Here is a 172,335-nt window from a genome sequence, read left to right on the forward strand (position 1 = left end):
GCCACACAGTGCTAACAATGGGCTGAGCCCATCTGCAGCCGAAGAATTACTTAAGACCGTGTCCGGAATTAGTTGACCACTACACTTATCCCCAAACCCCTGCTTTGCGCTTTCTGGCCCGTGGTCCTTATTCACTCGGTTTTTACTGACCACGCGTATATCGGCCATCCATGGCCGGATACGCTTGTCTGGCATCCATGCCAGACAGATCGTAAAAATCATCGCTCATGGCGGCGGGCCCAGAGGCGCAGTTTATCCCGGCCGCAACGTCGTTTTTATCGAACAATAATGTTCGTTCTGAAAAGCCGCTTGGCGGAGTAATCAATGCGCCTGCAGGACGCCGGAATGAAGAGCACTGAGCCGGTACGTCTCTGCATGGATGCAGAGCGAGCGGATAGGGCCATGGATGGCCCATTATCCGCGTTACCGTGACCGAGGTGGTCTGAATGGAGGAAAAAAGCCTGCACAGCGCGAAGCTGGGCCTGTTTTTGCTCCTGCAAAACATGCATTTCCGCCATCCATGGCGGTCAGGTATAAAGCCCCGCCGGCAAGGGGATAAGTTCCTCTGGGAGGCATACGGGGTATCAAATTGATTGGAAGAGTATCAGCGAATAGTGTTGTCGTTTTAAAGTTTTTGTGAAGATATTTTTTAGCGCTGTTTTTTATCTACAGTTAGTCGTTTTTCACGATGGTGTATTTTTATCGCTTAGGTATGGGAGGTCGTTATGTTAGTGAATGGTGTGTGGACTGCCGACTGGCAGCCGGTGCAGGCAAAAGATGAAGACGGGCGTTTTATCCGTCAGACATCGTCATTCCGCCACTGGATCACCGCCGATGGCAGTGCCGGGCCAACGGGTGATGGCGGCTTTAAGGCCGAAGCCGGGCGTTATCATCTGTACGTGGCTTATATCTGCCCCTGGGCGTCACGTACGCTGATGGTGCGTGAGTTAAAACAACTGCAGGAACTGATCGGCGTCAGTGTGGTGAATCCGGTATTGACGGAGCAGGGCTGGGCCTTTGGTGGTTATCCGGGTGCTGATACCGATGAGCTTAACGGCGCGCAGTATATGCATGAACTGTACAGCCGTGCTGACAGCCAGTTTACCGGGCGGGCGACGGTGCCGGTGCTGTGGGATAAAAAGACCGGCACCATTGTGAATAATGAGTCGGCTGATATTTTGCGCATGCTGAACAGTGCTTTTGATCATCTGACCGGTAATACGCTGAATCTGTATCCGCAGGCGCTGGCGGGGACAATCGATGAGTTGAATGCGCGCATTTACACGGAGCTGAATAACGGCGTCTATCAGGCCGGTTTTGCTTCATCGCAGGCAGCTTATGAAGAAGCGTATCTGCGTGTGTTCGCGATGCTGGATGAGCTGGAAAGTCAGTTGTCTGATGGCAGGGCGTATTTATTGGGTGATGTTTTAACAGAAACCGATATCCGCACTTTTGTGACACTGGTGCGCTTTGATGCGGCCTATCACGGTCTGTTTAAGTGTAACCGTAATACGCTGCGCAGTATGAAGGCTTTACAGAGCTATATGCAGCGTATTGCTGCCTTACCGGCCGTGGCGGCAACGGTGAATATTGAGCATATCAAGGCGGGTTACTATTCGGTTAAAGCACTTAACCCATCGGGTATTGTGCCGCTGGGGCCGGACAGTATTCTGAACTGATCGAAAAATAAACGTTGACAGGGTGGGGGATAGGTATAGACTGCCCCCAGCTTGTTAGTTCGTCCTTATATTTATGGTCACCGCTTGATGTCCGCCCCGCAATGTTGTCTCAGTCTCTGAGCAATCTGCAGAAGCTCTTCATCCTGTTTTGTTTTTCATAAGTTATTTGTACATCTTCCAGCATACCGGCCATCTGGCCATCCAACTTTTGAAAAAACAGGAATATTGATTATGTCTAATCAAATCACCGGCACTGTAAAATGGTTTAACGAAGCTAAAGGTTTTGGTTTCATCGAACAGGAAAACGGTCCAGACGTTTTCGCTCACTTCAAAGCGATCACTGGTACTGGTTTCAAAACTCTGGCTGAAGGCCAGAAAGTTAAGTTTACTGTTACTCAGGGCCAGAAAGGTCCTCAGGCAGAAGACATTATCCCTCTGTAAGTATTTGTCTTTATCTGTCCGACGGGGCGATAAAAAATTAAATATCTGAGAGAAAAAAAGCGAACCTTAGGTTCGCTTTTTTTATGCCTGAATATTTTTAAAAAATAACGTTGTTTATCAGTCGTCGCCTTCTTCTGCTTCTTTCAGGCGTGCGCGGCGTGCTTCTTCTTCAGCCAGTACGGCTTTGATTTCATCCAGTACGGTAGCCACATCGGCACTTTCTTCACTGTCGGCAAATTCGCCGCTGAGTTCGGTGTCGGGCAGTAATTCGCCTTCTTCGTATAATGCCCACATTTCCTGCGCATAACGTGTAGCGCTTAATTGCGGCGCATACTGTGCGTAGTAATTGGTCATATTGTCGACGTCGCGCTGCAGCATACTGCGGGCATGGTTATTGGCGGCGGCATCTACGGCCTGCGGCAGGTCGATAATCACCGGACCGTAATCGTCGACCAGAACGTTAAATTCGGATAAATCACCGTGTACCAGACCTTCAACCAGCATTAATTTAACGTAATGCATGACTTCGTAATGATCTTCCAGCGCCTGCTCTTCGCTCATGGCGACGTCGTTCAGGCGTGGTGCTACGTTACCGGCCTCATCCGTGACCAGTTCCATTAACAGTACGCCGTCGAAACAGCCATAGGGCGCAGGAACCCGTACGCCGGCGCGGGCCAGACGATACAGCGCTTCTACTTCGGCGTTGTGCCAGGCATCTTCCTGCTGTTTGCGACCAAATTTTGAGCCTTTCTCCATGGCGCGCTGACGCCTTGAATTACGGACTTTACGGCCTTCCTGATACTGCACAGCCTGTTTGAAGCTGCGTTTATCAGCTTCTTTATACACTTTGGCGCAGCGGATTTCGTCGCCACAGCGTACTACGTAAACAGAAGCTTCCTTGCCACTCATCAGCGGGCGGATGACTTCGTCGATCAGACCATCATCCACCAGGGGTTGTAATCGTTTTGGTATTTTCATCGGCGTGTTATACCCCAGATAAGGGGCAGATGGAATCGGTGGGAGCCGCAGCATCCACCGCTCAGCAGGATGCTAAGCGGTTGATGCTGCTGGAGTTTCAGGCCAGAACTTCGAAGGTTAGGTCGGCTTTTTCCTGCAAACGCTGGATAAAACGCTCGTCAAACATGGAGGCCGGAGTCCAGAAGCCGCCTTCGCGATCGCATTTTTTCCCGTCGCGGTAAAAATCAAGCGCCAGGCCACTGGCTGCCTGACCCAGTACTTTGGCGGTGGAGCCGTAACCCGGGTCACCTTTGCCTTTGACGCGGGTAATGATGGTCTGACCATCGTCGCTGCGGCCGATAAAGCGGATATCAAAATAGCCTTCCTGCTGCTGTTTTGGTGTCGGGCCTTCACCGGGCTTGGGCAGTACGTATTTTTCCAGCAGCCAGCGGCTGGGCTTTAACGCCGCACCGATCATAAAGGTGCCCATACCACCAACCAGTGCCGCCGCCAGTGCATAGCCTTTGGCGCCGCCGCCGGTAAGCATGGCTTCGTCGTACATAAAGTTGTCGCCATAGAGTTTGTTGCGCAGGGCGTTGGAGCGGTGCACCACGCGGGTATTAATGGCGGCCATAATAAAAGGCACAGACCAGCTGAGCAGGTCTGTGTCTTTTTCAACACCTTTCTGGTTGATCTGACGGGCGCGGAAACCGTGCTCCGGCGGACAAAGGGAATAGGGGTTCGCCAGTTCTTTACGCAGTGCCGGATCGGCCATCACTTCTTTGGTGAGCTGGATAATACTGGCCACGGTACCACCGGACATACCGCCTTTGGCGGCTTTTACGCGCATTTTAATGCGGCTGGCGGTTTTGCCGTTCCAGGCCTTTTGCGCTTCGGCCTGCAGAAAGTAGACGCCCATATCGGAAGGCACTGAGTCGAAGCCACAGCAATGCACAATGCGTGCGCCGGAGGCTTTGGCGCTGGCTTCGTATTTTTCCAGCATGCGTTTGATCCACTGTGGCTCGCCGGTTAAATCGCAGTAGTCGGTGCCGCTTTCAGCGCAGGCTTTGACCAGCGGTTCGCCATACAGGGCGTAAGGGCCAACGGTGGAGACAATGACATTGGTCTGTTCGCACAGGGCGCGTACCTGCTCATCGCGCGCAGCATCGGCCAGCAGAATCGGCAGGTGTTTGGCCTCGTCTCCCAGTACCGGCACCAGGCTGCCGCGCACCGATTGCAGTTTGCTTTCTGAACGGCCGGCAATGGCCCATTTCAGTTCGCCATTAAGGCCGTAGGTTTCCGCCAGATAGCGGGTCAGAATCTGGCCGACAAAACTGGTGGCGCCAAACACAATCAGATCGAAATGAGGTGTAGCCGTATCAGGGCTGGTGGCTGTCATAGCTGGGCTCCTTGTTATTTTCTTTTGGGCTGCTGCGTTAGGGTCGACAAACCCTGCTAACGGCAACGCTTTTTATTATCAGAAGCAGGCAAGTTACCTCTAAAAGCGGGGGAATGTAAGGGCTGGGAAGACCGCTGAAGGTGGCATCCGGGTCAGAATGCGTTTGGTGATTGTATATATGAAAAAACATATATATGATTTTCCAGATATTTCTGCTGGTAAGAGTCGTGAACCCGTTAACCCTGTTCAAGTGTCTGAATGATGAAACCCGGCTGGTGATGGTGCTGTTGCTGCAACAGCATGGCGAGCTGTGTGTGTGCGATTTAATGGCGGCGCTGGAAGAAAGCCAGCCGAAAATTTCCCGCCATCTGGCGCAATTACGCACGGCGCAAATACTCAGCAGTGAAAAACGCGGCCAGTGGGTGTATTACCGTCTGCATCCGCAATTGCCGCTATGGGCCGGGGAGGTGATCGCCACCACGCTGGCGGCTAATCATGATTTTATTGCCCCTTACGTCAAACGCTGCAGTGCCCTGACTGCTGCAAATTCGTCTTCCTGTTGCTGAGCCTATCCGGATATTTTTATGAAATTGCTATTTGTTTGTACCCATAACCGCTGCCGCAGCATTCTGGCGGAAGCCATTTGCCGCGCAGAAAGTGGCGGCGTTTTCGAGGTACGCAGCGCCGGCAGTCAGCCGGCGGGTGTGGTGTATCCGGGTACGCTGAATTTTCTGCAGCAGCAGGGAATCCGCAGCGATGATCTGCGCAGCCAGAGCTGGGATGAATTTGCAGAGTTCGCCCCGGATGTGGTGATTACCGTCTGCGACAGTGCCGCCGGAGAGGCCTGCCCACTGTGGATGGGCAACAGCATCAAAGTGCACTGGGGGTTACCTGATCCGTCAAAATTGCCGGAGGCCGAACAGAGCGCGGCATTTAATCAGGTAGCGACTACTTTGCGTGAGCGTATCCGTGCGCTCAGCGCCATCGACTGGTCGGATAAAACAGCGGCCGATATTCAGCATTTATTTCAGCAGCAGAGCGGAGTCTGAATTATGGGTATTTTTGAACGTTTTTTAACCCTGTGGGTAGGCGCCGGCATGGTATTGGGTGTGGTGCTTGGGCTGTTATTGCCTGATCTGTTTGCCAGTATTGCGGCGCTGGAAGTGGCGCGGGTAAATCTGGTGGTGGCGGTGTTAATCTGGCTGATGATTTATCCGATGATGATTCAGATTGATTTTTCGGCTATTAAAAATGTCGGTAAAAAGCCACAGGGATTACTGCTGACGCTGGTGATTAACTGGCTGATTAAACCATTCAGCATGGCCTTGCTGGGCTGGTTATTTTTTAAAGTCTTTTTCGCCGGGCTGGTCGATGCCCAGACCGCCAGTGAATACATTGCCGGGATGATTCTGCTCGGCGTTGCACCGTGCACGGCGATGGTGTTTGTCTGGAGTCAGTTAACCAAAGGCGATGCCAATTACACTCTGGTGCAGGTGTCGGTTAACGATCTGATTATGATTTTTGCCTTTGCCCCGATTGCCGCTTTCCTGCTCGGCGTATCCGATATTCAGGTGCCGTGGCAGACCCTGCTGATCTCGGTGCTGTTGTATGTGGTGCTGCCATTGGTAGCCGGGGTGCTGACCCGCAAATGGTTATCGGCCGATCGTCACAGCGAGCGCCTGACGCACTTTATGGCGGCGATAAAACCCTTCTCCATTCTTGGTCTGGTCAGTACCGTGGTGATTCTGTTTGCCCTACAGGCGCAGACCATTGTCGCCAAGCCTTTTGATATTCTGCTGATTGCCATTCCGCTGATGCTACAGACTTACGGCATCTTTTTTATTGCCTATTTTATCGCCCGCAGAATGCGTCTGGCGCATAACATTGCCGCGCCTGCGTGCATGATCGGCACCAGTAATTTCTTTGAACTGGCGGTTGCGGTGGCCATCTCGCTGTTTGGTTTGCATTCCGGTGCAGCGCTGGCGACGGTGGTGGGCGTGCTGGTGGAAGTACCGGTGATGTTATCGCTGGTGGCCTTTGCTAATAAAACCCGTCACTGGTTTCCAGCGGCACTTGGTAAATAAAAACAAAGGTGCATGAGGATAAGCCATGAGCGATTTACCGAACCTGATACCGGAGTTATTTAAAGTTCCGGCCGCTGACGAATTATTCTCCCGCCAGGCGGCGAGTCATAAGCCGCGGATTCTGTTGCTCTACGGCTCGCTGCGCAGCCGTTCGTTCAGCCGGCTGGTGGTGGAAGAAAGTGTGCGCTTATTAGAGGCCATGGGGGCCGAAACCCGGGTATTTAATCCCAGCGGTTTACCGCTTCCGGACGACAGTGACGACAGCCACCCGAAAGTGCGGGAATTACGCGAACTGGTGAACTGGAGTGAGGGCATGGTGTGGTGCTCGCCGGAGCGCCACGGTGCCATGACTGGCATTATGAAAGCACAGATTGACTGGATTCCGCTGAATATGGGCGCGGTGCGGCCTACGCAGGGTAAAACGCTGGCGGTGATGCAGGTATGCGGCGGTTCACAGTCGTTTAATGCGGTGAACCAAATGCGCATTTTAGGCCGCTGGATGCGGATGCTGACCATCCCGAACCAGTCGTCAGTAGCCAAAGCCTGGGCTGAATTTGACGCTAACGACCGTATGAAACCGTCACCGTATTACGACCGTATTGTTGACGTTCTGGAAGAGCTGCTGAAATTTACGCTGCTAACCCGCGACCGCAACGATTACCTGCTGGACCGTTATTCCGAGCGCAAAGAAAGCGCGGAGGAATTAATGAAGCGGGTTAATCAGCGCTCAATATGAATCAGCCAGTGATCGGATTGGGCGATGAACATGCGCGGATTCAGGTATTTATAGCCAGCCGTCCGCCGCTGGCGGAATACCAGCAACTGCAGGCAATGCAGCCGCTGCAGCGCGGAGATATTGCCCGTATCGCCAGCGAAACCGGTAACCACTGGCGCAAGATTTTTAATGTGTACGCCAAGCTGATCTTTGCATTGCAGCAGGCCGGCATTAACGGAGATAACAATCAGGACGTGTTTGGTTTTACACGCTGGCAGGATCTGCGCGATCAGCAGTTATTGCAGGCGGGCAGTGGGCAGGCATTGTTATTTTCGCCGCCATCGCTGAGCCCTGATAGTACCAAAATCCGTTTATTACTGGCTAAAGGCTATGCCCAGACTCTGGGTTTAAGTACCGAGCTGATCTGGCTGGATAATGACTTCGCGCTACATAAAGCGTCGGGGTTGGTGCTGTGCCCGTATTTTGATTACCGCCAGTTGTCGGATATTAAAATTCAGCGCTTGGTTGAGTGGTTAAAACAGAGAGCGGAGCGGTGAAAGGTAAGAGCGGAGCGATAAGCCGTTCGGGTAGAAGGGTAAGCCGTTCGGGGATAGGGTCGGGTAGGGAGTCGGGTAGGGAGGTAAGCCGCTCAGGCAATGATGGCAAATAACAGGCAATAAAAAGGGGAGCTGTTGCCCCCCTCACGCATTGCCTTGTTCAGTTGCCGTTTGGCCTGATTACGTTTGGCCTTAGTGGTGCTTTCGTGGACACCGCCTTTGCGCATAATGGCTGCACAGGCATGCAGATTACGCCGTACCGGCTGGCCAGCCAGTGCCTTGGTTTTCTTGCTCATATTGCTCTCCGTTATTGTGATCGCTCTGATCATTACTGGGCAGGCCTTTCCTGCTCAGGTCTTTAGACGGCAGTTGCTGCCGCAGCGCTATGATTGCAGAAAGCGGCAGCAGTTCAATCGTTATCTTTATAAACACAGAACTTTCCTGCTAGGGCCTGTTTAATTAGTGTTAACAGGCCCTGGTTGCTCTGCCTGACTGGTAAAACTACTTAGTCAGGCTTGCGGTACGGGTGTATTCATACCGGGCTTTAATCCGGTTATGCTGACGTATCTTTGTACTGTGATTTATCTGGAGAATGGCTGCATGTCGGAAATTGGTTTAATTAACTGGCTCAGCCTGGCCTGGTTTATCGGTTGCTGGGTAGCCTATACCCAGTTTGCCAAGTACAAAGCGAAAACCTCTGCCTCTCTGTCCTCTGTTTTGCATGTGCATCGCATCAACTGGATGAGGCGCCTGTTGCAGCGCGAAGTGCGGGTGGGGGATGCCGCTCTGCTGGCCAATCTTGAGCGTAACGTTAATTTCTTCGCCTCTTCCTGTGTGCTGATTCTTGCGGGTTTGCTGACTGCGCTGACCGCCGTCGATAAAGTTGAGGGCATGTTGTCCGGGGTCTCGTTTGCGGTGGTCGATACCTTACTGGCGCTGGAACTGAAAATCCTGACCTTAATCGGCGTGTTTATTTATGCCTTCTTCACCTTTACCTGGTCGATGCGTCAGTTTGGCTTTGCCTCCGTGCTGGTGGGTGCAGCTCCGTTACCGGGCGATGATTCGGTAACCGCGGCCGAACGCCGCAGCTTTGCGATTTACGGCGCCAAAATCATTGATCAGGCCAGCCGCAGTTATAACTACGGGTTGCGCTCTTTTTATTTTTCACTCGCCATCCTGACCTGGTTTATCCATCCCTGGGCGTTTATTGCCGCAGCAGCACTGGTGGTGGGAGTGCTGTATGAGCGGGAGTTTTTGTCAAACTCGCTGGAAGCTCTGAAAAAGGTTGAGAACGTCGGCGATAAGTTATTTAAGGATGATAAAGAACTGTCGCGTTACTGATGCACAATTCAGTAAAAAACGCCGCATCTGCGGCGTTTTTTTATGCGTTCTGCCCGTGCTTCTGCTCAAGCCAGTCCGCGATATCTCCGGCAATGCTTTGCCAGCCGGGTTCTGCAATCAGCCAGTGGGCATGGTTGGTGTAGCAGCGATACTCGGCGTTGGTATAGCGCGCTGCGACTTTTTTATTGATGGCTGCGGGGGTGATGTGATCGTCGGCGCCGGAGATGACCAGTAACGGCTGGGTAACTTTGCGCTCATCAACCCGGCTGGCCTTATTCCGGTCAAGCAACCAGAAACCAATTTCGAAGGCGGCGCGGCCACTTTCATGGCGCATTTGCTGGTAAGCATTCTGTGCAGCGTCATCTGGCAGACGATTAAAGAGGGCGTAGCGCGCTGCTGCCGGGGAGAGTTTGTTGGGCTTTTTCCAGAAACCCCAGCGTGTCATCACTGTAAAAAAGCTGCGCACAACGGATGCTGTCAGAGCGTGTACGCCGGCCGGTGATGCCGGGCAAATTAACACCGCAGATGTTGCTAATTGGCGTGCACACAGCATTTGCGCCAGCAATCCTCCCATAGAGTGACCAATCAGCACCGGCCGCTGTGGCAAGGTGCGGATAAAAGCCTCCAGATCGGCGGCATAATCGCGCAGACTGAGTTGGCCAAGCGCTGTGCTTTCGTTGTCCTGAATATCGTGCTGACGTAATGCCGGGGTATGGCACTGGTAACCGCGCTCAGTAAAAAATTGCCGGTAGGGCTCAAACACCTCTGGCCCGCACCACATGCCGTGAATAAAAACGATGGCTGGGCGCGGTTCTGCTGCGCTGTGAACGGTTGGCATAGTGATATTCCTGTTATTCGGCCGAAGGTCATTAAACGGCATGGTACTGATGCCGTCCAGTCGCTAGAATGCCCGATTATTTTATTGCTCCGGGAGTTCGTATGCTGAATATTTTGCTGGTAGTGATCATTGCAGGTCTGTTGTTCTATGCATTACGTCGTGCCGGTATGGGCAGTGGCAAAAGCGCGGTTGACAATGTTGCAGCGGGTGCTGAATTTCTGGCGGAAAATAAAAAGCAGGATGGCGTAAAAGAAACCGCATCCGGCCTGCAATATCTGGTATTACAGCCGGGAACGGGTGAAAAACACCCGGGCCCGCGCGACCGGGTATTAGTGCATTATCACGGCACCTTGCTGGATGGCTCGGTATTTGACAGCTCTGTGGTGCGTAATGAACCCATTGCCTTTGGCCTGAATCAGGTTATCCGCGGCTGGACGGAAGGTTTGCAGCTGATGGTGGAAGGCGAAAAAACACGCTTATTTATTCCGGCCGATCTGGCCTATGGCAATCAGCGCGCCGGAACCATTCCGGCCGGCTCGTTGCTGATCTTTGATGTTGAATTATTAAAAATTGAGAGTTGAAAAATAATGAGAAAGGGAATTCGTATCACCCTGGCCGGTATGCTGATGGTTTGTGCTTCCGGTTTACATGCTGAAACCTCACGGGAATTCCGGGCGAGTCATCATGTTGGCATTGACGGAGCATTTTCGCTGGTGTCGCTGCCTTTTCCGGCAGCTAAGGGCGTGGCGCTGAATGTCAATCTCAGCGACCAGTGGCAGCTGGGACTGTCCTATATGAACAGTGGTTTTGAGGTGAATTTTTCTAAGTTAAAACTCGCCGGATTTAAAGAGCGTCATGCAGGCCTGTTAGTGCGTCGTTTTTTCGGCAACAGTTTTAATCTCAGCGGTGGTTATGTTTATCGCACCAATGAAGTGTATCTTGATCCCGAAGTGTATGGTTTCCCGCTGACAGATCAGGGAATCCGCACTGAAGCTTATACCCATATGGCGCAGTTCAGTATTGCCAATCACTGGCAGCAGGGGCCATGGACGCTGGCGGTCGACTGGCTGACTCTGGTGGTGCCGGTGTCCGGTGAGGTTACCCGTTCTTCTGCTGATCTGGCTGATGAAGACAAGCGTGATGATGTACGTCAGGCCGAAGACGTTCTGACCTGGTATCCGAATATGGCGGTATCAACGTTGCGTCTCGGATATATGTTCTGAGTAACAGGGATAAATACACAATGTGGCAGTGGCTGTTAAATAAACTGGCTATATGGGCGAAACCCGAGGTTAAGGTATTACCTGTGTGGCAGCCGGAATGGTCTGATTTTCTGTTGTCGCACGTGGCGTTTTATCAGCGTCTGGATGAGCCGCAGCGGCATGAATTTGAGCACCGTTGTCAGCTGTTTCTGGCGACCACTGCGGTTGAAGGTGGTGTCGATGTTGAGGTTACCGATGAAGATCGCCTGCTGGTTGCCGCGAGTGCGGTGATTCCGGTTTGGGGCTTTCCGGGCTGGCATTATTTTAATGTGCGGGCGGTTTTTTTACTGCCGGCAGCGTTTAATGCAGAGTTTCAGTGTGGCGCTCCGGATTCGCGAATTACCGGTATGGTCGGAACCGGGCCTATGGCTGGCAAAGTGGCGCTGAGTAAGCCCGATCTGCATGCCGGTTTTGCCAATCAGAAAGATAAGCACAATGTTGGCATTCATGAATTTGTCCACCTGGTGGATATGGCTGATGGTGCGCTGGATGGTTTTCCGGAGCGGCTGGAAAATTATCGTACCAGTGATGCCTGGTTCAGTCTGGTGCAGCAAAAAATTGGCGAAATGGAGCAGAGCAAAACCGGTATTCCTGAATACGGTGCAACCAATCAGGCCGAATTTTTTGCTGTGGCGTCGGAATACTTCTTTGAACGCCCCCAGCTGCTGAAAAAAAAGCATCCGCAGCTTTATGGGTATCTGAGTGATTTTTATCAGCAGAATCTGGCGGATCTGAGGCGTGATGCCGCGCCACATAAAAACAGCCCGTGTCCCTGTGGCAGTGGTAAAAAATATAAGCGCTGCTGTATGCCGGCAGGGCGTTAGTAACCCCGCGGATTCTGATGTAGCATGACCTCTTCATTTCGGTTGTGGACAGGTTATGCGCACAGGCCAATTACTGATTGTTTTCTGTGTATTGCAGGCGCTTTCTGCCGTGTCGGCCGCGCGCCCCCTGGTGTTTGGCACATTTCCGATTCCGCTGATGGTGGAGTCTGAACAGCAGGGAATTTTCATCGATCTGACCCGTGCTCTGGCTGCCGAAGCCGGGCTGGATATCCACATTACTGTCTTTCCCGCCAAGCGTGCCTTGTCTGAATTTGAGCAGGGCAATCTGGATGGCCTGTTTCCGGCGCTCAGCGTCACCATGCCAGTGGCTTATGAGCGCAGTCTCAGTATTTACAGCAAAGATGACTTTGCCTTCACTCTGAAGGGGCAACCGGTGTTGAGCACTCCGGAGCAGCTGCAGCGCAAGCGGGTAGGTATTACCGCAGGTTATCCTTATTCGCCTTTATTGACCGGGCAGCCGGGTATTCAGTTTATGAGTGCCAATACCGATATTCAGAATGTACAGATGCTGCTGGCCGGGCGTATTGACGTGTTTGTGGTGGAGGAACATTCCGGTCTGCGCGCGCTGGAGCAGGCGGGGGCTGTCAGCCGGGTGCAGTATGATCCGGCACGGCCACTGAGCAGGCAGGATACGTTTTATGCCTTCCGGGCGGATCAGGAAGGCCGTATTCTCGCCGGGCAGATTAATGCGGCTCTGCAACGTCTGCAAGACAGTGGCACTCTGGCCAATATCATGGCCAGAAGACCTCATGCGGGAGCGCAGGATCATGATTGAAGGCATGATTGAGGGCATGTTGAGGACATGATCAAATATTATCGTCTGACCCTGACAGCGCTATTGGCACTGGCGGTATGCATGCCGCTACAGGCAGAGTCTGTGCGCATGGGGACTTTTACAATCCCGCTGATGGTTGAGTCGGCAACCCGGGGTGTTTTTATCCGCCTCGCAGAAGCGGTTGCGGCTGAAGCCGGCGAGGAGCTGGTGATCAGCCTTTTCCCGACCCGAAGGGTGCGCGAGGTTTTTGCTGAGCAGAATCTGGATGTTATTTTTCCGGCGATTGATCTGTCGATGAACTCGCCATATCTGGCAACAACGGCGGTGTACAGCAAGCGTGTTTTTGCCTTCACCCGCGTTACCGAACCATTGGTAACCAGGGTTGAAGATATGACTGGTAAACGTATCGGCTATACCTCTGGTTTCAGTTATTCCAGCGATGTTTTATCGGTGCCAGGCGCCAATTATCAAAGCACTATTACCGACCCGCAGAGCATCAAAAAACTGCTGGCTGGCCGCATTGATGTATTTGTTGGCGATGAAAAGTCAGCTTTGCGTGCGGTCAGTGAGGAGAATGCCGGCCACCTGGTGCATTACGATGCGGCCAGCCCACTCAGCACTCATTCGGTGTTTTTTGCCTTCCAGCCGACAACACGAGGTACCGAGTTACGTCGTCGTTTTAATGAGGCGCTCGGCAGAATGGCTGCGGATGGTCGGCTGGAGACTATTCTGAGTCAGACGCGCTGATCAGCGGCTGCTTTCCTGTAACACCGTCATACCGATTTCTATGGTCTGGCTGCTGTCACCCAGCCACAACATGCCATCCTGAATACTGGCCTGCAGACGCATGGTGCGGCTTGTTAATTGCTGCAGTTGTTCGATGGCGGCCGCATCAAAATCCACCACCTGAAGATTATTGAAACGCCGGCAGCTGTTTTCGATCTGTTGCCACCATAATTGCGCGGCACGTCCGTGGTAGCCGTAAATAATGACCTGTTTTGCACGGTTACAGGCTTTGCGGATGCGTTTTTCATCGGGCTGGCCGAGCTCAATCCACAGATCTATTTCATCACTCAGAGAGTGTGCCCATAAATCCGGTTCATCATCGGTGCTGAGGCCTTTGGTAAATTCCAGCTGCTCACCGGCGTTCAGGGCAAAAGCGGCAAGACGTACCATCATCCGCTCGGTGGTTTCTGACGGATGCTGAGCAATGGTCAGGTTGTAAGTCTGGTAATGATTGCGGTCCATGTCGGACACATTCAGTTCGGCTTTATAAATGGTTGCTTTCAGCGCCATGGGTGTAATTGCCAGAAAAAATAAGCGCGTACTCTAATGGTTTCATGGGCTGACGGCTATGGCTGTAAGCACGGAATACGCCGCAGAGCAGATCGTCTTATATTCGATCACACTATTTGCCATCGTATTGTTTAGCTCAAAGTGGTCTTTCACCTTTCTGGCTGGTCTTTTTTCGGCTACACATTAACTGTGTCTGTTCTGCCAAAAGCAGGGCGGATGCACCTGTTCAATTAGCCGCCCGTCAGGCGGACTCAGGCCAAAAGCCGGAGGTGCAGGATGCGTTTTCATTTGCTTTGTCAGTCTGTCGCCAGACAGATCCTTGTCAGTTGTATGACGTATCGCGTCGCTGCGGATGGCATGCGGCTTCTGTTCTGTTTTCTTTCCTGTCTGTATCTGAGTGGCTGGCCGGGCAACCGGGCTCGCACACTTATCTGTACCACTGACAAGTGTGCCTGCGCTACCGGCGCTGAGGGAGGGTTGTGTTATGAGTAATGTTCCTGGTGTTCATGCTGCAGCCATGGTGCAGTATCTTGGTGAAGATGGCGTACCGGTGCGGGAAGTTCCGCTCTGGGCCCATGAGCCTGAGCCTTTGCTGCGTGCCTATGAGTGGATGATGCTGACGCGGATGTTTGATCAGAAGGCGGTTGCTCTGCAGCGCACGGGTCAGCTTGGCACTTTTCCATCTTCGGTCGGGCAGGAAGCCATTGGCGTTGCCTGTGGCCTGGCGCTGGAAGAGCAGGATATTTTTGTTCCTTATTACCGTGATCATGCCACGCAGCTTATCCGTGGTGCGGCCATGCACGATCTGTTGCTGTACTGGGGAGGAGATGAGCGTGGCAGTCATGCTGGCCCGGCACAGGATTTACCGGTTTGTGTGCCGATTGCCAGTCAGTGTGGCCATGCAGTCGGGGCTGCGGCTGCACTGAAGTTCCGTAAACAGCCACAGGCCGTACTCTGCACCCTGGGCGATGGTGCAACCTCTAAAGGTGACTTCCTCGAAGCACTGAACCTGGCCGGTACCTGGCATCTGCCGGTGGTGTTTGTGATCAACAATAATCAGTGGGCGATTTCGGTGCCGCGTGCTGCACAGTGCGGAGCCCCCACGCTGGCCCAAAAAGGCTGGGGTGCGGGTATACACAGCGTGCAGGTGGATGGTAACGATATTATCGCCATGCTGGATGTGGTCGGCGATGCACTGGAGCGGGCACGGCACCGTAAGGGGCCGACGCTGATTGAAGCGGTAAGCTACCGTCTCGGGGATCACACCACCGCCGATGATGCCAGCCGTTACCGGACCGATGATGAAGTTAAAGCCGCCTGGGAGCGGGAGCCGGTTCGGCGTTTATGTCAGTTCCTGACAACTCAGGGCGCCTGGAACGAAGCCATGGATGCACGCTGGCAGGATCACTGCCATACGGTCGTCAGCAAGGCCGTTGAGCAGTATCTGGCAACACCACCGCAGGCAGCAGAGGCCATGTTCGACCATTTGTACGCCGAATGGCCACCTGCACTGGATGAGCAGCTTGATCTGTTTGCAGCACGTATGACGGCACGGGAGGTGTGACATGGTCAATCAAACAACAGACTCATTCAGCAGTGCATCTGCATCCCGTGATCTGACTCAGGGCGATCTGACTCTGGTCGAAGCGGTGAACCTGGCGCTGGCACGGGCGCTGAGCGAAGATCCGAACGTCGTCCTTCTGGGCGAAGATATCGGCCGCAATGGCGGTGTGTTCCGCGCCACACAAGGGCTGCAGGATCGCTTTGGCCGTGAGCGGGTAATGGATACGCCATTGGCAGAGACGCTGATTGCCGGTACGGCGATCGGTATGGCCAGCCAGGGACTGAAACCGGTCGCTGAAATTCAGTTTATGGGCTTTATCTTCCCGGCCATGGAACAGCTGGTGACCCATGCTGCCCGGCTGCGTAACCGTACCCGTGGACGGTTACATTGCCCGCTGGTGGTGCGTGCTCCTTTTGGCGGCGGCATTCATGCGCCCGAGCATCATTCCGAAAGTACAGAGGCATTATTTGCCCATATCCCCGGTATCCGGGTGGTGATTCCATCTTCGCCTCGGCGTGCCTATGGTTTGTTGCTGAGTGCGATTGATGACCCGGACCCGGTGCTCTTTCTTGAGCCCAAGCGCCTGTACCGCGCGCTGAAACAACCGCTGGTGGATGACGGCGCGCGTCTGCCACTGGACAAGGTTTTTATTCTGCGTGAGGGCAGCGATATCACACTGGTCAGCTGGGGGGCCTGCATTCAGGAAACTCTGGAGGCGGTGCAGGCGCTGGAACAGCAGGGCATCAGCGCCGAAGTTGTGGATGTGGCGACGGTCAGTCCGCTGGATATGGACAGCATCCGCGCCTCGGTCGAAAAGACCGGCCGTTGTGTGATTGTGCATGAGGCCGCGCGCAGTGGCGGTATTGGCGCGGATATTTCCGCCCGCCTGAGCGAGCAGAGCCTCGATTTACTGCAGGCTCCGGTGATCCGGGTGACAGGCTTTGATACACCAATGCCGTATTTCCGCCAGGAGCAGCTGTATCTGCCACAGGTGGCCGACATTGTGGCCGCCGTTAACCAATGCATGAGCTACCGTTAAAACAGACATAAAAATCAAAAGCCTGATACATCAGGAGTGTTTATGCGTTATTTCCGCTTGCCCGATCTGGGTGAAGGGCTGGCCGATGCCGATATCGTGGAGTGGCATGTAAAAGCCGGTGATACGGTGGCGGTTGACCAGCTGTTGTTATCGGTTGAAACCGCAAAAGCCATTGTTGAACTGCCATCTCCCTGTGCCGGGGTGGTCAGCCATTGTTTTGGTGAACCCGGTGATACCGTCAATACCGGTGAGCCACTGGTTGAGTTTGTGCAGGATGAAGGCTCTGACACTGCAGGGCGTGAAGATAACGGCTCGGTGGTCGGCGAAATGCCGGTTGCGCGCGAACGCAGCGAAGATCATTTTGTGATTGGCCAGGGCAACAGCCTGAATGCCGGCGCGCGGGTGCGGGTCACGCCCAGTGTTCGGGCACTGGCACGGCGTCTGAATGTGGATATTCAGCAGATCAGTGGCAGTGGGCCGGATGGCCGCATTACGGCCGATGATGTGGAAAAAGCCGGGCGTCTGGATCAGCAACTGGGGCAGGGGGAACGCCTGACCGGTGTGCGCAAAAGCATGGCCCGTACCATGGCACTGGCTCATGCTCAGGTAGTGCCCGTCACGCTGTTTGATGAAGCCGATGTGTCGCACTGGGAAACCACTGAGGATGTCAGTGTCCGGCTGGTGCAGGCCATAGCTGCAGGCTGTGCGGCGGTACCGGATTTAAATGGCTGGTTTCACGGTGATGAACAGCATCAGCAGATGACCCGGCGACTGATCAGTCAGATTGACCTGGGTATTGCGGTTGATACCGAGCAGGGTTTGTTTGTACCTGTATTGCGTGACGTTGCCAACCGCAGCGCAGATGACCTACGTGCCGGCCTCGACCGGCTGAAAGCCGATGTCCGCGCCCGTACCATTCCGCCGCGGGAAATGCAGGGCGCAACCATTACCCTATCGAACTATGGCGCCATCGCCGGGCGTTATGGCACTCCGGTGGTGGTACCTCCGACTATGGCGATTCTGGGTGCTGGACGGGTGCTGGAGAAACCGCTGTGTGCCATGGGTGAACTCTTTGCCGGTAAGGTGCTGCCCTTGTCACTGACCTTTGATCACCGGGCGGTCACCGGCGGGGAAGCCAGTCGTTTCTTAGCGGCTGTTATTACCGATTTGCAGAAAGAGCCGGACTTGATTGACCGCTGATCCGGTTTTAATCCTCCGGCCACTCAACCGTAAAACCTTCATCTTCTGTCGGTAACTGAAAATACTGACTCAGATGATAGAAGGTTTCCTCGTTATCAAATGCCGCGCGTTGCGGTTGTTCTTTGCGGCGTTGAGCAAGCTGCTTCAGGCAGCGCTCATCGCTGTGATCCAGGCAAATTAACCGGTGCCGGCACTGACTGTTTTCAATAAGATGTTTAAACCAGCGGCGTTGCTCAATGGTGTTGCCGGGAAAATCGAGAATCAGTGTCAGGCCATTGTTTAGCAGCAGGCTGATATGTTCGTTCAGGATATTTTTTAACTGAGCCGAGCAGCGCAGATAATCCTTTATGGTATGGATCTGTTGTGGGTAAAGGGCCGCCAGCCACTGATCTTCTGAAATAAGAATGGTGTTATTTTTTTGTGACAATTGCCGGGCGAGAGTGGATTTTCCCGCTCCCATTTTGCCGCAGAAAAAGACCAGCATTCCGCTCGCCATGACGTTCTCCTGATAATGTTGATTGCTAGGGCCTGTCGACACTAATTGAATAGGTCCTGCTGAGAGCCAGTTTTTCTCAGAACAAGGAGAGAGGAGTGATATTAGCGGGTTAAATGAATGACGAACGACGACGTTAATGAGGAAAACTGGCCTCAGCCCGAAGGGTTATGGCTAAAAATCCCTCATCCTGCGTTGCTGTTCGCTCGCTTAACCCGTTACCAATCTGTCTGGAACAGATTGGCGTTCCAACCCCGAAGGGGGAAAGCACAGGGATGTGCTGAACATCCCACACTCTCAGCGCCTTGCCTGAGAAATTTTTAGCCAATAACAGGCCTGTTTAATTAGTGTCGACAGGCCCTAAGGTTTTATCAGGAGAGCACGGCGCTGGCAATGTACTCTGTTTGTTATTTCCGGCTTGTTATTCGCGAGCAGCAGCGTGTTCCTGTGCCCAGGCCAGCAGCATACGGTGAACCCGCTCGTCGCAGGGCAGGTGGTGTAATTCATTTTCATCCAGTGCGTTAGCATCCTGCCATTCGTCGCGGCAGTCACTGATTTCAATGCTCAGATCGCGGCTGCAGGCGTCATAGAGTTTTTCCAGCAGCTCTGTTACCCGCACGGGATCGTCGGCAAACAGATAAGGCTGTTCCAGATCGTGTTCCAGCTCACGCATCACCGACCAGGCGGTTTCACCACGCTGATACAGGGTGTCGGGGTTGATGCCGTGCAGGTCCTGCAGGCTGATATCCCAGTCGTCCCAATCATCTTCCGGCTGAATCAGAGTGGTTTTGATCTGGCCATCGGACTGCGACCAGGCAATGGCAACCGGATGGGCGTGTTCTTCAAATGAACTGCCGTCGATGGCAATAAATTGCGGATATTTCACAGTGGCCTCTCAGCATTCAGGGATGCGGCGAATCTACTCAGATGCACCGGGTTTGGCAAGGGGGGAGGTGGCTGCAGGCAGGGTCGGACTTAACTGAAAATAATGCCGGGCGCTCTCGCCGTTGACCGGGCGGCCATAAAAATACCCCTGCGCCAGATCACAGCCGCTGTCGATCAGAAAATTGGCCTGCTCAACGGTTTCGATACCTTCGGCCACGATCAGTTTATTCAACTGTTTACCGAGGGTGATGATGGTGTTGGCGATGGCACGATCGGCGCGGCTGGTACTTAAATCGCGGACAAAAGTGCGGTCAATTTTGATCGCATCGACCGGTAGTGTCTTCAGATAATTCAGTGAGGAAAATCCACTGCCAAAATCATCCAGATAAACAAAGACATCGTGTGCGCGGAAATATTCCAGCACGCCTCTGGCACTGACCAGATCCTGCATCAGCAGGCTTTCCGTAATTTCAACTGAAATCATCGCCGATGGAATACCGTAAGAGCGGATGGTATCGACAATATCTTCATGAAAGCCGGGAATCAGAAACTGGCGCGGTGATAAATTGATGCTGATATTGCTTTCATAGCCTTCATTCAGCCACTGGCGGGCCTGATGACAGGCTTTTTCAACCACCATCTGGCCGATCTGGGAAATCATGCCGGCTTCTTCGGCGATATGAATAAAACTTTCCGGTGATACGAAACTGCCGTCCGGCCGCTGCCAGCGCAGCAGGGCTTCAAAACTGTGCAACTGGCCGGTACGGGCGCCGCGCGGATCATTCTGCAAAAATACTTTTGGCTGGTAATAAAGCTCGAGCTGATCCTGCTCAATGGCTTTACGCAGTTCGGTTTCCATCTGCAGGCGATGCTGGGCGATACGTTCCAGTGACGGGGTAAAAAAGTGGAAGCAGTTTTTACCGTTGGCTTTGGCGCGGTACATGGCAATGTCGGCATTACGCATCAGCAGGCCGGTGCTTTCTCCATCATTAGGGTACATGGCAATACCGATAGAGGCGCCGATAAAAAAGCTGCGCTGATCCAGTTCGACCGGTGGCATCAGGGTGGCCAGCATATTATCAGCTCGCTGCAGTACTTCGTCCTGACTGCTGATGTCATCCATGATGACCACAAATTCATCACCGCCGACACGGGCTAACGTATCCTGCGGTTTGATTCCCTGTTTCAGGCGCAGGGCCACTTCGATCAGCAGTTTGTCACCGCTGGCATGGCCAAGGCTGTCGTTGATGGTTTTAAAGCCATCAAGATCGATATAACACAGAGCAATGCGCGAATGTTGCGCCTGTGCGCGGTTAATGCTCAGTTCCAGCCGGTCCTGCAGCAGTACCCGGTTAGGCAGACCGGTCAGGCTGTCGTGTTGTGCCTGATAGGTGATGGTTTCTTCTTTTTCACGGATTTCGCTGATATCACGCAGCATCCAGATATAACCGGCGACCGGGTGTTTGACTGCATAGACTTCAAGCCAGCCGCCTTTACGCATCGGGTAAATACGGTGACTGCCATGCTCATGATTGCGCATTTCTTTCAGCTGATCATACAGTTGCTGACCTTCAAATAATTGCAGAAAAGAATTACGGAACAGATCTGCGCCGGTCATATGATTGATACGTTCTTCGCTCAGCCCCATCAGCAGTAAATAGTGTTTATTGACGGCAATCGGCCGGTCGGTATCGGCACTGACGACCAGAATCCCTTCTTTTGAGGCATTCAGGGTCGCATCAAGAATTTCATAGGAGGCTTTGAGATCGGCTTGCGCCTGTTGCTGCGTCTGCAGGTTCTGGCTCAGACGCTGATTGCGCTCCAGCAGCTCTTCTGCTGTCAATGCCAGTGAGCGTTCGAGCATTTCGCGGTCAAGATCTGCCTGCTCGTAAGCGCTGCTGATAGCCTGCAACAGAGGCTGGAATGTTTCCGGGACAGTTTCCTGAAAATGTCGTTTCAGCTGTCGTTTCAGCAGTCGGTGCATGCTGTTCGCTCAGTAAATGTAGTAATGGTCAGCGTTTGGTTGTGCAGATTGCACTTACCGACTCCGCGGTTGGGTGCAATTTCTCCGTAAGAGTAGAAACCGCAGACCGGGATATCGGCTCCCAGTGTCTCGCTGAAGGCTTCCAGTTCTTCATCAATTAATTGTTGCATCACCACCCGTCTGCCGACGCAGCTGACCAGCAGGGCAAAATCCGGTGTTGCCTGGTTTTGTTGGCTGACCTGCTGGCAGGCGGTATGAGCACCGTCGATCAGACGGTCAACATTCGCACGCATCAGTTGCGCGAAATGTTGCTCAGGGATGTCGGCGCCAAACAGCAGGCAGCGTTCCTGCCAGTCAATGCCGAGCACCGAGCAGACGACGGGGTCGTTGTCTGCAGCGGAGATCAGCAATGGAAAGCGCAGGCCGGATGCCGGCAGCTGGTCGGCATAATGACCCAGGTATTTTTCATACAGATCAAGGGCGCAGATATCATCAAGTTCATACAAGCGATTACCCCGGGCGCGGGTAATGCGGCGTTTTGGGCCGAACGGGTCCCAGCCGCCATAGCTGCCACAGCTCACACTGAGATGTTGGCCGTAAAATCCGATACCGCAGACGTGGTGGCTGAACCGGCCATCGCTGGTGTACAGCCAGGTTTGTTTAAAGCGTTCACCATCGGCGGCAATACCACCGGATATATGGTTGAAGGGAGCTAGCTGTTGGTTAAGTCCGGCTACCAGCTGGCTGCCATTCACACTGAGGCCATTGGCAAACACCAGTATGTGAATTAAATCGTCCTGCTGCAGTTGCTGCGCCACACGAATGCCGGCCTGGCGGCTGCCTTCAATACCGTCAACGCATTCGGTCACGAGTCTGATCCGGGTATGTGCAAAGCGGATAACCGTAAGAGTGATGCTGTTGTCGATCACCCGCTGCTGATGAATTTCGCCGCTGGCTGAGCAGCCGCACAAAGGTGTTTCCGGAAAGTGTTGCTGCAACGTGCTGATCGCTGCGGCCGGATCAACAGAGGCAAACAGCAGCAACAGATCAGCCTGACCTTCAGTCAGGGCCGGGGACCACTGTGGCGGGACGCTGGTGGCGTCCCAGATATGCTGGCTGACCTGCATTCAGTAATCAGCAGGGACGGATGTCAGCGGCATGACGCAGGAGGCTGTCGAGGGTATCGATAACCTCGGCCCAGTCAGCATCCTGAGCCAGCGATTCACGCAGAAATGCCTGCTGTGAATTATTGAAAAAGTCGAGCTCGGCCAGCTTTTTATTGTCTGCAACGGGTTTATGCTGCTCGATAAAGTCGGCGATATTCTGGTCGGAGTTTGGCAGGCCGAGTTGTGCAAACAGGCCGTTAAGGCTGTGTACTGGCGATTCCATGAGCATACTCCTGAAACATGAGTGTATTTTTGGTAATCCTCTGATTTAGTTCAGAAATCAGCGGTTAAAACTCTCAATGTTCAGTTTAGCAGCTTGCTGGAAGAGTGTTGCCTATCCGTCGCTGCGGCCAAGCTGGCGCAGATGATGGTAATGACCTTTCAGTGCCGCGCCGAGGCTGGGATAACTGCGGATAGAATGACCCTGACGGTTGCAGGATTCCTGCAGTAAGCGGTGCAGTGCTGGGTAGTGAATATGACTGACCCGGGGAAACAGGTGGTGTTCGACCTGAAAGTTCAGCCCCCCCAGAGCCCAGGTCAGGAAACGGCTGTCGGTGGCAAAGTCGACGGTGGTGCGTAACTGGTGTGCCGCCCATTCGTCTTCCATGCTGCCATCGGCCGTGGGCTGCGGAAATTCCGCCTGTTCGACTATGTGAGCGAGCTGAAATACCACAGCAAATAAAAAGCCTAAGATGGCATGCATGAGTAAAAAGCCGGTAATAACGGTGGTGCCGTCGGCAAGGCTCAGCGGCAGCGCGATATAAATCAGCAGATACAGCAGCTTGCTGGCCCAGAATTCCAGATGATCTGCGGCGGACAAGCGATGGCTGAACGGCCGCTGGGCGATTTTCTGGCGAAAATACGCTTTGTAGTCGAGAGCAAAAAACCAGAACAGACTGGTCAGCGGATACAGCAGCCAGACATAAATATGCTGATAACGGTGAAACCAGAAACGACGCTGATGCGGGCTCATTCGGAACAGCTCCAGCGCATCAATGTCTTCATCAACCTCGTCCACATTGGTAAAGCTGTGATGATTACGGTTGTGTTTCTGTGCCCAGTAAAAACGGTTACTGCCGATCAGATTAAAGGTAAGCGCGGCCAGCCGGTTGAGACGCCGTGAGCGGCTGAAAGATTCGTGAGCGCCATCGTGCATCACGTTAAAACCCACAAGGGCGGTGGCTATACCATGTATAAACCAGGCGGCCAGACTCCAGGGTGCAGGCAGTAACAGCAGGGCGGCATAGCTGGCGCTAAACAGCAGCAAAATAAGAATGGCTTTACGGTACAGACGCTGGTCACCGCTTTTGGCAATGCCCTGCTGCTGAAAATACTGATTAACCTGAGCGGAAAGCTGCTGATATACCGGGCGCTGGCCGGCAGGAAAATGAACCTGATTCATGATTTATTATGATTGTTATCGTTGCCGCCATGCTACCTGAGTTTGAGGTTTTGTAAAACGCCCGTCTCAGGATTGCTGCTGCGTACCAGTACTTTATTCGTCGGGCTGAGCAGGATATTGCTCCCGTGCTCTTTTACGGAAAGCCCGTGGTGATTCCCCCAGCCAGCGACGGAAGGCACGGCCGAAGTTTGAAGGGTCGTTGTAACCCAGCTGGTGGGCAATATCTTCCACCGAGGTATTGGTTTCCAGCAGCAGATGCAGGGCCTGTTCGCGCCGTGCCTCATCAATAATATTCTGATAGGTAGTGTTCAGCTGGGCCAGCTGGCGGTTAATGGTGCGCGGGCTGGAGTTCAGCGTTTTAGCCATAACGGTAAGCGTCGGAAACGCATCCATACGGTCGAGGCGGCGGCGGATCTGGGTTACCAGATCCTGGCCACGATCAAGTTCGGCCAGCTGCTTTTCACATTCGGCTTCCGCCATACGCCGCGCGGTGGTGTTGGCGGTAGATACCGGAGTATCCAGCAGCCAGGCCGGTATACAGAGCTGATTGTGTGGCTGGTTGAACATCACCGGAATGCCGAGAACACCTTCGTAACAGGAACCCGGGCGCACCGGGGCATCGGTAAATTTGGCTACGGCTGTCAGTTCTTCACTGTTCTGGGTCAGAAAACGGGCAATGGTGACCAGCGTTGAAATAATATTCTGCACGACAAAACTGAAGGTGCTTGGCATGGCGGCCAGACGGTTGATCTGAATGATGGCGGTGTCATGGTCATGAATAAAGCGGATATCGGCCAGCAAGGTACGGGTGCGTGCATAGCGGATCGCCAGCGACAGAGCCTGACCCAGAGTATCGCTGGCCATAATGGCAAAGCCGAGAAAGCCATGGCTGGAAATATTCATCCGTTTTCCATGCTCCAGCCCGAGCAGCGGATCGCCGCTCAGCGCCAGCGCGTTTTCTACCACCTTGTGATACTGCAGGGGGGAGATAAATTCCTGTGCAGAAGCCAGCGTCTTACCACTCAGACCGGTGCCCTGAGCTAACTGTGCGGTGCTGATCCCCTGCTGGGCGAGCAGGTCAATCAGTTGTGACAGATATTCAGTGCCGATAAAGGCCCGGCTGGCAGCGGAGGACTGTGACATAGTGGTCGGAATGTTTCAGTTGGCGTGTTATGACCGGAAGCATGTCACGTTTTCCTCTTTAACTCAACGCGGCTTTCGGTCATAGTTTTGGCCATTAAAAAAACAAAAACCTGAATTCTGAAGGGGAACCCTGTGGAAGCATCTTTCTGGGACGGCAAGCGCGCACCTGGTGTCAGTGATCAAATCGATCTGAATAAATACAATGCAGTAGTGGAAGTGGTGGAAAGCGCATTTCAGCGTTATGCCGACCGTGCCGCCTTTACCAGCATTGGCTACACCCTGACATATCGTCAGATTGACGAATACAGCGCAGCCTTTGCTGCTTACCTGCAAAATCACACCACTCTGAAGCCCGGCGACCGTATCGCCATTCAGATGCCGAATATCCTGCAATTCCCGATTGCCATGTACGGTGCCCTGCGTGCCGGTATGGTGGTGGTTAACACCAACCCGCTGTATACCGAACGGGAAATGCTGCACCAGTTTAATGACTCCGGTGCCAAGGCGCTGGTGTGTATGGATGTCTTTGCCAAATCGGTACAGAACATCCGCGCGGAAACCGGTCTGAAGCATATTATCGTGACCAGTCTGGCCGATATGCTGCCATTCCCGAAACGCACACTGATCAACGCCGCAGCCAAATACGTGAAGAAAATGGTTCCGGCTTACAACCTGCCGGATGCCATTCCGTTCCGTAAGGCACTGGCACAGGGCGCTAAGTTTGGTGGTTTTGTCGCCAACTACATCAAGAACCCGAATGACACCATTATTCTGCAGTACACCGGTGGTACAACCGGTGTGGCCAAAGGCGCAGAGCTGACCAACCGCAACCTGGTCGCCAACATGATGCAGGCCCGCGCCATGCTCAGCCAGACCGACAGCAATGGTCAGCAAATCAAGCCGGATACCGGTGTGAAAGTGGTGGCACCACTGCCGCTGTACCACATTTATTCTTTCACCGTGCATCTGATGGCGCTGTTTGAACTGGGAGATCACAGCATCCTGATTGCCAATCCGCGCGACACCAATATGTTCGTGCGTATGATCAAACCACATCAGCTGACCGGATTTATTGGTCTGAACACGCTGTTTGTATCACTGCTGAACCACCCTGAATTCAAGAACTGCGATTTCAGCCAGCTGAAGCTGACGCTGTCAGGCGGTACTGCGCTGGTGGAAGACACGGCCCGTCGCTGGAAAGAAGCAACCGGCTGTGGCATCTCTGAAGCCTATGGTTTAACTGAATGTTCGCCTGCGGTGTGTATGAACCCGGCCGGTGGTCTGGAGCAGATGGGTACTGTTGGTCAGGCCGTTCCCGGTACTGCGCTGAAGTGTATCGATCCGGAAGGTAACGAGGTGGCCGTCGGTGAGCGTGGCGAGCTGTGTGTTAAAGGCCCGCAGGTAATGAAAGGCTACTGGAACCGTCCGGAAGCGACCGCCGACAGCTTTACTGCGGATGGTGAATGGCTGCGTACCGGTGACGTTGCGGTGATTGATGAAGACGGCTTTGTGAAGATCGTTGACCGTATCAAAGATATGATTCTGGTATCCGGTTTTAACGTTTATCCGAACGAAATTGAAGACGTGGTCGCGATGCACCCGGCGGTTGAAAACTGTGCAGCTATCGGTGTACCGGATGACAAAACCGGTGAAGCGGTGAAATTGTTCGTGGTTGCAACCGACCCGAACCTGACCGTGGAAGAAATCAAGAAACACTGCCGTGAAAACATGACCGCTTATAAAGTGCCGCGTCATGTAGAGTTCCGCAGCGAACTGCCAATGACTCCGGTTGGTAAGATTCTGCGTCGTGAACTGAAGGACGAAGAAGCAAAAAAGCAGGCTGAGCCAGCCTGATTGGCTCCAGCCCTGAGTAAAAAAGCCCGCGCCTGACGCGGGTTTTTTTATTTCAGCCTCCGGCATCTGACCGCCAACCTTCGACAGGTTACCCAAGTGACGCGCAGCATCGGCAGCGTAGCCAATGGCGCTGGGGCCGGCTGTTGCCAAAATCGCCGCACATTTTTACCCGATAGCGGGCAGTCCATTGTTGCCCTGATTTCCGCGTTATTCTGAGGATGTGCAAATGATTCAGTACAAGGCTCCACTTAAAGATATTCAGTTTCTGATTAACGATGTCTTCGATTTTCAGTCCCATTACAAAAACATTCCGGGTGGCGATGAAGCAACGCCGGAAATGGTTGATGCCATCCTGACCGAAGCTGCGCGCTTCAGTGAGGAAGTAGTTTCACCGCTGTATCAGATCGGCGATGAAGGTTGTGTGTGGAATGACGGCGAAGTCACCACACCAAAAGGCTTTAAAGAAGCTTATGGTCAGTACGTCGAAGGCGGCTGGCAGGGTATGTCGGCGCCGGTTGCTTATGGTGGTCAGGGCTTACCTCTGTCACTGGGTGTGATCAAATCCGAGATGATCGGTACCGCCAACTGGGTATGGGGCATGTACCCTGGTCTGTCGCTGGGGGCGATGAATACCATTTATATGCACGGTACCGAAGAGCAGAAGCAGACTTATCTGGTGCCTATGACCGAAGGTCGCTGGACCGGCACTATGTGTCTGACTGAGCCGCAGTGCGGTACCGATTTGGGTCAGGTAAAAACCAAAGCCGAGCCTAATGGTGATGGCAGCTACAGCCTGACCGGCACCAAAATTTTTATCTCATCCGGTGAGCATGACCTGACAGAGCAGATTGTGCATATCGTACTGGCCCGTCTGCCGGGTGCGCCGGAAGGCACCAAAGGCATTTCGCTGTTTATCGTACCGAAATTCCATGTGAACGCTGATGGCTCATTGGGTGACCGTAACCCGGTGGTCTGTGGTTCTATTGAAGAAAAAATGGGTATTCACGGTTCATCCACCTGTGTGATGAACTTTGATGGTGCGAAAGGCTATCTGATCGGACCGGAAAACAGAGGCCTGATGTGCATGTTCACCTTTATGAACACTGCCCGTATCGGTACCTCGATTCAGGGCGTTGGTGCGGCTGAACTGTCTTTCCAGGGTGCGCTGCCTTATGCCAAAGACCGCCGTTCCATGCGTTCTCTGAGTGGCACCAAGCATCCGGATAAAGTAGCAGACTCCCTGATTGTGCACCCGGATGTTCGCCGTATGCTGCTGACCCAGAAGGCCATCGCTGAAGGTGGTCGTGCAATGCTGTATCACGCCGCCCGTCTGGCCGATTTTATGATGGCGGCACACGATCGTGGTGACAATAAAGGCTACGAACAGTTTGACGACAAACTGGGTTTCCTGACGCCGATTCTGAAAGCTTTCCTGACCGAGCTGGGCTACGAAGCGGCTAACCACGGTGTGCAGGTTTACGGTGGTCATGGCTTTATTAAAGAGTGGGGCATGGAGCAGATTGTCCGTGATACCCAGATTGCCAAGCTGTATGAAGGCACCACCGGTGTTCAGGCGCTGGATCTTTTAGGCCGTAAAATTCTGCTGGGTAAACTGAAGTCCTTTAATGAATTCCGTGCAGAAGTCACGGCTTTTATTAAAACTCATGAGAACCGTGCAGAAATGAAGCCGCTGATCAAACAACTGAAGCGCTATATGCTGCAATGGCGTATCAATACCTTCCGTGTTGCTTATAAAGCATCAAAAAACCGCGATATGGTGGGTGCGGCATCGGTGGATTATCTGATGTTCTCCGGTTATGTGGTGATGGCATATTTCTGGGCCCAGATGGCTGATAAAGCTTACAGCGGTATTAAATCCGCTAAAGGTGACCGTGATTTTTATCAGGCTAAAATTCATACCGCTGAGTTTTATTTTGACCGTCTGCTGCCACGGGCAAAAGGCCATGCCAAAATGATGCTGAAGGATCCGAAAACCCTGATGCAGATGAAAGAAGAGCATTTCGCTTTCTGATTCTGAAGAAAATAAAAAAGCCCGGCCATGCCGGGCTTTTTTGTTTCTGTTGTTACTTTTTTCACTGAAATTACGGTGAATTTACAGCCGTGCCATATCCAGACTGAATTCCAGATGCAGTTGCGTGGGTGTTTTAAGCTGGCGCTGCAGTGCACCATCAAAACGCAGTGAAATTATATGATCACACAGCGCGTAAAATTCGCTGTCAGGAGTAATCTGTCCGGCTTCAAATGGAGCGTTCAGGTGAAAATCGATACTGGTCAGAACCATATCGTCGACCAGGCGGAGTTGCAGATCCAGCTTGCGGCAATACTGCAATGCAGGATCTTTCAGCAACAGGTAATCAAACAGAAAGTGAATAAGATCCGGGTTTTCTTCAATAATCAGCGAGAAGGGCAACAGCCGGTTAACTTCTATTGATTGCAGTTCCTGTGCCTGATTCAGCCAGCCTTCAATGCAGTGAGTCAGGTTGATGCTGGTGCGTATATCCTGGGTGGTAATGCGCAGATACTGCAGAAACACCTGAATGCCGGGCAACATTTCCGGCTGATGGATATGTTTGGCCAGATGCTCAAGTTGATTAAGCAGCAGGTGGTTGATTTTTTTCTGTTGCTGTTGACGCTCACTGGCATTCATCTGCTCCAGCTCGGATTCCAGCTTTTGTACCGTGGCTTTAGTGCGCAACTGCTCGTTATATAGTTCTTCTGTGCGTTGCGTGACTTTATTTTCCAGTGAAATCGTCAGTTCCTGCGCATGGCGCCGGGCAATCTGCTCTTTGGTCCGGTCAACCACGCAGATTAATATCTGTTGCGGGCGGTTTTCATCATAACGGGTGATCTGCAGAGTGATATCGAAGTAGCATTCTTCCTGGCGGAAGTTGTATAGGCAGAACTCATCATGAATACGTGCAATGCGCCCCTGCAGCAGCTTGTTAATCCGTTCTCTTTGCTCCACCCCATGCGGGCCGCTGATCATATCCATCAGCCGGTCCATTGGATGCTTCATGCTTTCCAGCTCCAGTTCGGTACTGGCCAGCTGGTTGGCAAAGTGGTTGTTGCATTCGAAGCTGTCGTTGTCCGGCAGATAGCGGCAAAAACCAATTGCGGCATTATTAATGGCCATGCTGAGCTGTTCTTTGGTGTTTTCCAGCTGCATCCGCGCGCGTTCGCGCTCATCAACATCCTGCTGCAGAGTGTCACGCATACGGTTAATGGCATCGGCCACCATATTCAGCTCGTCCCGTTTATGCGGCGGATCGTTCAGCACCAGAGGATGATCCAGTTTGTTCAGACTGAACTGGCTGGCCCATTCCGCCATCCGGCCAAGGCGCCGGGTAATCACCTGATGGACAATAAACAGCACAAAGATCGAAACGGAAAAAGTTTTAATAAACTGCGTCAGCAGGATATTTACGGTTTTGTGTTTGAGTTCGTTGTACAGCCCGGTGTAATCCAGGTTCAGGTGCAGATTTCCCAGATGGTAGGACTGGCCGGCGCTCTGATAATCAAGGGCGAAAGAATAGCGTTGGTCAGACTGGCCGTAGACATCGCCTGCACTGTGCAGCACGTTGCCACGGTTTTCTATGTAGACGTAGACCACGCCGGGGAAGTTAAGAATACCGTTGAGCTGAGACTCAATCTGGCGTGAATCAAAATTCCAGAGGCTGTAACTGATGCTCTGCTGGTAACTGGTCTGAATCTGGTGCAGGTTTTTATCATAACTGCTCATGCCGCGCTGATAATCGGACATGAGGATGTACAGAAAAGCGGCGAGGGTGGTCACGAAGCTGAAGGCAAGCAGGTAGGAGAGCAGCTTGCGGCCGATGGATACGTAGTTCTTGTTGCTGGCTGGATTGTTCAAATTAATGCTTCGCAGTCAGTTGTCTGGTCTGTGGCTTAACCTGGTTTACAGCATGACTGTAATGATGGCTATCGTTACGGTCTGGGCTGCTCTGTGCTGGCAATTTCAGGCCAGTGTTATTCATTCTGGCGGCCTTATTGCGATAAAACAATGAAATACTCATGCCAGAAGCGCTGAAAATGGCGGTTAATGTCGTCCGAAGTTGATTTGTCACAACTTCTTTGGGGGTATAAGCCTAACCATTTTTATTTCTTGATTTGCATCAAATGGCACCCCGGATTAACCGTTAACCTGAGCTCATCTTTTAAGCATAGATGAGGAACACAGAATGAAACTGTTGAAAACTTTGTTAGCAAGCGCAGTCGCGGTTTCTGCAATGCCAGCTCTGGCTTATGAAGCCGGTGATATTATTGTTAAGGCTGGTGTTGTTAACGTGAATCCGAAAGAAGACAATATTGACTTGGGCGCTGCTGGTAAGGCTCAGATCAGTGATGATACTCAACTGGGGCTGACCCTGACCTATATGGTAGCCCCTCAGGTGGGTGTTGAAGTACTGGCTGCAACACCGTTCAAGCATGATGTTACGCTGAACGGTAATAAAATTGCATCTACCAAACATCTGCCACCAACAGTATCTGCCCAGTATTACCTGATGGATCCGGCTTCCAAGCTGCAGCCTTATGTGGGTCTGGGTGTAAACCATACCTTCTTCTTTGATGAAGATGGTGCGGCGACTCATCTGAAAAAGAGTTGGGGTTTGGCTTACTCTGCCGGTCTGAACTACAACATCGACGATAAAATGTTGGCTAACGTTGCAGTTTGGAAAATGGACATCGATTCTGAGCTGAATGATACAGGTATTGATATTGAAATCGACCCGCTGGTATTTATGGTCGGCGCTGGCATGAAGTTCTGATAACAGAACGGAAGCAAATAAAAAGCCACGCATTGCGTGGCTTTTTTGTTTTATCTGTTGTTATTGATTGAGAAGTTATTTGTTAAGAATTTAATCTGCAGCAATATTGGCATGCTGCTGGTCAGTCAGGCCCAGAATTTCATTTTTAAAACGATGGGATACCGGGTATTCGCCGATCCAGATTTTCAGTAAGGCGTCATACAGATCTTTACCGGGCAAAACACCTTTCACCTCGTCGTTGATGACTACCCGTGAACCAACACCGGGCACATAGTCGACATAACCTGCGTCACCGCGCTCCAGTTTTCCGTCAAACATTTTTACCAGCATATCCAGCCGTTCATCCATCTGTTCGGCCTCGTCGCTGGTAATGTTCAGTTGCAGGGCATCATACATCGCCGTGGCGATACGGCGTCCGCTGACGCGATTCACCAGAATGTGGTAAACGATGCGTTTGTAGCTTTCCTGTTCGATGAGCTGACTGGCATCGGCGGATGGGGATTCGACATACAACAGACCAACGTAGGTATCGACCAGATAGTACAACGTGCGTACTGAGGCGCCGTTCAGCTGCAACTCCGGATGATCGGTGGATTGCGGCAGAACTTCCGGAAATTCAAAACCTTCTATTGTGCGTGCGTGGCTGGTTGCGCTCAGTGCGAGCAAAGAGATCAGCAGAGCGGGTTGCAGAGCCGATATGAGCGGATGTTTGAGTGCTTTGCGGAATAACAGATTAACCATGGCGATCCCTCTGGTTTCTTATTGTTATGCCTTCACTCTATGCCCCTGAGCATGCCGGGGCAATGATTGTCATAATTAATTCATCAAACTGTGGTTGGCGGTTAAAGCAGAGGTGCGAGTAAGCGGCTTGTTTTGGCCAGCAGTACGGGCCACCAGTGTTGGCTTATTTGCGTTGGTTCGGAATGGTCGAAATCAATTTGCAGCATGCTTTCAACATCGCTGGCAAAACTCCGGCTCTGGATCAGCGCGCCGATTTCAAAATTAATCCGCAGGGAACGGTTGTCGAGGTTGGCACTGCCGATACTGCTCCATTCGTTGTCGATCAGCAGTACTTTCTGATGCAGGAAGCCTTTTTTATAGGTAAAAAAGCGCACGTTGCAGCGGCTGAGGGATTGGATATAACCGCGCATGGCCTGTTGTACCAGCCAGCTGTCGCTTTTTTCCGGCACCAGAATGCGGATATCAATACCGCGCAGACCCGCCAGCTGCAGGGCACTGACCAGATTCTGGTCCGGCACAAAATAGGGGCTTACCAGCCAGCAACGTTCCTGTGCGCTGTGAATCAGGTGGGTGAAATAAAGGCTGGCACTTTCGGTTTCATCGGCGGGGCCAGAGGCGATGCACATCACATTGTTATCACCGGTCGCCGGGCTGCTGTTCCATTCAATGGTTGGGATATATTGAGTGGCCCAGTGCCAGTCTTCGGTAAATGATAACTGAAAACTGAGTGCTGCCGGACCATGGATTTCGACATGGGTGTCGCGCCAGAAGCCGTCTTTCTGACTGTTGCCTCGGTACTCATTACCGACGTTATAGCCACCAACGTAGGCATATTCGCCGTCGCAGATCACCAGTTTGCGGTGATTACGGAAATTCAGTTGAGTCCGGTTACGCAGTTGCAGTGGATTAAAGCGTGACACCCGTACGCCGGCATCTTCCAGAGGTTTCAGAAAATGCCGGCCCAGGCTGCGACTGCCAATTTCATCGTACAGAAGATAGGTCGCAACACCGGAACGGGCCTGTTGGCATAACAGGCGTGCCAGTTCCTGACCAGTATCGTCGTCGCGCAGAATATAAAACTGTACGCAAATATAACGCCTGGCTTCAGCAATACGCCGGAACATGGTGCTGAAGGTGGTTTCTCCATCCGTTAATAACCGGCACTGATTGCCGGCAATTTGTGGCAGGCGGAAAAGAGGATAAAGAGGGCGTGTAAGGTGACCAGGGGGCAGGGCAAAGTGTTCAAGTCCCGCCTGCACCTGATCAGCAATAAAACTCAGACTGTGGTCACCATGGCGGCGGGCGCGCAGATAGCCGTGAAAGCGGCGGCTGCCAAAGAACGCGTAAAGGGGCAGGGTAACCAGAGGCATCAGCAATAAGCCCAGCACCCAGGCGATGGTGCCCTGAGACGTTCTTCCCTGCCACAGGGCATCAATGGCTGCCAGTACCCCAAAGGTGTACAGCAGCAGCGGCCATATCCACCACGCTTGCTCCGGCATGATTTCCCCTTAATTCATCATGGCCTGAGTAAACGGGATTATCAGAGGCCAATCAAGCGCATAAATTCGTCACGGGTTGCTGCGTTTGAACGGAAGTCGCCCTTCATCACTGAAGTACGCATCATCGAATTCTGTTTCTGCACACCGCGCATCATCATGCACATGTGCTGCGCTTCGACGATCACACCAACGCCACGGCAACCGGTTACTTCTTCCACGGCTTCTGCAATTTGCTTGGTCATGTTTTCCTGAATCTGCAGACGACGGCCGAACATGTCGACAATACGGGCAAACTTTGACAAGCCCAGGACTTTGCCAGAAGGCAGGTAGCCAATATGGCAGCGGCCGATAAACGGCAGCATGTGGTGTTCACACAGGGAATAAAACTCGATTCCCTGAACCACCACCATCTCATCGTTGTCGCTGGTGAAAACAGCTTTGTTGACCACTTCGTGCAGGTCGGTGGTGTAACCGCTGGTGAGGAATTGCATCGCCTTGGCGGCGCGCTTTGGCGTATCCAGAAGGCCTTCACGCTCAACGTTTTCGCCCAGTTCCGCCAGTACCTGTTGGTACAGGGATTCGAGATTTGACATGTCTATACCGTTGTTAATTTAAATACCTGAGCATTTTACTCAATTTTATAAAACTTATACAAACTGGTTTTTGTATAAGAAATTATCTGCCGGTAACACCGCGCAGCGACTTAACTGGCCGAGCGCTTCGAGATAACGGATCGCGCCGCCCGGTTCTTTGGCTACATCCGTCCAGAAACACTGCAGAAAACCATTACCGTCCGCCGCTGTGCTGGCCGGCAACAGGTCAGCCACACGGCGGGCGATGGCTGCACCAGAGTCAACCCAGCAGACGTTGGGCCACAGCTGCTGCAGCTGTGCTTTCAGTAACGGAAAATGCGTGCAGCCAAGAACCACATGGGTCAGCGGTTCGGGTTGTGTGAGCCATTGATCCAGGTGGGTGAACAGATCCTGCGGCGGTTGCTGGTGAGTGATCCAGTCTTCGGCCCACTGCACCAGTTCTTTGCTGCCGAAGCGGCGCACATTGCAGTGTCCGGCGAAATCACGGATCAGATCATCGGTGTACGTCCGGTTCACGGTTGCCGGAGTGGCCAGCAGGCCGATATGGCAACCGGCTGCGGTGTTGTCTGTCTGCTCTGCGGCCTGTTCTGCTGCAAGAGCCGCGGCCACTTTAATGGCCGGTACAACCCCAACGACTGGAATATCCAGCTGTTGTCGCAGCTGAGGCAGAGCCAGCGTACTAGCCGTGTTACAGGCGATGATCAGCAGGTCGGGTTTTAACTCCCGTACCGCGCTTGTACAGACCTGAAGCACACGGGGGATCAGTTCTTCATCGGTTTTCAGACCGTAAGGAAATGCTTCGTTATCCATCAGATAATGCAGCGACAGGTGCGGTAACAGCTGTCGCACTTCACTGAGAATGCTGAGTCCTCCGACGCCGGAGTCGAAGATCAAAACCGATGGCTTCATGGCGGTACTGGTTATGGAAAGCGCGGCAGTTTAGCAAATGTTTCTGTTTATATCTGCAGCGCGGCGCAGCGAGCGCGAAATGACAGGAAGCAACTATACTGCTCTGGACGGAAAAGGAGCTGTAACTGAGTGGATTTACAGGAATTACTGGATAACGCCCGGCGCAATGAAGCGCTGCTGCGCCGCCTGCAGGCGTTTGAGCTGCAGTTACTGTCCTGCCAGACCTGGTTTGATTTTCTTACCCTGTTGCTTGATGGTCTGCCTGCTCAGTTCGACCTGGATGCTGCAACCCTCAAAGTGTGTGATCCCGACGGTGAGTTAAAAGCTGCAATGCTGCAGTCTCTCGATCTGGAGCAGGGGGTGCTGCTGAATCAGCTCGAATTTCAGAGCCGTGTTCCTATTATTGATGCTGCCCCGATTGCGCCACCGCCTCCCTGGCAGAGTGGTCTGGCCTTACCTTTGTTGCGCAACGATGTGTATCTGGGGCAGTTACGCCTGTACTCGACCAGTCCGGCACGCTTTCAGGGCGGTATGGCCACCGATTTTATGCAGCATCTGGCGGCGGTGATTGCCGCCTGCCTGATGATGGTTAAGCAGTCGGAAGAGCAGGCTCGGCTGGCTCTGACCGACCCTTTAACCGGTGCTGAAAACCGCCGTGGTTTTGAGCGGGCTTATCAGCGTGAATGGGCGCGGGGTCAGCGTCAGTACCATGTGTTTGCCATGATATTGCTCGATCTTGATCACTTTAAGCGGGTGAATGATGTGCATGGTCATGGCACCGGCGACCGGGCGCTGAAAATGCTGTGCCGGACACTGAAGAGTGTGATGCGTCCGACCGATCATATCGGCCGTTTGGGCGGCGAAGAGTTTGCCGTACTGTTGCCAGGTTGCCAGCCTGACCAGTTGCGCGCCGTGGTTGAGCGGGTGCAACAGGCCATTCGTTCGATGAGCGTACACAATGATCTGCAACAACCGGTGCCGATGACGGCTTCGGGCAGCTTTGTTTCTGTTACCCCGCGTCCGCATCAGAATCTGGAGCTGGGGCAGATCATTGATCATCTCGACAGCTATCTCTACCAGGCCAAACGTAATGGCCGCGATTGCTTTGTCAGTGCCGAACAGTGACGGGTATCAAATACCGGTTCACTGCTTCGGTTAAAGTCTTGTTTTAAACCGACCGGAGGTGTCATGTCCGATTCCGCTTCTCACCCATATCCTCTGATACTTCCCGTGGATAAAACACCTGCCGATAAAGCCCCTCCGGCAGAACCGGAAAAAACCCTGCATTTACCGTACGGCGAGCGCATGACCCGCGAACGCTACGAGCAGGAAAAGCAAAGCCTGCAGATTGAACTGTTAAAAATGCAGAGCTGGGTAAAGGAAACCGGGCAAAAAGTCGTCGTGTTGTTTGAAGGGCGCGATGCGGCCGGCAAAGGTGGCACCATCAAGCGCTTTATGGAGCATATGAATCCGCGTGGTGCCCATGTTGTGGCGCTGGAAAAACCCAGCGACAGCGAACGTACCCAGTGGTATTTCCAGCGCTATGTGCAGCATCTGCCGGCGGCGGGGGAAATCGTGATGTTCGACCGCTCCTGGTATAACCGCGCAGGTGTGGAACGGGTGATGGGCTTTTGCAGTAATACCGAATATATGGAGTTTATGCGCGAGGTGCCCGAGCTTGAGCGCATGTTTGTACGCTCGGGAATTCATCTGATCAAATTCTGGTTTTCCGTTAGTCGTCAGGAGCAGTTGCGCCGTTTCCAGAGTCGTCAGGTTGACCCGTTAAAGCAATGGAAACTCAGCCCGATTGATCTGGCATCACTGGATAAATGGGATGATTACACCGAAGCCAAAGAAGCCATGTTTTATTACACCAATCATCTGGATGCGCCCTGGACGGTGGTGCGCTCGGACGACAAAAAGCGTGCGCGGCTGAATACCATGCGCCATGTGCTGAATCAGCTGGATTACACCAATAAATCGACCTCGCTTGATCTGACGCCCGATCCGCTGATTATTCAGCCCGCCACTCAGTCTATGGACTGCTAGGACATCACATGCAGGACAGACCTCATCGTAAGCACGCGCAGAGAATTGTGCAGAATTTCCGTAACGAACTGGGACAGGATCTGGCCGACAAAATTGGTGACTACCATTTTGGCAGCCTTGAGGTGCTGATCGAGTCGGCGCTGAATACTGTGGTGATGAGCGCAATGAACGACACCGTCACCGATATTGAGCAGTTACTGAAGCTGGCACAGAAGCGCGCCAAAGGCTGAAACGGACTGCAGGTGTTGTTGCCTGCAGTCCGGTCTGATTTATTGAGCCGGGCTGAAGGTCAGGGTGAAGCTGACGGGTACCACTTCGGCAATGCGTTCCAGCTTGGCAATGTCACGCAGTTTCTGAATACCGGCGGTCAGGGCGAAGCTGTCAGCCTGCACCAGTACTGGCTGCAGGCTGGTGATCACCACTTGTTTGTCCTGTGCCGGAACAATCATTACCGGCACGCTGATTTCTTCTTCGCTGCCATGCAGCATCAGTTTACCTTTCAGATCCAGTGTCTGGCTGATACCGTCGCGCGCTTTTTTCATGGCATCGGCCGGGATGACAGCGCTGAAGGTTGCGCTGCTGAAGCTGCTGGTTTCAAACAGGAATTCCTGCATGCGCTCATCGCGGATCGGAATGCCGGAATCAATGCTGGTCAGATCAATATTCAGCTCAGCCATCCCCTGATCGGTCACTTTGCCGCTGATTTTGCGGAAGTGGTGCACTTCGGTCAGATGAGTATTTTTGGTGGTCAGAAAGGTGAGGGTCGAGGGGGACTGCAATGTCCACTCAGCCTGAGTAAAAGCGCTGAACAGCAGGGCAGAAGCAAATAGTATAGGGCGCATGATGTTTTCCTTGTCTTTGTTATCGACGGGTTAGCGGACTGGCGCTTACTGAATAAGAGTAACCGCCGGGAAAGAATAACTGACCAGCCAGCGCAGTTCGCGTTCAATACCGGTTTTGTTTTCGTTTTCCAGTGTCCAGCGTTGCTGATCCAGTTTGAACTGCTCTTTACGGGACAGCTGTTTGTAAGCATCCAGAATCGGCATTGATGATGTTGACTGATAATGGCTGCGTACTGTGCACAGTTCATCCTGTTCCCATACTGCGGGGTCCAGCGCAGACATCAGGTATTGGATGCGTAACACGCCTTCGGTAATTTCGCACTGTTCGTCGAGGACTGCACGGGCGATAAAACGGATATCCTGCAGCAACTCCAGCTGGCGGTTACGCAACTGCATGGCCGCCTGAGCTTCTTCTTCCTGCTGACGTTGTTCAACAACCTTAACCTGACGGGTCAGGCGCCAGGCGTAACCGGCCAGCAGGGCGATAATTAACAGACCCAGAATAATCAGGCTGTAAGTCAGAATCATGAAAGGCTCCGTCACATAGCAGGCCGGGCATCATAGCCTGTCGTGGTGGAGAAATTAACCTGCAGTTACTGGGGGATTAGCGACACAGACGGCAACCGGAGTCGCGGGTCGTGCCTTCACGGTAGCGCACACGCAAACGTGCCACTCCCCGTTGTGGCTGAACCTGATAGAAACGGCCGTCGCTGCGCTGTTTGTTCGTATCATCAGCACTGCAATCTTTCGTTGTTGCAGGATCTGCACTGCTATCTGTTTTGTTAATCATCGTTTGCTCCGACAGGGTCAGCAGTGGCCAAGGGTGCGTAACGCTTCGCTGGCGGTGAAAAAAATCTTTCCGGGAGACAGGTCGTCCAGCAGGCTGGTTTTACCCAGTTGATCCATCACCGGACCCTTGACTTCGGCCAGATGCAGCTGAATATTCTGAGCACGTAATGTGTTCAGCAAATGCTGCAGGGTTTCAAAACCGCTGAAGTCGATATGGTTAATGGCGCTGCCGACCAGCACCACGTGGCGGATATCCTGACTGCTCTGCAGGCGCTGGCAGATGACATCTTCCAGATACTGACTGTTGGCAAAATACAGGTTCTCATCAACGCGGATCATCAGCACCTGCGGACAGGTAATAACCTGATGGCGTTTGACGTTACGGAAATGATCGCTGTCTCCGACCCGGCCGATTTCGGCAATGTGTGGTTCGCTGGAGCGGCGCAGATACAGTGCCAGGGAGAGCACCATGCCGAGCAAGATGCCATCAACCGCGCCGGCAGCCAGTACGGCGATAAATGTTATCAGCCATACCAGACCATCACTTCTCTGGAAGCGCCAGGCACGGCGGGCGTCACTGAAACTGATCAGCGGCAAGACTGCACTGACAATAATCACGGCCAGTACGGCATAGGGCAGATCGACAAATAAGCGGCTGGCAAACAGACAGACGAGTGCCACCAGTATGACGGTCACCACGGAAGCCAGCTGCGTGCGGGCACCGGCTGCGCGGTTAACCACGCTGCGGCCGAAACCGCCAGCCACAGGAAATGCCTGGCTGACAGCCGCGCTGAGGTTAGCGATACCAAGAGCCAGTAACTCCTGATTAGTGCGCAGGCGCGGAGCGGGTGTGTGGCCGGAGTCTGATAACTGGCGCGGTGCCAGAGCCTCGGCCACCGACAGGCTGGACAGATAACCAATCAGCGCGATGATGGCAGCGGCTGGTAATAATGCCTGCCACTGTTCCACAGACAGCGATGGAAGCGCAGGTGCGGGTAGTCCGGCAGGAAGCTCACCGATGGTGGCGATCGTAAGCCCCGCCGTTTGTACTGTGGCAATCCCCAGGGCAACAGCCGCCAGTGGGCCAGCTTTATTCAGCAGACTGCTGAGCCAGGCTGGCAGGCGGCGGGTCGCTTTGGGCATCAGCCACTGCCAGCCATACAGCAGGGTGACCGCGGCCAGCGCCATCAGTAACGCACCGGCCTGTGCCTGCGGATAATCATGGCTGAGGTGTGTCAGTGTTTGCCACAGCGAGCCGCCACCGGGAAGGGGAATACCGGTTATGTATTTCAGCTGGCTGATTACAATCAGAATGGCGGTTGCGCTGGTAAAGGCGGAGATCACCGAGTGGCTGATAAAGGTTGTCCAGCGCCCCAGATCAATCAGGTAAAACAGCAGCAGCCACAGCCCGGTCAGCAATGCCAGAGCACTGGCCATATGCAGATAATCCGCACTGCCCGGAGTTGCCAATGTGTGTAAGGCTTCAAAGGTCATCAGAGAAATAACAGCCACCGGACCAACGGCTAACACCGGGCTGCTGCCCAGCAGGGCATAAGCCAGTACCGGCAGCAGCGCAGCATAAAGTCCGGCCTGTGGCGGCATGCCGGCCAACAGGGCGTAGGCCATGGCTTGCGGTGTGATCAGTGCAGCGACAACCAGCCCGGCGGTAATATCCGGCATCAGCCAGCGCCGCTGATATCCGGAGAAGGTGTTAGTCAGGTGCATGCGGATTGATCTCCCGGTGTGGCATTGGCGCTGTTGTTTCTGGCTGGATATCGCAATAAAGGCTGTTCAGAACATTGATGATGCGTTCGGCTTTGTCGTCACTGAGCTGATAATAGACGTTCTGGGCGCTGCGGCGGGTATGCACCAGATGCTCGCTGCGCAGCCAGGCCAGATGCTGGGACAGGGCAGACTGACTCAGCGGCAGACGGCTGATCAGTTCGCTGACCGAAATTTCACCATGGCGCAGGCAACAAAGAATGGTCAGACGGTGTTCGTTAGCCAGAGCCTTCAGCAGGCGGACAGCATCCTGGCGGTGGTGATCAAGGGCGTCGTGGTTAATCATGATGTGTGTTCCGGACAGCGCTCTTTAAAGTGTATATCAAATATTGCTAAATAAGAATATGCTAATATAATCACTTTAAATTTTATCGCCGGAGGCCGTAATGACCCGCCAGCCAACTGATGCTGCAGTGATCAGCATCGAGACATTTTTCCACGAAGATACTTTCACCTTTACCCATCTGCTGGTCGATAAAAGTACTGCCCGTGCGGCCATTATCGACCCGGTACTGGACTTTGATCAGAAATCCGGACGTACCAGTACGGCCTTTATTGACGCCATTCTCGCCGGGGTCAGGGAGCAGTCTCTGACGCTGGATTATGTACTGGAAACCCATGCCCATGCCGACCACCTGACCGCGGCGGATTACATCCGCAGCCAAAGCGGTGCGCGCATCGTTATCGGTGCCGCGATCTGTCAGGTACAGGGCACCTTTAAGAAGATCTTCAATGAGGGGGAAGGCTTTACCGCCGATGGCCATCAGTTTGACCTGCTGGTCAGTGAGGGGGATAGCCTGCAGCTTGGCGACAGCCGCATTGATGTAATGGTCACTCCGGGTCACACCCCGGCCTGTGTCAGCTATCAGGTGAATCAGCGCGATGTGTTTGTCGGCGATACCCTGTTTATGCCGGATGTCGGTACGGCCCGCTGTGATTTCCCTGGTGGTGATGCTGCGACTTTATATCAGTCGGTACAGCGTTTACTGGCCTTACCGGAAGAGACTGTACTGCATTTATGCCATGACTATCCGCCGTCTGAGCGGCCGGTTTGCTCGGCCGTAACCGTTGCGGAGCAGCGGGCGGCAAATATCCATGTAAAAGCCGGTGCCAGTGAAGCTTCCTTTATCACAATGCGCACGGAACGTGATGCCGGGCTGGATATGCCGCGGCTGATTCTGCCATCGCTGCAGGTGAATATCCGCGCCGGGGCGTTTCCGCAGGCGGAAGATAATGGTGTGTCTTACCTGAAACTGCCGTTAAACCTGCTCTGATGGGGCGCGTATGGCAATGACTTTTTGGCATTTGCACCGATTTCTATTAGTCTGAATGCAACCAAACAAAAAGGAATAAGCCATGCTGGCGAACAACCGTTGGGTCAGGGCTACCGGTAGTCTGAATGACAAGCCCATCAGTATTCAGTACCGCGAAGACTGGGAGCTTGCCCGCCAATCGGAAAGCTATCCGTTGTGCGTGCAGATTGCCTGGAACGCCGGCAGCGTCGATGACAGCACCGGCTTTCCCGGTCTGGCCGAACAAAGCAAAATCCTGACCTTCGGTGAGCACCTGCAGCAACATCTTGAACCGGCAGAAAATGCACTGGTCACTATGGTGATTACCCATGACGGAGTGTGCCAGTGGATTATCTACTGCAAAGATATTGAGCTGTTAAAAGAAGGTCTTGACCGCATTCCCACCGGCGAGGGCTTGTACCCGATTGAGGTGGTGGCCGATGAAGACCCTCAGTGGCAGACCTTTACGCAGGTGTATCAGGCGATTCGTCCAGAAGCCTGAGCGCCTCCAGCCGGCGTTCTTCAATTTCCGCCAGCTCCGCTTCGACAATGGCCGGGTTTTCCAGCGTGATCCGGCCTATCTTTCCCGCCCGCAGTTCATGCAGACATAATTCCGCCGCTTTATGCAGATCGGCAATACCGCCGGGCTTCAGACAACCGCGTTTGGCGGCAATGGTGTTCAGTGCGTCGGATGCGCTGGCCGGTAATTCCTTAAAGCGGAAACGGGCTGACAACTCGGTGGCGTACTGATCAAGCAGATAACCCAGGGCATAGGTGGCAACGTCGGTGTATTCCATAGCGGTGTCTTTGACGGCGCCACTGGCCGCCAGACGATAGCCGCTGTGTTCGTTCTCAAACTTGGGCCAGAGAATCCCCGGTGTGTCGGACAGCACGATGCCGTTTTTCAGGTCGATCATCTGGTTGGCTTTGGTCACCGCCGGCTCATTACCGGTTTTGGCGATATAGCGCCCGGCCAGTGCGTTGATCAGGGTGGATTTACCGACATTGGGAATACCCATAATCATCACCCGGATGGAGAGCTTTTTCTCCAGCCGTGCCGCTCCCAGTTTTTTACACAGCGCGATCAGCTTTTTAACCTGATTGCGGTCTTCAGCAACCAGTGGAATGGCCTGGGTATTGTGCTGCTTGCCGAAATAGTCGACCCATTGCTGGGTAACCTTAGGGTCCGCAAGGTCGGCCTTGTTCAGCACTTTGATGCAGGTTTTATCACGACGCAGCTCGTCAACCAGAGGGTTGGTGCTGGAGTAGGGCAGGCGGGCGTCAAGCACTTCGACCACGATATCGATGTCTGGCATCGCTTCGCTGATTTTCTTGCGGGCTTTGTTCATGTGCCCTGGGAACCATTGAATTGCCATAGTGACGCTTTCCAATTGACGAGTGATTAAAAGGGCGGCACATTGTAAAGCAAGGCCAGTGGAGAGCAACCGCTCACTTGTACGCAGTGGCCTGAGTATGACTGATTACTGCGTTACCGGTGAAAATCTCCGACACTGGACTGTCATAATTGCGGGTTATTTTAACCTCATGCGGCAAGGTGAAATTGATCGGATTGGAGACAACTATGGATGTCTTACCAGAAGATTTTGCCCGGAGTGCCAAGAAGCAGGGGCGGCAGGCCTCAGCAACGGTGTCCGGTCGGCGGCGGGCAGGCTTTCTGCTCGGCAATAAGTTTGTTTTTTCAGATCAGGCCGAGGTGGTCTGGGTAGAGGCGGGGCCGGGGGAGTTCCGGGAACTGCGTCTGTGGCGTAAATAGCTGTCTATGATCGACGGTTCAGCCCCGGCGCTAAGCGTGCGGGGTTATATAAAGTACACCAGAGCTGCTGGGCAGCTCTGGCTTCTGTACTGATCAGCTGCCAAACATCGACATTGGCTGGCTTTCTTCTTTGTGTTCAGTTGTTTCTTCGGTGCTCTGGTCTGTGTTTTCCGGCTCTGTTGTCATCGTTACAGCCGGAGCACTGTCGTTCTGTGCAGTCATTGGCTGATTATCCGCCTGGTTACCAGTCTGTGCTGCTGCTTCATCATCAGCATCTGCATCATCGTTATCGGCACTGTTGCTTTGCGGACGGTTGCCGGATTCCTGCATTTTGGCTTTTTTGCGCTCAATTTTGGTGATCTGACGGTCGTGGTTGGCCCAGACACCGGTCTTGATCTCAACGCTGTGAATGCCGTTTTCTTCGGCGATTTCATCGGCCAGTGAGCGGGCAGCTTCATCGGCATCGCGGGCCAGCAGCTTGCGTTCGCCGGCATCCAAACGGGCAAACAGATCGATCAGGGCGTTGGACAGCACTTCCTGAGCAATTTCATCGCGGTTCTTGCGGAAGCGGCGGGCAATAACGTTAAGCATGGCCAGATCATTAGCGTCCATGCGCATGGTAAAAGCGGCCAGGGTCTGTTCGCGTTCACGTTTTGCTTTCTCTTCTTCGTAGTAACGGTCAACAAGAGATTGGGTGCTGGTGGTATCGATATCCTGCATGATTGGCTTCCGTCTGGTGGTTCAAATTCAGTCCGGTACTGTATATGTTTACATAGGTTTTGTGCAACCGTCCGTGGTTGTTTTATAGTAGCCATTATTGTCATTTTTCTTACGGGCTGATTATGAACACCGCTGATTCCATCGCCGCTAAACTTGCTGTTTTATCCCCTCTGCACCTCGATATCCTTAACGAAAGCCACATGCATGCCGGGCCTGCTACTGAATCACATTTCAAATTGGTTGTGGTCAGTGCGGAGTTTGATGGCAAACGGCCTGTTGCCCGTCATCAGCGTGTGTATCAGCTGCTGGCTGAAGAGCTGACCGGGCCGGTACATGCTCTGGCTTTGCATCTTTATTCTCCGCAGGAGTGGCAGGATGCGACCGTGCCGCCGTCGCCCCAGTGTCAGGGCGGTCATTGACCGGAGCTGTCCCGGGGGCATGATAGTGGCGGGCTGGCTTCCGGGTCGGCCTTCGCTGTGAATCTGCGGTTATTGCCAGTACGATTTTGGCTGATGTGCACCTACAGTGATAATCAAAGTGCAGGCATGCTCCACCTGCAATAAAGCATAGCGGGATCTATTTATGTGGTTGGTTACTCGTCTGCTGGTGATAGCGTCTTTAATGGTAAGTCAGGCCTGTATGGCTGACTGGGAACTGGCAAAAGAAGACAGCAAGCGGCAGATTCTTGTGTATACCCGTGCGGCTGAGCAGTCTGATATGCGCGAGTTCCGCGGTGAAATGCGTTTGCAGACAACCCTGTCGGCGCTGGTGGCATTAATCGAAGATAATAAAGCCGGCCCTGAATGGATATACCACTGCCGGGCTCTGGAAGTGATCGAACAGGTTTCTGAGCACGAGCGTCTTTTTTATATGGTGACGGAAGCACCCTGGCCAGTAAAAGACCGTGACAGCGTTATCTACAGTGTTCTCACTCAGGCTGATGATTATTCGGTGCACGTTGATATGCAGGTGCGTAACGATGTGTTTCCGGCCAACGATGAATTTATCCGCATAACCAATATGAAAGGCTTTTGGGAATTCCGCCCGGAAGGCGATGGCTGGGTGACCGTGATTTATCAGGTTCACGCCGATCCGGCGGGTGGCATTCCGGCCTGGCTGGCGAACAGTATGGTGGTGGATTCGCCATACTACACCTTGAAAAATATGCGCAAAATGGTGGCCAAAGAACCCTATGTCAGCAGCCGCCTGCCACACATTCGTGATATTGCCAGCGGGGAGTAACAGGTTTTTATTGCGCCTGTGCAATTGCTGGCTGTTCCGCAACTCTGATATTTGTCATTGCATTGTCATAAAAGCGTCATACAATCGCGCCCAAATTTAAACTCAGAAGTAAGTCCTATGAATTTCTGGCGCAATTTCTTTTCTTCAGTACTCACTTTTATTTTTGCTGTAACGGTTCATGCCGGGCAGATCGCTCGTTTTGACGGGTTGCCTGTTGATGGTGAAATTAACCTTTTTTCTGTACAGGGATCGAACACCATTGGTGCCGAATTAGCCCCGAATCTGGTAAAAGCCTGGCTGCAGGAAAAGGGTGCTGAGAAAATTGAGGTGCAAAACTCCGGCATCGATAACGAGGTCGAAGTCAGCGGTTTTTATCCGGCGACCCGTACCCGTGTAACGGTAAAAATTGCTGCACACGGCTCCGGTACCGGTTTTAAAGGCCTGGCAGCAGGCAGTGCCGATATTGCTGCAGCCTCCCGCCCGATTAAAGATAAAGAGTTCAACCTGCTGCAGCCGCTGGCGAATATGCGCAGTCCGGGCAGTGAGCATATTATCGGGATTGATGGTCTGGCGATCATCGTACATCCGGATAATCCGGTCAGTGATCTGAGTGTGGAAGAAATTGCCGAAATTTTTTCCGGCGGTTACAGCGACTGGTCAGAGGTGGGTGGTAAACCCGGCCCGATTCATGTGTATGCCCGTGACGATAAATCGGGTACCTGGGACAGCTTCAGCGGTATGGTTTTAGGTGAGCGTAACTTAATTGCCGGTGCCGAACGTTTTGAATCCAATGCGGAGTTATCAGACCGGGTTGCAGCAGACACGGCCGGTATTGGTTTTGTCGGGCTTTCTTCAGTACGTTCTGCCCGGTTGTTGTCGGTTTCGGATGGCAGCGCCAAATCTTTACTGCCTAATAAACTGACGGTAGCAACCGAAGATTATGCTCTGGCACGTCGTCTCTTTATGTACACCGACGACGAACCTGCCAATGACTATGTTAAAGAATTTATTGATTTTTCATTACAGGATGCAGGCCAGAAAATTGTGGCCGATACCGGCTTTATTTCGCAGGAGCTGAAAGCTGTTATTCCGGAGTTTTACGACGAGCTGCCAGAAGATTTCCGTCAGCTGACTTCCGATGCCAAGCGTCTGACCATTAATTTCCGCTTTCAGGAAGGCAGTGCCAAGCTGGATAACAAAGCCCTGAAGGATCTGGAGCGTCTGGCCGATTTTCTGCACGCTAACGGTTCAGCTGAAGTTGTGCTGATTGGTTTTGGTGATAAAAAGAAAACCGAAAAACGTTCGCAGTTATTATCTAAATTGCGCGCCATGGCAGTGCGCCGCGAACTGGTACGTTACGGCATTTATCCGAAAAATTCCGTTGGTTACGGTGAAAACCTGCCGGTTGCTTCCGTGAATGGTATGGAAGGTCGCAATAAAAACCGCCGGGTGGAAGTCTGGGTGCGTAAAGCCGGGGCCTGATGCCCTGGTTATTCAGAAATATAAAAAAGCCCGGTTAAATCCGGGCTTTTTTATGTTTGCTTTTGAGCGCCGGATTAATCTTCGGCGTGCAGCAGCAGATACAGCTCAACAACAGCAGCAGGAATATTACTGCACATCTGATTGGACAGGTCGATGTCCTCGTCGATGTCTTCCATTTCCGGCTCGTCCATAAACAGACCAGAGGCATACATGATCGGGAACAGGTGCTGGGCAACGGTTTCTTCGTCGCGCGCGTACCACTGTTCTTCCTGCAGCAGGACACCGGTCATAAAGCCCATGGCCCAGCTTTCCAGTGGTGGCTCTTCTTCTTCGTCGACCAGTGTCAGGTCGGCCGGAACCGGGAAATCCTGACCGGAGTCGAGCCATGCCTGAATCTCTTTGGCGAGTTTCAGGAACAGGGCATTTACCTGTTCTTTCTCCGCTTTGCTGAAACCCAGTTGTTCATCAAAGGCGCAGTCCCACACCTGCTGAACACTGAACTCTACCGGGCCCGCGATTAACGCGGTGATCAGGCCGTGTACGGCGAAAAAATCGAAACTGTCCTGGCGTTCGGCTTCGTCTTCGAGCAGTACGCCCAGGGTTTCCAGTTCGTCTTCATTAAGGGATGGGATACTATTGAGGTCGGACATACGCTACTCCTGAATTTGGCGCTAATCCTAACAGGCTTGAGACCGTGCGGAAATCTTACAAACAACAATTCTGGCTGACTGTCGGCGGCGAGCAGGTCGCTGTGCATCTCTCAGCGATGCGGCGTAAGAGCATGCGTATGCTGGTGAATGCCGAGGGTGAGGTGGATCTGCGCATCCCGCTGGGGTATCCCAAGGCGGAGGTGCTGGCGTTTGTGAATGCCAATCATGACTGGCTGCTGAAGCGCCGCAGCGAGGTGCTGGCACGACAACAGGAAGCCCGGCAAAGTGTACTGATCCGCGGACGCGAATTACCGTTTAAAAGCAGTGCTCTGGGCGAGTTTATGGTCGCTGAACAGGCGGTCTGGGTGCCTGAGGGCTGGACGCCTGCGCAAACGCAGCAGGCGCTGGATAACTGGCTGCGCGGGCAGGCGCGGCATGAATATCCGCAGATGATTGAACGCTGGTGGCCGTTCTTCAGCCAGTTTGATGTGCGCCGCCCGCAGCTGCGTATTAAAAAGATGCGTACCCGCTGGGGCAGCCTGTCGCAGCGCGGTTATATCAACCTGAATCTGGCGTTAATGCAGCTGCCAGCGGAGCTGATGGAACTGGTGGTAGTGCATGAGTTGTGTCATCTGCGCCACTTTGATCATGGCGCGGGCTTTAAAGCGTTGATGACTCAGTGTCTGCCGGACTGGAAACAGCGCGAGCAACTGTTAAATCAGCTGTCGCGCCGTTTGCTCTGAGGTCTGCCTGTCAGCGCGATTTCACTGCGCTGTTAATCCACAATTGCGAATACCAGTAATACCAGCCCGGGTGGCGCACGCTGGGAGCGGTACAGTTGTAACGGCTGCGGCCGCCACGAATGGGGTTTTCTGCACGGGCGGTCAGGTTGACCACGCCGTTATCGGCTTCTGTCTGCGTGCTGATTGCACCTTCACCACTGGCAAAACACTGAATCTGGCGCGGACGCAAATCCACTTCCGGGAAATGAATGGCCAGGGTTGGCGGATTCTCTGCGGCCAGCACCGGTTCGATCAGCTGGGTTGGCGGCACCGGCAGGGCAAGGGTGTACAGCTTGGTTTTCAGAGTTTTGACGTTGGCATAAATACCGGAGGCCGGGAAGCGCGGCAGGGCCTGCGGATGAGACATAGGGCCTACCGGTCCGGATTGCTGACCAAAAGCAAGGTAACCGTTCGCTGCCAGCCAATCGATAATCTCCAGATCAAATTCCCCATAAGGGTAGGCCAGCAGTTTATGGCTGGTGCCCAGTTCTTTCTGCAGACGTGCTTCCGGCTCAGCCACTTCCTGAGTCAGCCAGGCATCCAGTGTCATGCCATCCGGGCGCTCAATCAGATAAGGATGATCCGCACTGTGGTTGGCAATCAGCGCACCGTTATCCTGCAGTTCTTTCAGCTGCTTCCAGTCCATTACCACGCCGTGTTGTTCGTCCACGGCATTGGTATTCACAAATACGGTAAAGGGCCAGTTGCGTTGTTTCAGCAGCGGGTAGGCGTTGTCATACACCGAGCGGTAGGCATCGTCGAAGGTAATGGCGACGGATTTTTCCGGTAAGGATTCACCTGCACGGATTTTGGCCAGCGCCTGGCCAAGATTAATCACATGCATATTTTCCTGCTCCAGCAGCTGCAGATGGCTGGCAAAACCTTCCGGACTGATACTGGTCGACGCGGGTGTATTGGCCGACACATGGTGGTACTGCAGAATCACCAGCTGGGCGCGTACCGATGCAGAGAAAAGCAGTGCGAAGAGAACGAACGGGAGAGAAAACTTAATCATGAATACCGGTGCTTGAGTCGTTGGAAGGCTGCCTGAATGGTGCGGAAGCGGTTTTCATCACCGCCGCGGTCGGGATGGTGTCGCATCGCCAGACGACGATATTGTAATCGAATCTCTGCCCCTGTCACGGGCTTACTGAGTTCCAGTTCAGCAATGTCCTGATCCTCCTGTTCCGGCTGCAGCATCTTCTGCCAGAAGCTGCGCAGCAGTTCATCCACCTCTTCCTGGGCGGTATTCAGCTGGCTGAGGTCGAGGTAATACTGTGCCAGCGGCTGATGTTCGGCCAGCTCGGTGTTGCGGGCGTTATCGGGCCAGGGCGAGCGGCGGATACTGAGTGCGCTGATTTCCAGCAGGGCAGATTGCTCATCAGCCCATTGCTGCTGCAGGCGGTAGAGGCAATGCATCAGAATAAAATGGCTGCGGAACATGGTGAGTGAATCGCGCAGAGCGTCGGGGAGGAAAATTCCCTGCTCAGGTGCCTGCAGCCAGCACAGCACGTCGTATTCACTGTGGCTCTGGCCGTCGGCCAGATACAGGCTCAGCAGTTCAAGCAGGGGAGCGAAATCGTCGATGGCGCTGTTGCTGGCCGCCAGAGTAGAAAGGGCATCTGAGTTCATGCTCTTATGCTAGCACAGGGTGGTTTACAGGGGAGGCCTCAGGGCTGGTCCGGGTCGGTATCTTCAATCAGCTGGCGCGCAAATGCCGGCAGGCGATGTTTAATGCTGTTCAGCTTGTGCGAAAACACGTGATAACGACGGCGCAGAAACTGCAGAAATGTGCGCACTCTGGGGATAGTCGATACCAGCATAGACAGGCCCAGAATGATCAGGATAATGCCAAGCGGAATCGGCATTGGCGTAATAATAATTCCCAGCAGCAACAGCAGAATACCGGTCACCATTTTAAAACTGCGTTTGATCATTCTGCATCATCATCCGGATGTTTGTGCCGGTTTTCCCGGTTCTGGAGGAATGCTGTACGTTGTTGTTCAGGCATGCCCATGCTGACACCCTGACATGACTGTGTTGCGAAACCATGAAATCTTTTGGTACAGGCCGTTGTTTATGAGTGAGAAGGAAAAAAAGCCGCTGCCGAAACGCAGCCATCTGATTACCCCGGAGGGGGAGCAGGCCTTACGCCGGGAATATGATTACCTGTGGCGCACTGAGCGTCCGAAAGTGACGCAGGAAGTTTCAGATGCCGCCAAGCTGGGGGACCGCTCGGAAAATGCGGAATACATCTATGGTAAACGCCGATTACGCCAGATCGACAGTCGCGTCCGTTTCCTGCTGAAACGTCTGGAGATTCTGACGGTGGTCGATCGTCTGCCGGCTGATCCGCAGAAAGTTTTTTTTGGCGCCTGGCTGGAACTTGAAGACGATGATGGCGAGGTTCATCGCTACCGTCTGGTGGGCGAGGATGAAATTGATCTCAAACGCGGCTATATCAGCGTTGATGCGCCGTTGGCGCGGGGATTACTGGGAAAACGTGTCGATGATGAAGTGACCGTGCGCCTGCCGAAAGGAGAAGAAACCTTTTACATCCTCAGCGTATCTTACCAGCGCCCTGAATGGGATGCCGGCGGCAGTAATCAGGCCGTTTTCTCCGCCTGATGTATCTGCCTTCTGCAACAGCATGAAAGCTGACCTCTGCTAGGCTTAATGGCAGGAGGATCATTATGATATCAGTACGCACGATCATGGCTTTGCTGTTGGCTTTTCTGGCGTTGCCAGCCTTGGCCACCGACGCTGGGATGCAGAACGAAGCAGCCGCCGAAGGCGAAACCTGGCCCTTTGCCGGCGTCTATAAAATGCCGGTGTGGATTGATCAGGTACAGCGGGTCTGCCCGTGGAAGTCTGACGCCGGAGAGGGGTACATCCGCGTTGTCCGTACTAATGTGAAAGGCCCGCATGGCATTTATCTGCAGTGGATCCGTAAAGGCATTGCCGGCAGTGAAACTCAGGCGATCTCAACGGTGCGTGTAGAAGAGCTGGAAGGACAGTATCAGGTTCATCTGCAGATGCCCCAGCCGCAACTGAGTCCCGATGCCTGTCACCTGACGGCACTGGCTGAATCCATCATCACTGACCGGCGTTATAAAATGGAGCTTGTTGTGAAGGGGCCGGGAGAATATCAGCTGCTGGTCACCAGTCTGTTGCAAGGCGGTCTGTGACCGCCTTTTTCTTTTGGCTGCGCCCGGTATCAGCTTCAGATCAGTCGATCTGAACCACATCCAGACGGGTAAACAGATGGCCTTTATCCTGCTTGTCCTGCAGGGTGACAAAATCAAACAACTGGGTATCGCCTAACTGTGACGGTGCCACATTACAGATGGCGGCAAAGATATTCTCACTGCGTCCCGGCTGCTCTTTGTCCCACTGTTCCAGCATCATCTTAATATTCTGACGTTGCAGGTTTTCCTGTGAGCCACACAGGTTGCACGGAATGATCGGGAAGCCCCGTGCCTGGGAAAATTTCTCGATGTCTTTTTCTTTGCAATAAGCCAGCGGACGGATCAGCACGTGTTTCTGGTCGTCACTCAGCAGTTTCGGCGGCATAGCCTTGAGCTTGCCACCATGGAACATATTGAGGAACAGGGTTTCGATGATGTCGTCACGATGGTGACCAAGAGCGATTTTATTGGCGCCAATACTCTCGGCAAAGCCATACAGAGTGCCACGACGCAGGCGAGAGCACAGGCTGCAGGTGGTTTTACCTTCCGGAATAATTTCTTTCACTACGCTGTAGGTATCTTTCTCGACGATGTGATACTCAATACCCAGCTGGCTCAGATACTCCGGCAGCACATGTTCAGGAAATCCGGGCTGCTTCTGATCCATATTCACCGCCACGATATCAAAGTGAATCGGTGCGCTTTTCTGCAGACTCAGCAGAATATCGAGCATGGTGTACGAATCTTTACCGCCGGACAGGCAAACCATGACCTTATCGCCGTCTTCGATCATGCGGTAGTCTTCGATGGCCTTGCCGACATTGCGGCGCAGGCGCTTCTGCAGTTTGTTGAACTCGAGTTGCTCTTTGCGCTCGGCAGCGGATTCGATCATAAAAACACCCTGAATAATTGCGCCCGCTTTATAGCAGAATGCATCGGGTGAAGGAACCGCCTGCGCAGGTCAGGCAGTTAAAAAGGAATGTTGTTCGGGGACTTTGAGAAAAGGTACGCCTGCTCAGGCTGCACGGTTGAGCAGGGCGGTGGCTGTACCGAGACTGGCGCAGAACTCTTCAATGCTGACACCGCTGCGGGGATGGTAAAAACGTTTCCACAGACGTGCGAGCTGTTCTGCGGTTGCATCGGCGGGCAGAACAAAATCATCATTGCGGGCATAGATAAACCAGGCAATGGCGGTGGCATAAGACAGGTTGGTGGTCAGCTCGGCATGGGGGTGACTGAGAAAATCATGCTGGCTGGCAAGGCCGCGCACGGTGCTGGCCAGTTCCGGCTGTTGCGCCAGATAAGCGTCCCATACATGGCGGTGGGTCAGGCTGTGAATGCGGTAAATGCCGAGAGCCCGTTGACCGGCGGCTTTGAGGTGCGATCCAAGAGCCGATTCCTGAGCCGCAGTTGCCAGCAGCAGGGTGCTGGCCATCGGGTTACTAACCCCGATACGTTGCAGGGTTGGCTGGATTACCCAGCGGGTCAGTTCATTTGCGCAGATGCCCATGGTCACCTCCTTATACGTCATATCGGCTGAATGACGCTGTTTCTGCAATCTTAGATCAGATTATTTTATCTGCTGCGGTTTTATACCAATTGCCAATAGATAGCCTGGATACCGGCGCCAGAAAAATAACGTCTGTTCAGCCTTTATTCTGGTAAAAGCATTTCCCGTACCAGAGGGCGTTGCATGAGTGTTCATAAGCAGAAAACAGGCATAAGAGGGCAGGCATAAAAAAACCGGCCTCTGGCCGGTTTTTTTGCTTACGGGTGAGCGGCTTACTCTTGCGGGTGAGCGGCACACTCTTTTTCAGTATTCAGGCCGGCCAGTTCATACAGCATATCGGGGTCCTGCAGAATCACTTCTTTCCCCTGGGTTTCGATCAGACCGTTTTTCTGGAAGCGGGTAAACACGCGGCTGATGGTTTCTACCGCGAGGCCCAGATAGTTACTGATATCCACCCGCGACATCGGCAGGCGGAAATGACTGGCCGAGAAACCACGACGGGAATAACGCTGGGAAATATCAATCAGGAAAGAGGCCACGCGCTCTTCGGCGTTTTTCTTGCTGAGCAGCAACATCATGTTCTGATCATGACGGATTTCGGTGCCCATTGTACGCATCAGCTGCTTACGCAGATCCGGCAGGTCATCGGCCAGACTGTCGAGTTGCTGCAGCGGAATTTCACAGACGGTGGTGGTTTCCAGCGCTTTGGCGGTTAACGGATAGTTGCCGTTATCGTAACCGGCCAGGCCAACCAGCTCAGAGGCCAGGTGAAAACCGGTAATCTGTTCTTCACCGTTACTCGCCAGAGTGTAGGTTTTCAGGGCTCCGGTGCGTACGGCAAATACGGATTGAAACGCTTCGCCCTGCTGGAACAGCAGCTGACCTTTCTGGATCGGACGGCCACGGCGGATGATATCGTCGAGGCGCTCCATATCGGAATCGTTCAGGGACAATGGCAGACACAACGCATTCAGTGAGCAGGTCTGGCAGTGTGGTTGAGTGCCCCGCAGTGGAGCAGGCGCAACATGTGTCGTTTTCATGACTGATTCCTGAGTGAAACCCCGGTGTCGGAGTAAGTAACAAGTGCAGCAGTTGCGGCTATGTTCGGCATTAGCGCGCGATCTGTCAAGAAAGTAACCAGACCGATGCTGCCGTCCACAAACCAAATCCGATCAGTAATCCCCCGGCAACCTGACGCACGCGGTTGTTGCTCAGAAACGGCGTCAGTACATTGGCCGCCAGTGTGCTGGCAAACAGGGCAGGCAGGGTACCCAGACCAAAGGCGAACATCGCGGCGGCTCCCAGCAAAGGCTGGCCATTTGCGGCAACCCAGCTCAGCGTGCTGTAAATCAGGCCGCAGGGCAACCAGCCCCAGAGCATGCCCAGCCACAGACGATCTATCGCACGCGGAGATTGCATAAAACGGCGGGTCAGAGGCTGCAGGTATTTCCAGATTCCCTGGCCCAGTTGCTCAATACGGGTCAGCATCAGTGACCAGCGGGCAATATAGAGCCCCATCAGTATCAGCATCAGCGCGGCCAGTGTCCGCAAGATCAGCATCAGCCACTGGTGCTGGCTCTGCAGCCACAGACCTGCGCTGGCGACTATCAGCCCGGCGATGCTGTAGCTCAGTATGCGCCCGGTGTTAAACAGCAGCGTCACCCGGACACGCTGAGTTCCGGCGCTGCTGCCAATAGCCGCAGCAATACCACCGCACATCACCAGGCAGTGGCTGGAGCCAAACAACCCCAGCAGAAACGCAGTCAGCAGCGACAGGGGTTCAATCATGGCTTGTCAGATGGGGTTTGTTCGCTGTCGTCCTGACGGCGACTTATCGGCTCATCGTCATCAAACAGAATGCGGTGGGCGGGGGACTCCATGTCTTCAAACTGGCCGCTCTTCACCGCCCAGAAAAAGATCAGCACGGCAATGCCGATCAGCAGTAAAGACAGCGGTACCAGGATGTAAATGATATCCATCGATCAAACCTCAGAGGAGTCAGGAGCCGGCAGGCGATTCAGGCGCAGGGCGTTGGTGACCACCAGTAACGAACTGAATGACATGCCAATCGCAGCGGCCCAGGGCGGAACAAAACCTGCCGCTGCCACCGGTAATGCGATGAGATTGTACAGCAAAGCCCAGCCGATGTTCTGAGCAATAATACGGCGTGTCTTGGTGGCTCCATCCAGAGCGGTCAGTAAGGTTTCCAGACGACCGTTGGTAAGCATGGCATCGGCGTTGGTCTTAGCCAGATCGGTGGCTTCGTTAACGGCCAGAGCAATATCAGCACCGGCCAGTACCGGCACATCGTTAATGCCGTCGCCGACCATCATGACCCGCTCACCGGCCTGCTGCCAGGCGCGCACTGCGGCCAGTTTCTGTTCCGGTGAGACGCCGGTCTGCAGGTCGGTAATGCCCAGTGCATCCGCCACCACCTGACCGGATGCGCCGGGGTCGCCGGTCAGCAGAGACACGGCGATACCGCGTTGTTGAAGTCCGCTGACAATTGACGCAGCGTTGCGGCGCAGGCTGTCATTCAGGCGCACCCAGGCCAGCGGTTGCTGATCACTGGCGAGCAACAGCCACTGGCCAGCGGCCTTGTTGTCGGGCTCCGTCAGGGGGGCAGCTGGCCAGGCATAATCGGCGCGGCCAAAGCGCAGAGTGTGCCCGTTCCACTGGCCGCTGATGCCCTGGCCGGCGGTTTGTTCGGTGTTCTCTACGGCAGCCGCTTTTATGGTGCGGAAGGCACGGGCAATCGGATGGGTTGAGTGTTTCTCAAGGCCGGCGATCAGGGCCAGCAGCTGAGCTTCATCCAGATCCGCCAGAGGTTCGACCTGCTCCAGGGTTAGTTTGCCCTGGGTCAGGGTGCCGGTTTTATCGAACACCACACGGTTAATCTGTGGCAGAACTTCCAGCACATGGCCTTTGCTGATTAACAATCCGCGTTCGCGCAGTGCGGCCGTGGCGGCTGTCAGAGCCGTTGGCGTAGCCAGTGACAGGGCGCAGGGGCAGGTTACAACCAGCACGCTGAGGGCGATGAAAAAGGCGTGTTCATCGCCTTGCAGCCACCAGAAGGTGAAGACCGAGCTGGAGATGATCAGCACCGCCGCAACAAAGTGGCTGGCAATTTTGTCGGCCAGCAGCGCAGCGCGCGGTTTTTCCTGCTGGGCGCGGTCCATCAGACGCATGATGGTCGATAATTGCGCTTCGGCGCCGGTCGCGGTGACCTTCATCAGCAGCGGGCTTTCAACGTTAAACGTACCGCCGATCAGGCGATCACCGGCTTTCTTGCTGATCGGCAGGTATTCGCCGGTCAGTGCGGCTTCATCAACCGAGCTGCGGCCTTCGATCACCACTCCGTCAGCGGGAATGGCATGGCCGGGTTTCAGACGCAGCACGTCACCAATACGGATGTCTTCACTGGCAATAACCTGCTCAACACCGTCGTCACCAACCTTTAACGCAATATTGGGCAGCAGCGTCAGCAGATTATTACCGGCTTTCCCCATCCGGTGACGGGCGCGCATTTCGAGAAAACGGCCAAGCAGCAGGAAGAAAGTGAACATACAGACCGAGTCAAAATACACCTCGACGCCCTGATTCATGGTGCTCCAGATGCTCGAACAGAATGCCAGCACAATGGCCAGCGATACGGGCACATCCATGGTCAGATGGCGGGTGCGCAGATCACGCAGGGCAGCAGTAAAGAACGGCCGGGCGCTGAACAGCACCACCGGCAGGGTCATGACCATTGAGGCCAGGCGCATAAAAAATTCGTATTGCTCAGCCATGCCCACATACAGAGGCACCGCGAGCATCATCACCTGCATGGTGCCGATACCGGCAACCGCGAGACGGCGGATCGCCAGTTTACCCTCACGATGGCGCTGCTCTTCCTGTTCAGTGGCAGAAAACGGCGAGGCTTTGTAGCCCAGACGGTAAATCGCCTCGGCAATACTGGATACGGCAATCTGGTCGTACTGCCAGCGTACCACCAGGCGGTGGTTGGACAGGTTAAGGACAGCGTTTTTTACGCCCGGCAACTGGCTGATACGGTGCTCAATCAGCCAGGCACAGGCGGCACAGCTGATGCCGTCGATAATAAACGTCGCTTCCGCTTCGCCTTGCTGGTTGCCGCTCAGATGGGCGACAAAGCGCCGCTGCAGGGCTTCGCTGTCATACAGGGTGAGGGATTCGCGCGCCGAAAGATCGCTGTCTTCCAGTTCAGCCGGCGACAGTTCCGGCAGTTCGGTGCGGTGGCGGTAATAGTCTTTCAGGCCACTGGCGACGATGGTTTCGGCAATGGCTTTGCAGCCCGGGCAGCACATCGGCTGCCGTTGGCCATCAATCAGGGTTGACCAGCGCTCACCTTCGGTGGTGGCTTCACCACAGTGAAAACAGCGCTCTTGGGCTGAATGGGCATTCATTTGGCGTGTAAGTTAATAACCTTGTCAGCTTCAATCAGTTCGGTACCACGGATACGCCACTGCTGTCCGTGGCTGAGCAGCCAGATATGGCGGCGTTCCGGCAATACCAGTTCATTGACACCGGCATAGTGGCCATCGCCCAGGCGTTGCAGCAGCACGGTCAGGTCACGTTCCTGCAGGGTAGGGTGAATCAGTTGCAGTTGCAGGGTTGCAGGTTCTTCATCCAGATAGCCGTTCAGGGCCAGGTGGATTTCGTTTTCGCTGAACGTCAGATCGGCCTTGATCTGCAGGCGGGCAGCATGGGCATCGGCTTCGACGTTTTCGGTGTAGCTGACGCCGTCTTTGTAGTAGCTGTCGCTGACCAGGGAATCCTTGGATTCAAGGGCCAGTGTCAGCATCACAAAACCCCAGCAGATAGCCAATAGCGGAAGGCCCGCAACCAGCCACACCATGGGTTCTTTGTACCAGGGAGCGTGTTCTTTGGATTCGGTGTTCATAGACTTCTCAATCGGCATCGGGCGGGATAAAAAAAACCGCCCAAGTTTAACCACTTGGGCGGTCAGTCTCCAGTTTGGATTTGTCAGATTCGCTGACACGGGTCATGGTTTCGCGGAGGCGAATCTTTTCCTCAGATTAATTGCGTGGGGCAATAAAGCGGCTTTCTTCACGCGCCACTTCTTCACCGGTATCGGCATCGGTGATGACGAATTCAATATCCACTTTACTGGCTGGCATATGCACTTCTTCCGGATCAATTTCGATGGTCAGAAGCACTTCTTTCAGCTCGTTCACACGCAGAAACTGAGTGGTTGGCGCATCCATCTTCATACCTTCCAGACCATCCAGGCTCAGAGTGTAGGTTTTTGGGCTTTGCGACATGTTGATCAGCTTCAGCGTATACGCATTGGTTACGGTGTCGTTGGCGGTCATCTGATAGAGCGCGCTGCGGTCACGTTCAATATCCAGCTTGAACGGTGTGCGGGTGCCGATGGCGTACATGAATGCGCCCATCATAATCAGCAGCAGTGCGGCATAACCGACCAGACGCGGACGGAAGAAGTGAGTCTTTTTACCTTCCAGCTCATTTTCGGTGGTGTAACGGATCAGACCCTTCGGCTTATCCAGTTTTTCCATAATGGAGTCACAGGCATCGATGCACAGAGCGCAGCCGATACACTGGTATTGCAGACCATCACGGATATCGATACCGGTCGGACATACCTGCACGCACAGGGAGCAGTCAACACAGTCACCAAGCTGGGTTGTGTCGCTTTCTTCCTTGGCTTTTTTGCTGCGTTTGCCTCGTGGTTCTCCACGGTTAACATCGTAGGAAACGGCCAGGGTATCCGGATCGTACATAACCGACTGGAAACGCGCATAAGGGCACATATAAATACAGACCTGCTCACGCATCCAGCCGGCATTGATGTAGGTGGCCGCGGTAAAAAACGCAATCCAGAATAAACCCCAACCACCGATGTTCAGGGTGAAGAAATCCGGTACCAGTTCGCGGATCGGGGTGAAGTAACCCACGAAGGTTATGCCGGTCCAGATGGCGATAATCATCCACAAAGTATGCTTCAGGGCTTTTTTGCGGAATTTGCTCGCGCTCATCGGTTCTTTATCGAGTTTCATGCGGGCGTTGCGGGTACCTTCGGTACGCTCTTCAATCCACATAAAAATAAATGACCAGGCCGACTGCGGGCAGGTGTAACCACACCAGATACGACCGGCAAGGTTAGTAATGGTGAACAGGCCAAAAGCGCAGATAATTAACAGCCACGACAGCAGCATAAAATCCTGCGGCCAGAAGGTAATACCAAAAATATGAAACTGGCGCGCCGGCAGATCGAACAGAATGGCCTGTCGGCCTTCCCAGTTAAGCCAGGCACTGCCGAAATAGCCGAGCATTAACGCCCACAGCGACCATGTACGTAATTTCTGGAAAAAACCCTCAATTTCACGAACGTAAATTTTCTTACGTTTTTCATACATGCTTTGGGTTTTTGGTGTGACATCTTTGACCGGAATATTACTCATAACGGCAAATCACCTTGGTTGGATGTGCATGACGGCGCTTTGCGAAACCAGAGACGGAGCAGGGCCCCACAGCGCTCTATATAACGCGGCAATTATATAGCTTGTTGCCTGTCGCTATAACGAAAAAAGCGGCTTTAAGCCGCTTTTTTCTGTTTTTATTGCCTTAGCTCAACCCCGGTTGGTTTTGCCTGACCGGGGTCTTGCTGCGCTTACTGCTGATGAGACAGCGAGTAAACGTAAGTGGTCAGCAGGTGGATCTTGGCTTCAGCGTTGTTGCCAAGAATTTCCAGATGCGCTGGCATTTTACCGTTACGACCATGCTTCAGAGTGAACTCAATCTGCTTGGAAGAACCGCCATATAACCAGATATCGTCAGTCAGGTTTGGTGCGCCAACCAGCTGGCTGCCTTTACCATCTGCACCGTGACAAGCCATACACAGTTGCTGATATTTAGGCGCTGCTTTTTCAGCGGCTTCTGCATCGTGCTTCAGGCCAGACAGGCTGCGAACGTAGTTCACCATGTCAGCGGTACCTTCTTCACCCAGTACTGCGCCCCATGCAGGCATCGCGCCCTGACGACCGTAAGTCAGAGTGTGCTTGATGTTCTCAGGAGCGCCACCGTACAACCAATCGTTATCGGTCAGGTTAGGGAAGCCCTGAGCACCTTTAGCTGTAGAGCCGTGGCACACAGCACAGTTGCTCTTGAACAGGCGCTGGCCGGTTTGCAGAGCGTCTGCGTCTTTGGCCAGTTCCTCAACCGGAGTAGCGGTGTATTTGGAGTACAGTGGTGCGATGTCAGCATCGAACTTCTGTACTTCAGCTTTCCACTGGTTGGTAGAAGACCAGGCAACCTGTTCGCCGTCGACTTCAACAGTCAGCAGGCCGTTAACGTTGCCCAGGCCGTACACGCCCAGGTAGCCAAAACCAAACACGATGGTTGCCCAGAACATAAATACCCACCAGCGTGGCAGCGGGTTGTCCAGTTCCTGAATACCGTCGTAGTCATGACCAGTAGTCTGGTCAGTTTCATCTTTACGCTGGCCGCGGCTGGTGTACATGATCAGTACGCCGCAACCAATCATGGATCCCAGTACGATGACCGCGACCCACACTTGCCAGAAAGTGCTTAACATATTTATTTACTCCGATCTTTATCGTCGTGCGCTGGCATTTCTTCGTTTTCGAGAAATGGAATCTGAGCATCGTTATCAAAACGCTTTTTACGGCTGGAGCCATAGGCCCACCAGAGTATGCCGAGAAAAGCTATCAGGGCGAAAACGCTGCCCAAACCGCGCACGTCGTTAATATCCATGGGATTTACCGTTTAGTGACTACAGTGCCCAGGTGCTGCAGATAAGCAACCAGAGCTTCGATTTCACGTTTGCCATCAACGGCCTCTTTGGCACCTTCGATGTCAGCATCGGTGTACGGTACGCCGACCATACGCAGAGCTTCCATTTTCTTCGGAGTCAGGCGGCCATCGACCTTATCTTCAAACAACCATGGATAAGACGGCATGATGGACTCAGGTACAACGTCACGTGGGTTGTACATGTGTGCACGGTGCCACTCATCAGAGTAACGGCCACCAACACGTGCCAGGTCAGGACCGGTACGCTTGGAACCCCACAGGAACGGGTGCTCGTATACCGATTCACCAGCAGTGGAGTATGGGCCGTAACGCTCGGTTTCTGCACGGAACGGACGAACCATCTGGGTGTGACATACGTGGCAACCTTCACGGATGTAGATGTCACGACCTTCCAGCTGCAGAGCAGTGTAAGGTTCCAGGCCTTCAACCGGCTTGTTGGTGTCGTTGTGCCAGAACAGTGGAACAATTTCCGCCATGCCGCCCCAGCTCAGTGCGATGACAATCATCACCACCATCAACGGCAGGCTTTTCTCAATATTGTCGTGCTTAATCATGTTTCAGTACTCCTTAAGCCTGTGCTGCGACTGCGTTGCCAGCTTCTTTCTTGGCCGCGCGAACAGTCATGAACACGTTGTAAGCCATGATCAGCATACCGGTCAGGAACAGTGCGCCACCCAGTACACGAACCACATAGCCGCCATGAGAGGCTTCTACGGATTCAACGAAGCTGTAGGTCAGGGTGCCGTCAGCGTTAACTGCACGCCACATCAGACCCTGCATGATGCCGTTTACCCACATCGCAGCGATGTACAGTACGGTACCAATGGTGGACAGCCAGAAGTGAACGTTGATCAGTTTGATGGAGTGCATGTCACCGGCTTTGCGGCCGAACATGATTGGGATCAGGTGGTACAGAGCACCGATAGATACCATGGCAACCCAGCCCAGAGCACCGGAGTGAACGTGACCAATGGTCCAGTCAGTGTTGTGAGACAGCGCGTTTACGGTCTTGATCGACATCATCGGGCCTTCGAAGGTAGACATACCGTAGAAAGACAGAGATACAACCAGGAAGCGCAGGATAGGGTCGTTACGCAGTTTGTGCCATGCACCAGACAGCGTCATCATACCGTTGATCATACCGCCCCAGCTTGGTGCCAGCAGGATCAGAGACATAACCATACCGGAAGTCTGAGCCCAGTCAGGCAGAGCAGAGTAGTGCAGGTGGTGAGCACCGGCCCATACGTAGATAGAGATCAGGGCCCAGAAGTGCACGATGGACAGACGGTAAGAGTAAACCGGACGGCCAGCCTGCTTAGGCACGAAGTAGTACATAATCCCCAGGAAGCCTGCAGTCAGGAAGAAACCTACCGCGTTATGGCCCCACCACCACTGGATCATGGCATCAATAGTACCGGCCCAGATGGAGTAAGATTTGGTCAGGGATACCGGTACGGCCAGGTTGTTACCCACGTACAAGATCGCAATCATGATCATGAAGGCTGCGAAGAACCAGTTGGCAACATAGATGTGGCTTTCTTTACGGATAGCCAGCGTGCCGAGGAAGTTCACAACATAAGAAACCCATACCAGAGTTACCAGAATATCGATTGGCCATTCCAGCTCAGCGTATTCCTTGGTAGAGGTCAGACCCATTGGCAGAGTAATAGCCGCTGCAACGATCACGGCATTCCAGCCCCAGAAGGTGAAGCTTGCCAGGGTGTCTGAGAACAGACGCGTACGGCAGGTGCGCTGCACAATGTAGTAAGAAGTTGCAAACAGTGCAGAACCACCGAAAGCAAAAATAACCGCATTGGTGTGCAGCGGACGTAAACGACCGAAAGACAGCCAAGGCGTATCAAAGTTCAGTGCAGGCCAAGCCAGCTGGGCAGCGATAAGTACACCGACCGCCATGCCAACAATGCCCCAAACTACGGTCATGATGGCAAATTGTCTTACCACCTTGTAGTTGTACTCGGGATGGTCAAATGCTGTGCTCATGATCAGATTCCATTTAACAGCGAGGATTGAGGGTTAAAAAAATCGGCGCAATTATGGTGTTTGATGCTGTTATTTGCAATCAAACACCGGAAAAACACCAGATTTTACAGCAGGTTATCCTGCTTTTATGGAGCTTATGAACAGCTAACTGAGAACGTCTCTCACCATCGTTCTGATGGTTTGCTCCAGCAAACAGCCCACACTCTCTGCCGCTACAGAATAGCTGTAAGTTATCCTGATAACGGTTGAGCAAATCATAAGGAAGTGGCAACCGTGAATCTTGATATAGCGCAAGAAGCACTGGGGACGGGAAATACAATTGCAAGTCATGCGACAATTTTCCCTGAAGGCCATGTCTGAACGGAATTTAAATGAACAAAAAATACACAGAAAATGGTAATTCGCGTGATCCGTTATTTATTTTCGCCCATGGCGCCGGTGCCGGCAGTGACAGCGAATTTATGCAACGGATGGCAGAATTGATTGCCGCGCAGGAAATATATGTCGTGCGTTTTGATTTTCCTTATATGGAACAGCGTGCCATCGACGGTAAACGCCGCCCGCCACAGCGTATGCCGGCACTGCTGGACGATTACCGCGCATTAATCCGCCAGTTGGATCGTCCTTGTATCATTGGCGGAAAATCCATGGGCGGGCGGGTTGCTTCTTTATTAATGCAGGAAGCAGAGAAAAATGCCGGCACCGATATCCGCGGTTGCGCCTGTCTGGGGTATCCGTTTCATCCGCCGGGTAAACCTGAGTCGCTGCGCACAGATCATCTGCAACAGTTGCAGCAACCTCTGCTGATTGTGCAGGGCACGCGTGACGCATTGGGCGATAAAGAAGAAGTGGACGGCTATGCCCTTGATGCTGCACTGCAGTTGTTGTGGCTGGAAGACGGCGACCATGACTTAAAACCGCGTAAAAAATCCGGCTATAGCCATGAGCAGCATATGCAGCACGCTGCGGCAGCGGTGGCGGCCTTTGTTCGTTCCCGGGTGCAATAACCGGCCAGACAATACAAATGAGATTTAATTTCTTATCTAAATAAAAACTATTCGTAAATGTGTTTTGTTCTTGTTAGCATGCCGGCGTTTTTGATGGGCTTGTCAGAAAAGCCTGATTTATGACCAGCATGTTTTAACAGGGGATAGCACAATGATCAGACCGACTCTCTGGCGCCAGGCCGTTTTGCCAGCCGCGATTGCCTTGGCCAGTTTTTCTGCGCAAGCGGAACAGGCAGAAAAAAATCCGGTAGACCTCAGCAAAATGGTGGTATCAGCCGCTGGTTTTGAGCAGAAGGTCGTTGAAGCACCGGCCAGTATTTCTGTGATTACTCAGGAAGATCTGCGCTCCCGTCCTTATATGACTCTGCTGGATGCTGTGCGCGAACTGGAAGGTGTGGATATTGGTGAAACCCGCGATAAAACCGGCCAGGGTTCCGTCAGTATCCGTGGTATGGGAGCGGATTACACCCTGCTGCTGATCGATGGTCGCCGCCAGAACAACCACGGCGATATTTACCCGAATAATTTCGGCGGTAATCAGTTCAACCATGTTCCGCCACTGGATGCGATTGAACGTATCGAAGTTATCCGTGGCCCGGCTTCAACCCTCTACGGTGCCGATGCGCTGGGTGGCGTGATTAACATCATCACCAAAAAAGTCACTGACGAGTGGGCGGGTTCTGTCACGATCGGGCGCTCATTTCAGGAGCAGGACGAATACGGTAATGACACCACTGCCGATTTCAGTCTGATGGGTCCGGCGATCAAAGATGTACTGGGTATTGAGCTGCGCGGCAGTCTGTACCAGCGTGACGCCTCCGAACCTGAATATGAGGATGTCACCGATCCTGCCGGCGTCAGCCGTAAGCGTACTCTGGGCTTTGGTTCCGGCGGCAAAACCACCGATAATACCAACACCAATCTGGGCTTTGGCGTGAACTGGAAACCGGCCGCCAATCAGACCCTGACGCTGGATATTGATCAGTCAAAACAGACCTACGACAACAAGCCTCTGGCGGATGGCACCTTCCCGCTGGGCACGGTCGACAGCATTGATACCATCTGGCGTGCGCGCGGTGGTCAGGTGCAGCCACGGGTCGGTTACGCCAAAGATCAGGAATTTACCCGTGATCAGTGGGCCATTGCCCATGAAGGCGAATGGTCATTCGGCAGCAGCTGGGTGTCGCTGCAGCATATCGCCACCTCTAATGAAGGGCGCACGGTACCTTTCTCGGTGGCTGAGCGTGAACTGCTGCAACAGATCTACGACGGCACCGGCGCTTATACCGGCCTGAGCGTCGATGAGCGCAAAGCCATCGCGGCGGAGACTTTCCTGCCACGTCCGAAACGCACCATGGAAAGCAGCCAGTACACCCTGGATGCCAAGGTGGATATGCCGGTCAACGATTTCTATGGTCATCACCAGGTAGTGGTGGGTGGTCAGGTGATTGTCGCAGAACTGAAAGACGGTGTGTTTGGTCTGGAAGGGGGCGATGCCGGCAGCGAAACCTCCGACTTCACCATGTACTCGCTGTTTGCTGAAGACAACTGGTCGATGCTGAATGATTTCACCCTGACCACTGGTGTGCGTTATGACAACCACGATGTCTTCGGCAGCAATGTCAGCCCGCGCCTGTACGGTGTATACAACCTCGATCTGAGCTGGACCGTCAAAGGTGGCGTATCGACTGGTTATAAAACCCCGAAAACCACTGACTTGTTTAACGGCATCACCGGTTTTGGCGGGCAGGGCACCAGTCCGTTTGCCGGTAACCCGGATCTGGAGCCGGAGAAAAGCGTCAACAGCGAGCTGGCGCTCTACTGGGAAGCGACCGAAGGTGGCCATAACTTCAATATCACCGCCTTCCATAACAAGTTCAAAGATAAGATCGCCAGCGGCGACCGGGTACCAACCTGTGCCAGCACCAACGGCGCCAAGCCGTGTGTGAATCTGGGTGAGTACGAAACGCTGAACTACACCACCTACAGCCAGAAAATCAATATCGACGAAGCGCTGGTGCGCGGCGCTGAAGTAGCGGCCCGCTGGCAAATGAGTGAAGCGCTGTCATTGCGTGCCAACTACACCTACACCGACAGCAAACAGCTGTCCGGTAATGAACAAGGCCAGCCGCTGACCAACAGTGCCAAGCACATGTCGAACCTGACGCTGGGCTGGGACATCAGCGACAAAGCCAACGTTTATCTGACCAGCGAAACCCGCTCGTCACGTTTCCGCGATGTGGATGAAGACGGCAACGCGCTGTACTTCAAAAACTACAACGTACTGCACCTCGGTGCGTCGTATGAAATCAGCACCAACCTGAGCGTTAACGGTCGTATCAACAACCTGCTGGACGAAGACTTCACCACTTATCAGACCCGTTTTCAGGATGGGGTTGAGGGTGATGCCGCCGACGGTGATTACGATGACGACGGTGAAATCACCTACATCGATGATTACAACAACAAAGACAAACGCCGCAACCTGTGGCTGGGCGTGAACTACCGCTTCTGATGCTGTTGCTGCCACCGCCTGCGTAAGCATACGGCCCCATTCGGGGCCGTATGCTTGTGTCGTTGTTTGTTTAGCTGGCTGCTGCTGCGGGAGGTAAGAAATCTTATTGAGTTATAAGTGAATAGAAATGTAAATTCGCTAATGCTAATTGTTCGTATTTGCGGCTTTCCTGCTAGAATGCTGCCCATCTAACGCCGTCTGAGCCCTGCCTGTGATGTATCCCGGATGATCCGATCTTTATCTGCCCGCCTGCCTGTATCGGGCATCGTTTTTGGCAGCCTGCGCCAGTGGCACTGGATCAGCTCCGCCCTCTGTCTGGTGGGCATGATTCTGTTTGCCTTTACCGGCATCACGTTAAACCACGCGGCGGACATCAAGGCGGAACCGGTGACGGTAACGCTGGAAACCGAGCTGTCTGCCACCTTGCTGAAAACCCTGTCCGGGCGCAGCGCCGGGCCGTTACCGCTGGCGCTGCGCCAGTGGCTGCTGCAGGAACACAGCATCAGCGTGCCTGCGGCGGACGCCGAATGGCAGGGCAATGAAGTGTATCTGGGCATGCCCAGACCCGGCGGTGATGCCTGGCTGAGCATTGAAACCGACAGCGGAGTGCTGCTTTACGAGCGCACTGAACGCGGCTGGATTTCGTACCTGAACGACCTGCATAAAGGCCGCAATACCGGCCCTCTGTGGTCATGGTTTATCAATATTTTTTCGCTGCTGTGTCTGGTTTTTTCACTCAGCGGTTTATGGCTGCTGGTGCGTTACGCCCGCCAGCGCCCATCCACCTGGCCGTTGGTGGCACTGGGCGTGGTTATCCCGCTGCTGATCATTATTTTGAGCGTGCATTAAAGGAATGAATATGAAGAACCCGATACCGCGTTCGCTGCTGCCGGCGTTGCTGCTGGCCGCAACACAATGCGTGAGTGTGCAATCGGCAAGCGCCGCCGAGCTGAGCCTCGCGGTCGAAATACCGCAACTGAACGTCGCTGAATATCACAAGCCCTATGTTGCCATCTGGATTGAAAACAACAGCACCAGAGCCGTTACCAATCTGGCCGTTTGGTACGACGCAGAAATGCGCAACAACGAAGGCGAAAAATGGCTGAAAGATATGCGCCAGTGGTGGCGTCGCAGCGGCCGCACACTGCAGATGCCGGTGGATGGTGTTACCGGCGCGACCAAAGGGCCGGGTCAGCATCATCTGCAATTCCACTTCGGCAGCGCGCCTCTGCATGAACTGGCCGGAGGTGATTACACCCTGCGGGTAGAAGCTGCGCGTGAAGTGGGCGGGCGCGAAGTGGTCGATATTCCGTTCAGCTGGCCGCTAACCCAAACCGCTACTTTCACCGCCAGCGGCAGCACCGAGCTGGGTGCTGTGGCTGTAAGCATTAAACCCTGAACAGGACACCAACATGTTGAATAAAACCCCATTTAAACCATTCTTAGTCGCCGCGTTGGTGCTGGGCAGTGTGGCCGTACAGGCACACCGCGCCTGGATCGTACCGCAGGAAACCGTACTTTCCGGCGAAAACCGCTGGGTCAGCTTTGATGCCGCGGTTTCCAACGACATCTTCCTGGCCAACTACAACCCCGGCCGCTTCGCTGACGTACAGGTGCTCAACCCCGACGGCAGCGCCGGTCAGGTTGAAAACCTGCACACCGGCAAATACCGCAGCGTGTTTGATCTGGCATTAAAGCAGGAAGGCACCTACCGCCTGTTTATCGCCTCATCCGGTCTGCGCGCCCTGTGGGAAGAAGACGGGCAGCGCCGCATGTATCCGGGCCGTGGTGAACAATACAGCGCCGAAGGTTTTGCCAAAGCTGTCCCGGAAAACGCCGAAAAATTAGTGGTATCGCAGGCGTCCCGCCGTATGGAAACCTTTGTCACCCTGGGTGCGCCATCCCGCAACGCACTGGCAGCCAGCGGGCAGGGACTGGAGCTGGTGGCCGTCACGCATCCAAACGATCTGTTTGCCGGTGAAGAAGCCAGCTTCCGTTTTCTGATCGACGGTGAAGCCGCGCAGGGTGCCGACGTTACCCTGATCCGCGAAGGCACCCGCTACCGCAATGCGCAGGAAGCCATCACCCTGAAAACCAACAGCAAAGGTGAAATCACCGTGCGCTGGAACGGCGCCGGACGTTACTTTCTGGAAGCCGAATACAAAGACAATAAAGCGCAAAAACCCGCCACCGAACGCAGCGGCAGCTATGTGGCCGTGCTTGAGGTGCTGCCGGACTGATCATGATCTCTCTGCAACCCTGGGGGCAGGCCAGCCTGCTGATACTTGGCTGGTGCCTGCTCGCCCTCTGGTGTTTTCGCGCTTCCCTGCGGCAGCGTTGGCATAGCCGCCGCGCTGCTCATCCTGATTTGCCTGTAACCCTGGTTGCCTACGCCAGCGAAGGCGGCACGGCTGCCGCACTGGCCGGGGATTTAGCGCAGCAGTTAGAGCAGGGTGGTGAGGCAGTTAGCCTGCTGCCTCTTAACCAGCTGAGCCGGCAGCAACTGGCTGTCAGCCGTCGCTTACTGATCATTGCCAGCACCTGTGGCGATGGTGAAGCGCCGGCCAACGGCCAGCATTTTATCCGCCGTCTGCAGCACAGTCAGCGGCAGGGCCAGCATGTTGTGCAGGATGTACGCTACGCCGTGCTGGCTCTGGGCGACGACGACTACCCACAGTTCTGCGCCTTTGGTCTGCAACTGCACAAACAGCTGCAACAGGCCGGTGCGCAGCCGATGTTTGCGCCACTGTGCGTTAACCGTCTTGAGCGCCGGTCTCTTGAGCAATGGCAGCAGCAACTGGCAGAGCAGGGATTTACCCTGACGGGCGCTGTAGCAGACAGTCACGCTGCAACAGAAGCACTGACGCTGGAGCAGCGGCTATGGTTAAACCCCGGCAGTCCGGGAGCTGCTTTGTATGAACTGCATCTGAGTAAGCCGCAACACAGCATCTGGCAGGCCGGAGATATCGCCCGTTTATGGCTGGCCGGCCGTTACCGCGACTACAGCATTGCCAGCCTGCCAGAAGAGAATCATCTGCGCCTGCTGGTGCGTGAACAGCACCACGATAACGGCGAACCCGGACTGGGCTCCGGTTGGCTGTGCCAGCAATGGCAGCCCGGCAGCACAAGCCTGTTCAGCCTGCGCAGTAACCCTGCTTTTCATGCGCCGCCAACGGCTGCACCACTGATACTGATCGGCAATGGCACCGGCCTGGCCGGACTGCGTGCCCACCTCAAACAGCGCAGCCTGCAAAACTTACAAGCGCCTTGCTGGTTGCTGTTTGGTGAACGCAGCCCGGAACATGACCGCATCTGGCAGCAGGAACTCGACCACTGGTATCAGAGCGGCGTACTCACCGAACTCGACCGCTGTTACTCGCGCGCCTCCGGCGCTGCAGAACTGCCCGCGCTGTGCGGACGAAGCCACCGCGGCTATGTGCAACATGCGCTGCAGCGTGAACAAAAACGCCTGCGGCAATGGCTGAAACAAGGCGCAGCGATTTATATCTGCGGCAGTCGTGATGGCATGGCCAGCGATATCGACCAGTTGCTGCAGCAATGGCTCGGCAAACGTGCAACCGAGCGCCTGCAACAGCAGGGGCGTTACCGTAAAGACGTCTATTGAACATAGTTAAAACCCTATTGTTTGTGGGAACGGCATTTTGCCGCGATGACCAACATCCAACATCACGACTGAAATTCGTTCCCACAGATGTCATTCCCCAGGCATCGGAATTATTGGAGTGGGAGCGGCATTTTGCCGCGATCGCAAACCGCCCGCGAAATGAAACGCCGCGCATATCTGAAAATGTCGCCATTCGCGTAGGAGCGGGCCATGCCCGCGAAATGAAACGCCGCACATATCTGAAAATGTCGCCATTCCCGTAGGAGCGGGCCATGCCCGCGATCATGCATATGCCGCGATTCGGGCAAAATCCGCAATAAAATCCCGGCCTGTGATTCACATCCAGATTGCATCCCAGAATGGATACTCCCCAACTCTGCGTACCAATCCTGCACGCAGAGGATTTGCCACAACGTATCGAGCCAGTGGCAGAATATCGTCTTCACAGCGCACAGCATGGTCATGAAATGCCGGTGCCCAGACACGCCGCTTACAACCGGCTTGCCTTACTGCCCGTGCTGAAGATGATTTCATCGCTCCTACCAGTCGGGACAGCTCGGCATCATCACCTGGCTGTAGTAACCAATGAACATGATCCGGCATTAATACCCAGGTCATTACCCGGGATTTTTTCAACAATGATGGCTGCAGAAATGCCTGAATAGCAGCTCTTGCATGACGCCATTCAGAAAAAATACGTTCCCGACCAAACGTACTGGTGGTGATCAGATACACACGACCTGTCTCGGAAAAACGTCCGATACGCAGTTGTTTATGGCCTGTGAATGGATGGAATTGCGGCATACCACACTCCTTGTGGCTGAGCTTAAACAACCTACCTATAACATAACCTCCGGCGTAATTCGCGGGCATGGCCCGCTCCTACGAATATGCTCCGATTAACCAAAGAATAATCTACGCATATACCGATATACCCCGCAGGAGCGGCCACGCCCATGATCCGCAATGGTGTAAATATCCCACAGGAGCGGCCACGCCCATGATCCGCAATGGTGTAAATATCCCGCAGGAGCGGGCCATGCCCGCGAAATTACTGCAGCGGGAACGGCATTTTTGCCGTGATAACTAACATCACGACTGAAAGTCGTTCCCACAGGTGTTATTCCACAAAGGTTATTCGCCGCGTCATCTCACTCACTTCATTCCCCAAAAAATTCTCGCTTTCGCAGAGTGCGGCTTTTAAAACAACAATGCCTAAAACAACAATGCCCGCCCTGAAAACAGGGCGGGCATTGCTGGTTGCTCTCTGTGTCACTGCTGGCTGTCAGGCCGGGCATGTCAGAACAAAAACAGATCGTTCATCACACCGTCAGCAGGGTAATTTTCTCTTCATCCACCAGAATCGGTTTAATTGCCGCCAGCAAGGCCGCGCGCTGCTCGGTATGTTTCCACATATCCCACGCCTGTTCGCTCTGCCAGGTAGTGATAATCACCCGGTGGGCACTGTTTTTCATATCGATATAGTTAACACCGGAGGTATAGCCCGGTGCTTCAACCATCGTGCGCAGCATGGTTTTCATAATCTGCTCATAGGTAGATTCCATACCTTCGGCAATATTGCGCTCGATAATCACCTTAATCATGCGGATGTTCCTTACTCTGTGTGTCTGTTTCCAATAAGGTAGAGTCGCTGCCGGTTGAATGCAATGCGGCAGCCCGCTTTAAACCGCAAAAAGAAATAAAAAAGGACATAACATGCGCACATTGTGGATTGCCGGTAGTGGCAGCGAAATTGCCAAAGCCTTAATTGAGCACTGGCAGAGCCAGAATCAGGGCCAGAAGCAAGGACAGACCGTGCGCGTAATCAGCAGTGGCCGCGGGCCAGACTCCGCCGCCAGCGCCCACTGCCAGACTGATACCCGCGAACCGCACAGCGTGGCCGAGCTGCAGGCCTTTATCCGCCGTGAAGGCACGCCCGATGCTGTGATCGTCTGCAACGGCATACTCCATAATCCGCAAAACGGCCCGGAAAAATCCCTGCGTGATCTCAGTGCCGACTGGCTGCAGCACAGCCTGCAAAGCAACGTGATAAGCCATATTCACACCGCTCAGGCACTGGCTCCCTTTATTAAACGCGACAGCCAGCTGCGCTGGTTATCGTTATCGGCCATGGTCGGCAGCATCAGCGACAACCAGCTGGGCGGCTGGTACAGCTACCGCATGAGCAAAGCCGCGCTCAATATGTTTATAAAAAACTAAGGGCACCTCTGAATAATTCTGCACAGCTTCGCGTGAGTGCTGCAGAGTGCTTTTGACAAGGCGTCGATTGCAGTGAATGGCGAGTCCTTTATAAAATCGACAACACCGTCAAAACGCTCTGCAGCCCACGCCCTTCGGGGCTTGCTGAAAAAATCCAGCTCGGTGTTGCCACGTTTTGACGTAACCCGCTATGCCTTCAACGTGGCGCCTTGATCTGAACGTTTTCAGTAAGCCGAAGCGGGCACTGAATTATTCAGAGGTGCCCTGGTATTGAATGGCAGCGCAAAGCGCCGTACTGCCTGGTTGCCGCCGTACACCCCGGCACCACCAACACCAGCCTTTCGGCACCGTTTCAGCAGAATATCGCCGCCGGCAAACTCTACACCCCGCAACAAACCGCGCGGCGCATCAGCGACGTATTGCTCAATTTACAACCAGAACAGCACGGCCACCTGCTGAACTGGGATGGTAGTGTGCTGCCGTACTAACCCGCCCCAAAGCAGGGATAGGCATTGACGAAACACTCAGTATAATCACAGCCCAAAAGCAGTAACGCCTGTAAGGACACGGAATGCCGATCCCGAACTACCAAGCCTTTATGCAGCCATTAGTCTCCCAGATTGCCGATGGCCGGGTGCACTCATTGGCTGAGTTAAAAACCCCGCTCTGCAATGCATTACAGATATCGGAAGAACAACGGGCAGAAACCATCGCCAGTTCCGGCAATCGCACCGTGGTCTCTAACCGCCTGGGCTGGGCCAGAACGTATCTGCATAAAGCCGGTTTACTCAGCATTCCCAAGCCTGGGTCTGTGCAGATAACCGAGCGGGGACTGCAGGCGCTGCAGTCTGGTCAGCATATTAATAATGCCTATCTGAAGCAGTTTCCGGAGTTTCTGGAATTTATCCGCCCGGTAAAAGACGCAACCGATGCATCAGCGGATGCAGCCAAAACAACGCATGAAGATGACACTACGCCGGATGAACAGATCAAATCCGCCTGGCAAACCCTCAACAGCGCGCTGGCTGAAGACCTGATCGAACTGGTCAAAAAACAAACGCCGCAATTCTTTGAAGTGCTGGTCGTGCAGATGATGCAGGCCATGGGCTATGGCGGCTGGAGTGAGGACTCCGGCAGTGCAACCCAGTATACTGGCGACGGTGGTATCGACGGCATTATCAACGAAGATCCGCTGGGGCTGGAAACCATCTACCTGCAGGCCAAACGCTACACCGATGCTGCGGTAGGCCGCCCGGATATACAGGCTTTTGTTGGCGCGCTGGAAATGAACCGCGCGCGCAAAGGCGTGTTTATCACCACCAGTCGCTTCAGCCGCGATGCACTGGAATACGTATCACTGATCGAGAAAAAGGTGGTATTGATTGACGGAAAACAACTGGCCGAACTGATGATCAAACACAACCTGGGCGTCAGCGTAAAAGAAACGTATCAGGTAAAGGCGATAGACTCGGATTACTTCAGTGAAGACTGATGGTTAACGTACAATCCTGGTCAACACTTTTATATAGCAGAGCAATTGTGCTCTGGAGAGCCAATGGCAACGAAAGAACAACAAATTGAGCAAGGTTTAATCGCCAGGCTACAAGAACTCAAATATACCTACCGCGATGACATTCGCGACAAGGCTGGCCTGGAACAGAACTTCCGTAAGAAGTTCGAAGCTTTAAACCGAGTCAACCTCTCCGACGCAGAGTTCAACCGCCTCCGTGATGAGATCATCACAGCAGATGTCTTCCAGGCAGCTCAGGCGCTACGTGAAAAGGGTAAATTCACTCGTGAAGACGGTACGCCGTTGGAATATACCCTCGTTAACATCCGTGAGTGGTGCAAGAACGACTTTGAAGTGATTAACCAGCTGCGTATCAACACGGATAACAGCCACCATAGGTACGACGTCATCCTGCTGATTAACGGTTTGCCACTGGTGCAGATTGAGCTTAAGTCGCTCCAAATCAGCCCACGCAGGGCGATGGAACAGATCGTTGAGTATAAAAACGATACTGGTAACGGCTATACCAATACTCTACTGTGCTTCATGCAATTGTTTATCGTCAGTAATGGTAACGATACGCGCTATTTCGCCAATAACCGCAAAGAGCACTTCAGCTTTAATGCCGATGAGCGCTTCCTGCCCATTTATCAGCACGCTGATAAGAGCAATAAGAAGATTGCTCATTTGCACGACTTTGCTGATGACTTCCTGGCCAAGTGCACCTTGGGCCAGCTGATCAGCCGCTATATGGTGCTGGTACAAAGCGAGCAGAAAATGCTCATTATGCGCCCATACCAAATCTATGCCGTAAAGGCGATTGTGGATGCCATTCACCAGAACCGTGGCAATGGCTATATTTGGCATACCACTGGCTCGGGTAAAACACTCACGTCATTCAAGGCTTCCACGCTACTGAAAGATAACCCTGAGATTGAAAAGTGCCTGTTCGTGGTCGATCGTAAAGACCTCGACCGCCAGACGCGCGAAGAATTCAACAAGTTTCAGGAAGGCTGTGTTGAGAAAAACACCAATACCGAAGCGCTGGTACGCCGCATGCTATCGGAAGACTATGCCGATAAGGTGATTGTCACCACCATTCAAAAGCTCGGTTTGGCGCTGGATGAAAATAGCAAACGCAACAAAGCGCAGCTGAAAAACGGCAAGCAAACCTTCAAAGAGCGCTTGGAGCCGCTGCGCGATAAACGCGTGGTATTCATCTTTGACGAATGCCACCGCTCACAGTTTGGTGAAAACCATAAGGCGATTAAAGAATTTTTCCCAAAAGCTCAACTATTTGGTTTTACCGGCACACCCATCTTTGATGAAAATTCAAGCTATCAGCAAGTCGATGGCAATCTAGCTTCATTTAAAACCACTAAGGATATTTTTGAAAAAGAACTACACGCCTATACCATCACCCACGCCATTGAAGACAAAAATGTGTTGAGTTTTCATATTGACTATTATGGGAAAGACGATGGCAAAGGTGGTCAAACCAAACCTAAGAAAAAAGAACTGCCACCTCCTGAAGCGGTAGTAAAGGCCATTCTCGATAAACACGACAGTGCCACCAATCAGCGCCGCTTCAATGCCGTGTTAGCGACAGCATCTATCAATAACGCCATTGAGTACTTTGAGCTCTTTAAAACGCTACAAGCTCAAAAGCAGGCGGAAGACGAGAATGCAGGTAAAAGCTTCGAGCCATTAAATATCGCCTGTGTATTCTCGCCTCCGGCCCAGATCGCCAAAGAAAACGATGGTAACGGCACTGGCAGTGTAAACGGCAACAAGAATGCAGCGGATATCAAGCAACTTCAGGACGATCTGCCCCAAGAACGTGCCGACAACCAGGTAGAGCCCGAAAAGAAAAAGGCAGCCCTGATGGCAATTATTGCCGACTACAACGCGCAATACGGCACTAATCACACCATTAACGAATTCGATCTCTACTATCAGGATGTGCAGCAGCGCATTAAAGACCAAAAATACAGCAATGCGGACTACCCGCGTAAGAACAAAATCGACATTTCTATTGTCGTGGACATGCTGCTAACCGGTTTTGACTCCAAATACCTCAATACCCTGTATGTGGATAAAAACCTAAAGCATCATGGCCTTATTCAGGCGTTCTCTCGCACCAATCGTGTTCTGAATGACACCAAACCTTGGGGCAACATTCTGGATTTCCGCTATCAGGAAAACGAAGTCAACGCAGCTATTGAATTGTTTTCTAGCGGCGAAAGAGATAAAGCTCGGGAAATTTGGTTAGTGGATCCTGCACATGTAGTAATTAAAAGCTTCGAGGAAAAAGTAGAGGCTTTGCAAGATTTTATGAAGTCAAAAGGTTTAACTTGCGAGCCATCTCAGGTGCACAACCTCAAGGGTGATACCGCCAAAGCGGAGTTTATAAACCACTTTAAAGAAGTGCAGAAGCTAAAAACCCAGTTAGAGCAGTACACTGATCTTGAAGATGAAAGCAAAGCCATTATTGAGCAGAAAATGCCTACGGACACTCTGCGCGGTTTTAAAGCCATATATCTAGATGTAGCTATGGATCTGAAGTGCAAGCAGGGTAAAAGTGACTACTATGAAGAGGCCGTAGAGCAACTGGAGTTTGATCTGGTGCTGTTCGCCTCCAGTATTATCGATTACGACTACATCATGGGGCTGATTGCAAAATCCACCCAAAAATCTGAAAAACAGAAAATGACGCGCCAGCAATTGATCGAGTTAATCAGTTCACATTCTAACTTAGAGTCAGAGCGCGAAGATATTATTGCCTATATTCAAAACCTTAAGGTTGGTGAAGTTTTAAATGAATTTGATATTCGTGAAGGCTACCAGGCTTTTAAAGCGCAGAAAGCTGCCCAGGCATTGACACAAATAGCTGAGAAACATGGACTGCATATCCAAGCGCTGCAAGCGTTTGTGGACGGTATTTTGGATCGCATGATTTTTGATGGCGAGCAGCTGACAGATCTGCTTGCACCCTTGGAGCTCGGTTGGAAAGCGCGTCGAGTGGCGGAGCTAGCTTTAATGGAAGATTTGGTGCCTTACCTGCAAAAGCAAGCCGAAGGGCGTGAGATTTCAGGACTAGATGCGTATGAGTAAGCAAAAGAAAGGTTTGTTGCCAGAGTTGCGGTTTCCTGAGTTTGAGAAGGAGCCTAACTGGCCATGCGTGCAGTTGAATGCCGTAGCCAAAAGGTCAACAAGTAAGAACAAGGGAGAGAAAGTTTCCCGTGTGCTTACTAACTCTGCGGTTGGTGGAGTTGTTGACCAGCGAGATTATTTCGAGAAGGACATTGCGGTTAAAGGAAACCTTGAAAGTTACTACATAGTTGATGAAGGCGATTACGTCTATAACCCGAGGATTTCATCCACCGCACCGGTAGGGCCGATCTCGAAGAACAAACTTGGCAAAGGGGTGATGTCTCCCCTTTACACCGTCTTTAGGTTTAATAGCAAGAAAAATGATTTCTTCGAGCAGTTTTTCAAGTCGTCTAGATGGCATGGCTACTTACAAACAATCTCGAATAGTGGTGCACGCCATGATCGTATGAGTATTACCAGCAGTGAATTCATGGCCATGCCTGTTCCTAACCCTGGTGATATGGAGCAACAAAAAATCGCCGATTGCCTTACCTCAATCGATGAATTGATAACGCTTCACACCCAAAAGCTCGACGCCCTCAAAGACCATAAAAAAGGTTTGATGCAAAAACTCTTTCCCACCGAAGGTGAAGCCGTACCCAAGCTGCGCTTTCCTGAGTTTAATGCAAAAGGTGCTTGGAAAACTTATCCACTAGGATCGGCGGGGCAGAACCTTGATTCCAAAAGAGTTCCCATCACAGAGAAAGACCGCGTAAAAGGAAATTTTCCATATTATGGTGCGTCAGGAGTAATTGATTACGTTAATGATTATATATTTGACGAGGAGCTACTTTGTATTTCAGAGGATGGCGCAAACCTGCGTGCGCGTACTTATCCGATAGCGTTCTCAATTGCTGGAAAGACATGGGTTAATAATCACGCACATGTGATTCGATTCGAGCATAAATCAACTCAAACGCTTGTTGAAAACTATCTTAATTCAGTCAGTCTTGAAGATTATCTGACAGGCATGGCTCAACCTAAACTTAATAGAGCAAAGCTAGATATTATTCCGATACCATTACCTTCTCTTGAAGAGCGAGCCGTAATAGCTGATTTTCTAACCTCTCTTGATGAGTTGATCTCTCATCAAGCCTCTACGGTTGAAAATTTAGTGAAGCACAAGAAAGGGCTCATTCAAAAGTTATTTCCTGTCATGGATGAGGTGAATTGATGAGTTTCGACGCCATAGCTCAAGAGCTAAAAGAAATTGATGAGAATATAGTTCTTATATACGCCTTTAATGGTACGGGGAAAACTCAACTATCTGTGGCTTATAAGAATCTTACTAAAGCTGAAAATAACGATGAGCATGCAGGTGTTTATTACAATGCCTACAGTGAGGATTTATTTGTTTGGGATAATGATGAGGAAAATGATGGTGAAAATATCAGATTAAAAATTCTGCCGAGTAGTCTGAACCGTTTCCATAGTTTTCTATACGATGATGAGCAAGCCGTTTCCAATGAGATGGCTCCGTACAACCCAAGGTTTAGCTTTCGACTTAATCCTTATGATGATCTCGAAAAAGGCTTAGAGTCTGTAACTTTCTATAACCAAGGCGAAGAAGATAAGGCTATAAAAATATCAAGGGGTGAAGAAAGAATATTTGTTTGGTGCTTTTTTCTTGCGCTACTTGAAGTTGATGGGTGGGCGAATGCTCAGAATGCCCACATATTCATAGACGACCCTGTATCTAGCCTGGATGATCATAATATCTTTATTACAGCTGATACATTGTTTCGGCAGGTTGAGCAACACTACGATAAGAAGCGAATAATCATTACTACTCATCACATCGGATTATTCTCGATGTTGGCGAATAGGCTCACTAAGGGTGAGAAAAGCGCCCGCTATAAGAATTTAACCGCTATACGAATTTTGAAGAGAGCTAACGATGGGCTTCACTTGGTAACACCGAATAAAAACGTATTCTTATATCACCTCCACCTTTTACAGGTGTTGGATGAGGCAAGCAAAAGCCAGCTTTATACTTATCATTTTGCGTTACTAAGGCAGCTACTTGAAAATATCGCATCATTTTTGGGGTCTGGTAGACCTGGTTACACCCTCAGCGAAATCGGCATTCAGAATACTGAAGAAGTAATGAATGTCGTCAATACCCAGTCACATAAAAGCGTTTACTACGATCAAACCGAAATGATGAGCGAAGCGGATCAAACCCTTTTTATGGACGTTTTTAATAAATTGGTTGAAAAATACCATTTCCAGTATTTTGCAGGTAAAGCATGACCAAAGAACAACTCAATCAGCTTGGTAAAACCCTCTGGGATATCGCTGATCAATTACGCGGCGCGATGAATGCCGACGACTTCCGCGACTACATGCTGTCTTTTCTATTCTTGCGTTATCTGTCCGATAACTACGAGCAGGCAGCAAAAAAGGAATTGGGGCGTGATTACCCGGAGCCAGAGAAAGATGACCGTCGCGCACCTCTAGCAATCTGGTATCAGAACAATCCAGCCGATATTGCCGATTTTGAAAAGCAGATGCGGCTTAAAACCCATTATGTGATTGAGCCAGCGTTTCTATGGAGTAGTGTGGCCGAAATGGCGCGTACTCAACATGCCGATCTGCTGGATACCTTGTGGAAGGGCTTTAAGTATATTGAAGAAAAGTCCTTTAACAGCACGTTTCAGGGTTTGTTCTCGGAAATTAACCTGCACTCTGAAAAACTCGGCAAAAAGCCTGCTGATCGCAATGCCAAGCTCTGCACCATTATTCAAAAGATCGCCGAAGGTATATCTCAATTCAGTACCGATACGGATATTTTGGGTGATGCTTATGAATACTTGATCGGCCAGTTCGCTGCAGGTTCGGGCAAAAAGGCGGGTGAGTTCTACACCCCTCAGCCAATTTCACAGATTTTGTCTGAGATCGTCACACTTGATAGCCAGGAACCGGCAACGGGTAAAAAGAAGAAAATCAAGCAGGTACTGGATTTTGCCTGTGGCTCAGGCTCGTTGCTGTTAAATGTGCGCAAGCAGCTTGGCCCTCATGGCATTGGCAAGATCTACGGGCAAGAAAAGAATATCACCACTTACAACCTTGCCCGCATGAACATGCTGTTGCATGGCGTAAAGGATACTGAATTTGAAATTCACCACGGTGATACCTTAGAGAATGACTGGGACATTCTCAACGAGATGAACCCTGCTAAAAAGATGCAGTTCGACGCCGTCGTCGCCAATCCGCCTTTCAGTTTGCGCTGGGAACCGACCGATGCATTAGGTGAGGATTTCCGCTTCAAGAACTACGGCCTTGCGCCAAAATCAGCGGCTGACTTTGCCTTCCTTCTGCACGGATTCCATTTCCTAAGTGATGATGGGGTTATGGCGATTATTCTGCCGCACGGTGTGTTGTTCCGTGGAGGTGCAGAAGAACGTATTCGTACCAAGCTGTTAAAGGATGGTCATATCGATACCGTCATTGGCCTACCTGCTAATCTGTTCTTTTCGACAGGCATACCCGTTTGTATTCTGGTGCTCAAGCGTTGCAAGAAGTCTGATGATGTCTTGTTTATTAACGCCGCAGAATATTTCGAGAAAGGCAAACGCCAGAACTATTTGGAAGATGAACACATCGCCAAAATCATTGATTGCTATCAGTTCCGCAAAGAAGAAGAACGATATGCCCGTCGCGTGCCGATGGAAGAGATCGAAAAGAACGATTACAACCTGAATATTTCGCGCTATGTCAGCACTGCGGTTGCGGAGAAAACTATAGACCTGAAAGATGTCCATGCAGATCTCGTTTCAATAGAGACAAAAATTCAGGCTGCAACTAATAAGCATAATGAGTTTTTGAAGGAGTTGGGATTACCACTTTTGCCCTGAAAGGGAGTTTTATCGAAATAAAAAACGGGCCCATTAGGGCCCGCCAAACCGTTAAAAGATGATCAATGCTATTTTGAATAGCCACGATGCCCATGTCTGTACTTTAGACTGCCAGTATGCTGTATAGCGTTTAACTGTTGGGTATACGTTGATCGTCAGGTTTAGTTTGATGGTCAATTGCATAATCATGCTCCAGTAAAGTTAAACTACCTTGGGTAGGGCGGCCCAGCCCTGAAACACCTCTGAGAAGTACTTCAGGGCTGGGCCGCCAAATTAACTTACGGGCTCCATCGTACCTTACGAATCTGTTTTCTGTCTTTAGTTCCAAATCTCGATAAATACTTTTTACCTGACCTGGAAAGTCCTATCTGAGCTTGCTGTTTTTTTCAATTTGAAGTGCTAAGGCCCCGCCAGCTGCCACAAATGCAGCTTTCGCCAAGGGATGCATATCTTTGTCTACTACCTGAATCAGCAGATAAGTAAGGCCAGATCCAATGAGTGCTGACTTGAGCTGATCGCTGGCTGCTTCCCCCCTCAATACGAAGCCAGCAAGGTGTTCGCAGTTGTTGAATAGACCGTAAGCGCTGTTCATTTTCAGAGTAGTCTGAGCCCGTTCAATAATTGTGCTTAGGTTGCCTGATTGTATTTTTTTAGCGGTTACGTTTTGCCCTGCACTGAATTCATCATAACTTGAAAGATGCGTATGATTTTCAGGAGTACGGTGCAGTACTACACGGTTTCCGTCATTCAGTTCAAAACCGACGCCGTTGTGCGCCACGCTGAGGACTCCACCGGATAGCTTGGGGCGGTAGAGCTCATACACGGCAACTACGTTTGTTGGGATCAGGTGTTTGGAGATGTCTTGTGAGTTCATATATTTCTTCCTTGTGGTAGAATTTGATTCTGAATTATTTCAATATTCTAAATACGAATATGATGCCGATTGGGAATCTAATCTGTATTTCGTTGAGGGTCAAGCATGAATCAACTGGTTACGTACAACTCACTTGTTGGCTACGAACTTGAGAAGACGAGAAAACAGCTGGGAATTGAACAAGCAGACCTTGCCGCTATCTGTGGAATCTCGCAGCCTGTTCTTTCTCGTCTCGAGAGGGGTAAGGCCTCTATAACCATTGATCAACTGTTCATTCTATGCAGTGCTTTGGGCGTGCCCCCCGAGCAGATTGTGCAACGAGCCAGCATAGCGGTGGATGCAATCCAGAAAGAAGACAGTGTTGAAGTGAAGACGACCAAAGAAATTGGAACAACAGGTGCTTTGCTCACTGGTGCCGCTATTGGAGCGGTTCTCACGCTTTTGTTATCAAAAAATAAATAGTGAGCACTAAAGGTCGTAACTAATTTTTGTCCAGGTTCAAGGTGTTCTTGTTACACGTCTGGCAAGGGATATTGCGATTTTCTGGTTGCATCATTGTTAATTCGTGTGACGCTTAATTGCTGGTGATAAATGATGCGGCCGCTCTAACAATGTCTTTCGGCGTGGTCATATATACAGACGAGCTGTTCTGCAGCTGACAGGTTGTTACCGCTTGCCGGCATCCCTACAATGGGCGTCAAATTGATTAAGGAAGGTAACATGTCCAAAAACTTCGAAGCTCAGGGAATCATCCATTCCATCGACGAAACCCGTTCTTACGGTGCCAATGGTTTTACCAAACGTGAGTTTGTGATCAAGCTGACCGGCGATGGCGAGAAGCCGGAGTACCCTAATTACGTCGCGCTGGAGCTTCTGAAAGACAAGTGTGCGCTGATGGATGCTTACCGCGTTGGCGAAGAGGTGGTGGTGCATTTTAATCTGTCCGGGCGTCTGTGGGCCAAGCCAGGCAATCCGGAAAAATGCTTTACCAGCCTGCAGGCCTGGCGTATTGAGCGTGCCGGTGCGGAAGGTTCTGCTCCGTCGGCTGGCGGCGATTATGATCAGTTCGCGCAGACCATGCCGAACTACGATGATGATGTGCCGTTCTGAGTATCGGCCTCCCGCTGAATAAACGAATCTGAAAAAGCGCAGCCATTTGGCTGCGCTTTTTTTAACCTCTTACTGTTGGCAGTGTATTGCCTGTCAGCCTTCAGTTTTTGCCAACTACGCCACCGGCAGGGGTTTTCCGGCCTTTATTCTCTCCGGTTTGAACCTTACCCCGGTGTACGGGCGTGCGCACAATAGCCGCTTTTCTGCCGGAGTGGTTGTATGGCAAACAGGGCGCTGACGTTATTCACCATTAATATGTCGCATTACAGCGAGAAAATCCGCTGGCTGCTCGACTATGAAGAGATTCCCTATCAGGAAATTGCGCTGACGCCGGCGCTGCATACTGTACCGATGTGGCTGAAAGGGCGGCGCGCGCAGACCACGGTGCCGTTACTGCAAAGCGGTAAAACCTGCATTCAGGACAGCCCGCGCATTGTTAACTGGCTGGCCGGGCATCACAGCCCTCTGGACAGTATGCCCAGCGAAAAACAGCAGGAAATACTGGCCATTCAGCAGCGTTTTGATGCCATTGGTAAGCCCGTTGCGCGTTATTTATATCTGCCGGGTTTTGCCCATGATGCCTTAATCCGCACCATCTGGACGCAGTTTGCAAAGCCCTGGGAGCGGCGTTTTATTACGCTGGCGTACCCGCTGATTAAACCGGCATTCAGAATTAAATTGCGTATTTATCCGCGTGCGGTGACGCAGGCAGAGCAGTTGATTGACGCTGAAATCCGCTGGCTGGAGCAGCGGCTGCAGCAGCTGGAGCAAGGGGAGCAGGAAAAAGGGCAGCCAAAAAAAGGGCAAAAGGAAAAGCAGAGCAAAACATGCCGTTATCTGGTGGGCGATGCGTTTTCGTTTGCCGATATTGCCGCAGCCTCCATTCTGGCGCCGCTGGCGTGTCCGCCTGAACATCCGATTTACGGCGAAGCAGAATTCCGCGCCAAAATGGCCGGGCCGGCACAGCAATGGGCTGACAGTCCGGCGCTGCAGTGGGTGCGTGATATCTATGCAGAACACCGCGGTAAGGTCTGGGCAAAATTGCCGGCTAAGGCTGCTTAAGTTTTACTGTTTCTGTCACTCTGGGTTGGCTGCTTTGCCGGCCGTTTTGTCGGTGGCTTTGTCAGTAGCTGCGGGCAAGCGCCCGTCGGGCGAATACCCCACGGCCAGCTGATCCAGTGTCACCTGGCTGAAGCGCTCCAGTACCAGCGCTTCGGCTTCCTGCAATACATCGGTAATAGCGCCGTTTACCGCCTGTTCTATCGGGCAGGCGGTGTGTTCATCGGTCAGGCCGATGGTAAATAACGAGCTTTCTTTCAGTGCGCGGTGAATATCCTGCAGCGTAATGTCGGCCAGCGGTGTGGCCAGTTGCCAGCCACCACCGTGGCCTTTGCCCGAGCTTACATAGCCTTCGGCTTTCAGAATCGCCATGGTGCGCCTTACCACCACCGGGTTGGTGTGCAGCATCTGCGCAATCTGGTCCGATGTCAGCGGAGCGGTCTGGTAATGCATATGAACCAGTACGTGCAGCATGCGTGACAGGCGGCTGTCTTTTCTCATGATGTATCCGTGATGTGAGTGGCGATGGCTGATGGCGCATATTCTACGCGGTTTTATCATGACACATTAAAAGTATCATGAGTTGATTTTCTCATCTTAAGTAACTTATATTGTTTCGTGATTGAATGAGACGGAGGAAATGTCATGACGCACGCAACTCACCCACAAAACAGCCATACCTTTAACATTCAGACCCGTACGCCGGACATCTACGACTGCCTGATCATCGGCGGCAGCTTTGCCGGTTTATCGGCGGCGCTGCAACTGGCCCGCGGCCAGCGTCAGGTGCTGATTCTTGATGCCGGGGAAACTCGCAACCGCTTTGCCGAAGCATCCCACGGCTTTTTCACCCTCGATGGTGTCTCTCCGGCCGAGGTACGCCAGCGTGCGCTTGAACCCTTGCTGGCCTACCCAACGGTCAGCCTGCGTCAGACCCGCGTCACGGCGGCACGCAAGAGCGAAGAGGGCTTTGTGCTGCAAAGTGACGATGGCCAGGAGGTAAAAGGGCGAACCTTAATTCTGGCGACGGGTGTGGCCGATCAGCTGCCGGATATTCCCGGCCTGAAAGAGCGCTGGGGTAAAAGCGTAATTCACTGCCCCTACTGCCACGGTTATGAACTGCGTGGTCAGCCGATAGCCGTTCTGGCCGGTTCAGCACATTCGGCGATGCAGGCCGCGATGTTGCCGGACTGGGGGCCGACTACGTATTTCACGCAGGGCGATTTCGAGCCGGACGATGACCTTATGCCGCTTCTGATACGGCGTGGCGTCGTCATTGAGCGCACACCGATTGTGGCGATTGAAGGCGAAGGTGGAGGGGAAGGCGATGCGGTATCGGCGGTGCGTCTGGCCGATGGTCGCCGTATTGCGGTCGGCGCCGTTTATGTTGCCCCGCAAACTCAGATTGCACAGTCACTGGTTGAGCAATTAGGGCTTGCTACCGAAGAGGCGCCGAGCGGGAAGATGATCACTGCCGATGCCATGCGCCAGACCAGCGTGCCGGGTGTGTTTGCCGCCGGTGATACGGCAATGCCAATGCATAATGCCACGCTGGCGTCGGCATCCGGTGTGATGGCCGGAGTAGGGGCGCATCGTTACTTAATTTTTAACCAGTAACGGCGCACGGTTATTTAAATAAAGTTTATACAGCCGATCAAAAACAGAGCAGCCGTCAGAGACTGACGGCCTGCTCCCAGCCTTTAATACGGATTTCGCTGTCGGAAATCTGAAGATCTTGCGGTTCCAGTACATTTTCACCAAAGCAGTAGCGCGGTTTAATCTTCCCGGCGGTCATATTCTGATCGTAATCCTGCGCCTGTTGCTGAATAAATTCATTGCGTGACAGATAGTCTTTCCAGCGCTGCGGACCGTACTTATGTGCCAGTAATTTATGCGTTTGCTGCGGGCTGACAAAAAATCCGGAGGCGTTATTACCGCCAAAACCTTTGGCATTAATAAAGGCTAACGGCATTTTTTCGGCATTAATCGGCTGGTGCTGCAGCAGAATATTCAGCCCCTGCTGGTGCACATCGTCGGCAATTTCGGTGGTCGTGGTAATACCGGGAATCATATGGTTAGCCCAGCTGCCGAGGCTCATCAATAACTGGTCGGCGGAGGCGGCGGCAATGGAGTGGCCGAGGTGTGCTTTAACGGCGGTTACCGGCCAGTTCTGGATATTAAAGGCGCCAGCCAGTTCGCTGAAAATATGCGACTCTGTTGTGCGGTTCGCTGGCGTACTGCTGCCGTGGGCCTGAACAAAAGAGCCGTGACGCAGGGCATCTTCACCCAGCCAGCGGCGGGCTTCGGCCATGGCTTTGCCCATGGTCAGGTAGTTGCCGACACCGGGGTTGGAAATGGATTTTTTATAGCCGTCGGCATTTACAAATACATCACCTACCGCGGCATGAATGGTCAGGCCTAATTCCAGTGCTAATTCATCATCACAGAGCACAAAAAACTGCGCAGATTCGGCGATGGTAAAACCACCGTTATGGCCAAACGGGCGGCTTGCCCGGCGGAAATCAGGAGTTTGTCCGGTATTTAAACCGTCTAAGTCGCGTAATTTCTGCTCGGTAATTAACGCCGTCATGGCGCTGTAACCTTCGACAATTTCCGGCGTGAGTGGCGCTTCGCTGTTACCGACAATCACCAGCCGGCGGCGGCCACTCTGAATATCATCCAGTGCGACTTTTAAATTGTATAAAAAGGTCGCGCAGGCACCGACCATACTGCCGGTGGCGCCGACATTACCCAGTACATAGGCATTAATAAAATCAGCGGGCATTTCGCTCAGGCCCAGCGCACATTGTTTGGAACTGGTGCGCTTGCCCAGCAGGGAAGATTGCAGCATGCCACCGTGGCCATTGCCGTCGAGCTGACCCATGGCAGAGCCGGCATACACAGCGATTTCGTCAGGCTGTAAACGCTGGCGGATAGCATCCCAGTCCATGCCCAGCTGGCCCAGAGCGTCGGAGGCGGCATATACCGCCATCTGTAGTCCACGGGGATGATGACGCGATGGGTAAAGTAACGCCGGGTCAAAGCCTTTGGGGGTTTGTCCGGCACTCTGTACCGCCAGACGCTTATGGCTTAAGCGCCAGCAAGGCGTGCCATCGCTGTCGGTAAATGGCTGGTGAAAAGGTACCGCGCTGGCATCCCAGTCCATATTGTCCCAGCCGCGTACCAGAGTACCGTTGATGATCTGTTCACGCCAGACAGCATCGCCGTTCAGTGGCAGATTCATGCTTTGTGCCAGAGCATTCAGGGTGGCCTGTTGCTGCTGGCTGCCCAGCTCATCCAGAACCAGACGCTGGTAAGCATGGTGTGCTGAACTGCGGCCCGCAGCGTTAATGCCACCAAAGGCGGTAATAACGGCCAGTTTTCTCATGATTGCTCTCCTGATAACGCAGGCCCGGCAGGGTAAAACGTCTGCCGGGCGGACAAATGGGGGAATAAGGCCATTGTAGGAGTGCATTCTGCTTAGCCATTAGGATACTCTGGACAAATATGGTGACAAAAAAGACGCCATTACAGAGGCGGGTTCACAGCTGTGTTGCGCAGCCTGTTAAGTGAACGTTGTCGTTGCTGTTTAAGGAGCCGTTTAAGGAGCCGTTTAAGGAGCCGGAATGATCCGCCATGTCACCCTGCTGGCCATGGGCCAGATGCTCAGTTCCAGTGTCGCTATTCCGCTGGAAATGCTTGAGGCCACACGGGCGCGATTACGTCTGGCGCGTGATCCGCGTGCGGTGTTTCAGGTAGACGTGGTGGCACAGCAATTACAGCCGCTGACCATGCTGGGTGGTTTTCAGATCCGTCCGAGCAAAATTCTGGATGAAGTTGAACACACCGATTTAATTGTGGTGCCGGCACTGTGGCGTAACCCAAAACCGCAACTGGCGCAGCAGGCCGATACCATTGCCTGGCTGGCGCGTCAGTACCGCGCCGGTGCCAGCATTATTGCCATTGGTACCGGCGTTTGTTTGCTGGCAGAGGCCGGACTGCTGGATGGCAAGCCGGCCACCACACACTGGCATTATCTGGATCAGTTCGCGCGCGATTACCCCAAAGTAAAATTGCAGCGCCAGCATCTGCTGACACAGGATGGCCGGCTGTATTGCGCGGCCAGTGTGAATTCCGGTGCCGATTTAATGGTGCATTTTATTGGTTTGCAATATGGCCGGGAGCTGGCCTTACAGGTGGAGCAGCAGTTTTCACCGGAGGTGCGTAACCCGTTCGAGAAAAAAGTCTTTTACGCCGATCAGGCGCATCAGCACCCCGATGAAGTAATAGCCTTAGCGCAAACCTGGCTGCAGCAAAATGTGCAGAAACCATTGTTGTTAAGTCAGCTGGCGGCTGATGCCGGTTTAAGTGAGCGTCAGTTTGACCGGCGCTTTCGTGCAGTTACCGGTACCACACCGACGCAATATCTGCAGAAATTACGCTGTGACAATGCCCGCGATTTATTGCAGAACTCCAATCTGAGTGTGGCCGATATCGCCGCCGCCGTGGGGTATAACGACGGTGGTTATTTTACCCGGATTTTCCGCCGGCTGGCCGGGCAGACGCCGGCAGAATACCGCAAAAAAGTGCGGGCCAAGTTGTTCAGCAGCTGAAACAGGCTGTTTGGGACAACGACTTTCATCTGGCTCCCACGCTCTGCGTGGTAGCCTCTGCTGACGCAGTTTCATTCCCACGCGGAGCTTGGGAACGAGACATCACTTCAATTAACCGCTATCAGCGGGACGCCCGGGCAGTGTTACTGGTCGGGCGTCGCTCTCCGTTTTTGCGCCTCCTGAATTCCTCTCTACGACCTTGGTGGTAAAAATTGGTCGTTCTGTAAAAAAACTACAGGAATCCATTGTCAACGCCGTTTGTTCAGTGCAGACTGGGTTTTGTCAAGGTTTTATGGGCTTTTATTCTGTAAAAGTACTACGAAAATACCTTGGTAAAACTACCTAAAGGGTCTTATCTATGATCATTTTTAAAGAAAAGGATAATAGGTAAGACCAATTTAGATGGGGTTGCAGCTCATAAGGCTGTAACGGACTCAGTGCCGGACTTATCGGTTGCGGCACGTACAATCAGGAGACCGGAGTTCAGATGACACACGATGTCGATGTTTACGAAACCCAGGAATGGCTGGATTCACTGCATGCCACCATTCGTCACGCTGGCCCTGAGCGGGCTGCCTTCTTACTGAAAAAACTCTTCGACCATGCCATGGCCAAAGGCGTTGCTTTGCCGCCCGCCATTACCACGCCATACCGCAATACCATTGCCCCGGAAAAAGAAAAGCGCATGCCCGGCGATTTATTTATGGAGCGCCGTATCCGCTCGTTAATCCGCTGGAACGCGCTGGCGATGGTGATGCGCGCCAACGATAACGACGAAGGCCTGGGTGGCCATATTGCTTCTTTCTCGTCGGCCGCGACCTTATATGACGTTGCTTTTAATTATTTTTTCCGTGGCAACGATGATGGTCACCTGGGTGACCTGATTTATTTTCAGGGCCATTCGGCACCGGGTATTTATGCGCGCTCTTATCTCGAAGGGCGCTTTGACGAGCAACAGCTCGACAGTTTCCGCCGCGAAGTCGATGGCAATGGTCTGTCGTCTTATCCGCACCCATGGCTGATGCCCGATTACTGGCAGTTCCCGACGGTATCCATGGGGCTGGGGCCAATTCAGGCAATTTATCAGGCGCACGTGATGCGTTATTTATCCGCCCGTGATCTGGTTGCCCGTGGCGACCGTAAAGTCTGGGCCTTTCTGGGTGACGGTGAATGTGACGAGCCGGAAACTCTCGGCGCTATTTCTCTGGCCGGACGCGAGCAGCTGGAAAACCTGATTTTTGTCGTTAACTGCAACCTGCAGCGTCTGGATGGGCCGGTACGTGGTAACGGCAAAATTATGCAGGAACTCGAAGGCGTATTCCGTGGCGCCGGCTGGAATGTGATTAAAGTGGTGTGGGGACGGCACTGGGATATTCTGCTGGAAAAAGATAAATCCGGCATGCTGCAGAAACGCATGGACGAAGTCTGCGACGGTGATCTGCAGAACTACAAAGCCAATGGTCCGGCCTATACCCGTGAACATTTCTTTGGCGCTTATCCGGAATTAAAAGAACTGGCTGACGAACTGACCGATGACGATATCCGCAAACTGAACCGCGGTGGTCATGATCCGTTTAAAGTCTATGCCGCTTATGCCGAAGCCGTTGCCCATAAAGGCCAGCCAACTGTGGTGCTGGCGCAGACAGTAAAAGGCTATGGTCTGGGTGATGCCGGTGAATCGGCCAATATTACCCACTCGGTGAAAAAACTCGATAAAGAAGCGCTGAAGCAATTCCGTGACCGCTTTGCCATTCCGCTGACCGATGACCAACTGGATGACGTGCCGTATTACCGTCCGGCGCCGGACAGTCCGGAAATGAAATACATGCGCGAACGTCGCGAGCAGCTGCATGGTTTTGTACCGTCACGCCGTCCGGATTTTGAGCCTTTAAATGTCCCGGCACTGGAGGCTTTCCAGAGTCAGCTCAGCGGCAGTGGCGAACGTGAATTATCGTCGACCATGAGTTTTGTGCGGGTGTTATCGCAACTGGTTAAAGATAAAAACATTGGTCAGCGGGTCGTGCCTATTGTGCCGGATGAAGCCCGTACTTTTGGTATGGAAGGCATGTTCCGCCAGTTGGGTATTTATTCTTCTGCCGGGCAGAAATATACCCCGCATGATTCCAATCAGATCATGTATTACAAGGAAGATAAAAAAGGCCAGATACTGGAAGAGGGCATCAACGAAGCCGGTGCGATGTCGGCCTGGATTGCGGCGGCGACGGCGTACAGTAACAGCCATTGCCCGATGATTCCGTTCTATGTGTTTTATTCGATGTTCGGTTTCCAGCGTATCGGTGATCTGGCCTGGGCGGCTGGTGATATTCAGGCGCGTGGTTTTTTAATCGGCGCGACCTCCGGCCGTACCACCTTAAACGGCGAGGGTCTGCAGCATCAGGATGGCCACAGTCATTTAATGGCACACACCATTCCTAACTGTAAATCCTACGACCCGACCTACGGTTTTGAGCTGGCGGTCATTATTCAGGATGGTTTAAAGCGCATGTATGAGCAGCAGGAAAACTGCTTCTACTACATCACCACCATGAATGAAAACTACGCCCATCCTGATATGCCACAGGGTGCCGAAGAAGGCATTATTAAAGGTATTTATCTGCTGAAAGGTGGTAAGAAAACCAAGGCGACCGAACCCCGGGTACAGCTGATGGGTGCTGGTTCTATTTTGCGTGAAGTGGAAGCTGCGGCGGATATTCTGCGCAACGATTACGGCGTTGAGTCGGATATCTGGAGCGTAACCTCGGTGAACGAACTGGCGCGTGATGGTCAGCGCTGTCAGCGTGAAAATCTGCTTAAACCGGATGCTGAAGCGCAGGTGCCGTATCTCACTCAGGTACTGGCCGATAAAAAAGGCCCGGCGGTGCTGGCGACCGATTATATCAAGTCGTATGGCGAGCAGTTGCGTGCCTTTATTCCGCAAAACTGTGGTGGTGCCGCAGGGTTTAAGGTGCTGGGAACCGATGGTTTTGGCCGCAGTGATACACGTAAAAAGTTACGTCATTTCTTTGAAGTCAGCCGTGAATTTATCGTACTGGCCGCCCTCAGCAGCCTGGCCGAAGAAGGTAAGCACTTCACTAAAGATGATCTATTGAAAGCGCGCAAAGCCTTAGGCATTGCGGCTGATAAAAACGACCCGACCCTGTGCTGAGAAGGAGGCCATCATGAGTAAACTGACTGTGACTGTGCCCGATATCGGTGGTGCAGAGAATGTGGAAATTATTGAAATTAATGTCGCGGTGGGCGACAGCGTAAACGCCGATCAGGATTTACTGGTACTGGAAACCGATAAAGCAACGATGGAAATTCCGTGCCCGCAGGCCGGTAAAGTTCTGGCGTTGCTGGTTAAGGTTGGCGATAAAGTCTCTGAAGGCTCGGCCATTCTGGAGCTGGAATCAGCAGATTCTGCTGACGCTGAGCAGAACAATGCAGAGCAGATCAGTGCAGAACCAGCGGCCGCTGCGCAAGAGCCTGCTCCGGCGGCAGAAATAAAGGCCGGTTCAGCAGCAGCTAGTGTAGAAAGCCTGATTGATCTGGTAGTACCTGATCTGGGCGGTGCCAGTGAAGTCACCGTGATTGAACTCTGTGCGCAGCTTGGCGATTCCCTCAGTGCTGACGATTCGCTGATCGTACTGGAAAGCGATAAAGCCAGTATGGATATACCGGCACCACAGGGCGGCACTTTAAAAGAGTTGCTGATTAATATTGGCGACAAAGTGAAAGAGGGCCAGGTGTATGGCAGGCTGCTGACACAGGCGCAGCCGGGCTCTGCAGCATCAGCTCAACAGACATCGGCTCAGTCAGCGTCAAATAAAGCGGTGGAAAATGCACCAGCGCCAACAGCGGCTGCTGTTTCTGCGGTGCCTGTAGCTGCCGTGTCTGAAACGACGAGCAGTGCAGAAAAAACTGATATTCATAATGTCTACGCCGGTCCGTCTTCCCGTCGCCTGGCGCGACAGTTGGGTGTCGATTTAACCAAGGTAAAAGGCACGGGTGACCGCAGCCGTATTACCAAAGATGATATCCGTGACTACGTTAAAGCGCTGGTAAAACAGGCTGAAAGTGGCGTTGCTGCGGTGACTTCTGGCAGTGGTATTCCTGCGGTTCCGGCAGTTGATTTTGCACAATTCGGTGAGATTGAACTGCAGCCGATGAGCAAAATTAAAAAGATCACGGCGGCTAATATGAGCCGTAACTGGCTGAATGTGCCGCATGTTACGCAGTTTGATGAAGCCGATATTACCGACCTGGATGCTTTCCGCGCTTCGATGAAATCGGAAGCAGAAAAACAGGGCGTTAAACTGACTCCGCTGCCGTTTTTAATTAAGGCAGCGGCCAGTGCCCTGACGCTGGAGCCCAGCTTTAATGTGTCGCTGCATCACGATGGCGAACATATGGTGCAGAAACGCTATGTGCACATCGGTATTGCCTGCGATACACCGAACGGCCTGATGGTGCCGGTGTTGCGTGATGCCGATAAAAAAGGCATTTACCAGATCGCCCGTGAAGCCAGCGAGCTGATTGAAAAAGCCCGTAACGGTAAGCTCAAGCCTAACGAAATGCAGGGTGGCTGCTTTACCATTTCCAGTCTGGGCGCGATGGGCGGTACTGGTTTTACGCCGATTGTGAATGCACCGGAAGTGGCGATTATGGGGGTATCGAAGGCGCAGATAAAACCCCAGTGGAACGGCAAAGAATTTGTGCCGCGTAATATGCTGCCGCTGGCGGTATCTTACGACCACCGGGCGATTAACGGTGCTGACTGTGGCCGCTTCTTCACCACGCTGGTGGCGTTGTTGTCGGATGTGCGTCGTCTGATTTTATAACCAAGCGTGTTATCGCGGGCATGGCCCGCTCCTACGAAAAATCGGCGTCTCTTGAAAGGAGCATATTTGGGTAGGAGCGGGCCATGCCCGCGAATACCCGCAGCCTTAAGGATATATTCCTCTCAGCGCAGCCATTGCTCTGGCAGACCTTTGGTCTGAATCATCGCGGCAAAATCCATGGCCAGCGCAATTGCCACATGCACCGCAACACCACCCCAGATTGAGCGTGACTTTAGCGCCAGAATGCCAAGAAAAAAGCCGAATAAAATTGCTCCTGTCGACTCCAGCCAGAGTTTCGGAAAATGCAGCATCAGATAGGGCAGGCACATCACCGCAACCGATAAGCTGCCAAGCTGTGGCCGCAGGCCGTTCACCAGAAAACCGCGGAAGAAAAATTCAACGGCAATAAACTGGGTGATGTAAATACACTCCCAGAGCAACAGATCAAGCCAGCTTTTATGGGCCAGATTATAAAAGGGGTAGTGGTTGGCGAAGTCGTCGCGGAAGCTGGCCATAATGGCAAAGAACACAATCGGTGTAGCCAGCAGGCAATAACCTAACCAGTGCTTATGCACCTCGCCCCATTGCCAGCCGTAATCGCGGACGGATTGCTTCAGCACGTATCGGATGGTGAGCATCGGGATAATAATAAAGGTCAGCAAGTGCCAGCCTCCCCACCAGACATACCCCAGTAATTCGCGGTACTGGCTGCGCTGATAGCTGATCAGCCACTGGTGGTTGTCAATGGCAAACAGGTTTTCCAGTAGCGGGATTGCAGTACGCAGATTGCTCGAGTATTTCAGGTAATGCAGCATCAGTAAGCAAACGCAGGCAACGGCAATCACAACCCAGGCGCGGTTTTTTAAGGTTGCCGGGCTGACATTCTGCCGCTCCTGCTCGGCCTGCTCATCAATAGCGCTGACGTGCGACCAGATCTGTTTCGGGTGCAGCCAGTACAGCGGGTTATGCAGGGTTCTGGATTGAGACGACATAAACATCCTGTTTGTTAATTCAAAGCGCCCGGCGGCGCCTAGTCAATGCAGGTGCCGCCGGCACTTGGTTAATGCAGGAGCCGGCAGCATTTTATAAATGCGCATGCTGCCAGCGCCATGTTAAAGCAAAAAGTAGGTCTTGATGCCGGACAGAATATTATTCACCGCCACCGATGCCAGAATCAGCCCCATCACCCGGCTGATAATACTGGCGCCACCATCACCGATAAGCCGGTGAACCCGGCTGGCCAGCAGGAGCAGGACAAAAACCACCCCCAAAACCGACAGCATAACCAGCGTGGTCTGCGACTGTTCGAGCAGGCTGTAACGGTTGTTCTCGGTCATCAGTACCGCACCAAGCATGGCGCCGGGGCTGGCAATGGACGGCACTGCCAATGGAAAAATAGCGGTTTCTCTGCCGTCGCGGGCGATGCGTTTTTCTTCAGCCGGTTTGCCTTCGCCAAAGATCATGGTCAGGGCAAACAGGAACAGCACGATACCGCCGGCAATCTGAAACGCCGACAGCGGAATATTAATGGCGGTCAGAATGATTTCGCCGGCCACCACAAAAAACAGCAGAATTGCGCCGGAGAATAACGTCGCCTGCAGGGCAATTTTTCGCCGTGTCGCTTCGTTATGCAGAGCGGTGACCGCAATAAACACCGGAATGGTACCGATGGGGTCGATTACAGCAAAAAAGAAGATAAAAGTGGCGATCAGTTCGCTCATAAGGCTCCGGAGCTGTATGGGCCTGGCTGCCGGACCGGTTCCGGTCAGAAGAGGCAGGCCGGTTGCTGATGTGGTGATATGGCACAGAAGGTAGCAGGATAATGGAGTTTGCCGCTGAATGCAGCGCTCCGTGCTAATATGCACGGCTATCTGTTGTTATTTCTGTGATGATTCCTGTGACCAAACCTGTTGATTCTGCTGCATCTGACTCTGCGCCGAAAAAAGTATCCGGCGCTTCTCTTTATGGTACGGGCAAAGCCCGCCCGGATGCATCCTCCGCTAATGGAACGGGGAAAACCCGCCCGGATGCCTCCACCGCTGATGGAACGGGCAAAACCCGCCCGGGCACATCCTCAGCGTCAAAGCGTGAACGCGACGAGCGCCCGGCTGCTGCGAGCCGTACACGCACGGACGATAAGCCGGAGGGAGGCAAGCAGGCGCGTGATCAGGGCCGTAAACCGGAAAAAGCGCCCTATAAAGGCCGTAATGCTGAATCCGGCGCGTCCGCTTCTGACAGATCCGGCAGTCGCAAGCCTTCCTCAGGAAAAGACGCTGCAGCTAAGGCGCCCTATGGTCAGAAGAGCAAAAAACCGGCTGCCCGCCGCGATGATGAAAAAACAACCTCAGCGCTCTATGGCGAAGTAAAGCCCGAGGGGCTGCATCCGCGTAATGTGCATCAGGGCCGTTACGATATGGCAGCGCTGGTGGCCGCAGTGCCGGAGCTTGAGTATTTTCTGCAGGCGAATCCGCGCGGTGAACAGACCATCGACTTCAGCGATAACAATGCCGTTGTCTGTCTGAATAAAGCCTTGCTGAAACACCATTATGGCGTGCAGCAGTGGAGTATTCCGGCCGGATTTTTATGCCCGCCGATTCCGGGGCGCGCCGATTATATTCACTATCTGGCGGATCTGCTGACGGAGTCGGCTAAACCTTCCGTTAATGCAACACCACGGGTGCTGGATATCGGTACCGGCGCGAATCTGATTTATCCGATTATTGGCAGCAGCGTCTATGGCTGGCAATTTACCGCGACCGATGTGGATGCCACTGCGATCCGCAATGCCCATGCGATTATTTCTGCTAATCCGGCGCTGCAGAGTATTAATATTCTGATGCAGCGAAACAGTGAGAAATTATTTGGCGGTATGATCCGCCCAGATGATTATTTTGATTTAACCCTGTGCAATCCGCCGTTTTTTGCCTCACAAAAAGAAGCCGAAGCGCAGGCACGACGCAAGTGGCGCAATTTAAAAGGTGATAAGGCCTCGGTAAAACGCAATTTCGGCGGACAGGGGAACGAACTCTGGTGCGAAGGCGGGGAGCTGGCGTTTATTAAGCGCATGATCCACGAAAGTGTGGAGTTTTCAGCTCAGGTTGGCTGGTTCAGCAGTCTGGTGTCAGCCCATGACCATCTTCCAGCACTGAAACAGCTGCTGCGCAAACTGGGCGCGACGGATATTAAAACCGTGCCGATGGCGCAGGGGCAGAAGGTCAGCCGCTTTATTGCCTGGACGTTTCAGGCATAAATTCTGTGCTGCAACAGCGGCTGGTAAATAATAATTTACCAGCCGCTGCGTTCACTGTTGAGACTGCGCTTTTCTGATCTCGGTTACCTGATCAAAACCAATCCCCCAGTTATCTGTCGGGACTTCATCAATCACCACAAAGGTGACATGTGGTGGTTTATTCAGAACATCGGCCATCAGTTGCGTGGCACCGCGTATCAGCGCCTGTTTCTGTTCGTTACTGACGTTCTCGTCGGTAATCCGGATATTAATGTAAGGCATAGTTATCTCCGTTCAGGCATTGGCGTACATTTTGTTAACGATGAGCCATTGATTGTTTTCTTTTAACAGTCCGAGAAAATCGATATAGGTGCGCCCCAGCAATGGACACAACACTTTGACCATGGCCTGCTCACCAAGCAGATCAACTGCCAGAAGCCGGTAGCCGAAGGCGTCACCACGTTGGGCCGGCACTTCGCGCTGAGCGACCAGACTCAGCCAGTCTTCCAGATTGCGGCGTAAACCCGGCGCTTTGAGCACCGCATCGGCATGAAAAATATGCCGTAGTTTTTGCGTATCGCCCTGATGCAGGCCATTGAAATAGTCCTGTACCAGGGCACAGATCTGATCGAAATCCTGAGTGGTTATTGCATCCGTATTCATCGTAGGTCTCCATCTTGCGCTTCTGTTATCCGCTTCTGTTATCCGCTTCTGTTATCCGCTTTTATCAGCGCAGGGCATCGGCTGTTTGTTGTTCAGCTTTTAATGCCTGCTTAAAGCTGTCCATTGTCAGTACGCGGTCGATCATGGCGCTGGTTTTTTCACCAATCTGAATATTGACCGGAAATGCCGCGCCCCAGCGTGAATAGACGCTGAGCATAATGTCGGCGGCAGAAGGTTGTTCACCGCCCAGAAATGGCTGCTCCTGCAGCTGATTCTCCACCACTTGCCACAAGGCACTGATGGCGTCGGCGGCGCCGGCAAAGAAGGCCTGGCGGGCGTCGGCATCATGAATGGCTGAGCTGGCAAAAAATAAGCGGCTGTATGCCGGGTGCATGGTGGCGTTGGCGAACATTATGTTGCGGATGGCCTGCAGGCGCGCGTTGGCATCATTGTGCGGGAGCATCGGGTTAGGGTGCTTTTCCAGCAGGTGGATCATGATGGCAGCACCTTCACGCAGAGTCTGGCCGTTATCCGGATCGAGCAGAACAGGGACGGTGCCGACCGGGTTGATGCGGCTGAAGTCGCTGACCTGTTGTTTGTGAATCAGGCTCACTTCCTGGCCCAGTTCGCGCAGTACCACCTGGGTGGCGAGTGAGCAGGCGTCAGGCAGAAAATACAGTGTGTACATAGTCTTCTCCGGTGTATTCGGGTTTGAGTGTTGTTTGGGAGTTTTGGTGTGGGCCGTGAGCACTGTGCTTCACAGCCTTATGGGCAGATTAGGGGGTTGGCGTTGTTGGATATATAGCTACAATGCGAACCAGTTGTTTTCAAATTGGAAACAGTTTTAGGTGGGGGAGCAGTGAATAAACTTCGGGCAATACAGCTGTTTGTCAGGCTGGCAGAGCTGGGCAGCTTTACCCGGGTGGCGGAGCAGCTGAACACATCGAAATCGGTTATCAGTAAGGAAGTCAGCCGCCTGGAAGAGGATCTGGGAGTCCGGCTGTTGCACCGTACTACGCGCAATGTGCAGTTAACCCACGCCGGAGAAGGCTATCTGCAGCGGGCGCGGGAGATTCTGGCGCAGCTGGAGGCAGCCGACAGCTTTGTGCAGGATCTGCAGCAGGCACCGCGTGGCCGGCTGAAAATCAATGCGCCGATGGCGTTGGGGATTACTGAGTTGTCGCGCATGTTTGCCGATTTTATGCGCGCCTATCCGGATATTGAGCTGGATATTCATCTGGGTGACGAAGATGTGGATCTGGTGGCGCAGGGCTTCGATCTGGGGTTTCGTGCCTCCAGTCAGCCGCTGGATCTGGCCTATGTCGGCAGGCCACTGACACGCTTTGGGTATCACGTCTGTGCTGCGCCGCAGTACCTGCAGCAGCATGAACCGATTGTGTCGGTTGATGATCTGCGCAGCCATAACTGCTTTGAATACAGCTATTTCAAGGGCAAGAATGTCTGGCCGCTGGACGACGGTGTACGCATTGGCGGTACGCTAAGGGTCAACAGTGTGATCTTTATGCTGACGGCGATTAAATCCGGTCTGGGACTTGGGCTGGTGCCTGAGTTTTTATGCCGCGAGGCGCTTGCCAGTGGTGAGCTGGTCGAGGTTTTGCCGGATGCGCGCAAACCAGAGCTGACGCTGTATGCGCTGTACCCGGCCAGACACTTTGTGCCGGCCAGAGTGCTGCAATGTATCGACTTTCTTGAGGCCTGGTTTCTGCGCCAGCGTTAGCGCATCAGGCCTATTCTGCGCAGAGAGCGCTTGGAGTGGCTTTCAAAGCGGCTGCTCTGTTGCAGGGTTTCTTCAACAAAGGCCAGATGATCATTCACCGCCTGTTGCGCGGCTTTCGGATCACGGCTTAATACCGCGTCTTTAATCGCGCTGTGCTGGCGCAGGATTTCATCACGCCGGTCTTCTTTGGTGTACAGGTATTCCAGGTTGGTGGCGATAGTCATCTTGAATAAGTTGAACAGGGCGCGCATGGAGTGCAGCAGTACCGCGTTATGTGATGCTTCGGCAATGGCAAGGTGAAAACGCCAGTCGAGCTCTGCCTCTTCTTTGTGGCCAATGCGCTGCACATGGCCGTCGAGCCATTCGCTATAGCGCCGTTCAATAATTTCCCGGTCAGTCTCCGTGGCGCGCAGGGCAGCGTAGTGGGCCGCCACTTCTTCCAGCGCGTGGCGGAATTCCAGCAGGTCGTAATTAAATTCGCTGTGGGTCTGAAATAACTGCATCAGCGGATCAACAAAGGACAGACCGATTTCGGCCGAGACAAAGGTGCCGCCGCCCTGTTTGCGGGTGACCAGGCCTTTTGCTTCGAGCTTATGCAGTGCTTCGCGCAGTGATGGCCGTGACACTTCAAACTGCTGTGCCAGTTCGCGTTCCGGTGGCATTTTCTGGCCGGGTGCAAGGCTGCCTTCCAGAATCATGGCCTCCAGTCGTTTGGCGATGATGTCGGAAATCTTGCTGGCACGGATCGGATCGTCACTCATGGGGTTCCTGCTGCGGCTTTATGTCTTGTTAAAAGGTAAAACCAATTCTATCTGAACGTTGCGTTACTTGTCAGGCCTTAAAAGAGCGATTGGTCTGTTTTTTTATGCGACCAATGTCGATATTACAAAGCGCTATATAAGGCATAAAGGGTTTGACCCTGAAGGGAGGCGGCGGTAATTTATTGCAACAAATCAAGAGTGGGTAATTGGTAATACCAATTTATAAAATTGATATGCCCGTCAGCCCACCTCACAGCCGACAGCGGTGATAGCGCAATGACAGAACAGAACACAACAGCGGCCGCCAGCCGCCAGTCGCGGGTTTATCCGCCCAAACCAGAAGCGGTTTATTTGCTGGGCACCTGCCTGGTCGACAGCTTTTATCCCGAAGCCGGAATGGATGCGATCGCGCTGCTGCAGCATGCAGGGATCGAGGTGATTTTTCCGCAAAGCCAGAGCTGTTGCGGTCAGCCGGCGTATAACTCCGGCTATGACGAGCAGGCGCGTGCTGTAGCCCGCACTCAGCTGCAGGCCTTTGCCGCCGATATACCGGTAGTGGTGATGATGGGCTCCTGTGCTGGCATGGTGCACAAAGAATATCCGAAGCTCTTTGCCGGCCAGCCGGAAGAGGCGGCTGCCATTGCGCTGGCGGCACGCAGTTATGAGTTCAGTGAATTTATGGTGAACGTACTGCAGCTGGAGCAACAGCTGGCGCAGGCAGAAGATCAGTCGCCGCTAACCGTGGCGCTGCATACCTCCTGTTCGGCCCGTCGCGGCATGGGTGTGGCGGCGGAGCATAAAGCGCTGGTGGAAAACCTGCCCGGTGTACAGGTCGTTGAGCCTGAACGGGTTGCCGAATGCTGCGGCTTCGGTGGCACCTTTGCAGTGAAGCAGGGTGATATTTCTGCGGCGATGGCGGCGGATAAAGCCAGTGCGATTGCCGCCACCGGTTGTCAGCGGCTGGTCAGTGGTGACTGCGGTTGCCTGATGAATATTGGTGGCACCTTAGACAAACTGCAGGGGGAGAAGCAGGGGCCTGAAATTCCGGTTCAGCATCTGGCCTCGCTGTTGTATACGCGTCTTAACGGTGGTGATGGTTCCCAGATCAGCCAGAAGCGCAGCCAGCAATACAACAAGAAAAGCGGAGATAAAGCATGAGCCAGAAAATTGCCTCCGACAGCATGCATATCAATATCGAACAGTTACAGCAGGAGCTGAACGTCGAGCAGCGCGAATTTAACGAGCTGCAGCAACGCCATTTTAAAGTACGCGCCAAAATGGCACTGGAAAACGAAGCCTTACGTAAAAGCTTTCGCGGTGCTTCCGATTTTTTAATGGGCAAACGCAAAGCAGTGTTTCCCGATGAGAGTGCGTTGTCTGCGTTACGTGACCGTGGTGAAGCTATTCGTCAGCACAGTCTGGCCAATTTGCCGGAGTTACTGGAGCGGCTGGAAAAAAATCTGACCGCCAACGGTATTCAGGTGCACTGGGCCGAAACCGCTGATGAAGCCTGCACTATTATTCACGATATTTTAACGGCGAATAACGCCCGCACCGTGGTGAAGGGTAAATCCATGGTGACGGAAGAAATTGAACTCAATCATTTTCTTGAGGCACGGGGTATTGAGTGTCTGGAAAGTGATATGGGCGAATATCTGGTGCAGCTGGCCGGTGAAACGCCATCGCATATTATTATGCCGGCCATCCATAAAAATAAGGCACAGATTGCCAGACTGATGCACGCCCGTGCCCAGACCAGCGATGGTTCGCAGGTGCCTTATACCGAAGACGTTGACGAATTAATCGGCAATGCCCGCGCTATTCTGCGCGATAAATTTATGCGCGCCGATGCCGGTATTTCCGGCGTGAATATGGCCGTGGCCAATACCGGCACGCTGTGCCTGGTGGAAAACGAAGGCAATGGCCGTATGACCACGACTATGCCGAAGCTGCACATTGCCGTCACCGGTATTGAAAAAGTGGTGGAAGATTTTTCCCATGTGCCGGAATTACTGACACTGTTAACCCGCTCGGCAACCGGGCAAAAAATCAGCACCTATTTCAATATGATTTCCGGCCCGAAAAAAGCCGGTGAGCTGGATGGCCCGGAACAGGTGCATCTGGTGCTGGTGGATAATGGTCGCTCGCGTATTTTCAGCCATCCGGTGTTAAAACCGACACTGCAGTGCATCCGCTGTGGTGCCTGTATGAATCATTGTCCGGTCTATGCGCGGGTTGGCGGTCATGCTTACGGTTCGACGTATCCGGGGCCGATTGGTCAGGTGGTGACACCGCAGATTGCCGGATTAGAAAAACACGGCGATATGCTCAGCGCCTGCTCATTAAACGGCGCCTGTGGTGAGGCCTGTCCGGTACGTATTCCTTTGCCGGAGTTAATCCGCGAGTTACGCGCTGAAGCCGTCAGTCCGCAATTTACCGATGCCGCCGCGGTTTCCAATGCCACTGCAGTACAGGAAGTGATGGGTCGGGGGGCCAAACGCACGCTGGGTGAAAGTTTAATCTGGCGCGGCTGGGCGCTGACCCATCGTTTTGCGCCGCTGTACCGCATCATGACCACAGCGATGACCCGCGGTCGCGGCCTGTTCCGCAGCAAAGCCGCCGCGGCACTGTTATCCCCCTGGACCGACTCGCGCAGCACGCCACAACCGGCGCGCCGCAGTCTGCATGAATTAGCCAAAGCCCGGGGGGTGGCTGGCCAGTATCAGAACAACACTGCCGATAAACGCGGAGATAATGCATGAACAGTCGTGAGCGTATTTTACAGCGGCTGTATGCCAGCCAGGCGTCTGCCCAAAACCCTGAGCAGACAAGCCAAACCACCGGCATTCAGGCAGAGCATGCCGCTGGCTGGACACAACTGGCGCAAAGCGAATGGCTGGCCAGCTTTAAACAAAATTTGCTGGATAACCATGCCGAAGTCATTGAAACCACAACGGCCAACTGGGCAGGAGAGCTGGCACAACAACTGACAGCGCGCGGTGTTAAACGCCTGCTCAGCGGTGAGCATGAGCAGGGCAGGGTATTGCTTAATGCGTTGGCACAGTTTGCTGAACAACATACTGAACAACAGAAGATAACCCCGGTTGATGCCTCCCTGCTGACTGAGCCGTTAAGCAAAGAGGAATTGTTTACCGCTGTGGACGCAGGCTTCAGTGTGGCCTCGGCGGGTCTGGCGGAAACCGGTTCGCTGCTGGTCGAAACCGGCCCACAGGAACCACGGGCGCTGTCGCTGGTGCCGCCGCTGAATATTATTCTGCTCAATGCCTCAGCCATTACCGCCAGCTTTTTAACCCTGGTGCAGGCACAGAAATTACCGGCGCATATGCCGACTAATGTGTTGCTGATTTCCGGGCCGAGCAAGACCGCCGATATTCAGCAGACCCTGGCCTATGGCGCCCACGGGCCAAAAGAACTGATTGTCCTGCTGTTAACGGATGCCTGATATGACTGACGCTTTTCATCGTTTTGCGCAGGATCTGGCGCCTTTTATTGCCGACGAACGCATTATTTCCGATCCGTTACGCACTCTGGCCTTTGGTACCGACGCCAGCTTTTATCGCCTGATTCCCAAACTGGTCGTCACGGTTATTAATGAGCAGGAAGTACAGAAGGTACTGGAGCTGGCGCATCAGCACAAAGTGCATTTAACCTTCCGGGCGGCGGGCACCAGTCTGTCCGGTCAGGCCGTGACCGATGGTGTGCTGGTGCGTTTGGGTAATGGCTGGAATAAAGCCGCGGTATTAAATAACGGTGCGCAGTTACAGGTAGAGCCGGGGGTTATTGGTGCCCGTGCCAATCAGTTGCTGGCGCCTTTTGCGCGTAAAATCGGCCCGGACCCGGCGTCGATCAATACCTGCAAAATTGGTGGAATTATCGCCAATAACGCTTCCGGTATGTGTTGCGGTACGGCGCAGAATTCTTATCAGACACTGGCCTCGATGCGCCTGATTCTGGCCGATGGTACGGTGCTGGATACCGCCGATGAAGCCTCAAAAAATGCATTCCGCCAAAGCCATGCCAGCCTGTTGCAGCAACTGGCGGACATGCGCTCGCAGGTGCTGAACAATCCGGTTTTACACGACCGGATTGTGAAGAAATTCAGAATTAAGAATACCACCGGCTACAGTCTTAACGCTTTGGTGGATTTTTCTGATCCGATCGATATTATGCAGCACCTCCTGGTGGGCTCAGAAGGCACCCTGGGGTTTGTATCGCAGGTGATTTATCACACGGTCGAAGAGCACGCTTATAAAGCGTCTGCCTTACTGCTGTTTGCCAACATCGAACAGACCAGTAAGGCAGTGACCGCTCTTTCCTCGGCACCGGTCGCGGCGGTTGAATTAATAGACCGTGCAGGGCTGCGCTGCGTTGAAGATAAACCCGGCATGCCGGACTATTTACGCACCCTCGATGAACAGGCTGCCGCCTTGCTGGTGGAAGTACGCGCCGGCAGCGATGCCGAATTACAGCAGCGCCTGAGCGAAACCACCGCCGCTTTACAGGCTTTTGATACCCTGCAGCCGAAAACCTTTACCACCGATAAAAACACCTGTCAGCTGTACTGGAATATCCGCAAAGGGTTATTTCCGGCGGTCGGTGCAGTACGTGCCAAAGGCACCACCGTCATTATCGAAGATATTGCCTTTCCGGTTGAGAATCTGGCGCCTGCGGTGCTGGAGTTACAGGCGCTGTTTAAAAAATACCACTACGACGAAGCCATTATTTTTGGTCATGCGCTGGCCGGTAATCTGCATTTTGTCTTTACCCAGAATTTTACCGATCCGGCTGAAATTCAGCGTTATGCCGATTTTATGGACGAAGTCTGTGTGCTGGTGGTTGGCCGTTACGATGGCTCGCTCAAAGCCGAACACGGCACCGGACGTAATATGGCGCCCTTTGTTGAGATGGAATGGGGCGGTCAGGCTTATGAGCTGATGTGGGCGATCAAACAGGCCTTTGACCCGGCCGGCCTGTTAAACCCGGATGTGATTTTAACCCGCAACCTGCGCACTCATATTGAGAACTTAAAACCCATTCCCGAAGCGGATGATCTGATTGATCGTTGCATCGAATGCGGCTTCTGCGAGCCGGTTTGCCCGTCACGCAACCTAACCCTGACGCCACGCCAGCGCATTGTGATTATGCGCGAACTAAAACGCCAGGAACGTGATGGTAAAAATCCGGCGTATAAAACCCTGCTGGATGACTATCAGTATCAGGGCGTGGATACCTGCGCTGCCGATGGTCTGTGCAGTATGGCCTGTCCGGTCGGCATTAATACCGGTGATTTAAGCCGCAAACTGCGCCATGAACGCAATAAAAAACATGCGGGTAAGGCGCAGTGGGTGGCCGATCATTTTGCCGGTGTGAGCAAAACCAGCCGTGGCGCGCTGCAGTTAATGGATATTACCCGCGATCTGGTTGGTGACGGCGTGATCAGCACCGTGGCGAAAGGGGTGAATACCCTGACGCTGGGGGCCACGCCATTGTGGCACGATGCCATGCCGACCGCCGCCGATAAGCTCAACCCCTGTGAATACGGCGTGAATGAGCTGACTCAGGTGGTGTATTTCCCCAGCTGTGCCAGCCGCACCATGGGGCCGGGAGCCAAAGAGGATGACCAGCGCAGCCTGATGCAGGTAACCCTCGATCTGGCGCAGAAAGCCGGTGTGCACCTGGCCATGTTGCCCGATCAGGACCAGCACTGCTGCGGCATGCCGCTGGAGAGCAAAGGTCATTTTGAGCAGGCCGATGCCATGCGCGCGGCGCTTAATGCGGCGCTGCTGAAAGCTTCCGATAATGGCCGCCTGCCGGTACTGATTGATACCAGTCCCTGCGTGTTCCGTCTGCAGCAACAGCTGGACGAGCGTATTCAGCTGCTCGATCCGATCCGCTTTGCCAACCGCTTTCTGGTACCGAATCTGGATATCCGGCCGACCCATGAGCCGGTGGCAGTACACATCACCTGCTCAACTACCAAGCAGGGACTGGGCGAAGAATTGCTCTCACTGGCGCGGCAATGCTCCACTCAGGTGGTGGTGCCGGCGGACATTACCTGTTGCGGCTTTGCCGGCGATAAGGGTTTTATGCTGCCGGAACTGAATGCCTCGGCGCTGGCGCCGCTGAAAGCTCAGGTGGAGCACTGCGTGGAGGGTATTTCGACCAGCCGCACCTGTGAAATTGGCCTCAGCCGCCACGGGGAAATCCCTTACCACTCGCTGTTTTACCTGCTGGACCGGCTTAGCTGAATAAGAGCAGCTCCTGACTGGCGCAGGAAGGAGCTTGCTGATGAGGTGTTTATAGGTAATTCTGTAAATATACCTTATTAAAATCCTCGGGTTTGGTTAAGCTCGAACGGATGATATTCACAGTGGCGGTGTGTATGGATACAAGCCCAGCGGCAGCAGCTGATAAACTGGCACTACTGGAGCTGAAATCCAGTGTTCTGGATGCCTTGCTTGGCCATTCCGATCTGGGGCTGGCCATTATTGATTGCGACCTGCGCTACCAGGCCATTAACAACACTCTGGCGCGTTTTAACGGCCTCAGTGTTGCAGCCCACCTCGGACGCTCTGTCCACGATGTTCTCCCTCAGCTGGCGCCGGTTATCGAACCGATGCTGCGTTCCGTGATTGTTCAGGGGGAAGAGATCACCAATAAAGAAATTCTGGCAGAAGCCCCCAGTACTCCCGGTCGTAAGGCGCAGTGGCTGGCCTCCTATCGCCCGATCCGCGCCGATGACGGACGCATTCTCGGCGTGCTGGTGATTGCGGTTAATCATACGGTCGAGCTGGAGTTACAGCAGGCGAAAGAAGAATCGGCGTCTCTTGTGCGGCGGGTTATCGACAGTCTGGTGTCCTTTGTCGGCATTATGGAACCCGACGGCACCCTGATTGATGCCAATAAGGCACCGCTGGATGCGGCCGGAATTGAGCTGGCTGACGTTCAGGGACGAAAATTCTGGGATTGCTTCTGGTGGTCATACGACAGCGACATACAGCAACAGCTGCGTGAAGCTGTAAAGGCAGCCGCACAGGGCGAAACCGTGCGCTATGACGTGGTTATCCGTACTGCCAATGATCAGCGTATGACCATCGACTTTATGCTGGCGCCGCTGAGAAATGCCGAGGAGGAGATTGTTTACCTGATTCCGTCGGCCATTGATATTACCGCCCGGGTAGCCGGCGAAAACATGCTCAAGTACAGCGAAGAGCGCTTCCGCCGGGTTGTCGAAAGTACTCAGGATGGTCTGATACTGGTGGATGAAGAGGGCCATATTCAGCTGGTTAACCGCCGCAGTACGGAAATGTTCGGCTATGACAGCGAGCAGATGTACCAGCTGACGGTTGAGGATCTGGTGCCGGACAGCATAAAAGCTGCGCACGGGGATCTGCGGCGTGGATATTTACAGGCTCCGCAGGCCAGAGCGATGGCCGCTATGCGGGAGCTGTATGCCCGCCGTCGTGATGGCAGTCTGTTTCCGGTAGAAATTGGCTTAACACCACTGAACTTCCCCGAAGGTATCCGCATTCTGGCCACCATCGTTGATATCTCGGTGCAGAAAAATATTCAGCAGAACCTTATCCGCAGCCTGAATGAAAAAACCGCCTTACTGAACGAAGTGCATCACCGGGTAAAAAATAATCTGCAGGTGGTATCCAGCCTGCTCAGCCTGCAGGCGCGCAGCGTGCCGGAAGAAGTACGCGGCTATTTTGATGAAAGCCAGGGGCGGATAAAAGCCATGGCCTTAATTCACCAGCTGCTGTACGAGCAGAAAAATTTTGATCGCATCGAAGCGGTTTCTTATATGCGCCGGCTCGGGGATCTGCTCAGCCGCAGTTATTTTTCCGCTATGCGCAACGTCAAGATGATCGTCGAATCGGAGCAGGAGGAAAGTTATCTCGGACTGGATGTCGCACTGCCTTTTGGTTTGCTGATTAATGAGCTGGTCACTAATTCCATAAAACACGCATTTCTGGGTCGTGACAGCGGAGAAATCCGTCTGTCTCTGAGTGAAAATGGGTCGGAAAAACAGCTGGTTATTGCTGACAATGGTGTGGGTCTGCCGGAGGGAGTCCGTCCCGGAGTTTCCCATTCTCTCGGTTTTCAGTTAATTCCCGGACTGGTTGAGCAGATGCACGCCACATTACAGGTTCTGGATACAGAAGGCGCTGTTTTTCAATTAACGCTCAGTGATACAGGAGCTTCTGATGAACAGCCATAGCACTTTGCGTTCTTACCGCATATTGATTGTTGAAGATGAAAAGGTAACCGCGCTGGATCTTAAGCTGACGCTGGAAGATCTGGGCTATACCGTGGTTGCCTGTGTTGGCAGTGGCGAAGCAGCCATCGCCGCAGCAGAGGTGCAGGATATCGATCTTATTCTGATGGATATTCACCTCGATACCGCCATGCTGGGCACTGAAGCGGCCAAAATTATTATGCAGCGCTTTGGTGTGCCTGTACTGTTTTTATCGGCCTATACCGATGAGCAGACGCTGGATGATGCCAGCGACAGCCTGCCTTACGGTTATATGGTAAAACCCTTTGAAAAACGCGAAGTGGATGCGGCTATCCGTATTGCACTGACACGCCATCATGCTGATATGGAATTACGCCAGTCTGAAGAGCGTCTGCGCCTGGCGCTTGAGGCTGCAAGAATGAGCATCTGGGAGTGGACACCAGCGCCGGATGTTGAAATTCAGATGGCGGTAAAACATTCACCGCCGCAATTAATTTCTGAAAGTCTTGATGCTCTGCTGGTGAATGTTCATCCGGATGATCGCGATAAAATTCATCAGCAAATTACCAGCCATAACCGCTTTCAGCAGCCGGTACGTTACCGCAAACATGAAGGTAACGACTATCGCCGGGTTGAACTGTTTGCCAGTTTATTCAGCTGGGCAAACGGTGATCGCCGGGTAATCGGTGTACTGCACGATGTGCATGAGCGTTATCTGGCTGATGAACAGCTGCGTCAGGCCAATGCGGTATTTAATTCCACCTCCGAAGGCATTCTGATTACCGATAACCTGCGCCGGGTGTTAAATGTGAACCCGGCTTTCAGTCAGATTACCGGTTACTCGGCAGAAGATGTGCGTGGTCAGAATCCGGATGAGTTTCTGCATGCCAGGCGCCACAGTGATCAGTTTTATCCGCGACTGGCCAGCGATGCACAGGGTTACTGGAGTGGGGAAATTGCCTGCCAGCGCAAGAACGGAGAATTCTTTCCGGCCTGGGAACATGTCTGCACGGTATTAAGTGATGACGGACAGCTGCAGAACTTTGTGATTACGTTTTCCGATATCAGTGAATTGCGCCGCGTTGAAAAAAATCTGGCCACGCTCGCTTATATGGATGCCCTTACGGGAGTCGGTAACCGTGTTCGTCTGGAACAGGTGGTGCGCGAAGCACTGGAGGGGGACGATACGCCGGGTTCCGTTGGTATTCTGTATCTGGATCTGGACGGTTTTAAACTGATTAATGACACCCTTGGGCATTCAGAAGGGGATTTATTACTGCGTATTATGGCCGATCGTTTTAAACAATCGGTGCGTGACGAAGATACCGTTGTGCGGATTGGTGGTGACGAGTTTGTGATTGTATTAACCGGCGTAGAGCAGGAAGACAATCTGAAAATCGTCGCCACTAAATTATTGGCTGCAGTACAGGAACCTGTGACCCTCAGTCGTGAAAGAGTTGAGCTGTCAGCCAGTATTGGCATCGTGATGTCACGACCATCGGTGCATGAATATGAAGAGTTATTAAAAGCAGCAGACACCGCATTATTTGAAGCCAAGCGGCAGGGAAAAAACCGCTACTGTATTTACGATTTTGCTCTTGCAATGGAGTTTAACGAGCGCCTGCGGATTGAACGTAATCTGAAGCAGGCCATCCGCAACGACGAACTGGCAATCGAATTTCAGCCATTAATTGATCTGCAGACGGCGCAGGTTTACGGGATGGAAGCACTGTGCCGCTGGTATCACGACGAACTGGGAATGATACCTCCGGATCGCTTTATTCCGATTGCTGAGCAGAGTGATGTGATTGTCGATATCGGCGCCTGGATGCTGCGCGAAAGCTGCCGTGAGTTACGCAACTGGATGGATGCCGGAATGCCTCCACTGGTGGTGTCGGTGAATGTATCCGCGCGCCAGCTGACCGACAGCAGCTTCAGCGAATTACTGATCGCAACGCTGGAAGAATTCAACATTCCTGCGGCACAGCTGGAGCTGGAAATTACCGAAACGGCTTTGCAGGCAAATGAGCAGGTTCTGCGTCAGTTGGAAAATATCCGCAAGTCGGGTGTCGGTTTGGCCATCGATGACTTTGGTACCGGATATTCTTCGCTCAGTCGCCTGAAAGAGCTGCCATTTGACCGGGTGAAAATTGACCGCTCTTTTGTCCGGGATCTTCCCCATGACAGCAATGATATTGAAATTTGCCGCGCTATTATGGCGCTCTGTCAGGTACTTAATCTGCGGGTGACGGCTGAAGGGGTGGAAAACCGCAACCAGCTGAACATGTTGCGCGAGCTGGGTTGCTGTTGCATTCAGGGGTATTTATTCAGCCGCCCGATGCGGCCTGAATGCGTTGCCGACTGGTTGCAGGGGGCAGATATCAGGGCCATTCTCGGATAAACCCGGCCAGCGCCGGTTACATAAGAAGCCAGGCATGACCTACGCAGCATTTCTTATCAGACTGACGCTTTGTTATAGTGACAATTCACTTTGTCATGGATTATCTCAGTGTCATCGTCAGCCTATACCTCATCATTGATTCCACAGTCCGGATTGTTGTCCGAACCCGGCCGCAGTGCACATTATCTGGAAATGAACCTGAAACCGGATGCCGGAACTGTTCAAATATGCGCCGCGCTGGACCGTGCCCGCCAGACGTTAGCAGACGTTTATATTGCCGTGGCCTTTGGTGGTGAAGCCTGGCAGCGTCTGCAACCGGCGTGGCAGCCGGCGCAATTACAGCCGTTTAAAGAATTGCGTGGTGAGAATGGCTACACCATGCCAGCGACTCAGCGCGATGTGTTTTTCTGGATTCATGGCGAAGATCAGGGTGAAGTCATGAATGCGGTTTTACAGGTGCATGATGCCATGCGCGATGTTGCCGTAACTTTGTTGGATTTAAATGGTTTTAAAAACCGTGAAGCCCGCGATCTGACCGGTTTTGTCGATGGTACAGCCAATCCGAAAGGCGACAAGCGTCTGGATGCGGCGGTGATTCCCGAGGGTGAAAGCGGTGCCGGTGGCTCCTATGTGCTGTCGCAGAAATGGCGGCATCATCTGCAGGCATTCAACCAGCTCAGCGTGCACGAACAGGAACAGGTAATAGGCCGCACTAAACAGGATAATATTGAACTTGAAGGCGATGCGATGCCACCGACCTCTCACGTCAGCCGGACCGATGTCAAAATTGACGGTGTCGGGCAGAAAATCTATCGCCGCAGTACCCCATACGGTGGTGCGGAAGAACACGGCCTGTATTTTCTCGCCTTTGCCTGCAACCTGCGCCGTATCAGCGTGCAGCTTGAACGTATGCTGGGGAACAGTGGCGATGGTTACAGTGATCATCTGATGAAATACTCGACGGCCTTAACCGGTGCTTACTGGTTTATGCCGTCACAGTCTGATCTTGATGCAGTACTCGCCCAGGGCTGAACAAGCCTTAACAGGAGGTATCCCATGCTGAATAAAGAAACAACCGGTTTAATGATCGTCGATGTACAGGGCAAACTGGCGGAACAGATGCATGAAAGCAGTGCATTATTCACCCAACTTCGGCTGCTGATTCAGGGAGCTAACCTGCTGGAATTACCCATTATCTGGATGGAACAGCTGCCGGATAAACTGGGCACAACACGTCCGGAACTGCGTGAAGTTCTGCCGGGAGAAGCTCTGGTTAAATCGACTTTCAGTGGCATGCAGGAACCCACCATTGCCAAAGCCGTAAAAAATCAGAAAATCAGCCAGTGGCTGGTGGCCGGTCTGGAAGCTCATGTCTGTGTTTACCAGACGGTTGGAGATTTATTGGCGCAGAAATACGGCGTACACCTGGTAACTGATGGCGTCAGCTCGCGCACACAGGCCAATAAAGAACTGGCGATCCGCAAAATGCACAGCATGGGCGCACAGTTAACCTCTGTAGAAATGGCGTTGTTTGAATTGCAAAAACAGGCTGAAGGGCCGGTATTTAAACAACTGATTCAGCTGATTAAATAACGAATAAACAGCAAAAAAGTATCGCGGGCATGGCCCGCTCCTACGGGTTATTACACGGTCACGGGTATGACCTGCTTTGCGGATATTTACAGAATTGCGGGCATGGTTCGTCCCGCGCGCGATATTTATACGATTACAGTCGTGATCTGCCTTTGATATATCTGCAACATCGTAGGAGCGGGCCATGCCCGCGAATGGCATCAGGCGCTATGCTTTGTCAGCAGCCGATGATCAGCCACAAGGAGTGTGGTATGACAGGATTCCGCCCGTTAATTGGCCATAAACAACTGCGCGTTGGACGTTTTTCTGAAGTGGGCCGCGTATATCTTGTTACTAGCAGTACCTTTGGTCGGGCACGCATTTTTTCGGAATGGTGTTATGCGAAAGCAGCTGTTCAAGCATTTCTGCAACCATCATTGGTGAAAAATTCTCAGGTAATAGCCTGGGTTCTGATGCCTGATCATGTTCATTGGTTACTGCAGACTGGTGATGGAACAGACCTGTCGCGGCTAGTTGGCGCGATGAAATCATCCTCGGCACGAGCGGTAAGGCAAACAGGTTATCAGGGGCGTGTATGGGCGTCTGCATTTCATGACCACGCTGTGCGCAGTGAGGAAGATATTCTGCCACTGGCACGATACGTTGTGGCAAATCCTCTGCGTGCAAGGTTAGCGCGCAGAGTCGGGGAATACCCGTTCTGGGATGCAATATGGATTTGAATCACAGATGGGAATTTTATTCCGGATTCTGCCGAAGTCGCGGGCATGGCCCGCTCCTACGGGATATTTACAGGAGCACAAATGTGATCTGCCTTTGATATATCTGCAACATCGTAGGAGCGGGCCATGCCCGCGAACCAAAATACCCTGTTGTAACACTTGCTGATTTAACGTTTCTCTTTTTTAACCAAACACAACCTCAAATACATCGGCGTATTTTTCAGCAAAGTGCGCAGTCATACCTTTACGAATATGTTCCGGTAACTCTTCATAATCGCGGCGGTTAGCTTCCGGTAAAATCACTTCCATGATTTTAGAGCGCCGTGCGGCAATCACTTTTTCTCGAATACCGCCAACCGGTAATACCTGACCGGTAAGGGTAAGCTCACCGGTCATGGCCAGATGGCGTTTGATGCGTTTATTCAGCATTAACGACATTAATGCCGTGGTCATGGTAACCCCGGCGCTGGGGCCGTCTTTGGGTGTTGCACCTTCCGGTACGTGCAGATGCAGGAAGCGGGAATTAAAAAATTCCGGATCGCCACCAAAGTCAGCCGCATGGCCTGCGGTATAGCTGTAGGCAATTTCGGCAGACTCTTTCATCACATCGCCAAGCTTACCGGTGAGTTTAAAACCACGGTTCTGCTGGTGCACAACGGCGGCTTCAATCGGCAGTGTTGCGCCTCCCATCGAAGTCCAGGCCAGGCCGGTGACGACACCGACTCCGCTTAAAATACGTTCGGCACGGAAGGCCGGAGCGCCGAGGTAATCACTCAGGTCTTTGTTGGTCACCGAAATTTTTGCTTTGGGGTTTTCCAGTAATTTAACCACGGCTTTACGTGCAATCTGTTGCAGCAGTTTTTCCAGATTACGCACGCCGGACTCTCGGGCATAACCTTCGATAATGCTTTTCAGCGTGCTGTCACTGATTTTCACCTGGGATTTTTTCAGACCATGGCGTTCCAGTACCCGGGGCCATAAATGGCTCTTGGCAATGGCGAGTTTTTCTTCGGCGATATAACCCGATAACCGGATGGTATCCATACGGTCGAGTAACGGTGCCGGAATGGTATCCAGCTGGTTGGCCGTACAGATAAACAGCACTTTGGATAAATCCACACGCAGATCGAGGTAATGGTCGAGGAATTCTTTATTTTGCTCCGGGTCCAGTACTTCCAGCAGGGCAGAGGCCGGGTCGCCCTGATAAGAGGCACCGAGTTTGTCGATTTCATCCAGCATAATCACCGGGTTAGATACTTCGACATCTTTTAATGCCTGAATTAATTTACCCGGCAAGGCACCGATATAGGTGCGGCGGTGGCCTTTGATTTCAGCCTCATCGCGCATACCACCAACACTGAAACGATAAAATTTCCTCCCCAGCGCGTCGGCCACCGAACGGCCAATAGAGGTTTTACCCACCCCAGGAGGGCCTGCCAGCAGCATAATGGAACCGGATATTTCCTGCTTAAAAGTACCAACGGCAAGAAATTCCATAATGCGCTGTTTAACGTCATCCAGTCCGGCGTGGTGCGCATCCAGTACTTCGCGGGCGTGGCTCAGATCGAACGCATCGGTGGAATATACACCCCAGGGCACCGATGTTGCCCAGTCGAGATAATTACGGGTCACGCTGTATTCCGGCGAGCCGGTTTCCAGCATTTTCAGTTTGTGCAGTTCTTCATCAATGCGCTTGCGCGCTGCGGCCGGAATGTCTTTGCCTTCCAGTCGTTGTACAAATTCATCGATTTCAGCGGTTTTATCGTCCTTGGCCAGCCCCAGTTCTTTCTGAATGGTTTTTAACTGCTGTTTCAGGAAAAAATCACGCTGGTGTTTGCTGATATCTTCGTTAACGGTTTTATTAATTTCAGCCTGCAGGCGTGCTACTTCCACTTCTTTTTTCAGCAGCACCAGGGTTTTTTCCATACGCTTTTGCAGGGGCAGAGTGGCCAGTACATCCTGTAAGGCTTTGCCTTCGGCGGTGGTGATGGCCGCAGCAAAATCGGTCAGCGGGGATGGGTCATTAGGACTGAAATGGTTGAGATAGTTTTTCAGTTCTTCGGAGTACAAGGGATTAATCGCCACCAGTTCTTTGATGGCATTAATGATGGCCATGGCATAGGCCTTGATCTCATCGGTGAAATCCGTGCTGCGCTGCGGATATTGCACCCGTGCCTGCATTGGCAGGTCAGTGCTTAACCATTCACGGATACGGAAGCGGCGGATGCCCTGGGCGATAAACTGAATGCGGCCATCTTCGGCCTGAATACGGTGAATACGCACCACACAGCCGATATCCGGAATACGCTCCGGTGCCGGCACTTCGTCAGCGGCCTTATCGTCGACAAACGACAGACCCAGTAATTTGTGCTGTGAATTGGCGACCCGTTTCAGCGTTTCGCCCCAGACTTTTTCATCGACAATAACCGGTTGCACCTGAGACGGGAAAAACGGACGGCCATTCACCGGCAGGATGTACAGCGTCTCCGGTAATACGTCATCGGCCAGTGCCAGAGCGCCTGCGCCTTCTTCTCTGCTGATAAATTCGTGATTTTCGTCGCTCATATCGACCCTTAACTGTTCGGCTTATGGTGCAAATGTGGGGGGCAGCTGCAGCTTTTCAAGGCTGGGTGATACAACGAATGTGCACCTCTGTGTTTTGTTCGGTAAATCAGGATAGTTATTGCGGTTTTATCAGTTTCTCAGAAAAGAAGTAAATGCATAAGCTTATGCGAATACGAAATAAGCATGTGGGAGAATAAGATGATGCCGGGCTATTTTGCTGAGCAGCAAGACAGCAGACCAGAGAAGCGGGCGACGGTCTGGCGCAGCGCCTTGCGCACATTGGCAGTGATGGTGCTGTTGGCGGCTGCTTGCCAATGGCTGGCTGGTTTACCCCGGTTACAGGCAATGGGGATTGGCAGCCTACCGCTGAGTATTCTGTTGGGGATGGTGTTGGCCAGTGCGTTGGCACCACGCTGGATTTATGGCCATAACCCTATGGGAAATGCTGACGCTGCCGATACCGGAGGTCAGGTTCTGCGTCGCTTTTGCCAGCAAACACTGCTGAAGGCTGGCATTGTGCTGTTCGGTTTTCAGCTGACGCTGGAACAGTTGTGGGGTGTTGGCTGGCAGGCATTACTGGTGGATGTGCTGACCATTGCCAGCGTTCTTATTACGGGGATCTGGCTGGGGCAGCGCTGGCTGAAACTGCCGCTGCGCCTGAGCATTCTGATTGCGATTGGCAGTGCGGTCTGTGGTGCGGCGGCCATTATGGCTACAGCTCCGCTGCTGGGTAGGCGAACACAAGCGGATGCCGGTGAGCATGACCCAGAACAGCATCTGGCGATTGCGGTCGCACTGGTCGCGTTATTCGGCACGTTAAGTGTGTTGTTGTATCCGTTGTTGTGTCAGTGGTTCGGTTTCGACAGCAATACTGCCGGTTTGTACATCGGCAGCACCGTGCATGAAGTCGCTCAGGCGGTGGCGGCGACCGATGCTCTCGATAGCGCAACCCAGCAGAACGCCCTGATTGTGAAGCTGTTGCGGGTGGCGCTGCTGGCGCCGACGTTATTGCTGCTCGGACAGTGGTTATTGCGCCGGCCTGTGGCGGACACGGATATGGATAAGAACCTTCAGCCGCAGGCCACGGACGCCCCCAAACGTTTGCCGGTGCCAGGGTTCGTGCTGGGCTTTATCGCAGTGATTATTGCCCACAGCATACTGCCGTTACCGCTCTGGCTGACGGAGCTGGCGGCAAGCACCTCGGCCTGGTGTCTGATGCTGGCGATGGTGGCGCTTGGGCTGAATACCCGTTGGCAGGGCATGGTTGCTGCGGGAATCCGGCCATTATTCTTGGGCTTCTTACTCTGGTTACTGTTATTGCTTGGTGGCGGCTGGCTGAATACTCTTTTCGTTCTGGCCTGAGCTGCGTCATTGAGGCCGGAGCGGTAATCCGCTAGAGTCCGCGTTTTGCTGAGTTTTTTGTTAGGTTGTGGTTTTTCCCCGCGCCTGTGCGCTTCTGACAAAAACCTTGTTCATCGCTAACCGGCCGCACTCATGCAATGAGCGCAGGCCCAGAGATATACATCCAGAGACAAGAATAATGAAACAAACCAAAATTCTGTTGCCGGAAACCGAGATTCCGAAGCACTGGTACAACGTGGTCGCCGATCTGAAAAACCCTCCGGCACCACCGATGGGCCCGGACGGTATGCCGATGGACCCATCAGCTATGTCAGCTATCTTTGCCGACAACATCATCGAGCAGGAAGTATCCGCCCAGCGCTGGATCGAAATTCCGGAACCTGTGCGTGAGATCTACCAGCAGTGGCGGCCGACGCCGATGTTCCGCGCCCATCGTCTGGAAGAAGCGCTGGGAACACCGTGCAAGATTTACTACAAGTACGAAGGTGTGAGTGCCGCCGGTTCGCACAAGCTGAACTCAGCGATTCCGCAGGCGTACTACAACAAGGTTGCCGGTATTAACCGTCTGACCACCGAAACCGGTGCGGGTCAGTGGGGCTCGTCGCTGTCACTGGCCGGCCAGATGTTCGGCATTGATGTGCGCATTTATATGGTGAAGGTGAGCTACAACCAGAAGCCGTTCCGCCGTTCGATGATGCAGACCTGGGGTGGTGAAGTGCTGGCCAGCCCGACCAACCTGACCGAAACCGGTCGTCGTATTCTGGCCGCCGATCCGGATAACCAGGGCTCACTGGGTATCGCGATTTCCGAAGCGGTAGAAGAAGCAGCAAGCCGCGCCGACACCAAATACTCACTGGGTTCGGTACTGAACCACGTGTTGCTGCATCAGACCGTAATTGGTCTGGAAGCGAAGAAGCAGTTTGAAATGGTTGGCGATTACCCGGATATGATCTTCGCGCCTTGTGGCGGTGGTTCTAACTTCGGTGGTGTGGCCTTCCCGTTCTACGCTGACGAAGCGGCTGGCGGTAAGAAAGTGCGTCTGGTGGCGGTTGAACCAAGCTCTTGCCCGAGTCTGACCAAGGGGCATTACGCCTACGATTTCGGTGATACCGCCGGTCATACCCCAATGACATTGCAGTACACCCTGGGCCATGACTTTATGCCGCCGGGCATCCATGCCGGTGGTCTGCGTTACCACGGTGCCTCGGCGCTGGTATCCCAGATGTACCATGAGAAGCTGATTGAAGCCGTATCTGTTCCGCAGATCGCGACCTTCGAAGCCGGTGTGCAGTTTGCCCGCGCTGAAGGCATTATTCCGGCACCGGAATCCAACCATGCCATCCGTGCCTGTATCGATGAAGCCCTGCGCTGCAAAGAATCCGGTGAAGCCAAAACCCTGTTCTTTAACCTGTCAGGTCATGGCCACTTCGATATGGTGTCGTACGACAAGTACTTCACGCAGCAGCTGGAAGACTACGAATACCCGCAGTCAGAAATCGATGCTGCGCTGGCGCGTTTGCCGAAGGTTAAAGCTTAATTTTTCTGATCGGTTTTAAAAACGGCAGATAAAAACAGCACATAAAAAACGCCGCGTCTGACTATCAGGCGCGGCGTTTTTTTATGAGCACTTAAGCGCTGTTACCAGCTTTTAGCCATATCGCCTTTGCGGTAATCACACACACCTTCAGGGAATATGGTTTCCAGTTGCGCCCTGTAGGGGCGGGCATCCAGCGGCGCATAAATTCCGGATTCGATGGCTTCCTCCACGCTGACCCGGTGGCAGAACAACACGCTGGCTGTGCTGTTATCACCGGCGACCTGACGGCTGCTCTGAAAGAACGGATACTGCTGTGTACATACACCTTCGTTTTTGCCGTTCCAGGTTCCGTCCCAGACGCCGTCTCCGCTGGCTATGAGGTTGCCGTTATCATCCAGACAGCGGTCGCTGGCAAACTCAGGCATCTCATTTTCCTGCACTTCTCCTGCAGCACGGCTATCCAGCCAGCGCACCATGGCTTCAAAGGCATCCCAGCGTGCATCGTATTGTGCACCGCTGATCCAGATACTCTGGTTGGGGTTTTGGCCCTGATTAAAATCCAGAATTCTTGCACGGCTGGAAAGGGCTGCCCAGCTGTGATGGATATCCAGAACCGGATCTTTATACGGGCGCACATCAATCAGCGGAATATCCAGCTTGCCGAGAAACACATTGCCCGACTGATACGCACCTTTGGCGGCGGCCAGGCTGCCGGGAATGCGGGTTGCCGGTTTTTCTGCATGGCCGTTATGGCTCATATTCTGTTCAACATACGGGCTGTATTTGCGCAGGGAATCATCGCCACTGATCAGCCAGTAATGTTCCGGCTGCATATCTTTTTGCGCCTTCCAGCTGCCGACTTTGGTATTCAGATCAAGAAATTGTGCGGCGCTGATATCGCCTTTTTTCCAGGCATTTAAACCGTATTGCACACCGACATTGCTGGCCGGTACTTCGGCGCGGCCAGAGCGGTCTGTGCCATAAAAATCGCGGTTATCCTGCCAGTGGGTCCAGAAATTTTCGCGGTTTACCTGTTCACTGTAACGCGGGTAATGGCTGTTAAACCTCGGGTTGTTCACCAGCTGGGCAGAACCGCGCCAACTGTAGCTGCATTCGGTAGCACCCTGATGAGCCGGTGGTTTTTCCAGCCGTAACCAGCTGGCAATATCGGCAAGAATATCCAGCCGCGGTTTGAATCCGGTGTTGTAGGCCAGACCTTCAATCAAGCTGCGGCGTTCGGCTTTTTGCCAGAAAGTACGGTCGGCGGATAAATGGTCAAAATAATATTCCAGCAGCTCGCAATCGAGGCCGTAGGTAATCTGCGTCACCATATCCGGGTAGGGAATAATCGCCACGCCGCCGTCGATAATGCGTTGCTGTTTGCCCTGTTCGTTATCCACCTGCGGGTGATTCTGGCTGATTAAATATTGCTGCAGGCCGCCACCGGAGTCGCCCATGCCAATGGTGTATTGAGGCTCGCCAAAGCGGGCAATAAATTGCTGTTTAACCCGCGAGGCGGTGTCTTCCTGCAGCCAGATATTGTAGTGGTTGTCGGTTTCTGTGCCGGTGGAATAGAGCACCGCATAGCCTTGCTCCAGTGCCGGGCGCATATCTTTTAACAGACGTTTAAAGCGCGCCTGACCCTGCTGAAAACCAATGCCAATAGCGCCTTTGAAATGATAAATGGCCTTGCCGTTCCAGCGTGATAAATCCGGCTGGTCGCGCTGGTCGTTATGGCTGGTGGGCATCAGCAGCACATAAATAAAGCGGTTGATGGTGCCGCTTTCGGCCCTGATTAATAGCTCTTCGTTATCGGCGGCCGGGGGGAGTTGTTCGTCGCTGCGGAAAAACTGGCCGTCACGGTAACCAAGATAGTGCAGTCTGGTCGGCAGTCCGCAATCCTGGCTGTAACCCACAACATTGCCGCTGTCATCACTGACAGCGGTGCCATAACCGAGCTGATTATCAATCAGTGGCTGGCCCAGCTCAGAATCCAGTGTCTGGCACATAAAAGGGTATTGTTTAGGACCGGCAAACAAGGCTTCGGCCGGACCGGTTTTCCCCCAGTTGATGGGAAAAGGAAAGCTTTCTGCCGGGCGGATCAGATCTTTCGGATGAGCACCGTGATAGGCCGGCCAGTTGGCCACTTTGGTTCCCGGAGGCGTGCTCAGCACTGGTGGTTCGGCCGGATTCAGATCCAGCTTGTCGCTGACATAACCGACCGCCCAGTACCAGCCGGCGGTTACCAGCAGTGTGATAAGAACCCCCAGAATCAGCAGGATTTTCAGGAAGCGTGGCAGGGCGAAAGCCTGTTGCTGGCGCCGTTTTGGCGTTAGGGAAACAGTTTGAGTCGGGCGGGCAATAAGCGACGTGCGCATCGTTATATCCTTATAAAACGTTATCCTGACAGCGCGCCTGGGTTGCTTGCGTAGAGCAGCTTTCGCCAGTGCGCTTCGGAAGAAAGTACTGAATGGAGAATAAGGGGCTGTCACGCGAATGCAAATTTTTCAGCCGGTACACCTTTTTTATTGATCCGCTATTGGCTGACCTGGCGCTGTTTTCAGCTCCCGTGCCAGCTCTGCAGGCAGTGCCTGGTCCGGCTGACGGTAATCACAAACGCCGTTGGGGAAAATGGTCTGCAGTTGCTGGCGGTACGGGGAGGCATCGATATCGCCGTAAAAGCCTTCAACGATCGCCTGCTCAACCGGAATCAACGCACACTGAAAGGTATTGCCGGCAATGGATTCCCCGGCAATCTGCCGGCTGCTCTGGTTGAAAGGCATCAGCCGGGTGCAGTTGCCGTCAGGCTGGTGGTTCCAGCGACCATCCCAGGCTTGTTCTCCTTCATAGATCACATCGCCTTCACTGCTTAGGCAGCGGTCGGTGGCTGCCGGTGGCCTTGCACTGATCAGGTCACCGTTGTTGAGGGCCGCGCGGGTCAGCCACTGATCCATCACGGCAATGGCATCCCACATCGGGTTATAGGGTTTGTGCGAAATCCAGATCGGCTGCAGGCGGATATCCGTGCCGGCATTCAGTAACCGCTGACGGGTCGATAAGGCCGCCCAGGTATGGTGGATATTCAGTTCATGGTCGAGGTACATGCGCACATCCATTACCGGAATGTTCAGCTTACCCATAAACACATTACCCGACTGATAAGCCGCTGTTGCGGCGGCGGTACTGCCGTTAAAGCGTGGTGCAGGCTGTTCCGGGGAGGCGCTGTTAACACCGTGATGGGTCATATTGTGCTCACCGTAGGGGGTGAAGCGATACAGCCGCGAATCACCGCTGACGTGCCAGTAGCGCTCTTCTGTCATGTCTTCTGCTGGCTGCCACGAGCCGACGCGGCGGTTCAGTTCCAGAAATTGCGCCATGCTGATGGTGTCGTTTTTCAGCGCCTGCAGACCATATTGCACGCCGTCGTTACTCCAGGGCGAAGGTGCACGGCCGTCTTTATCGGTGCCATAGATGTCACGGTTGTCCTGCCAGTGGGTCCAGTAGGTGCGTTCCCGCACCGCACGGGCAAAACGGTGGTAATCGCTGTGAAAATGCGGGTTGTTCACCAGAGGCACCGAACCGCGCCAGCCGCTGTTACATTCCGATGCCGGTGGCGTTGGGTCTGGCCATTCCAGCCGCAGCAACTGGGCAATATCGGTGAGCCAGCTGAGGCGCGGCTGGCGCCCGTTACTGACGCTTAACCCCAGTATGGCCTGGCGATGTGCCGGGTTGCGCCAGAAATCCCGGTCGCTGGCCAGATGATCGAAATAGTATTCGAGCAATTCGCAGTCGAGGGTGTAGTGAATCTGGGTGACCATATCCGGGTAGGCAATCAGGGCAACGCCGCCGTCGATAATACCGGGCTGATTCTGGGCAAACAGATTCTGCTGCAGCCCACCGCCGGAGCCACCGATACCGATGGTAAAAGCCGGTTCACCATAACGTGCGACAAACTGGCGTTTTACCCGCAGTGCGGTGTCTTCCTGCAGGCGGATGTTGTAGGTGTTGTCGGTTTCATTGGCGGTGGAAAAGGCAACGGCATAGCCCTGTTCCAGTGCTTTGCGCATATCGCGGGTCAGGCGCTGCAGGCTGAGCTTGCCCTGCTGGAAACCAATGCTGATGCCGCCGCGGAAGTAATAAATCAGCTTGCCGTTCCAGCGTGACAGGTCGGGTTTGGTGAGCTGGTCGGCGCGGCTGGTGGGCAGCAGCAGAACGTACATAAAACGGTTGATGGTGCCGCTTTCGGCACGGACCAGTAGCTGATGATCGTCGGGAACCGGGTCAATGTTGTCATCGACGCGCCTTGGGAAGCTTTCCTGCTGGTTGCGGTAATACAGGTAATGCACCCGGGTGGGCAGCGAGCAGTCTTTGCTGTAGCCGATTACATACTGCGAGCGCTGGCCTGCCAGTGTTTCGGCGTACACCGGAATGCCCCAGCCACGGGTGTTGTCGATCAGCGGCTGGCCCAGATGGGATTCTTCGGTCTGACATAAAAAGGGGTACTGATTCGGCCCGGCAAATAATGGCTCATCGGGACCGGTGGCTCCGAACTCGATCGGAAACGGAAAGGTTTCGGCTGGTCGCTCGCTCAGGGCCGGATGCGGACCGTTATAAGGCGGCATATTTGCCAGCCGGCTGCCGGGTGGTAAGCCAACGACTTGTGGAAAATCGGAGTCCAGTCCGGCTTCGTGACGCAGTTGCAGGTAATAGTGATAAGCAATGCCGGCGCTGCCGGTCAGCAACAGAACAATCACCAGCAGCATTATGTTTATTTTGGCGCGGTTCAGTTTGGGCATGGCGTGCTCCTTATACTTCCAGTCTAGAAGCTGGTAGCAGGAGCTGAGTTACATTTTGTAGTTTTGGTTGTCGTTTTGGAGCATCGTTCAGTGCTGGCCGGGCCGCCAGAGCCAGAGTCAATCAGGCTGCAGGCAGCGCCCGGCGCGGGCTTCGGATGGTTACAAAAAAAGATGGCGGCAGGAGGTCTGAATGTTGCTGTTCAGCCACCAGCGAGCAGGGCAATTTCAGCCTCGGTCAGGTCGCGGAACTCGCCCACCGGCAGGTCAGGATCAAGGACAAACTCACCCACCTGTTCTCGGTGCAGGCGTTCTACATGGTTACCCATGGCGGCAAACATGCGCCGAACCTGATGGTAACGGCCTTCATGGATGGTCAGCAGTACTTCACGGTCGCTGATGCGTTGCAGTTGGGCCGGTTTGGTCGGCACCGGGTCGTCGTCGAGCAGAATGCCGCGCTCACAGCGTTGCTCGGCGTCGGCACACAGGTCTTCGGCCAGCCAGGCACGGTACACTTTCGGCTGGTGGTGGCGCGGTGAGGTTAAATGGTGCGACCACTGACCATCGTCGGTGATCAGCAGCAGGCCGGTGGTATCCAGATCGAGACGGCCAACGGTGTGCATATCCAGCCGGTTGGTGATGCCTTTGAGTAAATCAAACACCAGCGGATGGGCGCTGCCGCGGTTGGCACAGACATAGCCGGCTGGCTTGTGCAGCAGAATATAGCGGTGGCCAGTTTGCAGAATTAAGCGTTCACCGTCGAGGGTAATTTCATCGCTGTCAGTCACTTTGGCGGATGCGCTTTTGGGTTTGACGCCATTGACCAGTACACGACCGGATTTAACGGCTTTGGTGGCAAGCGAGCGGGTCAGGTCGGTGGTGTCGGCAAGGAATTTATCGAGACGCATGATGAACTGCAGAAAAAGAATGTGGCCGCATTTTATCACGCCGCAGAGAATGCGTCTGTCCTGCCGGTCTGTTCCGGGTTTTACTGCAGAGTTAACGGACGGCATCAGTGAGACAAAGTATTCCGGCCGTGAGTTCGCCGGCAGCGCTTTGCAACAGAGATAAGCATGCTTTAATAGCGCCAGCCGGCAGGCCGTTGGATAGATTCAAAAAAGAACCGCACGAAAATTAAACAATAATTAAAAACGATACGCGCAGAACAGAAAGTCGCGAACAGCAAAGGGGGCAGGGTGTGACAGAGCAAGATAAGTGGAAAAAACGCAGCTATTGGCCGGGCATCAATACTCAGATCCTGATCGCCGCCATGGCCGGGTTGCTGCTCGGTTACTGGCTGAATGGCCAGAATGCTGCGCCACAGACCCGCGAACAGATTCTGTACGTTGCCGGTCTGGCCGGTGGCGTGTTTATCGATCTGCTGAAAATGGTGCTGATTCCGCTGATCTTTACTTCCATCGTAACCGGTGTGGCGCATCTGCAGGCTCATCGTCAGGCCAGCCGGGTATGGCGCTATACCTTTGGTTTCTTTGTGCTGTCGATGCTGCTGGCAATGATTCTGGCACTGATCGCCACCGGTTGGGTCAGACCGGGGGATGGACTGCAGCTGGATATGTTTGCTGAGAGTATGGCCAGCGTCAAAGTCACTCAGCTCAGTGGTCCCGAATTTCTTGCTCAGTTTCTGCACAGTTTGTTTTTGAATCCGCTGCAGGCGATGGCCAATGGCAAAATTTTACCCGTGGTGGTGTTTGCTCTGTTTCTCGGTGCGGCGATGGTTAAAGCGGGTGAACGCAAACAGCAGGTGCTGGGTGTGCTGCAGGAGTTACTGGAGCTGCTGATGCTCATTATTCAGTGGGTTATGTACCTCGCCCCGCTGGGTGTGTTTGCTTTGCTGACCAAACTGATGGCCACTCAGGATATGGCGCTGTTGCGTACCATGGGGGAGTTTATCCTGCTGATTTTTGCCATCACACTGATTCATGGTGTCGTGGTGCTGCCTGGCCTGCTGTATGTGTTTACGCGCAAATCGCCGCTGTGGCTGTGGCGCGGAACCCGCCAGGCGCTGGTTACAGCATTTGCCACCAGTTCCAGTGCCGCGACGCTGCCGGTCAGCCTGAAGTGTGCCGAAGAGCAGCTGCACGTACGTAATGATGTTGCCGGTTTCGTACTGCCGGTCGGTGCAACCATGAATATGGATGGTACAGCGCTGTATGAAGCCTCGGCGGCGCTGTTTATTGCTTATCTGGCGGGGGTGGATTTATCGGTCGGGCAGCAGATTATTGTCATGCTGACAGCAATGGTTGCCTCTATGGGGGCGCCGGGTATTCCCAGTGCCGGCATGGTGACCATGGTGATGGTATTGCAATCGGTGGGATTACCGGCCGAAGCCATCGCTATTCTGCTGCCGATTGACCGAATCCTCGACACTGTGCGTACAGCCGTGAATGTCGAAGGTGATCTGGTCGCTTCGGTTGTGGTGAATGAGCGCTTGGGATGACAGGGATTAATGGGGATTGGAACGTGACTGAAATCTGGTTGGCTCTTGTTGGCCAGGGGCGGCAGGGTCAGACAAATAGGCAGGTTTGAGCGTAGTCTCTGCAATGACTCTGTCTGCCGACTTCTGTACAATCCGCGCCAATTCTGTTTCCGGTACGCTGCCCGCGCCGCAATAAAACAGCGAAGTAATAAACGAGAGCAGCGGCCTTATTCCGTGAGGTTTGTGTTATGTCCGATGGCAAATTGTCTTCCGGCAAGGTTGGGTTTGTATCTCTTGGCTGTCCCAAAGCGCTGGTGGATTCTGAAAAGATCCTGACCCAGCTGAAAATGGACGGCTATGACGTGGTGAACAGCTACGACAACGCCGACGTGGTGGTGGTGAATACTTGTGGTTTTATCGATGCTGCCAAGCAGGAGTCACTGGATGCTATTCGCGAGGCCATGACCGAAAACGGTAAGGTGATCGTGACCGGCTGTATGGGTAAGGGCAAAGATGCCGAGACCATCAAAGAGCTGAACCCTGGCATTCTGGCCGTCACCGGCCCGCAAGCCTATGAAGAAGTGATGACCGCCGTGCACGAGTGGGTGCCGCCGGTGGCGCAGGAACATAACCCGTATATTGATCTGGTGCCGCCACAGGGTGTGAAGCTGACGCCGCGCCATTACTCTTACCTGAAGATTTCCGAAGGCTGCAACCACAGCTGTACCTTCTGCATTATTCCGGATATGCGCGGCAAGCATGTCAGCCGTCCGATCGGTGATGTACTGGACGAAGCCAAGCGTCTGGTCGCCGCAGGCACCCGTGAACTGCTGGTGATTTCGCAGGACACCTCGGCTTATGGTGTGGATCTGAAATACCGTACCGGTTTCTGGGATGGTAAGCCGGTTAAAACCAAGCTCTACGACCTGTGCAAAGAGCTGGGTGAACTGGGTGCCTGGGTGCGTCTGCACTATGTGTACCCGTACCCGAGCGTGGACGACATCATGCCTTTGATGGCCGAAGGCAAAATCCTGCCGTATCTGGATATCCCGTTCCAGCATGCCAGTCCGCGCATTCTGAAGCTGATGAAGCGTCCGGCCCATGCCGAGAACACGCTGGAGCGTATTCATAAATGGCGCGCCCAGGTACCGGATCTGGTGATCCGCTCCACCTTTGTGGTCGGTTTCCCCGGTGAAACCGAAGAAGACTTCCAGATGTTGCTCGATTGGCTGGAAGAAGCGGAACTGGATCGCGTTGGCTGCTTTAAATACAGCCCGGTGGAAGGTGCGAAAGCCAACGATCTGCCGGATCATGTGCCGGAAGAGATCCAGCAGGAGCGTTTTGACCGCTTTATGCAGGCGCAGCAGGCGATCAGTGCGCGTAAGCTGCAGCGTAAAATCGGCAGCCGCATGACGGTGATTATCGACGAAGTGGATGAAGAGGGCGCGGTTGCCCGTTCTGCCGCCGATGCGCCGAACATTGACGGCATGGTGTATCTGAACGATTTCTTCGATTGCCAGCCGGGCGATTTTGTTGAAGTTGAAATCGAGCACGCCGACGAATACGACCTGTGGGCATCACCGGTGGCCTGATGCCTATTTGAAAAGATGATGATCTTATAAAGTCCCTTTTTAGGGACTTTATTTTGTCTTTTGGTTGTTAAAGTCCTGTTTTTGGGTCTTTATAATGTATTGACTTTTATGTTCCCTGATGGGATCTTAATGTTTATTACTGGTCTTTAAGTCCCTTTTGGGTAACTTTATGTCGTCTGTATCGTCTTATTCCGATCTGTCTCCTGCCGCCCTCAGTGAACAGCTGGGTGAGCGGCTGAAACTGGCACGGCTGAATCAGGATCTGACTCAGGCTCAGGTTGCTGAGCAGGCGGGTGTCAGCCGTAAAGTCGTGATCAATGCCGAAAAGGGCAAGGCATCGCTGGAAGTCTTTGTTGCTCTCCTGCAGGCGCTGAATCAGGTGTCGCAGCTGGATCAGTTTCTGCCGCCGCAGACCTTATCGCCTCTGCAGCTGGCAAAGCTGCAGGGTAAGCGTCGCCAGCGGGCTTCAGGTTTGGGGCTGGGGCAACAGGCTGCTGATACGGGGCCGGCAGGGGAGGACGGCTCATGGTGATGGAGGCGATCCGGGTGCAATATGCCGAAGGTGCTGTCACCCATTCTGTAGGAGCGGTCAGCTTTGATACCACTACCGGGCAAGGGGCATTCGAATACAGTCCGGAATTTATCCGCAGCGGCATCGAGCTGGCACCTCTGACAATGCCTCTGGCGGCGGGTGTCTATCGGTTTCCGCAACTCGGCTTCGCCACCTTTAAAGGCTTACCCGGTTTAATTGCCGACTCACTGCCGGACGACTTTGGTAATGCGGTATTAAATGCCTGGGTTGCCAGTCGCGGTAAGCGCCCGCAGGACATCACGCCATTGCAGCGTCTGCAGTACACCGGTAAGCGCGGCATGGGTGCACTGGAATTTGCACCGGCAACACGGCTGAAAAGTCTGAATGCCTCGCAGCAGGTGGAAATTCATGCGCTGGTGGAAATTGCGCAGGACATTCTCGATAAGCGCAGTGACTTTCAGGTAACACTTGATCAGCACGGTGCTGATGATAAAGAAGCCATGCTGGCGCTGTTGTCGGTGGGTATGAGTGCTGGCGGCGCACGGCCTAAAGCGGTATTGGCCTTTAACGAGAATTTTACTCAGGCGCGCTCCGGGCAGACCGATGTACCGGCAGGGTTCAGTCATTATCTGATGAAGTTTGATGGTGTCAGTGAGCACAATCAGAATACAGAAACCTTTGGTGATCCTATGGGTTATGGTGCCATGGAATATGTCTATGCGCAGATGGCCCAGGCCTGTGGTATTCAGATGATGCCCTGTTATTTATTGGCAGAAGGTGATCGCCGCCATTTTCTGACCCAGCGATTTGACCGCGCCGGTAACGACAAAATACATATGCAGACGCTTAATGGTCTGGCGCATGTGGATTACAAAAAACCGGGCAGCTTTTCCTACGCCGAATTGTTTGCCGTAGCGCGCCGGTTAAAACTGAGTGCGCCTGAAGCGGAGCAGATTCTGCGCCGTATGGTGTTCAATATCGTTGCCCGCAATCATGATGATCATGCCAAAAATACTGCGTTTTTGTACCTTAACCGGAAATGGTCGCTGGCGCCGGCCTATGACCTTGCATACAGCTATAAACCCGGTAGTCCCTGGGTGAACAGCCATTGGATGAGTTTAAATGGCAAGCGTGATGCCTTTACCCGTGAGGATATCTATTCACTGGAAAAGCTCAGTCCGTTGTTCAGTCGTAGAAAACTTAATACGGTTATTGATGAGGTCATTGAGAAGGTTTCGCGCTGGCCGCAGCTGGCAAAAGAACAGGGTGTGCCTTTGTCACTGGTGAATGAAATTACGGCGAATCTGCGGCTTACTTTATGAGTAAAAAAATTCTCCTGCTGTCTGCCTATCGCTCTGACAGTCATGCCAGCTGGGCGAAATGGCTGACACAGAATCTGGCCGCCGACTGGCGTGTGCTGGAATTACCCGGGCGTTATTATCGCTGGCGCATCCGTGGAAATCCGCTGAGCTGGCTGGATGAATTGCCTGAACTTCTGCACGATTGGCAACCTGAGCGTATTCTGGCCACCTCGATGGTGGATATCGCCACTATTAAGGGCTTGTTTCCGCAATTGGCGGCGGTACCGGTCAGTTATTATTTTCACGAAAACCAGTTCGCGTATCCGCAGGGGGAAGGTCAGCACAACTCGGTTGATCCGATGATGGTACAGCTGTATGGCGCGCTGGCGGCCGACGAATGCTTATTTAATTCGGATTTTAATCGCCAGACGTTTTTAACCGGTGTGGATGCACTGTTAAAAAAACTGCCGGATTGTAAACCGTCGTCGTTATCTGATCGTCTCAGAAAAAAATCAACCGTGCTGCCGGTGCCGGTTAATTCCGTGGCTGCCGGTAAAAAAATCCCCGGTCTTATTGTCTGGAATCACCGCTGGGAATATGACAAAAAGCCTGAATCGTTTTTACAGTTACTGCAGTTACTGAAAGCTCAGGGCGTTGATTTTAAACTGGCGCTGCTGGGCGCACGGGCGCAAAAAATACCGGCGGCATTAACCCATATCCGCAATGAGTTTTCTGCACAGATTCTGGTTGATGCTATGGTCAGCCGTGCTGATTATGAATACTGGCTGGGGGCTGCTGAAGTGGTTATCAGTACGGCCATCCATGAGTTTCAGGGGTTGTCGGTGCACGAAGCGGTCAGTGCCGGAGCCGTACCTGTGGTGCCTGATGATTTGTGTTATCGCGAACAATATCCTGAAGCACTGCGTTACCCACCCGCGGATACTGATGCGGCGGTTGCTGTTATCCGTGCGGTATTCTCTGGCAAAGACGGTTGTTTACCACAGGCAGCAGTGACCAGTTCTGCCGATGCCTGGCGGCAATGGCTGAATCATTGCTGAGCCAGCAGGTCGTACAGGGCCTCAAGAATTTTGCTCAGGTTACCATCCATATCTTTGGCTTTTCCCGCCATATCATCCAGCCTGGCGGTCGTCTGATTCGCCAGTTTCATGAGTTTTTTCTCCTGATCCTCTTCAAGACCAAGGCTGAATAACATGCCTTCGAGGCGAATCACCATGTCGCTGACGGTGTTGGTGACGCTTTCGGTATAGGCATTAATCTCATTACTGGTCAGGCGGATGTTGTCTTCAGCCAGGGCAATCAGGTCACGTAAAAATTGTGTACGCTGCTGGCTGAGATTGGACTCCGCAGCAATGGACTGCGCGCGGCCATTGGCAATATCGGCGAGCACCGCCAGATGGTCTTTGAGGCGGCCATAGCGGGCTTCATCGTCCAGGGGCATATTCTTGATCAGAATAATCACCATGCCGCTGTGAATAACGGTGCGGACACCCAAATGGGTAATCCGCTGGTCGACATTGCGGAATTTCATCAGAACTTTTGCCTCCATCGAACCTGCGGTGCAACCCAGCAGAACCGGTTCCGCTTCGTCAATCAGCACGCAGCAATTGAGGCCGAACTGGGCTGCGACGGTCATAATGGCAACGGCGAGGGCGCTGCCTTTCTGAATGGCCTGAACTTCTTTTACAAAATGGATAATCTGGCCCAGCTCACTGGAGCTGGTCATAGCTTCCATCGCTACATTCATGGCTTCGTGCGATTGCGCAATGGCCTGCTTGCGTGACAGGCAACGCTGCAGATGAAACTCAATCTTTTCCAGCAGCAGGGTGCCGTCAATGGGCTTGGTCAGGTAATCATCGGCGCCGGCTTCAAAACCGGCAAGACGCTCTTCGGCACTGTCTCTGGCAGAAACAAATATCACCGGAATGGTCGCGCTGCGCGCCGTTTTACGGATTGTCAGGCAGGTATGGTAGCCACTGATTCCCGGCATGTTGATATCTAGCAGGATCAGGTCCGGCTCTTCCTGCTCCAGCATGCTCAGGCATTGTTCCCCTGATTCAGCTTCGCTTATGCGGTATTTGTCTTCCAGCAGGCTGCGCAGCAGCAGGCGGTTGTCGGCAGCGTCATCGACGATATAAATCAGTGGTTGGGGTGTCATGCGTTTTCTCCATTACTACGGCTGTATGGCTGATCCCTGGCCGGAGGCCTTATTTTCTGGCCCGCAGTTAACGGGTGGACGTTATCTCTCAGTCTAGACGCGGAAGACGAGGGGGCAATGTTGGGGCTGGCATCTGCGGATTTGCGTGGTTTTACAGCAGGTTATGGCGGGATAGAAGGCAGCGGGGGGCGGACGACTGCGGTTTTTCCGGATTGTGCGCATTTGCGGGTCTGTTAATACGGGTTTAACAGACCCGGACTGGAGGTGCTATTTGCTTAAGGCCTCTTTGACCGATGCCGGAAGCTCGCCGTCCCACTTTTTATAGATCGGGAGCAGCTTATTTTCCCGCTCGAGGACAGGCATACGCTCGTTGTAAATATCAATCAGAACCTGCGACAGTGGCGTGTTGGCAAAGCCGATGTAGATGTCGGTGCCTTCGGGCATTTCGTTCATAACGTAGTGCGTCATATCCAGATTGTTGGCGGCTACGGTCGCGGCAATTTCGTCCCACTCATCAATCAGGTAATCAATTTTTCCGGCTTCGAGCAGTTCCAGTCCCAGTGCCGTGGTGCGGTATTCCAGCAATTCAAAGTCACGTTGGTCTGCTTCAATAACATCGTAGTCTTTTATCCAGCCGACATTTTTATTGCTCAGGCTGGCCGTGCCATTCCAGGGCAGATTGCGTTTAGCCAGGGTTAATACAGACATGTATTCCACATCGATGGCATAGTCCGGAAAAAGCAGGTCTTCTTCGGTTTCTTTGTATTCACCGGCAATGGCGTTGTAAACACGGTATTTGGTAACCATCTTCATCGCCCGGTTCCAGGGGACGTTGGCTGTTTTCACCTTAACCTGCGCCGGCTCGTAGATCGCCTTCAGTAATTCCCAATAGAGCCCGGTACCATCAGCGTTGGTAAAACCTTCCCATTCGGGGGCAACCACACTGATCGACTTGATATTTTCACGATTGAAAACTGAATTTTTTTCGGCGGATTCCGCGGCTGCAAACAGGCTGCTGAAAGACAGCAGTAAAAGGATAAGGTACTTGGGCATAAGAAGGCCTTGGCATGAATGATCCCTTAATGGTAACACCTGTGGCGCGGTCTTCTTGTTCAGAGTGTCCGGAATTACAAAATAAAACGCAGAGAACCGAAGTACTTCTGCGTCCTGATTTCTACTGATTTTTTTATTATTTGCGTCCGTTCAGTTCGTCCAGTTTGCGCAGCATAATGCCCATGATCTGTTGATACAGCAGGCTGCCGCTGTGCAGATCTTCGACACCCATGTCGATGCTGGGGTTATCGTTAACCTCAATAATAACGGCGCGGTCGCCGCTTTCTTTCAGGTCCACACCATAAAAGCCATTACCCATGCACTTGGCTGCTTTCAGTGCGGTCTTGATGACTTTTCTCGGAACTTTATCGACCGACATTGCATCGGCATTGCCGGATTTATGCGAGCGGGCACTGTGGTTGTAAATCTGCCAATGGCTTTTGGCCATAAAATAGCGACAGGCGTAAATGACCTGATTGTCCATAATGCCGATGCGCCAGTCGTAATCGGTGGGCATAAATTCCTGCAGCAGTAAAATCGCTGAGCGCTGACTCAGACGCTCGATGCATTCAATCAGTTGTTCGCGGTCTTTGGCTTTTTCCACCCCGATAGAAAACGAACCGTCCGGCACCTTAACAATCACCGGCAAGCCCAGCTCGGCAATCAGACCGTCGAGATCATAGGGCTGGTTACCCATAATCAGACGGGTTTTCGGCGTGTCGACTTCAAAGCGCTGCAGACGTTCATGCAGATACACTTTATTCGAGCAGCGCATAATGTCGGTGGGACTGTCGATCACCAGCAGGCCCTGATTTTCTGCATTCTGGGCTATCTGGTAGGTGTGATGATCCACGCGGGTGGTTTCGCGGATAAACAGCGCGTCGTATTCGCCAATACGGGATGCATCTTTCCAGGTAATAAAATCGACATTCAGGCCGAGGTCTTTACCGGCTTTTTCAAAGGCTTTTAAGGCGCCTTTGTTGGATGGCGGCAAGGCTTCTTCCGGGTTGTGCAGAATGGCAAGGTCGTATTTAAAGCGTTTACCCGAACGGCGGTTACGCCAGATTTTATGGCTGAAGGCATCCAGTGCTTCGGCAAAGCGGGTCTGGCCAGCATCGTCCAGATCATCAAGTGAACAGCAGTGCACGCGGCTGATGGTCCATACACCGGGCTGATGACGGGTCAGGGTGATATCCAGTACCGGAAAACCAAAGGTATCAAAAATACGGCGGGCAACGGCTGCCAGCTCCGGCTGTTCGCTCTGGCCGAAGTAAATGCGTAACGGCAGCTGCTGGCTGTCGGCATCGCGTTTTTTGTAAAGGCTGTCGAGCTGACGTCCGTAGCGCAGTGGCAACGGCTGGCCGGATTCAAAGCTGTTCAGCTCGCGGATGGCGCGCACCGACGGAAATACCTGACCGCCGCGGGCCTCGGCCAGCAGCGAGCCGTAATAGCCGGTGCTCAGATAACTGTAATCGCGGCACAGGTTAATGACGTAGCCGCGGGTCTCGGCGAAGTCGCGCAGGTATTGCTCAATCGCAATCACCTGATTGGTCGGATAAAACGGACTCCAGTCCGTCAGCTGATCGACAAGCACGAGCAAAGGTTTCATAACATATTCCGCAGAATGAGACCGATAAAATAAGGTGGTTGCTGAGCCCGAAAGGACGTCTGGTCAGACTCCGGATCAACGCTCTGGTTCGTGCCGGATTGCGGCGTAAGAAAAAGGGCAGTCCATCGCCTGACGGTTGTTAGCGTCAGCAGGCAGCGGCACCAGAACAGTGCTGGCTGAAAAATCATAGTATGCAGGGGGCGCGACTTTCGCCAGTAAAAAAATAGCGCTGGCGCTACTTTTTTTCGGCGGAGGTGAAGACTATGCTCAGCGGCATTGTCAGACCGTGCGCTATGCATCCGGCTGATCTTTTCTGGCTCTGAAAATTACGGATTTTTATGCATCCCCGACTGGCGGAAATTAGCGACGTTGCGGCGTTGAGTGCACTTGAAGCGCAGGTATTCAGCGGTGACTGTCTGAATGCGCGGCGCTTTCGCCATTTTATCCGCAGCGAGCACAGTGAGCTCTGGTGTCTGGATCATCCGCAGGGCGGCATTCAGGCCTATGCGCTGGTGCTGTTTCATCGCGGCACCTCGCTGGCGCGTCTGTATTCTCTGGCGGTTGCGCCTGATGCCCGCGGCCAGGGGTTGGGACTGCAATTGCTGCGCTGGGTGGAAGAGCGGGCGCTGGCCCGTCACGTATTATTTATGCGCCTTGAAGTACGCAAGGACAACGCTGGCGCATTGGCCTTATATGAGCGTTATGGCTACCGCCGGTTGCGTACCCTCAAACAGTATTATGAGGATGGTGCCGATGGCTGGCGTATGGAAAAACACCTGCGCGGTGCAATTCCGGTACCGGATAAAATCCCGTTTTATGCCCAGACCACACCTTTTACCTGCGGCCCGGCCGCCTTGCTGATGGCGATGCGCAGTCTGGATAAAAGCGTGGTGCTTAACCGCCTGCATGAGCTGAACCTGTGGCGCGAGGCGACCACTATTTATCTGACCACGGGTCACGGCGGAACCTCGCCGCAGGGGTTGGCTCTGGCGGCGCACAGTCGTGGTTTTGCGGTGCGGTTGTGGCTGTCGGATATTCGCGTGGCGTTTCTGGATGGTGTGCGCAGTAGCCATAAGCGTGACGTTATCCAGCTGGTCGGTGATGATTTTCAGGCGCGCTGTGACAGCGCCGGGATTATTACCGAGGTCGGCACTAAAAGTGTGGATGACCTGCGCCAGGCGCTGGCGGCGGGGTACCGTATTCTGTTGTTAATCAGCACCTGGCGTCTTAACCGCAATAAAGCGCCGCACTGGGTGTGGCTGGTTTCGGTGGACGATGATTACGGCTATATCAACGATCCGGATGTGGATGCCGATCTGGATCAGGTGGCGACCGATAACCTTTATGTACCGGTCAGCCTCGACAATCTGGCGCGTATGATTCAGTACGGCAGCGCGCAGTACGGGGCGGCGGTATTGCTCTCTGAATCGCCACAGCCGGTTCAGGAGGCTGCGTGCACGTAAGGCTCGGTACGTTGCGGGTCGTACAGCTCGTCAAATTCCGGCGCGCGCTCTGAGCGCAGCGCCACCCAGCCGGCGACATCTTCACGCCATTCTTCCATTGGCCGTATCAGCGGCGCCGCCAGCATCTTGGCTTCGGTGCCACGGGTCGCAAATACCAGAACCTGTTCCACTTTGTATGCCTGTAATGCCATGCCTGTTGCTCCGCGATTATCTGACTCTGTGCCGGTCGTGAATACTGCGACCGGGCGGCACTTTATACCAGAAGAGAGGCGTTCAGCCTATGCCGGAACTGTGTACGGGAGGATCTCCGGTCATCAGAAAACAGCGCAAGTGGCGCGAAAAAACGTAACAAAAACAAAGAGTTCTGCTATATGCTGTACGGCAGTCCCGGATGGACTGCGCTGAATACTCTCCGCTGACAGCGACGTTTTAACGAACGACGACAAAAAGTTAATTAACGACGACAAAAAGAGATTCCATATGCTGAACCTTGTCCGTTTCCGCCCCATTGCATCTGCCAGTGCTGCTGCATTGTTGCTGGCATCATCTGCTGTGATGGCGATGTCGCAACCGCCGCAGTCGCTGAGCAGCGAGATTGTATTTACCAACAGCACGCTGGAAACCCTGCAGGTCAGTCTGCAGGGGGATGCCAACGCTGAACTGGTCAGTGCTGAAGTACCGCCGCTGGCAACCCGTACCCTGGCCCGTCTGATCCGTGATGCCGCAACTGACAGCAGTCTGGTGCTGAACCTGAGCTCCGATGCTGATCAGTTTGTATTGCAGCAAAATACTACCGGTCTGAACGTCAGCTTTGCCGCCAGCGGTAATGGCTGGAATCTGGCTGGCCAGAGCGATGACAGTATTCACCGTCAGGCCGCGACTATTGAAGGCCGCGCCGCCACGCTGGCGGTTAAAGGCGAAAGTCTGAGTGATGGTGGCATTATCCGTTATGTGCTGCAGGAGCAGGATAATAAGCCTGCCGCACAAGCCCCTGGTGATTTCAGCCTGCTCAGCTACAACATCTGGGCGACCACAATTTTCGGTTCGAAGAAAGTTTCCACCCGCCTGACGCAAATGCCGCAGGTGATGGCTGACTACGATGCGCTGGTACTGACTGAAGTGTTTGATCTGGCAGAAAGCAATGCGCTGCTGGATGAGTTGCGTGCTGAGTATCCGTATCAGACCGGCGATATTTTTAAACTCGGTAAGGTGCTGGGTTCTGGTACCCGTATTCTGTCGCGCTGGCCAATCGTGCTGGAAGATTCACACGCCTACAGCGATTGTGATGGTATTCAGTGTGCGGCTACGCGGGGAGTTATTTATGCCAAGCTGAATAAACAGGGCAAAACCTACCACGTATTTGCCACCCATACCCAGTCGTCCGATGACGATGCCAACCGTAACGCCCGTCTGGCCCAGTTGCAGGAAATGGGGGATTACATCCGCAGCCTGAACCTGCCTGCCGATGAGCCGGTGCTGATGGCCGGTGACTTTAACGTTAATAAAATCGGCCTGCCGCAGGATCGTGATTATCTCGAAGCTGTGCTGAATGCCCGTGAGCCGCAGAATACCGGCCACACGCTGAGTTTTGATTCCAACACCAACCACTGGGCGGAAGCGCCGTATCTGGAATATCTGGATTACACACTGGTCAGCAATGTTAACCAGCCGGCAGTGAGTGCCACGCAGGAAATTATTGCGCCGCGTTCGCTGCAGGATAACCTCTGGGGCGAATGGGATTTATCGGATCATTATGCCGCCCGTGGCCTGTTCCGCTTTGATGACAGCAATGTCGTCCGCAGCGCATTTCCTTATGCCGGTGACGTTGTGCATTTGCAGACTGCGAATGGCCACTTCCTGCGTGCAATGAGCGGCGGTGGCAGCTTTGTCTCGGCGGGTTCATCGCAGGTCGGAACCTGGGAAAGCTTTATTATGGCCAGCCTGGCTGACGGTAAAGTGGCTCTGCAGGCGCGCAATGGCGGTTATGTTGGTCTGGATTCTTACCTGCTGGGCACACTGACTACCGGGCACAGTAAAGACAGTGCAGCAGCACAGTTTGAACTGGTAAACCTCGGTAATGACCGCGTGGCCCTGAAAGCGGATAACGGCAAATATCTGCGTGCCGATTTTGGCGGTGGTGCCGGTGCCAGCGCTGGTTCCGCCGACATTGGTGCTAATCAGACCTTTGTGTTGATTCGCCCATAAAGCGGAGTCTTTAGCAGATATAAAAAACGGAGCAGCAGCTCCGTTTTTTTATGGTTGTCGTTTAGCGTTAACGTTTAAACGGCAGCAGGCTGCGTGCCTGTTGCTCATAAATAATAACCTGAGCTTCTTCTTCCTGCGCAAAGTGCGCAACGGCCTGCTGGAATTCCGGCTGCATTAACTGGTGATAACTGAAGGTGCTGACCGGCGTAAATCCACGGCTGATTTTATGTTCTCCCTGGGTACCCGGATCAAAGCGCTGCAGATTATTTTTTATGCAAAATTCAATACCCTGATAATAACAGGCCTCAAAATGCAGACCGTCGATATCCTGCTGACAACCCCAGTAGCGACCGTAGAGCGTCGTGTCATCAAAAAAATACAGGGCAGAGGCCAGAAGCTGGCCGTCTTTTTCGGCCTGTACCAGTAACATTTGTCGGGATAAATGCTGGCGGCATAACTGAAAAAACGTTTCGTTCAGATAGCCCTGAGAACGCCGGCGCCAATAGGTTAATTGGTAGCACTGATAAAAAAAGTGTATGTCGGCGGCGCTGATATTATCGGCGGTTTTTTGCACAATATTGATGCTCATGTCCTGCAGGCGCTGGCGTTCTTTACGTACATTTTTGCGTTTGCGGCTGGCAAAGGACTGCAGGTAATGATCAAAACTTATATAGCCCTGATTAAACCAGTGAAACTGACAGCCGCGCCGGCGTACCGGTGGCATTGCCTGCGTGGTTGCGGACTTACAAAGTGTATCCAGCAGCACTTTGTCGCCGGGAGCGACAAAATTAAGGTGCCAGCCGGATAACTGCTGCGCTGAACAAAATGCCTGTACAGCCTGTAATGCATCCTGCCAGGCTTGCTGTACTTGTATGTCTGACGCAGCGTTATGCAACAGCCGGGGGCCACTTGCCGGAGTAAAAGGAGCGGCCCATAACAGCTTGGGATAATATTCCAGCGCATAGCGCTGATAGGCTTCGGCCCAGCTCCAGTCAAATACATATTCGCCGTAACTGTGCGTTTTGCGGTAGCAGGGAATGATTATTTCGGCCTCACCCTGAGTATCAAAGCGCACCAGATACTGTACCCGCCAGCCGCTGTCGTGTTCATTGCCTTCGTTGTTGTCTTCGTTGTTGTTGCCGCTGCTGCCGGAGCCAATGCAGCCGCTGTGTTCGAGAGCGGCGAGAAAGCGGTAATCAAGAAAGGGATAATCCCCCGCGCTGTTGCGCTGCAGTTTTTGCCACTGAGTTTCAGGGATGGCGCTAATGCTGGTGATCAGGTGGAAATCCTTCATTCAGAGCGATCCGTAGTCTTTGTGGGTTGCATATCAGTATCTGCGGCAGAATATTTGTCAGCTTATCTGTGAAAGCAGTGACCTTGCGCAGTCTCAGGCCTATCATAATGACTGGAATAACTACTGCGGAGGGAATTATGTTCCGTCTTGATGAACGACTGCAATCGGATACCACGCTGATCGGCCGCCTGCCACTGAGCCAGGTGCTGCTGATGAACGACAGCCGTTACCCATGGGTGATTCTGGTACCGGCCCGTAACGATGTGTTTGAAATTTATCATCTGTCTGAAGAAGACCGGATGCAGCTGGCCAAAGAATCCAGCTGGGTGCTGGAAAAAATGGCCGATCATTTTTCTGCCAAATCCATGAACGTCGCCGCGCTGGGTAATGTGGTTGCTCAGTTGCATGTGCACCATATAGCCCGTTTCGCTGATGACCCTGCCTGGCCGGGCCCTGTCTGGGGACACAGTCCGGCGGTGCCGTACAGTGCAGCAGCCCTGGAGGAGCGTGTGCATGAGCTGAAAAGTTTATTTTCCAGTCATTTTGTTGAAGACCTGCACGCTGAGGATGACGAAGAAAACAACGTCTATTGGTAATGTCTGAGCCGGAGAAACTATATGATTGTGTTACGCCGTTTTATGAATAACCCGCTCAGAAATTTTAATTATCTGATCGCCTGTGAAGAAACCCGTCAGGCCATTGCCCTTGATCCTCTGGATGGCGAAGGCATGGTGCAATTAGCCGCTGAACAGGGGTTGGATATCCGGCTGATTATTAATACCCACGAGCACCATGATCATATTGACGGCAATCCGGCGGTGCAGGCTGCAACCGGTGCGCCCATCTGGGCGCATAAAAATGCGCTGGGAAAAATCCCTAATCAGGCGCATGGTCTGGATGCCGGTGATGTGATTGAACTGGGTACGTTACGGTTTAATGTGTTGTTTACGCCCGGTCATACACCGGTACATTTATGCCTGCTGGCACCGGTGTCGGAGCACGAACCTGTGCCGGTGTTATTTTCCGGCGATACCTTATTTAATGCCTGCGCCGGTAATTGTTATAACGGCGGTAATGTCGACACTATGTACGATACTTTTGTGTCGCAGCTGCTGCCATTGCCGGATGAAACCTTGCTTTATCCGGGGCACGATTATATGAAAAATAATCTGGCTTTTGCCCTCGACCGGGAACCGGGTAATGCGATGGCCGGTTACTGGGCTGATCAGGTGTCAGCCTTTTCTCCCGACGATATGCCGGTAATGACGCTGGGGCAGGAGCGTGAATATAACCCGTTTTTACGTCTGCACGAGCCACGTATCCGTGAGCGTTTGAAAGAAGAGCACTTTCCGCAGCTGGGTGACAGTGACCGTGATGTATTCCGGGCGCTGCGCAGCCTGCGTGATCAGTGGTAAATGGCGCACTCAGCTCTGGTCAGAGCAATGTGCGGATGTTGTCCGCAACTCCTTCACCCCAGCGGGCGTAGCCTTCAGCGTTGGGGTGATAACCATCTTCTGCCATCCATTGTGGCTGCAGCGGCAAGCTGATCGCCGCATGATGCCAGCCCTGCTTACTGCATAAGTGTCTTATTTGTTTATCCAGTTGCCAGGCGCGCAAACCAAGAAAGCGGTTCAGTGGGGCAGGCAGCGCAGGGAAATCCTGCATCGGCGGCACCTGAGTAAATACAACCTGAGTTCCTGCCGGCAGGTGGGCTGTTTCATGCTGAATAATACGGCGCAGCTGGCGTCGCCATTGGTGGGCAGCAGTCAGACCTGTGGTGTCATTCACGCCCAGAGTAATCAGCAACAGTGCTTTCTGGTATGGCGCTTGCTCCGGGGCTTTATCTTCTTCTGCAATGATGTCTTTTAACTGCGCTGCGCGGATGCCGCTTTGTGCAATCGCCTGCCATTGCACCGCTAATTGTTCACTGGCCAGTGCCCGGGCAATACAGGCGGTGAGGCCATTGCTGATGCTGCTGATACCCACACCGGCGACGGTGCTTTCGCCAATATGACGCAGCAGCAGACTGTGCGCTGGCTGTTGTAATTTCGGTTCAGTGCCAGAGCGTATGCCGCTGGCTTCAGGCAGGCGCAGGGTATTGCGTTTAACGGTTTTTCCCTGATAAATAATCCAGGGCAATACCGGCAGCAATGGTAAATACAGCAGATAGCTGAGCAGTAACGTCAGTCGTGATGTCATGGTGCGCTTTCCAGCAGGTGGCGAATACGTTGTTGCAGGGCAGGGATAGCGTCCTGCTCAAACCAGGGGTGTTTTTTCAGCCACAGCTGATTACGTGGTGAAGGATGCGGCAGGGCAAAAAAATCGTGGGGAAAATCCCGCCAGTGCGCAACGCGTTCGCTCAGGTTGCGATAATCATCGTTTAAATAGTAGTTCTGCGCATATTGCCCGATTAACAGCGTCAGGCGGATATTGGGCATGGCTGCCAGTAATTGCGTATGCCAATGCGGTGCACACTCCGGGCGCGGTGGTAAATCTCCGTTTTTACCTTTTCCCGGGTAGCAGAATCCCATCGGCATAATGGCGACTTTGCTGTCGTCATAAAACACATCATTGCTGATGCCCAGCCACTGGCGCAGTCGCTGGCCACTGGCGTCGTCCCAGGGAATTCCGCTGGCGTGAACTTTGGTTCCGGGTGCCTGGCCAATAATCAGCAGACGCGATGTCGCCGCCGCGCGGACAACCGGGCGTGGCCCAAGTGGCAGGTCAGCAATACAGCGGGTGCAGTGCTCAATTTCGTTGAGCAGTGGAATTAACTCAGACATGTTCAGCGGCCAATGGCAGGTATCTGTGCATGGTGGCGTGTTCCGGAGCCAAAATCAAAAAACAGACTGGTGAAGTTCCGGGCAAAAAAAAGCGGCCGGTGTAAACACCGGCCGCTTAACGATGTGCCGGCTGCCCGGAAGCGCACCAGCCATTGCTGCATGGGCAATGGATTACATCGCCATGTCTTTCAGTTTCTTCAGTGGCAGAACTTTAACCTTGGTGCTCGCAGGCTTGGCAGCAACATCCATGGTTTCACCCGGACGGAATGGGTTCGGCACATTTTTGCGGGCTTTTTGCGCAGGTTTTTTGATGGTCTTGATTTTCAGCAGGCCTGGCAGAATGAATTCACCAACGGCACGTTTTTTCACGTGACGTTCGATCAGAACGGTCAGTTCTTCCAGTACAGCGTTAACGTCTTTACGGGCCAGACCAGTCGTTTCTGCGATTTCGTTCAGCAGTTGGGTCTTGCTGTATTTTTCAGCAATAGCAGTGGTCTTACGTGCTGCCGGTGCGGCTGCCTTGGCAGCAGGTGCTTTGGCTACGGCTTTTTTAGCCGCAGGCGCTTTAGCGACGGCTTTCTTTGCAGGTGCTTTGGCTACGGCTTTTTTAGCCGCTGGTGCTTTGGCAGGGGCTTTGGCAACCGCTTTTTTCGCAGGAGCTTTCGCCGCCGGAGATTTTCTTGCAGCCATGGTCTGATCCTTTTGGTTTTGTTGTTCCGGGTTCGGGCTTCTCCGTGGCAGGCTGACGTTGAGATGCTGCATATTATCGGAGAGGCCAGAGAATTCTTATGTAAAAAAAAGGGCGAGGCAAGCACCTGAGCCCTGTTTTTTCGGGGTTTTTCGTCACAAAACGTGATTTGCGACTATCTGATACGGTTTTTTGCGGAAATTCACCGGTCTTTTATGCCAGCTTTTTCAGTACCCAACCGAATATGCCACTGTAGCGCACCGGGAACCAGCGTTGAATACGGTCCATCAGGCGGGCGTCAGCACCGATCAGAATACGGCGTTTTTGTTGTTTTACCCCGCTGAGAATCACATCAGCGGCTTGTGCAGGGGTTGTGCGTGCCATCTTTTCAAACTCTGCAATCTGGGTGGCGTGGTCTTTCTCGCCAGCCAGAGAAGTTTTCATGCGGCCATTGCGGACGATGTTGGTTTTAATGCCGCCGGGATGCACGGTGGTGACAAAGACGTTGGTATCGGCCAGTTCCTGACGCAGGGATTCGGTAAAGCCGCGCACGGCAAATTTGGTCGCGTTGTAGGCGGCCTGGGTTGGCAGGGCAATGATGCCAAAAATACTGGAAATATTAATAATGGCGGCCTCTGGTCGGCTCTGCAGATAAGGCAGGAAGGCTTTGGTGCCGTAGACCACGCCCCAGAAGTTAATATTTACAATCCATTCCATGTCGTCGTAACTCATATTGGCGACGGTTTCTGATAAGGCGACACCGGCATTATTGATCACAGCATCGACCTGACCATGGTCGGCGACCACCTGTGCGGCATAGGCTTCGAATGCATCGCGGTCGGCAACGTTCAGGGCGCTGAGGGTTACTTTGCCGTGGCCGCTCAGCAATGAGCGGGTTTCTTCCAGGCCTTTCATATTGACGTCGGACAGTGCCAGGTGGGCACCTTCGCGGCTCAGCTGCTGGGCCAGTGCCCGGCCAATGCCGGAAGCTGCACCGGTGATGACAACAACTTTATTGGAAAATGACTGCATGGGTTTGCTCCGCTGATGTTCTGCTGAAGTGAGGGATGCTCACGGCTGTTATTGTTTTAGTCTGTGCAGACTACCTGAGTGAGGAGGGGGCTCAAGGTGGATTTGTGACGATCCGCAGGGCTTTCTGCCATAACCGGCAGTGCCTTTGCTGCAGGTTGGGCCTGAGGTTGCAGGAATCCGGCTGCTGAGGTATCGGATCGCCGTTAAAATCCGTTATACTGCCCGCCTTTTATTTCCGGCCCGCCTTCTATTTACGGCCTGTCGGCAACTTCATTGACGATTCAGATGCAGGACCAAGCGATGCGCACACATTATTGTGGTGATATCAACGAAACCTTGATCGACCAAACCGTAACCTTCTGTGGCTGGGTGCATCGTCGCCGCGACCACGGGGGCGTGATTTTCCTCGACATCCGTGACCGTGAAGGTCTGGTGCAGGTGGTGTTTGACCCTGACACTGTGGATGCTTTCAATGCCGCCGACAGCGTGCGCTCTGAGTTTGTTGTACAGATCAGTGGTCGCGTGCGTGGCCGCCCGGAAGGCACCACCAATGCCAATATGAAAACCGGTCTGATCGAAGTTCTGGGTAAAGAAATCACTATCCTGAACAAGGCCGCAACACCACCGTTCCCGCTTGATGGTTACAGCGATGTGGGTGAAGAGATTCGTCTGAAGTATCGCTTTATGGATATGCGTCGTCCGGAAATGCAGGACAAACTGCGCTTCCGTTCAAAGGTGACTTCGCATGCCCGCCGTTATCTGGAAGAGCAGGGTTTCCTCGATATTGAAACCCCGATCCTGACCCGCGCAACGCCGGAAGGTGCGCGTGATTATCTGGTACCAAGCCGTACCCATGAAGGTTCTTTCTTCGCACTGCCACAGTCCCCACAGTTGTTTAAGCAGCTGCTGATGGTTGCCGGTTTTGACCGTTACTACCAGATTGCCAAGTGTTTCCGTGACGAAGATCTGCGTGCTGACCGCCAGCCGGAATTTACCCAGATCGACGTTGAGGCTTCGTTTATTAACGAAGACGACATCATGGGTATCGCCCAGGGCATGATTAAAGAAATCTTCCAGAAAGAACTGAATGTTGATCTGGGCGACTTCCCGCGTATGCCATATTCCGAAGCGATGAACCGTTACGGTTCTGACAAGCCGGATATGCGTATTCCGATGGAAATCGTTGACGTTGCTGAATTCCTGCAGGATATCGAATTCAAAGTCTTTGCTGCTCCGGCCAAAGATCCGAAAGGCCGTGTTGCTGCACTGAAAGTACCGGGCGGCGCTGAGCTTTCCCGTAAGCAGATTGACGATTACACCAAGTACGTTGGTATTTACGGTGCCAAAGGTCTGGCCTGGATTAAGGTCAACGAAATCGAAAAAGGTGTTGAAGGCCTGCAGTCGCCGATCATCAAGTTTATCGGTGACGATAACACCATGAAGATCATGGCCAAGCTGGACGCGAAGAACGGCGATATCGTTTTCTTCGGTGCTGATAAAGCCAAGATTGTTAACGAAGCGCTGGGCGCCCTGCGTTGCAAGGTTGCTGCCGATCTGAACATGTACACCTCTGAGTGGGCGGCATTGTGGGTTGTTGATTTCCCGATGTTCGAAGAGAACGACGATGGCTCTGTAACTGCACTGCATCATCCGTTCACCGCACCAAGCTGTTCTCCGGAAGAGCTGGAAAAAGACCCGCTGAACGCGCTGTCCCGCGCTTACGATATGGTACTGAACGGCTGTGAGCTGGGTGGTGGTTCTATCCGTATTCACGATCAGAGCATGCAGCAGAGTGTATTCCGCGCGCTGGGCATTTCTGAAGAAGAGCAGCGTGAGAAATTCGGCTTCCTGCTGGATGCGCTGAAGTTTGGTGCACCACCACACGGTGGTCTGGCTTTCGGTCTGGATCGTCTGATCATGCTGATGACCGGCGCCAGCTCTATTCGTGAAGTGATTGCCTTCCCGAAAACCCAGTCAGCCGCTTGTGTGATGACTCAGGCTCCGGGTGCGGTTAATAACACCCAGCTGCGTGAGCTGCACATTAAACTGCGTGAAAAGCCAAAAGCTGCGGAATAATTCCGGCAGACTGATGGGTAAAAAAACGGGAGCGCAGGCTCCCGTTTTTTATGCTGCAAGGATATTCATATGGATAAGAAAATAAGTGCCAACCCGGCGTTGCTGTCGTTGTCGGAAGTTGCCAGTGAGGCACATTTGCGGATTCAGCAGAATTTCGCTGATATTAATCCGGTGATCGGGGTTATGCAGGGTATGCGCAGGATGGGGATTCCGGCCGACGTGATGAGTATTGATTGCTTACAGACGCGTAAACGAATTCTTATTGTGTTGCATGATAAACACCCGGGGCTGATTCAATATCAATATACATTTATTGATCAGGACCCGGGAGATGACTATCAGGCGGTAAAAAATACCGACTTTAACGCAGATGTGCTGTATCACTGGATCAGTGAATACTTTATGAAATGAGATTTCTGAGCACACCCTCTGTCTTACAATTAAGCGTAAGAGGGCGGTCGTTCAGTACATTTTTGCTTCACCGGCCGGGCGCTTTTTAAAGCGCTTATGTACCCAGAAGTACTGAGCCGGATAGTGAAGAATGGCTTTTTCCAGCTCCCTGTTCCAGGCTTCGCAGTCTTGTTGCGCATCGTTACCAAAGCCTTCCAGTTCATCACTGAATTCGTATTCGAAGTTACCATCGGCAAGACGGTGCATACGCATAAAGACCACGGCGGCGCCGCTTTCTTGCGCGATCCAGGTAGGCGTTGACAGGTTCGCGGCCTGAACGCTGAAAAAGGGAGCAAATAAATCAGACTTGCTGAAGTTCTGATCGCAACCGTACCAGGCTATGCCGCCGTCTTTCAGAAACTGAACCATGTCTTTCAGTTCGTATTTGGTAAAACCATGCACATGATGGCGGTGGCGTCCGTTGACAATCATACGGTTAATAACCGGATTGTCATGGGGGCGGTACATATAGCCGAGGGGGTAATCGCGCGCGACCCGCTCGGCGAAAATAGCCAGAATAAAATCGACGGCGGCGAAGTGGCCACCCATGATCAGTACGCCATTTCCTTTGGCGCGGGCATTAAGCAGTTTATCCAGACCAATAACCTTTGCTTTGGCCGAATAACCAGACATGTTCCGCCACCAGGGGTGGGAGGCTTCCAGCGCGCCTTTGGTCATTTCCACCATGTTTTCTTCAATCAGTGTTTCTATTTCTGCAGGGGATTTATCCGGAAAGCAGACACTCAGATTGCGGCGGCTTATGCGCGTACGGCTTTTCATTCTTTTGCTCAGCACGCGGCCGAGGTGGGCGCCCATTGCATGTTTGGTTTTAACCGGTAGCCAGGCCAGTGACCACATCAGCAGAACGATAATCCAGGCACTCCAGTATCTGGGTTTCAGCAGGGCGGGTGTAAGAGGAATCAGAGCAGATTTAATCATGTAGCGGTTGTTTTGACGGGTAAAAAAGGCGGGATTTTAAATCATTCGGAACCTGTTGCTCCATATTAATTCCGAATTTGTTTCCGGGCGAAGGGCTGTATATAAATACCGCAAAAATTTTATGGATAATATCGTACGGCCTCCCGCAGAGCGGTACGGAAGAAGGGCGATAATGCAGTGGGAGAATTGTTAAAACAAAAGCCGGCGATTACAGGAATTGCCGGCTCGCCTGATCGTGGTTCAGGGCTGAGGAACTGAACTGCTACAAATGCTCTGCCTTCTGTCCGGCTAATACGGAAAGCTGTTCATCTTTTTTCAGCCATATTTCCGTTACCCATTGCTGGATTTCCAGGCGTAAGGCATCGTCATTCTGATAATCGCCTTTGCTGAAATGCGCAGGAATCGGCAGCTCTTCAATCTGTATCACGGCGTGTTTAAAGCGCCCGCACATCATGTCCCAGAAGCTCGGAATACCTTGCGGATAATAGATGGTGACATTGGTCAGGGCGCTGAATTTATCCCCCAGTGCCTGAATAGCAAAGGCCAGACCGCCGGCCTTGGGTCTCAGCAGGTGTTTAAAGGGAGATTGCTGGTCACGGTGCTTGGCAACGGTAAAGCGTGTACCTTCGAGGAAATTCATCACACTGGTCGGTGTCAGCGAGAATTTTTCGCAGGCTTTTTGAGTTTCTTTTAAATCATCCCCGGCTTTTTCCGGATGCTTGGCCAGAAACTGTTTGGAATAGCGGCGCATAAAAGGAAAATCGAGAGCCCACCAGGCCTGACCAACAATAGGTACATAAGCCAGTTCTTTTTTAATAAAGAATTTCAGCAGCGGGACTTTGCCGTGATAAATCTGATACAGCACAAAAATATCCACCCAGCTCTGGTGGTTGGCGCTGAGCAGGTACCAGTCTTTTTTACCCTGGCGTGACAGGCCGCGGATATCCCATTGCACGCGGTGAACATGATTGAGCCACCACAGAATGCCGGCCAGCCAGAGGCTGGCGATGGCAGTAATAACAGGATTTGCCAGTTGTTGTGCCTGACGTGCTGGCAGGATGATGCGCAGCAGGATAAAGGCATAAAGAAATACACCAAGAAAAACGGTATGAATCAACAGCGCAAGCGAGCTGATGATACCTGCACAGGTAGTCAGGAAAGTGGGTTTTCCGGCGGAATGTAGTTCAGCTTTGCTCACGTTAGAGTCCGTATCCGGTGGGCGGTTAAGGGTGGTGGCTAATGTTAGATAAAGTGGCGGAGCGCGGCAATCCTATGTTGCGCTGAGGCTGTGTTGCATGCAGGACAATCTGTTGCGCGCTGCCTGTGTTGCTGTGTCAGAAGGAATCTGGGCTTTGGTCATCAATAATCCGGGCTGGAGATTGCTCAGTAAATATCTGGCTCTGTCCGTTACTGTGCGGAAAATAAGCAAGATTGATGATAACGCGCTCATAAAGCCAGTAAATAGCGTCCGGCTCTTCGACCCGGTAACGCTGTTGATAGCGGTATTGCAGCCAGCCATCCTGTAATTGCCATTGAACATAGTCACCGCTGCTGTGGCGCAGACAAATGGCACCATCCTGTTGCTGATAAAACAGAACCCGGTCCAGTTGCCAGCCCTGACTACCGACTTTTTTCAGGCGGAAACGACCATCGGGATAGCGCGAAGACTGGCGGTCGTCGCCATGAATGTCGAGGCGTAATTGCTGGCCATTACCGAGTGGAATATGCGGGAGTTGTTGTATGGATGCGATCGCGCTGCGTTCAGGCTGGCTGTGTCTGAGTGATGCGTAGGGTTCACCGCGCTGCGATTTTTCCCATTGCTGACAATGAATCTGAACCAGATATGCACCCATAATATTGTCCGTTGGCCTGGCTGGCCTGATAAGCAGCGAATGATTAAGCGCATATTAACAGAAAGTTTGGCGGGGGCAGAAAGTATGGCAGGGTTGGAGGGGCGACAAGGGCGAGGGCAACCGGGCCATAAGGCCCGGTGTGGTTTGTATTATTGGGTTGCGGCAGGCTGAGGGCTTTTCAGGGGCGAGGTCATCTTACTACAAGTCGATCTTCTGAAAGGAAGCCATAAAAAACCCGGCCTGAGCCGGGTTTTTCAGTGATCAACCGCTCGGGTTAATTACTTGTCTGACACGATAACAGCGGTCGCTGCTTTTCTGGTGTACACGTCCATCTTGTCGAAGTTCAGGTACTTGTAGATATCGGCAGACATGCTGTCCAGCTTGTTGGCGTATTCCATGTATTCTGCGGTGGTTGGCAGTTTACCCAGAATCGCACCCACAGCAGCCAGTTCCGCAGAGGTCAGGTACACGTTGGCACCATCACCCAGACGGTTCGGGAAGTTACGGGTAGAGGTAGACAGTACGGTAGTATTCGGAGCTACACGTGCCTGGTTACCCATACATAGGGAACAGCCCGGCATTTCGGTACGTACACCGGAAGTGCCATAGATGTTGAAGTAACCTTCTTCCATCAGCTGAGCTTCGTCCATCTTGGTTGGCGGAGACATCCACATGCGGGTGCTCAGACCACCTTTGTGCTGGGACAGCAGCTTACCCGCAGCGCGGAAGTGACCAATGTTGGTCATACAGGAACCGATGAAGACTTCATCCACTTTGTCGCCGGCCACTTCGGACAGGAACCTGGCATCGTCCGGGTCGTTCGGGCAGCACACGATAGGCTCTTTGATATCAGCCAGATCAATTTCGATCACGTGGGCGTATTCCGCATCTTTGTCAGCACGCATCAGAGCTGGGTTCGCCAACCAGGCTTCCATGGCTTTCGCACGACGTTCCAGAGTACGGGCGTCGCCGTAGCCTTCAGCGATCATCCAGCGCAGCATCACGATGTTGGAACGCAGATATTCCGCCACCGATTCTTCCGACAGGTTGATGGTACAGCCGGCGGCAGAACGCTCAGCAGAGGCGTCAGACAGTTCGAACGCCTGTTCAACCGTCAGGTTTTCCAGACCTTCGATCTCCAGAATACGGCCGGAGAATTCGTTGATCTTACCTTTCTTCTCAACGGTCAGGATGCCTTGCTTGATACCGTACAGCGGAATGGCGTGAACCAGATCGCGCAGGGTAATACCAGGCTGCATTTTACCCTTGAAGCGCACCAGTACAGACTCAGGCATATCCAGTGGCATAACACCGGTCGCTGCGGCGAACGCAACCAGACCAGAACCCGCCGGGAAAGAGATACCCATAGGGAAGCGGGTGTGAGAGTCACCACCGGTACCGACCGTGTCAGGCAGCAGCATGCGGTTCAGCCAGGAGTGGATGATACCGTCGCCAGGACGCAGAGCCACACCACCACGGGTCTGGATAAAGTCAGGCATGGTGTGCTGCATTTCAACGTCAATCGGCTTCGGATAAGCGGCCGTGTGACAGAACGACTGCATCACCAGATCCGCCTGGAAGCCCAGACACGCCAGGTCTTTCAGTTCGTCACGGGTCATCGGCCCCGTGGTGTCCTGAGAGCCTACAGTCGTCATTTTAGGTTCGCAGTAAGTGCCCGGACGTACGCCCTGGCCTTCTTCCAGACCACAAGCCTTACCAACCATTTTCTGCGCCAGAGTGAAGCCTTTGCTGCCTGCTTCAGGATCAACCGGCAGACGGAAAGTGTCGGCTGCGCCCAGGTTCAGAGCAGCACGGGCCTTAGTGGTCAGACCACGACCGATGATCAGCGGGATACGGCCGCCAGCCTGAACTTCGTCCAGGATGACATCGGATTTGAATTCGAATTCGGAGATAACGTCACCGGCTTCGTTCAGGATTTTGCCTTCGTATGGACGGATATCGATCACGTCACCCATGTTCATCTTGTCGACAGGGGCTTCGAATACCAGAGCGCCGGCATCTTCCATGGTATTAAAGAAGATAGGAGCCACTTTAGAACCGATACAGACACCGCCACCACGCTTGTTCGGTACGCCCGGGATGTCGTCACCGAAGAACCACAGCACCGAGTTGGTGGCAGACTTACGGGAAGAACCGGTACCGACAACGTCACCCACGAAGGCAACCGGCAGACCTTTGGCGCTGATTTCAGCAATCTGCTTCATCGGGCCGGTTACGCCGTGCTCTTCCGGCGTCAGACCGTCACGGGTCATCTTGTAAGCAGCGCGGGCGTGCAGCGGGATATCAGGACGGGACCAGGCATCCGGAGCCGGAGACAGGTCGTCGGTGTTGGTTTCGCCGGTGACTTTGAATACGGTCATCTTGATGGATTCAGCAACCTTGTTGCGCTTGGTGAACCATTCAGCGTTGGCCCAGGATTCCATCAGTTCTTTGGCAACGGCATTGCCGGCGTTCATTTTGTCCTGTACGTCGTTGAACGCATCAAACATCAGCAGGGTGTGCTTCAGTTCTTTAGCGGCCAGCGGAGCCAGTTGAGCGTTGTCCAGCAGCTCAACCAGCGTGGCGATGTTGTAGCCACCCTGCATCATACCCAGCAGCTGAATCGCCTTTTCTTTGGATACCAGCGGAGAAGTCGCTTCATCTTTGATGATGGCCGTCAGGAAGGCGGCTTTTACGTAGGCGGCTTCGTCAACACCCGGTGGAATGCGGTTTTCCAGCAGATCAACCAGAACGGTTTCTTCGCCAGCCGGTGGGTTTTTCAGCAGCTCGACCAGGGCAGCAGTCTGTTCGGCAGTCAGCGGCTTTGGTGGAATATTCAGTTCAGCACGTTCAGCGACGTGTGCGCGATAAGCTTCTAACACAGCGGTACCCTCATCGTTAACAATCAGACTCTTCACTATCCGTTCATTCATCGGGGTGAATGATAGCTCCTTGCTCTGATTCTAACAGTACAGCCGGGTTCAATACCCCAGAGACAAACGTCGATATGTGAACAGGCAAACGTCGATAATGCGCAGAGTAACGGTAGGCAGAAAGCGGTCTGCAGCGCCTTGAGAATGGCCGCTCATCACCGGCCTTAGGGGCGGGTTTGCCTGCGACAAACTTGTTGGAATTCATAGCTTGTAGGAGCGGGCTGTGCCCGCGAACACGGTTGTTAGCATTCCCTGGCCGTAGGAGCGGGCCATGCCCGCGATGCTGTGACACCTTGATACGAGCCCGAACCCAGTACTTTATACCTAGACCGTAAAAGTAAGTTTTCTGTTATTAATAACGACAGGCAGTCTGAGCAACAGGTTTATCAGTCAGAAGATCTAAAGGCGCAGAAAAACCGAATTAACCGGCGTGCGCGTTTTTCTGGGAAGTTTTTAAGGGGCAGGCGACATTTCCGAACCAGATCAACTGGTTGCAGAAGAGGCCTCGAAAAAGTCTACCCAAGTTAATGTGTGTGCACACTAATAATGCTGTTAGAAATACCGTAAAAGGGACTATTAAGTTGGAATTATTTATAAGCTGGTCGGGTGAGCAAAGTAAGAAAATCGCAGAAGCAATACGTGAATGGATTCCATGCGTAATACAGGCGGTAAAACCATACTTTACCCCTGAGGATATAAATAAGGGGCAAAGATGGAGCTCTGAAATTTCAAAAAAATTGGAGTCTTCCAAAATAGGAATAATAGTTTTAACCCCTTACAATCTAGATGCCCCATGGTTAATGTTTGAAGCAGGAGCACTTTCTAAATCTGTTGATACAGCGAGGGTGTGTCCACTTCTCTTTGGTGTTACGCCAGCAGAGGTTAAAGGCCCACTGGTTCAATTTCAGTGTTCCGGTTTCAACCGGCCTGAGGCTATGAAGTTGCTTAGATCTATAAATCATGAACTTGGCGATGAGAAGCTTGAAGACAAAACACTTAACTCCACATTCGATGTGTTTTGGCCACAATTAAATGAGAAAATTGAAAATATCCTATCAGAATCAGAGCCCCAAACAACTGCTTCTTCCTCACGGAGTGACAGAGATATATTGGAGGAAGTTCTACGCCTAACTCGAAAATCTGCATATAGTCATGTGAGAAGTGAATCTCCAAATAGACTTCCCGACTTCTTTGAAAAGAAAAAGCCCGTAACATTTGATCCTGAAACAGGAGTAATTTCTTTTTGGAGTGATAACTCTGAAGTTTATGATTTCACAATTGACAGGCTAACTTCAGGGTCAGAAGTGTTAGATTGGTTTTTGCAAGTAGGAAATAAGGGGTGGTGTACTGGAGAGCATTTAAAGGCTTTTATCGATTGCCTCGAAGAAATGACAGATCTATATTTCGAAAATAATGCACAAGGCGTGTTTTGTCCTGGCGGTGCCAATAAAGTGGTCGATTGGGATGCAGTTCTAACAAGTAAAGCCAGCGGGCGTTAAAACGCCGCTGCTTTAGGCGTTATAAATCCCGAGCTTGCGCCGGTTCCCCCTGAAACAGCTCTCTCATTCCCAAAGTATTCTGCGGAAGATTACATTCAGACCTGAAAAAAACCGGCTCCTCTTGCGAGTGCCGGTTTTGTCTGGCTACTCAGTCAAACTGTCTGGTTGAACCAGCGTGTCTGACTAAGTGAGCAGTACCTGTTTCAGCTGTTGTTAGCTATTGGCCGCGATAATATCCCGCAATACCATTGGCAGAATGCCTTTGTGGCGAATCTGCTCAAGCTCCGAAGAGGTATCAACACGAGACAACAGCTTGTGCTGTTCAGTCGAGCCGTCTTTACGCTTGATCGTCAGTGTCACAGAACCCCGTGGTGTCAGGCTATCAATGCCGGCCAGATCGAAGGTTTCTGAGCCATCAAGGTTCAGCGAGCCCAGCGTCACGCCTTCCGGCAGTTGCAGTGGCAGTACGCCCATGCCCACCAGGTTGGACTTGTGAATACGCTCAAAGCTTTCAGCGATGATGGCTTTTACACCCAGCAGCGCCGGGCCTTTGGCCGCCCAGTCGCGTGACGAGCCAGTGCCGTACAGCTTGCCGCCGAATACCACCGACGGCGTGCCTTCCTGCTGGTAGCGGGAGGCAGCGCCGTAGATCGACATCTTTTCCGCGTCGCCGTTGGCGTTGTAGTAATTGGTGACCGCACCTGTGGTGCCCGGCAGCATCAGGTTTCTGGCTTTTACGTTGCCGAAGATACTGCGCAGCATCACGTGGTGGTTACCACGGCGCGCACCCAGCGAGGTCAGGTCGTTGGCGTCAACGCCGATCGACATCAGGTACTCACCCGGTGCTGAATCCGGGCGGATACGGCTCACAGGCGAGATATGGTCGGTGGTGGTGTTGTCATCACACATCACCAGCATACGGGCGTTGCTGATGTTATTCAGTGAATCTTGCGGAGTTTCCAGCGCGAAGCCATCAAAGAACGAAATCTCCTGAATGTAGCTCGACTTCTCGTCCCACTGATACACAGGGCCGGTCGGTGATTCGAGCTTCTGCCAGCTCTCCGGGCCAGCGAGTGAGTTTTCGTAGGTTTCGCGGAAGGCTTTAGGGTCCATGCACTCGTGCATGGTTTGCGTAATTTCCGCGTTGCTCGGCCAGATATCTTTCAGGAATACGTCATTGCCCTGAGCGTCCTGGCCCAGCGGTTCTTTAGTCACGTCGATATTTACATTGCCGGCGATTGCCATGGCAACAACTAAAGGAGGAGACATCAGGAAGTTGGTATCAACGTCCGGGTGCACACGGCCTTCAAAGTTACGGTTACCCGACAGCACGGAGGACACAATAATGTCGTGGTCGCGCAGCGCGGCTTCAATGCTTGGTGCCAGTGGGCCAGAGTTACCGACACAAGTCGTACAGCCATAGCCTGCAGTGTTAAAGCCGAGGGCATCGAGGTGCTCCTGCAATCCGGCTTTGGTTAAAAAGTCGGTCGCTACCGGTGAGCCGGGTGCCATCGAGGTTTTTACGCCGTCCGGCACTTTCATGCCCAGCTGGTTGGCTTTTTTCGCCAGCAGGCCGGCGGCAATCAACAGACCCGGGTTAGAGGTGTTGGTACAGGCGGTAATCGCCGCGATCACAATATCGCCGTCTTTTAAGGTGCGCTCAGGCAGTGACTGGAAGATACCGGCTTCGTCGGCCTTAACCGGCGTGACGGTCACTTCTTCAGGGGTACGATTGCCTGCAGTGGCGGCTTGCTGGAATACCTTGCCGATATCGCCCAGCGGCAGACGGTCCTGTGGGCGTTTTGGCCCGGCAACCGACGGCTCAACGGTGGATAAATCCAGATGCAGCAAATCGGTGTAGCGCGGCAGTTTCTGGCCCGCTTTCCACGCCATGTTCTGCGCCTGGTAATACGCCAGTGGCAGGTCGCCATCGCGGCCGGTGGCTTTCATATAGTCGGCGGCGATTTCATCAAACGGGAAGAAGCCCATGGTGGCGCCGTATTCCGGCGACATGTTGGCGATGGTTGCGCGGTCTGGAAGAGACAGATTAGCGCTGCCTTCACCCACGTATTCCACGAATTTACCAACCACTCCGCGCGGGTATTTGCGCAGCATTTCGGTGATGGTCAGTACCAGGTCGGTGGCGGTAACGCCTTCGCGCAGTGCGCCGGTCAGCTCAACACCAATTACTTCCGGTGCCAGCATTTCCATCGGCTGGCCCAGCATAGAAGCGCCGGCCTCAATACCGCCCACACCCCAGCCAACAATACCCAGCGCGTTGGCCATTGGCGTGTGGCTGTCCATACCGATCAGCGTATCTGGGATCATCAGGTCATCTTGTTCTAAATAACCTTGCGCCAGATATTCCAGGTTCACCTGATGCACGATGCCGGTTTGCGGCGGAATAATGCGGATGGTGTTAAACGCCTGCGCGCCCCATTTCAGGAAGGCATAACGTTCTTTGTTACGGGCAGCCTCCAGCTCGCTGTTAATGCGCAGCGACGCCGGGCTGCCGGTGTTATCCATGGTGACCGTGTGGTCGATTACCAGATCCGCACGCACCAGAGGTTCAATGATCGCAGGGTTCAGACCCATGCGCTGTACCGCCGAACGCATCGCCGCAAAATCGACGATGGCAGGGGTACCACTCAGATCGTGCATGATCACCCGACCGGCGGTGAAGGGAATTTCTACCGGCTCTTTACCCTGATGCTCAGGCCAGTTACCCAGCGCCTGCAGTTGCTCAACCGTGATGCCATTTTTGCCGACATTACGCGCAATGCCTTCAAGGATAGGACGCAGAGAAAACGGCAGTTCATCCAGATTGATGCCGAAGCGTTCTGCGGTTTCTGGCAGGCTGTGAAAACGATGAGACGTGCCTGGCAGAGTCTTAACCGAGCTTGAAGGGTCGAAATTGGTAGGTGATGTCATGCTGGATTCCTGGCAGGTTGTTGAGTGCAGGGGTGGCAGAAGCCTGAATTGTCAGCAATTTTAGCGATATGAAGGGCTAAAGCAAGGTTTTTGACTGACGCTTTAGTAGGATTGTATACAATCTTAGATTTGGCAGTGCATCAAAGGCCACAAGAGTGGGTCTGCTGACAGAAATTGTCAGCAGGGAAATTAACGACACAAAGTTCAAGAACTTCTGCTCAATCTGTAACATAGCCCTTGATATTTACACTGATCCCTGAGGCATAAGCGGGAAGCACTCCTTCTTCTGTGGTTCCCCAGCTTGCAGTTGACGAGCCCCGTACCGCTCCTCCGTTATTTACACCATCATTTTCCAAAATAACAAAAGATACAGCTTGATCACTATTACGTTTATTTTGAATAGACAGCCAATAACTTCCCGGATCAAGCTGGGTTTCCAATGGAGATTCCAGGTTATAAACAGTACCTTGTTCAAGAGAGAAATATTTTGAAGGGGAGACGGTAATATCTGTAGTAAATACTAACTCGTCAGGCACAAGAACACCGTTATAAATATTAATGGTAAAATCTTGATTCGAAATAGTTGGGAAATACATGGAGGGTTCCCAGAGAGAAACGCCTGTCCAGGCAATTTCAGTTAATATAGCACCATATTCAAGCTCAAAATATTGTGCGACTTCCTGTCCGTCGGAGATACTTTTTGCATATGACACCTGCCATTGTGCATTTTGTATGTTATCAAGAACCAATACAGGCTCACCATACAGCGTCTCCGGATCTGGGATATCCGTCGTTAATGATATTGAAATCTGCTCTGCATTATATTGGTAATAGTAATAATCAAGCGTGCGCCCAAAGTTAGTGTGGACAAAATCCCCAATGGGTTCACCTTGAGACCATAACCCTTCAATAGCAACGGCCTCAGCAGGAGCAGTAACACGAGCAGTGTTATAATAAGACGAATAAAATACGGCCACAAGGTTGGTTCCATCTGCTTCATTTATCGTCCAGTCAATACCTCTGTATGAATCAAGAATAACAATCAAATCCCCAGCACCTGACGGCAGATTTACTTGAACGTCAGCATATTCTGTGTCGCTTTCATAAACTTTTATATAGAGTATTTTTTCATTGCCTGAGAAATTCTCAGTCACGTAACTGCTTAAAGAGCTTAACGGCATTGGCCTTTCGGAAGAAAAATTCAAATCCAGTGTCGCGGAAAAATAATGGCTATGATAATCAACTTCGAAGTGATGAATACCCTTTCCTAAAATCAGAGGAACGGTTGGATTGCAGTCCTTCATACGCTGTACAACCTCGCCATCAATGCTAAATGAGAGATCTGCATGAGACAGATCAAAGTCTGCATAAATAACCGCACTATCACTCGTTACATTGATATCACCTTGCCATTTCACATTTAACTTTTCTGCCGGAACGCCTTCGAATTCACTACGTAGAATATCAAGGCGGGTATCTTCAATATCAAATTCAGTTATATAGGTTCGTAAAATAGATGGATCTGATCCATTCGTCCCCTCAGCTAACCAAGAGTTAGGATTTTCATCTTCCTCTGAGAAATACACCGCATGCAGATTTTCTATCTCAAACTCACTGGAAGGTAGGGGCTCAGGAAGCTCTTGTTGCTTGCACACATCGGGATAATCGATGTCATTAATCACAAACGAGGTGTCTTCTGTATTTTTTTCTGAAGAACCTCCACCTGAACCAGATCCTCCTCCACAGGCAAATAACGTTAGTGTGAAAAATAAAAGGAAAAAAACTCTGATGATCATTAATGCTACTTCCTTTGTAAAAAGTAAGAGATAGGTCGGCGATTTAGCGGTCAGATTATACTTCTCAGTATTAGTGTAACCCTCCCCGAATTAGTACCATTCATTACTAGAGTATTTCCGGGGAGGGAGGCAATGACGATACTATTTGAGTATTGCGAATCCATTTGCTCCCCAACCAAGCTGAATCAGGTTTTGGCTGGAGTCATAATCTGCATCACTACTCTCGTAATTTATCCCTCTGGTTAGGCGAATAGAGAAGTATTTGGCACCTTTGTAGTGGTACAGATATTCGAAAGAAGGTGCGATTGATGTGGAGTAGTTTGCTTCTTCTTCACACGTGTCTTTGATAGAGCACCGCACTTTAGAATAAAGATTTGTTGTAAGGCCAATACCTGCGTGGTGCTTTCCATCATCAGAAATAACACCGGCAAAAGCATCGATGGGAAATTCAAGTAAGGATACACGTCCGGTATTCTGGCCATCAGAATAGGTTTTATACTCATCGTAGCCTCCTCTTAAGCCAATGCGTCCCTTCAGGTAATACCGTTCAGCGATACTGGTGCCCATTCCACCAATCAGATAAACACCGCTGCCTGCTTCGTATTGATAGTCACTGTCTGGTTGTGCGCCTATCTTGCTGCCACCACCGGAAAAACCAAGTTCAATGTTGATACCACTCTTGTCAGCATTGGTATAGCTTGCAATAAAAACTGTAGTTACTAATAGGGAGAGTTTCTTCAGGCTCATTGGCTCGAGGTCCATTCGAGGTTGCATTATTGTCCGCTGGGTAGAGTACTAAAAACGGACGGAGTTTTCAGCTTTCTGACAATAAAAAACCGGCCCCTCTTGCGAGTGCCGGTTTTTTATTCGATCGCGTTTTGTTTCAACAGAAGCCGATCAGTTCAGTGAGCTGCATAAGCTGATTTTAAACCCGCCTAAATCCGCTCTTCGTCATTGATCTTTTGTGCTTAGAAGTCGTTCTTTACAGAACCTCAAAACCCAATCGTTCATTCTGGCTTAGCGCATTGGCTGAGCTTAGCCCGCTGCCTGAGCCTGAAGGTCAGGGCAGTGGGCTAATTCCCGCAAAAGCTTAGATAGCTTTCAGAGGGATGGCTGGACGAGCCAGGTCTTCAGACGGCGGAGCGAAAGAAGTCAGGTTGATACCTTCAACCGCTGCTTTGTACTCTTCCAGAGTCGGGAAACGACCCAGGATAGTAGACAGAACAACCATTGGGGTAGAACCCAGCAGAGATTCACCTTTCTTCTCGGCGCTGTCTTCTACAACACGGCCCTGGAACAGACGGGTAGAGGTCGCCAGAACGGTGTCACCGGCTTCTGCTTTTTCCTGGTTACCCATACACAGGTTACATCCAGGACGCTCCAGGTACAGCTGGTTTTCGTACTTGGTACGGGCCGCTTCTTTTGGATGTGCATCATCGAAAATGAAGCCAGCGTATTTCGCCAGAATGTCCCAGTCGCCTTCGGCTTTCAGCTCGTCAACGATGTTGTACGTTGGTGGCGCTACAACCAGCGGTGCCTTGAAGGTGATAGGGCCGTTCTTTTCCAGGTTACGCAGCATGGCAGCGATGATCTGCATGTCACCTTTGTGAACCATACAAGAACCAACGAAGCCCAGATCCACTTTACGGCCATCGTAGTAAGAAGCCGGACGGATTACGTCGTGGGTGTAACGCTTGGATACGTCTTCGTTATTTACGTCCGGGTCAGCAATCATCGGCTCGTCGATGGCGTCCAGGTCAACCACAACTTCGGCGTAGTACTTGGCGTTGTCGTCCGGAGCCAGAGCTGGCTCTTCACCAGACTGGATGCCGGCAATACGCTTGTCAGCCAGGTCGATCAGACCTTTCAGCATGCCAGCTTCGTTGTCCATGCCTTTGTTGATCATGATCTGGATACGGGACTTGGCCAGTTCCAGAGACTTGATCAGGGTGTCATCGGTAGAAATACAGATAGAAGCTTTCGCTTTCATTTCTGCAGTCCAGTCGGTGAAGGTGAAGGCCTGGTCAGCCAGCAGGGTACCGATCTGTACTTCGATTACACGACCCTGGAATACGTTTTCGCCGTTGAACTGCTTCAGCATCTGCGCCTGAGTGGCGTGTACGATGTCACGGAAGTCCATGTGCGGCTTCATCTGGCCTTTGAAGGTTACCTTCACAGACTCAGGGATCGGCATCGCTGCTTCACCAGTTGCCAGTGCGATAGCAACGGTACCGGAGTCAGCACCGAACGCGACACCTTTGGACATACGGGTGTGAGAGTCACCACCGATGATGATCGCGCGGTCGTCCACAGTAATGTCGTTCAGTACTTTGTGGATTACGTCGGTCATGGAGTGGTAAACGCCTTTCGGGTCACGTGCAGTGATTACACCGAATGCGTTCATGAAGGCCATCAGCTTAGGCGTGTTGGCCTTGGCTTTGTTGTCCCATACAGAGGCAGTGTGACAGCCAGACTGGAAGGCACCATCAACGCTTGGAGAAATGGTCGCAGCTGCCATGGATTCCAGTTCCTGACAGGTCATAGGACCAGTAGTGTCCTGAGAACCTACGATGTTCACTTTAACGCGAACGTCAGAACCGGCATGCAGCGGGGTCTTGGACTTAACGCCTACGGCATTGCGGTTGAAGATTTTTTCAACAGCGGTCAGGCCCTGACCTTCGTGAGAGATTTCTTTAGAAGAGGCGTAAACAACCGGTGCTTCGATGCCCAGAGTTTCAGCGGCGAAGGTCTGGATTTTCTTACCGAAGGTTACCGCGTAAGAACCACCGGCTTTCATGAATTCCACTTTTTGTGGGGTGAAAGCAGATGCTACGTCGACCAGTACATTGCCTTCGCTGTCCAGCAGCTTCTTGGCTTTGGTGTCGATGGTCAGAACGGTGCCGGTCTTAACAGAGTAGGCTTCTTCCAGTACCGGATCGCCGTTGGCGTCACGTACGATGTTGCCGTTTTCGTCTTTCTTCTGTACCCAGTTTTTCAGGTCCAGACCGATACCGCCGGTTACGCCAACAGTAGTCAGGAAGATAGGGGCGATACCGTTAGTACCGGCAACCACAGGACGGTTGTTAACGAACGGGATGTAAGGGGAGGTTTTTTCACCGGCCCACAGTGCCACGTTGTTTACACCGGACATACGGGAAGAACCCACGCCCATGGTGCCTTTCTCAGCGATCAGCATGATTTTAGCGTCTGGGTTTTCTTCGCCCATTTTTTTGATTTCTTGCTGAGCTTCAGGAGAAATCATGCACAGGCCGTGCAGTTCACGGTCAGCACGGGAGTGAGACTGGTTGCCCGGAGACAGCAGGTCGGTAGAGATATCGCCTTCAGCAGCGATGTAGGTGATAACCTTAATTTTCTCTGGGATATCGTCCAGCTTGGTGAAGAATTCTGCTTTCGCGTAGCTTTCCAGAATGTCTTTAGCAATGGCGTTGCCAGCTTTGAAAGCGTCAGCCAGACGGCTGGTGTCGGCTTCGTACAGGAATACCTGAGACTTCAGAACTTCGCCGGCAGCGGCGTTGTTAGCGTCGTCAGACAGAGCGATGTCCAGCAGGGCTTCAACAGAAGGGCCGCCTTTCATGTGAGACAGTTGCTCTAACGCGAATTCCGGAGTGATTTCAGCAACGGTTTCTGCACCGGTTACGATGTCTTTCAGGAATTTAGCTTTAACACCAGCGGCAGGGGTAGTACCTGGCAGGGTGTTGTAGATGAAGAAGTTCAGAGAGGCTTCACGCTCTGCATTGCCGGTATCTTTGATCTGGGCAATGATTTCAGACAGCAGTTCTGCGCTATCGATTGGTTTTGGGTGTAAACCCAGCTCGTTCTTACGAACCTCAATTTCTTTCAGATATTCTGAATACAGACTCATTAGCGACCCTCTCAAAGCCTCAGTTGCAACGTATGGGCACTTTAGTCAGCAACGAGGGATTGTATGTCGTTCTGACTAAGTACCATTAAGTAAGAAGGCAGTTTCCTGAACAGACGATCAGCCTATACAGGGAGCTACCCTTTCTATAATGGCGCGGAGTATACCGGAATTATGGCGTCAGGCGCATTAGTCCCCCTGATGTGCATTATTCATAGAAGTTATGTGTGTCAGGTCCGATATTTTCCCGGTTTATCAGTGTATCCGGACGGCGGCGGATCTGATCGTCGGGGGCTTTCTGTGGTTTCTTTTTGCTGTTTTTGTGTGTTGTTGGATGTGCATTGGCGGGGGAAATACAGTTTAGCCGCGACCTTTGTGGCAGCTCTGGTTATCCTGAATTTTGTTGTCCTGAATTTGGCACAAAAGGCCTGCTCCGGGCCATTGAGCAACAGGTATAGTCAGTAAAAACAATAAGCCCGGCCTCAGCCGGCTATTCAGCAGCCAGAACAACAGCCAGGAAAACAGCATGACTATTCAGACGCACAAACGCACCTGCAGCCTGTGTGAGGCTACCTGCGGTATCGAAATCCGTTACGACGATAAAACCGGTGATATCGAGTCCATCAAAGGGGACAAGTCTGATCCGTTCAGTCGTGGCTATATTTGCCCGAAGGCCACCGCACTGCAGGATCTGCATAACGATCCTGACCGCTTGCGCAAGCCGCTGAAAAAAACCGCCTCTGGCTGGCAGGAAATTTCCTGGTCACAGGCGCTGAATGAAGCAGCAGAAGGTTTCCGCCGCATTCAGGCAGAGCACGGACGTGATGCGGTGGGCAGTTATCTTGGCAATCCCAATGTTCACAATTACGGCAATATGATTTTTGGCCCGTTGCTGCTCAAACAGCTGGGCTCGAAGAACAAATTCTCCGCGACCTCGGTTGATCAGCTGCCGCACCATATGGCCAGTTTGCATATGTTTGGCCATCAGCTGCAGATTCCGGTGCCGGATATTGACCGTACCGATTTTCTGATCGTCATGGGCGGTAATCCGCTGGCGTCAAACGGCAGCCTGATGACGGCGCCGGATATTAAAAACCGCCTGAAAGCCATCCATGAACGTGGTGGTAAAATTCTGGTGATCGACCCGCGCCGCAGCGAGACGGCTGGCGTTGCTGATGAGCACTGGTTTATCCGCCCGGGGCAGGATGTGTTGCTGTTGCTGTCGCTGCTCTATGTTTTTACCCATGAGCTGAGTGCACAGCTGCCGGCGCTGCCGGAGTATATCGACAGTGCCGATTTGGCCGGACTGTGTGCGGCGTATGCGCCGGAAAATACCGCTGCACGCACTGGTATTGACGCCGCTCAGGTGCGGGCGCTGGCGGCGCAGTGGCTGCAGGCAAAGTCGGCGGTCTGTTATGGCCGTATGGGGGTGTCGGTACAGCAGTACGGTGGTTTGTGTCAGTGGCTGATCAATGTACTGAACATTGTCAGTGGCAATTTTGACCGCGAAGGCGGAGCGATGTTTACCTCACCGGCGGTGGATATTGTTGGCATTACCGCCGCGCAGGGCGGGCGCGGACACTTTGACCGCTACCGTTCGCGGGTACGGAATCTGCCGGAATTTGGTGGCGAGCTGCCGGTGGCGGTGCTGGCCGAAGAAATCCTGACGCCGGGCAAAGGGCAGATCCGTGCCATGCTGACGGTGGCCGGTAATCCGTTGCTGTCTACGCCCAACAGCCGCCAGCTTGAACGTGCCTTTGAATCTCTCGATTTTATGGTGTCGGTGGATTATTTCCTCAATGAAACCAGCCGTCATGCCGACCTGATTCTGCCGCCGTGCGGCCCGCTGGAGCGTGATCATTACGATGTGATCTTCAACGCACTGGCAGTGCGCAATGTGGCCAAATACTCGACGGCTTTGTTTAAACCCAAAGCCGGCGTGCTGCAGGACTGGCAGATTCTGCTCGAACTCACTAAACGACTGAACCGCGGCGATCTTAAAAAGCTCCTGATCAACCGCCTGACCTGGGCGGTGATGGGCTGGCTTAAGCCTGAAGGCGTGCTGAATAAGATGCTGAAAAGCGGCAAGAGCGGGCTCGACCTTAATGCCCTGAAGAAGCAGCCCGAAGGTATTGATCTTGGTGCGCTGCAGCCGGTGATGCCAAAGCGGCTGTTTACCCGCGATAAGCGCCTGAACCTGACCCCTGATGTGTACCTGAAGGCTCTGGCGGAGGTTGCCTCTGAGTTGCAGCAGCCGTTGCTGACGGGCGATCAGTTGTTGCTGATTGGCCGCCGTCATATCCGCTCTAACAACTCCTGGCTGCATAACAGTCAGCGCCTGGTGAAGGGTAAAAGCCGCTGCACGCTGATACTGAATCCGGCGGATGCGGAGCGACTGGGTATCGCCGATGGCGTCAGCGTACGGGTCAGCTCCCGTGTCGCCGAGCTGGAGGTGGTGGCCGAGGTCAGCGATGAACTGATGCCCGGTGTGGTCAGTATTCCCCATGGCTGGGGGCATGACGTGCCCGGTATCCGTCTGCGTCAGGCACAACAGGTGGCCGGAGTTAACACCAATGACCTGACCGATGATCAGCTGCTGGATGGCCTGACCGGTAACGCGGCACTGAATGGTGTGGCGGTTACATTAACGGCTGTGGCCTGAGATCAGTACTCCATGAGTTGTGGCAATTGTCATTCTTGATGGCAATTGCCACAATGGCGCCTTCCTGTTGAAAAGAGCGGACCCCAGTGCACATAGTTGCGGACGAAAACATTCCCCTGTTAAACGAATTCTTTGCAGATTTTGGCGAGATCACTCTGGTTGAAGGGCGCAGTATGACGGCGGCGGATGTCGCAGACGCCGACATTCTGCTGGTGCGTTCTGTTACCCGGGTGGATGCGCAGTTGCTGGCCGGCAGCAAAGTAAAATTTGTCGGCACTGCGACCATCGGCACCGATCATATTGATCAGGATTATCTGCAGGAAGCCGGAATCGGTTTCAAAAGCGCACCGGGCTGCAATGCGCAGGCGGTGGTCGATTATGTGCTGAGCGCGCTCAGTGTGTTGGTGGACGAGCGCGGTATCGGCTTTACCGATGTCAGTGTCGGCATTGTCGGTGTGGGAAATGTGGGTCTGCTGCTGCGTCGCCGTCTGGAAGAGATGGGCGTGACCGTACTGGCGGTTGATCCGTTCAAAGACCCGGAAGAGGTGGGTGAGCTGGTTACGCTGGACGAAGCCCTGCAGGCCGATGTGGTAACACTGCATACGCCGCTGACCCGTGATGGCGAACATCCGACCTGGCACCTGATTGATAAGCAGCGTCTGGCGCAGATGAAGCCGGATGCCAGTCTGATCAACGCCGGTCGTGGTGCGGTGGTCGATAACGCCGCATTACTCGAACATATGCAGAATAACCGCGATTTTGAGGCGATTCTGGATGTCTGGGAAAATGAGCCTGAGCTGGATCTGAATCTGATGCACCGTTGTCTGCTGGCAACACCGCACATCGCCGGCTACTCGCTGGACGGCAAAATGCGTGGCACTGAATATGTGTATCAGGGGTTGTGTGAGTTTTTCGGCTTGCCGGTACGGCGCAAACTGGCGCAGTTTTTACCTGAGCCGGGTGTTAAGCGTGTAAATTTCTCCGATCAGGTGCCGGTTCATCAGGCATTGCGCACCGCCATTCGTGCGGCGTATGAAATCCGTGTTGATGACGGTGTAATGCGTACGGCGATGAAGCGCTCGGATAACCTCAAGGCAACCTTCGATCATTTGCGCAAACATTATCCGCTGCGCCGTGATATTCCGACCTTGCGTGTTGGTGTTCCGGCCAAGTGCCATGACCTGCACGAAGCCTTAAGTGCCGCAGGTTTTGATGTGCGCACGAAATAAATTGGCTGCAGAGCTCGCATAAAAAAACCGCGCACTGCGCGGTTTTTTTATGTCTGCCGTCTGCTCAGGCCTGATGGCTGAGCAGGTAGTCGCGCACCAGTTCACCGACCCAGAGTGAATCGCCCTGCAGCCGGGCAAATTCCAGCACCTGAAAAACCGGTGTAACGTCACCTGAATGTTCAATATTGTCCGCGCTGCCGCGCAGTGACTGTGGCAGGGCAGGTGCTATAAGGCGGGTGAAGGCTTTGCTGGTGAGGACAAAATCATCCACCGAATCCTGACGGTTAATGGCACCGAAACGGATAAAGCCTTCTTCCCGAAGCCACTGCACTGCGCCAAGGGCGGCAAGGTGGCGGGGGCTGTGCAGGCCAAATTCGTCAACGGTATCCGGGCCTGAAATATCTTCGATAAACAGCGTTTGCTGGCGCGGAAATGCGCGGAAACCACTCAGCAGAGTGGTTGCGCAGTCTTTGTAAAAATCGTCGATATGAACGTCAAGCATCAGAGCTGGCGGTAGCTTTCAAAAAACTGCTTGGTTTTGCCAAGAGCCAGTGTCAGATCTTCCGGACGTGGCAGGAACACCACGCGGAAGTGATCCGGATAAGGCCAGTTAAACGCTGTGCCGTGTACAATCAGAATTTTCTGTTGCTCCAGTAAGTCGAGCACCAGACGTTCATCGTTGCGCACGTTGAATTTTTTCGCATCGACTTTCGGGAAGCAGTACAGCGCGCCCTGCGGTTTAACACAGCTGATGCCGGGAATATCGTTGAGCATTTCCCAGGCAATATCACGCTGCTGGCACAGGCGTCCGCCCGGTGCGACCAGGTCGTCGATGCTCTGATAGCCGCCCAGCGCGGTCTGAATAGCGTACATCGCCGGCACGTTGGCGCACATGCGCATAGAGGCCAGTAATTCCAGGCCTTCGATGTAGTCGCGGGCTTTGTGTTTGGCGCCGCTGATAATCATCCAGCCGGAGCGGAAACCGGCCAGACGGTAATTTTTCGACAGGCCGTTAAAGGTCACAATCAGCAGATCATCGGCCAGAGATGCGGTGGATACGTGTTCAACTTCGTCGTACAGAATCTTGTCGTAAATCTCGTCGGAGAACACGATCAGGTTATTCTGGCGGGCGATTTCCAGCATCTGCAGCAGCATTTCCTGCGGATATACGGCGCCGGTCGGGTTGTTCGGATTGATCAGTACCAGTGCACGGGTTTTATCGGTGATTTTGGCGCGCATATCATCAAGATCCGGCTGCCAGCCAGCACCTTCGTCACAGATATAATGCACGGCACGGCCGCCGGCGAGACTGACGGCGCCGGTCCAGAGCGGGTAGTCCGGTGCCGGAACCAGCACTTCGTCGCCGTTATTCAGCAGGCCCTGCATGGCCATAACGATCAGTTCGCTGACGCCGTTGCCGACGATGATGTCTTCAATGCCAACGTTCTGAATATTCTTTTGCTGCGCGTACTGCATGATGGCTTTGCGTGCAGAAAACAGGCCTTTGGAATCGGCGTAACCTTCGGAATCCGGCAGGTTATAAATAACGTCCTGAATGATTTCCTCTGGCGCATCCAGGCCGAAAGGCTTGGGGTTGCCGATGTTCAGTTTCAGAATCCGGTGGCCTTCTTCTTCCATGCGTTTGGCGGCTTGCAATACAGGTCCACGCAAATCGTAAAACACATTAGCCAATTTGTTGGATTTAAGAATTTCCTGCATGGAAGTCGCACTGCCTTTGTTGAAAGGAAAAAGAAAGCTGGCATGATACTCCTCAGATCGATGCTTCGAAAGTGGCTTATCAGGAGATCCGTCAATGAGCAAAGTAAATAAAACGGCCGAAGAGTGGCGGAAAGAACTGGATGCCGAAACCTACCGGGTAACGCGCGAAGCCGGAACGGAAGCGCCTTTTACCGGCCGCTATCACGACTGCAAAGACCCGGGTGTCTATCACTGCGTGTGTTGTGGTGAAGCGCTGTTTTTATCGGATACGAAATTTGATTCGGGCTGTGGCTGGCCGAGTTTTTTTCAGCCGCTGTCTGACGATGTTATCGAAGAGCGTATGGATACCAGTCATTTTATGGTGCGCACCGAAGTGCTGTGTCAGAACTGTGGTGCGCATCTGGGCCATGTGTTTACCGATGGTCCGGCTCCCACCGGATTGCGTTACTGTATTAATTCGGTGTCGCTTAATCTGAAGAAAGACAGCGATTAACCCCCGGGCCGTTGCTGGCCGGAATGGTTGTTAAGGGCGGGTGATACTTGCCCTTTTTTACCGATAAATATATTGTGCACAATACTATTTTGAAAAATTAAAAGGAGAAGTTTATGTCCGTTCTTTCTCATACCATGCCGCTGCTGAGTGGTCAGGAACAGGATCTGAGTGCTTATCAGGGGCAGGTCGTCCTGGTGGTTAATACCGCCAGTGAGTGTGGCTTTACCTATCAGTACGAGGGGCTTGAGTCTTTGTATCAGCAATACAAAGACAAAGGGCTGGTGATTCTGGGTTTCCCCTGCAATCAGTTCGGACAGCAGGAAAAGGGTGACAGTGCGACAATCGGCGCCTTTTGTCAGAAAAACTACGGCGTAACCTTTCCGATGTTCAGCAAGATTGAGGTGAACGGTGACAATGCTGCGCCTCTGTATCAGGAATTGAAGAGCGCGGCGCCGGGCGTGCTGGGTACCAAAGGCATCAAATGGAACTTCACCAAGTTCCTGATTAACCGTGAGGGTGAGGTGGTCAAACGTTATGCGCCAACCACTAAGCCTGAAAAGCTGCAGGCCGATATTGAGCGTCTGCTGGGGTAGGCTGTGAAACGCAAAGTTTATCCGCAGTTACACCTGGATAATCAGCTGTGTTTTTCGGCCTACAGCCTGTCACGTCTGATTACCCAGGCCTATCAGCCATTGCTGAAAAAGCTGGAGCTGACTTACCCGCAATATCTGGTGATGTTGGTGTTGTGGCAGGCACAGGAAGAAGAGCAGCTACCTGTGTCGGTGAAATATCTGTGTGAACGCCTGTTGCTGGATACCGGAACGGTGACGCCATTATTGAAGCGCATGGAAAGCGCGGGCTTGTTATTGCGCAGTCGCAGCAGTGAAGATGAGCGGGTGGTGTTGGTGAATCTGACTACTGCCGGCTGGGCGCTGCGCGAGCAGGCGGCTTCTGTTCCGCAGGACATTCTCTGTGCGACGGCCGTCGATGCAGCAGAAGCTCTGTCGCTGAAAGAGCGCCTGCAGAGTCTGATCAGTCGCTGGCGCTGCCGTAATAATTGTTAATCCACTGTACCAGCGTTGCCTGAATCTGATCCTGAGTGAATGGCTTGCCGATAAAGTCATTCATGCCGGCGGTCAGGCACTGCTGGCGTTCGTTTTCTCCGGTCAGTCCGGTCAGTGCAATGATGGGTGTCTGGCTGTTGAGAGAGTTGCGGCGTATCTGCCGTGTCGCTTCAAAGCCATCCATCACCGGCATCTGGCAATCCATCAATATCAGGTCATAACGGTTGTGGCGGGCGTGTTCTATTGCCTGTAAACCATTGTCGGCAGTATCCGGTTCAATATTCAGATTTTTCAGATAACGCTGACACAGCATGCGATTAATGGTGTTGTCATCAACCAGCAGGACCCGCAGGGTGCGCGGAGGCGCGGCGTGGTCGGGATCTGTCTGTTCGAGTAAGGCAGTTAACAGTCCGGATGCTGAGTAACATTCGTCGTCTGTTATTTCTCCTGTTCCTTGTGGCTGCAACAGGATGCTGTGCTCGCCATGCCGGCTGCTCAGCTCGGGTTGGTCTGTCAGTAACAGGGTGTGTTTGCTGTTCATACCCTCGGCACTCTGGGGGAGTTGCCATTGTTCTGCCCAGTGCAATATCCGGGCACGGCACTGTTTATCCTGAATGGCGATATTCAGGGGATGCTGGCGCAGATGTTTGCGGATTTCCGGCAGCAGTTTTGCCAGGGGCTGGCAGCGGATATGACATAGCAGAACCGTGCCGCCATCGGGTTGGCTTTCGTAGTGCAGGTCGCCACCAGATATGCGTGCCAGCTCGCGACTCAGGCCAAGACCGAAAGCGGAAGGCAGGGGCAGGTTTTCCGGGCACAGAGGCATCAGATCCTGTTCCAGCAGGGTGTCGTTAATAAACAGATCCTGCCCGGCCAGGCTGATCAGCAGCCGCTGTGCTTCATAGCGGACGCTGAGTGTCAGGGGGCCTTGTCTGCAGTGGATGATGGCGTTGCTGAGCAGGCTCAGAATCAGCAGTCTGAGGCTGCTCCGGTTAAGTAGCAGAAGATCAGCCTCACCACAGTGGCAGTGAATGTCTGCCATATCCGCCGGAATTTCCGCCAGGCAATCCGTGACTATCCGGTGGATATCGACAAGCTTCAGTTCTTGTTGGCTGCTGCTGTTTTGCAGGGTACGCAGGTCATGCAGCAGGCCACGGATATTAGCGGCCATGGCCCGCGCATCTGCCTGATCGGTATTGCTGAGTTTGCCGATCAGCTGATCCATAGGCTCTTTCAGCAGTTGTGTCAGGGTGCTCAGCCGGGTCTGCAGAGACGATGTGCTGCCGGAATGATCATCAGACGATTGCTGCAGGCGCCGGTTCAGATGGGTCAGTGCATGGGTGCGTTTATGGATCAGCTCTTCGAGCTTGGCTGAGTAGTCGTTGATCGTCGCTTCGGCGTTGCGTTGCTGATGTATGTGATCTTTAAGCAGGCTGAGCAGGGCCGCAAACTGGTTCATCAGCTGGCCGAGTTCATTCTGACGTCTTGATTGCATACGGGTCAGATCCACCTTATCGAGATTGTCGGCAGTCAGTCCGGTGATCTGGCGCACCAGCCGGGTCAGTGGGCTGGTAACCGCGCGATAAAAGGCAGCATAGATAAAGGTCGCCAGCAGCAGGCTGAACAGCAGGGCATTAAATAATGTGCTCCGGGTCAGGCTGCTCAGCTCGGCAATGCTCTGGCAGCGATCCAGTTCGATGATCAGTTTTCCGAGCGGGGTATTGTTGTAGCTCAGGGCTTCGATATGAATACCGGGTTCGCTGAAAATCATCATGTCCAGGGTAGAGGGCTGGCACTCGGTTGTTTCAACTGCCTGTGCCAGTTGCATACCGGTGCTGTCGATAACAATGGCTGAAATAATATTCGGGTGGCTGACAAGCCCTTCAGCCAGTTGCTGATTCAGGCGGATATTGTAGTTAAAAGTGGCCAGATTAAATGAGGGGAGGGTGCTGGCAATAATGCTGGAGACAATCTGCTGCTGGCGTGTTTTCAGTGTGCTGATATTGGAGTGAATACTGATGGTGCTGATTATGCCGGCAATAATCAGCGTAACGGCCGCTGTGTTCAGAGCCAGTTGCAGAGCCAGTTTCTTTTTGACCTGAGAAAACATCTGCATTCTGTCCTTTGCGCAGGCACTGTTTCGGGTGTATACCGGCCTGAACTTTACCTCAGATGAGGGAGCAGGCACAGGCCGTTATAACGCCACAGGCCGGCCTTAAAAGTGTTTTTTCTTCCAGGAATCATCCTCAGCATTCAGCAGGTCAGTGCCTTCCTCCAGTCTGGTGCCGCTGGCTGCGGGTTGTCGTTCATCCTGATGCTGAGTGATACGTTGCTGAATATTGTCCAGAACGGGCTTAAGCTCATCTGGCAGATTGCTGAGCTGTTGCAGGGCCGTTTTGGCTTTTTTCAGGTAGTGAATGGCCTGAGCGGGGTTGTTAACGCTGGCTGCTGCGGTCGCTTTGGAGTCAAACACGGCGATGGCAACTTTGACGTTAAGTAGTTTGGCTTCCTGTAATAACTGTTTGGCTTTATCCGTTGCCAGGTGGTGCTGTTGATGGCTGGCCCGGATCAGTTCCTGCAGCCGCTGGACTGAATGCCGTACTTCCTGTGCCTGTTTTACTTGGCCGGGCAGTTTGGCCGGTGGTCTTGGAGTGGCATTAAGCCAGGTTAAGGCGTCTTCCATTGCTTTATTGCAACGTTTGTTGCTGGGGGCCTTCAGTAGGGCCAGTTCGCCGCCGTGATACTGAATTTCCTGAGCCATAAAATGCAGCATCGGAGCTGAAAGCCAGGGCTGAAGGCTTTCTCCGAGCATACTCAGTTCACCCATCTGATCAGAGTGGACAACCGCCATACGCGCCCGCTCAAGGCGCTTTTGTTCCTGCCAGCGCATAAAGCCCAGCGCCCCGACGGCGGCCAGGGCTGTGAATATCGCCAGAATAACCAGACTGGTGGTGGACATGTGTTTCCTGTTTCCTTTCCTTGGCTCCGTCGGGAGTCGATGTTAAACGGGATTTGTCATAACGCGGGGAAGTTTGAGAGCTTCCGGTTTTAAACACACCTTTTGTTAGTGTAGCTGTAAAAATCTTATTTACAGGGGTTGACGACCTAAATGTCCATCAATAGAATGCGCGCTCCTTGATTGAGACGTCCCCATCGTCTAGAGGCCTAGGACACCGCCCTTTCACGGCGGTAACAGGGGTTCGAATCCCCTTGGGGATGCCATTTAA

156 protein-coding genes and 1 tRNA gene are annotated in these 172,335 nt (G+C 53.0%); 81 read left to right on the plus strand and 76 right to left on the minus strand.

Annotated elements, in window-relative coordinates; translation table 11 throughout:
- Window positions 1-725 precede the first annotated feature (725 nt).
- A complete protein-coding gene (locus HUF18_RS13085; protein WP_225692503.1) occupies window positions 726-1,679 on the plus strand; it encodes a glutathione S-transferase family protein in 954 nt (317 codons plus the stop codon).
- A 231-nt stretch (window positions 1,680-1,910) separates the two neighbouring features.
- Window positions 1,911-2,120, plus strand: a complete 210-nt coding sequence (locus HUF18_RS13090; RefSeq protein ID WP_145468155.1) for a cold-shock protein — start codon at window positions 1,911-1,913, stop codon at window positions 2,118-2,120.
- Window positions 2,121-2,237: 117 nt separating this feature from the next.
- Here HUF18_RS13090 and HUF18_RS13095 read toward each other — a convergent pair whose 3' ends face one another.
- Window positions 2,238-3,098 carry a PA4780 family RIO1-like protein kinase gene (locus tag HUF18_RS13095; RefSeq protein WP_225692803.1) on the minus strand — a complete coding sequence of 287 codons (861 nt, stop codon included), beginning with the start codon at window positions 3,096-3,098 and terminating at the stop codon, window positions 2,238-2,240.
- Between the two features lie 97 nt (window positions 3,099-3,195).
- Complete coding sequence (locus tag HUF18_RS13100) at window positions 3,196-4,476, minus strand: saccharopine dehydrogenase family protein (protein WP_145468159.1); 1,281 nt, start codon at window positions 4,474-4,476, stop codon at window positions 3,196-3,198.
- A gap of 227 nt (window positions 4,477-4,703) precedes the next feature.
- On the opposite strand from HUF18_RS13100, the gene HUF18_RS13105 reads away from it, so the two are divergent.
- The 5 genes from HUF18_RS13105 to HUF18_RS13125 are packed head-to-tail and all read left to right on the plus strand — an operon-like array spanning window position 4,704 to window position 7,832.
- Window positions 4,704-5,042, plus strand: a complete 339-nt coding sequence (locus HUF18_RS13105) for a metalloregulator ArsR/SmtB family transcription factor (protein ID WP_342453572.1) — start codon at window positions 4,704-4,706, stop codon at window positions 5,040-5,042.
- An 18-nt stretch (window positions 5,043-5,060) separates the two neighbouring features.
- Window positions 5,061-5,525 carry an arsenate reductase ArsC gene (locus HUF18_RS13110; RefSeq protein WP_225692505.1) on the plus strand — a complete coding sequence of 155 codons (465 nt, stop codon included), beginning with the start codon at window positions 5,061-5,063 and terminating at the stop codon, window positions 5,523-5,525.
- Between the two features lie 3 nt (window positions 5,526-5,528).
- On the plus strand, window positions 5,529-6,560 hold the full coding sequence (gene arsB / locus HUF18_RS13115; protein WP_225692506.1) for an ACR3 family arsenite efflux transporter: 1,032 nt from the start codon (window positions 5,529-5,531) through the stop codon (window positions 6,558-6,560).
- A 25-nt stretch (window positions 6,561-6,585) separates the two neighbouring features.
- Complete coding sequence (arsH, locus tag HUF18_RS13120; RefSeq protein ID WP_225692507.1) at window positions 6,586-7,296, plus strand: arsenical resistance protein ArsH; 711 nt, start codon at window positions 6,586-6,588, stop codon at window positions 7,294-7,296.
- Window positions 7,293-7,832, plus strand: coding sequence for a DUF6942 family protein (locus tag HUF18_RS13125; protein WP_225692508.1), 540 nt, complete (start codon window positions 7,293-7,295; stop codon window positions 7,830-7,832). Before arsH ends, HUF18_RS13125 begins: the two co-directional genes overlap by 4 nt.
- Before the next feature lie 92 nt (window positions 7,833-7,924).
- Here HUF18_RS13125 and HUF18_RS13130 read toward each other — a convergent pair whose 3' ends face one another.
- Entirely contained in the window at window positions 7,925-8,128 is a 204-nt protein-coding gene (locus tag HUF18_RS13130) for a hypothetical protein (RefSeq protein ID WP_225692509.1), read from the minus strand.
- A gap of 259 nt (window positions 8,129-8,387) precedes the next feature.
- On the opposite strand from HUF18_RS13130, the gene HUF18_RS13135 reads away from it, so the two are divergent.
- Window positions 8,388-9,173 carry a DUF599 domain-containing protein gene (locus HUF18_RS13135; protein ID WP_225692510.1) on the plus strand — a complete coding sequence of 262 codons (786 nt, stop codon included), beginning with the start codon at window positions 8,388-8,390 and terminating at the stop codon, window positions 9,171-9,173.
- Window positions 9,174-9,213: 40 nt separating this feature from the next.
- Here HUF18_RS13135 and HUF18_RS13140 read toward each other — a convergent pair whose 3' ends face one another.
- On the minus strand, window positions 9,214-10,011 hold the full coding sequence (locus HUF18_RS13140; RefSeq protein WP_225692511.1) for an alpha/beta hydrolase: 798 nt from the start codon (window positions 10,009-10,011) through the stop codon (window positions 9,214-9,216).
- A 101-nt stretch (window positions 10,012-10,112) separates the two neighbouring features.
- Here HUF18_RS13140 and HUF18_RS13145 point away from each other — a divergent pair, with 101 nt between their 5' ends.
- The 5 genes from HUF18_RS13145 (at window position 10,113) to HUF18_RS13165 (ending at window position 13,640) form a co-directional block, all read left to right on the plus strand.
- Window positions 10,113-10,592, plus strand: a complete 480-nt coding sequence (locus HUF18_RS13145) for an FKBP-type peptidyl-prolyl cis-trans isomerase (RefSeq protein ID WP_225692512.1) — start codon at window positions 10,113-10,115, stop codon at window positions 10,590-10,592.
- Window positions 10,593-10,598: 6 nt separating this feature from the next.
- Window positions 10,599-11,234 (plus strand): hypothetical protein, encoded by a 636-nt coding sequence (locus HUF18_RS13150; RefSeq protein WP_145468176.1) that lies wholly within the window; start codon window positions 10,599-10,601, stop codon window positions 11,232-11,234.
- 83 nt (window positions 11,235-11,317) lie between these two features.
- Complete coding sequence (locus HUF18_RS13155) at window positions 11,318-12,097, plus strand: M90 family metallopeptidase (RefSeq protein WP_225692513.1); 780 nt, start codon at window positions 11,318-11,320, stop codon at window positions 12,095-12,097.
- Window positions 12,098-12,152: 55 nt separating this feature from the next.
- Window positions 12,153-12,893, plus strand: a complete 741-nt coding sequence (locus HUF18_RS13160) for a substrate-binding periplasmic protein (protein ID WP_225692514.1) — start codon at window positions 12,153-12,155, stop codon at window positions 12,891-12,893.
- A gap of 27 nt (window positions 12,894-12,920) precedes the next feature.
- On the plus strand, window positions 12,921-13,640 hold the full coding sequence (locus tag HUF18_RS13165) for a substrate-binding periplasmic protein (RefSeq protein ID WP_145468182.1): 720 nt from the start codon (window positions 12,921-12,923) through the stop codon (window positions 13,638-13,640).
- On the opposite strand, the gene HUF18_RS13170 is transcribed toward HUF18_RS13165, so the two are convergent.
- Window positions 13,641-14,189, minus strand: coding sequence for a YaeQ family protein (locus tag HUF18_RS13170; RefSeq protein ID WP_225692515.1), 549 nt, complete (start codon window positions 14,187-14,189; stop codon window positions 13,641-13,643).
- Window positions 14,190-14,673: 484 nt separating this feature from the next.
- Here HUF18_RS13170 and pdhA point away from each other — a divergent pair, with 484 nt between their 5' ends.
- The 3 genes from pdhA to HUF18_RS13185 are packed head-to-tail and all read left to right on the plus strand — an operon-like array spanning window position 14,674 to window position 17,992.
- Window positions 14,674-15,753 (plus strand): pyruvate dehydrogenase (acetyl-transferring) E1 component subunit alpha, encoded by a 1,080-nt coding sequence (pdhA, locus tag HUF18_RS13175; protein WP_225692516.1) that lies wholly within the window; start codon window positions 14,674-14,676, stop codon window positions 15,751-15,753.
- A 1-nt stretch (window position 15,754) separates the two neighbouring features.
- The gene (locus HUF18_RS13180; RefSeq protein ID WP_225692517.1) at window positions 15,755-16,792 is read left to right on the plus strand and encodes an alpha-ketoacid dehydrogenase subunit beta; all 1,038 of its coding nucleotides are present in this window, start codon (window positions 15,755-15,757) and stop codon (window positions 16,790-16,792) included.
- A gap of 42 nt (window positions 16,793-16,834) precedes the next feature.
- Window positions 16,835-17,992, plus strand: a complete 1,158-nt coding sequence (locus HUF18_RS13185) for a dihydrolipoamide acetyltransferase family protein (protein WP_225692518.1) — start codon at window positions 16,835-16,837, stop codon at window positions 17,990-17,992.
- Between the two features lie 7 nt (window positions 17,993-17,999).
- Here HUF18_RS13185 and HUF18_RS13190 read toward each other — a convergent pair whose 3' ends face one another.
- The 7 genes from HUF18_RS13190 to HUF18_RS13220 form a co-directional block, all read right to left on the minus strand.
- Entirely contained in the window at window positions 18,000-18,488 is a 489-nt protein-coding gene (locus HUF18_RS13190; RefSeq protein WP_225692519.1) for an AAA family ATPase, read from the minus strand.
- 418 nt (window positions 18,489-18,906) lie between these two features.
- Window positions 18,907-19,371: a hypothetical protein gene (locus HUF18_RS13195; RefSeq protein ID WP_225692520.1), complete on the minus strand. Its 465-nt coding sequence runs from the start codon at window positions 19,369-19,371 to the stop codon at window positions 18,907-18,909.
- Window positions 19,372-19,404: 33 nt separating this feature from the next.
- Window positions 19,405-21,354: a putative bifunctional diguanylate cyclase/phosphodiesterase gene (locus tag HUF18_RS13200; RefSeq protein WP_225692521.1), complete on the minus strand. Its 1,950-nt coding sequence runs from the start codon at window positions 21,352-21,354 to the stop codon at window positions 19,405-19,407.
- A complete protein-coding gene (locus tag HUF18_RS13205; RefSeq protein ID WP_225692522.1) occupies window positions 21,339-22,481 on the minus strand; it encodes an FIST signal transduction protein in 1,143 nt (380 codons plus the stop codon). Before HUF18_RS13205 ends, HUF18_RS13200 begins: the two co-directional genes overlap by 16 nt.
- Before the next feature lie 7 nt (window positions 22,482-22,488).
- Window positions 22,489-22,743, minus strand: coding sequence for a DUF2789 family protein (locus HUF18_RS13210; protein ID WP_145468197.1), 255 nt, complete (start codon window positions 22,741-22,743; stop codon window positions 22,489-22,491).
- Between the two features lie 111 nt (window positions 22,744-22,854).
- Window positions 22,855-23,922 carry a fatty acid desaturase family protein gene (locus tag HUF18_RS13215; RefSeq protein ID WP_225692523.1) on the minus strand — a complete coding sequence of 356 codons (1,068 nt, stop codon included), beginning with the start codon at window positions 23,920-23,922 and terminating at the stop codon, window positions 22,855-22,857.
- A 93-nt stretch (window positions 23,923-24,015) separates the two neighbouring features.
- Complete coding sequence (locus tag HUF18_RS13220; protein WP_225692524.1) at window positions 24,016-25,065, minus strand: AraC family transcriptional regulator; 1,050 nt, start codon at window positions 25,063-25,065, stop codon at window positions 24,016-24,018.
- A gap of 132 nt (window positions 25,066-25,197) precedes the next feature.
- Here HUF18_RS13220 and HUF18_RS13225 point away from each other — a divergent pair, with 132 nt between their 5' ends.
- Together HUF18_RS13225 and HUF18_RS13230 are read left to right on the plus strand one after the other, a co-directional pair.
- Complete coding sequence (locus HUF18_RS13225; protein WP_145468201.1) at window positions 25,198-26,919, plus strand: AMP-binding protein; 1,722 nt, start codon at window positions 25,198-25,200, stop codon at window positions 26,917-26,919.
- A gap of 226 nt (window positions 26,920-27,145) precedes the next feature.
- Window positions 27,146-28,951: an acyl-CoA dehydrogenase C-terminal domain-containing protein gene (locus HUF18_RS13230; RefSeq protein WP_225692525.1), complete on the plus strand. Its 1,806-nt coding sequence runs from the start codon at window positions 27,146-27,148 to the stop codon at window positions 28,949-28,951.
- A gap of 81 nt (window positions 28,952-29,032) precedes the next feature.
- Here HUF18_RS13230 and HUF18_RS13235 read toward each other — a convergent pair whose 3' ends face one another.
- Window positions 29,033-30,811, minus strand: a complete 1,779-nt coding sequence (locus HUF18_RS13235; protein ID WP_225692526.1) for a HAMP domain-containing protein — start codon at window positions 30,809-30,811, stop codon at window positions 29,033-29,035.
- 328 nt (window positions 30,812-31,139) lie between these two features.
- On the opposite strand from HUF18_RS13235, the gene HUF18_RS13240 reads away from it, so the two are divergent.
- Window positions 31,140-31,727, plus strand: coding sequence for an OmpW/AlkL family protein (locus HUF18_RS13240; protein ID WP_225692527.1), 588 nt, complete (start codon window positions 31,140-31,142; stop codon window positions 31,725-31,727).
- Window positions 31,728-31,817: 90 nt separating this feature from the next.
- Here HUF18_RS13240 and HUF18_RS13245 read toward each other — a convergent pair whose 3' ends face one another.
- The 4 genes from HUF18_RS13245 to murI all read right to left on the minus strand — a co-directional run bounded on the left by HUF18_RS13245 (window position 31,818) and on the right by murI (window position 35,469).
- A complete protein-coding gene (locus tag HUF18_RS13245; RefSeq protein WP_225692528.1) occupies window positions 31,818-32,468 on the minus strand; it encodes a chalcone isomerase family protein in 651 nt (216 codons plus the stop codon).
- A gap of 101 nt (window positions 32,469-32,569) precedes the next feature.
- A complete protein-coding gene (gene cls / locus HUF18_RS13250) occupies window positions 32,570-33,967 on the minus strand; it encodes a cardiolipin synthase (protein ID WP_225692529.1) in 1,398 nt (465 codons plus the stop codon).
- 41 nt (window positions 33,968-34,008) lie between these two features.
- The gene (gene folE / locus HUF18_RS13255; protein WP_145468209.1) at window positions 34,009-34,560 is read right to left on the minus strand and encodes a GTP cyclohydrolase I FolE; all 552 of its coding nucleotides are present in this window, start codon (window positions 34,558-34,560) and stop codon (window positions 34,009-34,011) included.
- Between the two features lie 54 nt (window positions 34,561-34,614).
- A complete protein-coding gene (gene murI / locus HUF18_RS13260; RefSeq protein WP_225692530.1) occupies window positions 34,615-35,469 on the minus strand; it encodes a glutamate racemase in 855 nt (284 codons plus the stop codon).
- Between the two features lie 129 nt (window positions 35,470-35,598).
- Between murI and HUF18_RS13265 the strand changes: the two genes are divergently transcribed.
- From HUF18_RS13265 to HUF18_RS13275, 3 genes are all read left to right on the plus strand, one after another.
- Complete coding sequence (locus HUF18_RS13265) at window positions 35,599-36,594, plus strand: GGDEF domain-containing protein (protein WP_145468212.1); 996 nt, start codon at window positions 35,599-35,601, stop codon at window positions 36,592-36,594.
- A 63-nt stretch (window positions 36,595-36,657) separates the two neighbouring features.
- On the plus strand, window positions 36,658-37,518 hold the full coding sequence (gene ppk2 / locus HUF18_RS13270) for a polyphosphate kinase 2 (RefSeq protein WP_145468213.1): 861 nt from the start codon (window positions 36,658-36,660) through the stop codon (window positions 37,516-37,518).
- Window positions 37,519-37,526: 8 nt separating this feature from the next.
- Complete coding sequence (locus HUF18_RS13275) at window positions 37,527-37,748, plus strand: phosphatase (protein WP_225692531.1); 222 nt, start codon at window positions 37,527-37,529, stop codon at window positions 37,746-37,748.
- 39 nt (window positions 37,749-37,787) lie between these two features.
- Here HUF18_RS13275 and HUF18_RS13280 read toward each other — a convergent pair whose 3' ends face one another.
- The 5 genes from HUF18_RS13280 to HUF18_RS13300 all read right to left on the minus strand — a co-directional run bounded on the left by HUF18_RS13280 (window position 37,788) and on the right by HUF18_RS13300 (window position 41,217).
- Window positions 37,788-38,360, minus strand: coding sequence for a YceI family protein (locus tag HUF18_RS13280; RefSeq protein ID WP_225692532.1), 573 nt, complete (start codon window positions 38,358-38,360; stop codon window positions 37,788-37,790).
- Between the two features lie 45 nt (window positions 38,361-38,405).
- Window positions 38,406-38,888, minus strand: coding sequence for a DUF2489 domain-containing protein (locus tag HUF18_RS13285; protein ID WP_145468218.1), 483 nt, complete (start codon window positions 38,886-38,888; stop codon window positions 38,406-38,408).
- A 76-nt stretch (window positions 38,889-38,964) separates the two neighbouring features.
- Window positions 38,965-39,150, minus strand: a complete 186-nt coding sequence (locus tag HUF18_RS13290; protein ID WP_225692533.1) for a hypothetical protein — start codon at window positions 39,148-39,150, stop codon at window positions 38,965-38,967.
- 17 nt (window positions 39,151-39,167) lie between these two features.
- Entirely contained in the window at window positions 39,168-40,874 is a 1,707-nt protein-coding gene (locus HUF18_RS13295; protein WP_225692534.1) for a SulP family inorganic anion transporter, read from the minus strand.
- Window positions 40,861-41,217 (minus strand): ArsR/SmtB family transcription factor, encoded by a 357-nt coding sequence (locus tag HUF18_RS13300; RefSeq protein WP_145468222.1) that lies wholly within the window; start codon window positions 41,215-41,217, stop codon window positions 40,861-40,863. Before HUF18_RS13300 ends, HUF18_RS13295 begins: the two co-directional genes overlap by 14 nt.
- 100 nt (window positions 41,218-41,317) lie before the next feature.
- Between HUF18_RS13300 and HUF18_RS13305 the strand changes: the two genes are divergently transcribed.
- The gene (locus HUF18_RS13305) at window positions 41,318-42,205 is read left to right on the plus strand and encodes an MBL fold metallo-hydrolase (RefSeq protein WP_225692535.1); all 888 of its coding nucleotides are present in this window, start codon (window positions 41,318-41,320) and stop codon (window positions 42,203-42,205) included.
- 82 nt (window positions 42,206-42,287) lie between these two features.
- Entirely contained in the window at window positions 42,288-42,725 is a 438-nt protein-coding gene (locus tag HUF18_RS13310; protein ID WP_225692536.1) for a DUF695 domain-containing protein, read from the plus strand.
- Here the strand turns inward: HUF18_RS13310 and ylqF are convergent.
- The gene (gene ylqF / locus HUF18_RS13315) at window positions 42,688-43,599 is read right to left on the minus strand and encodes a ribosome biogenesis GTPase YlqF (RefSeq protein WP_145468227.1); all 912 of its coding nucleotides are present in this window, start codon (window positions 43,597-43,599) and stop codon (window positions 42,688-42,690) included. The two genes, HUF18_RS13310 and ylqF, sit on opposite strands and share 38 nt — an antisense overlap.
- A gap of 149 nt (window positions 43,600-43,748) precedes the next feature.
- On the opposite strand from ylqF, the gene HUF18_RS13320 reads away from it, so the two are divergent.
- A complete protein-coding gene (locus HUF18_RS13320; protein WP_145468229.1) occupies window positions 43,749-43,997 on the plus strand; it encodes a hypothetical protein in 249 nt (82 codons plus the stop codon).
- A 93-nt stretch (window positions 43,998-44,090) separates the two neighbouring features.
- Here the strand turns inward: HUF18_RS13320 and HUF18_RS13325 are convergent, their stop codons facing one another.
- The gene (locus tag HUF18_RS13325) at window positions 44,091-44,717 is read right to left on the minus strand and encodes a hypothetical protein (protein ID WP_225692537.1); all 627 of its coding nucleotides are present in this window, start codon (window positions 44,715-44,717) and stop codon (window positions 44,091-44,093) included.
- 122 nt (window positions 44,718-44,839) lie between these two features.
- Here HUF18_RS13325 and HUF18_RS13330 point away from each other — a divergent pair, with 122 nt between their 5' ends.
- The 3 genes from HUF18_RS13330 to HUF18_RS13340 all read left to right on the plus strand — a co-directional run bounded on the left by HUF18_RS13330 (window position 44,840) and on the right by HUF18_RS13340 (window position 47,441).
- On the plus strand, window positions 44,840-45,136 hold the full coding sequence (locus HUF18_RS13330; RefSeq protein ID WP_145468233.1) for a BolA family protein: 297 nt from the start codon (window positions 44,840-44,842) through the stop codon (window positions 45,134-45,136).
- Between the two features lie 163 nt (window positions 45,137-45,299).
- Window positions 45,300-45,959, plus strand: a complete 660-nt coding sequence (locus tag HUF18_RS13335) for an START domain-containing protein (protein ID WP_225692538.1) — start codon at window positions 45,300-45,302, stop codon at window positions 45,957-45,959.
- Between the two features lie 117 nt (window positions 45,960-46,076).
- Window positions 46,077-47,441 carry a substrate-binding domain-containing protein gene (locus tag HUF18_RS13340; RefSeq protein ID WP_225692539.1) on the plus strand — a complete coding sequence of 455 codons (1,365 nt, stop codon included), beginning with the start codon at window positions 46,077-46,079 and terminating at the stop codon, window positions 47,439-47,441.
- A 74-nt stretch (window positions 47,442-47,515) separates the two neighbouring features.
- Here HUF18_RS13340 and HUF18_RS13345 read toward each other — a convergent pair whose 3' ends face one another.
- Window positions 47,516-48,091, minus strand: coding sequence for a YecA/YgfB family protein (locus HUF18_RS13345; protein WP_225692540.1), 576 nt, complete (start codon window positions 48,089-48,091; stop codon window positions 47,516-47,518).
- A gap of 44 nt (window positions 48,092-48,135) precedes the next feature.
- Here HUF18_RS13345 and HUF18_RS13350 point away from each other — a divergent pair, with 44 nt between their 5' ends.
- A complete protein-coding gene (locus HUF18_RS13350) occupies window positions 48,136-48,834 on the plus strand; it encodes a M48 family metallopeptidase (RefSeq protein ID WP_145468241.1) in 699 nt (232 codons plus the stop codon).
- 10 nt (window positions 48,835-48,844) lie between these two features.
- On the opposite strand, the gene HUF18_RS13355 is transcribed toward HUF18_RS13350, so the two are convergent.
- From HUF18_RS13355 to HUF18_RS13365, 3 genes are read right to left on the minus strand one after another with little or no spacing between them, the layout of a single operon-like run.
- On the minus strand, window positions 48,845-49,888 hold the full coding sequence (locus HUF18_RS13355) for a polysaccharide deacetylase family protein (protein WP_225692541.1): 1,044 nt from the start codon (window positions 49,886-49,888) through the stop codon (window positions 48,845-48,847).
- A complete protein-coding gene (locus tag HUF18_RS13360; protein WP_225692542.1) occupies window positions 49,885-50,505 on the minus strand; it encodes a DNA-J related domain-containing protein in 621 nt (206 codons plus the stop codon). Before HUF18_RS13360 ends, HUF18_RS13355 begins: the two co-directional genes overlap by 4 nt.
- Window positions 50,506-50,543: 38 nt before the next feature.
- The gene (locus tag HUF18_RS13365) at window positions 50,544-50,810 is read right to left on the minus strand and encodes a PGPGW domain-containing protein (RefSeq protein ID WP_145468247.1); all 267 of its coding nucleotides are present in this window, start codon (window positions 50,808-50,810) and stop codon (window positions 50,544-50,546) included.
- Window positions 50,811-50,952: 142 nt separating this feature from the next.
- Between HUF18_RS13365 and greB the strand changes: the two genes are divergently transcribed.
- Together greB and HUF18_RS13375 are read left to right on the plus strand one after the other, a co-directional pair.
- Window positions 50,953-51,501, plus strand: a complete 549-nt coding sequence (gene greB / locus HUF18_RS13370; RefSeq protein ID WP_145468248.1) for a transcription elongation factor GreB — start codon at window positions 50,953-50,955, stop codon at window positions 51,499-51,501.
- 65 nt (window positions 51,502-51,566) lie between these two features.
- Window positions 51,567-52,061 carry a hypothetical protein gene (locus tag HUF18_RS13375; protein ID WP_225692543.1) on the plus strand — a complete coding sequence of 165 codons (495 nt, stop codon included), beginning with the start codon at window positions 51,567-51,569 and terminating at the stop codon, window positions 52,059-52,061.
- 40 nt (window positions 52,062-52,101) lie between these two features.
- On the opposite strand, the gene ttcA is transcribed toward HUF18_RS13375, so the two are convergent.
- The 12 genes from ttcA to ccoN form a co-directional block, all read right to left on the minus strand.
- Entirely contained in the window at window positions 52,102-52,953 is an 852-nt protein-coding gene (gene ttcA, locus HUF18_RS13380) for a tRNA 2-thiocytidine(32) synthetase TtcA (protein WP_145468252.1), read from the minus strand.
- A gap of 123 nt (window positions 52,954-53,076) precedes the next feature.
- Window positions 53,077-53,571, minus strand: coding sequence for a hypothetical protein (locus HUF18_RS13385; protein ID WP_225692544.1), 495 nt, complete (start codon window positions 53,569-53,571; stop codon window positions 53,077-53,079).
- Between the two features lie 272 nt (window positions 53,572-53,843).
- On the minus strand, window positions 53,844-54,611 hold the full coding sequence (gene fnr / locus HUF18_RS13390) for a fumarate/nitrate reduction transcriptional regulator Fnr (RefSeq protein ID WP_145468256.1): 768 nt from the start codon (window positions 54,609-54,611) through the stop codon (window positions 53,844-53,846).
- Window positions 54,612-54,696: 85 nt separating this feature from the next.
- Window positions 54,697-55,359: a sulfite exporter TauE/SafE family protein gene (locus HUF18_RS13395; protein ID WP_225692545.1), complete on the minus strand. Its 663-nt coding sequence runs from the start codon at window positions 55,357-55,359 to the stop codon at window positions 54,697-54,699.
- Window positions 55,356-55,550 carry a cbb3-type cytochrome oxidase assembly protein CcoS gene (gene ccoS, locus HUF18_RS13400; RefSeq protein WP_225692546.1) on the minus strand — a complete coding sequence of 65 codons (195 nt, stop codon included), beginning with the start codon at window positions 55,548-55,550 and terminating at the stop codon, window positions 55,356-55,358. Before ccoS ends, HUF18_RS13395 begins: the two co-directional genes overlap by 4 nt.
- Window positions 55,551-55,553: 3 nt before the next feature.
- The gene (locus tag HUF18_RS13405; RefSeq protein ID WP_225692547.1) at window positions 55,554-57,998 is read right to left on the minus strand and encodes a heavy metal translocating P-type ATPase; all 2,445 of its coding nucleotides are present in this window, start codon (window positions 57,996-57,998) and stop codon (window positions 55,554-55,556) included.
- On the minus strand, window positions 57,995-58,495 hold the full coding sequence (locus tag HUF18_RS13410; RefSeq protein ID WP_225692548.1) for a FixH family protein: 501 nt from the start codon (window positions 58,493-58,495) through the stop codon (window positions 57,995-57,997). Before HUF18_RS13410 ends, HUF18_RS13405 begins: the two co-directional genes overlap by 4 nt.
- A 136-nt stretch (window positions 58,496-58,631) precedes the next feature.
- Window positions 58,632-60,038 carry a cytochrome c oxidase accessory protein CcoG gene (gene ccoG, locus HUF18_RS13415; protein ID WP_145468266.1) on the minus strand — a complete coding sequence of 469 codons (1,407 nt, stop codon included), beginning with the start codon at window positions 60,036-60,038 and terminating at the stop codon, window positions 58,632-58,634.
- Between the two features lie 209 nt (window positions 60,039-60,247).
- On the minus strand, window positions 60,248-61,171 hold the full coding sequence (ccoP, locus tag HUF18_RS13420; RefSeq protein WP_145468268.1) for a cytochrome-c oxidase, cbb3-type subunit III: 924 nt from the start codon (window positions 61,169-61,171) through the stop codon (window positions 60,248-60,250).
- A 2-nt stretch (window positions 61,172-61,173) separates the two neighbouring features.
- Window positions 61,174-61,350, minus strand: coding sequence for a cbb3-type cytochrome oxidase subunit 3 (locus tag HUF18_RS13425; RefSeq protein ID WP_145468270.1), 177 nt, complete (start codon window positions 61,348-61,350; stop codon window positions 61,174-61,176).
- Between the two features lie 5 nt (window positions 61,351-61,355).
- Window positions 61,356-61,961, minus strand: coding sequence for a cytochrome-c oxidase, cbb3-type subunit II (gene ccoO, locus HUF18_RS13430; RefSeq protein ID WP_222428554.1), 606 nt, complete (start codon window positions 61,959-61,961; stop codon window positions 61,356-61,358).
- Window positions 61,962-61,977: 16 nt separating this feature from the next.
- Window positions 61,978-63,411 (minus strand): cytochrome-c oxidase, cbb3-type subunit I, encoded by a 1,434-nt coding sequence (ccoN, locus tag HUF18_RS13435; RefSeq protein ID WP_145468273.1) that lies wholly within the window; start codon window positions 63,409-63,411, stop codon window positions 61,978-61,980.
- Window positions 63,412-63,782: 371 nt separating this feature from the next.
- Here ccoN and HUF18_RS13440 point away from each other — a divergent pair, with 371 nt between their 5' ends.
- The 6 genes from HUF18_RS13440 (at window position 63,783) to HUF18_RS13465 (ending at window position 70,558) form a co-directional block, all read left to right on the plus strand.
- On the plus strand, window positions 63,783-64,418 hold the full coding sequence (locus HUF18_RS13440) for an alpha/beta fold hydrolase (RefSeq protein WP_225692549.1): 636 nt from the start codon (window positions 63,783-63,785) through the stop codon (window positions 64,416-64,418).
- A gap of 151 nt (window positions 64,419-64,569) precedes the next feature.
- Window positions 64,570-66,933, plus strand: a complete 2,364-nt coding sequence (locus HUF18_RS13445; RefSeq protein ID WP_225692550.1) for a TonB-dependent receptor domain-containing protein — start codon at window positions 64,570-64,572, stop codon at window positions 66,931-66,933.
- 225 nt (window positions 66,934-67,158) lie between these two features.
- Window positions 67,159-67,782, plus strand: a complete 624-nt coding sequence (locus tag HUF18_RS13450; protein WP_225692551.1) for a PepSY-associated TM helix domain-containing protein — start codon at window positions 67,159-67,161, stop codon at window positions 67,780-67,782.
- 10 nt (window positions 67,783-67,792) lie between these two features.
- Window positions 67,793-68,332: a DUF2271 domain-containing protein gene (locus tag HUF18_RS13455; protein ID WP_225692552.1), complete on the plus strand. Its 540-nt coding sequence runs from the start codon at window positions 67,793-67,795 to the stop codon at window positions 68,330-68,332.
- A 13-nt stretch (window positions 68,333-68,345) separates the two neighbouring features.
- Entirely contained in the window at window positions 68,346-69,173 is an 828-nt protein-coding gene (locus tag HUF18_RS13460) for a DUF4198 domain-containing protein (RefSeq protein WP_225692553.1), read from the plus strand.
- Between the two features lie 2 nt (window positions 69,174-69,175).
- Window positions 69,176-70,558, plus strand: coding sequence for an NADPH cytochrome P450 oxidoreductase family protein (locus HUF18_RS13465; protein WP_225692554.1), 1,383 nt, complete (start codon window positions 69,176-69,178; stop codon window positions 70,556-70,558).
- A 336-nt stretch (window positions 70,559-70,894) separates the two neighbouring features.
- Here the strand turns inward: HUF18_RS13465 and HUF18_RS13470 are convergent, their stop codons facing one another.
- Window positions 70,895-71,362, minus strand: a complete 468-nt coding sequence (locus HUF18_RS13470; RefSeq protein ID WP_225692555.1) for an REP-associated tyrosine transposase — start codon at window positions 71,360-71,362, stop codon at window positions 70,895-70,897.
- A 518-nt stretch (window positions 71,363-71,880) separates the two neighbouring features.
- Complete coding sequence (locus HUF18_RS13475; RefSeq protein ID WP_145468287.1) at window positions 71,881-72,162, minus strand: antibiotic biosynthesis monooxygenase family protein; 282 nt, start codon at window positions 72,160-72,162, stop codon at window positions 71,881-71,883.
- 112 nt (window positions 72,163-72,274) lie between these two features.
- Here HUF18_RS13475 and HUF18_RS13480 point away from each other — a divergent pair, with 112 nt between their 5' ends.
- The 6 genes from HUF18_RS13480 to HUF18_RS13505 all read left to right on the plus strand — a co-directional run bounded on the left by HUF18_RS13480 (window position 72,275) and on the right by HUF18_RS13505 (window position 81,298).
- The gene (locus tag HUF18_RS13480) at window positions 72,275-72,778 is read left to right on the plus strand and encodes an SDR family NAD(P)-dependent oxidoreductase (protein WP_225692556.1); all 504 of its coding nucleotides are present in this window, start codon (window positions 72,275-72,277) and stop codon (window positions 72,776-72,778) included.
- A 571-nt stretch (window positions 72,779-73,349) separates the two neighbouring features.
- The gene (locus HUF18_RS13485) at window positions 73,350-74,270 is read left to right on the plus strand and encodes a restriction endonuclease (RefSeq protein ID WP_225692557.1); all 921 of its coding nucleotides are present in this window, start codon (window positions 73,350-73,352) and stop codon (window positions 74,268-74,270) included.
- Window positions 74,271-74,333: 63 nt separating this feature from the next.
- Window positions 74,334-77,402, plus strand: coding sequence for a type I restriction endonuclease subunit R (locus HUF18_RS13490; RefSeq protein WP_225692558.1), 3,069 nt, complete (start codon window positions 74,334-74,336; stop codon window positions 77,400-77,402).
- Complete coding sequence (locus HUF18_RS13495) at window positions 77,395-78,615, plus strand: restriction endonuclease subunit S (RefSeq protein ID WP_225692559.1); 1,221 nt, start codon at window positions 77,395-77,397, stop codon at window positions 78,613-78,615. The genes HUF18_RS13490 and HUF18_RS13495 overlap by 8 nt, the downstream gene beginning before the upstream one ends.
- The gene (locus HUF18_RS13500; protein WP_225692560.1) at window positions 78,615-79,694 is read left to right on the plus strand and encodes an AAA family ATPase; all 1,080 of its coding nucleotides are present in this window, start codon (window positions 78,615-78,617) and stop codon (window positions 79,692-79,694) included. Before HUF18_RS13495 ends, HUF18_RS13500 begins: the two co-directional genes overlap by 1 nt.
- Window positions 79,691-81,298 carry a type I restriction-modification system subunit M gene (locus HUF18_RS13505; RefSeq protein WP_225692561.1) on the plus strand — a complete coding sequence of 536 codons (1,608 nt, stop codon included), beginning with the start codon at window positions 79,691-79,693 and terminating at the stop codon, window positions 81,296-81,298. Before HUF18_RS13500 ends, HUF18_RS13505 begins: the two co-directional genes overlap by 4 nt.
- Before the next feature lie 364 nt (window positions 81,299-81,662).
- On the opposite strand, the gene HUF18_RS13510 is transcribed toward HUF18_RS13505, so the two are convergent.
- The gene (locus HUF18_RS13510; protein WP_225692562.1) at window positions 81,663-82,172 is read right to left on the minus strand and encodes a hypothetical protein; all 510 of its coding nucleotides are present in this window, start codon (window positions 82,170-82,172) and stop codon (window positions 81,663-81,665) included.
- Between the two features lie 105 nt (window positions 82,173-82,277).
- Here HUF18_RS13510 and HUF18_RS13515 point away from each other — a divergent pair, with 105 nt between their 5' ends.
- From HUF18_RS13515 to HUF18_RS13525, 3 genes are all read left to right on the plus strand, one after another.
- Window positions 82,278-82,634 carry a helix-turn-helix domain-containing protein gene (locus HUF18_RS13515; RefSeq protein WP_225692563.1) on the plus strand — a complete coding sequence of 119 codons (357 nt, stop codon included), beginning with the start codon at window positions 82,278-82,280 and terminating at the stop codon, window positions 82,632-82,634.
- Window positions 82,635-82,892: 258 nt separating this feature from the next.
- A complete protein-coding gene (locus HUF18_RS13520; protein WP_225692564.1) occupies window positions 82,893-83,282 on the plus strand; it encodes a DUF3127 domain-containing protein in 390 nt (129 codons plus the stop codon).
- A gap of 219 nt (window positions 83,283-83,501) precedes the next feature.
- The gene (locus HUF18_RS13525; RefSeq protein WP_225692565.1) at window positions 83,502-84,344 is read left to right on the plus strand and encodes a glutathione S-transferase family protein; all 843 of its coding nucleotides are present in this window, start codon (window positions 83,502-83,504) and stop codon (window positions 84,342-84,344) included.
- Between the two features lie 15 nt (window positions 84,345-84,359).
- Here HUF18_RS13525 and HUF18_RS13530 read toward each other — a convergent pair whose 3' ends face one another.
- Window positions 84,360-84,842 (minus strand): RrF2 family transcriptional regulator, encoded by a 483-nt coding sequence (locus tag HUF18_RS13530; protein ID WP_145468314.1) that lies wholly within the window; start codon window positions 84,840-84,842, stop codon window positions 84,360-84,362.
- A 144-nt stretch (window positions 84,843-84,986) separates the two neighbouring features.
- On the opposite strand from HUF18_RS13530, the gene HUF18_RS13535 reads away from it, so the two are divergent.
- A complete protein-coding gene (locus tag HUF18_RS13535) occupies window positions 84,987-85,958 on the plus strand; it encodes an NAD(P)/FAD-dependent oxidoreductase (protein ID WP_225692566.1) in 972 nt (323 codons plus the stop codon).
- Window positions 85,959-86,013: 55 nt separating this feature from the next.
- Here the strand turns inward: HUF18_RS13535 and HUF18_RS13540 are convergent, their stop codons facing one another.
- Window positions 86,014-87,729 (minus strand): beta-ketoacyl synthase, encoded by a 1,716-nt coding sequence (locus HUF18_RS13540; protein WP_225692567.1) that lies wholly within the window; start codon window positions 87,727-87,729, stop codon window positions 86,014-86,016.
- Between the two features lie 238 nt (window positions 87,730-87,967).
- Between HUF18_RS13540 and HUF18_RS13545 the strand changes: the two genes are divergently transcribed.
- From HUF18_RS13545 to aceF, 3 genes are all read left to right on the plus strand, one after another.
- Complete coding sequence (locus HUF18_RS13545; RefSeq protein WP_225692568.1) at window positions 87,968-88,954, plus strand: GlxA family transcriptional regulator; 987 nt, start codon at window positions 87,968-87,970, stop codon at window positions 88,952-88,954.
- A 487-nt stretch (window positions 88,955-89,441) separates the two neighbouring features.
- Entirely contained in the window at window positions 89,442-92,120 is a 2,679-nt protein-coding gene (aceE, locus tag HUF18_RS13550; RefSeq protein ID WP_225692569.1) for a pyruvate dehydrogenase (acetyl-transferring), homodimeric type, read from the plus strand.
- Between the two features lie 13 nt (window positions 92,121-92,133).
- A complete protein-coding gene (gene aceF / locus HUF18_RS13555) occupies window positions 92,134-93,795 on the plus strand; it encodes a dihydrolipoyllysine-residue acetyltransferase (protein WP_225692570.1) in 1,662 nt (553 codons plus the stop codon).
- Window positions 93,796-93,917: 122 nt separating this feature from the next.
- Here aceF and HUF18_RS13560 read toward each other — a convergent pair whose 3' ends face one another.
- Both HUF18_RS13560 and HUF18_RS13565 read right to left on the minus strand, forming a co-directional pair.
- A complete protein-coding gene (locus HUF18_RS13560; protein ID WP_225692571.1) occupies window positions 93,918-94,787 on the minus strand; it encodes a CPBP family intramembrane glutamic endopeptidase in 870 nt (289 codons plus the stop codon).
- Window positions 94,788-94,907: 120 nt separating this feature from the next.
- Complete coding sequence (locus HUF18_RS13565) at window positions 94,908-95,516, minus strand: MarC family protein (protein WP_225692572.1); 609 nt, start codon at window positions 95,514-95,516, stop codon at window positions 94,908-94,910.
- A gap of 176 nt (window positions 95,517-95,692) precedes the next feature.
- Between HUF18_RS13565 and rlmF the strand changes: the two genes are divergently transcribed.
- On the plus strand, window positions 95,693-97,045 hold the full coding sequence (gene rlmF, locus HUF18_RS19795) for a 23S rRNA (adenine(1618)-N(6))-methyltransferase RlmF (protein ID WP_342453575.1): 1,353 nt from the start codon (window positions 95,693-95,695) through the stop codon (window positions 97,043-97,045).
- A gap of 51 nt (window positions 97,046-97,096) precedes the next feature.
- On the opposite strand, the gene HUF18_RS13575 is transcribed toward rlmF, so the two are convergent.
- The 3 genes from HUF18_RS13575 to HUF18_RS13585 form a co-directional block, all read right to left on the minus strand.
- Entirely contained in the window at window positions 97,097-97,306 is a 210-nt protein-coding gene (locus HUF18_RS13575; RefSeq protein ID WP_145468326.1) for a tautomerase family protein, read from the minus strand.
- Between the two features lie 12 nt (window positions 97,307-97,318).
- Window positions 97,319-97,687 carry a nuclear transport factor 2 family protein gene (locus HUF18_RS13580; RefSeq protein ID WP_225692573.1) on the minus strand — a complete coding sequence of 123 codons (369 nt, stop codon included), beginning with the start codon at window positions 97,685-97,687 and terminating at the stop codon, window positions 97,319-97,321.
- 64 nt (window positions 97,688-97,751) lie between these two features.
- Window positions 97,752-98,375: a glutathione S-transferase family protein gene (locus HUF18_RS13585; protein ID WP_225692574.1), complete on the minus strand. Its 624-nt coding sequence runs from the start codon at window positions 98,373-98,375 to the stop codon at window positions 97,752-97,754.
- A gap of 171 nt (window positions 98,376-98,546) precedes the next feature.
- Here HUF18_RS13585 and HUF18_RS13590 point away from each other — a divergent pair, with 171 nt between their 5' ends.
- Window positions 98,547-99,425 carry a LysR family transcriptional regulator gene (locus HUF18_RS13590; protein ID WP_145468330.1) on the plus strand — a complete coding sequence of 293 codons (879 nt, stop codon included), beginning with the start codon at window positions 98,547-98,549 and terminating at the stop codon, window positions 99,423-99,425.
- Here the strand turns inward: HUF18_RS13590 and HUF18_RS13595 are convergent.
- On the minus strand, window positions 99,422-100,186 hold the full coding sequence (locus HUF18_RS13595; RefSeq protein ID WP_225692575.1) for a GntR family transcriptional regulator: 765 nt from the start codon (window positions 100,184-100,186) through the stop codon (window positions 99,422-99,424). The genes HUF18_RS13590 and HUF18_RS13595 overlap by 4 nt on opposite strands.
- 276 nt (window positions 100,187-100,462) lie before the next feature.
- On the opposite strand from HUF18_RS13595, the gene HUF18_RS13600 reads away from it, so the two are divergent.
- The 9 genes from HUF18_RS13600 (at window position 100,463) to HUF18_RS13640 (ending at window position 113,162) form a co-directional block, all read left to right on the plus strand.
- Window positions 100,463-101,344: a (Fe-S)-binding protein gene (locus HUF18_RS13600; protein WP_225692576.1), complete on the plus strand. Its 882-nt coding sequence runs from the start codon at window positions 100,463-100,465 to the stop codon at window positions 101,342-101,344.
- Window positions 101,341-102,948, plus strand: a complete 1,608-nt coding sequence (locus HUF18_RS13605) for a LutB/LldF family L-lactate oxidation iron-sulfur protein (protein WP_225692577.1) — start codon at window positions 101,341-101,343, stop codon at window positions 102,946-102,948. The genes HUF18_RS13600 and HUF18_RS13605 overlap by 4 nt, the downstream gene beginning before the upstream one ends.
- A complete protein-coding gene (locus HUF18_RS13610; RefSeq protein WP_225692578.1) occupies window positions 102,945-103,649 on the plus strand; it encodes a LutC/YkgG family protein in 705 nt (234 codons plus the stop codon). Before HUF18_RS13605 ends, HUF18_RS13610 begins: the two co-directional genes overlap by 4 nt.
- Before the next feature lies 1 nt (window position 103,650).
- On the plus strand, window positions 103,651-106,455 hold the full coding sequence (locus HUF18_RS13615) for an FAD-binding and (Fe-S)-binding domain-containing protein (RefSeq protein WP_225692579.1): 2,805 nt from the start codon (window positions 103,651-103,653) through the stop codon (window positions 106,453-106,455).
- A gap of 134 nt (window positions 106,456-106,589) precedes the next feature.
- Complete coding sequence (locus HUF18_RS13620; RefSeq protein ID WP_225692580.1) at window positions 106,590-108,431, plus strand: PAS domain-containing protein; 1,842 nt, start codon at window positions 106,590-106,592, stop codon at window positions 108,429-108,431.
- Entirely contained in the window at window positions 108,418-110,850 is a 2,433-nt protein-coding gene (locus tag HUF18_RS13625) for a two-component system response regulator (protein WP_225692581.1), read from the plus strand. Before HUF18_RS13620 ends, HUF18_RS13625 begins: the two co-directional genes overlap by 14 nt.
- A 108-nt stretch (window positions 110,851-110,958) precedes the next feature.
- Window positions 110,959-111,882, plus strand: coding sequence for a Dyp-type peroxidase (locus HUF18_RS13630; protein ID WP_225692582.1), 924 nt, complete (start codon window positions 110,959-110,961; stop codon window positions 111,880-111,882).
- Between the two features lie 24 nt (window positions 111,883-111,906).
- The gene (locus HUF18_RS13635; protein WP_225692583.1) at window positions 111,907-112,443 is read left to right on the plus strand and encodes an isochorismatase family protein; all 537 of its coding nucleotides are present in this window, start codon (window positions 111,907-111,909) and stop codon (window positions 112,441-112,443) included.
- A 251-nt stretch (window positions 112,444-112,694) separates the two neighbouring features.
- Window positions 112,695-113,162 (plus strand): REP-associated tyrosine transposase, encoded by a 468-nt coding sequence (locus tag HUF18_RS13640; protein WP_145468346.1) that lies wholly within the window; start codon window positions 112,695-112,697, stop codon window positions 113,160-113,162.
- 183 nt (window positions 113,163-113,345) lie between these two features.
- On the opposite strand, the gene lon is transcribed toward HUF18_RS13640, so the two are convergent.
- On the minus strand, window positions 113,346-115,727 hold the full coding sequence (gene lon, locus HUF18_RS13645; protein WP_225692584.1) for an endopeptidase La: 2,382 nt from the start codon (window positions 115,725-115,727) through the stop codon (window positions 113,346-113,348).
- Between the two features lie 183 nt (window positions 115,728-115,910).
- Between lon and HUF18_RS13650 the strand changes: the two genes are divergently transcribed.
- Window positions 115,911-117,089 (plus strand): YeiH family protein, encoded by a 1,179-nt coding sequence (locus HUF18_RS13650; protein WP_225692585.1) that lies wholly within the window; start codon window positions 115,911-115,913, stop codon window positions 117,087-117,089.
- 178 nt (window positions 117,090-117,267) lie between these two features.
- Complete coding sequence (locus HUF18_RS13655; RefSeq protein WP_145468351.1) at window positions 117,268-118,626, plus strand: TrpB-like pyridoxal phosphate-dependent enzyme; 1,359 nt, start codon at window positions 117,268-117,270, stop codon at window positions 118,624-118,626.
- 101 nt (window positions 118,627-118,727) lie between these two features.
- On the opposite strand, the gene HUF18_RS13660 is transcribed toward HUF18_RS13655, so the two are convergent.
- The 3 genes from HUF18_RS13660 to HUF18_RS13670 all read right to left on the minus strand — a co-directional run bounded on the left by HUF18_RS13660 (window position 118,728) and on the right by HUF18_RS13670 (window position 124,327).
- Window positions 118,728-121,004 carry a DUF6351 family protein gene (locus tag HUF18_RS13660; protein ID WP_225692586.1) on the minus strand — a complete coding sequence of 759 codons (2,277 nt, stop codon included), beginning with the start codon at window positions 121,002-121,004 and terminating at the stop codon, window positions 118,728-118,730.
- A gap of 147 nt (window positions 121,005-121,151) precedes the next feature.
- Window positions 121,152-123,422: a DUF6351 family protein gene (locus tag HUF18_RS13665; protein ID WP_225692587.1), complete on the minus strand. Its 2,271-nt coding sequence runs from the start codon at window positions 123,420-123,422 to the stop codon at window positions 121,152-121,154.
- Window positions 123,423-123,622: 200 nt separating this feature from the next.
- Complete coding sequence (locus HUF18_RS13670) at window positions 123,623-124,327, minus strand: pseudouridine synthase (RefSeq protein ID WP_225692588.1); 705 nt, start codon at window positions 124,325-124,327, stop codon at window positions 123,623-123,625.
- Between the two features lie 290 nt (window positions 124,328-124,617).
- Between HUF18_RS13670 and HUF18_RS13675 the strand changes: the two genes are divergently transcribed.
- From HUF18_RS13675 to HUF18_RS13695, 5 genes are all read left to right on the plus strand, one after another.
- Window positions 124,618-125,877 carry a dicarboxylate/amino acid:cation symporter gene (locus HUF18_RS13675; RefSeq protein ID WP_225692589.1) on the plus strand — a complete coding sequence of 420 codons (1,260 nt, stop codon included), beginning with the start codon at window positions 124,618-124,620 and terminating at the stop codon, window positions 125,875-125,877.
- Between the two features lie 227 nt (window positions 125,878-126,104).
- Window positions 126,105-127,448, plus strand: coding sequence for a 30S ribosomal protein S12 methylthiotransferase RimO (gene rimO, locus HUF18_RS13680; RefSeq protein WP_255606138.1), 1,344 nt, complete (start codon window positions 126,105-126,107; stop codon window positions 127,446-127,448).
- Between the two features lie 169 nt (window positions 127,449-127,617).
- On the plus strand, window positions 127,618-127,980 hold the full coding sequence (locus HUF18_RS13685; RefSeq protein ID WP_225692590.1) for a helix-turn-helix transcriptional regulator: 363 nt from the start codon (window positions 127,618-127,620) through the stop codon (window positions 127,978-127,980).
- On the plus strand, window positions 127,974-129,302 hold the full coding sequence (locus HUF18_RS13690) for a type II toxin-antitoxin system HipA family toxin (RefSeq protein WP_225692591.1): 1,329 nt from the start codon (window positions 127,974-127,976) through the stop codon (window positions 129,300-129,302). Before HUF18_RS13685 ends, HUF18_RS13690 begins: the two co-directional genes overlap by 7 nt.
- Window positions 129,299-130,339 (plus strand): tRNA-queuosine alpha-mannosyltransferase domain-containing protein, encoded by a 1,041-nt coding sequence (locus HUF18_RS13695; RefSeq protein WP_225692592.1) that lies wholly within the window; start codon window positions 129,299-129,301, stop codon window positions 130,337-130,339. Before HUF18_RS13690 ends, HUF18_RS13695 begins: the two co-directional genes overlap by 4 nt.
- On the opposite strand, the gene HUF18_RS13700 is transcribed toward HUF18_RS13695, so the two are convergent.
- From HUF18_RS13700 to HUF18_RS13710, 3 genes are all read right to left on the minus strand, one after another.
- Window positions 130,330-131,457, minus strand: a complete 1,128-nt coding sequence (locus HUF18_RS13700) for a response regulator (RefSeq protein ID WP_225692593.1) — start codon at window positions 131,455-131,457, stop codon at window positions 130,330-130,332. The two genes, HUF18_RS13695 and HUF18_RS13700, sit on opposite strands and share 10 nt — an antisense overlap.
- A 267-nt stretch (window positions 131,458-131,724) precedes the next feature.
- Window positions 131,725-132,510 carry a substrate-binding periplasmic protein gene (locus tag HUF18_RS13705; RefSeq protein WP_225692594.1) on the minus strand — a complete coding sequence of 262 codons (786 nt, stop codon included), beginning with the start codon at window positions 132,508-132,510 and terminating at the stop codon, window positions 131,725-131,727.
- A 136-nt stretch (window positions 132,511-132,646) separates the two neighbouring features.
- Entirely contained in the window at window positions 132,647-134,119 is a 1,473-nt protein-coding gene (locus tag HUF18_RS13710) for a RimK family protein (RefSeq protein WP_225692595.1), read from the minus strand.
- Window positions 134,120-134,457: 338 nt separating this feature from the next.
- Between HUF18_RS13710 and HUF18_RS13715 the strand changes: the two genes are divergently transcribed.
- Window positions 134,458-135,582 (plus strand): GNAT family N-acetyltransferase/peptidase C39 family protein, encoded by a 1,125-nt coding sequence (locus HUF18_RS13715; protein ID WP_225692596.1) that lies wholly within the window; start codon window positions 134,458-134,460, stop codon window positions 135,580-135,582.
- Here the strand turns inward: HUF18_RS13715 and HUF18_RS13720 are convergent.
- On the minus strand, window positions 135,561-135,773 hold the full coding sequence (locus tag HUF18_RS13720) for a hypothetical protein (protein WP_145468375.1): 213 nt from the start codon (window positions 135,771-135,773) through the stop codon (window positions 135,561-135,563). The two genes, HUF18_RS13715 and HUF18_RS13720, sit on opposite strands and share 22 nt — an antisense overlap.
- Before the next feature lie 289 nt (window positions 135,774-136,062).
- Between HUF18_RS13720 and HUF18_RS13725 the strand changes: the two genes are divergently transcribed.
- Window positions 136,063-137,787: an endonuclease/exonuclease/phosphatase family protein gene (locus HUF18_RS13725; protein ID WP_225692597.1), complete on the plus strand. Its 1,725-nt coding sequence runs from the start codon at window positions 136,063-136,065 to the stop codon at window positions 137,785-137,787.
- Window positions 137,788-137,854: 67 nt separating this feature from the next.
- Here the strand turns inward: HUF18_RS13725 and HUF18_RS13730 are convergent, their stop codons facing one another.
- On the minus strand, window positions 137,855-139,081 hold the full coding sequence (locus HUF18_RS13730) for a GNAT family N-acetyltransferase (RefSeq protein WP_225692598.1): 1,227 nt from the start codon (window positions 139,079-139,081) through the stop codon (window positions 137,855-137,857).
- A gap of 137 nt (window positions 139,082-139,218) precedes the next feature.
- Here HUF18_RS13730 and HUF18_RS13735 point away from each other — a divergent pair, with 137 nt between their 5' ends.
- Window positions 139,219-139,677 carry an HIT domain-containing protein gene (locus HUF18_RS13735; protein WP_145468381.1) on the plus strand — a complete coding sequence of 153 codons (459 nt, stop codon included), beginning with the start codon at window positions 139,219-139,221 and terminating at the stop codon, window positions 139,675-139,677.
- A 21-nt stretch (window positions 139,678-139,698) separates the two neighbouring features.
- Window positions 139,699-140,496, plus strand: coding sequence for a hydroxyacylglutathione hydrolase (locus HUF18_RS13740; protein ID WP_225692599.1), 798 nt, complete (start codon window positions 139,699-139,701; stop codon window positions 140,494-140,496).
- 19 nt (window positions 140,497-140,515) lie between these two features.
- Here the strand turns inward: HUF18_RS13740 and HUF18_RS13745 are convergent, their stop codons facing one another.
- From HUF18_RS13745 to HUF18_RS13760, 4 genes are all read right to left on the minus strand, one after another.
- Window positions 140,516-141,280 carry an SGNH/GDSL hydrolase family protein gene (locus tag HUF18_RS13745; RefSeq protein ID WP_225692600.1) on the minus strand — a complete coding sequence of 255 codons (765 nt, stop codon included), beginning with the start codon at window positions 141,278-141,280 and terminating at the stop codon, window positions 140,516-140,518.
- Window positions 141,277-141,864, minus strand: a complete 588-nt coding sequence (locus HUF18_RS13750) for a uracil-DNA glycosylase family protein (protein ID WP_225692601.1) — start codon at window positions 141,862-141,864, stop codon at window positions 141,277-141,279. Before HUF18_RS13750 ends, HUF18_RS13745 begins: the two co-directional genes overlap by 4 nt.
- A 171-nt stretch (window positions 141,865-142,035) precedes the next feature.
- Complete coding sequence (locus tag HUF18_RS19645; RefSeq protein WP_145468390.1) at window positions 142,036-142,554, minus strand: HU family DNA-binding protein; 519 nt, start codon at window positions 142,552-142,554, stop codon at window positions 142,036-142,038.
- A 211-nt stretch (window positions 142,555-142,765) separates the two neighbouring features.
- Window positions 142,766-143,584, minus strand: coding sequence for an SDR family NAD(P)-dependent oxidoreductase (locus tag HUF18_RS13760; RefSeq protein ID WP_225692602.1), 819 nt, complete (start codon window positions 143,582-143,584; stop codon window positions 142,766-142,768).
- A gap of 300 nt (window positions 143,585-143,884) precedes the next feature.
- Here HUF18_RS13760 and aspS point away from each other — a divergent pair, with 300 nt between their 5' ends.
- The gene (gene aspS, locus HUF18_RS13765) at window positions 143,885-145,660 is read left to right on the plus strand and encodes an aspartate--tRNA ligase (protein WP_145468394.1); all 1,776 of its coding nucleotides are present in this window, start codon (window positions 143,885-143,887) and stop codon (window positions 145,658-145,660) included.
- 69 nt (window positions 145,661-145,729) lie between these two features.
- Window positions 145,730-146,071 carry a hypothetical protein gene (locus tag HUF18_RS13770; protein WP_225692603.1) on the plus strand — a complete coding sequence of 114 codons (342 nt, stop codon included), beginning with the start codon at window positions 145,730-145,732 and terminating at the stop codon, window positions 146,069-146,071.
- Window positions 146,072-146,122: 51 nt separating this feature from the next.
- Here HUF18_RS13770 and HUF18_RS13775 read toward each other — a convergent pair whose 3' ends face one another.
- From HUF18_RS13775 to acnB, 4 genes are all read right to left on the minus strand, one after another.
- Entirely contained in the window at window positions 146,123-147,049 is a 927-nt protein-coding gene (locus HUF18_RS13775; protein WP_225692604.1) for a lysophospholipid acyltransferase family protein, read from the minus strand.
- Between the two features lie 262 nt (window positions 147,050-147,311).
- Window positions 147,312-148,247 carry an acyltransferase gene (locus HUF18_RS13780; RefSeq protein ID WP_225692605.1) on the minus strand — a complete coding sequence of 312 codons (936 nt, stop codon included), beginning with the start codon at window positions 148,245-148,247 and terminating at the stop codon, window positions 147,312-147,314.
- Window positions 148,248-148,383: 136 nt separating this feature from the next.
- A complete protein-coding gene (locus HUF18_RS13785; RefSeq protein WP_145468402.1) occupies window positions 148,384-148,902 on the minus strand; it encodes a hypothetical protein in 519 nt (172 codons plus the stop codon).
- A 278-nt stretch (window positions 148,903-149,180) separates the two neighbouring features.
- The gene (gene acnB / locus HUF18_RS13790) at window positions 149,181-151,784 is read right to left on the minus strand and encodes a bifunctional aconitate hydratase 2/2-methylisocitrate dehydratase (protein ID WP_225692807.1); all 2,604 of its coding nucleotides are present in this window, start codon (window positions 151,782-151,784) and stop codon (window positions 149,181-149,183) included.
- A gap of 632 nt (window positions 151,785-152,416) precedes the next feature.
- Between acnB and HUF18_RS13795 the strand changes: the two genes are divergently transcribed.
- Window positions 152,417-153,334 carry a TIR domain-containing protein gene (locus HUF18_RS13795; protein WP_225692606.1) on the plus strand — a complete coding sequence of 306 codons (918 nt, stop codon included), beginning with the start codon at window positions 152,417-152,419 and terminating at the stop codon, window positions 153,332-153,334.
- A 213-nt stretch (window positions 153,335-153,547) separates the two neighbouring features.
- Here HUF18_RS13795 and acnA read toward each other — a convergent pair whose 3' ends face one another.
- The 4 genes from acnA to HUF18_RS13815 all read right to left on the minus strand — a co-directional run bounded on the left by acnA (window position 153,548) and on the right by HUF18_RS13815 (window position 161,944).
- A complete protein-coding gene (acnA, locus tag HUF18_RS13800) occupies window positions 153,548-156,265 on the minus strand; it encodes an aconitate hydratase AcnA (RefSeq protein WP_225692607.1) in 2,718 nt (905 codons plus the stop codon).
- Window positions 156,266-156,483: 218 nt separating this feature from the next.
- On the minus strand, window positions 156,484-158,061 hold the full coding sequence (locus HUF18_RS13805; protein ID WP_225692608.1) for a hypothetical protein: 1,578 nt from the start codon (window positions 158,059-158,061) through the stop codon (window positions 156,484-156,486).
- Between the two features lie 141 nt (window positions 158,062-158,202).
- Window positions 158,203-158,808: a hypothetical protein gene (locus HUF18_RS13810; RefSeq protein WP_225692609.1), complete on the minus strand. Its 606-nt coding sequence runs from the start codon at window positions 158,806-158,808 to the stop codon at window positions 158,203-158,205.
- A gap of 343 nt (window positions 158,809-159,151) precedes the next feature.
- Window positions 159,152-161,944 carry a bifunctional aconitate hydratase 2/2-methylisocitrate dehydratase gene (locus HUF18_RS13815; RefSeq protein WP_225692610.1) on the minus strand — a complete coding sequence of 931 codons (2,793 nt, stop codon included), beginning with the start codon at window positions 161,942-161,944 and terminating at the stop codon, window positions 159,152-159,154.
- A gap of 523 nt (window positions 161,945-162,467) precedes the next feature.
- Here HUF18_RS13815 and HUF18_RS13820 point away from each other — a divergent pair.
- Window positions 162,468-164,603 (plus strand): molybdopterin oxidoreductase family protein, encoded by a 2,136-nt coding sequence (locus HUF18_RS13820; RefSeq protein ID WP_225692611.1) that lies wholly within the window; start codon window positions 162,468-162,470, stop codon window positions 164,601-164,603.
- Between the two features lie 86 nt (window positions 164,604-164,689).
- Window positions 164,690-165,832, plus strand: a complete 1,143-nt coding sequence (gene pdxB, locus HUF18_RS13825; RefSeq protein ID WP_225692612.1) for a 4-phosphoerythronate dehydrogenase PdxB — start codon at window positions 164,690-164,692, stop codon at window positions 165,830-165,832.
- Between the two features lie 64 nt (window positions 165,833-165,896).
- On the opposite strand, the gene HUF18_RS13830 is transcribed toward pdxB, so the two are convergent.
- Window positions 165,897-166,334: a hypothetical protein gene (locus HUF18_RS13830; RefSeq protein ID WP_225692613.1), complete on the minus strand. Its 438-nt coding sequence runs from the start codon at window positions 166,332-166,334 to the stop codon at window positions 165,897-165,899.
- Window positions 166,334-167,551 carry a pyridoxal phosphate-dependent aminotransferase gene (locus HUF18_RS13835; protein WP_145468422.1) on the minus strand — a complete coding sequence of 406 codons (1,218 nt, stop codon included), beginning with the start codon at window positions 167,549-167,551 and terminating at the stop codon, window positions 166,334-166,336. Before HUF18_RS13835 ends, HUF18_RS13830 begins: the two co-directional genes overlap by 1 nt.
- 94 nt (window positions 167,552-167,645) lie before the next feature.
- Between HUF18_RS13835 and msrB the strand changes: the two genes are divergently transcribed.
- From msrB to HUF18_RS13850, 3 genes are all read left to right on the plus strand, one after another.
- The gene (msrB, locus tag HUF18_RS13840) at window positions 167,646-168,044 is read left to right on the plus strand and encodes a peptide-methionine (R)-S-oxide reductase MsrB (RefSeq protein ID WP_225692614.1); all 399 of its coding nucleotides are present in this window, start codon (window positions 167,646-167,648) and stop codon (window positions 168,042-168,044) included.
- 113 nt (window positions 168,045-168,157) lie between these two features.
- Window positions 168,158-168,637, plus strand: a complete 480-nt coding sequence (locus HUF18_RS13845) for a glutathione peroxidase (protein WP_225692615.1) — start codon at window positions 168,158-168,160, stop codon at window positions 168,635-168,637.
- 3 nt (window positions 168,638-168,640) lie between these two features.
- Complete coding sequence (locus HUF18_RS13850; protein ID WP_145468428.1) at window positions 168,641-169,108, plus strand: MarR family winged helix-turn-helix transcriptional regulator; 468 nt, start codon at window positions 168,641-168,643, stop codon at window positions 169,106-169,108.
- Here HUF18_RS13850 and HUF18_RS13855 read toward each other — a convergent pair.
- Together HUF18_RS13855 and HUF18_RS13860 are read right to left on the minus strand one after the other, a co-directional pair.
- The gene (locus HUF18_RS13855; protein ID WP_225692616.1) at window positions 169,077-171,218 is read right to left on the minus strand and encodes a response regulator; all 2,142 of its coding nucleotides are present in this window, start codon (window positions 171,216-171,218) and stop codon (window positions 169,077-169,079) included. The two genes, HUF18_RS13850 and HUF18_RS13855, sit on opposite strands and share 32 nt — an antisense overlap.
- 105 nt (window positions 171,219-171,323) lie before the next feature.
- Window positions 171,324-172,067 carry a hypothetical protein gene (locus HUF18_RS13860; RefSeq protein ID WP_225692617.1) on the minus strand — a complete coding sequence of 248 codons (744 nt, stop codon included), beginning with the start codon at window positions 172,065-172,067 and terminating at the stop codon, window positions 171,324-171,326.
- 187 nt (window positions 172,068-172,254) lie between these two features.
- Here HUF18_RS13860 and HUF18_RS13865 point away from each other — a divergent pair.
- Window positions 172,255-172,330, plus strand: a tRNA-Glu gene (locus HUF18_RS13865).
- Window positions 172,331-172,335: the final 5 nt, after the last annotated feature.

This window comes from Thalassolituus sp. ST750PaO-4 (genome assembly GCF_020320405.1).
Classification (GTDB): domain Bacteria; phylum Pseudomonadota; class Gammaproteobacteria; order Pseudomonadales; family Oceanobacteraceae; genus Venatoribacter; species Venatoribacter alkanivorans.

Coding starts and splice junctions, on each gene's coding strand:
- HUF18_RS13085 (WP_225692503.1), top strand. CDS start 726: ATGTTAGTGAATGGTGTGTGGACTGCCGACTGGCAGCCGGTGCAGGCA.
- HUF18_RS13090 (WP_145468155.1), top strand. CDS start 1,911: ATGTCTAATCAAATCACCGGCACTGTAAAATGGTTTAACGAAGCTAAA.
- HUF18_RS13095 (WP_225692803.1), bottom strand. CDS start 3,098: ATGAAAATACCAAAACGATTACAACCCCTGGTGGATGATGGTCTGATC.
- HUF18_RS13100 (WP_145468159.1), bottom strand. CDS start 4,476: ATGACAGCCACCAGCCCTGATACGGCTACACCTCATTTCGATCTGATT.
- HUF18_RS13110 (WP_225692505.1), top strand. CDS start 5,061: ATGAAATTGCTATTTGTTTGTACCCATAACCGCTGCCGCAGCATTCTG.
- arsB (WP_225692506.1), top strand. CDS start 5,529: ATGGGTATTTTTGAACGTTTTTTAACCCTGTGGGTAGGCGCCGGCATG.
- arsH (WP_225692507.1), top strand. CDS start 6,586: ATGAGCGATTTACCGAACCTGATACCGGAGTTATTTAAAGTTCCGGCC.
- HUF18_RS13125 (WP_225692508.1), top strand. CDS start 7,293: ATGAATCAGCCAGTGATCGGATTGGGCGATGAACATGCGCGGATTCAG.
- HUF18_RS13130 (WP_225692509.1), bottom strand. CDS start 8,128: ATGAGCAAGAAAACCAAGGCACTGGCTGGCCAGCCGGTACGGCGTAAT.
- HUF18_RS13135 (WP_225692510.1), top strand. CDS start 8,388: ATGCTGACGTATCTTTGTACTGTGATTTATCTGGAGAATGGCTGCATG.
- HUF18_RS13140 (WP_225692511.1), bottom strand. CDS start 10,011: ATGCCAACCGTTCACAGCGCAGCAGAACCGCGCCCAGCCATCGTTTTT.
- HUF18_RS13145 (WP_225692512.1), top strand. CDS start 10,113: ATGCTGAATATTTTGCTGGTAGTGATCATTGCAGGTCTGTTGTTCTAT.
- HUF18_RS13150 (WP_145468176.1), top strand. CDS start 10,599: ATGAGAAAGGGAATTCGTATCACCCTGGCCGGTATGCTGATGGTTTGT.
- HUF18_RS13160 (WP_225692514.1), top strand. CDS start 12,153: ATGCGCACAGGCCAATTACTGATTGTTTTCTGTGTATTGCAGGCGCTT.
- HUF18_RS13165 (WP_145468182.1), top strand. CDS start 12,921: ATGATCAAATATTATCGTCTGACCCTGACAGCGCTATTGGCACTGGCG.
- HUF18_RS13170 (WP_225692515.1), bottom strand. CDS start 14,189: ATGGCGCTGAAAGCAACCATTTATAAAGCCGAACTGAATGTGTCCGAC.
- pdhA (WP_225692516.1), top strand. CDS start 14,674: ATGAGTAATGTTCCTGGTGTTCATGCTGCAGCCATGGTGCAGTATCTT.
- HUF18_RS13180 (WP_225692517.1), top strand. CDS start 15,755: ATGGTCAATCAAACAACAGACTCATTCAGCAGTGCATCTGCATCCCGT.
- HUF18_RS13185 (WP_225692518.1), top strand. CDS start 16,835: ATGCGTTATTTCCGCTTGCCCGATCTGGGTGAAGGGCTGGCCGATGCC.
- HUF18_RS13190 (WP_225692519.1), bottom strand. CDS start 18,488: ATGGCGAGCGGAATGCTGGTCTTTTTCTGCGGCAAAATGGGAGCGGGA.
- HUF18_RS13200 (WP_225692521.1), bottom strand. CDS start 21,354: ATGCACCGACTGCTGAAACGACAGCTGAAACGACATTTTCAGGAAACT.
- HUF18_RS13205 (WP_225692522.1), bottom strand. CDS start 22,481: ATGCAGGTCAGCCAGCATATCTGGGACGCCACCAGCGTCCCGCCACAG.
- HUF18_RS13210 (WP_145468197.1), bottom strand. CDS start 22,743: ATGGAATCGCCAGTACACAGCCTTAACGGCCTGTTTGCACAACTCGGC.
- HUF18_RS13215 (WP_225692523.1), bottom strand. CDS start 23,922: ATGAATCAGGTTCATTTTCCTGCCGGCCAGCGCCCGGTATATCAGCAG.
- HUF18_RS13220 (WP_225692524.1), bottom strand. CDS start 25,065: ATGTCACAGTCCTCCGCTGCCAGCCGGGCCTTTATCGGCACTGAATAT.
- HUF18_RS13230 (WP_225692525.1), top strand. CDS start 27,146: ATGATTCAGTACAAGGCTCCACTTAAAGATATTCAGTTTCTGATTAAC.
- HUF18_RS13240 (WP_225692527.1), top strand. CDS start 31,140: ATGAAACTGTTGAAAACTTTGTTAGCAAGCGCAGTCGCGGTTTCTGCA.
- HUF18_RS13245 (WP_225692528.1), bottom strand. CDS start 32,468: ATGGTTAATCTGTTATTCCGCAAAGCACTCAAACATCCGCTCATATCG.
- cls (WP_225692529.1), bottom strand. CDS start 33,967: ATGCCGGAGCAAGCGTGGTGGATATGGCCGCTGCTGCTGTACACCTTT.
- folE (WP_145468209.1), bottom strand. CDS start 34,560: ATGTCAAATCTCGAATCCCTGTACCAACAGGTACTGGCGGAACTGGGC.
- murI (WP_225692530.1), bottom strand. CDS start 35,469: ATGAAGCCATCGGTTTTGATCTTCGACTCCGGCGTCGGAGGACTCAGC.
- ppk2 (WP_145468213.1), top strand. CDS start 36,658: ATGTCCGATTCCGCTTCTCACCCATATCCTCTGATACTTCCCGTGGAT.
- HUF18_RS13275 (WP_225692531.1), top strand. CDS start 37,527: ATGCAGGACAGACCTCATCGTAAGCACGCGCAGAGAATTGTGCAGAAT.
- HUF18_RS13280 (WP_225692532.1), bottom strand. CDS start 38,360: ATGCGCCCTATACTATTTGCTTCTGCCCTGCTGTTCAGCGCTTTTACT.
- HUF18_RS13285 (WP_145468218.1), bottom strand. CDS start 38,888: ATGATTCTGACTTACAGCCTGATTATTCTGGGTCTGTTAATTATCGCC.
- HUF18_RS13290 (WP_225692533.1), bottom strand. CDS start 39,150: ATGATTAACAAAACAGATAGCAGTGCAGATCCTGCAACAACGAAAGAT.
- HUF18_RS13295 (WP_225692534.1), bottom strand. CDS start 40,874: ATGCACCTGACTAACACCTTCTCCGGATATCAGCGGCGCTGGCTGATG.
- HUF18_RS13300 (WP_145468222.1), bottom strand. CDS start 41,217: ATGATTAACCACGACGCCCTTGATCACCACCGCCAGGATGCTGTCCGC.
- HUF18_RS13305 (WP_225692535.1), top strand. CDS start 41,318: ATGACCCGCCAGCCAACTGATGCTGCAGTGATCAGCATCGAGACATTT.
- HUF18_RS13310 (WP_225692536.1), top strand. CDS start 42,288: ATGCTGGCGAACAACCGTTGGGTCAGGGCTACCGGTAGTCTGAATGAC.
- ylqF (WP_145468227.1), bottom strand. CDS start 43,599: ATGGCAATTCAATGGTTCCCAGGGCACATGAACAAAGCCCGCAAGAAA.
- HUF18_RS13325 (WP_225692537.1), bottom strand. CDS start 44,717: ATGCAGGATATCGATACCACCAGCACCCAATCTCTTGTTGACCGTTAC.
- HUF18_RS13330 (WP_145468233.1), top strand. CDS start 44,840: ATGAACACCGCTGATTCCATCGCCGCTAAACTTGCTGTTTTATCCCCT.
- HUF18_RS13335 (WP_225692538.1), top strand. CDS start 45,300: ATGTGGTTGGTTACTCGTCTGCTGGTGATAGCGTCTTTAATGGTAAGT.
- HUF18_RS13340 (WP_225692539.1), top strand. CDS start 46,077: ATGAATTTCTGGCGCAATTTCTTTTCTTCAGTACTCACTTTTATTTTT.
- HUF18_RS13345 (WP_225692540.1), bottom strand. CDS start 48,091: ATGTCCGACCTCAATAGTATCCCATCCCTTAATGAAGACGAACTGGAA.
- HUF18_RS13355 (WP_225692541.1), bottom strand. CDS start 49,888: ATGATTAAGTTTTCTCTCCCGTTCGTTCTCTTCGCACTGCTTTTCTCT.
- HUF18_RS13360 (WP_225692542.1), bottom strand. CDS start 50,505: ATGAACTCAGATGCCCTTTCTACTCTGGCGGCCAGCAACAGCGCCATC.
- HUF18_RS13365 (WP_145468247.1), bottom strand. CDS start 50,810: ATGATCAAACGCAGTTTTAAAATGGTGACCGGTATTCTGCTGTTGCTG.
- greB (WP_145468248.1), top strand. CDS start 50,953: ATGAGTGAGAAGGAAAAAAAGCCGCTGCCGAAACGCAGCCATCTGATT.
- HUF18_RS13375 (WP_225692543.1), top strand. CDS start 51,567: ATGATATCAGTACGCACGATCATGGCTTTGCTGTTGGCTTTTCTGGCG.
- ttcA (WP_145468252.1), bottom strand. CDS start 52,953: ATGATCGAATCCGCTGCCGAGCGCAAAGAGCAACTCGAGTTCAACAAA.
- HUF18_RS13385 (WP_225692544.1), bottom strand. CDS start 53,571: ATGGGCATCTGCGCAAATGAACTGACCCGCTGGGTAATCCAGCCAACC.
- fnr (WP_145468256.1), bottom strand. CDS start 54,611: ATGAAAACGACACATGTTGCGCCTGCTCCACTGCGGGGCACTCAACCA.
- HUF18_RS13395 (WP_225692545.1), bottom strand. CDS start 55,359: ATGATTGAACCCCTGTCGCTGCTGACTGCGTTTCTGCTGGGGTTGTTT.
- ccoS (WP_225692546.1), bottom strand. CDS start 55,550: ATGGATATCATTTACATCCTGGTACCGCTGTCTTTACTGCTGATCGGC.
- HUF18_RS13405 (WP_225692547.1), bottom strand. CDS start 57,998: ATGAATGCCCATTCAGCCCAAGAGCGCTGTTTTCACTGTGGTGAAGCC.
- HUF18_RS13410 (WP_225692548.1), bottom strand. CDS start 58,495: ATGAACACCGAATCCAAAGAACACGCTCCCTGGTACAAAGAACCCATG.
- ccoG (WP_145468266.1), bottom strand. CDS start 60,038: ATGAGTAATATTCCGGTCAAAGATGTCACACCAAAAACCCAAAGCATG.
- ccoP (WP_145468268.1), bottom strand. CDS start 61,171: ATGTTAAGCACTTTCTGGCAAGTGTGGGTCGCGGTCATCGTACTGGGA.
- HUF18_RS13425 (WP_145468270.1), bottom strand. CDS start 61,350: ATGGATATTAACGACGTGCGCGGTTTGGGCAGCGTTTTCGCCCTGATA.
- ccoN (WP_145468273.1), bottom strand. CDS start 63,411: ATGAGCACAGCATTTGACCATCCCGAGTACAACTACAAGGTGGTAAGA.
- HUF18_RS13440 (WP_225692549.1), top strand. CDS start 63,783: ATGAACAAAAAATACACAGAAAATGGTAATTCGCGTGATCCGTTATTT.
- HUF18_RS13445 (WP_225692550.1), top strand. CDS start 64,570: ATGATCAGACCGACTCTCTGGCGCCAGGCCGTTTTGCCAGCCGCGATT.
- HUF18_RS13450 (WP_225692551.1), top strand. CDS start 67,159: ATGATCCGATCTTTATCTGCCCGCCTGCCTGTATCGGGCATCGTTTTT.
- HUF18_RS13455 (WP_225692552.1), top strand. CDS start 67,793: ATGAAGAACCCGATACCGCGTTCGCTGCTGCCGGCGTTGCTGCTGGCC.
- HUF18_RS13460 (WP_225692553.1), top strand. CDS start 68,346: ATGTTGAATAAAACCCCATTTAAACCATTCTTAGTCGCCGCGTTGGTG.
- HUF18_RS13465 (WP_225692554.1), top strand. CDS start 69,176: ATGATCTCTCTGCAACCCTGGGGGCAGGCCAGCCTGCTGATACTTGGC.
- HUF18_RS13470 (WP_225692555.1), bottom strand. CDS start 71,362: ATGCCGCAATTCCATCCATTCACAGGCCATAAACAACTGCGTATCGGA.
- HUF18_RS13475 (WP_145468287.1), bottom strand. CDS start 72,162: ATGATTAAGGTGATTATCGAGCGCAATATTGCCGAAGGTATGGAATCT.
- HUF18_RS13480 (WP_225692556.1), top strand. CDS start 72,275: ATGCGCACATTGTGGATTGCCGGTAGTGGCAGCGAAATTGCCAAAGCC.
- HUF18_RS13485 (WP_225692557.1), top strand. CDS start 73,350: ATGCCGATCCCGAACTACCAAGCCTTTATGCAGCCATTAGTCTCCCAG.
- HUF18_RS13490 (WP_225692558.1), top strand. CDS start 74,334: ATGGCAACGAAAGAACAACAAATTGAGCAAGGTTTAATCGCCAGGCTA.
- HUF18_RS13495 (WP_225692559.1), top strand. CDS start 77,395: ATGAGTAAGCAAAAGAAAGGTTTGTTGCCAGAGTTGCGGTTTCCTGAG.
- HUF18_RS13500 (WP_225692560.1), top strand. CDS start 78,615: ATGAGTTTCGACGCCATAGCTCAAGAGCTAAAAGAAATTGATGAGAAT.
- HUF18_RS13505 (WP_225692561.1), top strand. CDS start 79,691: ATGACCAAAGAACAACTCAATCAGCTTGGTAAAACCCTCTGGGATATC.
- HUF18_RS13510 (WP_225692562.1), bottom strand. CDS start 82,172: ATGAACTCACAAGACATCTCCAAACACCTGATCCCAACAAACGTAGTT.
- HUF18_RS13515 (WP_225692563.1), top strand. CDS start 82,278: ATGAATCAACTGGTTACGTACAACTCACTTGTTGGCTACGAACTTGAG.
- HUF18_RS13520 (WP_225692564.1), top strand. CDS start 82,893: ATGTCCAAAAACTTCGAAGCTCAGGGAATCATCCATTCCATCGACGAA.
- HUF18_RS13525 (WP_225692565.1), top strand. CDS start 83,502: ATGGCAAACAGGGCGCTGACGTTATTCACCATTAATATGTCGCATTAC.
- HUF18_RS13530 (WP_145468314.1), bottom strand. CDS start 84,842: ATGAGAAAAGACAGCCGCCTGTCACGCATGCTGCACGTACTGGTTCAT.
- HUF18_RS13535 (WP_225692566.1), top strand. CDS start 84,987: ATGACGCACGCAACTCACCCACAAAACAGCCATACCTTTAACATTCAG.
- HUF18_RS13540 (WP_225692567.1), bottom strand. CDS start 87,729: ATGAGAAAACTGGCCGTTATTACCGCCTTTGGTGGCATTAACGCTGCG.
- HUF18_RS13545 (WP_225692568.1), top strand. CDS start 87,968: ATGATCCGCCATGTCACCCTGCTGGCCATGGGCCAGATGCTCAGTTCC.
- aceE (WP_225692569.1), top strand. CDS start 89,442: ATGACACACGATGTCGATGTTTACGAAACCCAGGAATGGCTGGATTCA.
- aceF (WP_225692570.1), top strand. CDS start 92,134: ATGAGTAAACTGACTGTGACTGTGCCCGATATCGGTGGTGCAGAGAAT.
- HUF18_RS13560 (WP_225692571.1), bottom strand. CDS start 94,787: ATGTCGTCTCAATCCAGAACCCTGCATAACCCGCTGTACTGGCTGCAC.
- HUF18_RS13565 (WP_225692572.1), bottom strand. CDS start 95,516: ATGAGCGAACTGATCGCCACTTTTATCTTCTTTTTTGCTGTAATCGAC.
- HUF18_RS13575 (WP_145468326.1), bottom strand. CDS start 97,306: ATGCCTTACATTAATATCCGGATTACCGACGAGAACGTCAGTAACGAA.
- HUF18_RS13580 (WP_225692573.1), bottom strand. CDS start 97,687: ATGAATACGGATGCAATAACCACTCAGGATTTCGATCAGATCTGTGCC.
- HUF18_RS13585 (WP_225692574.1), bottom strand. CDS start 98,375: ATGTACACACTGTATTTTCTGCCTGACGCCTGCTCACTCGCCACCCAG.
- HUF18_RS13595 (WP_225692575.1), bottom strand. CDS start 100,186: ATGAGTGACGATCCGATCCGTGCCAGCAAGATTTCCGACATCATCGCC.
- HUF18_RS13600 (WP_225692576.1), top strand. CDS start 100,463: ATGACAGAACAGAACACAACAGCGGCCGCCAGCCGCCAGTCGCGGGTT.
- HUF18_RS13605 (WP_225692577.1), top strand. CDS start 101,341: ATGAGCCAGAAAATTGCCTCCGACAGCATGCATATCAATATCGAACAG.
- HUF18_RS13610 (WP_225692578.1), top strand. CDS start 102,945: ATGAACAGTCGTGAGCGTATTTTACAGCGGCTGTATGCCAGCCAGGCG.
- HUF18_RS13615 (WP_225692579.1), top strand. CDS start 103,651: ATGACTGACGCTTTTCATCGTTTTGCGCAGGATCTGGCGCCTTTTATT.
- HUF18_RS13620 (WP_225692580.1), top strand. CDS start 106,590: ATGGATACAAGCCCAGCGGCAGCAGCTGATAAACTGGCACTACTGGAG.
- HUF18_RS13625 (WP_225692581.1), top strand. CDS start 108,418: ATGAACAGCCATAGCACTTTGCGTTCTTACCGCATATTGATTGTTGAA.
- HUF18_RS13635 (WP_225692583.1), top strand. CDS start 111,907: ATGCTGAATAAAGAAACAACCGGTTTAATGATCGTCGATGTACAGGGC.
- HUF18_RS13640 (WP_145468346.1), top strand. CDS start 112,695: ATGACAGGATTCCGCCCGTTAATTGGCCATAAACAACTGCGCGTTGGA.
- lon (WP_225692584.1), bottom strand. CDS start 115,727: ATGAGCGACGAAAATCACGAATTTATCAGCAGAGAAGAAGGCGCAGGC.
- HUF18_RS13650 (WP_225692585.1), top strand. CDS start 115,911: ATGTGGGAGAATAAGATGATGCCGGGCTATTTTGCTGAGCAGCAAGAC.
- HUF18_RS13655 (WP_145468351.1), top strand. CDS start 117,268: ATGAAACAAACCAAAATTCTGTTGCCGGAAACCGAGATTCCGAAGCAC.
- HUF18_RS13660 (WP_225692586.1), bottom strand. CDS start 121,004: ATGCGCACGTCGCTTATTGCCCGCCCGACTCAAACTGTTTCCCTAACG.
- HUF18_RS13665 (WP_225692587.1), bottom strand. CDS start 123,422: ATGCCCAAACTGAACCGCGCCAAAATAAACATAATGCTGCTGGTGATT.
- HUF18_RS13670 (WP_225692588.1), bottom strand. CDS start 124,327: ATGCGTCTCGATAAATTCCTTGCCGACACCACCGACCTGACCCGCTCG.
- rimO (WP_255606138.1), top strand. CDS start 126,105: ATGTCCGATGGCAAATTGTCTTCCGGCAAGGTTGGGTTTGTATCTCTT.
- HUF18_RS13685 (WP_225692590.1), top strand. CDS start 127,618: ATGTCGTCTGTATCGTCTTATTCCGATCTGTCTCCTGCCGCCCTCAGT.
- HUF18_RS13690 (WP_225692591.1), top strand. CDS start 127,974: ATGGTGATGGAGGCGATCCGGGTGCAATATGCCGAAGGTGCTGTCACC.
- HUF18_RS13695 (WP_225692592.1), top strand. CDS start 129,299: ATGAGTAAAAAAATTCTCCTGCTGTCTGCCTATCGCTCTGACAGTCAT.
- HUF18_RS13700 (WP_225692593.1), bottom strand. CDS start 131,457: ATGACACCCCAACCACTGATTTATATCGTCGATGACGCTGCCGACAAC.
- HUF18_RS13705 (WP_225692594.1), bottom strand. CDS start 132,510: ATGCCCAAGTACCTTATCCTTTTACTGCTGTCTTTCAGCAGCCTGTTT.
- HUF18_RS13710 (WP_225692595.1), bottom strand. CDS start 134,119: ATGAAACCTTTGCTCGTGCTTGTCGATCAGCTGACGGACTGGAGTCCG.
- HUF18_RS13715 (WP_225692596.1), top strand. CDS start 134,458: ATGCATCCCCGACTGGCGGAAATTAGCGACGTTGCGGCGTTGAGTGCA.
- HUF18_RS13720 (WP_145468375.1), bottom strand. CDS start 135,773: ATGGCATTACAGGCATACAAAGTGGAACAGGTTCTGGTATTTGCGACC.
- HUF18_RS13725 (WP_225692597.1), top strand. CDS start 136,063: ATGCTGAACCTTGTCCGTTTCCGCCCCATTGCATCTGCCAGTGCTGCT.
- HUF18_RS13730 (WP_225692598.1), bottom strand. CDS start 139,081: ATGAAGGATTTCCACCTGATCACCAGCATTAGCGCCATCCCTGAAACT.
- HUF18_RS13735 (WP_145468381.1), top strand. CDS start 139,219: ATGTTCCGTCTTGATGAACGACTGCAATCGGATACCACGCTGATCGGC.
- HUF18_RS13740 (WP_225692599.1), top strand. CDS start 139,699: ATGATTGTGTTACGCCGTTTTATGAATAACCCGCTCAGAAATTTTAAT.
- HUF18_RS13745 (WP_225692600.1), bottom strand. CDS start 141,280: ATGACATCACGACTGACGTTACTGCTCAGCTATCTGCTGTATTTACCA.
- HUF18_RS13750 (WP_225692601.1), bottom strand. CDS start 141,864: ATGTCTGAGTTAATTCCACTGCTCAACGAAATTGAGCACTGCACCCGC.
- HUF18_RS19645 (WP_145468390.1), bottom strand. CDS start 142,554: ATGGCTGCAAGAAAATCTCCGGCGGCGAAAGCTCCTGCGAAAAAAGCG.
- HUF18_RS13760 (WP_225692602.1), bottom strand. CDS start 143,584: ATGCAGTCATTTTCCAATAAAGTTGTTGTCATCACCGGTGCAGCTTCC.
- aspS (WP_145468394.1), top strand. CDS start 143,885: ATGCGCACACATTATTGTGGTGATATCAACGAAACCTTGATCGACCAA.
- HUF18_RS13770 (WP_225692603.1), top strand. CDS start 145,730: ATGGATAAGAAAATAAGTGCCAACCCGGCGTTGCTGTCGTTGTCGGAA.
- HUF18_RS13775 (WP_225692604.1), bottom strand. CDS start 147,049: ATGATTAAATCTGCTCTGATTCCTCTTACACCCGCCCTGCTGAAACCC.
- HUF18_RS13785 (WP_145468402.1), bottom strand. CDS start 148,902: ATGGGTGCATATCTGGTTCAGATTCATTGTCAGCAATGGGAAAAATCG.
- acnA (WP_225692607.1), bottom strand. CDS start 156,265: ATGACATCACCTACCAATTTCGACCCTTCAAGCTCGGTTAAGACTCTG.
- HUF18_RS13805 (WP_225692608.1), bottom strand. CDS start 158,061: ATGATCATCAGAGTTTTTTTCCTTTTATTTTTCACACTAACGTTATTT.
- HUF18_RS13810 (WP_225692609.1), bottom strand. CDS start 158,808: ATGAGCCTGAAGAAACTCTCCCTATTAGTAACTACAGTTTTTATTGCA.
- HUF18_RS13815 (WP_225692610.1), bottom strand. CDS start 161,944: ATGAGTCTGTATTCAGAATATCTGAAAGAAATTGAGGTTCGTAAGAAC.
- HUF18_RS13820 (WP_225692611.1), top strand. CDS start 162,468: ATGACTATTCAGACGCACAAACGCACCTGCAGCCTGTGTGAGGCTACC.
- HUF18_RS13830 (WP_225692613.1), bottom strand. CDS start 166,334: ATGCTTGACGTTCATATCGACGATTTTTACAAAGACTGCGCAACCACT.
- HUF18_RS13835 (WP_145468422.1), bottom strand. CDS start 167,551: ATGCAGGAAATTCTTAAATCCAACAAATTGGCTAATGTGTTTTACGAT.
- msrB (WP_225692614.1), top strand. CDS start 167,646: ATGAGCAAAGTAAATAAAACGGCCGAAGAGTGGCGGAAAGAACTGGAT.
- HUF18_RS13845 (WP_225692615.1), top strand. CDS start 168,158: ATGTCCGTTCTTTCTCATACCATGCCGCTGCTGAGTGGTCAGGAACAG.
- HUF18_RS13855 (WP_225692616.1), bottom strand. CDS start 171,218: ATGTTTTCTCAGGTCAAAAAGAAACTGGCTCTGCAACTGGCTCTGAAC.
- HUF18_RS13860 (WP_225692617.1), bottom strand. CDS start 172,067: ATGTCCACCACCAGTCTGGTTATTCTGGCGATATTCACAGCCCTGGCC.